The organism is Agrococcus sp. Marseille-P2731 (assembly GCF_900117395.1).
Lineage (GTDB): Bacteria > Actinomycetota > Actinomycetes > Actinomycetales > Microbacteriaceae > Agrococcus.
The window spans coordinates 285,210-509,103 of the sequence record NZ_FPEG01000002.1; the positions used below are offsets into that span (position 1 = coordinate 285,210).

Below are 223,894 nucleotides of genomic sequence, written 5' to 3' on the forward strand. Positions count from 1 at the left end.
CGGAGCTCCTGGAGGATGTCGGCGAAGTTGCGATCGGCTCGCTCCTCCGGCGTCTCGTCGCGCCCGCGCGTCGCATCCGGCACCCGGGCCCCCTTCCACCGCCTTCGTCGGCGGCTCTCGGCGTCAGTGGTCGCGGAGCCTGTCGATCAGCTCATCCTTCTTGAGCTTCGAGTAGCCCTCGAGGCCGAGCTCCTTCGCCCGCTGCCGCAGCTCGTCGACGGTGCGATCCTCGTAGGACTCCGCGTCGCCGCCGCGCTCGCCCACGTCGGAGCGCCCGTCGCGAGCCGCGGCGTTCGCGATCCTCGCCGACTTCTCCTTCGAGTTGCCCTCGTCGCGCAGCTTCTCGTAGAGCTCCTCGTCCTTGATGCGCGGGTTCGGCATCCTCGCCTCCTTCGTCGTGATCGTCGTCAGCCTCGTGGATCCGACCGTACTCCGCGATCGTCGCCCGTCAAGCGGTCGGCGCACAGAGAGCAGACCGATGCCGGCGGCGACGATCGCGAGGCCCAGCCAACCGATCGGGCCAGGGCGCTCGCCCACGATGAGCACCGCGAGCACGGTAGCGACGACCGGTTCGAGCAGCGCGATCGTGGTGGCGGTGGAGGAGGCGAGCACGCGCAGCCCGTAGCCGAACAGGAGGTAGGCGAGCGCCATCGGCACGAGCCCCAGGTAGCCGATCGTCGCGAGCCCGGCGGGGGAGACGAGCGGGCCGAGCCCGACGACCGCGAGGCCGAGGAGGCACACGAGCCCACCCACGAGGAACAGCGCGCCCATCGCGCCGGAGGAGGGAGCGCCGCGGGCGATGAGCCGCGCCCCGGCGTAGGCGTAGAGCGCGTAGCCGAACCCGGCCACGAGCGCGAGCGCGACGCCGACGGGCGCGAGCGACGCATCCGCCACCGCGCCCGTGGCCCCGTCGGCACCGTGGCCGCCGCCCGCAGCGAGCAGCACGATGCCGATCGACGCCACACCCGTCGCGATCGCCCAGCGCAGGTCGGGCCGGCGCCGCTCGATGATCCACTCGAGCAGCGCGGCGAAGATCGGTCCGGAGCCGAGCGCCACGACGTTGCCGACCGCGACGCCGGCGAGCGCCATCGAGGGGTAGTAGGACGCCGGGTAGAGCACCACGCCGACCGCGCCGGCGAGCACCCATCCGAGGTGGCGGCGCTCGCGCAGCACGGCCAGCACGCGCCGCGCAGAGATCGCTCCGAGCACGAGCCCGCCGATGCCGAAGGTCGCGAGGCCGATCGCGAGCGGATCAGCGCCTGCCGGCGCGAAGTGGGCGACGGTGCCCGTCGTGCCCCAGAGCACGGCGGCGAGCAGCACCGCGATCGCGTGCGCCGGGCGCGCAGCTGCTGGCTGGGCGGAGGCGGGCACCTGGCGATCGTATCGACGCGGATCGTGTCGGGCGCCCGGCAGCCCGCTCGCCGAGCGTGCGGGCAGTCGTGCCAGCATGGGCGCATGCGGCATCGGATCTCTGAGCTCTTCGCGGGCGCTGCCCTGCTCCTGCGCGGCTTCGGCACGTGGGCGACGAGCCCCGGGCTCATGGCGCTCGGGGCGGTGCCGGCGCTCATCGTCGGCAGCCTCATGCTCGCGCTCGTGATCTTCCTCAGCTTCCAGGTGGGCGGATGGGCTGCCTGGCTCACGCCCTTCGCCGACAGCTGGGGAGCGGTGTGGGCAGAGCTGCTGCGCGGCGCGCTCGCGCTCGGGCTCATCGTCGGCGTGGTCGTGCTGTGCGTGCTGACCTTCGCTGCGGTCACGCTCGCGGTCGGCGACCCCTTCTACGAGCGCATCTCGCGCGCGGTCGAGCAGCGCCTCGGCGGCCTCGAGCCTGCCGCGGAGCGCGGCTTCTGGGCGTCGCTCGGCAAGGGCCTGCGCGATGCCGTCGTGCTGATCGGCATGGCGATCGGCACGGGCCTCGTGGTCTTCGTCGTCGGCCTCGTCCCGGTGGTGGGCACCGTCCTCGGCCTCGTGCTCGGCGCGTTCCTCGGCGGCCGAGCGCTCGCCAGGGAGCTCACCGGCTACGCGGGCGACGCCAGGGGCCTGACGCTCGAGGAGCGGCGCGAGCTGCTGCGCACGCGCTCCTGGCGCTCGCTGGGCTTCGGCATGGTCGCCTACCTGCTGCTGCTCGTGCCGGGCGTCGCCGTCGTGGCGACGCCGGTCGCCGTGGTGGGCGCGACGCTGCTGGTGCGCGACCTGCGCGGCGAGCCGACGACCGCCCCGCAGGCCGCGTCGTAGGCTGGGGGCTCCGCCAGACCGAGAGGTTCCATGCCCACTGCAGCTTCCGTCCGCCGCGCCTCCTCCGACGAGATCGCCGAGTGGGATGCGCTCATCGAGGCGAACCCGGATGGCGGGCACATGGTGCAGTCGCTCGCGTTCGCCGAGACGAAGCGGTTCGACGGGCTCGAGCCCGTCTTCCTCGTGATCGACGCGCCCGTCGCCGGCGGCGCGACCGAGCGCATCCACGCCCTCGCCCTCGAGGGGAAGGTGTCGCTCGGGCGCTACTGGTACCTGCCGATGGGGCCGACCGCGACCGACATGGCGGCCGTCATCGCCGGGCTGCGCGCGTTCGCGCTGGGTGAGCGGGGCCTGCTGGTCGTCAAGGTCGAGCCGCACCTCGAGCGCACACCGGAGCGCAGCAACGAGCTGGTCGCGCTGGGCCTCGAGCGCAGCCGCGACATGCAGGTCATGACCCACACGGTCGTGCTCGACCTGACGATGGGCGAGGAGGAGCTGTTCGCCTCGTTCTCGCAGATGATCCGCCGCCAGGTGCGCGGGGCGACGAAGAAGGGCTACCGCGTCGAGCGGGCCGATCCGAGCCAGGCGACCTTCGACCGCATGCACGCGATGATGCTGACCGTCGCCGGCGGCAAGGGCATGGCCGGCATGCGCGAGCGCGAGTACTACGACGCCTTCTGGCGCAGCTTCACCGAGCGCGGCACCGGCCGCTTCTACTTCGGCTACGACGACGAGGGCGAGGAGCCGCAGGCCGGCATCTTCGTCACCACCGCCGGCCGCACCGCCGTCTACAAGGACGGCGGCTCGCGCCCCGACCGCAAGATCAACGGCGGCTCGGCGCTGCTGCTGTGGACGGCCATGCAGGACTGCATCGCCGAGGGCAAGCTCGCCTTCGACCTCGCCGGCACGCCGCCGCCGGAGCGCGCCGACGACCCGACCCACCCCTTCCACGGCCTCGCCCAGTTCAAGCTGCGCTTCGGCGAGATCTCCAGCTTCCTCCCGTCGTTCGACCTCGTGCTGCACCCGCTGCGCCACCGGCTCTGGGAGCGCGTCGTGCGCCGCGTCGAGTGGCGCATCACGAAGGGGCCGGACACCCTGCGATGACCGGCGCGCAGACGACCGCGGTCCGCTTCGCGACCGACGACGAGATCGCCAGCTGGGATTCGCTCATCGAGCAGAACCCCGACGGCGGCATCATGACCAGCGCCCGCGCGATGGGCGAGATCAAGCGCTACGACCGGCTGACGCCGCGCTTCCTCGTCCTCGAGGGAGCCCAGACCGTCTATGCCCTCGCCCACGAGGGAACCGTGTGGCTGGGTCGCTACTGGTACATCCCGCTCGGGCCGACGACCGACGACCTGGAGGGCATGGTCGCAGCGATCCGCGCCTTCGGCATGCGGCAGCAGGGGCTGCTGGCGATCAAGGTCGAGCCGCACCTGCTGCGGAGCCCGGAGCTCATCGAGCGCATGCAGGCCACCGGCGCCGTGCGCAGCCGCGACATGCAGCTGCTCACGCACACCGTCGTGCTCGACCTGAGCCTCGGTGACGATCTCATCATGCAGTTCCAGAAGAAGCTGCGATCGTCGATCCGCGGTGCCGAGAACAAGGGCTACCGCATCGAGCGCATCGAGGCGCACGACGCGACCGAGCACGAGTTCGAGCGCTTCTACGAGCTGCTGAAGACCATCAACGGCGGCAAGGGCGTCGCGGCGATGCGCGAGTACGCCTACTACCGGCTGTTCTGGGGCGAGTTCGCGAAGACCGGCAACGGTCGCTTCTACTTCGGCTACGACGACGACTCCGCCGAGGCGCAGGCGGCGATCTTCGTGACGCTCGCCGGTCGCACGGCCGTCTACAAGGACGGCGGCTCTCGCCCCTCCCGCGCGATCGCCGGCGGTGCCGCGCTGCTGCTGTGGCGCGCGATGCAGGATGCCGCCGCCGATGGCAAGGCAGCGTTCGACCTCTGCGGCACCCCGAAGCCCGAGAGCATGGAGGACGAGACCCACTGGTACTACGGGGTGGGGCAGTTCAAGAAGAAGTTCGGCCCCGTGGTGAGCTACCTGCCGTCCTTCGACATCGTGCTGCGAGGCGCCCGCCACAACCTCTGGGAGCGCGCGGTGCGTCGCGTCGAGTGGCGCATCAAGCCCGGCACGGATGCGCTGCGATGAGCGAGCGAGTGAGCGATGAGGAGGCAGCGATGACCGCCCGATGGACGATCCGCCGCGCGCGCCAGGAGGAGCTCGCCGACTGGGATGCCCGCGTCGAGGCGAACCCCGACGGCGGGCAGTGGACGCAGGGGCTCGCCTACGCGCGGCTCAAGTCGACCGAGCGCCTGCACCCCGTCTTCCTCGTGCTCGAGGCGCAGGCGAGCGCGACCGCTGCCGCCACGACCGTGCACGTGCTCGCGCTCGAGCACCGCAGCCTCGCCGGCCGCTTCTGGTACCTGCCGCTCGGCCCGGGCGCTGCCTTCGACGACCTGCCGGGCATCGCGGAAGCGCTGCGCGCGGCCCGCGAGGACGTCACGAGGGGCGTGTACGCCGTCAAGGTCGAGCCCTACGAGCTCGACACGCAGGAGCGCCGCGACGCGCTCGCCGCCGCCGGCTTCCGCGCGGTGAACACCGTCCAGCAGAACATCCACACGGTGCTCGTCGACCTCACCCCGCCCGTCGACGACATCTTCGCCGGCTTCAACAAGAAGCTGCGCAACCACATCCGCAACGCCGTGAAGCACGGCTACCGGGTCGAGAAGGTCGAGCCGGGGGAGCAGACCTTCCGGCAGATGTACGAGCTGATGCAGACGGTCGCCGGCGGCAAGGGCGTCGCCACCATGAAGCCCTACGACTACTACCGCACCCTCTGGGGCGAGCTCTGCGATCGCGGCCAGGGCCACTTCTGGTTCGGCTACGACGGCGCGCACGAGGGGCCCCAGGCATCCGCCTTCATGATCGGCTTCGGGCGCTACGCCCTCGCGAAGGACGGCGGCTCGGTCCCCGACCGCGCGATCCGCGGCGGGGCCCACCTGATGCGGTGGACGGCGATGCAGTGGTTCAAGGAGCACGGCCGCGAGGTCTACGACACCTATGCGACCCCACCGTCCTGGCTGGCGGACGACGAGTCGCACCGCATGCACGGGCCCGGCATCTTCAAGCGGCTCTTCGGGCCCATCGTCGACCACCTGCCCAGCCACGACCTCGTGCTCGACGAGCAGCGCTATCGACTGTTCCTGCGGGTGCTGCTGCCGATCGAGCGCCGCGTGCGCCGGCGGCCGTGGGGCATCTGGTAGCAGCGCCTCAGACGACCCGGCGGCCGCAGAGCTCGTCGAGGTCGACGCCCATGAGCTCGGCGGTCTCGCGATACATCGTGACGAGCCGCTTGCGCACCGCCTTGCTCGGCAGCGCGTCGAGCCGCGACTCGAGCGCGTTGTCGCGCAGGTCGGCGAGCTTCACGGTGGTGGCCAGCCTGGATGCCTGGACGCGCTCGACGTACTCCGCGAGCGATTCGCCGCGTCGCTTCGTGAGCGCGTCGACCGCGTCGACGATGCGCTTGGGGAACTTGGCGCTGGCGAACTCGCGCAGGGTGATGGTGCCCCACTCGAAGACGTCGTGCAGCAGCGCGACGGTGCGCTCGTCATCGGTGTCGACCGCGAGCATCACCCGGATCACGTGCGCCACGTAGGGCTCGCCCTGGCGATCGACGCGGCCGTCGTAGGCCCTGGTCGCCACACGGATCGCCTGCTCGAGGTCGTGGTTCGCCATGACGCGAGCGTATCCGGTGGTTATCCTGAGGGCATGTCACGCGTCGCCGATCCCGCCGAGCTCGCTCGGCTGCTCCGCGGCACCTGGGCGATCCGCGCGACCACGTTCCCGTACTGGACGCATGAGGCGCGCAAGAACCCGCGGGTCAGCTTCGAGCTGGTGCGCAACTCGCCCCTGCAGCTGCGCGAGGTCTACGAGTACCACCGCCCCGACAAGGGCGATCGCGAGGTGATCGCCGAGGCCGCGTGGGCCGGGCGTCACTTCTCCTGGCGCATGCTCGGTCGCTCGCGGCTGCTCGCGAGCGCCTACGTGGTCTCCGACACGCCTGCGACCGCCGACATCATCGCGATCCACTACGGGAAGTCGACGCTCCTGCGCCAGCCGGCCGTCACGATCCTCGCCCGACCGCACCTCGACCCCGATCAGGTCCGGCGCTCGGTGTCGATCGACACCCACTCGTTCGAGCTCACGGCGGAGGAGTTCTGGCGGCTGCAGTGGCTCGTGCCCTACACGGCCTCACCCTCGGCGAGCGACTCCCTCGCCTGACGCAGGTCCTCCAGCAGGGCGCCGATGAGCACCCAGTGCAGCGGATGCGGCGCAGGCACCTCGATCGGGGTCGTCAGCAGCTCGCCATCGAGTCGCGGCATCGTGGTCGTGCGGCCGTCGTCGAGCGCCTGCCGGTCGACGAGCGCGCGCACCTCGTGGGCGATCCTGCGCGCCTCCGTGCCGATGCGGCGCACCGTCGGGTCGTCGGCGACGGATGCGTCCAGGCGGTCCGCGATGGAGCGGGACATGCCGATCACGCGGTTCGCGAGCACGGTGAGCGTCAGCAGCAGCCGCTCGTCGCGCTCGAGCCGCTCGCGCAGCCGCCGGGCGCGCGGGTTCAGCAGGGTCGACTCCTCGAGCGCGTCCATGGCGGAGCGCGCGGCCTGCACGCTGCTGCGCAGCCCCCTCGCGTCCTCGAGCAGGTGCTCGCTCGGCGCGCCGGCGACCAGGGAGCGGTCGACCCGCTCGTAGGCGTCGGCGATCGCGTGGGCGAGCTCGCGCATCGCGCGCTCGGCGGGCTCGTGGTGCACCGGCGGCACGACGACGAGGTTGATGACGAGCGCGATCACGGCGCCGATGACGGTCTCGACGATGCGCTCGAAGCCGAACAGCGGGCCGGAGCCGGCGCCGAGCGCGAGCAGGATCATGGCGCTGATCGGCAGCTGGTTCGCCGCCATGGGTGCGAGTCGCAGCACCCGGGCGACGACGATGGCGAGCACCGTCACGGCGAGCACCACGAGCGGCCCTGGCGGCAGCACGAGGCTCGCCAACCACGCGAGCACGACGCCGCCGAGCGTGCCGAGCGAGCGGTCGATGCCCTTGCCGACCGACTGGCTCACGCTCGGCGCCACGACGAGCAGCGCGGCGATGGCGGCGAAGATCGGCAGCTCGACCCCCAGCAGCAGCTGGCTGGCGAACCAGGCGAGCGCCGTCGCGACGACGACCTTCAGCACCTGCAGCCAGGAGTCCTGCTGCTCGGCCATCAGTCGTCCCAGCCAGCGCATGACTCCACGATACGCGCGGCGATGCCGTCGGATGCGGCGCAGGGGTGTTGGATGGTGCCCATGCTCGACAATGCCGCCGCCGTGCTCACGCGGCTCCTCGCCGCGAGCGGCCGCGAGCTCGTCGACTTCGTGCAGAAGGACGTCGAGCCGGTCAACGAGGGCTTCATCATCGGCTTCTCCTGCGGCGTGCGCACCCAGCAGGACGCGATCGAGCGCGTGACCATCTACGTGAACACCTCGCCGAGCGCGCCCACCGACGAGCACACGGTCGAGCTCGCCGACGCATCCGGCCGGAGGCTGACCGCGTGGGTCTACCCGCAGGATCCCTCGCTGCCGTCGCTGCCCGCCGTGTCCTACCCGGAGGCAGCCGGTGTGGTGCTGGCGAAGTTCGGCATCGCCGCCGAGGGCGCGAGCCTGCGCATGGAGGCGTACCGGCCGGGCAAGCGAGCGGTGCTGCGCGTCGACACGGCGACCGACAGCTGGTTCGCGAAGGTCGTGCACCCCTCGCTCGCGAGCACCATCCACGACCTGCACGAGCGCTTCGCGGCCGCCGGGATCCGGGTGCCGCGCTCGCTCGGGTTCTCGGACGCCGGGCTCGTCCTGCTGGGCGAGCTGCCGGGCGTGCCCGCGATCGACGTCTTCGAGCGCATCGACCGCGTCCGCTTCGCGCGCGGGCTCGAGGAGCTCACGCAGCAGGTGGCCGGCGTGCCCGTGACGGTCGGCGCGCGCGAGTCGCTCGCGCGCCGCGTCGAGTGGTACGCCGAGCGGATGGAGGAGACCGCGCCCGTCTTCGCCCGCCAGACGGCGCGCCTCGCGGCGCTCGTCGCGCAGCGCTACGGCGCCACGCCGGTGCCGAAGCCCGTGACCATCCACGGGGATCTGCACCTCGGCCAGGTCTTCGTCGACGAGCAGGATCCGAGCGTCATCACGGGCATCCTCGACATCGACACCGCGGGTCTCGGCGATCCCGCCGACGACCGCGGCGCGCTCTTCGGCCACGTGGTGGTCTCGTCGATCGAGCGCGCGCCGTCGGCTGCCGCCGCTCGGGCCCTCGCCGCCTTCGCCGACGAGCTCGAGGCCGGCTGGCTCGACGATCAGCGGGTGCGGGCCATCGCAGCCACGCACCTGCTCGGTCACGCGCTGGCGAACGCCGGCCGCCCTGACGACCGGGGCGCCTCGGCGGCCCAGCAGCTGCTCGAGCGCGCCGAGGCGATCCTCGCCTAGCCCACGCTCGCCGATCGCTGGTCGAGCAGGTCGCGGACGCGCGGGATGACCTCGGTGCCGAACAGCTCGATCGAGCGCAGGTTGTCCGCGTGGCTCGTGCCCGAGTCGTACTTCAGGTCGAAGCGCTCGACGCCGAGGGTCTGCACGGCCCAGACGATCTTCTGCGCGACGGTCTCCGGGCTGCCGGCGAACATCGCGCCGTGCTCCTCGAGCTGCGCGTCGAACTCGCGCTCGGTCGCATCGCCCCACCCGCGCTCCCGGCCGATCCGGTTGCGGTAGACCATCCACTGCGGCATGAGCGTGCGCTTGGCCTCCGCATCGGTCTCGGCGACGAAGCCGGGGGAGTGCATGCCCACCCGCCCGAGCGGTGACCCGTCGGCGCCCACGTGACCGAACTGCTCCATCGCCTTCCGGTAGAGCCCGGCGAAGGGCGCGAACTGCGCGGGGCTGCCGCCGATGATCGCGAGCATCATGTCGAACCCGTGCCGCGCGGTGCGGATGACCGACTCGGGCGAGCCGCCGACGCCGACCCAGACCGGCATCCGGCCGCCCAGTTCGGCGGCCTGCGAGCGCGGATGCACCGACTGCTCGGTCAGTGACGAGCGGAGCCGCCCCGACCACGTCACGGGCTCTTCGCGCACGAGCGCGGCGAGCAGCTCCAGCCGCTCCTCGAAGAGGTCCTGGTAGTCCTCGAGCCGGAAGCCGAACAGCGGGAACGACTCGACGAACGAGCCGCGGCCGACGATCATCTCGGCGCGACCGCTCGAGATGCCGTCGAGCGTCGAGAACTGCTCGAACACGCGCACGGGGTCGTTCGACGACAGCACGGTCACGGCGGTGCCGAGGCGGATGCGCTCGGTCACCGAGGCGAGCGCGCCGAGCACGATCTCGGGGGCGCTGGCGGCGAAGTCCTCGCGGTGGTGCTCCCCGATGCCGAAGAACGCGAGCCCGACGCGATCGGCGGCGATGCCCTCCTGGACCACGTCGCGCAGCACCTGCGCGTGCGGGATGGGCTTCCCGTCGACCGCGGGGACCGCGGCGAAGGTGTGTGCTCCGAACTCGATGCTCATGATGTCCTCTCCACCGCAGGTCAACGCGCAGGCGCCTCGGGCATTCCTTCAAAACTGAAACGAGGCAGGGACCCGGTGATCCGGATCCCTGCCTCGTCGTGACGCCGAGCGGCGTCAGTGGTGGTCGTGCTTCACGGCCTCGATCTCGGTGCGGGTGATCGGGGCGATGCGGTCCTCGAAGAACCAGCGCGAGAACGCCGCACGAGCGTGCGTGGCTGCCGTGATCCGGCCCTTGGCGTTCGGCCGCACCATGACCGGCTCGTAGCTCTCGTAGGCCTTGAGCTTCCACGACTGGTACTCGTCGAGCTGCTCGTGCACCTCGACGTAGGCACCACCGGGGAGTCGGCGGATGTTGCCCGACTCGTAGCCGTGGAGGAGGATCTCGCGATCCTTCTTCTGCAGGCCGATCGCGATGCGCTTCGTGAGCCAGTAGACGATCACCGTGCCGACGATGAGCATCGCCTGCAGCGCCCAGGTCACCTGGAAGACGTTGAGCGAGAAGTGCGTCGCGATCAGGTCGGAGGAGGCGGCGGCCCAGAGGATCGCGTAGAACCAGACACCGGCGGCACCGATGGCCGTGCGCGTCGGGTTGTTGCGCGGGCGCTCGGCGATGTGGTGCTCGCGCTTGTCGCCCGTGATCCACGCCTCGATGAAGGGGTAGAACATCACCAGCACGATGAACAGGCCCAGCACCGCGATCGGCAGCAGGATGTTCCAGGAGAGCGTCAGCCCCAGGATCTCGGACTCCAGGCCCGGTGCCAGGCGCAGCGCGCCGTCCGCGAACCCGATGTACCAGTCCGGCTGGGTGCCTGCAGAGACGGGGGACGGGTCGTACGGCCCGTACTCCCAGACCGGCAGGATCGTGAAGGTCGAGCCGATCACCACCAGCACGCCGAAGACGATGAAGAAGAACGCGCCCGCCTTGGCGGCGAAGAGCGGCATGATCGGCGCGCCGACGACGACGTCGTTCGTCTTGCCGGGGCCGGCGAAGTCGGTGTGCTTGTTGACGATCAGCAGCACCATGTGGATGCCGATGAAGGCGATCACGAGCGCCGGCAGCAGCATGATGTGCAGCACGAAGAGCCTCGGCACGATCTCGTGGCCGGGGAAGATGCCGCCGAAGAGCAGGTACGAGATCCAGGTGCCGACGACCGGGATGCCCTTCACCATGCCGTTGATGATCGCGAGGCCGTTGCCCGACAGCAGGTCATCGGGCAGCGAGTAGCCGGTGAAGCCCTCGGCGAGCGCCAGGATGAAGAGGATGAAGCCGACGACCCAGTTGATCTCGCGCGGCTTGCGGAAGGCGCCCGTGAAGAACACGCGCAGCATGTGCAGGCCGATGGCGGCGATGAACAGCAGCGCCGACCAGTGGTGCACCTGGCGCATCAGCAGGCCGCCGCGGACGTCGAAGGAGAGGTTGAGCGTCGACGCGTAGGCCGCCGACATCTCGACGCCCTTGAGCGGCACGTACGAGCCCTCGTAGTGCACGGCGGTCATCGAGGGCTCGAAGAAGAACGTCAGGAAGGTGCCGGTGAGCAGGATCGCGACGAACGAGTACAGGATGATCTCGCCGAGCATGAACGACCAGTGGTCGGGGAAGACCTTGCGACCGAGCGCCGAGACCATCGACGAGATGCTGGTGCGCTCGTCGAGGTAGTTGGACGCCTTCGCGGTCAGAGAGGGACGCGGTGCGGTGGCGGTCATGCGCGGGTCTCCGTCTCAGCTGCCGACAGGGGCACGTGGCCCTCTTCGTCGACGTGGTGGAGGCGCTCGAAGAACGATGCGCCGATGGGCTCGGTGAAGTCGCGGCGAGCGACGAGGAAGCCCTCGTCGTCGACCGTGATGGGCAGCTGCGGCAGTGGGCGCTTCGCCGGCCCGAAGATCACCTTGGCGTGCTGGGTGACGTCGAACGTGGACTGGTGGCACGGGCACAGCAGGTGGTGCGTCTGCTGCTCGTAGAGGGCGACCGGGCAGCCGACGTGCGTGCAGATCTTGGAGTACGCGACGATGCCGTCGTACGACCAGTCCTCGCGGCCCGGCTGGATCTCCAGGCGGTCGACCGGCACGCGCACGAGCAGCACCGCGGCCAGGGCCTTCTGGTCCAGGTAGCCCTCGTTGTGCCCGATCTCCTTGAGCGGCTCGGGGATGACGTGGAAGGCGGAGCCGACCGTGACGTCCGACGCCTTGATCGGCGTGCCGGTCGGGTCGAGCGCCAGGCGCATGCCCTCGCGCCACATGGTGTGCGCGATCGCCTGCGGCGCGTCCTGGGCCGGGGCGAGGTCGCGGAAGAGCACGACGGCGGGCAGCGGCATGAGCGCGACGGCACCGATGAGCGTGTTGCGGATCAGCGACCGACGGGTGAAGCCGGACTCCTCGTCGCCGAGCTTGAAGATCTCGACGGCGCGCGTGCGGCTGGCGACCGAACCGCGCGTGGGGTGGCGCTCCTCGACGACCTCGTGGCTGCTCATGAGCTGGCGGGCCCAGTGCATCGCGCCGAAGCCGACGCCGAGCAGCGCGAGCGCGATCGCGAGGCCGAGGAACAGGTTGTTCGCCCGGACGCTCGCCATGTCGCCCTCCTCGATCGGCACGGCGATGTACGCGACGATCGCGAGCACGGAGCCGAGCATCGAGAGCAGGAACCAGCCCACGACCTGGCGCTCCGCGCGACGCTCCTTGTGCGGGTGCAGATCCGTCTGGCGGGGGCGGTGCGGCGGCAGGCCGGGGTTCTCGAACGCGTCCGACTGCTCGATGGCTGCGCCGCGGTCGAAGACGACCACGTCGTGGTCCTCAGCGCCGGGGCGGCCCGGAGCCGACTGGTCATCAGCCGACATGCTGTTCCTCTCTGTGTCCTGCGCCATGGATCAGTTCGGCCTCGACGTCAGCCAGACCGTGATCGCGACGACGCCGCCGAGACCGAAGATCCAGATGAACAGGCCCTCCGACACCGGGCCGAGGGCGCCGAGGTCGAAGCCGCCGGGAGACGGGTTCTCATCCAGGTAGTGCAGGTACGCGATGATCTCGCGCTTCTCCTCGGGCGAGATGTTGTTGTCGTTGAAGACGGGCATGTTCTGCGGGCCCGTCAGCATCGCCTCGTAGATGTGCGCGGCGTCGATGTCGTGCAGGTTCGGCGCGAACTTGCCTTCGGTGAGGGCACCGCCGGCGCCGGCGACGTTGTGGCACATGGCGCAGTTGATGCGGAAGAGCACGCCGCCGTTGGCGACGCCCTCGTCGTCGACCTGCGCGGTGTCGAGCAGCTCGTCGGAGGGACGCTCGGGACCGGGGGCGAGCGAGGCGATCCAGTCGCCCATCGCGTCCGACTGCTCCTGCGTGAACTGGGGGTCGCGCTGCAGCGCCTGCGGCCCCTGGAACGCCATGGGCATGCGGCCCGTCATCACCTGGAAGTCGACGGATGCCGCGCCCACGCCGATGAGGCTGACACCGTTCTCGGTGCCCTCGGCGTTCAGGCCGTGGCACGAGGCGCAGTTCGCGCGGAACAGCTCCGCGCCGTCCTGCATCGTGAGCGCCTGCGAGTGCGCCGCTGCGCCGGAGGGCTCTGCGTTCGCCACGGTGCTCACCGCTGCGGACGCGCCGCCTGCTGCGACGAGCCCGATGATCAGCAGCGCAGCGCTCGCCAGCGGGTGCCTGCGGCCGGTCTTCTTGCGTGTTGCCAAGGTCAATTCACCCAACCGTTACTTGAGCCAGTAGATGACGAGGTACAGGCCGATCCAGACCACGTCGACGAAGTGCCAGTAGTACGAGATGACGTGCGCGCTGGTCGCTTCCTTGCGACCGAAGCGCTTCACCGCATACGCACGCCCGATGACGAACAGGAAGGCGAAGAGCCCACCCGTCACGTGCAGGCCGTGGAAGCCGGTGGTGATGTAGAAGGCAGAGCCGTAGGAGTTCGCACCGATGGTCACGCCGTGGTGGATGAGCTCGAGGTACTCGAAGACCTGCAGGATGACGAAGACCGCGCCCATCGCGTAGGTCAGGTAGAACCACTCGATCATGCCCCACCGGGAGAACTGGAGCGCCGTGCCCGTCCTCCGCGCCTGGTGGTGCTCCGCCGCGTTGGCGCCCGCCTGGCACGTGAAGCTCGAGGCCAGGAGGATCGTGGTGTTGATCGTCGCGAAGATCACGTTGAGCTTCTCGGCCTCGGTCGCGAACAGGTCGCCAGACATCGAGCGGAGCGTGAAGTAGATCGCGAACAGGCCTGCGAAGAACATGACTTCGCTGCCGAGCCAGACGATGGTGCCGACCGCAACGGTGTTCGGCCGCCTGATCATCGGCGCCGATGATGGCGACGTGGAGAGCGCAGTAGTGGACACGTCACCCATCCTAGTGACAGTACGGATCGGTCTCGACCCGACGGACAGCGTGCCGCGAAAAGATAGGCTTGGGCCATGGATCGCCTCTTGACCTGGCCAGTCGTGCTCGAGACGCTGCTGGAGGGCGAGGACCTCGCGATCCGTCAGGCGGAGTGGGCCATGGCCGAGGTCGTGGCAGGCAGCGCGACCGAGGCGCAGATCGCCGGCTTCCTCATCGCCCTGCGCGCCAAGGGCGTCGTGGCCGAGGAGCTGGTCGGGTTCCGCGACGCGATCCTGGAGGCGGCGGTGCCGCTGCCGGGCGACACGCGCGTGGTCGACATCGTCGGCACGGGCGGAGACCGCCAGCACACCGTCAACATCTCGACCACCGCAAGCATCGTCGTCGCGGCCTCGGGCGTGCCGGTGCTCAAGCACGGCAACCGGGCCGTCTCGTCGTCATCCGGCGCCTCGGACGTGCTGGACGCGCTGGGACTCGTGCCGGCCGACGACGACCCGGCGCGAGTGCGCCGGATCCTCGAGGAGGCCGGCATCTCGTTCGCCTGGGCGACGCGGTTCCACCCCGGCTTCCGGCACGCGGGGCCGGTGCGGCAGCAGCTGGGCGTGCCGACGGTCTTCAACTACCTCGGCCCGCTCGTGAACCCGGCCAGGCCGGAGGTCTCGCTCGTCGGTGTCGCGGACAAGCACGTGATCGAGCAGTTCGTCGGCGTCTTCGCCACGCGCGGCGCGACGGCCCTCGTCGTGCGCGGCGAGGACGGGCTCGACGAGCTGACCACCACCGGGCACTCCGAGCTGTGGGAGGTGTCGCGCGGCGACGTCGTGGAGCACGACATCGACCCGCGCGAGCTGGGCATCGCGCGCGCCTCGCTCGACGACCTGCGAGGCGGCTCGCCCGAGCACAACGCCGAGGTCCTCCGCCGCACGCTCGAGGGCGAGCCCGGGCCGGTGCGAGACATCGTGCTGCTCAACGCGGCCGCGGCGCTCGTGGCCTGGCGGTTGGACGGCGACCCGCGGCAGAAGGACCGCCCGATGAAGGAGCGGATCGCCGACGAGCTCGTCGTCGCGGCGGCCGCGATCGACTCCGGGGCGGCCGCGCGCACGCTCGCCGCCTGGCGACGAGCCGCGAGCTGATGGCGTGACCGACGCGCAGATCCCGCGCGCGCAGCGCCAGACCACCTGGTCCGGCGACGAGGTGTGGCACACGTGGCCGCTGCGCTGGGCCGATCGCGCCTCCCGCTCCCTGCTGCTCGTCGCGCTCGCCGTCGGGGGCCTGCTGGCCTGCTACGCGCTGCCGCTGCTGCTCCACCACCCGCCGGCGCTGTCGCCCTCGCTCACGCTCAGCAGCATCGGGGTGCTGCTCCTGCTGCTCGCCGCGTTCGTCGCTCCGGCGTCCCGCGGCTACCGCGTCGCGGCCGTCTACTGCCTGGTGCTCTTCGCCGCCGCGACCGCCGTGCTCGTGCTGATGCAGTCGACCACCCTGTTCGGCGCGACGACCTACGGCGCCCTCGACGCCGTCGAGTTCACCGCGGGTGCCGCGCTCGTCGTCGCCTGGATGCTCGTCCGCATGCGGCATCCGCTCACCATCCTCGTCGTGCTGCTGGGCTACGCGGCAGCTGCTGCGGCGCTCTACGCCCGTGCGGTGCCCGCGCTGCGCGAGCGCATCGCCGCCAACCCATGGGAGGAGGCGGCGACGGGGGCCGACGAGGCCGTCACGCGGGCCGCGCTGCTCCTGCTGATCCTCGGGCTCATCGTGCTGGGCTGGTGGCTGGACGGCTGGATGCGCGCCCTGCTGCCGGTGGCCAACGTGGCCGAGCCCCACGCATCCGGACGCGCCTCGCGCACGGGGGAGCAGCAGCGCCTGCGCTACGGCTTCATCTCGATGCTCGTCGGCCTCGACGTGATCGCCATCGCGGTGGCGATCTCTGCCAAGCAGCCCGTCGCGCGCGGCAGGCTCTCGGACGAGGACGACTGGTGGGCGGCGATCGTGCTGGCGGTCTCGACCGCGCGCGTCGCGCTGCTGATCGTCGTGATCTTCGCCGCCATCATCTGGCTGAGCGATCCGGCCGCTCGCGCCACCTGAGCTCGCGCACGACGGAGGGGGCGGCCGCGGCCACCCCCTCCGACGCTCACCCGGTCACTCGCGCGACCGGTGCAGCTCACTCGACGTCGTCGTCGACCCAGTCGAGCGTCTTCTGCACGGCCTTCTTCCAGTTGCGGTACGTGCGGTCCCGCGACTCCTGATCCATCTGCGGCTCCCAGCGGCGATCCTCCTGCCACTGCTGGCGCAGCTCGTCGAGCGAACCCCAGAAGCCGACCGCGAGGCCGGCGGCGTAGGCGGCGCCGAGGGCGGTCGTCTCCGCGACGACCGGGCGGATGACGGGCACGCGCAGCAGGTCGGCCTGGAACTGCATCAGCGTGTCGTTGGCGATCATGCCGCCGTCGACCTTGAGCTCCGTGAGGTCCACGCCCGAGTCGGCGTTGACCGCGTCGACCACCTCGGCGGTCTGGAACGCCGTGGCCTCGAGGGCAGCGCGCGCGATGTGCCCCTTGTTGACGTACCGCGTCATGCCCACGAGCGCACCGCGCGCATCCGGCCGCCAGTACGGCGCGAACAGGCCGGAGAAGGCGGGCACGAAGTAGGCGCCGCCGTTGTCCTCGACCTGCTTCGCGAGCGTCTCGACCTCCGGCGCGTCCTTGATGATGCCCAGGTTGTCGCGGAGCCACTGGATCAGCGATCCGGTCACGGCGATCGATCCCTCGAGCGCGTAGTGGGTGGGCTCGTCGCCGATCTTGTAGCCGACGGTGGTGAGCAGCCCGTTCTTCGAGTGCACGATCTCGGTGCCCGTGTTGAAGATGAGGAAGTTGCCCGTGCCGTAGGTGTTCTTCGCCTCGCCGGTGTCGAAGGCAGCCTGTCCGAAGGTGGCGGCCTGCTGGTCGCCGAGGATGCCCGTGATGGGCGTCTCGCGCAGCAGCGACTCCGAGGCGGCGACGCCGAACTCGCCCGACGAAGCCTTGATCTCGGGGAGCATCGACCTGGGCACGCCGAAGTCGGCGAGGATGTCGTCGTTCCAGGTGGTGGTCTCGAGGTCCATGAAGAGCGTGCGCGAGGCGTTCGTCACGTCGGTCGCGTGCACGCCGCCGTTGACGCCGCCCGTCAGGTTCCAGAGCACCCACGTGTCGGTGGTGCCGAAGAGCAGGTCGCCGGCCTCGGCAGCCTCTCGTGCGCCGTCGACGTTCTCGAGGATCCAGACGATCTTCGTGCCGGAGAAGTAGGTCGCCAGGGGCAGGCCGACCTTCGCCTTGTAGCGGTCGGTGTCACCGTCGGCCAGTCGGTCGACGATCTTCTGCGTGCGGGTGTCCTGCCAGACGATCGCGTTGTAGACGGGCTCGCCGGTGTTCTTGTTCCAGACCACCGCCGTCTCGCGCTGGTTGGTGATGCCGATGGCCTTGACGTTGTGGCGCGTGACGTTGGCCTTCGAGAGCGCCTGGCCGATGACCTCGCGCGTGTTGTTCCAGATCTCAGCCGGGTCGTGCTCGACCCAGCCGGCGTGGGGGAAGATCTGCTCGTGCTCGAGCTGGCCGGTTGAGACGATGGTGCCGGCGTGGTCGAAGAGGATGGCGCGAGTCGAGGTCGTGCCCTGGTCGATGGCGATGACGTAGTCGTTCACCGTGACTCCTTCATTGGATGGTGGATGGTGCTGTCTGCTGGTGGGGTCGAAAGGGAGGAGGAGGGGGCGCACCCCCTCCTCCTCTCCGATCAGGCCGCTGCGAGCGTGGCGATCAGGACCGGTGCTGCGAGTCCGGCGATGATGCCGCCGATGATCGGACCGGCGACCGGCACCCACGCATAGCTCCAGTCGCTCGAGCCCTTGCCCTTGATGGGCAGGATCGCGTGCGCGATGCGCGGGCCGAGGTCGCGGGCCGGGTTGATCGCGTAGCCGGTCGGGCCACCGAGCGATGCGCCGATCGCGACGACGAGCAGCGCGACGGGCAGCGCTCCAAGGGCGGCGAGGCCGGCGGGGGAGCCCAGCTCGGCGTCGGCGCCCTGCGCACCGAAGCCGATGACCACGAAGACGAGCACGAAGGTGCCGATGATCTCGGTGACGAGGTTCCAGCCGCTGTTGCGGATGCCGGGGCCCGTCGAGAAGGTGCCGAGCTTGTTCGCCGGGTCCTCCTCGATGTCGAAGTGCTGCTTGTAGGCCAGCCAGCAGAGCACGGCGCCGAGGAAGGCGCCGATCATCTGCGCGCCGAGGTAGACGGGCAGCGCGGCCCAGTTGTAGTCGACACCCGTGGCCAGGTCGCGGGACAGGAGACCGAAGGTCACGGCAGGGTTGAGGTGGGCGCCGGAGTAGGCCGACACGACGACACCGGCGAAGACGGCGAGGCCCCAGCCGAAGTTGATCATGAGGAAGCCGCCGCCGTAGCCCTTGTTGCCCTTCAGCACGACGTTCGCGACGACGCCGCAGCCGAGGAGGACGAGCATTGCCGTGCCGACCAGCTCAGAGAGGAATACCAGCCCGAGATTCACATCCACAGGTTCCTGCTTTCTCGTTCCCGGGCCGCTCTGCCCGGACCGCCCGCTCGGGTGGTACGCACACCCTAACCACGCCGGGTAGCCGATGGCGCCAACCGGGCGCGCTTTTCTCGATCGCGTCGAATTCCGAGCCGCCTGGGCGTAGCGTGAGCGTGTCGTACCACCAGTGATGCACCGATGGCGCAGGAGCACCGGCGCCGGATCACCGCGAGGAAGAGGCCAACCGTGAAGAAGCTCATCAACGATCCGAAGAAGACCGTCGACGAAGGCGTCGCGGGATTCGCCGCCGCGCATCCCGATCTGGTGCGCGTCGTCGTCGATCCGCCGTTCGTCGTGGTGCGGGCGGATGCGCCCGTCGCCGGCAAGGTCGGCCTCGTCTCGGGCGGTGGCTCCGGCCACGAGCCGCTGCACGCCGGCTTCGTGGGCTTCGGCATGCTCGACGCGGCGGTGCCCGGCGCCATGTTCACCTCGCCGACGCCCGACCCCATCGTCGAGGCGACGAGGCAGGTCGACGCCGGCGCCGGCGTGCTGCACATCGTCAAGAACTACACGGGCGACGTGCTGAACTTCGAGACCGCCGCCGATCTGGCCCTCGCGGAGGGCATCGAGGTGCAGTCGGTCATCGTAGACGACGACGTCGCGGTGAAGGACTCCCTCTACACGGCAGGCCGACGCGGCGTCGCGGGCACCCTGCTCGTCGAGAAGATCGCGGGTGCGGCCGCCGAGCGCGGCGACACCCTCGATCAGGTCGCCGAGATCGCCCGGCGCGTCAACAGCCAGGTGCGCACGATGGGCCTCGCGCTCGCGCCCTGCACCGTGCCGCACGCGGGCGAGCCGAGCTTCGACCTCGCCGACGACGAGGTCGAGATCGGCATCGGCATCCACGGCGAGCCCGGCCGCGAGCGCATCCAGCTGGAGCCCGCCGACCGCCTGGTCGACCGCCTGCTCGAGCCGATCCTCGAGGACATGCCGCTCGTGACCGACGACCGGGTGATGCTGCTCGTGAACGGCATGGGCGGCACGCCGCAGTCCGAGCTCTACATCGTCTTCCGCCGGGCGGCCGAGGTGCTCGCCGAGCGCGGCATCACCCTCGCGCGCTCGCTCGTGGGCTCCTACGTCACGAGCCTCGAGATGCAGGGCGTCTCGATCACGCTGCTGAAGCTCGACGACGACCTGCTCGACCTGTACGACGCCCCGGTGCAGACCGCGGCGCTCCGCTGGGGCCGCTGAGGTGGCGGGCGAGAGCGGTCTCGACGGCGCATGGACGCGGCGCTGGATCGAGACGATCGCCGCCCGCGTCGCCGAGCGCAAGGCTGAGCTGACCTCGCTCGACCGCGCCATCGGCGACGCCGACCACGGCGAGAACCTCGACCGCGGCTTCCAGGCCGTGCTCGGCAAGCTCGACACCCTCGACGCCGGGGCCACCCCCGGCGCGGTGCTGAAGCTCGTCGCCACGACGCTCATCTCCACCGTCGGCGGGGCGGCCGGCCCCCTCTACGGCACCGCCTTCCTCAAGGGCGCGATGGCGGCGGGCGATCGCCAGAGCCTCGACGCTGCCGGCCTGGTGGAGGTGCTCGGCGCCGCCCGCGACGGGATCGTCGCGCGCGGGAAGGCCGAGCTGCAGGACAAGACGATGGTGGATGCCTGGACACCGGCCGTCGACGCGGCCTCCGCGGCCGGTGACGACGTGCGCGCAGCGCTCGAGGCGGCGGCGACGGCCGCGGCCGAGGGAGCAGTCGCGACCGAGCCGCTCGTCGCCCACAAGGGCCGCGCCTCCTACCTCGGCGAGCGCGCGATCGGCCACCGCGACCCCGGGGCGGAGTCGACGGCGCTCATGCTGCGCGCCGCTGCGGACACGCAGTGACGGTCGGCCTGCTGATCGTCTCGCACTCCGTGAAGATCGCGGAGGGCGTCGTCGAGCTCGCCGCGCAGATGGCGCCGTCGGTCGCGCTCGTCGCCGCGGGCGGCACCGACGACGGCGGCATCGGCACGAGCTTCGACGCGGTGCAGGCCGGGCTCCTCGAGGCCGAATCGGGCGACGGGGTGGTGGTGCTGTGCGACCTCGGCTCCGCCGTGCTGACGACGGAGACCGCGCTCGACTTCGCCGACGATCCTGAGCGCATCCGCATCGCCGATGCACCGATCGTCGAAGGCGCCGTCGCTGCCGCGGTCGCGGCGGAGTCCGGCGCCGACCTCGCGGCCGTCGTCGCCGCGGCGGAGGACCAGGGGACGGTCGCGGCGGCACCGGATGCGCTCGCTCGCGGCGCAGAAGACGCCTCGGCATCGGCGGCGCAGGAGCGCGCCTCGACCGAGATCGTGCTGCAGAACCAGCACGGCCTGCACGCGCGCCCCGCTGCCGAGCTCGTGCGCACGGCGAGCGGCTTCGACGCGAGCGTCACGGTCAACGGCGTCGACGCGACGAGCATGCTGCGCGTGCTGGCGCTCGGCCTCGACGCGGGCTCCATCGCGCGCTTCGAGGCGACGGGTCGAGAGGCGACGGCCGCGATCGCCGCCATCGAGGCGCTCGCTGCGGGCGACTTCGGCGACGCGCCGGGCTAGCTCGCGCTAGCGCTCTGCGACGTGCGCGGCGAACTCGTCGGCCTCCGCGCGCGCGACCACGAACGAGCAGATCGGGCGGATGCGCCTGCCCTCGGCGATCGTGGACCGCAGCGCGTCGTCGACGAGCTGCGAGCCGACGCCGCGGCCGCCGAAGCCGGGGTCGACCTCGGTGTGGGTGAAGGAGCGGATGCCGTCGCCGTCGACGTAGTCCGCGAAGCCGGCGAGCGCGCCGTCGATGCGCGCTTCGTAGCGGGATGCCTCGGGGTTGTGCACGATCTCGATCGCGCTCTGCTCGTCGCTCATGCGCCCACCGTACCGGCCCGTGCGCGCAGGGCGGCAGGTCAGCGCCGCGGCCGAGCCGGAGTGCGGCATGCTTGAACCATGCAGCTCGACCCGCGACGCATCCTGATCTTCCGCACCGTCGCGCGCGAAGGCTCCGTCTCGGGCGGAGCGCGTGCGCTCGGCTGGACGCAGCCTGCGGTGAGCCAGCACATCCGGCTGCTCGAGGACGAGGTGGGGCAGGCCCTGCTGCTGCGCTCCTCGACCGGCGTCACCCTCACCGAGGCGGGCGAGCGGCTGCTGCGCCACGCCGACGGCGTCGCAGGCCTGCTCGCCTCCGCCGAGGCCGAGCTCCTCTCGCTCGCCGAGGGCGCCGGCAGCGTCACGATCGCGGCCTTCCCGTCGGCGCTGGCCGACTTCGTGCCCCGGTCGATCGCCGCTGCCCGGCTCGCGGTGCCGCGCTTGACGGCGCGCGTGATCGAGCTCGAGCCGCCCGAGGCGATCGAGGCGGTGCTCGCCGGCGATGCCGACGTCGCGGTGGTCTTCGAGTACGACGAGCTGCACGACGACGTGCAGCTCGCGCGCATCGAGCTGGGCTTCGACGCGACATCCGTCGTGCTGCCCGCCGACCACGAGCTCGCGCGGGGAGGGGCGGTCGACATCGCGGCCCTCGCCGGCGCCGACTGGGTGGGCGGCTGCACGCGCTGCCGCTCGCACCTCGAGTCGCTCGCGGCCGACGCGGGCTTCGCGCCCACGATCCAGTTCGAGACCGACGACTTCGTCGCCGCGCAGTCGTTCGTCGCCGCGACCGGCTCGGTCACGCTGCTGCCGTCGATGGCGCTGCGGGTCCTCACTCGCGACGACGTGGTGGTCGCGCCGCTCGCCGACCGCTCGGGGCGCACGGTCTCGCTCCGGTACCGGCACGGCGCCGAGCGGGTGCCCGCCGTCAGCACCGTCATCGAGGCGATGCGCACGCGCTGGGAGCAGACCGCTCGCTGACCTGGCGTCGTCGCCGGCGGAGGCGAGGCTGCCTCAGCGCCCCGCTGCGGTCTCCCGAGGCGCGAGAGCGTCGGCCGCGATGTCGCCGAGCGCGATCCGCGAGAGGGCACCGGCGTGCGCCTGGCAGGAGTCGAGCAGCGGCACCTCGGCGTCGGCCTCGGTCACCAGCAGCATGATCTCGGTGCACGCGAGCACGATCGCCTCTGCGCCCTCGGCCACGAGCGCGGCGAAGGCCTCCCGGTAGACCGCCCGCGACGCATCCGTCACCACGCCCCGGGTGAGCTCGTCGAAGATGATGCGATCGAGCTCGACCTGCGCGGGCGCCGGCGGCACGATGGCGACGATGCCGTGCGCCCGCAGCCGCTCGGCGTAGAACGCCTCGGACATCACCCACTGGGTGCCCACGATGCCGAGCGTGCGCGCGCCGACCCGGCCCGCGGCATCCGCGACGGCATCGCCGATGTGCACGAGCGGCACGCGGATGCGCGACTCGACCTCGGGGGCGACCTTGTGCATGAGGTTCGTCGCGATGGCGATCGAGGATGCGCCGGCGCGCTCGAGCGTGGCCGCCTCATGGGCGAGCAGCTCGCCGGCCGCGGCCCAGTCCTCGCGCAGCTGGCAGTCGCGGATCTCGGCGAAGTCCAGGCTCGAGAGCAGGATGCGCGCTGAGGCATGGCCGCCGCGCTCCGCCGCGACGCGCTCGTTGATGGCGCGGTAGTACTCGATCGTGGAGTGCCAGCTCATGCCGCCGAGGATGCCGAGGGTCTGCATGGCTTCGATCTCACCAGGCAGCAGGCCAGAAGTCCAGCCTGTGTCCCTGATGATTGCTAGTCGGTGCGGTAATACCCTGATGGCACGCGCGCAGCGGTCGATGCTCGACGCGACGGCACTGCGGCATGTAGCCCGAGCCGCTGCTGCAGGCTGACCGCCAGCAGCATCTGCGCGCCGAGATAGGGGATGAGCACGGCGAAGGTGCGCAACGGGTCGGGGATGTCGAGGACGAACAGCCCGAGGCCCAGCACGAGATCGCTGACGAGGAAGAGCAGGCCGCCGAGCAGGCCTGGCGTGTCGATGGCGGCGAAGGCCGCCATGGCCGCCAGCACGAGGGCGTAGAGCAGCACGGGCACGGCGAGGGCACCGGCGTTCGCGGCGGTGATGCCGCCCGCGATCACGGCGATGACCGCATAGCCGATCGCCGCGGGGCCGAAGGCGAGCGAGCGCCTGCGCGTCGGCCAGAGTGCCGCGAGGTAGGCGATGTGCCCGAGCAGGAAGGCCGCGAGCAGGACGATGGTGACGCCCGTCGACGCGCCGAGGCCGTCGCCGAGCCAGCACAGCAGCACGGCGAGCACGTGCCAGACGCCCGCCGCGTGGCGCAGGGCACCGAGCCGCACGAGGGCGATGGCGATGGGCGGCAGCATCGCCCACATCAGCACGACGCGCGCGGTGTCGAGGAGCTGGGCGTCGCCGATCTCGAGCCCGATCAGCACTGCGGCCAGCAGGTTCAGCAGGAGCCCGGCGCCCGCGATCGCGAACCCGAGCCGCAGCGCGCGAGGCATCGGGGTCGAGGGCATGCCCCCATCGTTCCACGGCTCACCGCTGCTTGGGCGGTGCTTGCCCACGGCAGTGGCAGAGTGGGCGCGTGCACGACAACCCGTTCCGGCCCGGCTTCGGCATCTCGCCTCCCATGCTCGCCGGCCGCGACGCGCTGCTCGACGAGTGGCGTGAGGTCTTCGGCCTCGGCGCGTGGTCGCCCTATCGCGCCGCGCTCGTGACGGGCATGCGCGGCGTCGGCAAGACCGTGCTGCTCAACGCGGTCGAGGATGCCGCGCTCGCCCGCGACTGGACGGTCGTGCACGGCACGCTGCACGCGGGCCTCATCGACGGCCTCGAGCACGACCGGCTGCCCGCCATGCTGCAGGAGCAGGATCCCCAGGCGCGCACCCGTGAGGTGACGGGGCTCACCGTGCCGCAGGTCGGCGGGCTGCGCACCGAGGTGAAGGAGCGCTACGAGCGCGAGCCACGGCTCGAGAGCATGCTCGCCCGGCTCGTGGAGCTCGGCGAGGAGCGCGGCGCCGGCGTGCTCGTCTCGCTCGACGAGGTCGCGAAGGAGTCGCTCGACCAGCTGCGCCGCATCGCGATCGCCGTGCAGCACCTGATGCGCGAGGATCGTCGTATCGCCATCGTCGCGGCAGGGGTGCCCGCCTCGATCGCGGCAGCCCTCGACGCCGACGGGCTCACCTTCTTCCGTCGTGCGCAGCAGGTGCGGCTCGACACCCTCACGCTGAGCGAGACGCGCGCCGCGCTGGCCGAGCCGGTGCGCACGCGCGGTCGCGCGATCGGTGAGCAGGCGCTCGAGCGCGCGGCGCGCGCGAGCCAGGGCTACCCCTACCTCGTGCAGTCGATCGGCGCGCGCGCCTGGGAGTACACGCCCTCGACGGAGGAGATCACGACGGATGCGGTGCAGCACGCCGTCGAGGTCGCCCACGCGGCGATGGGGGAGAGCGTGATCGTGCCGGCGCTGCGCGGGCTCTCGAGCCGCGATCGGGACTACCTGCTCGCCATGGCGGAGGACGACGGACCTGCCTCGACGGCCGAGGTCGGCGAGCGGATGGGTGCCTCGCCCGGCACCGCGGGGCGGCAGCGCGCGCGGCTGCTGGACGCGGGCATCATCGTCGCGCCGGCGCGCGGGTCGGTCGACTTCGCCATCCCGCTCATGCGCGAGCACCTGCGCGCGCATCCGCACGATGCCCAGCTCGGTCTGCCGACGGCGGCGCGCGACACCTTCCGCGCCTGACCGATCGTTCGGTATCCTCACGAGGTCAGGCGCTCACGCGCCGGTCTCGACAAATGGGACCACGCGCAGTCGCGCGCGATACACATGGACCCCATCGACGAGGTTCCGTGCCGTGTCGCCGAGCGCGCCGCCGGGCCTCCTGCCCCTCTGGAGCGCACCCATGCCTGACGCAACCCCTGCCGCAACCCCTGCCGCCTCGACGCTGCCCGACGCATCCGTCACGATCTCTGCCGCGATCGCCGCCGAGCTCGAGCAGCACGCGACGCACGTGTTCGGCCTGATGGGCAACGGCAACGCCTGGTTCCTCGACGCGGTGGTGCGACGCGGCGCCATGCAGCTGATCACCGTGCGCCACGAGACCGCGACCGTCGCCGCCGCCGACGCCTTCTACCGCGCGAGCGGCCGGCTCGCCGTCGCCACCACGACCTACGGGCCGGGCTACACGAACGCGCTCACGTCGCTCGCCGAGGCCGCACAGGCGCGGATCCCGCTCGTGCTCGTCGTCGGCGATCAGCCCACCGGCGGCCCGCGCCCCTGGGACGTCGACCAGGCCGCCGTCGCGACCGCGGTCGGCGCCGCCACCATCGTGGTCGGCCGCGGTGACGCCCGCGCTGCTGCGCGACGCGCTGCCGAGATGGCGCTCGTGGAGCGGCGGCCGGTGGTGCTCGCCATCCCCTACGACATCGGCCACGCGGCGCTCGAGGGCGACGGCGAGCGCGCCGACGCGCTGCCGTCCGCCGACGCCGCGTTCGTCTCGCTCGACGGCGAGCAGCTCGCGCAGGTCGCCGAGGTGCTCGCCGCCGCGGAGCGGCCGCTCGTGCTGGCCGGCCGCGGCGCGCACGTCGCGGGGGCGGCGGATGCGCTGCGCACGCTCGCGGCACGGCTCGGGGCGCGCACGGCCTCGAGCGCGCTCGGCAGCGGCATCTTCGAGCCTGGAACGCGACACCTCGGCATCTGCGGCGGCTTCGCCTCGGAGCGCGCCGCGGTGGCGATCGAGCTGGCGGATGTCGTGCTGGTGGTCGGTGCGGGGCTCAACCAGTTCCAGCTGCGCTTCGGCGATGCCTTCGCGCCCGGGGCTCGCGTGCTGCAGGTCGATGTGGTCGAGGCTCCGACGAGCCCGCGGGTCGACGAGCTGGTGCGCGGGGACGCGCGGCTCGTGACCGAGGCGCTGCTGGCGCTGCTCGACGCGGAGGACGGCGACGGAGCGGGTGCCGACGCCCGCTGGGACGCGGCCGGCTTCGGCGACGTCTCCGGCATCCACCTCGAGCGCGAGCCCGGCGACGTCGCCGCTCCCGACGGCCGGCTCGACCCGCGCAGCCTCTTCCACGCGCTGGAGCGCATCCTGCCTGCCGACCGCGTGATCGTGCAGGACGGCGGCCACTTCATCGGCTGGGCGCCGACGCACCTGTCCGTCCCCGACCCCTCTCGACTGCTCATGGTCGGCACCGCGTTCCAGACGATCGGCCTCGGCTTCCCGAGCGCCGTCGGCGCTGCGGCCGCGCGCCCGGAGTCGACGCTCGTGCTCGTCAGCGGCGACGGCGGTGCACTCATGGGGCTCGCCGACCTCGACAGCGTCATCCGCACCGCGAGGCGTGCCGTGGTCGTGATCGTGAACGACGCCGCCTACGGCGCCGAGGTGCACCAGTACGCGGTGCGCGGCGTCGCGGAGGCGCCGATGCTCATCGACCAGGTCGACTTCGCTGCGCTGGGCCGCGGGCTGGGTGCCGACGCCGCGGTGATCGAGACGCTCGACGACCTCGAGCAGCTGCGGTCTTGGCTCGCGGCCGGGTCCGACGGTGTGTTCGTCGCGGACTGCCGCGTGAGCCAGCAGGTCGTCGCGCCCTACATCGTCGAGATCCGCGAGGCGGCGATGCGCGCGTCCCGCGGCTAGCAGGAGCCGTCGGCGCGAGTACACTCCTGCACGCCCGTGCACCGCAGCCGGGCACCGCTGCAGAAGGGACCGCCATGTCCGTCCTCGCGTCCACCCGCCGCCTGGTGCCGATGCTCGGAAGGGACCCGCACGAGCCCGGCCGCGCTGCCACTCCGCTCGAGCTGCTGTTCGACCTCGCCTTCGTCGCCGCGTTCGGCATCGCGGGCGGCCTCGCTGCGCACGCGTTCGCGGCCGGGCACGTCGGTGCTGCGCTGAGCGGCTTCGCCTTCGCCGTCTTCGCGATCACCTGGGCGTGGATCAACTTCACCTGGTTCGCGTCGGCGTTCGACACGGACGACTGGTGGTACCGCCTCACCACGATGCTGCAGATGACGGGCGTCGTGGTGCTCGCGCTCGGGCTCTCGGATGTCTTCCACTCCCTGGAGGAGGGCCACTACCTCGACAACAGGGTGATGGTCGCCGGGTACGTCGTGATGCGCGTCGCGATGCTCGTGCAGTGGGTGCGCCTCGCGCTCCAGAACCCGCAGCTGCGGCGCACCGCGCTCACCTACGCCGGCTGCATCCTCCTCGCTCAGCTCGGTTGGGTCGCCCTCGCCATCGCCCACCTGGAGCTGCTCCCGACAGCACTCCACGCCGGTGCGCTCTACGCGGTCGAGCTGGGCGGCCCGCTCGTCGCCGAGCGCGGGACGCCCACGCCGTGGCATCCGCACCACATCGCCGAGCGCTACGGGCTGCTGGCGATCATCACGCTCGGCGAGGGCGTGCTCGGCACGATCGCCGCCGTGCAGCCCGTCATCGAGCGACAGGGCTGGTCGGTCGACGCGATCGTGATCGTGGGCGCCGGCACCGTGCTGACCTTCGGCATGTGGTGGCTCTACTTCGCGGCGCCCTTCGGCGAGATGCTCCACCGTCGGCCGCGCTCGACGTTCCTCTTCGGCTACGGCCACATGCTCGTGTTCGGGGCGATCGCAGCAGTGGGCGCGGGCCTGCACGTCGCCGCCTACGTGATCGAGGGTGAGTCCGCGGTCGGCTACACCGGGGCCGTCGCCGTCACCGCAGTGCCGGTCGCCGTGTTCCTGATCATCCACTTCGCGATCGCTGCGGCGCTGTCGGGCGGGGTGCGTCCGCTGGACGCGGTGCTGCTGGTCGCTGCGCTCGCCGTCCTGGCGCTCGGGGTCGCTGTGGTGGCGGGCGGTGCGGCGTTCATCGTCGGCATCCTGGTGATCACCGCGGCCCCGTGGCTGGTCGTGCTCGGCACCGAGACCCTCGGCCGCTCGCGGGCGTGAGGTGGCGAGGCTCGGGGCTTCAGGAGGCGGCCGGCTCGTCTCCCAGCTCGAGCAGCCGACGGAAGAGCGCCAGCACCTCCTCGGGCAGCAGGGGCTCGGCGACCGTCACGTCGCACTTCGTCTCCACCGTCACCCGCCACAGCGGGGCGTCGGGCAGCGTCTGCTCCTCGAGCTCCTCGAGCACTCCGGAGGCGACGAGCGTGTCGAGCTGATCGCGATCCCCGCCGGGGATCACCTGAAGCTCGAGCACGGCAGCGCGCGTGCGACCGAGCATCCCGCCCGTGCGGGCGAGCCGCACCTCGTCGTCGACCACCGCATCCGGCGTCGTCTCGCTCTCGGTCACGCCGACCGCGGCCCATGCCGTGCGCACCGCCCCTGTCTCGGCCGCGTCGTCACCGAAGCGGGCCACGGAGGCGTCGATGGTCGCCGCAGCGAAGGTCGCGAAGTCGGCGGTGGAGGAGAGACCGCTCGTCAGCGCGTCCATCCAGATGAGCCCGGGAGCCTCCCAGGCCCGGCCGCCGATCGCGGTCGCGGCCAGGTGGAACGCCTTGTTGGGGATGCCGGAGTTGATGTGCACGCCGCCCAGGTCGTCACGGGTGACGACGAAGTCGCGCATGTGCGCCGGCTGCGGATCCTTGCCGAGCGCCGGATCGTCGTAGGCGGTGCCGGGCGCTGCCATCGAGCGCAGCGCGACGCCCTGCACCCGGTCGGTGAAGACGCCGGATCCGATCAACCAGTCGGCCTCGTCGACGCTCTGCCCGAGCGCGTGCTGCTTGACCAGCGAGCCGAGCACGTCGGCGATGGACTCGTTGAGCGCCCCCGGCTGGTCGCGGTAGACGAGGTCGGCGGTCGACGAGATGACGCCGTGCCCGAGCTCGTGGCCGATGACGTCGATCGCTCGCGTGAACCCGGCGAAGATCTCGCCGTCGCCATCGCCGAACACCATGCGCGTGCCGTCCCAGAAGGCGTTCGCGTACTGCCTGCCGTAGTGCACGGTCGCCAGCAGCGCCATGCCCTCGCCATCGAGCGAGTCGCGGCCGAACGCCTCCATGAGCATCGCCCACGAGGCGCCGAGCCCCTCGTAGGCCTCGTCGGCTGCCGCGTCGCCCGTCGCCTCGTCGCCCTCGGAGCGCACCGCCGTGCCCGGCAGGGTCGTCGAGCCCGCGGCGTCGCTGATGACGCGGTGCGGTGTCGGCCGCTCGCCAGGGACGCGCGCCGGGGCATCCGGCAGCAGCCCCGGGTGCGGGCGCGGGTGGGCTTCGCGCTCGATGCGGATGTCGCGGTCGAGCCCGAGGGTGCGCTCTGCCACGATCGACGCGGTCGAGAGGTGGGCCCCGGCGAGATGCTCGAGCAGGTAGGGCGGCACGATGCCGTGGCGCACAGGGCCAGCCTCTTCCTGCGCCGAGACCTGCGGTGCCGACGCTCGAGGCGCGGGCTCGCGCCACCGCGCTGAGCGCTCCAGTGCCGCCGCCACGCGCGGAGCGACGACGCTCGACCAGAGGTCGTAGCCGGCCGCCGAGGGGTGGAAGCCGTCGGCAGCGTGCTGCCGCGGCTCGACGATCGCGGGCGTCGGCAGGTGGAGCACGCGCGCGTCGGCCGCAGCGATCTGCTGCTGCTCGTCGTCGAGCGTGCGGGCATGCCCGCCGATGAGCGAGCGGATGGGCTGCGGCAGCCACACGAACGTGTCGATCTGCGGGGTGCCGGTGATGCCGATGACGCCGCCGGGGGAGAGGTGCTCGCCCAGCCCGGCGACGAGGCGCCGGATCGTCGTGCCGAACGCCCCGCGGCCGACGAGCTGCAGCGCGTCGTTCGCGCCCACCAGCAGCAGGATCGCATCCCACTCGCCGTCGACCTCCGGGAGGTGGCGCTCCAGCACCTGCGCCGCCGTCGATCCCTCGAGGCCGACGATGCGCCACTGGACGGGCCGGGAGAAGTGCCGCGCGAGTCGCGCCGCCGACTGCAGCACGAGGCCGTCCTCCAGGCGCTCGGCGCCGACGCCCGTGGCCGTCGAGTCGCCGATGGCGAGCAGGCGCAGCGGCGGCCGCTCGGACTCGCCCGCGCCACTCGCGGGCAGCACGGTGCCGTGGCGCTGGCCCTTGGGCTCGGGGAGCCACACGAGATCGCGCTGCAGCTGCTTGCCCTGCCGCAGCAGCACGGGGGCGAGCGCGATGGCGGCGGGCTTCGCGAGCCGATGCACGAGGCGCTCCGTGGTCTTCGATGCATCTGCCGCGATGGCGCCGATGCGTGCCGCGAACTCCATGACGCTCCCTCCGCCGCGATGCTCGCCACCGCAGGCGCCGCTGATCGTACTCGGCACCTCTGACGTGCGCGCTCAGCGACCGCGGCGCATCCGTCCCGTCATCCCAAGCGCATCCGCACGCTCAGCTCGTCGCCGACGCCGACGCCCTCGGCGCGCTGGACCGCGACCTTGATCGGCAGGAGGTAGGCGCCGGCGCGCGGGAAGAGCGAGGTCGTGAAGTCGGTGTCGCCGATCGACGCGGCGACCGGGATCACGCCCCAGCCGTAGGAGAGCTCTGCGGCGGCCTCCCGGATCATCTCGGACTCGTCGGGCGGCACCGGCAGGAAGACGAAGGGGGCAGGGCCGCGCCACTCGATTGCGACGGCGGTGAACTCGAGCTCCACGAGGCCGAGGCTACCCGTGCCCGGTGGGGTGCGCCGCGGCGCCTCGATAGCCTGGAGGCATGTCGAAGAACGCAGCCGTCAGCATCGCAGCCGTCGTCGGAGCCTTCGTGCTCATCATCGCCGTGGCGCTGCTGGTGGTGCGACCGTGGGAGAGCTCAGGCTCGCAGACCACCGAGGTCGAGCTGATCGAGGAGAGCACCCACGTGCTCAACGACGCGGGTGAGGGTGCGCCCGAGCTCGTCGAGTTCTTCGACTACGAGTGCCCGACCTGCGGGCAGTTCCACCCGGTCATCGAGGATCTTCGCGAGCGCTACGAGGGTCAGGTGACTTTCGCCGTCCGCTACTTCCCGCTGTCGAGCCACCCGAACGCGGTGCCGGCTGCGGCGGCCGCAGAGGCCGCGGCGCAGCAGGGCGAGTTCGAGGCGATGCACGCGCGCATCCTCGAGACGCAGTCCGAGTGGGCAGGCACGGGCGACGCGGCTGCGCTGTTCCGCTCCTTCGCTGAGGAGCTCGACCTCGATCTGACGGCCTACGACGAGGCCGTCACTGCGGAGGCGACGGCAGACCGCATCGCGCTCGACTTCGAAGCCGGCGTCGCCGCGGGTGTCACCCAGACCCCGACCTTCTTCCTCGACGGGCAGCGGCTCGAGCTGCAGGACTTCGCCGACGTCGAAGCAGCGATCGTCGAGGCGCTCGAGCAGTAGGTGCTCCGCCCGCACCGCTCGGCGGGCGGTCGATCGAGGAGCGACGGGCGAGGGGCCGCTGGCGACTCGACGGGGAGAGGAGCCGCCAGCGGCGATGGCGCCTGGCGTATGCGGGTACGACCAGGGGCCTCCACCACCATAACGGTGTCCTAGAACGACGTCGAGGGGGAGGAGTCCCCTCGTGTCGTGTCGGCCCGCAGCTTCGACAGGTCCATGCGCGAGGTGCCGATGCGATCGCCGGCCTTCCAGTCTGCCCAGCCCGGCTGATCGGCCATGAAGGCCTCGATCTCGTCCCTCGTCGCCTCGAGCTTGGCATCGTGTCGCAGGTAATGCCGCGTCTCGCGCGCCACGAGCCCGGACAGGATGAGCAGTCCGATCAGGTTGGGGAGGGCCATGAGGCCGTTCGCGATGTCGGAGAACTTCCAGACGGTGTCGAGCGAGATCGTGCAGCCCACGAAGACGACGAGCGCGAACACGATGCGGAACGGCATCACCAGCCGGCGGCCGAAGAGGCGCTCGACGTTGCGCTCGCCGTAGTAGGACCACCCGAGGATCGTCGAGAACGCGAACATGATGAGGCCGATGGTGACGACCCAGTGGCCCCACTCGCCCGGCAGTCCGTTCGAGAATGCCTGCCCCGTCATGAGCGCAGCGCTGAGCTGCTCACCGGTCGCGGTGTCGATGTCGTCCCAGACGCCGGTCACGATGATGGTGAGGCCCGTGATGCTGACGACGATGAGCGTGTCGATGAACGTCTGCGTCATCGATACGAGCCCCTGCCGCACGGGGTGGGTGGTCTTCGCGGCGGCGGCGGCGATCGCTGCCGAGCCGAGCCCCGACTCGTTGGAGAAGAGCCCGCGAGCAACGCCCATCTGCACGGCGATGATCAGCACCGAGCCGGCGAATCCGCCCACCGCGGCCGTGCCGCTGAAGGCCTGCCCGAAGATCTGCGCCAAGGCGGCCGGGAGCTGGCCCACGTTGGCCGCCAAGATGTAGAGGCCTGCGAGCACGTAGAAGACGATCATCACCGGGACGAAGCCGGCGGTGACCTTGCCGATCGACTTGATGCCGCCCACCAGCACGACGAGCGTCAGCACCGTGAGGATCGCGCCGGTCAGCCAGGTCGGCACGCCCCAGCTGTGCTCGACGTTCGAGGCGATCGAGTTGCCCTGCGTCATGTTGCCGATGCCGAAGCACGCGACGACGGTGAAGATCGTGAACGCCAGGGCGAGCACCTTGCCGAGCGGACCCTTGATGCCGCGCTGCAGGTAGATCTGCGGGCCGCCCGACTTCTCGCCCACCTCGTCGGTCGTGCGGAAGCGCACCGCCAGGTAGGACTCGGTGTACTTCGAGGCCATCCCGACGAGCCCCGTGACCCACATCCAGAACAGCGCGCCAGGGCCGCCGATCGCGAGGGCGGTCGCGACGCCGACGATGTTGCCGGTGCCGACGGTCGCGGCGAGCGCGGTCGTGAGCGCCTGGAACTGCGAGATGTCGCCCTCGGCGCCCTGGTCCTTGTCCTTGCCGAGCCCGAGCCGCAGGCCGGCGGCGAGCTTGACGAACTGCAGGCCACCCAGCCTGATGGTCAGGTACAGGCCGGTGCCGACGAGCAGCGGTATCAGCAGGAACGGCCCCCAGATGACGCCGCTGATGGCGTCGAGGATGTCGTTGAGGGGCGTCAGGTCCATGGGCACTCCGGTCGTCTGCGGCGTCGGCGCACGCCGCGTCGCGGCAGGACGCGGGCGCGATGTCAGACCTTACCGGCGTGGCACGATGGCGGGTGTGCACGACGCCTCTGCTGACATCCGCCCGCTGACCCCACGGCCCGCAGCCGATCCCGACAGGACCGCTGCGTCTGCCATGTGGCAGGCGTATGCGGCCGCGCACCCCGAGGCGGTTCGTGCGGCGGCAGAGCACACGGTGGAGCGCTTCGGCGACTCGGAGCGCCTGGCTGACGAGCTGCTCGAGATCGTGCTCAGCGGGCGAAAGCGAGCGACCTCGTCACTCGTGGCCGACTTCATCGCCGATGGCGAGCAGCTGCCTCGCATCGGCTCGCACTGGATCGCCTGCGACGGGCACGGCACGCCGCGGATCGTCATGCGCAGTACCGAGCTGCGCATCGGCACGTTCGACAGCGTCGAGCCGGCATTCGCGGCAGATGAGGGCGAGGATGACGGCTCGGTGGACTCCTGGAAGCGCGAGCACCGTCGCTACTGGCAGCGCACGACTGCCGCTCGCGGGGAGACCTGGTCGGAGACGGACGAGATCGTGTTCGAGCGCTTCGCGGTCGTCTGGCCGCCTGAGCACGCCGACTGACCGAGCACGCCGACTGACCGAGCACGCCGACTGAGCGAGCGCGCCGACTGACCGAGCACGCCTCTCGGCAGTGCGAGGGCGGGTGTCAGAAGGGCAGGGTCACTGGTGGTGCGTTGGCGAGGTTGGGTTCGGCCGCCGTGGGTGTGCCCCAGGGGGTGTCGTCGTGGCTGGTGTTGGTGAAGCGTGGTCCTTGGGGTTGGGGTTCGTCGTGGAGGGTGGTGCCGAGGGGGCTGGTCCATTCGAGGATGCCGTCTTCGAGCTGTTGGACGGTCCAGCGGGTGGCGTGCTTCATGGTGTGGTGGCGGCGGCAGAGGCTGGCGAGGTTGGACAGGGTGGTGGGGCCGCCGTCGGCCCAGTCTTGGGTGTGGTCGAGGTCGGTGCTGCTGACGCGGTTGCTGCAGCCGGGCCAGCGGCAGTGGCCGTCGCGGCGGCGCAGCCAGCGCCGCATGGCGCGGCTGGGGCGGTAGGTGTCGACGGTGACGGGTACGCCGGTGACGGGGTCGAGGAAGAGCCGTTCCCAGGTGATCGTGTCGGCGGCGAGGGAGCGGACGGTGGCGGTGTCGACGAGGATGTCGCCCTCGAGCATCGCCGGGAACCGCAGCCCCGGCGCAGCATCACCGCCGCGGCCGTCGGTGCCGTTGCCGGTGCCGTCGGCGCCGTCGTTGCCGTCGTGGCGGTCGGCGTCGTCGTGGAGGAGGGCGGTGGCGGGGATGGTGACGATGATCGTCGCGGCGATGCCGTTGACGCCGGCGAGGTCCTGCGGGGTGTGGCCGGTGAGGAGGAGCTCGAGGTAGGCGTCGGCGCGGAACTGTTCGAAGCTGCGCGGGTCGTCCTTCGCCTTGCCGCGGGCGGCGTCCGTCAGCCGTGCGAACGCGGCCGCGCCGAGCGCCGCGGGCACGCGTGCGCAGAGATCGACCATGCCGTCTCCCGCGTCGTGCAGCGATACCGCCCGCTGCTGACTCGCGGTCTCGTACCGCTGCTGCAGCGGCGCCGTCAGGACACGGTCGACGATGCGGCGTGCGCGGGAGCGCAGCTGCCCGGGCGTGGTCGTCTCGGCGACCGCGACGAGCTCCTGCTCGACCAGCGCCCGCTGCTCGGGCTCGACCGCAGCGTCGAGGCGGAGCGCTTCGGTCGCGGTCACGATCGCGCGCAGGTGGCTGGCCGTGATGCGGCCCGCGCGGTGCGCGTCGTGCGCCAGCGGCAGCTCAGTGACCGTCTGCCACGCGTCGGTCATGCGCCGCTCGATCGCACGATCCGACAGGTGCAGCTCCACCGCCAGCACCGAGGCCGCCTCGCGCAGGTTCGTCTCGAACGAGCCCGGCTCGGCCAGCAGTCGCGCGAACCGGTCCGCGAGCAGCTCACGCTTGGCCGCCTCCAGCCGCGCCGCCTGCACCTCCAGCGCCCGCACCCGGCCCACATACGCTGCCTCCGCACGCAGCCGCGCCGTCCGCTCCGACTCGACCGGGCCCGGCAGCTGCGGCACCGCCATCCGGCCCGTCACGACCGCATCCAGCTCGACATCCGACAGCGCCAGCAGCCGCGCCGTCCACTCCCGGTCGTACGCGTCGAGCGAGCCCTGCAGCTCATCCGCCGACTGCCCGTACGGGTCGACCGCCCCGGCGCGGACGGCGGCGATGTAGGCGTCGGCGTCGATGGCGGCGGGCCAGTCAGCGCCGCCCGAAGCGGCATCGAAACCGCCAGCATCGACGCCCTCAGGGTCGGCGCTCCGGGAGTCGAAGCCATCGTCGCTCATGGGTGCATCACACCACGCACCACTGACATCGGAGGCGGGCGATCGAGAGGCGGGAACAAGCCGCGGACCGGGTCTCGAGACGCGTGCGGCTGCGCCGCGCGCTCCTCGACCAACGAGGGCCGGGCGACGGGCGAACCGGTTGCGGGGTCTCGTGACGCGTGCGGCTGCGCCGCGCGCTCCTCGACCAACGGGCATGACGCGTGCGGCTGCGCCGCGCGCTCCTCGACCAGCGCGCATGACGCGTGCGGCTGCGCCGCGCGCTCCTCGACCAGCGCGCATGACGCGTGCGGCTGCGCCGCGCGCTCCTCGACCAGCGGGAGCAGGGGGATCAGGCGGGTCGCACCGTCAAGGTCTGCGAGGCTCGGCCGACGTGGCCGCGCTCGTCGTGCAGCTCGGTGCACGTGATGCCCTGACCGCTCGGCCCGAACACGACCGTCGTGTCGAAGCCGACCCATTCGCCCTCGGGCTGCCGGTGCAGGTGGATCGTCAGGTCGAGGTTCGGGAACATCCACTGGTCGGGCCGCTCGCGCACGGCGATGCCGTTCGCCCCGTCGATGAGGCCGATCCATCGGGCGATCGGCGCGACCCGCTCGCCCGTGACCAGCGGGTGCCCGGTGCGCTGCCACGCCTGGTTGCGGCCGGGCGTGCCCTCGCCCGTCTCCCGCAGCTCGACCGATCGCACGTAGCCGCCGCCCCATCCCTTGGCGAAGTCCGCCGCTCGCAGACCCTCGGGCGCGGGTAGCGGCGCAGCCGCGCCGCCCTGGACTGCAGTGGTGTCGATCGCGACGCTGTGCCAGGCGCGGGCGACCGCGACATCGCGACCGGCGATGGATGCGGTGGCCTCCGTGAGCTCGATCGTGCGGCCGGGGCGGCGGGTCTCGACCCGCACCTCCGTCTCGTCGAGCGCCAGGAAGCCCAGGATGTCGAAGGTCATGCGCGTCAGCAGCAGGGGAGCGCCGCCCGCCGCGGCGCGATGCTGCTCGACCGCGTGCGTCAGCAGCCCGCCGAGGGGCGCGAAGTGCATCTCACCCGGCTGCCAGGCGCCGCTCGCCTGCTCCGTCGGCCGGTAGCGGCCGCCGCCCAGCGCGACGAAGTAGGGGGAGGGTGCAGCGGCATCGGCAGACATGCCTCCGATCCTGCCAGCACTGTGGCGCAGCGCAGCGCAGTGCCTGCGCCGCCGCCTACGTCCCCTGCGGCGGATGCAGCAGCAGCTCGGCGAGGTCGGCCAGGTAGCGCTCGAGCTCGACGGGTGCATCCCGGCCCCAGCGCACCCACGCGCGTCCGCCGTGCACGATCAGCGGCCCGGGCCCGGCGACGAGCGTCTCGTCGAGCGCGATCGGCGTGATGCCGTGGTTCACGGTCTCGCCCATCGGGAACCCGCCCTGGATCGCCGCCGCCCGGTACGCCCGCCGGATCTCGACGGACGCGGTGTGGTGCTGCGGTCGGCCGGGCTCTGCCACGCGCGTCGAGATGCCCGTCGCCCAGATCGAGCCCTCCGCGGTCAGCAGCAGTGCACCGAGCCGCCACGCGCGGCCCAGTGGGCGCATCGTCGGCCTGCGCGGCACGACGCCGAGCACCGGCTTCGGCTCCTCGTAGCGCGCGAGCGCCTCATCGCGGGCACCGGCCTCCGCGAGCGTCGCCGCGGTCGACCGCAGCAGGGCGCTCGCCCGCTCGATCGCCGCGTCGTCCTCCGCTGCGGTCATCCCCAGCCTCCCCGCGTCAGTGCGCGTGCGGCGGCGGCACGTCGTCCCAGCCCTGCTGCGGCGTCTGGCACGTGTCGCGGAACAGGATCTGCGAGGGCCGCTTGCGCTCGGAGCTCGACCAGTCGATGCGCGGACGGCGCCGATCCTCCGGCACGTAGCCGATGCGGTACACCGCCATCAGCTCGAGGTCGTCGGGCACCTTGAACAGCTCGATGAGCCGCTCCCACTGGCCGGGCACCTCCATCGGGAACGAGACGAACTGGATGCCGAGGCCGAGCTCGACCGTCGTCAGCCACACGTTCTCCATCGCGGCGCCCATGCTGAACAGCGAGTAGAATGAGGAGAGCTCGCCCGGGCGGTGCTCCTCGCGGTCGAGCATGACCGCCAGCAGCAGGGGAGCGCCGGCGACGAGCTTGCGGTTCTCCTCGCCGAGCGTCTGCGGAACGCGCAGCGCGTTCATCATCTTCTGGCCGCGCGGCGTCATCGCCTGGCTCGTGAACGGGCGCAGCGGCGCCGGCAACCGGTCGAAGAGCATGCCGTCGCGGCGCTCGTCCATCTCCTGCTGCGAGAAGCGGAAGTAGCGCTTGTACCGCTCGAAGAAGGTGCCGTTCGACATCGCCTCGGTCATGCTGGCACCGCTGATCGCGGCGACCTGCTCGATCTTCGCCCGGTCCTCCGTGATCACGAAGCGCCACGGCTGGCTGTTCAGCTGCGAGGGGGCCCTGCCCGCCAGCTCGATGAGCAGGCGCTGGTGCTCCTCCTTGACGGGATCGGGGAGGAACGGGCCGTTCGTCGTGCGGCGGCGGCGAATTGCGTCGATGAGCTCCATCGGGTTCCTATCTGGTCCTGCGGATGATGGCGGCAGCGAGCCAAGGCGCTGCGGCGAGGGCGATGACGGGGTGTCGCCGCGACCGCGTCGAGACGCGCGGGAGGATGGCGAGCGGCACGAGGGCGACGGCGGCGCAGGCAGCCCGGATGCGGTCGGTGCGCAGGCTCGTCACGACCGTGCCGGCGGTGAGGGTGACGGCGGCGATGTAGCCGACGTGGTGGATCCAGCGGTTGCGGCGGTTGCGCCAGAGCCCGGTCGCCAGCCCCACGCCGAGGAGCGCGGTGGTGCCGTAGACGGCGCCGGCGGTCGTCGCGAGCGAGCGAGAGAGGTGCACGTCGTGCCGCGTGCTCAGCGCTCGCCTCGGCTGCGGTCGCGCACGTCGGTCGGTGCGGCGGCGAGCACGATGCGAGGAGCGGCGTCCATGCTCTGATCCTAGGGTCGCGATCCTGCGGCGCAGGTGTGCAAGTGGGACGGCGATCATCGCCTGGATCTCGCTCGCCCGCGCGTCGGCTCAACCGTTGCCGTTGCCGTTGCCGTTCCCATTGCCCGAGCTGCCATTGCCGTTCCCGGAGTTCCCGTTCCCCGAGCCATTGCCGTTGCCGTTCCCCGAGTTGCCGTTCCCGTTCCCGTTCCCGTTGCCCGAGCTGCCGTTCCCATTGCCCTGGCTCGGCGCCGCGGGCTCCTGCCCGCCCTCCTCGATCACCGCGGGCAGCGGCGCGGGCTGAGCGGGCGGTGTCGTCGCCGACTCCGCGGGCTCCTCGTCAGGCTCGGTCGTCTGCACCGGCGGATCGCTCACGACCGGGGTCTCTGCGACGCTCGGGGGATCGCTCGTCACGGGCGCCGCGAGCTGCTGGAGCCCGAGCACCGCAGTTGTCACGAGCAGCGCGAGCCCGGCGGCGATGCTGCCCACGAGCACCCAGCCTCGTCGCGCGCGCCGGCGGCCCACCGCCGGTTCGTCGAGGACGAGGTCCGCGGTGGTCGTGGCGTCGCGGACGAGCGGCGCGGTGGCGCCGGCGTCACCGACGAGCGGCGCCGTCGCCCCGGCATCCCGCCCGTCGGCGAGGGGGAGCGCTGCCGCGCCCCCGGCGTCCGCCAGGAGCTCGAGGAGCTCGGGAGCCGAGGGGCGCGCCTCGGGATCGCGAGCCGTCATCGCGGCCAGCAGCGACTTCCAGCGGTAGCCGATGGCACCGGGGACGACGGGGTCGCGCGACTGCCGCGCGGTGAGCGACTCCATGAGCGGGCCGGGGTACTCGCGTCGGCCGGTGATCGACTCGAGCAGCACGAGACCGAGCGAGTAGACGTCGGAGGCCGGCCCCACGCGCGCGCCCGTCGCCTGCTCCGGGCTCAGGTAGGCGGCGGTGCCGAGCACCGTCCCCGTCGCTGTGAGCCGAGTGCCGTCGACGAGCGTCGCGATGCCGAAGTCGGCGAGCTTCGCGTCGAACTCCCGCCCCGGCACGGGCGTCGGAGCGAGCAGCACGTTGGCGGGCTTGATGTCGCGGTGCACGACGCCGGCCGCGTGCACCACGACGAGCGCCTCGGCCAGATCACGGGCCATGGTCGCGATGTCGTTCGGGGCGATCGCGCCGAGCGCCGCGCGGGTGCCGAGCGTCGGGCCGTCGACGAGCTCCATCGCGAGATAGGTGAAGGAGACTCCATCGGCAGCGGCACTCCCCGCGTCGAAGAGCGTCACGAGCGCCCGGTGGCTCAGTCCCGCGAGCACGTCGATCTCGGCCTGCACGCGCTGCCGCTCCGTGGGATCGGCGGAGCCGTGGACGAGCGCCTTGATCGCGACGTCGCGGCCGAGGACGACATCGGTGCCGCGATGCACGAAGGACATCCCGCCCGTCCCGAGCAGCGGCCCGATGCGGTAGCGCTCCGCGAGCATCCGGCCGGGGGCAAGCGGATCCGCTCCGTGCACGACTGCCTCCCGCTGCTCCGACTCGATCGCCGTTGTCCCCCAAGAGACTACCGCCGGGTCCCGGCGTCGGCCCGCCCGAGGCCGGCGTCGGCCCGACCGGGGTCGGCGTCGGCCCGACCGGGGTCGGCGTCGGCCCGACCGGGGTCAGCGCGGCGTCGGGACGAGCACCACGTCACGGAGCGCCCCGGCGTCGACGACCGCGGTCATCACGGTGCCGACGGGCTGACGCCTGCGATCGGTGGGGGAGCCGGGGTTCAGCAGGCGCAGCCCCGACTCGGTCGTCGTGTCCCAGGGGATGTGCGAGTGGCCGAACACGAGCACGTCTGACGGCGTCTCGGCTTCGCGCCCGAAGCGGGCGTCGCAGCGGCGCTCGCGCCCTGTGGCGCTGCCGGTCTCGTGGATCACGGCGAAGCGCACGCCCTCGAGCTCGACCCTCGCGATCTCGCCGAGCCGCGACCAGAGCTCTGGCCCGTCGTTGTTGCCCGCGACGCCGATCAGGCGCCGGGCCCGGTCGCTCAGCTCGTCGAGCAGCGCGGCATCCACCCAGTCGCCGGCGTGGATCACCACGTCGGCCTCGTCGACGAGTCGCCAGACCTGCTCCTGCAGCGCCTTCGCGCGCAGTGGCAGGTGCGTGTCGCTGAGCAGCAGCAGTCGAGTCGCCACGAGAGCGGCCTCAGCCGAGCCAGGGGGCGACGAGCGCCTCGCTGCGCTCCCACAGCAGGTCCACGAGCCCGTCCGCGTGCACGAGCGGATTCGTCTCCTCGGCCGTCGCGAGCCTCGTCTGCGAGTAGAAGGCGCCGGGCTGCCAGGTCGTGCCCGGCGCGCCGTCGGCGAAGAACGTCAGGTTCGCGCCGCCTCGCTCCGGGCTCATGAGCATCAGGCGGGCCAGCGGCGTCCGGTAGACCAGCCGCAGGACGCTCGAGGAACCGGTCGCGAAGCCGGTCCGGACGTTGCCGGGATCGAAGGAGACCGGTCGGATGCCCGCCTCGCCGTAGCGCGAGAGCAGCCCGCGCGCGTGCCAGATGTTCGCGAGCTTCGCGGTGCCGTAGGCGCGGGCGGGGGTGTACCCGCGCGTCGCGGTCAAGTCGTCGAGGTCGGGGCGCGCGAGCAGGCGCGCGGCCGAGCTCGCCGTGTTCACGACGATGCCTGCACCGGCTTCTAGCGGCTCGAGCAGGAGCTGGGTCAGCAGGAAGGGTGCGAGGTGGTTCACCTGGAACGTCAGCTCGTTGCCGTCGGTGGTGATCCTGCGCGGGCCGAAGACGCCGCCCGCGTTGTTGGCCAGCACATCGATGCGGTCGGTGGCGCCGCGCAGCGCCGTGGCGAGCGCGGCGACCTCGTCGAGCCTCGCGAAGTCCGCCGTCCAGTGCTCGGCGCCCAGCGAACGCGCGACGGCGGCGGTCTTCTCCGGTGATCTGCCGACGAGCAGCACTCGGTGCCCGCGGTCGACCAGCTGGCGCGCGGCGGCGGCACCGATCCCGTCGGATGCGCCCGTGAGCACGATCGTGCGGCTGCCAGTGTCCATGGCTCCAGCATGACAGGGCGCGTTGATCTCGGCCGGGCAGGATGGGTGCATGTCGGATGCGCGGAACGATGGCCAGCACTGGAGCTTCAGCACGATGTGGTGGCACGTCTACCCCCTCGGCTTCACCGGTGCGCCGATCCGCGACCACGAGCATCCGACCGAGGTCGCGCATCGCCTCCCGCACCTGGAGGCGTGGCTGGACCACGTCATCGGGCTCGGCCTCAACGGCATCGCGCTCGGCCCGGTGTTCGCCAGCAGCACCCACGGCTACGACACCGTCGACCACTTCCGCATCGATCCGCGGCTCGGCGACGACGGCGACTTCGACCGGCTGATCGCCGCCGCCCACGATCGGGGCATCCGAGTGCTGCTCGACGGCGTCTTCAACCACGTCGGTCGTGAGCACCCGGCCTTCCTCGCTGCGCAGGCCGACGCGAGCGCGCCGGAGGCCGCCCTCTTCCGTCGTGATGCATCCGGCGAGGTGCAGGTCTTCGAGGGTCACGGCGCCCTCGTCGAGCTCGACCACGACTCGCCCGCGGTCGAGCAGCTCGTCGTCGACGTCTGCAGCCACTGGCTCGATCGCGGCGCCGACGGCTGGCGGCTCGACGCCGCCTACGCCGTGCCGAGCGGCTTCTGGTCGAGGGTGCTGCCGCGCGTGCGCGAGCGGCACCCTGATGCCTGGTTCCTCGGCGAGGTGATCCACGGCGACTACGCCGGCATCGTCCGGGAGTCGACGATCGACTCGCTCACGCAGTACGAGCTGTGGCAGGGCATCTGGCACGGCATCGCCGACCGCAACCTGTTCGAGCTCGAGCACGCCATCGAGCGGGGCAACGCGCTGCTCGGCGACTTCGTGCCCGCGACCTTCGTCGGCAACCACGACGTGACGCGCATCGCCTCGGCGATCGACCCGGCGCTGGTGCCGCACGCGCTCGCGGTGCTGTTCGCCGTCGCCGGCACGCCTGCCATCTACGCCGGCGACGAGTACGGCTGGCAGGCGGTCAAGGAGGAGCGCCTGGGCGGCGACGACGCGATCCGGCCCGAGTTCCCCGCCGCGCCGCCGCGGCCGGAGGAGCTGGACGCATCCGCTCGCCGCTCGCTCGACGTGCACCGCGAGCTGCTGGCGCTGCGACGCCGCAACCCGTGGCTGACGACGGCGCGCACCGATGTCGTGCACGTGGCGAACCTGGCGCTCGTGCTGCGCACCGCGACGGGCGAGGCCGGGCTCGTGACGGCGCTGAACCTCGACGACGCCCCCGTCACGGTGCCTGCGGCGGATGCGTCGACGGTCGTCGCCGGGGAGGGCGAGCTGGGCGATGGTCGCCTGGCGCTGCCCGCGCGCGGCTGGGCTGTGCTCGAGGTGCGGCTCAGCCGGTGACCTCGACCTGGCCCGACATCGAGCCGGGGTGGGGGTCGCAGACGAAGCTGTAGGTGCCTGCCACGAGCGTGATCTCGACCGTCGAGTCGTCCGTGCCCGCCACCTCCGTCGCCACGTCGACGTCGCCCGGGCCGCTGAAGCGGAAGTTGTGCAGCTGCGAGCGGTCGTCGAAGGTCAGCGTGTAGTCGCCCGCTGGAAGGGTCGTGACGGGCGCTCCGTCTGCGTCGAGGAGCTGGATCTCATAGGCCTCGGGGTCCTCGGCCGTACCGACCATGCCCGTGAGCGCGGTGGCGGCGGGGGCAGCTGCGTCGTCCGATTCCGAGTCGGTGCTGGGCTCTGAGGACTCGTCGGCCGGCTGCGAGTCCGGGCTGCCGGAGGCCGCGGGCTCGCTCGCTGCTGGCGCGCTGTCAGCAGGGCCTTCGCTAGCGGCGCAGCCCGTCAGGGCGAGCGCGGCGACGACGAGGAGCGCCGAGATCGTGGTGCGAGTGCTGGGCATGGCTGCCTCCTGTGCTCGGGCCGGGAACGGAGTCGCAGGGATCGCGCCGTCCTGGCTCGATCAGCGTAGTCCTGCCGCCCGGGTGTCGAACCTGGGAGCCGGGCGACGGGGGATGGGGGACGATGGCGCGATGAGCGCTCGCGATCTCGACCTCGTCCTGTTCGGTGCGACCGGCTTCGTCGGCAGGCTCGTCGCGGCGCACGTCGCGGAGTCCGCGCCGAGCGGGTTGCGCATCGGCCTCGCCGGGCGCTCGCCCGAGCGGCTCGAGCACGTGCGTGCGCAGCTGCCGCCCGTCGCCGCGGCGTGGCCGCTCGTGGTGGCGGACAGCGACGACGACGCGAGCCTGCGCGCGCTCGCTGCCCGCACTGCGGTGGTCGCGAGCACCGTCGGCCCCTACCTGCGCTACGGCGCCGGGCTCGTCGACGCCTGCGCGGACGCGGGCACGCACTACGCAGACCTGACCGGCGAGGTGCTCTTCGTGCGCGACATCGTCGAGCGCAGCCACGATCGGGCTCAAGCGAGCGGCGCGCGCATCGTGGTGTCCTGCGGCTTCGACTCGGTCCCCTCCGACCTCGCCGTCCATCTGCTGCACGAGCGAGCCGCCGCGGACGGCGCGGGTGCGCTGACCGACACGACGCTGCGCGTGCGGCGGCTCTCCGGTGGCATCAGCGGGGGCACGATCGACTCGCTGCGGGCGCAGCTCGAGCGGGTGCGCGAGGAGCCGGCGCTCGCCGCCGTGCTCGACGACCCGGCGGCGCTCGCCGTCGGCGTGGATGGCGCGGGCGCGACCGCGCCTGCCAGGATCGCGCCGGGCCAGCGGGACGTCTCGCGACCCTTCCTCGACGTCGAGACGGGGGAGTGGGCGGCACCGTTCGTGATGGCCGGGTACAACACCAGGCTCGTGCGCCGCTCGACCGCGCTGCGCGGCGGCGCCTACGGCGAGCGGTTCCGCTACCGCGAGGTCGTCGCGACCGGGCCGGGCGTGCGCGGGCGGCTGGCCGCGGCGGCGGTCGCCGCCGGCACGCGAGCGCTCACGGTCGCGATGGCACTCCCGAGCGTGCGTCGCGCGCTCGACGCGGTGCTGCCGTCACCGGGCGAGGGGCCCTCAGAGGAGCGCCGCGCAGCCGGCTCCTTCGAGGTGGAGACGACCACGCGCACGGAGCGCGGCGCGCGCTACGCGGCGCTCGTCGCTGCCGACGGCGATCCCGGCTACGCCGCGACCTCGATCATGCTCGGCGAGGCCGCCCTCGCGCTCGCCGTCGACGATGAGCGCTGCAGCGCGGAGGGCGGCGTGCTCACCCCCGCGTTCGCGATGGGCGACGTGCTCGTCGAGCGGCTGCGAGCGGCCGGCCTCAGGCTCGAGGTGCGGAGGATCTGAGCGGGGCGCGACGCCTCAGGCAGCCCGCTGCGCCTCGAGGCGACGCAGGCGCAGGCGTGCCCAGTCCTGGGCTCGTCGACCGTCGCCCGAGGCGAGCGCGCGTCCGGCGATCCAGAGCACCGCGCGGGTCGCGGTCACGACCGGCAGCGGTGAGCGCCGCACCCCGAGCAGGCGGCGGTAGGGCGCGGGGATCGTCGCGACCGCGCCCTCGAAGAGCAGGCGGTACCCGAGCCCGGCGGCGCCCTCGACGCCGACCGGCGGCCGGCGCAGGAACGCGACGACGTCGTGCACGCGCTCGTCGCCGCGCAGCTCGCCCCGTTTGAGGTAGCCGGCGAGCCGCCCTCGCAGCTCGTCCGCCGTCGCCGGGGGATCGTCGACGCGCATCAGGCGGCCGGCGACCGCCCACTCTGCCACGTACGCATCGGCACCGCCGGGGATGCTGGCGTCGCGCATCCGCCGCGACCCCGCTCGGCGGCAGGGCCCTCGCCCTCGCGTCGGCGGACCCCAGGTCTGCTGGCAGGTGAGGAAGGCGTCGGTGAAGGCCAGGTGCACCCAAGCCGCGAGGCCGCCGTCGTCGGCCCGATAGCTGCGCTCGGCACCCGCGCCGTCCCGGTAGCTGCCGGCCACGCGGGCGTGCAGCCGCCCCACCCGCGCCGTCTCGCGCGCGGCCTGCTCGGTGGAGCCGTAGGTGACGCAGACGACCCAGCGCACGGTGCCGGCGAGGCGCCCGAGCGGATCCTCGCGGTAGGAGGACCAGTCGTGGACGCCCGCCATCGCACCCGGGTGCAGCGCCTGTAGCAGCAGGGCGCGGATGCCGGCCACGAGCGTCGCCATGCTGCCGTGCACCGTCCAGGCCGCGCCGTCCTCGGCGAAGTGTCCCGCATCGTCGCCCTCGGCGAGCTCGCGGATCCATCGCGGCGTGCCCTCCGGGTCGCCGGAGAGCGCCGTCAGCAGGCGCGCTCGAAGTTCGGTGCGCATGGCTTCAGCCTGCCAGTCGAACCTGGGGCGATCGTCGCGCCGGGCACGGAGGCCCGGCACGACCGCGCAGCCGCGCCTTCGGTCACTCGACGAGCTTGCCGTCGACGGAGTCGTCGAGCTGCGCCTCGGCGAGCGCCCGGAAGCTCTCGGGGGCGGGCGCGAGCGGCTCGAACGCCACCCCGGTGCTCGGCGACCAGACGAAGTTGCCGCGCAGCGACTCATCCTGCTCGGGGAAGTCTGCGCGGTTGTGGCAGCCGCGCGTCTCGCGGCGCTCGAGCGCGCACTCGAGCGTGGCGCGCGCGGCGAGCAGCGAGCCGAGCAGGTCGTAGGCGTGCGCGAGGTCGTCGAAGCCCGCGATGTCGGGATGCGCCGTCACGTGCTGGGCGCGCTCCTCGATCGCGTCGAGCGCCGCGAGCCCGGCTCGCAGGCCCTCCTCGGTGCGCACGACGCCGGCGTGCTGGCTCATGGTGTTGCGGATCTCGCGCTGCAGCCGGCGAGCCGACTCCGTGCCCTCCTCGCGCAGCAGCCCTCGCATCTCGCTCCGCGCCTCCTCGACGGCGCTCGGGTCGCGGCGCACCTCGGTGCGCGCGGCGACGTAGTCGGCGGCGTGCGCACCCGTGATCCGCCCGTAGACGAGCAGCTCGATCAGGGAGTTGCCGCCGAGGCGGTTCGCGCCGTGCAGGCCCGACGAGGCCTCACCGATCGCGTAGAGCCCGTCGACGCCCGTGCCGTGGTCGTCGGGCGCGACCCAGACGCCGCCCATCGAGTAGTGCGCCGTCGGGGCGATCTCCATCTTCGTGGTGGTGATGTCGAGCATCTGCAGGTCGATGAGCGTGCGGTAGACGCGCGGCAGCTGCTGCAGGATCTGCTCGCGCGGCAGGTGCGAGACGTCGAGGTAGACGCCGCCCTTCTCGGTGCCGCGGCCTTCGGCGATCTCGGTGTACCCCGCGAGCGCCACCCGGTCGCGCGTCGAGAGCTCCATGCGCTCGGGGTCGTAGCGCTCCATGTAGCGCTCGCCCAGCGCGTTCGTCAGGATCCCGCCCTCGCCGCGCGCAGCCTCCGAGACCAGCGTGCCCGCAGCGTCATCGGGCTCGAGCAGGCCGGAGGGGTGGAACTGCACCAGCTCGGCGTCGCGGATGCGCGCGCCGGCGAGCGCCGCGAGGCGGAAGGAGTCGCCGGTGTTCTCGTCGCGGCGGGAGGAGGTGTGGCGCCAGATGCGCGTGTGGCCGCCGGCGGCGAGGATCACGGCGTCGGCGTGGATCTGCACGGGGGTGCCATCGACGACGTCGAAGCCGTAGGCGCCGAAGATCGTGCCATCGGCGACGAGGAGGCGGGTGATGTAGATGGTGTCGACGATCTCGACCTGCAGCTCGGCGGCGCGGCGCATCAGGGTGCGCTGCAGCTCGAGGCCGGTGTAGTCGCCGGCGTAGGCGGTGCGCCGGTAGGTGTGCGCGCCGAAGAAGCGCTGCGAGATGCGCCCGTCCTCCTCGCGGGCGAACGGCATGCCCCACTGCTCGAGCTCCTCGATGCCCTGGGCGGCCCCCTGCGCGACGGTCTCGACGATCGCAGGGTCGGCGAGGAAGTAGGACTCGCGCAGGGTGTCGGCGGCGTGCTGCTGCCAGGAGTCCTCGGGATCCATGGTTGCGAGCGCGGCGTTGATGCCACCGGCGGCGAGCGTCGTGTGTGCGTCGTGCTTGCGGCGCTTGCCGACCGCCAGCACCTGCACGCCGCGCTGGGCGAGCTCGATGGAGGCGCGCAGGCCCGCGCCGCCGGTGCCGATGACGAGGACGGAGGTGGAGAGGAGGCGCTCGGATGCGTGCGGTGCGGTCATGCTCCCACGCTACGAGCGCGTGCGTCATGCGTCCAATGCATAGATCGAGTAGGCGCGATGCCGGTATCGTATGAGGATGAAGCTCGAGCACCTCCGTTCCTTCGAAGCCGTGGCGCGCGTGGGCAGCTTCACGCGGGCTGCGGCCGAGCTCTTCGTCGCGCAGCCGTCGCTGAGTCGGCAGATCGGGGCGCTCGAGGCCGACCTCGGCACCGAGCTGCTGCGGCGGGCACCGTCGGGGGTGAGCCTGACGGCCGCGGGGGAGGTGCTGCTGCCGATCGCGCGGCGCATGCTGGGTGACGCGCAGAGCGCCCGCGCGCAGCTGGACGCGCTCGCCGGCCTGCGCCGCGGCAGCGTGCGCCTGGGCGCGACGCCGACCCTGTGCGTCTCGCTCGTCGCCGACGTGCTCGCGGCGTTCCGCGCCGCGCATCCTGGCATCGAGCTGCACATCACGGAGGCCGGGTCGCGGTCGCTCGGTGAGGCGCTCGACCAGGGCGCTCTCGACCTGGCCCTCGTGGTCACGCGAGGCGCGCAGGCACCCGCCCCGGCGACCGAGCTGGTGCCCCTGCTCTCCGAGGAGCTCGTGGTGGTCTCGGCGGCCGACGACGCGCCGCTCAGCGAGGTGACGCTCGCGCAGCTCGCCCGCATGCCGCAGGTCACCTTCAACCGCAGCTACGACCTGCGCGTCGCGACCGACGCAGCGTTCGCCGCCGCGGGCCTCACGCCCACGATCGCGGTCGAAGGTGCCGAGATGGATGCGGTCCTGCGCTTCGTCGAGCGCGGCGTCGGCGTCGCCGTGGTGCCGGCGATGGTCGGCATCGGCCGCCCGGCATTGCGCAGCGCGCGGCTCGTGCGGCCGCAGCTCACGCGCACGGTCACCCTCGCCCGTCGCACCGACGTCACAGCGTCAGCAGCCGCATCCGCCATGCAGCAGGCGATCTTCGAGACGGTCGATCGCCTCGCCGCCCCCGGCAGCGAGCTCGCGCAGCGCGTGCGGCTCGCGCCGAGGGCGTGACGCCGCGCCGCTAGAGCCGGACGATGCCGCTATCGCCCATGTCGGGCTGCGCGTCGGACACCAGGCCCTTCACGAACTGCACCGCGACGGCGACGGTGCCGGGCGAGTCCCAGTACTCCGCCGAGCTCGCGGTGACCTCGATGAGCCCGTTGTCCGCATCCTCAGGCCCGCCGGACATGTAGGCGCCGGCCGACGCATCCCACAGCTCGCGCAGCTTCGCCACGTCGTCCACGAAGCGCGCGGTGCCGGCGAGCGATACCCAGCCCTCCTTGCCGGCGTAGTGCACGTTCACGCGCGGGTCGGCAGCGATGGCCTCGACCTTGTCGGTCGAGCGCTCGGTGATGAACCAGACGGTGCCGGGCTCCTCGAAGTCCTGCGTGCCCATCGGCGTCGAGACCAGGTCGCCCGTCTTCGAGACGTAGGCGAGCGAGGCGATGCGCGTCGAGCGCATGATGTCGGTGACGGTCTGCAGCTGGGTGTCGGTGTCCATGGGCTCACGCTCGCACCGGGCGCTGTGCACAGGCTGAGTTCACGCGCCTCGGACAGGATGGGCGCGGTGCAGGCACTGTCGAGCGGGAGCGCACCACCGACGATGGGGGAGCCGATGATCACCTTCGAGGAGCGCGTCCCGACCGCCGCCGAGCAGCGCGCGGTCGCCGAGTCGGTCGGCTGGGACGACCACTTCGACTGGGCGAGCCTGCCCGCGTCGCTCGCCGGCTCGCTGCGCGGCGTCGTCGCGCTGGACGGGGATCGCGTCGTCGGCGTCGGCCGCCTCGTGGGCGACGGCGTGCGCTACTGGTACGTGCAGGACGTCATGGTGCGACCGGATGCGTCGGAGCAGGGGATCGCGTCGACCATCGTCGAGCGGCTCGTCGCCTGGGTGCGGGAGCATGCGCCGGCCGAGGCGATCGTCGGGCTGTTCGCGAGCCCCGAGGCGACCGGCGTGTACGAGGAGCTCGGCTTCGCCGCCGCCGACGGCGACCCGCTGGGCATGACGCTGACCCTGCAGGGCGAGGGCGGCGCGCTGCAGCCGACGCCGGTGCGCGCCGGCATCGCCGCGCCGCTCGGCTACGACCCCGGGTTCCTGGGGGAGGAGGTCGCAGCACCGCGCCTGGCGGCCGCGGCCGACGGCGCGGCACCGGTGCTCGACTACGTGCACTTCAGCGTCACCATGCACCCCGAGCGCCGGCTCGCCCGCTCGGTCGCGTGGAACGTCGACGGGCTGCGCATGCTGCCCGGCATCCCGCGCGCCCGACGCTTCTTCCTCGACGAGCGACTGCCCGCCGAGCAGCAGACGGGCGAGGTGGTCTACGCCGACAACGACCTCGATCGCGGTCACCTGGCGCGCAGGGCAGACCTGCTGTGGGGCACGCTGGAGGAGGCGAAGCAGGCCAACACCGACTCGTTCTGCTTCACCAACATCACGCCGCAGCTCGCCGGCTTCAACCAGGCGAGCCGAGGCGGCGTCTGGGGCGAGCTCGAGCTCGGCGTCCTCAGCCTCGAGACGCTCGTCGAGCGCCGCATCAGCGTCTTCGCCGGCCCCGTGCTCGCCGACGACGACCCGCACTACCGCGACCTCGTGCAGCTGCCGCGCGAGCACTGGAAGATCGTCGTCTACCGGGTGGCGGATGCGCTGCGCGCGAAGGCGTTCCTGCTCGCGCAGGAGGTCGACGATGTGCGCTCCGCCTACCTCGAGGGCTTCGCGACCTTCGAGGTGAGCCTCGCCGACCTCGCCGCGCGCACGGGGCTCGACCTCAGCGGCATCCCCGGCTCCGGCGCGACGGGCGACGGCACCGTGCGACCGCGCGAGCCGAGACCCATCAGGACGCTGGCCGACATCGCGTGGTGAGGCGGGTCATCCGCCCGATCACCCGAGGAGCGCTCAGGCGCGCTCGATCGGCAGCCACAGCTCGCACGTGGCGGTGCTGAAGTCGGCCGCGCGCTCGAGCACCGCGACGATCGACGGGCCGGGCCGCAGCCGCCAGGGGTTCGAGGGGAACCACTCGGTCGCTGTCGCCGCCCAAGCCGACTGGAGTGCGGCGGGATGGGGGCCCTCGGTCCGGAAGACCGCCCACGTGCCGGCGGGCACCGCGATCGCGTCGAGGTCGTCGGGCACCGCGCGCTGCTCGGTGACGGCGACCCCGTGCAGGTAGGTGAGCTCGCTGCCCTCGGCGTCGTCCGGATCGACGTCGGCGCTCACCTGCAGCAGGCTCGCCGGCTCGGTGTCGCTGAGCGCCTTGAGGCGCTCGTGCTCGCTCACGGGCAGGGCGGCGATGTGCGCTTGGATGTGCGGGTTGATGCCCTCGTGGATCAGCGGCACGCGGGCGGCGTGGCCGATGAGTCGGAAGTCGGGCCGGTCGGTGATGCGGACGTGCATGGGGGTGGCTCCTTCGACGGTGAGATGGAATCGCAGCTGCGGCTGCGTGCGGAGGGGACCGCCGTCGCGGCGGGCATCCGCCGGCGAGATGCCGTGCACGGCGCGGAACGCCCGACCGAATGCCTCGGTCGAGCCATAGCCGAATCGCACGGCGATGCCGAGCAGCTGGTCGCCGGCCAGCACCTCGGCAGCGGCGGTCGCCATGCGCCGCCGACGGATGTACTCCGACAGCGGCATGCCCGCCAGCGAGGCGAACATCCGGCGGAGGTGATGCTCCGTGGTGCCGAGGCTGCGTGCGAGCGCGTCGACATCGAGCTCGTCGGCGAGGCGCTCGTCGATGTGGTCGACGGGGCGGTTGAGCATGGCGATCACGGCGTCCTCCTTCGCCTCCGAGTGTGCGCGATGCGCCGGGCGAGCGCCCGATCATCGCGGCCAGGATCGATCGCCCGTCGCGCTCAGCGCTCGCCGATGACGCCGCGCTCCGTGAGCCGCTGCACCTGCCACCGATGCACGTCCGGCAGCCACTCGAGCGGAGCGCCGGGGGAGACCCGCGGATCCGCGGTGTCGAGCACGTCGCGCATCCGCTCGACGTAGGCCCGGTCGAGCTGGATGCGGGTCCGGAAGTGCTCGGAGCCACCCACCGCGCCGTGCCCGGGCACGACCGTCTCCACCGCATCCGCCTGGCCCTCGAGCATCGTCAGCGCGTCGAGGTAGTCATCGATCGGATGGGGTGCGTCGAGGTCGAGGAACGGCATGAGGATGTCGGAGAGCATGTCGCCGGCGACGAGCACGCGCGCCCCCTCGATGAGCAGGGCCGCATGGCCGGGCGCGTGCGCGCGGTGCTCGAGGATGCGGACGGTCGGGCCGTCCCAGGGGATCTGCGCCGTGCCCTCGGCGAGACCGGTGATCCGACCGAGCAGCGCCATCGGGATCTCGTCCGCGTACTCGGGCGGGAGGCCCTCCGCGATCATCGCGGGCCAGTCGTCGTGCGAGCGCAGCTCGGCGATCGACGCCGCGCACTCTGCGGTGCCCAGGCGCGGCACGTCGCCGAAGCTCTCGTGCCAGAGCACGTGGTCCCAGTCCGGGTGCGTCGAGAAGCCGGCGACGACGGGCTTGCCGAGATCCTGCAGGTCACGACCGAGATCCTCGAGCTCGCCGGTCGTGATCCCCGGATCGATGAGCAGCACGCCAATGTCGCCCTCGACCACGACCGTGTTGCTCATCAGGAACTCGCTCTCATGCACGTGCACACCCGGTGCGATCGCTCGCAGCATCGCGGCCTCCATCCGTTCCGCCATCGGTTCGTGGGCGCCCACAGTACGCTCGTCCGGTGGACGGACAGGCGGAACGGGTCGGCTTCGATGAGTTCTGGGCGGAGCGGCGGCTCTGCATGCTGGCATCGCCGCGCCCGGATGGCTCCATCCACCAGGTCCCGGTCGGGGCGACCTATGACGCGGAGCGCCAGCTCGTGCGCGTCATCACCTCGGGATCGAGCTACAAGGCGCGCAACCTGCGCGCGCATCCGGGAAGCCGTGTCGCGATCTCGCAGGTCGAAGGCCGATGGTGGAGCACGATCGAGGGCCCGGCGACCGTCTCGGACGATCCCGAGCGGGTCGCGGAAGCGGTGCGGCGCTATGCCGTGCGGTACCGACAGCCGCGGCCGAACCCCGATCGCGTGGTGATCGAGGTGGCGGTGCAGCGGATCCTCGGCAACGTCGAGCGCGGTTGAGCGGCGGCGGCTGACCGCCAGGACTGGCGTCAGGGGCGGTCGAGCACGAACATGAGGAACCCAATGAAGGCGGTGCGCTCGCCGGTGCGAAGCCGTGGGGGCAGCAGCTCGGGCGGCGTGTCAGCGGCTGGTCGCGGTTCGCTGATGCGCAGGATGCGGAAGCCCGCGGCCGCGAAGGCATCCGACATCGCGTGCAGCGGCCGGTGCCAGAAGGTCAGGTCGGCGGCGGTGCCCGCGAAGTCGTAGCGGTCGGTGTAAGGCCGGGTCGCGAAGTAGTCCTCGCCGGGCTCGCCGATCGCGGCGCCGGTCGGATGGTTCACCGAGAGCAGCAGGCGGCCACCCGGTGCGAGCACGCGGAAGAACTCGGCGAGCGGCGTCGACCAGTCCTCCAGGTAGTGCAGCACGAGCGAGGCGATGACGTCGTCGAAGGCGGCGTCGGGGTAGGGGAGCGGCGCTGCCAGGTCGAGCACCGAGAGCGGCGTCGACGCGCCGAGCCGCTGACGGGCCAGCTCGATCATCGCGGGGCTGCCGTCGAACCCGGTCACTGCCGCGCCGCGCTCCCTGAGCGCGAGGGCGAGCGGCCCCGAGCCGCAGCCGGCGTCGAGCACCCGGTGCCCGCGCACCTCGCCGGCGAGCTCGAGCATCGCCGGGCGCTCGTAGTGCGCGTTGAAGAGGCTGCTCGCGTTGGCCTGGTCGTATCCGTCGGCGAACTCGTCGTAGTGGTCGGGGCGCATCTGCGGCGCGGTGTCCTTCGAGGGCGAGGACGGGTGGTGTTGGGGCACTGGTGGCTCTCGTTCGGGAAGCGGAGGAGCACCCAGGCTATGCAGGTGGCTGGCCGTCGTCGTCGACGCGGGTGCTCGTGTGCCGCGCCTCGGGCGCGTCTGCTCCTAGAGTCGAGCCATGGGTGGCAGCGGTATCTACGTCGAGGCGCGCATCCGCGCGAGCCTGGACGACGTGTGGGAGCGCACGCAGGATCCCGGGCAGCATGCCCGCTGGGACGCTCGCTTCAGCTCCATCACCCCGACCGGGCACGGTGAGGACGGGATGCGCTTCGACTACACGCGCCGCGTTCCGTGGCACACGGTTCGCGGCGTCGGGATCTCCATCGGCGAGCGCACCGGGGTGAGCGGGACCCGCACGTCGGCGCTCTGCTTCGCCACCGCCGACCCGGTGTCGCCCATCCGCTCGGGTCGTGGGTACTGGCGCTACGCACCCGACGGCGACGCCGTGGTGTTCTCGACGGGATACGACTTCGAGCCGGGGCTCGGCCGGCTCGTGGATCTCGTCGCCCGACCGCTGCTGGGCTGGGTGACGGCCTGGAGCTTCGATCGACTGCGCATCTGGCTCGAGCGGGGCGAGGAGCCCGAACGCTGGCCGCTGCGCAGCGTGCTGTGGGTCTGGATGCCGGAGCGGCCGAGAGCAGCGCGGTGCCGCCGCTCGCCAGCCGGTGGGCGGCGTCGCGCCGATCACCTGCAGGATGCGCCGGCGTCGCTCGCGGCACTGCCGTCGCCCAGCGGGAGTGCCGAGAGGCGCGTGGGGGAGTGACGTCGATCTTCGAACGGGCCATGGGCGCCGACTTCCAGCGACTGCATCCGATGCTCCAGCGGCGGTTCGGCGTGGGGCTCGACTCCGGCGAGGGCTGCATCGGTCGCGGTGTGATGCGCGAGATCCGGCGAGGGCCGTGGTGGACGGTGCCGTTCCTCGAGATCGGCAGGCTGCGCAGCATCCTCGTGCCGACGGTGGGCACGGATGTGCCGTTCACGATCGAGTGCTTCCCCTACCTCGACCCCTTTGGCCGCGAGACGGTGACCTTCGTGCGCGAGTACGAGGTCGGGCGCACCCCCAGCCGCTTCGACGCGACGATGATCCTCGACCACGGGCGCATCATCGACTACCTCGGCACGCACCAGCACCTGGCCGTCGACCTCGAGCTGCGGGCCGACGACGACGGTGGACTCGAGCTGCGATCCGGCGCCCAGCGCTTCCACGAGGGACCGGTGTCGTTCGCGTTCCCGATGCTCGCGAGCGGCCGGGCGCTGCTGCGCGAGCGCTGGGACGAGTCGACCTCGCGCTTCGAGATCGACCTGGAGGTCACGAACGACCGATTCGGGTTCCTCTTCGGCTACCGCGGATCTTTCGAGTGCGAGTGGATGCCCGCCACCGACGCCGCGGACCGGCTGAAGCCGGTGCGCCACGAGCGGCGCACGTAGTCTCTCCTGCCACCCGTCATGAAAAACGTCGCGACTCCGGCGACCAGACTGAAGACGGAGCCGCACGAGTGACCTACGCTGAGCGCCATGCCCTGGGTCGAGCTCCTCCTGTCGATCCTCGACATGCCGATCGCTCTGATGCAGGCGTGGCTGCAACGTCGGCGAGAGAAGCGCCGGAAGCGGCGCACCGAGCGTGGGGCCTCTTCCTCACGCACTGAGCGAGGCGTGAGAGAGGCCGGAAGGAGCAGGACAGGCCTCGAGCCCGGTTCCAGCTTGGCTCGTTGCCCCATGCGAGTGGAGGAGATCGTGGAGATCGCGATCGCCGAAGGTGCAGCGGGCGACCTCCTGCCATGGTCGCTCGCAGACATGCTGTGGGAGTCGCAGCTGGGCCGCACGCGCTCAGGCGACGGGTACGTCGCCATGCTGTTCGACGAACTCCTCCTTCCGGCTGGTGAAGCCACGTCCGCGGTCTTGATCGTCACCGACGCGGCCGCCCCTGAGTCGACTGCCGCTCCGACCCCGTTCGCCGGTGGGCGAAGGCACTTCGCGGTCGGGGACGCAGCCGTGAAGCACATGGCCTCGACCGTGTCCGTTGCGATCCGCGCGATGGTTCCACCCCACGAGGTCCGAGCGACGGGGAAGCGCGTCCTGCTCGTCACGCTTATCGACCGCACCGTCAGACTCGAGGCGCCCCCAGATCTCGAGCGTGACCGCGCCGGCTACCTGGCGTGGGCGCTCGACTGGGAACGGGAGGTCGAGGTGCTCGGGTGGTTCGTGGTCGAGCGAGAGTCTGAGCAGTCGCGAGCGCCGGCCGTGCGCTCGCACTGACTGCGTCACCTGACGCGTCGCACTTCGACGCTCGCGTAGCGCGCTTCGACGAAGCGTGCCGCGATCTCGAGTGCTCGGCCCTCGTCGGCGACATCCACGAGGTAGTAGCCGCCCACCCATTCCGTGGCTCCCATGTGCGGACCGTCGGTGACGGAGGGTTCGTCGCCCGTGCGCACGACCTTCGCTCCGTGAAGGGAGAGCTCATGCGTGTCGAGGAGCTCTTCGGAGGCCGCGAGCTCGTCGATGAGGCCGTCGTGTGCCGCCCGGAAGGCGTCGTGGGCATCGGCGCGAAGGGCTGCTTCGCTCCTGGCGCTCGAGTAGATGAGGATCATGTGCCGCATCGTGGTGGTCCCTTCGTCGGTTGTCCCTGCAATCTCTCGACGCACGCGACGACATCTGGAGGACAGGGCCATCGGTGTCTGGGTGTCCTCGAGCGCCGAGGCGCGACGTCATGGTCGTAGAGGCGGTGCGGTGGTGCCTGCCTCGAACCGATGATGAGGAGGACGCATGGCGAGCTACGAGGCGCTGCGAGACCCGGTGACGGATGAGCTGCTCGACTGGATCGAGGCCAGCCTGGGCCGGATCGCCGGCTCGGTCGCTGGTCTGAGCGAGGCGCAGGTGCGAGCGACGGCCGCACCGTCGGGCTGGTCGATCGCGGGGTTGGTCGGTCACGTGCACGCCTCGACCCGCTTCTGGCTGCACAACGTGATCGGCGGCAACGCGGTCGAGCTCGATGAGCGCGGGGTGTGGGACAACGATCCGATCGTGCCGTTCCCTGCGCTGCTGGAGCGTGTGACGCGGGAGACGAGCGACGCATGCGCCGCGGTGCGCGGCCGATCGAGTGAGGATGCTCCCGGGTGGTGGCCGGAGGGCGCGTGGGGTGGCTACCGGCAGCACACGGTCCGTGGCGTGCTCATGCATGTGCTGAACGACGATGCAGCGCACGTCGGCCATCTCGACATCGTCAGAGAGCTCCTCGACGGGACTGTCTGGGACGACGCCGGGAATCGGATCAGGACGACGGCTGACGGGAACGGGTCGTAGATCGCGATCATCGCGATGTGTCCTCAGCGGCCTGCCCGAGTCGTCGTACTGGTGTCAGGATCGAACGAACTCGAAGGAGAATCATGCGCTACGTGCTGTTCATCTGCAATGACCCGACTGGGGAGCCCTACGACGCGGAGCACGACGACGTGGGGGAGTGGGTCGAGGCGCTACAGGCGTCCGACTCGTACGTGCTGGGCGATCGGTTGCGGCCGGTCGAGGATGCGACCACGGTCCGCGTTCGCGGCGGGGAGCGCATCGTCGCAGACGGGCCGTTCACCGAGAGCCGCGAGTGGATCGCCGGCTTCGACATCGTCGAGGCTGAAGACCTCGACGCGGCGATCGTGATCGCCGCGGCGCATCCCATGGCGCGATTCGGGCTGGTGGAGGTGCGACCGGTGTGGCCGCTCTGATGCCTGACGGCATCGAGAGCCGGAGCGTCGGCGCCGCCGACGCTCCGGCGTCGGATGCGGTCCGTCGCGTCGCGTCGCTCGAGTACGGGCGGGTGCTGGCCAGCGTGATCGGCACGGTGAACGACTGGACGATCGCCGAGGACGCGGTGCAGGACGCGCTGGCCCGTGCACTCGATCGGTGGCCGCGAGATGGCGTCCCACGCAGCCCGGCGGCATGGGTGACGACGGTCGCGCGTCGCCGTGCCATCGATCTCGTCCGTCACGAGAGCGCCGAGCGTCGAGCCCTCGCTCGTCTCGAGCACGAGCTGCCGGACGTGTTCGATGAGGTCGCGTCGGGTGTCGCCTTTCCCCGTGGCGACGAGCGTCTGCAGCTCATCTTCACCGCATGCCATCCGGCTCTCACCCTGGAGGCGCGGGCGGCACTGACGCTGCGAACGGTGCTGAACGTGCCGGTCGACGAGCTCGCGATCCTCTTCGCGGTCTCACCGGAGACGATGCAGAAGCGGCTCGTACGGGCGCGGGCCAAGATCAAGCATGCGGGCATCGCGTACCGGGTGCCTGGACCGGCAGAGATGTCCGCCAGGAGTGAGAGCGTCTGCGAGGTGCTGTCTGGCCTGTTCACGCTCGCCTATGCCGATCCGACGGCACGGTCCGAGGCTGCCGCGGAAGCCATCCGGCTTGCGCGGCTGTGCTGCGAGCTCTTCCCGTCCGACTCCGCTGAGTGGCTCGAGCTCAACGGTGTCCTCGCGCTGCTGCTGCTGCAGCACTCCCGCCGTGCGGCGCGGACGTCTGCCGAGGGGCTCTCGGTGCCCTTCGAGCGCCAGGACCGTGAGCTCTGGGATCAGGAGGCGGCGCATGAGGGGTTGCGAATCCTCGATGTCGCGCTCGAGCGTGCCGCACAGGCGCGCGTGCCGGGGGGACGGCACCTCGTGCGTGCCGCCATCGCTGCGGAGTACGTCCGCCCCTTCCAGATCGGCGCGTACGGAGAGATCGACCACGCACGGATCGCCAACATGTATGAGCTCCTCGAGCGGCTCGATCCCTCACCGTTCGTCACCGTGAATCGAGTCATCGCTGTCGCGAACGCAGGCCGCCCCGCCGTGGCGCTCGAGCTGCTGGAGACGGTCGCGCTCGCACTCGCCGGGCACCACCTCCTCGCGGCGGTGCGGGGCGACATGCTGCGTCGGCTCGATCGCACCGGGGAGGCTGCCGCAGCGCTGCGCACCGCCGCAGCCGCTGCGCCATCGGATCGTGAGCGGCAGTCCTATCTCCACGAGGCCGTTCTGCTCGACTCGAATGCTGCACATGCGCATCCTTGAGCGAGACCTGCCCGGCTCGGTCGTGCACGCGACCGCGGCGGCCGGCGCGCTGTCGCGCGTCGTGCTGTGGCTCGGCGGCACGCCGCACACCGGCGGGCTGCTGCAACCCGTCGTCGATGCGGCGACGGCTGCGGGCCGCGACGTGATCAGCGTCGCCAGGCCCGGGTACGGAGGTGCGCTTCGACGTCCGGGTCGGAGCGTCGCAGACGCGACGAGCCAAGTCGCCCGGCTGCTCGACGTGCTCGGCCTCGACGATGTCGTCGTCGTCGGCTTCTCGGGAGGTGGCCCCCATGCGATCGCGACCGCAGCGGCCCGCCCCAGCAGTGTGAGCCACGTGCTGACGTTCGGCTGCATCGCGCCGTTCTCCGCGGACGACGAGTGGTTCGTCGGGATGGCAGACGCCTCAGCGCTGCAAGCAGCTGCGTCAGGGCTCGCCGCTCGCACCGCCCACCCTGACACCTTCGAGCCGTCGAGCTTCGTCGACGCCGACTACGACGCGCTCGGGGGCTCGTGGCACGCCCTGGTCACCGATACCGACGCGGCGCAACGACACGGTTCGGACGGCGCCATCGACGACGACATGGCGTTCGTGCAGCCCTGGGGCTTCTCGCTCGACGACTGCGCCGCCTCGGTCGTCGTCGTCCACGGGTCGCGGGATCGAGTCATACCTGTGCAGCACGCGCACGCACTGTCAGCGGCTCTCCCGAATCCCCGCTCCGTGATCCAGGACGGCGACGGGCACGTCTCAGCCCTGCGGACACTCCACGTGCATCTGCAGGAAGTCGACCGCTGATCGCGATCGGTCGACGTCGTTCACCGCACAGCTCATCGAAAGGAAGCACCATGCCCCAGTTCGCCGTCCTCATCTACGCGCAGGACTCCGCGCATGCTGTCGACGCCTCAGACGCCGACCTCGCGGTCCCGGACGCCCACGGGCGAGCCCTCGCCGAGTCCCGTGCGCTGCGGGCCGCGTACGCGTTCACTCCACGGCATCTCGCGCGCTCGATCCGTGCAGCCGGCGTGACCGAGGGCCCGTTCCTCGACGATCGCTCCGTGGTGGCGGGCATCTATGTCATCGACGCTCCCACGTGGGACGACGCACTGATGATCGCCGGGACGAACCCACAGGTGGCGCTGGGCGGAGGCGTGGAGGTCCGCCTCATCCACAGCGGCGGGGTCGTCAAGAGCTGACGAGCTCGCCGCACAGTCGCGCCGTCAGGCCCGATCTGATCGCTGGCGCTGGCATGCCGCACTGCCCTGCCCAGTGGCCGAGCGCTGCAGCGGCGTTGCCGTAGATCTGTCGAAGCAGCCCTCGCCTTCAAGCGCTTGGGCGCCTGCTCAGTCCTCGCGAAGCCAGTCGGCGACCTCTGCTCTCGCCGAGAATCCAGCCGCCACGTACGTTGCGATCGCGCCGACGTTCGCGCTCTCGGCGCAGACGATCGCGCTCGACGCCCCGAGTTCGCGGAGGGCAGCTGCAGCTCCACGGGTCACCGTTGTCCCATGTCCGTGGCCGCGGTGATCTTGATGGACCCCCATCGGCTCCAGAAGTCCCGGACGCCCTTCCCCGGCCGACCAGACGGCGGCGATGGCGACGACGTCGCCGTCTCCCTCCTCGACGTTGAGGATCCGCGCCGAGCCGAAGAGCGGGCTCGCCGCGACGCTCTCCCAGCCACTGACGAAGGTGCGCACGTCTTCCTCCGACATCGGCGTGCCGCAACGTATCAGACCGTCGCACCGCGGCTCGCCGGATCGCGCTCAAGCGCGCGCATCACCTCTGGTCGCCTCAGGGAGGCCGGGTCCTGGAGTGGCTACGGTGCGACACCGACCGGGTTGCCGGTCAACTCGATCGCCGCGAGCGGAGCCGCGACCGGACCGGACTCGCGCTCCGCGAGGTATGCGGTGGCCGCCTCGACCGAGTCGAATCCGGTGGCCCATGGCACGCCTTCTACATCACCGAGGAGGTGCATGCGCACCCAGCCGCCGCCGGAGGCGATGGCGGGCACCGGCTGCTGGCCAGGCTCCGGGTCGGAGAGCGCGACGATCGCGTAGATCGCGTCGCCGTGCCGCTCCCACCAGCCGACGCCGGAGTGCCCGCCGGCATCGATCGTCCACTGCCACACCACGCCGAACTCCTCAGCGGGCGAGCTAGGAGGCGGGAGGCCGTCGACGTAGCGCAATCGCGAGACGCCATCGGGGTTCGCGAACGTCAGGTCGTTGACCCAGGTGCCGTCGACGCCGGGCGCCGACGCGTCGGTCGAGACCGACCATCCTCCGGGAAGACCCACGACTGCGGTGCCATTGGCAGTCGGCCAGTCGAGCGGAGCCAGGGGGGCATCCGGGGCGATCGGTTCGAAGGTCTCGATGATGTCCAGAGCCAGGTCGGCCTCGTCGCCGCCGAGGAACGCGACTGCGGCAGCCTCCGCATCGTCGCCGACGAAGGACCGCGTGAAGTCGAGCCTGTACGTGATCGCGTCGGCCCCGGTGCCGGAGACGACAGGCTGGGACGGCGATGTCCCGCCGCGCGTCAGGGCGAGGATCCCGTACCAATACTCTGGACGGAAGCCGGTGGCCGGATCGCGGACGAGCAACGCCGTCGCCGCCAGACCTGGTGCGAACTGGCGCTCTTCGACCGTGCACGTGTGCTCGCCACGGAACGGCGCGTCGTGCCCCTGGCCCTCGAACGCCGCCGCCTCCGAGACGGGGTACTCGAGGAAGTCGCCGTAAGCGTCCTCGAGCGAGATCGACGCGGGATTGCCGCCGGGGTATGGAATCGTCGGCGGCACCAAGAAGCTGGAGTGATCGTTCGGCACCGGGATCCAGGTGTCCACATCACCGCCGTCGCCGTCCGCGGTCGAGGGCGCTGGCTGCGCGCACGCGACGCCCTGGTACGGCGAGCACCCGCTCAGCGTCGCCGCGACCACCGATACGAGGGCTGCCATGCCGCCAATGCTTCGCCAGCGCATCGTGCCCCCTCGCTGCCTCACGCTAGTCGGCTTGCCGCTGTCAGTGGCGCGTTCCGGCCCAGAGGTCGGGCGGCGACTAGGGAATCGATGCTGCGAGAGAGGGGCTGCCTGCAATGATCCGACATAATGTGCATTATCGGCGCTTCGCATCGAAGGCGAAGCGGGCCTGCTCAGCGTGCGGCTGCAACCTCGACGGGCAGTGCTGCGGTGCCGATCAGGATCGATGCCGCACCAGCTGCAGCGTCAGCAGGCACCGTGATGTCGACGGTGAACGGACTTCCGTCAGTCGGTTGCACGACGTCGATGACCGTTCGACGATCACCCTGGACCCAGACCACATCGAAGGCGTCGACGGGCTCGTCGTTCGCGTTATCGGTCATTCGCGGCGTGTCTGCGCAGAACGGTGCGAGGTTCTCGATCGTGAGCTCGACCCGCTCGCCGGGTCGGAGCGGCGCATTCGACGCCGGGCCGGCGATCACCGGCGCGGCGCAGGCCTGGTCGCTCGCTGCGGTGGCTGCGGGCTCGGGCGTCCCTGCAGACTGCGCTGCGCATCCTGCCAGCACGACGGCCCCGCCGAGGAGCAGCAGGATCCGGAGCGACGGTCGCTGCGCATCACGTGTCATGATCGCGACGCCTCGGCGGTCAGTCCGCTCGGATCGGCGCCATGACGGGCGCCTCATGCTCGTCGACCTGCTCGACCGCCACGACCATCCGCTCGAAGAAGTTCGCCACCGTGCGCCGCGCATCGTCGTCCAGTCCGTCGACGACGTCGATCATCCGGCGATGCATCGCCCCGAGCGTGGCGCGCACCTCATCATCGGTGTCCACGGTCGGCACGACCACCGTCGCGCGCCGGTCATCCGGATGCGCTTCGCGGCGGACGTGGCCGCTGCGCACGAGCCGGTCGACGAGCGCCGTCACCGACGGCGATGCGAGTCCGAGGGCTGTTCCCAGGTCTCGCTGTCGCAGCAGCTCGCCGTTGCGCTGCGACTGCAGCAGCAGCCGCAGCGCCAGCAGATCCGTCTCACCCATGCCCATCGACGAGCGCGTGCGAGCGCGCATCGCTGCTTCGGCCGTGCGGTACCGACGCAGCTGGTTGAGCACGTCGACACTGGTCGGCACCTCGTGCTCGGGGTACCAGTAGCCAGAGGCCGCCCTCGATCGGTCGTCCTCGGTCATGGTGCCCTCCCCTCGGCAGTCGGTGCTCGGGATCTTCTCAGGTTCCGTTCAGAGCATACCGTTCGATCGTGATACATTTCGATCGACGAACTAAATGAACGAGACGAGGAAGCTGAGATGACTGACACGCTGGCACCGATCCGCACGCAGAACGCTTCCGACGCCCTCACCGCCCTCACCGTCCGCACCACCCAGCACGACGTGGTCACCGCTCCGCATGGCCTCACCTGGGCTTCGCCGGGCAACGGTCTCTGGGTCGCCAGCCGGCACGACGAGACGGGAACGACGTTCCTCGGCTTCGTCGAGGAGAGCCTCGAGGAGTACCTCGCGGTCGACGGCGCAGGCGTCTCGCTGGGCCGCTTCCCCGACCTGCGCAGCGCTCAGGCCGCCTTCTCCGGCTGACGCCGACGACCGCTCCCCCGCGCGTGCGCCGGGTGCTCGAGGTCGAGCGGGTCCGCCGGGATCAGGCGAGCGCGGCCAGCAGGTCCTCGGCGAGATCGTCGATGTGCTCGATGCCGACCGAGAGCCTGATGAGGCCCTCGGGAATCGTCGGCGCCTCTGTCGCCCAGCGTCGGCGACGCTCGAGGAGCGACTCGACGCCGCCGAGGCTCGTCGCGGGGATCCAGACGCGCACGCGCTCGACGACGCGGTCGGCCGCGGCAGCATCGGCGAGCACGATCGCGAGCACGGTGCCGAAGCCGGGGTCGCGCACCTCGAGCACACCCGGTGCATCCGCCAGCCTGCGCGCCAGTTCGCGCGCGTTCGACGCGGCGCGCTCGAGTCGCACCGAGAGCGTGCGCAGACCGCGGAGCGCCAGGAAGGCCTCCATCGGCCCGGGGATCGCTCCGTGCAGACCGCGGTGGTGGCGGAGGCGTTCTGCCACCTCGGGCGCGCGCGCGACGACGGCGCCCAGCACGACGTCGCTGTGACCAGCGATGAGCTTGGTGGCGGAGTGGACGACGAGGTCGGCGCCGAGCTCGAGCGGCCGCTGCAGCAGCGGCGACGCGAACGTGTTGTCGACGACGCTCATGACGCCCGCAGCCCGTGCGGCGGCGGTCAGGCGCGCGATGTCGGCCACCTCGAGGGCCGGGTTCGTAGGTGACTCGAGCCAGACCATCGCGGCGCCCGGCAGCGCCGCCTCGACCGCGTCGGCATCGGCGACATCCACCCGCCGCACCTCGTAGCGACCGGAGCGCGCGCCATCGTCGAGCAGCGCGAGCGTGTGCTGATAGGAGTGCCGCGCCACCACGACCGCTCCCCCGCTCGGCACCAGGTGCATGACGGCGCTCACCGCGGCCATGCCGCTCGCGAACGAGATGCACTCGCCGCCCTCGAGGCTGCCGATGGCCTCCTCGAGCGCCGTCCAGGTCGGGTTGCCGTACCGCGCGTACTCGAGGTCGCCGCCGGCGACGAAGGCGCTGGCGAAGGTCACGGGCTCGTTGAGCGGCGCGCCCGGCTCGTGCTGCGGGCGGCCCGCCTTGACGAGCACGGTCTCGGGACGCGGCGTCGCGAAGCTCCAGGTGTCAGACATGCTCACATCTTGGCACCGTCGCCATGGAGCAGCGGGCACGGCGGGCAGCGTTCGCCGGGTCTGGGATGCGGCAGTGCAGCTCGGCGCGCACAGCGCGCCGGCGCTTGGTCGGCTGCGCGACCCGGACGAGCCTGCATGGCGTGCTCACCCCGCAGACGGGTGTGGGTGGCGATGCGTAGCATCGCCGCATGACAGGCAGCGAGGTCCGCACGCTCAGTGTCGAGGAGGCGCGGCGCATCGCCGTGCGGGCGCAGCTGCTGGATGCGCCGAGCACTGCGAGGGAGACGCACGACCTGCCCGACGTGATCGAGCAGCTGACGCTCCTGGCGCTGAACCCGACCGACATCGTCGCCCCGTCGGCCGAGCACATCGCGCACACGCGCGTCCCGAGCCTGTCGTTCGGCGACGTGCGCGAGGCGGTCGAGCTCGACCGCAGCGTCGTCGAGCACCTCGGTCCGCATCGGCACCCGATGGAGGCTTGGGCCATCGGCCTGCGCGCCACGCGCGACCTGCCCTGGCTGTGCGCGATCGGGCGCGACCCGACGTCGATCCACGAGAGCGCGCGAACGTGGCTGGAGGCGAACGGTGCGTTCCGCGATCGCGTGCTCGAGCAGCTGCGAGAGGAGGGGCCGCTCCCCCAGGCTGAGATCGACGATGCCGCCGAGGTGCCCTATCGCTCCAGCGGCTGGAACACCGACCGCAACGTCGCGATGATGCTCGAGCTGCTGCAGATCCGCGGGGAGGCGACGGTCGCCGAGCGGCGCGGCACCATGCGCCTCTGGGATCTCGCCGAGCGGGTGCTCCCGCCACTCGATGGCGCTGGCGGGCAGCCCAGCCTCGACGGCGCGTGGGCCACCTGGCGGCGTCGCTGGCTGCGCTCCTGCGGCATCGCCCGCGCGACGCACCTGGGCGCCGAGGGCGAGGCAGTGCGCATCGAGGGCGTGCGCGGCGAGTGGCGGCTCGATCCGAGCGCGACCGCCGAGGGCTTCTCCGGTCGCGTGGTGCTGCTGTCGCCCCTCGACCGGCTGGTCGCCGACCGCAAGCGCATGGCGCAGCTGTGGGCGTTCGACTACGCGCTCGAGCAGTACACCCCGGTCGCCAAGCGCCGCTGGGGCGCGTTCGCGCTGCCCATCCTCGACGGCGACCGGCTCGTCGGCAAGGTCGACGCGAAGGCCGACCGCGAAGCGGGGGTGCTGCGCGTCCACCGCATCCACTGGGACGCACCGCCGAGCGCGCGACTCGCCGACGCCGTCGGCGATGAGATCGCGAGGCTCGCCTCCTTCCTGACGTTGCGCCCGTCGATGCCCTGAGGGCAGCGCCGCGGCGCTGAGCTGCGCGCCGCACTAGGTTTGCCCCGTGCCCTCGCTCGTCGTCATCGGCAACCCCACCGCCCGCGGCTTCGACCGCGCGGTCGATGCCGTGCTGCGCGAGGTCGCGGTCAGCGGCGCGGACGCGCGCGTCGTGCCGACGACGCTCGCGGAACCGGGCGGGCCGCAGGCGCGCCAGGCGCTCAGCAGCGGGGCGGATGCGGTGGTCGCCATCGGCGGTGACGGCACCGTGCGGGAGGTCGCGACCGTGCTCGCGCACACCGGCACGCCGCTCGGCGTCATGCCCGCCGGCACCGCCAATCTCTTCGCGCGCAACCTCGGCCTGCCGCTGCGCGACCGCGCGGCAGCTGCGCGCATCGCGGTGGCTGGCGACGCCGCGGGCCACGGCACCGGCAGCAGTGCAGCGATCGACCTCGGACGGGTGTCGCTCGTCCGATCCGTCGGCGGTGGGGCATCGGGTGCCGCGCTCGAGTCGCAGCCCGAACCCGAGCGGGCGTTCCTCGTCGTCGCCGGGGTCGGCAACGATGCCCTCGCCGTCGAGGCCGCCTCGCTGCGCGACAAGCGCCGTCTCGGCTGGGCGGCCTACATCGCCATCGGCGCGCGGCGTCTGGCGAGCCCGAGCTTCTCGGTCCGTGGCAGCTTCGACGAGGGCGAGGGCGAGACGACGGATGCGTGGAGCGTGCTCGTGCACAACGCCGCCCGCATCCCCGCGGGTTTCGAGGTGCTGCCGCGCACGCGCCTCGACGACGGGCTCCTGCACATCGCGGCCGTCAGCCCCCGTCGCCTCGCGCACTGGGGCCGCATCGCCGCGGCCGGAGCCGGCATCGCCCGTGCGCAGGGCGTGCTGCAGCACCGCACCGCTCGCCGGGTGACGCTCGCAGCCGTCGATGGACTGCTGCCGGTGCAGCTCGACGGTGACGCGGCGGGGCGCGTCTCGCGGCTCGACGCTCGCATCGACAGGGGTGCGCTCAGGGTGCGGGTGCCAAGATCGTTCTCGTGAAGGCAGCAGACGCGATGGAGAGGCTCCGATCCGCGCCTCGCGGCCAGCTCGAGGCCGTGCTCGAGCAGATCGACGTCGAGCAGGCGGTCGATGCCATCTGCGGCAACGCCGTCACTGGGCTCTGGCGCCGCGAGCAGCGGCGCGAGCTCGTGCAGCTGCTGTGCGTCGAGCGCGCCGCAGAGCTCAGCCCGGCCATGCGCGCCCGCATCGTGCACGCGCTGCGACGACTGCCGCAGAGCCAGGTGGTGTCGGCGGGCATCCGGTCGATGCTGCTCTCGCTCACCGGCGAGCCGTTCCGCGACATGAAGTACCTGCTGAACGCCACGGGCGACAGCCACGACCTCGAGCACGTGGTCTTCGAGCGACTCACCCCCGCCGACCGCGACGCCGTGCTCGCGCACATCGCGGCCGAAGCCGCATCCGAGCCCTCGCACGACCTGCGCATCCTGTGCGACATCGACGACACCCTCAAGGCGATGCTCCACGAGCGCCGCTACCCGCACGGCACCGTCTACCCGGGTGTCGTCGAGCTGCTGACCGCGCTCGACGATGGTCGCGCCGCCGAGCCCTCGCGCCCGGGCGACCTGACATTCGTCACCGCGCGCCCCGAGGGTCCGCGCGGGCTCGTCGAGCAGTACACCCGCAACGCCCTGTCGGGGCTCGGCCTGCCGCCGCATGCGGTGCTGGGCGGCTCGATCCTCAACCTCTTCACCAAGGCCTCCATCAAGGAGCGCAAGCTGCAGAACTTCGAGCGCGAGCGTGCCCTGTTCCCGGAGTGCCGCTTCATGTTCCTCGGCGACAGCGGCCAGGCAGACGCGCTGGTCGGCGCCGAGATGCTGCGGCGCGGGCCCGAGTTCGTCGTTGCCGTGCTGATCCATGAGGTCGTGCCGGTCGAGGGCGCAGCGCGCGCCGAGCTCGAGGCGGCGGGCATCCGCTTCCACTCCTCCTACGACGAGGCTGCGCGCATCCTGCACGAGCTCGGCCTGCTCGACCAGGCGGGGCGGGATGCAGTGGTGCGGGCGGTCGACGAGGCGAGCGGATTCGTGACCTGAGCCGGGTGGCCGCCGCTGGCCGGCCGCCGCTGGCCGGCGACCGCTCAGGCGGGGTCGAGGCGGGTGCCGAGCACCGTCATCCAGTGGGCTCGTGATGCCTCGCCCGGCGCCGCTCCCCGTTGCGCCGCCAGCAGCAGCGCCGCCGCCGTCGTTTGCGCGCGCTCGTGCACCCATGCCGGGTAGCCCATCCGCTCGGCGTGCAGCGCGAACTCGTCCTCGTCGTCGATGCGCGCGGCGCTGGCAGGATCCCGCACGACGTCGAGGTCGAGGTCGGTGTACTCCAGCACCCAGCCGTCGGCGCGGCGGATGAGCGCGGGCGGCGTCGCGACGTCGATGTACAGCTCGGCGGGGCTGCCGGTGAACCAGTGCACGAGCGCCCAGGTGCCCTCGAGCATCGCGAGCGGCCGGTGCGGCACGAGCGTCAGCATCGGCTCGACGCCCGAGAAGGCCTCGAGCCCGGGTCGCCAGTATGTGGTCGAGTCGCCCGGCGCACCCAGCCAGACGCCCTCGGCGTCGCTGCCGAGCACGACCGCGTCGTGCTCCCAGTGCCGAGTCCCGTCCCACTTGGAGGCGCGCACCCGCACGCGCGCACCAGCCGGCGGTGACGCTCCGTCGAGCAGCGCGAGCGTGCCAGCGACGTCCTCGCGGTCGAAGGCGTCGTCGCTCGTCGCGATCTGGTCGGCCCGCCACCAGCGCTCGTCGACGATCGAGGCGAGCTCCCCAGGTTCGCGACCCGAGGCATCAGCCTCGAACCGCGGGGTGCGCCACACGAAGGTCGTCATGTCGAGCGCGTCGTAGCGATGGCCGGGCGGCGTGGGCTGCCGCAGGTGGCGCACGGGGCCGAGCAGCTCGTCCGGCGGCGCGGCGCGGCCGGTCTCCTCGAGCAGCTCGCGCAGCGCCGCCTCGCGCTCGGACTCTCCCTGCTCGATGCCGCCGCCGATGGTCAGCCACCGAGGCGGCAAGCCCGGCGCGCTCCAGTGGTGCAGGAGCAGCAGCGCGGCACCATCGTCGTCGACGCAGACGACGCGCGCCGAGCGGCGGATGCCACCAGGGCGCGCGTCGTCGGTCACGGCCTCATCCTGTCCGGAAGCAGGGGCGTGCTGCCTCAGGCGTGGTTCTTCGGCGTCGGCAGGTGCTTCGCCCACCACGCGAGGATGTGCTCGAAGCGCTCGAGCCGGTGCCGCGGCTGGCCTGCGCGCGTCAGCTCGTGGTCCTCACCGGGGAAGAGCAGCAGCGCCGTCTCGACGCCGTTGCGCTTGAGCGCCGCGAAGTAGCGCTGCCCCTGCTCGGGCGGGCAGCGCCAGTCGTGCTCGGAGTGCACCACGAGCGTCGGCGTCCTGACCGCGTCGACGTGGGCCATGGGCGACTGCGCGCGCACCGCATCCGCGTCGTCGCCCGTGTACTCGCCCGAGAAGAACCAGCCGATGTCGCTGGTGCCCGCGAACGACACCGGGTCGAGGAACCCGCGCTCGACGACCGCAGCGGTGAAGCGGTGGTCGTTGGCGATCGTCCAGGCCGTCAGGTAGCCGCCGTAGGAGCCGCCCATGATGCCGAGCCGCTCGCGGTCGAGCTGCGGATGCGCGTCGAGGCTCGCGTCGAGGAAGTCGAGCACGTCGTGCAGATCGACCGTGCCCATCCGCTGCTTGATCGCGAGGCCGTGCTCGCGGCCGTAGCCGGCGGAGCCGCGCGGGTTGCACTGCACGACGGCGTAGCCCGCCTCGACCGCGACCTGCGCCTCGTCGAAGACGCCGACGCCGTACTGCGCGAAGGGGCCGCCGTGGATGTTGAGGAGCACCGGGTGCGGGCCCTCGCCCTCCGGCACCCACACCCAGCCGTGCACGGTCGCGCCGTCGCGGCCCGTGAACTCGTGCTCGGTCGGGGCGACGACGCCGGCCTCGGCCAGCGGCGCCCCGAAGTCGGTGAGGACCGTGAGCCCGCGGTCGTCGAGCACCGCCACCTCGCCCATCGACGTCGGCGTGTGGACGGTGGCGACCGTGACGCCCTCGCCGACGCCGTGGCCGATGACCTCGAGGTCGCCGCCGATGAGCTCCTTCGTGCCGCCGCCCGTGACGTGCACGAGGCGGTTGCGCCCGCGCCGGCGCTCCTGCACCAGCACGCCGTCGTCGACGACGGTCGCGTGGCTCGAGGGCTCGCCGAGGTCGACCGAGGTCTCCTCGGTGACCTCCTCGGGGTGCGAGCCGGCGTGCTCGAGCACGAAGAGCTGCGTGGAGCGTGCGACGAAGTCCCGCCCCGACTCCCCCACCTTGCTCGCGAGCAGCACGTAGCCGCCGTCGGGGGTCGAGAGCACCTGGCTGACGCTCAGGCCGGCGCGCGAGGAGAGCACGGTGTGCGGCTCGCCCTGCTCGACCGTCGCGTCGAACTCGACGACCGCGTTCAGCAGGTCGTCGTCGCGCGTGTCGTGGCGCGCGGTGATGCAGAGCACGCGCTGACCGTCGCTCGAGAACGCCGGCGCCGAGTGGTCGAACTCGCCGTGGCTGAGCCGGACGGCCTCGGGAGCGGCCGCAGCGTCGTCGCGCGTCGACTCGTCGTCGTGCGGATGCGCGGCGCGCGCGTAGTGCGGCTCGGCGTCGAGATCGGGCAGCTCGGTGGCGAAGAGGTGCACGTGGCGACCGACGAGGCTGCCGATGCCGTTCGCGAGGCTGCGGTTGCGGGTGATGAGGCGCGGCGACTCCTGGGTCGCCGCGACGCCGTCGACCGTGCCGTAGCGACCCGGCTCGACGACCGTCGCCGTGAAGGCGATCCGGTCGCCGGTGGGTGAGACGGCGAACTCCACCACGCCCCCGCGCTCAGCGGTCACCTGCACGGGCTCGCCGCCCTCGACGCGCATCGCCCAGACCTGCGGCGTGTCATCCGCGTCGCCGCGCACGAACAGCACGGTCTCGCCGCTCGGCGTCAGCTGGGGCGTGCGGTCGGCGGTGCCGCCCGTGAGCCGGCGGCGCGCGCCGTCGCGCAGGTCGACCCGCCAGAGCTGGCCGACGTTGCGGTTGGCGCGCAGGCTCGGCCGCGAGGTCGCGACGACCGCGAAGGCACCGCTCGGGTGCACCGCGGGGCGCGAGAGCGAGACGAGCTGCTCGATGTCCTCCGCGCGCATCAGGCACCCGCTCCGGTGCTCTGAGTGCCCTCGGCGTCTCCGAAGCCCGAGACGTCGCCGACGAGGCGCGTGCTGTCGGCCGGCACCGGCTCGACCGCCGCGAGGGCGACCTCGCGCGCGAACTCGTCCACGTCGTAGAGCTTGCCTGCCTCCTCGCGGCGGCTCGCGATCGCCCCGGGGTTGGCGCGCTCGAGCAGCGTGGCGGTGATGGTGCCCTCGATCATGTCGCCGGAGACCACGACGAGCTCGATCCCGCGCTCGGCGAGCGCCGGGATCCGCTCCCGCAAGGCGTCCTCGCCCGCGCGCTTCGACAGGGCGACGGCCTCGTACTCCGGCATCGTCGGGGTGGTGCGGATGAAGTGGGCCTGGTGACTGGTGACGAACACGACGCGAGCGCCGTCCTCGAGCACCTCGAGCGCCGCATCGAGCAGCGCGACCTGCGCGTCGCGGTTGAGCCGCATCGCGTAGTCCTCGCCCATGCCGCTCTCCATGCCGCCGGAGGCGTTCATGACGAGGATGTCGAGCCCGCCGAAGCGTGCCCGAGCGGCCTCGAACATGGCGGCGAGGCTCGCGGCGTCCGTCAGATCGGCCTGCACGGCGATCGCCTCGACGCCCTGTGCCTCAGCGGCCGCGACGACCTTCTCGGCGCGCGGAGCCTTGGCGCGGTAGTTCACGACGACATCGGCTCCGGCGCTCGCCAGCAGGGCGACGGTCGCGGCGCCGATGCCGCGGCTCGAGCCGGTCACGAGCGCGGTGCGCCCGGTCAGCGATCCGGGTGCGAGGGCGGCTGGGGGGGTCTCCGACACGGTAGCTCCTTCGTTCCCGTCGACCCTACTGGTGCGCGAGTCTCCGCGGCGTCCAGCCTCCCCTCCATATGCTGGGGACGTGGATCTCGCCCAGTACGCATGGATCGCGTGGCTCGTCGTAGCGCTCGTGTGCTTCATCATCGAGATGGTGACGCTCGAGTTCACGTTCCTGATGATCGGGCTGGCGTCGGTCGTGGGGCTCACCGCGAGCATCACCGGGCTGCCGCCGTGGGCGCAGGTGCTGATCGCGGCCGCGGCCGCGCTGCTGCTGCTGCTGCTGGTGCGGCCGAAGCTGTTGAACCGGCTCCACGAATCCGGCGAGGTCAACAAGCAGGGCATCGAGGCGCTGCTGGGCATGCCGGGCGAGGTCACTCGCTCGTTCCTGCGCGGCGCCGGCGAGGTGACGCTGTCGAACGGCGACATCTGGACCGCCCGCCTCTCCCCCGCGGTGCAGCCGCGAGATCCAGACGTCGGCGAGCGCATCGTCGTCACAGCCATCGAGGGGGCGACGGCCATCGTCGTCCCCGCACAGCGATAGAGGAGCCATCACATGCCGTTCGACGGACAATTCATCCTCGGAGCCTTCCTGCTCGTCGTCGTGGTCCTCGTCGTCCTGTTCGTGCTCGTCACGCTCTTCAGGTCGATCAGGATCATCAAGCAGGGATTCACCGGAGTGGTCGAGCGACTCGGTCGCTTCCACAAGGTGCTGCAGCCGGGCCTCAACTTCCTCGTGCCGTTCATCGACCGGGTCTCGTACCACGTCGACATGCGCGAGCAGGTGCGGTCGTTCCCGCCGCAGCCCGTCATCACCGAGGACAACCTGGTCGTCTCCATCGACACGGTCGTGTACTTCCAGGTGACCGACGCGCGCGCCGCGACCTACGAGATCGCTGACTACCTGTCGGCCGTCGAGCAGCTCACGACCACCACGCTCCGCAACGTGGTCGGTGGCATGAACCTCGAAGAGGCGCTCACGAGCCGCGACACCATCAACGGGCAGCTCCGCAACGTGCTCGACCAGGCCACCGGCAAGTGGGGCCTGCGCGTCGGCCGCGTCGAGCTGAAGGCGATCGACCCGCCCCACTCCATCCAGGACTCGATGGAGAAGCAGATGCGCGCCGAGCGCGACCGTCGTGCCGCCATCCTGACGGCCGAGGGCTCGAAGCAGTCGCAGATCCTCGAGGCCGAGGGTCTGCGCCAGTCCGAGATCCTGCGGGCCGAGGGTCAGGCCAAGGCGCAGGTGCTGCGCGCCAAGGGTGACGCAGAGGCCCAGGTGCTGCTCGCCAAGGGTGAGTCGGAGGCCATCGAGCGCGTCTTCGCCGCCATCCACGAGGGCGATGCCGACAACAAGCTGCTCGCCTACCAGTACCTGCAGACGCTGCCGAAGCTCGCCGAGGGCGACTCGAACAAGCTCTGGATCATCCCCTCGGAGCTCACGGACGCGCTGCAGCAGGTCGGCAAGGGCTTCTTCGAGGGCCGAGCAGAGGTGCCGTTCCAGAAGCAGGCCAGCAAGCACGCGTCCGACCGCGCCGAGGCGTCGATCCTCGACGAGACCTTCCAGGCCGACTCGGTGTCCGACGTCGAGGTCCCCTCGATCGCCGAGACGCTGCAGGCGAGCGGCATCGACCCGAAGGACGCGGGACGCATCGACACCGTCTCCTCGACCACGTCGCTGGCCGACGAGACGCCGAGCGCCGCCTACGACGAGGCACTCGAGACCGTCCGCGAGGTGAAGGCCGACGCACCGCAGGTGGAGATCGACCCGAACCAGGTGGACGCACCGCCCGTGGACCCGAACCGCCAGTCCGGCGAGTCCGACGAAGGCCGGTCCTCGCAGGCGTGAGCAGGTTCTTGACCCCGGCGCCGCCGAGGGTGCTGGCCCATCGCGGCCTCGCCCTCGGTGCGCCGGAGAACTCGATGATGGCGTTCATCGCGGCAGTGGATGCCGGTGCGACGTTCCTCGAGACCGATGTGCACGCGACCGCCGACGGCGTCGCCGTGCTGGCGCACGACCCTGCGCTCGACCGAGTGGCGGGGCGAGACCTCGTCATCGAGCAGATGCTCTGGAAGGATCTCAGCGCGGTCGACCTGGGCCAGGGCGAGACGGTGCCGGGGCTGCGCGAGGCGCTGCTCGCCCTCCCCGACGCGAAGTGGAACATCGACCTGAAGTCGGATGCCGCGGTGGTGCCGGCGGTCCGCGCGGTCGTCGAGGCCAAGGCCGCCGACCGGGTGCTGCTGACCTCGTTCTCGGAGCGTCGCCGCAAGCAGGCGCAGGAGCTGCTGCCCGCTGTCGCGACGAGCGCATCGCAGGCGATCGTCGTGCGCGCGCTCGCCGCGCAGCGCCTCGGCCTGCACGGGCGCCTCCGACGCATCCTCGAGCCGGTCGTGGCGCTGCAGGTGCCACGTCGTCACAAGGGCATCGAGATCGTCACCGAGCGGTCGGTCGCGGCGTTCCAGCGCGCGGGCGTCGAGGTGCACGTCTGGACCATCAACGAGCCGGCCGAGATGCAGGAGCTGCTCGACATCGGCGTCGACGGCCTGGTCACCGACCGCTGCGACCTGGCACTCCCCCTGCTCCCCTCGGCCCGCTGAGCTGCAGGTCAGCGCGGCGGCTTCGGGAGGGCCCGCACACCCGCGAGGCCCCACTTGGTGACGGCGCCGAGGGTGCCGAGCTCCTCGAGCACGCGCATCTTCGAGCTGCCGACGGCGCGCTCGATGAAGCCGATGGGCACCTCCGCGATCGTGCCGCCCGCCTGCGCGACGCGCACGGCCAGGGCGATCTGGAAGGCGTACGCGTCGACCTGGATCGCATCGAGGTCGAGCTGCTCGAGGATGCGGGTGCGATACACCCGCAGGCTGCTCGTGAGGTCCTTCACCCCCGTCGAGAGCATCGCGCGCGCGTACGCGTTGCCGATCTGCGCCGCCCAGCGGCGCCTGATGCCCATGTTGCGCACGTCGCTGCCCTCGACGAAGCGCGAGCCGATCACGAGATCGACGCCGGACTGCGACAGGGCGAGCAGCTCCGGCAGGCCGTCGGCGTCGTAGGAGCCGTCGGCGTCGGTCACGACGACCCGCGTCGCACCGCGCGACATCGCGAAGCGCATCCCTTCGATGACGGCGGAGCGGTACCCGCGTGCGGTGCGGTGGATGACGAGCGTGCCGGCGTCGGCCTTCGCGAGCCGGTCGGCGAGCTCGCCGGTGCCGTCAGGGCTGCCGTCGTCGATGATCACGAGCTCTGCGTGCGGCACCGACTGCCGCAGGCGGCCCACCGTGCGCTCGAGCACCTCGACCTCGTTGTAGGTCGGCACGACGATCATCACGTCAGGCATCCGCTCTCCTTCGCTCCAGTGCGTTCACGACCCCGAGGCCGGCGAGCGCGAGAGCGCCGCCGAGGCACAGCGCCCAGTCGATCCATGCTCCCAGACGGATGCCGGGGGTCACGGTCGTCGACAGCGGCAGCTCCTCGAGCATCGTCCCTGGAGCGTACTGCGGCAGCCGATCGATCATGGTGCCGTCGGGTGCGACCATCGCGCTCGTGCCGACCGTGGAGATGTTGACGACCGCGCGTCCGGCCTCGACCGCCCGCAGCTGCGCGATGGCGAGCTGCTGCACGTTCTCCGCAGAGCCCTCGCCGAAGTCGGCGTTGTTCGTCGGCGCCAGGATGATCTCGGCCCCGTGCTCCAGCACCATCTCCCGCGCGAGGTAGTCGTCGATGATGTCGAAGCAGATGGCGAGGCCCGCGACCGTGCCCGCGACGTCGAAGGCGTTGGCGCTCGAGGGATCGATCGAGAAGTCGCGCGGGATGAGCTCGAGGAAGCCGAGCGCGTCGAGGATGGGCGCGAAGAGCTCGCGCTGCGGGAGGTACTCGGCGAACGGCACGGGATGCCGCTTGCGATACTCCGCGACCGCCCCCTCACCCGCCTCCACCTGCAGCAGCGCGTTGTAGGCGTCGTCACCGTCGCGGGTGACGGTGCCGACGACGAGCGGCGCGCCGAGCTCGGTCGTGACGCGGTCGAGCGCGGCGATCGTGGACGCCGTCTCGTCGGCGTAGAACTCCCCCGCGTTCTCGGGCCACACCAGCAGGTCGAGCTCCTCGCCCGACAGCTCGCGCGTCGCGTCGATGTGCTGCTGGAGGATCTCGCCAGGGATGCGCGGCGCGAGCAGGCCCGCCTCGCTGTCGCCCTGCACGGCACCGACGCGGATGCTGCCGGTCTGCTGCACGGGGAACGCCGGGATCGCGACGAGGGCGATGAGGGCGAGCGCGCCGATGGTCAGCCTGCGCCGCAGCATCGTGCGGTGGTGCAGGACGAGCTGCGCGACGAGCGCTGACGTGACGGCGAGCAGGAACGTCAGGCCCGAGAAGCCCACCCAGCTCGTGGTGTCGGCCAGCGGGCTCGACGCCTGCGAGTGCGCGAGCCGCCCCCATGCGAACCCTCCCCACGGCACCGACGACGACAGCGACTCGCGCAGCGTCCAGAGCGCGCCGAGCAGCAGCGGCAGCAGCAGGAAGGCGCCGAGTGGCCCCGGCGTCCGCGGTTCGCCCCAGCGCCAGCCGAGTGCGATCGCCATGCCGCCGAGGCCCCACCAGATCGCCATCCAGACCGTCAGCGCGATGAGCGGCACCGGACCGAGGTAGACGGTGATCCACTGGATGTGGACGAGGAAGAAGACGAGCCCGGTGGTGAAGCCGAGCGCGAAGGACGCACCGAGCGAGCGCCCGCGGAGCGCCAGCATCGCCAGCGCGACGCCCGGCACGACGAGCGCCCACCAGTCGAAGGGCTGGAAGGCGAACGGCAGGATCGCGCCGGCCAGGATCGCCGCGCCCCACGCGTACGGGCTCGGCAGCGGCCCGCGCGCACGCGTGCGCCGCGCGCGCGGCTGGATCCCGGCCCCGCTGATGGGGTTGCTCCGCAGCGTCACCGCGCGAGCCTGCTCGCCGAGCGCTCGCCGACATGACGGGGGCAGGATGCGCAGCGCATCACAGCGCGGACCCCGATGCCTCGATCACGCCGCGGCGGATCGCCGCGACCGCATCGCGAGCCGTGCGCGAGAGGCGCTTCGGCGCGACGTGCTCGATCTGCTCGAGCACGTCGATCGTCTGCTTGGTCCACCGCACGAAGTCGCCGGCCGCGAGCTCGGTGTCGCGCAGCACGCCCTCGAGCGGGTAGCCGCGAGCCCAGCGGTGCATCGCGAGCGTGAGCCCCGTCTGGGGAGGCTCCGAGCCGGGGAGACCGTGCGCGCGCTCGAGGTCGTCGAGCCGCGCCCAGAGCGCATGGGTGACGTCGAGCGCGTCGAGGAACGCGCCCTTCGGCAGCATCCGCTCCGGCAGCATGCCGTCGTCGCGGCGGCCCTCGAACACGAGCGCGCACGCGAGCGCCGCGAGCCCGGCTGCGTCGAGCCCGCTCCACAGGCCGTTCCGGATGCTCTCGGCGACCAGCAGGTCGCGCTCGCCGTAGATGCGGCGCAGCACGTCTCCCGCTGGCGCGATCTTCGCGCCCGCGGCGCCGTCCTCCACGTAGCGCAGCTCGCGCAGGATCTCGGTGATGCGGTCGAAGCGCTCCGCGACGGCGCCCGTGCGACGCGCGATCTGGCGCTCGGCCTTCTCGACGTCGCGGTGCAGGCGCCAGTACCGCTCGCCCCAGCGGGCGTGCGACTCGCGCTCGGGGCACGCGTGGCACGGGTGCTGTCGCATCGTCGCGCGCACCGACTTCAGCTGCTTCTGGATGCGGTCGTGCTCGCCGTGGCTGAGACCGGGGCGCTGCGCGTCGCGCTCGAGGTCGGTCAGCTCGCGGCGCAGGCGCGCGTACTCCGAGAAGTCACCGAGGTGGCACGACATCGACTCGGCGTAGCCCGCGAGGCTCGCCCGCTGGTCGACGACCTTCCGCGCGAGCTGCACGACCGAGCGGTCGGCCTGGAACTGCGCGAACGAGGTCTCGAGCACCTCGCGGGTCCCCGGCACGCCGAGCCGGTCGATGAGGTTCACCGCCATGTTGTAGGTCGGCGAGAAGCTCGAGTGCAGCGGATAGGTGCGGCGCGAGGCGAGCGAGGCGACCTCCACCGGCTGCAGCTTGCCGCTCCAGATCACCACGGCATGGCCCTCGGTGTCGATGCCGCGGCGACCGGCACGACCGGTCAGCTGCGTGTACTCCCCCGGCGTGATGCGCACGCGCGCCTCGCCGTTGAACTTCTCGAGCTGCTCGAGCACGACGGTGCGGGCGGGCATGTTGATGCCGAGCGAGAGCGTCTCGGTCGCGAACACCACCTTCAGCAGGCGGGCGCGGAAGAGCTCCTCGACGACCTCCTTGAACACCGGCAGCATGCCGGCGTGGTGCGCGGCCACCCCGCGCTCGAGACCGTCGATCCACTCGAAGTAGCCCAATACGCCCAGGTCGGCGTCGTCGAGCAGCCGCGTGCGCTCGTCCACGATCGCGCGGATCTCGGCGCGGTCCTCCGGCGAGGTGAGGCGCACCCCGCCGTCCACGACCTGCCTGACGGCCGCGTCGCATCCGGCCCTGGAGAAGATGAAGTCGATCGCCGGCAGCATCTCGCGCTCGTCCAGCTGCTCGATGAGCGCGACCCGGTCGACGCGCTGCGGGCCGCCACCGCGCCATGGCTGCCCGTCGCGCTGCCCGCCACGGCGCTGTCCGCCGCGCTGAGGCCCGCCTCGCGAGCGGTGCCGGTTGTGCCCGCCGCGGTCGCGGTGCCCGTGCGAGGCGGAGTCGGCGAGGTCGGTGCCGCGCGCGAGCTCTTGCAGCTCACGGCTCGGCCTGTGCGTCTCCTCGCCCTTCTTCGAGTCGAAGAGGTCGACGAAGCGGCCGCGGATGTGCACGTGGGCGTCGAGCGGCACGGGTCGGTGCTCGGAGACGATCACGCGCGTGTCGCCGCGCACGGCGTCGAGCCAGGCGCCGAACTCCTCGGCGTTCGAGACCGTGGCGGAGAGCGACACCATGCGCACGTGGCGCGGCAGGTGGATGATGACCTCCTCCCACACCGCGCCCCGGAACCGGTCCGCGAGGTAGTGCACCTCATCCATCACCACGTACTCGAGCTGCGTGAGGTCGCGCCCCTCGTAGAGCATGTTGCGCAGCACCTCGGTGGTCATCACCACGATGCGCGCGTCGCCGTTGATGCTCGTGTCGCCGGTGAGCAGGCCGACGGATGCGCTGCCGTAGACCTCGGTGAGCTCGCGATGCTTCTGGTTCGACAGCGCCTTCATGGGCGTCGTGTAGAAGACGCGGCCCGTCGGGGCAGACATGGTGAGGTGGATGGCGAACTCGGCCACCACCGTCTTGCCGGCACCGGTCGGGGCAGCCACGAGCACGCTCGAGCCGTCCTCGATCGCCTCGCACGCCTCCCGCTGGAAGGGGTCGAGGCCGAAGGGCATCGCCTTCGCGAACGCCTCGGTGGCGATGGTCATGACCGCGCCGTCCTCATGCGTCCATCCTTGCATCCGCCTTGGCAGCGCGCTTCGCCCTGCGGCGGTCGACGAGCAGCGCGATGCCCGCGGCGGCGAAGTACAGCACCACCATCGGCACGGCGATGACGAACATGCTCAGCACTTCTCCCGCCGGCGTCACGAAGGCGCCGAAGAGCGTGGCCGTCAGCACCGCCCACCGCCATCCCCTGAGGATGCTCCGGCCGGAGACGACGCCCGCGAGGTTCAGGAAGACGACCACCACCGGCAGCACGTAGGCGACGCCGACGGCGAAGACCAGCTTGAGCGAGAAGTCCCAGTAGTCGGTCGCGCCGAGGAAGGCGGTGAAGCCCTCGGGCGCGAAGCCGACGAAGAGCCGGATGATGCGCGGCAGCACGAACCAACCCGTGGCGCAGCCGATGACGAACAGCGGCACGGCGGCGCCGACGAAGCCGAACACGTAGCGGCGCTCGATCGTGCGCAGCGCCGGCACCACGAACGCCAGCAGCTGCCAGATCCAGATGGGACTGGCGATGATGAGCCCGAGCAGGAAGCCGATGCGCATCTGCAGGTCGAACGACTGCGTGATGTTCGTGATATTGAGCTCGACGTCGAGGCCCGAGGCCTGCAGATCGAGCAGTGGCGCGCTCAAGAGCTTGAGCAGGGGTGCTGCCAGGAAGAAGCCGCCGATCGCTGCAGCGAGGATGGCGGCGCCGGAGATGTAGAAGCGGCGCTTGAACTCGCGCAGGTGCTCCGTCAGCCGCATCCGGGCCTCTGGACTCCGCTTCCGGTCGGCCGTGCGCCCGTCGCGGGCCATCGGCTACTTCCGGTCGGTGCTGGAGGCCGTGTCGTCGGCGGTCGGGTCCTCCGAGCTGCCGTTCTTGACTTCCTTCTTCAGGATGTTGACCGACTGGCCGACGCTCCGCGCGAGCGCGGGCAGCTTGGCAGCGCCGAAGACCAGGATGACGATGATGAGGATGATCCACCAATGCGATGCCGCATTGCTAAAGAAACCACCCATGTTCGCCCCTCACCCAAGTCTCGGTCGTCACCCATCCTATCGTGCCGAGCGCTCGGCGGCTCCGTCAGGCGTGCGGTGACCGCGCCTCATCGCCAGCAGCCTGCGCGAGCGCCTCGACGGCGAAGCGGTGCATCGCCTGACGCAGGCTCTCCGGCGCGACGATCTCGGCGTCTCCGCCGCATCCGGCGACGGCGCGCAGCACGCTCGCCTCGCTCCACACCTCGATGTCGAGCCGCACGCGGTCGCCCGACACCGAGACCGGGTCGGAGGTGGCGTAGTCGGCGAGCATCGCTGCCGCGGCCCGTGTCGCCACGATCTGCGCCGTGCCCGACACCGCGCGCTCGTGCGCGGGCAGCGCATCCGGCCACGCGTCGTGGGTCGCCTCGATGGCCTCGATGCGGTCGAGCCGGAAGGTGCGCATGCCCTGCCGGTCGAGGTCGGCCGCCTCGACGAAGACCTGGCCCTCGTGGAGGTCGAGCTTGATCGGGGCGATGCGGCGGCGCTGCGAGCCCTCGTCGGGCTTGCGGTAGTCGAGCGCCAGCACCGTGCGATCGCGGATGGCGTCGCGGATGCGCTGCGCCGCCAGCGGCACCGCGAGCGTCTCGACCGCGACGGTCGCGGCGCCCTGCGAGGCCGCGCGCCGCAGCTTCTCGCGCAGGGCGGCGACGCGCCCGGGCGCGGCATCGGTGTAGCCGGCGACGAGCGAGAGGCCGGCGATGAGCGCGCTCGCCTCGCGCGGCGAGAGGCGGACGGTCTCGTCCTCGAACGCCGGCCGCAGCGTCACCGAGATGGTGTCGTGCTCCTCGAAGGCGTCGAAGTCGATGTCGAAGCGGATGAAGTCGCCGGCGCCGTCCGGGACGCCCGACATGAACACGCGGGAGACGGCTTCGCGGATCCGCTGCTCCGGGACGCCGAAGTGCGCCGCCGCCTCGCGGACGGTGACGGAGCCGGAGGCGGCCACGTACTGGATGAGCGAGAGCAGCAGTCCGATGCCGCGCTCTGCACGACCGAGGCTCATGCTGTGCTCCCCCGCTCGGCTGCGGCAGCGCGCTCGTCGGTGTCGGCGTGCGCGTCGCGGATGCGCTCGAGCCGCTGGCGCACGAGCTCGCGCTGCTCGGCCGGCCAGACGACGGCGACGTCGCTCCCGAAGCCGGTGAGCTCGTCGGCGATCAGGTGCCGATCGGCGTGGTGGACGACGAGCAGGCCCTCATCCTCGACGGTGTCGCGGCGGTGGCGCAGGCGGATGTCGGCATCGCTGCCCGGCACGGCGTGCACGCCGACGCACGCGCTCGCCCAGATCTCCTCGAGCTTGGCGAGCGCAGACTCCGCCGCGTCGGCCGGTGCCTCGAACGGCTGCTTCGCGGCCCGGTCGCGCACGGGCGAGGTGATGCGCTGCATCAGGAACGTGCGCGCGTCCTCGGCGCCGAGATCGAGGCCGACGAGCAGCCAGCGCCCGCGGAACAGCAAGGTCGCCCACGGCTGCACCGTGCGCAGCCGCGGTGCGCGCTCGCCGGGCTTCAGGTAGTCGAAGACGACCTCGCGGCGGCGGTCGGCAGCGCGCTTCAGCGCCTGGAAGGCGCTCTCGCGCGGCCGCTGACGGGCCTGCAGCACGGCCGCGGTGCGTCCCGGCGTGCGCTCGAGCGGCAGCCCGCCGCGGAACTCGGGGTCGGCGCGCAGCTTGAGCGCTGCACGCTGCGCCTCCTCGGTGAGGCCGCCCTCGTGCCAGACGCGCAGCGCCAGGTCGAGCAGGTCGCGCTCCTCGGCGTCGAACTGCAGCTCCGCCGGGTCTCCGAGCACGCCGTCGAGCACGCGGTAGCGCGCCTCCTGGTTGCTGTCGTCCCCCGGTGGCTGCACGACGTCGATGACGATGCCGTGCTCGCGCAGTGCATCCTTGTCGCGCTCGAACATGCGCTCCAGCGCATCGCCGTGCGGCTGGCCCTGGTAGCCGGCGACGCGCGCGAAGAGCTCCTGCTTCGTGAAGCCGACGCCCGTGTCCACGAGCGCGAGGAGCAGCGAGAACTGCCGCTCCTCGGCCTCGATGCGGGTCATCAGCCGGCGGTGGGCTCGAGCGGTGCGAGGATGTCGATGACGAACAGCAGGTGCTCGCCCTCGCCGATCGACGCGGGGCGCGTCGCCGGGTCGCTGTAGCCGAGCTCCTCCGGGATCGAGACGACGACCTGGCTGCCGATCGGCTGCCCGACGACCGCGTCCACGAAGCCGGGGATGAGGTTGGCGTCGTCGATCGTCATGGCCGTGGGGGTGCCGCGCTCCCACGAGGAGTCGAAGACCTCCTCCGTCTCCCAGATGATCCCGGTGTAGTGCACCAGCACGCTGTCGCCCTCGGCGACCTCATCGCCCGTGCCCTGGATGCTCTGCATGACGGTGAGCTCCGCGGGAGCGGGGCCGCCGGGGAACGTGACGCCGGGAGTGCCGTCGGTCGCGAGGGTGATGGCGGGCATGCCCTGCTGACCGGGGCGGGCGTTGCCCTCGGCGCGGCCCGGGTGCACCGCGGTCACCTCGAGCACGACGACCGCGGTGTCGGCGGGTGCGATGTCCATCTCTGCAGAGGTCGCACCGGCGCCGAAGAGCTCCTCGATGGTCGTCGTCAGCACCACGCTCGAGCCCGGCGCCGCGCAGGAGACGGCCTGGCTGAGCGTCGTGTCGCCGCCCGCCGAGAGCCGCAGCGGCTCGGCCGCGGGTGCCATCGCGTCAGCGGACTGGTAGGAGCTGGTGATCTCGGTGCCCGTCTTGCCCGAGTACACGACGTACTGCGCGTCGACGACACCGCCGGCCTCCACGCGCGCGCCCTCGCCACCGGAGTGCGAGACCTGGTTGCCGGCGCTCACGAGCGGGAGGTCGAACTCGACCGTGGGCGCGCCCTCCCCGCGCTCGACCTGCACCTGGTTGGACGCACTGCCCGGCTCCAGCGCAGGCTCGCAGCCGTCGAGGCTGCTCGCGGGTGCTCCGCAGGCGGTGAGGCCGGCAGCTGCGACGAGCAGCGCGGCGATCGAGAGAGGGCGTGTGCGCACAGCGATGCCTTTCGAGGTCGGGGACTGGCTCAGTCTACCCGCGGCGAGTCGTCGCCCGGGCTGTCGGCGGCGACCTCTGCTGCGGCGTCGGGCGATGCGGTGCCCGCCGCGATCGCATCCGCCTGTCGCACCGCGTCGCGCCGCGCGCGACGGGCGCGCTTCGCGCTCGGCACCCTGTCGCCGAGGGCGCCGGGGGTCCACGCCTCGATGTCGGCGTCGGCGAACTCGGCCTTCGCCGCGCGGCGTCGGAAGGAGGGCAGCTCGACGCCGTCGGCCACGCGCCTCGCCGTCATCAGGAACCCCGTGTGCGCGACCATGCGGTGGTCGGGTCGCACGGCGAGGCCCTCGACGTGCCAGCCGCGCACGAGCGTCTCGGTGGACTTCGGGGCCGTGAAGCGGCCGTCGGCGCGGATCGCCTCGACCACCCGCGAGAGCTGGGTGACGGTCGCGACGTAGCAGAGGATGAGCCCGCCGGGCCGCAGCGCCCGAGCGCTCGCGTCCACGCACTCCCAGGGCGCGAGCATGTCGAGCAGCACCCGGTCGGCCTCCCCGTCGGGCACGTGCTCGCCCAGCTCCTCGGCGAGGTCGCCGAGGACCGTCTCCCAGTTGCCGGGCCGCTCCCCGAAGAACCCCGCCACGTTCGCCTCGGCGACGTCGCGGAACTCCTCGCGGCGCTCGAAGGAGACCAGCCTGCCCGTGCCGTGGAGCGCCCGCAGCAGCCAGAGCGACAGCGCGCCGGAGCCGACGCCCGCCTCCACGACCGTGAGGTCGGGGTGGATGTCGGCGAAGCCGACGATGTGCGCTGCGTCCTTCGGGTAGATGATGGCCGCGCCCCGCGGCATCGACATCACGTAGTCGTGCAGCAGCGGCCTGATCGCCAGGTGCTCGACGCCGCCCACCGTGATGAGCGAGCCATCGTCGACCCCGATGAACTCCTCGTGGGGCATGGCGCCGCGCTGGGTGCCGAACTGCTTGCCCTCGGTCAGCACGATCGTGTGCATCTTCTGCTTCGGCCCAGTGATCTGGACGACGTCGCCCCACTGGAACGGGCCGGTCTTGCCCATCATGCGCGGGCCTCCTCGATGTTCGCGGCGATGTCGGCGACGCTGCGCCCGGCGAGCGTCGGCCAGTGGACGACGCCCTCGAGCTGCGACACGTCGACGGCGTGCGGCACGCCGATCGTGACGAGCCCGGCGGCCAGCGCGCTGCGGGCGCCGTTGATCGAGTCCTCGACGGCGACCGACCGCGCGGCATCGGCGCCGAGCAGCTCGAGCGCGCGCAGGTAAGGCTCCGGGTGCGGCTTGCCCTGCTCGCACTCGTCGCCCGCGACGGTGGCGGCGAACGGCCGGCGGCCGAGCCGGTCGGCGAGCGCGGCCTCGACGCGGTCGACGATCTCGCGCGTCGACATGGTGACGAGCGCCACGGGGATGCCGGCCTCGAGCAGCTCGCGCAGCAGCTCGATCGCACCGGGTCGTGCCGGCAGGTCGTCGCCGAGCGTCTGCAGCACCTCGCCCACGAGGCGAGCGACGATCGCGTCCGCCTCCATGGGGACGCCCTTCGCGATGAAGGTGCGCGCGCCGTCCCACAGGTCGACGCCGACGAGCGCCTCGGCCTCTGCCTGACCCCACGGGATGCCGTGCTCGGCCGCCAGTCGCGCCTCCGCCGCCATCCATTGGGGCTCGGTGTCGATGAGGGTGCCGTCCATGTCGAAGAGCACGGCGTCGACGGCGGGAGCAGGCGCAGGCGAGGTCACCGAGCAAGCCTAGACCGCCCCGGAGGCCCGTAGAGTGGGCCTTCGACGTGAGGAGGTGCCGCGAGTGGCACGAGGACCGATCGAGGGCCGCATCATGGTCATCGCCTTCGAGGGCTGGACCGATGCCGGGGACGCATCGAGCAGTGCCGTGAAGCGGCTCATCGAGGCCTGCGGGCTCGAGGCCTTCGACGAGATCGAGCCCGACGAGTTCGTCGACTTCGGCGTGCACCGACCGGTCGTGCGCACGCTCGACGACGGCACGCGCGCGCTGCAGTGGCCCGCGACGATCGCCTATGCGCCGACGCGGCCCTCCGAGAAGACGTCGCTCGCCGCCGATGCCGGCTTCGACGTCTCCACCGGCAACGAGGGCGAGATCTACGCGCTCGTCGGCGCGGAGCCGAGCCGCAACTGGACCGCGTTCGCGGCGGAGTTCCTCGAAATCGCGCGCGGATGCGAGGTCGACGCGATCGTCTTCGTCGGCTCGATGCTCGCCGACGTGCCGCACACCCGGCCGATCGCCACCACCACGACGAGCGACAGTCGCGAGCTGCAGGCGAGGCTCGGCGTGCTCCAGAGCGAGTACGAGGGCCCGACGGGGATCATGAGCGTCCTCGGCCTGCTCGCGCAGGAGGCGGGCATCCAGACGGCCTCGCTCTGGGCGTCGGTGCCGCACTACGTGCACAACGCGCCGGCCCCGAAGGCCGTCGTGGCGCTGCTCGACCGCCTCTCCGAGATGCTCGACGTCACCATCCCGCTGGGCGACCTGCCCGAGCAGTCGGGCGAGTGGGAGCGCGGCATCGACGAGATCACCGAGCGCGACGACGACATGCGCGCCTACATCGGCAAGCTCGAGGAGCAGCGCGACGCGGTCGAGAGCCCCGAGGCGTCCGGCGAGGCGATCGCCCACGAGTTCGAGCGCTTCCTGCGCGACCAGAACGGCAAGCCGCGCCAGGGTGGGCGCGCGCCCGCGGCTCCCCCGCAGTCAGCACCGGATGCGGGCACGGGCGCCGCGGCCGACGACACGCCGGATGCCGACGCCCCGGACGCCGGCGTGCCGACTGCCGACGGTCAGGACCCGGCCCCGCAGGGCGAGCAGACGCCCGGCGATGACGACGAGCCCCGCGAGGGCGCGCCTGGCGCCTAGCGCGGGTCGATGCCGCGCAGGTCGATGCCCAGCAGCGCGTCGATCGCCGCGAGGCTGCCCTCGTCGGCTGGCGCGCGCAGGGCGAAGGCGTCGACGGCCTGCAGCGCCGCTGGCGTGTTGAGGTCGTCCTGCAGGGTGACGCGAAGCCACGGCACGATCGACTCGGCGAGCGAGGGGTCGTCATCGGGCACGCGCGACCACGCGAGCCAGCGATCGAGCCGCGCCTCGGCGTCCTCCAGGTCGCGCGCGAACCACTCCCAGTCGCCGCGCCAGTGGTGCGCGAGCAGCGCCAGGCGGATCGCCGCGGGGCGCGCGCCCTCCTCGAGCAGGCGTGACACGAGGACGAGGTTGCCGAGCGACTTCGACATCTTCTCGCCCTCGTAGGCGACCAGCCCCGCGTTCATGCGCGCCTCGCTGAAGAGCGCAGCACCGAGCGCGACGGCGTGGTGGCCCTGCAGCTCCTGGTGCGGAAATCGCAGGTCGCGCCCGCCCGCAGCGATGGTGAACGGCGCGCCGAGCTCCTCCATGGCGATCACCGTGCACTCGACGTGCCAGCCCGGTCGACCCCGCCCGACGGGTGAATCCCAGGCGGGCTCACCCACGCGCGCCGCGCGCCACAGCAGCGGGTCGAGCGGCGAGCGCTTCCCCGGCCTGTCCGGGTCTCCCCCGAACTCGCGCGTCAGCTCGAGCATCTGCGCCGCGTCCGTCCTGCTGCCCTCGCCGACGGCGAAGCGTCGCTGCCGCGTGGTGTCGAAGAGCACGTCGTCGCCCTCGACCCCCGGCGTCTCGACCCGGTACGCGTCACCGGTCTCGAGCATCCGCCCGACCGCCTCGGCGATCGGCTGGATCCGCTCGGTCACCGCCACCCAGGAGTCCGGGGGCAGGATCCGCAGTGCCTCCATGTCGCCGCGGAACAGCTGCTGCTGTCGCTCGGCGAGCTCGCGCCAGTCGACGCCGTCGCGCGCCGCGCGCTCGAGCAGGGGGTCGTCGACGTCGGTCGAGTTCATCGCCGTGCGCACGTCGATGCCCGCGTCGAGCCACACGCGCGTGAGCGTGTCGAACGCGAGATAGGTGAAGGCGTGCCCGATGTGGGTGGCGTCGTAGGGCGTGATGCCGCAGGTGTACATGGATGCGGTGGGCCCGCTCGGCAGCACCGCTCGAGCGTCGGTGCGCACGTCGTGCACGCTCGGCGCCTCGCCCTCGCCGTGGCCGAGCGCAGCCAACGAGGGCACCTCGGCACGCTCCCAGCTGCGCATCAGAGCGCCTCGATCCAGCCGGCGCTCAGCGCGATGAGCAGCAGGATGCCGAGCGCGATGCGGTAGACGACGAAGGGAAGGAAGCTGCGGCGCGAGATCCAGTCCATCAGCCACCTGATGACGGCGAGGCCGACGACGAAGGCGACGAGGGTCGCGAGGATCGTCGGTCCCCAGCCCAGGCCGATGGCGGAGGGCTCGCTCAGCGCCTGGGCGGTCTCGTAGATGCCCGCGCCGAAGACGGCGGGCACGGCGAGGAAGAAGGCGTACTTCGCCGCGGCAGGCCGCTCGTAGCCGAGCACGCGACCCATCGTGACGGTGGCGCCCGAGCGCGAGACGCCCGGGATGAGCGAGAGCACCTGCGCGAGGCCGATGAGCACGCCGTGCCGGTAGGTCGTGGTCTCGAGCGTGTGCACCCGGCGGCCCAGCATGTCGGCGAGGCCGAGGATGATGCCGAAGACGATGAGGACGGTCGCGGTGATCCAGAGGCTGCGCAGCTGGTCGCGGATCAGGTCCTGGAACAGCACGCCCGCGATCACGATCGGGATCGTGCCGAGGATGACGAGCCAGCCCATCTTCACGTCGGGGTCGCTCCGGTCGACCTTGCCCGAGAACTGCTGGAACCACTTCCCGATGATGCGGGTGATGTCCTTCCAGAAGAAGATCACGACGGCGAGCTCGGTGCCGATCTGCGTGATGGCGGTGAAGGTGGCCCCAGGATCCTCGGCGCCGGGCAGGAAGAGCCCGGCGATGCGCAGGTGCGCGCTCGAGGAGATGGGCAGGAACTCGGTTGCGCCCTGGAGCGCCCCGAGGATGATCGCGATCAGCCAGTCCATGGTGGAAGAGAACCTCAGTAGGTCAGCAGCAGGTCTTCGAGCACGTCGGTGCCGAACTCGAGCGCGTCGAGCGGCACGCGCTCGTCGACGCCGTGGAACATCGCGGCGAAGTCGAGGTCGGGCGTGAGCCTCAGCGGTGCGAAGCCGTACCCGGCGATGCCGAGCGCGGCGAGCGACTTGTTGTCGGTGCCGCCCGAGAGCATGTAGGGCAGCACGGGCGCGCCCGGGTCGTGCCGGCCGATCGCGGCGGTCATCGCCTCGACGAGCTCGCCGCCGAAGGGGTGCTCGAGCCCGATGTCGCCGTGCACGAGCTCGACCTCGATCTCGTCGCCGACGATGGCGCGGATCGCGTCGATCGCCTCTGCCTCGCGACCCGGCAGCGGGCGCACGTCGATGCGCGCCTCGGCGACCGAGGGGATGACGTTGTGCTTGTAGCCGGCATCGAGCATGGTGGGGTTCGCCGTGTGGCGCAGGCTCGAGCGCAGGAAGCGCGAGACCGTGCCGGTCCGCTCCGCCACCGCATCCGGGTCGTCGGCCTCGACGTCGAGGATCTCGGCGATGCCGGCGATGAGCCCGCGCGTGGTGTCGGTCAGCTCGACCGGGAACTCGTGGGCGCCGACAGCCGCGACCGCGCGGGCGAGCTTCGTGACGGCGTTGTCCCGCATGTGCTGCGATCCGTGGGCGGCCGTTCCGCGGGCCCGCAGCAGGATCCACTGCAGCGCCTTCTCGGCGGTCTGCAGCAGGTAGGCGCGCTGACCGCCGATGTCGATCGAGTAGCCGCCGACCTCGCTGATCGCCTCGGTGGCGCCCTCGAAGAGCTCCGGGTGGTGCTCGACGAGCCACTGCGCGCCGTAGGCGCCGCCCGCCTCCTCGTCGGCGAAGAAGGCGATGACGAGGCCGCGGCGGGGCTTGCGGCCGCTCGCGAGGATCCGCTCGAGCGCGACCAGGATCATCGCGTCCATCTGCTTCATGTCGACGGCGCCGCGGCCCCAGAGCAGCCCGTCCCGGATCTCGCCCGCGAACGGGTCCACGCTCCATTCGGCAGCATCCGCCGGCACCACGTCGAGGTGGCCGTGCACGACGAGCAGGGGCAGGCTCGCGTCCTCGCCCTCCACGCGCGCCACGACGCTCGCGCGGCCGGGTGCCGACTCGAAGGTCTCGCTCTGCACGCCCATGGCCGCCAGCACCTCGGCGACGTACGCCGCCGCATCCGCTTCGCCGCTCGAGCGCCCGCCGCCCCAGTTCTGGGTGTCGAAGCGGATGAGGTCCCTCGCGATGCGCGCGGTGCGAGTCAGTCCATCGGTCACCAGCCAAGGCTAGTGGGCGGGCGGTGGTCGTCGTGGGCCTCGACGTCGTGGTAATGTCTTCTCTTGGTCCACCAAGTGGTCCGACACCTTGCGCGGGTGGCGGAAATGGCAGACGCGCTAGCTTGAGGTGCTAGTGCCCGTATTAGGGCGTGGGGGTTCAAGTCCCCCCTCGCGCACAGTGAGAGGCCCGGAGCAGCAGCTCCGGGCCTCTTCCCGTTCCCGGGCGGGTCGCTCCCGTCCTCGGGCAGGTCTGCGCCCAGGTGGGCGGGCTAGCGTGTCGGCATGTCGATCTTCAACGCCATCCGCTCGAGCGGCTTCCGTCGCGGGCCCGCTCGCCTCCTGGGCGGCATCTGCGGTGCGCTCGCACGACAGCTGGGCCTGAACGTGTGGCTCGTGCGGGTGCTGATGCTGCTGCTGTTCGCGCTCCCGGTCGTCGGCTGGGGCGCCTACGCCATCATCTGGATCCTCACGCCCAACCAGCAGGGCTCGATCCCCGTCGAGCGGTGGCTCGGGCGCCGCTGACTCAGTCGCCCCCTGACGGCCCCGTATCGTCGCGCTTCCGCTCGCGGCGCAGCATGCTCGCCGGCACCACGGTGGCGGCGCCGAAGCGGTCGTGCACCGCGTCCATGGCGCGCTCCGCGCTCCCCCAGGTCTCGGTGTCGTCCCACAGCAGGCCGTGGTCGCTCGCGTCCTGCACCGCGCTCGCCCGCACGCCCAGCAGCCGCACGGGCGGCATCTCGCCCAGCTGCTCGAGCATCGACCAGGCCGCTTCGACGATGACGCGCGTGACGTCCGTCGCCTCCGGCAGCGTGCGCGATCGCGTGATGGTGCGGAAGTCGTGGAAGCGCACCGTGAGCGTGACCGTGCGCGCCTGCACGCCCGCATCGCGCAGGCGTCGCCCGACGCCGGTCGCGAGCCGCAGGAGCTCTCCCTCCTGCTCGGAGCGATCGGTGATGTCGCGCGAGAAGGTGTGGCTGTGGCCGAAGGACTTCTCGTGCTCCCGCTCCTCGACCGTGCGAGGATCGCGCCCCCACGCGAGCGCTGCGAGGTGGCGTCCGGTGGCCTCGCCGAACCAGGCGCTCAGCCGCTCCTGCGAGGTGTGCGCCACGTCGGCGATCGTGTGGAGGCCATAGCGGGCGAGGCGCTCCTGCTGCTTCGGCCCGACGCCCCACAGCGCCGAGACCGGCTGCGGGTGCAGGAAGTCGATCACCGCATCTGCCGGCACTACCAGCAGTCCGTCGGGCTTCGCGCGCGACGATGCGAGCTTCGCCACGTACTTCGTGCTGGCCGCACCCACCGAGGCGACGAGCCCGGTCTCGCGCCGGATGCGCGCCCGCAGCTCTGCGCCGATGCGGTTCGCGCCTCCCGAGAGGCGCCGCAGGCCGCCGATGCCCACGAACGCCTCGTCGATGCCGAGCCGCTCGACCTCCGGCGAGGTGTCGTCGAGGATCGCCATGACCTGCTTCGACAGGCGCGAGTAGAGCGAGAAGTCGGGCTCGAGGATCACCGCGTTGGGGCAGAGCCGCAGCGCCCGCGACATCGGCATCGCCGAGTGGACACCGTACTTGCGCGCCTCGTAGGTGGCCGCGGTGACGACGGATCGGCTCGAGTCGTGCCCGATCACGACGGGCCTCCCGATGAGATCGGGCCTTGCGAGCAGCGATGCGGATGCGAAGAAGGCATCGAGGTCGACGTGCAGGATCGTCGCGGTCGAGTCGTCGACCTCCGGGCCCGAGACCAGCCGGTTCGACCCGTCCTGCTTGCTCACGCATCCATCGTCCCATGTGGCTCCCACGCGCCACGGCACGGCAGGATGGGGGCCATGCATGAGCACCCCGACCCTCAGCAGCCAGCAGATCATCCCTCGACCTCGCCGATCGTGTTGCCGCATCCGGGCATGGAGCACCCGTACACGCGGTACGTCGCGCTGGGTGACAGCTTCACGGAGGGCGTCGGCGACGAGGAGCCGGACCTGCCGAACGGCGTGCGTGGCTGGGCCGACCGGGTCGCCGAGGAGCTCGCCCGCACCCGCCCCGACTTCGAGTACGCGAACCTCGCGATCCGCGGGCGACTGCTGGCGCAGATCGAGTCCGAGCAGCTCGAGACGGCCGTCGCGCTCGAGCCCGACCTGGTGACGATCTCGGCGGGCGGCAACGACCTGATCCGCCCGAGCGGCGACCCCGACGTGCTCGCCGCGCGGCTCGACGCGATCGTCGGCCGACTGCGTGCGGGCGGCGCACAGGTCGTGCTGTTCAACGGCCCCGACATCGCGATGACGCCGGTGCTGCGCAGCATCCGCGGCAAGGTCGGCATCTACAACGCCAACCTCTTCGGCGTGGCAGCCAAGCACGGCGCCGTCATGGCCGACATGTGGTCGGCGCGGCACCTGCAGCAGCCGCAGATGTGGGCACCGGATCGGCTGCACTTCTCCGCCTACGGGCACCACGCGATCGCGATCCTCGTGCTCGACGCGCTCGGCGTGCAGCACGAGCTCACACCGATGGCGCCCGAGCCGCTGCCGCCGCGCACCCGGCAGCAGGTGCGCATGGAGGATCTGCACTGGGCGCGCGAGCACCTGGCGCCGTGGATCGTGCGGCGTCTGCGTGGGCAGTCCTCCGGCGACAGCATCTCGCCGAAGCGGCCGGCGCCGGGCCCCGTGCAGCCGCCCTCGGCACCGGAGCCGATCGCTCCCTAGCCGAGGTACCAGCCGAGCACGTCGGCCGGATGCGCGAAGCGCCATCCGATGTCGGGCCCGGCGAGCATGCCCTCGGTGCGCACCGGCACCTGCGTCACCGCGCCGAAGGCGTCCGTGACCCGCACCGACGCCACCTCGCCGCGCGCGCCTCCGACCTCGATGTCGCCACTGCCCTGCAGCTCGAGCGCGGCCGCCGGCAGGTGCTGGGCGAACGCGTCCGACGCCAGCGGCGCGACGGTGGCCGCCGTCACGCTCGCACCCCAGGGCGCGCGGTACTCGATCGCGGGCGTGCCCTCTGGCAGCACCTCGGTCGTGCCGAAGTCGTCCCAGAGGCTGTCGACGAGTGCGAGCGTCGCAGCGTTCAGGTCGTCCTGCGCGACGACGCCCAGCACGACCGCGACGATCCGCCTGGGCTCGCCCTCGATGTCGCGCTCTGCGGTGACGAGCAGGTTGCGGCCGGAGACGAACAGCGTGCCGGTCTTGCCGCCGTCCACGAAGCCCTCGCCGAGGATCGGGTTGGTGTTCGCGGCGCTGCCGCCGGGCACGTCGACGCGAGCCATGCCGATGGTCTCGAGCACGACCGGGTGCGCGACCGAGAGCAGCCCCAGCTCGACCATGTCGGCGGCGCTCGCACGGCTCTCGAGCTCGAGGCCGGATGGGTCCGCGACGACGGTCGTGTCGAGCTCGTTGCGCTCGGCCCAGTCGTTCGCCGCCGCGACGAAGGCCTCGATGGACCCGAAGGCCCAGTTGGCGAGCGACCAGCTGGCGTTGGCCGCCGAGTCGACGAGCGACCACTCGAGCAGGTCGCGCTGCTCGACCACCATGCCGTCGAAGACCGGCACGGTCGGCGCCGCCTCCGCCACGGCCGCGCCGAGGGCGTTGATGTCGGCGCGGCCCAGCGTGACCTCCGCGCCGCGGTCGCTGCCGCTCAACGGGTGCGCCTCGAGCACCACGAGCGCCGTGATGAGCTTCGTGAGGCTCGCCATGGGCACGGCCTCGGCCTCGCCCCAGGCCTCAGCCGAGCCGTCGACGCCCGCGACGGCGAAGCCGGCGGCGCGCGCGGTGCCCTCCGGCCAGGTGATCGTGGCCGGCTCACCTGCGGGTGCTGGCAGCGCGAGGGGCGTCGCGCCGACCCGCGGGGCCGGCGCGAACGCGATGGCGGTCGCGGCGATGACGGCGGCGATGAGCGTCAGCACCACGAGCCATCGGAGGAGCACGACGAGCGGATGCGTGCGGCGGCGGCGCTGCGAGGCGGCCGTCACGGCGGTGGTCATGCCTCGCCCCGCAGCGCCCACATCGCCACGGCGGCCGAAGCCGCGACGTTGAGCGAGTCGACGCCGTGGTGCATCGGGATCCGCACGACCCGGTCGGCGGCGGCGAGCGCGCGGCGGCCGAGGCCGGGGCCCTCGGAGCCGAAGAGCAGGGCGATGCGCTCGGCAGGTGCGCGAGCGTAGTCGGCCAGGTCGACGGCGTCGTCCCGCAGCGCCATCGCCACCGTCTCGAAGCCCGCGGCGCGGAACACCGGTGCGGCCGACTCGATCGAGTCGATCCGGGTCCACGGCACCTGCAGCACGGTGCCCATGGAGACGCGCACGCTGCGCCGGTAGAGCGGGTCTGCGCAGGTCGTGGTCACGAGCACCGCGTCGGCACCGATGCCGGCGACGGATCGGAAGGCGGCGCCGACGTTCGTGTGGTCGACGAGCCCGTCGAGCACAACGACGCGACGCGCCTGCGCGAGCAGCGCCGACGCATCCGGCAGCACCGGGCGCTCCATCGACGCGAGCGCGCCGCGGTGCAGGTGGAAGCCCGTCAGCTGCTCGAGCACGGGCTCCTCGCCGACGAAGACGGGCACGGCGTCGTCGGCGGGCAGCGTCTGGGCCAGGATCGCCTCGACCTGCGGCAGCCATCGCGGCGCGACGAGCACGGAGCGCGGCCGGTGGCCGGCCCGCAGCGCTCGCTCGAGCACGGTCTGCGACTCCGCGATGTAGAGCCCGCGCTCCGGCTCGGTGCGGCGGCGCAGCGCGACGTCCGTGAGCCCGACGTAGTCCTCGAGGCGAGGGTCGTCGAGGCTGTCGATCTCGATGATCTGCATGCGCTGCTCCCCCGCCACCGGCTGCGCCGGCTCCACCGTCTCGAGGCTACCGGCGCACTAGGCTTGGAGCCGTGCTCGACACAGCGATCGACCTGCTCAGGGGACGCCGCATCGCGGTGCTCACCGGTGCTGGCATCTCGACCGACTCCGGGATCCCCGACTACCGAGGCGAGGGTGCACCGCGCCGCACGCCGATGGTGTTCGACACCTTCCGCTCGAGCGAGGATGCCCGCAGGCGCTACTGGGCCGGCAGCCACCTGGGGTGGCGGCGGTTCGTCTCCGTGCACCCGAACGACGGCCATCGGGCGCTCGCGCGACTCGAGCAGGCGGGGCTGGTGACGGGCATCGCGACGCAGAACGTCGACGACCTGCACGAGCGTGCCGGGTCGCGAGAGGTCGTGCACGTGCACGGTCAGATGCACACGGTTTCCTGCCTCGACTGCGGCCGCACCTACGACCGGCAGCGCATCGCCGAGGACATCGAGCGGCGGAACCCCTGGATCGTGGTGCCGGAGCAGGTGCGGCTGCAGCCGGACGGCGACGTCGAGATCGACGCCTCGCAGCGCTTCGAGGTGCCCGTGTGCCCCGTGTGCGGCGGCATGCTGAAGCCCGACGTGGTGTTCTTCGGCGAGCTCGTGCCGCCGAAGGTGTTCGCCGCTGCGCGCGACGTGATCGCCGCCGGCGAGGTCGTGCTCGTCGCGGGCACCTCGCTGGTCGTGAACTCGGGCACGCGGCTGCTGGAGGTGGCGCGTCGCGAGGATGTGCCGATCGTCATCGTGAACCGCGGTGAGACGAAGTGGGATGCGCGCTCTGCCGTGCGCGTCGAGGGTGGCACGAGCGAGACCCTGACGGCGATCGCGGACGCGCTCGTCGCGCCCTTCTGACCCCCGCGCGCCTCCGTCGGTCGAGGAGCGCGCCTCCGTCGGTCGAGGAGCGCGCCTCCGTTAGTCGAGGAGCGCGCCTCCGTTGGTCGAGGAGTGCGCGGCCCCAGGCCGCTCGCGTCACGAGACCCGGGCTCCGGCCTCGTGACGGCAGCAGCGCTCCGCGCGGCGGCCTCCTCGACCTACGGGTGGGCGCGCCGCGACGCCGACGCCGCGACCTCCGCGAGGAACGCGCCGAGCCGCTCCGCCGAGTCGCGCCAGCTGAAGCGCGCAGCCTGCTGCCGCGAGGCGCGCGACCTGGCCGCCCACTCCCCCTCGAGCGTGCGCACGGCGCGCGCCAGCGCATCCGCATCGCCGACCTCGAAGAGCATCGCCGCGTCACCGCCCACCTCGCGGAAGATCGGGGTGTCGGCGACCACCACCGGCACGCCCAGCGCCATGGCCTCGAGCAGCGGGATGCCGAAGCCCTCCTCGCGCGACGCGTGCACGAGCGCGGTCGCGCTGCGCAGCAGCTCGGCGTACTCCTCGTCGCTGACGCCGTCGTGGAAGACGAGGGATGCGCCCGCGGCGAGCTGCGTCAGCCGGTCGCGCGTCGCCGCGTCGACGCGGCTGCAGAGGTGCAGCTCGTGCTCCGGCAGCAGGCGCGCGGCGCGCACGAGCGTCTCGACGTCCTTGTAGGGCATGAAGGAGCCCATGTAGACCAGGCGCCCGGTCGGCGGCCGGTCGTGCTCGACGGGCGCTCCGAAGGGCTCGGCGGCGTTGGGCACGATCGCGACCGGGCGGCGCGTGAGGCGGTGCTGAGCGATGAGCCTGCGCGTGCTCTCGCTGATGGTGACGACGCCGTCGGCGCCGTTCAGCAGCATCCGCTGCGGCGCGAAGGAGAGGTGGTAGAGCCGCCAGAGGAGCCGCACCGGTGCCGGCAGGTCGTGCGGCGGCATCGGGTGGCGGTAGTAGATGAGGTCGTGCACGGTGGTGACGAGCGGCCAGGCGCGGCCGATCGAGCCGATCGTCTGCATCGGCGAGTAGGCGATGTCGGCCGGCACGCGGCGCAGCCGCCAGGCCGTCAGGGGCTCGAGCGGGCCGGTCGGCGAGGGGCCGAGCACGTGCGGGAGCTCCGGCAGCATCGACAGCTGCCGCTCGTCGCTCACGAGCATCGTGACCTCGTGGTCGCGCGCGAGGCCCGCGACGAGCTCTGCCGAGAAGCGCGAGATGCCGTCGTGCCGAGGGAACCGCACGTAGCGGCAGTCGAAGAGGATGCGCACGGCTAGCGCTCGTCCGCTTCAGGCGCAGCGGCATCGGCGAGCTCGGCGACGAAGCGGCGGATGATGGCGGCCGCCTGCCGCGGCTGCTCGTAGTGCACGAGGTGGCCGACGCCCGTGAGCACCGCCAGGCGCGCGTCGGGGAAGAGCGAGCGGAGCCGATGCTGGTGCGCGAGCGGCGTGATGTCGTCGCGGTCGGCGGCGATCAGCTGCACGGGCTGCGCGATGCGCGAGGCGACCTCGCCGACCGTGTGGCGGATCGATGCCTCGAAGGCCTCGAGCACGGCTCGGCGCGAGGCGTAGCGCGAGAAGTAGCGGTCGTGCTGGTCGTGGATCCAGCGCTTGAGCGCCGGGTCGCGGGTCTTCGCCATGAACGCGCTCATGCCGCGCACGATCGGCGGAGCGCCGAGCACGGCGAGGCCGGCGGCCTCCGGCAGCGCGGCTGCGGCGCGGTAGTAGCCGAGGGCCAGCAGCGAGCCGAGCCTGTTGGCGCCGGCGAGCGCGGGCGTGGCGATCGGGTTGACGAGCACGATGGCAGCGCCGCCGAGGCCTGGCGCCCCATCCGGCCCCCGGGCCGCGGCGTGCGCCACCACGATCGAGCCGAACGAGTGCCCGAGCACCGTCAGCCGCCGGCCGGGGCGCTCCGGCGCCACCGCGCGCACGAATGCGCGCAACCACGACGCGTAGGCGTCGATCGTGGCGTGCTCCAGCGCATCCGAGGCACCGAAGCCCGGCAGGTCGGGCGCGATGATGCGGAATCCCGGCAGGTGTGCCGCGACCGGCTCGAGGCCGTGGTGGTCGCCGCGGAAGCCGTGCACGAAGACGACCGCGGGCGCATCCTCGGGGCCGTACTCGAAGACCGACGTGCGCACGCCGTCGACGTCGAGCTCGCGCTCGCGCCTCGGCAGCGCCCCGAGCAGCGCCCGGTACGGCGACTCGATGGGCTCGCGCGCGCCAGCGCGCCTGCGTCCGCGCGCACCGCCTCCATGATCCTCAGCCACCCGCCGAGCCTACCCGCGGCCGTGGGCGGCCCCGGCTAGCGTGGCGGCATGGCCGAGACGCAGACGCATCGCCCCCTCCACCGCCCCATCCTGGCGGTCAGCGCCGATGCTCCCGATCGCTGGATCGATCGGCTCGTCGTGTTCGACCTCGAGACCACCGGCGTCGACCCGGCAGAGGCGCGCATCGTGACGGCCTACGTCGGCGTGCTGGATGCGACGGGCACGGTCGTCGAGGAGCGCAGCTGGATCATCGACCCGGGCGTCGACATCCCCGAGGGCTCGATCGCCATCCACGGGATCACGAGCGAGCGGGCGCGAGCGGAGGGCGCGGAGGCACCGGGGTCCGTCTGCGAGATCCGCGACGTGCTCGCCGGCTACTTCGCGCAGGGGCTCGCGGTGTGCGCGTTCAACGCCGCCTACGACATCTCGCTGCTCGACGCCGAGTGCCGTCGGCACGGGCACGAGCCGCTCGTGGCTCGGCCGGTCATCGATCCGATGGTGCTCGACCGCCGCCTCGACCGGTTCCGCAAGGGCAAGCGCACGCTGCAGGTCGCGACCGAGGTCTATGGGGTGGAGCTCATCGACGCGCACGACGCCAGCGCTGACGCGATCGCGGCAGGTCGGGTCGCCCAGGCGATGGCCGCGCGGTTCCCCGAGCTGCGCATCGATCCGATCTCGCTCCACGACATGACCGCCGCGTGGGCCGACGAGCAGGCGGCTGACTTCGAGGGCTTCCGCCGCCGCACCGACCCCGCGTTCAGCGCTGGCCGCGGCTGGCCCCTGCGCGCGGTGGAGCGCTGAGCGGAGACGACGAAGGGCGCCGGGCCGAAGCCGGGCGCCCTTCGCGGAGACGGTGGGATCAGCCGCCGAAGCCCTTGTAGCGGTTCTTGAACTTCTCGACACGACCGGCCGAGTCCATGATGCGCTGCTTGCCCGTGTAGAACGGGTGCGAGGCGCTCGAGATCTCGACGTCGAGCACCGGGTAGGTCTCACCGTCGAGCTCGATCGTCTTGTCGCTCTTCAGCGTCGAGCGCGTGAGGAACGTCTCGCCCGAGGCGAGGTCACGGAACACGATCGTCTGGTAGTCGGGGTGGGTCTCGGTCTTCATCGTCATCCTTGGATTCGCTCGGGCGCGGAAAGTCTTCGGCCAGCGTGCGGGCCGACAGACGATTGTATCAGGTCAGTGCTTCGCGCGGGCGCTCCAGCGGCCCGCCTCCTGCCGCACCTGGAGGGGCACGCCGAAGGTGTCGCTCAGGTGCTGGTCGGTGAGCACCTCGGCGAGGGGGCCGGCCGCGGTGATGCGCCCGTCTGCGAGCAGCATGGCGTGCGTGAAGCCCGGCGGGATCTCCTCGACGTGGTGCGTGACCATGACGATCGCGGGCGCCAGCTCGCTCGAGGCATAGTCGGCGAGCGACTCGAGCAGCGACTCGCGAGCACCCAGGTCGAGACTGCCGGCGGGCTCGTCGAGCAGCATGAGCTCAGGGTCGGTCATCACGGCGCGGGCGATCTGCACGCGCTTGCGCTCACCGTCGGAGAGCGTGCCGAAGGTGCGGGTCGAGAGGCCTGCCAGGTCCCAGGCCTCCATCACCTCTGCCGCGCGCTCCAGGTCGAAGGACTCGTAGCGCTCGCGCCAGCGGCCCGTGACGGCGTAGGCGGCGGTCAGCACGACGTCGCCGACGCGCTCCTGCGCCGGGATGCGCCGGGCGAGGTTGGTCGCGGCGAGCCCGATGCGGGTGCGCAGCTCGAAGACGTCGACCTTGCCGACCCGCTCCCCCAGCACCTCGACGGTGCCGGCGCTCGGGTGGGTGTTCGCCGCGGCGAGCTGGAGGATGGTGGACTTGCCGGCGCCGTTCGGCCCCAGGATCACCCAGCGATCTGCCTCGTCCACCGTCCAGGAGACCGAGTCGAGGATGCGGGTGCCGTTCCTGACGAAGGAGACGTCGGTGAGCTCGAGGACGCTGGCCATGGATGCGAGCCTACCGAGCGAGCGGCGTCAGCGCGGCGCGCCGCGCTCGGCGATGACGGTCGCGTAGAGCTCCTGCGTCTGCTCTGCGATCTGGCCCCAGTCGAAGTGCGCGCGAGCGCGCTCCCGACCGGCCTCGCCCATCCGCCGCGCCGCCTCGGGGTCGGCGACCATGCGCGCGAGCGCGTCGGCGAGGTCGGCCTCGTAGCGCTCGGGATCGGTGGGCGCGCCGGTCCCGTCCTGCACCTGGTCGATCGGCACGACGAAGCCGGTGACGCCGTCCTCGATCACCTCGGGGATCCCACCGGTGCCGCTGCCGACGACGGGGGCGCCGCACGCCATCGCCTCGAGGTTCACGATGCCGAGCGGCTCGTACACGCTCGGGCAGACGAAGGCCGTCGCGTGGGTGAGCAGCGCGCAGAGGTCCTCGCGCGGCAGCACCTCGTCGATCCACACCACGCCTTCGCGGGTCTGCTGCAGCTCGGCGACGAGCGCCTTGACCTCTGCCATGATCTCGGGCGTGTCCGGTGCGCCGGCGCACAGGATCAGCTGCACGTCCTCCGGCAGGGCGCGGGCTGCGCGCAGCAGGTGCGGCAGGCCCTTCTGGCGCGTGATGCGCCCGACGAAGACGACCGACGGATGCGCGGGGTCGAGCCCGAGCTCGCGGGCGCGGTCCGCGTCGTGGTTCGGTGCCCAGGACTCCAGGTCGATGCCGTTGTAGATCGTGACGACCTTGTCGGGGTCGAGCGAGGGATAGGAGCGCAGGATGTCGGCGCGCATGCCGTTCGAGACGGCGATGACGCGATCAGCAGCCTCGTAGGCCCGCCGCTCGATGTCGCTGGAGATGCGGTAGCCGCCGGCGAGCTGCTCGGCCTTCCACGGTCGCAGCGGCTCGAGCGAGTGCGCGGTCACGACGTGCGGCACGCCGTGCAGCTCCTGCGCGAGCCTGCCTGCCTCGTTGGCGTACCAGGTGTGCGAGTGGACGACGTCGGCCCCCTCGACCGCGTCCGCGATCTGCAGGTCGACCGCGATCGTCTGCAGCGCACCGTTCGCCGACCGCAGCGCATCCGGCACGTCGTAGGCGGTCGTGTCCGCCTCCTCGCGCGGCTCGCCGAAGCAGCGCACCTGCACCTCGATCGAGCGTCGGAGCGCCTTCACGAGCTCGGTGACGTGCACGCCGGCGCCTCCGTAGATGGCGGGCGGGTACTCCTTGGTGACCAGGTCGACGCGCATGGCATCACAGTACGCGAGCGACGTCGACACGGCTGTGGAACCTTCGGCGGACGATCAGGCCGGACCCCTAGGGTGTGGGGCATGGACAAGAAGGTCTTCGGCATCGTGCTCGCAGGCGGCGAGGGGAAGCGGCTGATGCCGCTGACCGCAGACCGTGCCAAGCCGGCAGTGCCCTTCGGCGGCTCGTACCGCCTGATCGACTTCGCGATCTCGAACCTCATCAACTCGGGGCTCCGCCAGATCGTGGTGCTGACGCAGTACAAGTCGCACTCGCTCGACCGCCACGTCTCGCAGGTGTGGCGCATGTCGAACATGCTGAACTCCTACGTCGCCTCCGTGCCCGCCCAGCAGCGCACGGGCAAGCGCTGGTTCCAGGGCTCGGCCGATGCGATCTTCCAGTCGCTCAACCTGCTCGTCGACGAGAAGCCCGACATCGTCGCGGTCGTCGGTGCCGACCACGTCTACCGCATGGACTTCCGCGACATGATCGAGGCGCACATCGCCTCCGGTGCCCGCGCGACCGTGGCGGGCATCCGCCAGCCGCTCGAGCTCGCCAACCAGTTCGGCGTCATCGAGGAGGACGACGAGAAGCCCGGCTTCATCCGCGCCTTCCACGAGAAGCCGGCCGACGCCTCCGACCTCGTCGTCGGCCCCGGCGAGGTGCTCGCCTCGATGGGCAACTACGTCTTCGACGCCGACGCGCTCGTGGAGGCGGTCACGGCCGACAACGCGCTCGAGGACTCGGGCAACGACATGGGCGGCGACATCATCCCGTGGTTTGTCGAGCGCGGCGAGGCCGCGATGTACGACCTGAAGAACAACACCGTGCCCGGCGCCACCGAGCGCGACAAGTACTACTGGCGCGACGTCGGCACCATCGAGTCGTTCTTCGACGCGCACATGGATCTCATCTCGGCGCTGCCGATCTTCAACCTCTACAACCGCGAGTGGCCGATCTACACGCAGATCGTGAACGCGCCGCCGGCGAAGTTCACGAGGGATGCGTGGGGCCGGGCCGCCGACGTCAACGAGGCCATCGTGGGCTCTGGTTCGGTCGTGCAGGGGGCCTCCATCGTGCGCAGCGTCGTGGCCCCGTGGTGCGTCGTCGACGCCGGGGCCACCGTCTCCGACGCGATCCTCTTCGACCACGTGCACGTGGGCGCCGGTGCCGTGGTGCGCCGCGCGATCATCGACAAGGACGTCGAGCTCGGCCCGGGGGTGCAGGTCGGCGTGGACCACGAGCTCGACCGCTCGCGCGGGTTCTCGGTCTCGGCCTCCGGCATCGTCACGGTGCCGAAGGGCACGAAGATCGCGCTGTGACGGCCGCCTCGCTGCTGGTCGTCACCGACGTCGACTCGACGCTCATCCGCGACGAGGTCATCGAGGTGCTCGCCCGCGCCGTGGGGCCGGACGCCGAGCGCCACGTCGCTGCGGTCACCGAGCGCGCGATGCGCGGTGAGCTCGACTTCGCCGCATCGCTCGCCGAGCGCCTGCTGATCCTCGAGGGACTGCCGATCTCCGTCATCGACGACGCCAGGCAGCAGATCACCGTGACCGACGGCGTGCCGGAGCTCATCGCCGAGATCCACGAGCGCGGAGGCGTGATCGCCGCGGTCTCCGGTGGCTTCCACGAGGTGCTCGACCCGCTCGCCGGCTCGCTCGGCATCGACCACGCTCGCGCGAACCGGCTCCAGGTGGCGGACGGGCGCCTCACGGGCCGCTCGACCGGCCCCGTGATCGACGGCGCGGCGAAGCGCGACACCCTGGAGGCGCTGCGCCTCAACCTCGGCGTGCCGCGCGACCACGTCGTGGCGATCGGCGATGGTGCCAACGATCTGCTGATGATGGGCGCGGCAGGCATCTCGGTGGCGTTCTGCGCCAAGCAGATCGTGCGCGAGCAGGCCAGCCACGTCGTCGACGTGCCCGACTTCCGCGAGATCCTCCCGCTGCTGCCGGGCGCCGCGCTGCGCTGGTAGCCGCCTAGGCCTCGAGCAGGGCCCGCAGGCGCTCGAGGTCGGCGGCGACCGCCCGCGCATCCGCCTCGAAGGCCGCTGCGCTCACGCCGTCGAGCCGTCGCAGCGAGAACACCACCTCAGCCCCGAGCGGATGCGCGAGGACGCGAAGCGGGTTGTGCACCACCGCGCCGTCCGGCAGCGTCACGTCGTGGTCCAAGACGCCGAGGTCGTTGGGCGGCGCGAAGCGCACGCGCACCTCTCCCATGGGCGACTCGACGACGAGCTCGTCGCCCTCGCGGCGCAGCGCACCAGCGGCGAGACCCGCGGCCCACTCGGGCAGGTGCTCGTCGCTGCCCGCGAACGCCCACACCTCGGCGGGCGCTCGACGGACCACGATGCTGAGGTGGCGAGACTCCATGGCGGCTCTCGGGTCGGCGCTCGGTCGTCGATCGTCCACGCAGGCCGTCAGTGGCCCATGCCGAGGCCGCCGTCGACGGGGATGACGGCGCCCGAGATGTAAGCGGCCTCGTCGCTCGCGATCCAGCGCACGACGTTCGCGACCTCCTCGGGCGAGGCGTAGCGGCCGGCCGGGATCGCCTTCCGGTACTCCGCCTGCGTCGCCTCGTCGAGCTCGGCCGTCATGTCGGTCTCGATGAACCCGGGGGCGACGACGTTGGCGGTGATGCCCCGCGCGCCGAGCTCGCGCGTGATCGAGCGGGCGATGCCGACCAGACCGGCCTTCGACGCCGAGTAGTTGACCTGGCCGGGTCCGCCGTAGAGGCCGACGACGCTCGAGATGAGCACGACGCGGCCCCACTTGGCGCGCAGCATGCCCTTCGAGGCTCGCTGCGCGACGCGGAACGCGCCGGTCAGGTTCGTGTCAACGACCTCGGAGAAGTCCTGCTCGCTCATGCGCATCAGCAGCGTGTCACGCGTGATGCCGGCGTTCGCCACCACCACCTCGACCGGGCCGAGCTCGGCCTCGACGGTCGTGAACGCCGCATCGATCGAGGCGCTGTCGGTCACGTCCGCGGCCACCGCCAGAGCGCCCTCTGGCCCGGAGCCGTCGCGCGAGGTGATCGCGACGCGGTGGCCGGCGTCGAGGAAGGCCTGGGCGATCGCGCGGCCGATGCCGCGGTTGCCGCCGGTGACGAGCACGGTGCGAGAGGTCATGCCTGCAAGCCTAGGGCGCGATCCATCGCTCAGGCACAGCGACCGAGTGGGCGCCCAGGCGTAGAGTTGTGGACGCCATGCGAGAGCACAGAACCTGGAACGACAGAGTTCGGAAGCGCGGCTCTCGAGAGAGCGCCGGATCGCTCACCGATCTCCCCATGTCGCCCGACGAAGACCGTCAGCGGCGATTCCGGCTGTACTTCCTGCTCATGCTGGTGCGCGTCGCCTGCCTCGGCATCTTCTTCATCGTGCCCGAGTGGTGGAAGCTGATCCCGGCGTTCTTCGCCGTCTTCATCCCCTACTTCGCGGTCGTCATCGGCAGCGTGCCGACCCATCAGCAGCCGGAGCGCATCGAGGTGCCGAACGCGCTGCCGCCGGGGCCTTCGAGCCAGCCGGGCCAGCAGCCGTGAGCCTGCTCTCGATGCTCGGCGGCGGCCAGGCGACGGCGCCGTGCTCGTCGGCGGGCTGCACGGCGGATGCAGCGCACGCCGTCCACTGGCGCAACCCGCGCATCCACTCGGCCGACCGGGTGAAGACCTGGGCGGCGTGCGAGGCCCACCGCGACACGCTCGCCGCGTGGCTCGAGTCGCGCGGGTTCCCGACCGTCGTGACGCCCTTCGGTGAGACGGTCGAGCGGGTCGCCTGATGCTGCGCCTCCTCCGCGAGCCTCGCTGGCTCGGCTACCTCGCCCTTGCCCTCGTGTTCGCGGTCGTCTGCTGCCTGCTCGGCATGTGGCAGTGGGATCGGCGCGAGACGGCACTGACGGCCATCGACCGCCTCGAGTCCAACTACGACCGCGACGCCGCGCCGCTCGAGGCGGTGCTGCCGGAGCCGAGCGCCTTCGACCCCGACCAGCAGTGGACGCCCGTCGAGCTCGAGGGCGAGTACGTGACGGATGCGCAGCTGCTGCTCCGAGGGCGCTGGCGGGGAGGCGACGTGGGCTTCGACGTCGTCGTGCCGTTCCGCACCACGACCGGCGCCGTGTTCGTCGTCGACCGCGGCTGGATCGACCAGGCCTCTGGCGCGGAGCAGCCCGTCACCGAGCCCGCGACGCCCGTCGGTCCGACGACGGTGGTCGCGCGACTGCGCCCGAACGAGGGCCAGATCGCCGGGCGCGGCGCGCCAGAGGGGCAGATCGCCTCGGTCGACCTGCCCTCCATCGCCGACTCGCTCGCGCGGCGGGGCGTCGCCGACACCACCTACACCGGCGCCTACGGCCTGCTGGTGAGCGAGGGCGGGGCGGCGCCGGCGGACGTGGCGATCGCGAGCCGGCCGGTGCTCGACGAGGGGCCGCACCTGTCGTACACGCTGCAGTGGTTCGTCTTCGCGCTCGGCGGCTTCGCGGCGGTCGCGTGGGGCATGCGCGAGGAGCTGCGATCGGCCTCCCCTGTCGAGCGCCCGCAGCGCGTGCGTCGTACCGACTCGGACATCGAGGACGACATCCTCGATCTGCGCTGATCGGCTCACCGAGCGGCGCTCCGGCCCGCTCGCTCAGTCGCGGATGATCGTGATCGCCTCGGTCTTCAGCGCCGGCACGCGCCAGTGCAGCAGCTCGCTCGCGATGCGCAGCGCGCACACGCACGCCGCGATGATCGCGAGCACGTACCACTGGCCGTACCCGAGGGCGCTGGCGGCCGCCGCCGCGCTCGAGCCCACGAGGGCCGGCAGCAGGTAGAGGCGCGAATCGCGGCGGAAGACGGCGGGGATGTCGTTGGCGAGCGCGTCGCGGAGGATGCCACCGCCGATGCCGGCGAGCATGCCGACGATCGCCGAGCCCACCGGGCTCACCCCGAGCTCGATGGCCTTCCTCGCGCCCTCGACCACGAAGATGCCGAGCCCGATGGCATCGAAGAGGAGCACCGGCTTCGTGAGCGTCGCCATCCACCGGTGCAGCACCCACACGAGCAGTGCCCCGCCGAGCGCGACCAGCGGCATCCACCAGTCCACGAGCGCCGCGACGGGCGTCGCGCCGATGAGCACGTCGCGCAGCATGCCACCGCCCGTGGCCGTGACGACCGCGAGCCCCGCCATGCCGACGAAGTCCATGCGCTTCTCGACGGCGAGCAGCGCCCCGGAGATCGCGAAGGCGAGGATGCCGATGCTCGAGAACGCATCGCGAGCGACCGCGAGCCAGCCGGTCGGCTCGTCCATGGCGCTAGGCCAGCCCGATCAGCTCGAGGTACTCCGGGCTCCAGAGATCTTCGGTCCCGTCGGGCATGATCAGCACGCGCTCGGGGTCGAGCGCCTCGACGGCGCCCTCGTCGTGGCTCACCAGGATGACGGCGCCCTCGTAGGCGCCGAGCGCCCCGAGGATCTCCTCGCGGCTCGCGGGATCGAGGTTGTTCGTCGGCTCGTCGAGCAGCAGCAGGTTGGCGCTCGAGACGACGAGCATCGCGAGCGAGAGCCGCGTCTTCTCGCCGCCGGAGAGCACGCGAGCCGGCTTGTCGGCGTCGTCACCCGTGAAGAGGAACGAGCCGAGCACGCGGCGCGCCTCGGTCGAGGTGATCTCGGGCGACGCGGTCACCATGTTCTGCAGCACGCTGCGCTCCACGTCGAGCGTCTCGTGCTCCTGGGCGTAGTAGCCGACCCGCAGGCCGTGGCCGCGCTCGATCTCTCCCGTGTCGCTCTCCGAGACCCCGGCGAGGATCCGCAGCAGCGTCGTCTTGCCCGCACCGTTGAAGCCCAGGATCACGACGCGCGAGCCGCGGTCGACGGCCAGGTCGACGGCGGTGAAGATCTCGAGCGAGCCGTAGGACTTCGAGAGGTCGCGCGCCATGATCGGCGTCTTGCCCACCGGTGCCGGCTTCGGGAAGCGCAGCTTGGCGACCCGATCCACCGCGCGCTCGTCCTCGAGCCCAGCGCGCATCCGCTCTGCGCGCTTCGCCATCTGCTTGGAGGCGACTGCCTTCGACGCCTTCGCGCCCATCTTCGCCGCCTGCAGCTCGAGCTGGCCGGCCTGCTTCTCCACGTTCGCGCGCTCGCGCTTGCGACGCTCCGCGTCGGCCTCGCGCTGCCGCAGGTACAGCTTCCAGCTCATGTTGTAGATGTCGATGACCTGGCGGTTCGCGTCCAGGTAGAAGACGCGGTTCACGGTCTCCTCGACCAGCTGCACGTCGTGGCTGATCACCATCAGACCGCCCTGGTAGCCCTTGAGGAACTCGCGCAGCCAGACCACCGAGTCAGCGTCGAGGTGGTTGGTGGGCTCGTCCAGCAGCATCGTGTCGGCGCCGGAGAAGAGGATGCGCGCCAGCTCGATGCGGCGGCGCTGGCCGCCGGAGAGCGTCTCGAGGGGCTGGTCGAGGATGCGGTCCGGCAGCTGCAGGTTCGAGGCGATCGCCGCGCCCTCGGCCTCGGCCGCGTAGCCGCCGAGCGCGAGGAAGCGATCCTCCAGGTGGCCGTAGCGACGCATGGCATCATCGGCGACGGAGCCGCCCTCGCCCATCTGCTCGCTCGCGATCCGCATGCCCTCGACGATCTCGCCGAGCCCTCGAGCATCGAGGATCCGCCGGCGCGCGGTCTGCTTGGGATCGCCAGAGCGCGGATCCTGCGGCAGGTAGCCGATCTCGCCGCTGCGGTCGATCGTGCCGACGGCGGTGTGGCCGTCGCGGTCGTCGCTGATGCCGGCGAGCACCTTCGTGAGCGTGGTCTTGCCCGCCCCGTTCCGACCAACCAGGCCGATCTTGTCCCCGGCCGAGATGCGGAACGAGACGTCGCTCATCAGGGTGCGGGGGCCGATGGAGAGCTCGAAGCCGGACACAGCGATCATGCGCGCGCAAGCCTCTCGTGACGGGGGTGGGGGTTCGGCACGCGATGAGCGGGCCAGCCGTCCAGCCTATCAGCGGTGGGCGCCGCAGCTCACCGCCAGGCGCGCACGAGCTCGTCGATGGTGTCCGTCAGCGCTGCCTGCAGCAGCGGGCCGAAGGTCACGCGGCGCGCTCCGCTGGCCCTGATGGCGGCGAGGTCGCCGACGACGGCGCCCGAGATCGGATGCGCGGTCACGTTCACCGGGAGCGTCACGCGCTCGAGGATCGCGGCGAGCGCCTCTGCGCTCGGCGGCATCACGGGGTAGAGCGAGCGCGCCCCGGCCTGCTCGCACAGCTCCATGCGCATGATCGCCTGCTCCAGCGGGTCGGCGCCGGCCAGCAGCTGCGGGCGGGCGAAGGCGTCGGTGCGGGCGTTGATGACGACCTCCACGCCGGCCGCGTCCGCAGCGGCGCGCATGTCGGCGATGTAGTCGGCGTGCTCCTGCGGCTCGCGCATGCGACCCTCGGCGTGCACGGTGTCCTCGATGTTGAGGCCGACGGCACCCGCCGACAGCAGCCGGTCGATGAGCTCGGCCGCGGGGGTGCCGTAGCCCGACTCGAGATCTGCGGAGACGGGGACCTCGACCGCCGCCGCGATGCGGGCGACGCCCTCGAGCGCCTCGTCGAGCGCCATCTGCTCGTTGTCCCCCTGCCCGCGGGACTCGGCGAGCGGGTGGCTGCCGACGCTGATCGCGGCGAACCCCGCGTCGACGACGGCGCGGGCGGACCACGCATCCCAGACGGTCGGCAGCACGACGAGCTCGTCGTGCATGCGCAGCAGTGCGGTGGCCTTGGAGGTGAGATCGCTCATGGGGTCAGGCTATGCGCGGCGACGACTCGTCAGCCAGATGCCGCTCGCTTCCATCGCACCGTCATAGGCTGTGGCCATGACCGCTGCCGCTGTGCCCATCACCCGCCGCACCGTCCTGGCCGACGCCCTCGTCGGCCAGCGCACCCTTGCGAAGGACCTCCTGCTCGTCGTCGCCGGTGTGACCGTCGTGGCGGCGCTCGCGCAGGTCGAGATCCCGATGTGGCCGGTGCCGATCACGGGCCAGACGCTCGGCGTCATGCTCGTCTCCGCAGCGCTCGGCTTCCGCCGCGGCGTCTCGGCGATGGTCGGATATCTCGCGCTCGGCCTCGCCGGCGCCCCGGTCTTCGCGGGCTTCACGGGCTCGATCGCGGCGATCGGCAAGCCGAGCTTCGGCTTCATCATCGGCTTCATCGCGACCGCGGCCGTCGTCGGCTGGCTCGCCGAGCGCCGCTGGGATCGCCGCCCGGTGCTCGCGGTCGCGCTGTTCGGCCTCGCGAGCCTCATCCCGTTCGCCTTCGGCGTCCCCTACATGGCCGCGGTCCTCGCTGCGCTCGGCACGCCCGTCGACCTCGCCGGCGCGCTGAGCGTGGGCTTCCTGCCGTTCATCGTCGGCGGGCTCGTCAAGTGGGCGATCGCCGCCGCGGCGCTGCCCGCGGCATGGGCGGGCGTTCGAGCGCTCGACCGCTCGGCCGACTGACGCCGGCCGCACCCGCTGCCGCCCTCTCGGCCGCGTCGGCCGGCGCATCCGTCGACGGACGACGCCCGCACCGCGTAGCGTTGCGGTCATGACTGACGAGCAGCACACCGACGCACCCACCGCCGAGAGCGAGCGGATCACCTTCGCGAGCCTCGGCTTGCCGCCGGGCATCCTGCGCGCGCTCGACGACGTCGGCTACGAGACGCCCTCGGCGATCCAGGCCGAGACCATCCCCGTGCTGCTCTCCGGTCGTGACCTGATCGGCCTCGCGCAGACGGGGACCGGCAAGACCGCAGCCTTCGCGCTCCCCGTGCTGGCGGCCGTCGACGTGGCGAAGCGGAGCCCGCAGGCACTCGTGCTGACGCCCACGCGAGAGCTCGCCGTGCAGGTCTGCGAGGCCTTCGAGCGCTATGCGGCGCACCTGGGCGGCGTCCACGTGCTGCCGATCTACGGCGGGCAGGGCTACGGCGTGCAGCTGTCGGCGCTGCGTCGCGGCGTCCACGTCGTGGTGGGCACGCCCGGCCGCATCATGGACCACCTCGCCAAGGGCACGCTCGACCTCTCGGGCCTGACGCACGTCGTGCTCGACGAGGCCGACGAGATGCTCCGGATGGGCTTCGCGGAGGACGTGGACCAGATCCTGCAGGCGACGCCGGCCGAGAAGCAGGTCGCGCTGTTCTCGGCGACGATGCCGCGGCAGATCCGCGCCATCTCGCAGCAGCACCTGCGGGAGCCCGCGGAGGTGACGGTGCGCTCCGGCGCGTCGAGCTCCCCCAGCATCCGCCAGCGCGCGCTGATGGTCTCCTACCAGCAGAAGCTCGAGGCGCTCACCCGGGTGCTCGAGGTGGAGCCGTTCGAGGGCGCCATCGTGTTCACGCGCACGCGCAACGAGACCGAGACGGTCGCGGAGCGGCTGCGCGCACGCGGCTACGCCGCCGCCGCGATCTCGGGCGACGTCGCTCAGCCGCAGCGCGAGAAGACCATCGAGCAGCTGCGCTCCGGCGACCTCGACGTGCTGGTCGCCACGGACGTCGCGGCACGAGGCCTCGACGTCGAGCGCATCAGCCACGTCATCAACTACGACCTGCCGATCGACACGGAGTCCTACACGCACCGCATCGGCCGCACCGGCCGCGCAGGCCGCACGGGCGACGCGATCAGCTTCGTCACGGCGCGCGAGCGACGGATGCTGGGCACGATCGAGAAGGCCACACGCAGCACCGTGACGATCATGCCGATGCCGAGCGCCGACGAGGTCAACTCGACCAGGCTCACGCGCTTCGACGACGCCATCACGGCGGCCCTCGGCCAGAGCGACCGGATCGAGCGCTTCCGCGAGATCGTGGCCCACTACGTCGAGCACCACGACGTGCCGCAGGAGGACGTCGCTGCCGCGCTCGCCGTGGTGGCGCAGGGCGACACTCCCCTGCTGCTCGACGAGCAGGCGGATCGCGCCCTGCAGGCCTCCCGCGCCGCGCGGACCGACCGTCCGGAGCGCAGCGACCGGCCTGCCCGCGCCAGCGACGAGGGCGGCGAGCGCCGATCGCGACGCGGCCCGTCCGATGCGACGACCTACCGCCTGGCGGTCGGCAGCCGCCGCGGTGTGGAGCCGCGACAGATCGTCGGCGCTCTCGCGAACGAGGGCGGACTCGGCCGCGATGACTTCGGCAGGATCCAGATCAACTTCGACTTCACGCTCGTCGAGCTGCCCCAGCTCGATCGGTCGCAGCTCGAGAAGCTCTCGAAGACCCGGATCCTCGGGGTGCCGATCGACATCCGGGCCGACACGGGCCGGCGCGAGGGTGGCCGCGGCGGCCGTGACGACAGGCCGCAGCGCAAGCCGCGCCACGATCGCGACCGCTAGCGCGCGCGGCGGTCGACGCGCTCAGTCGTCGACCGCTGCCACCCGCGGATCGGGCAGCAGGGTCTCGACGGCGGGCTTCTGGCGCGCCCGCGACCAGACGATGAAGCCGACGAGCGTGAAGGCGCCGTAGAACGCGTACATCACGGCCGTCGCCCAGTAGCCGGCGCTCAGCAGCAGCGGCACGCCGACGATGTCGACGGCGATCCAGACGAGCCAGAACTCCGTCCAGCCGCGCGCCATGCCGTAGGTCGCCAGCAGCGAGCCCACGAAGGTCCAGGCGTCGGCCCAGACCGGCTCGTACGAGCCGAGGATGCGGAACAGCGGCGTGATCGCGACGGTGCCGACCACGAGCACGATCACGAGCACCGCGCGCTGGCGCCACGAGGCCCAGCGGGGCACGATCTGGCCGTCCGCCGAGCGCGCCTGCCGCCAGCGCCTCCAGCCGTAGATCGCGACGGCGATGAACATCACCTGTCGCCCGGCCTGGCCGAGCAGGGCGGGCATCTCGTGCGCCGGGTCGAGGAGCGTGCCGAGGAAGACGGTCAGCAGCAGCACGTTGCCGACGATGCCGACGGGCCACGCCCAGGCGCGGCGAAGCATGCCGCCGAGCGCGCTCGCGAGGCCGAAGGCGTTGCCGACGACCTCGCGCAGCAGCAGCTCCTGGCCGCCGCCGACCGGGATCGTCGCGGTGTAGAGCGCGACGATCCAGTCGACCGGCTGCATGCGCTAGATCGTGAAGCCGAGGGCCCGCATCATCTCGCGACCATCCTCGGTGATGCGCTCGGGCCCCCACGGGGGCATCCACACCCAGTTGATGCGGAACTGCTCGACGTGGCCGTCGAGCTTCTCGGCGATCTCGGTCTCGATCACGTCGGTCAGCGGGCAGCCGGCCGAGGTGAGCGTCATCGAGATGACGAGGGCATCCTGCTCGTCGTCCCAGGCGAGGTCGTAGATGAGCCCGAGGTCGACGATGTTGACGTCGAGCTCAGGGTCGACGACATCCTTCAGCGCTTCTGTGAGCGCGTCGAACTTCGCTGCTTCGACCTCGATCAGCGCCATCAGACACCTGCCTTCAGGTACCGATCGTAGCCCTCCTCCTCGAGGCGGTGGGCGAGCTCGGGGCCGCCCTGCTCAGCCACGCGGCCGTCGACGAAGACATGCACGTGGTCGGGCTCGATGTAGCGCAGGATGCGCGTGTAGTGCGTGATCAGCAGCACGCCGAGGCCGGTCTCGCCCTTGACGCGATTGACGCCCTCGGACACGATCCGCAGCGCGTCGACGTCGAGGCCGGAGTCGGTCTCGTCGAGCACGGCGAAGCGGGGGCGGAGCAGCTCGAGCTGCAGGATCTCGTGACGCTTCTTCTCGCCGCCGGAGAAGCCCTCGTTGACGTTGCGCTCGCCGAAGGAGGAATCCATGCGCAGCTTCTCCATCGCGCCGCGCACGTCGCCGATCCACTCGCGCACGCGCGGTGCCTCGCCTGCGATCGCCGTCTTCGCGGTGCGCAGGAAGTTCGACACCGTCACCCCGGGGATCTCGACCGGGTACTGCATGGCGAGGAACAGACCGGCGCGGGCGCGCTCGTCGACGCTCATCTCCAGCACGTCCTCGCCGTCAAGCGTGATCGATCCACCTTCGACGGTGTAGCGCGGGTGCCCGGCGATCGTGTACGCCAGGGTCGACTTGCCAGAGCCGTTGGGGCCCATGACCGCGTGGATCTCGTCGGAGTTGATGGTCAGGTCGACACCCTTCAGGATGTCCTTCTTGCCCTGCTCGGTCTCGATCGAGACCTGCAGGTCCTTGATGTCCAGGACGCTCATCGCGCTTCCTTCCTTCGCGGCGGCAGCCGCGACGCAGACGGGGTCTGCTCTAGCTCAGGGTCAGTGGGTTCTTGACGTCGACGAGCACGTCGTCGCCGTCGATGGTCACGGGGAAGACCGGCACGGGCTCGTACGCCGGGAGGTTCTGCGGCACGCCGGTCCTCAGCGCGAACTGCGAGCCGTGGGCCCAGCACTCGATCGCGTCACCCTCGACGAAGCCCTCGGAGAGGGAGATCTCGCCGTGGGTGCAGGTGTCGCCGATCGCGTGGATGTCGCCGGCCGAGTCCTTCACGATGGCGATCGCGACGCCATCGAGCTCGACCTTCACAGCCGAGCTCACGGCGACGTCCTGCACACCGCACGCGCGCTGTGCGGTCATGCGCCAGCCTTCGACGCCGGCGCGAGGCCTGCACCGCGGCGCAGCTCCTCGTCGATCGCCTCCGCGAGGCGCTCCTCGATCTCGGGCACGCCGATCTTCTGCACGATCTCCATCAGGAAGCCGATCACCACGAGGCGACGCGCCTCCTCCTCGTCGATGCCGCGCGACTGCAGGTAGAACAGCTGCTCGTCGTCGAAGCGGCCGGTGGCCGAGGCGTGACCGGCACCGGCGATGTCGCCGGTCTTGATCTCGAGGTTCGGGATGCTGTCGGCTCGCGCACCGTCGGTCAGCACGAGGTTCTGGTTCTTCTCGTAGCTGTCGGTGCCGGTCGCGTCGCTGCCGATCAGCACGTCGCCGATCCACACCGAGCGTGCGCCCGTGCCCTGCAGGGCGCCCTTGTAGAGCACGTCGCCGCGCGTCTCCACGCCCTCGTGGTACATGAAGACCTGGCTCTCGATGTGCTGTCCCGCATCCGAGAACGACAGGCCGAACATCTCGCCCTCGGCACGGTGACCCGCGAGGCGCATCGACGGGTTGACCCGCACGACGCCGCCGCCGAACGAGACCACCATGTGCTTCAGGTAGGCGCCGTCGCCGACGACCGCCTGGTGCGCGGCGGCGTGGACGGTGTCGTCCTGCCAGTCCTGCACCGAGATGAGCGTCAGGCGAGCGCCCTCGCGCACGATGATCTCGAGGTTCTGCGCGTACTGCGCCGAGCCCGAGTGGTGCAGCACCACCGTGCTCACCGAGCCGGGCATGGCCTCGACGACGATGTGCGCGTTCGCGTGGCGGTCGGCGCCCGTGCCGTGCAGGCGGGCGATGACGGGCTCGGCGAGCACCTCGCCCTCTGGCAGGCGGATGTGGAGCGCGTCCTCGCAGCGCTTCCACGCGATCGCGCTGACGACGTCCTCCGGGCGGAAGACCTCGCCGCGGACGGCGGCCTCGAGGCCGCTGGAGGCCACGAGCAGGCCGCGTGCCTCGAGCCCCGCGAGGTCGTAGTCGATGCCGGAGGCGTCGCCCGTCTCGGTCTCCTCGTCGACGAACAGCGGCGCCAGGCGCTTCGTGTCGGAGAGCTTCCAGTTCACCTCGCGCCCCGTGGGGGTGCCGAAGTCAGCCGGATCGAAGGACGTCGGGCGCTCGGAGCGCGTCTGGATGGGGACGAAGCGCTCCGCCGGGTCGGCGGTCGCCAGGTGGGCCGGCACCAGGTGGTTCGGTGTGGTGTCAGTCGCAGTCATCAGCCGACGGATCCTTCCATGCTCATCTCGATGAGCTTGTTGAGCTCGAGGGCGTACTCCATGGGCAGCTCGCGCGCGATCGGCTCGATGAAGCCGCGCACGATCATCGCCATCGCCTCGGTCTCCTCGAGGCCGCGCGACATGAGGTAGAACAGCTGCTCCTCGCTCACCTTCGACACGGTCGCCTCGTGGCCGAGCACCACGTCGTCGACCCGGATGTCGATGGCCGGGTAGGTGTCGGAGCGCGAGATGGTGTCGACCAGCAGCGCGTCGCAGACGACGCTGTTGGCCGAGTGGTGAGCGTTGGCGTCCACGCGGACCTCGCCGCGGTAGCCGGCGCGGCCACCACCGCGGGCGATCGACTTCGAGACGATCGACGACGTCGTGTACGGCGCCATGTGGACCATCTTGGCGCCGGCGTCCTGGTGCTGGCCGGGGCCTGCGAAGGCCACCGAGAGCGTCTCGCCCTTGGCGCGCTCGCCCACGAGGTAGATCGACGGGTACTTCATCGTCACCTTGGAGCCGATGTTGCCGTCGATCCACTCCATCGTCGCGCCCTCTTCGGCGATCGCGCGCTTCGTGACGAGGTTGTAGACGTTGTTCGACCAGTTCTGGATCGTCGTGTAGCGCACGCGGGCGTTCTTCTTCACGATGATCTCGACGACCGCGGAGTGCAGCGAGTCGGACGAGTAGATCGGTGCCGTGCAGCCCTCGATGTAGTGCACGTACGAGCCCTCGTCGGCGATGATGAGCGTGCGCTCGAACTGGCCCATGTTCTCGGTGTTGATGCGGAAGTAGGCCTGCAGCGGGATCTCGACGTGGACGCCCTTCGGCACGTAGACGAACGAACCGCCCGACCACACCGCCGTGTTCAGCGCGGCGAACTTGTTGTCGCCCGCAGGGATCACGGTGCCGAAGTACTCCTCGAAGAACTCGGGGTGCTCCTTGAGCGCCGTGTCGGTGTCCATGAAGATGACGCCCTGGGCCTCGAGGTCGGCCTGGATCGAGTGGAACACGACCTCGGACTCGTACTGCGCGGCGACACCGGAGACGAGCCGCTTCTTCTCGGCCTCAGGGATGCCGAGGCGGTCGTAGGTGTTGCGGATGTCCTCCGGGAGGTCCTCCCAGGTCTGCGCCTGGCGCTCCGTGGAGCGCACGAAGTACTTGATGTTGTCGAAGTCGATGCCGGAGATGTCGGCACCCCACGTCGGCATCGGCTTGCGCTCGAACAGCTGCAGGCCCTTGAGCCGGCGCTCGAGCATCCAGTCGGACTCGCTCTTGAGCTCGGAGATCTCGCGGACCACCTGCTCGCTCAGTCCTCGCTTGGCGATGGCTCCGGCTTCGTCGGAGTCATGCCACCCGAACTCGTACTGCCCCAGGCTCTCGAGCTCGGGCCGGTCGATCAGGACGTCGGACATCAGCTCCCCCTCTCTACGCTTCACATCTATAACCCGGCGGTGCTCCACGGCATTCCGCGCGACCCTCGAACCCTCGCGAACAGGCCATACTGGAAGGGCCTTCGCACATGCCTCGCCGCTGCTCGCGGCACGGGGGTTCGGAGCCGATGGGCTCCCCTTGATCCTATCGCGAACGGCAGGAGAGGTGCACTGTGCTCACGCGCTCGCGCAGCCTGATGGTCGCGGCCTGGACGACCCTCGTCACGCAGATCGTCATCGTCGGGACCGGCGGGGCGGTCAGGCTCACCGGTTCGGGGCTCGGATGCTCCGAGTGGCCCAACTGCGTGCCGGGCTCGTTCGTGCCCGTGCCCGAGCAGGGCATCCACGGGGTGATCGAGTTCGGCAACCGCGTCTGGGGCGGCGTCGTGGTGGTCGTCGCGCTCATCATGCTCGTGCTCGCGATCCGGCAGCACGCCCGACGCACCGTCGTCACGCTCGCCGCGCTCATCCTCGGCCTGTCCATCCTCCAGGCGCTCATCGGCGCCGTCGTGGTCTGGATGGAGCTGCGCCCCGACACCGTCGGCATCCACTTCTTCATCTCCGTCATCCTGGTGGCGCTCGCCGCGGTGCTCACCTGGAAGGTGGTGGCCGGGGCGCGTGGCCCGAAGGTCGCGCCGCGGTGGCAGACGATGCTCGTGCACCTCACGACGGTCGTGCTCGCCGTCGTGATCGTCGTCGGCGTGCTCACCACCGGCTCCGGCCCGCACGCGGGCGACGGCGGCGCCGCCCGCAACGGCCTCGATCCGGCCGTCATGCAGCACGTGCACGCCTGGCCCGGCTACGCGCTGCTGGCGCTCGTGCTCGGGGTGGTGGTCGCGGCAGCCGCCCGGGGGCCTCGCGCGCACCTGCGCTGGTCGCTCGCGCTGCTCGGCGTGATCCTGGTGCAGATCGTGGTGGGCATCGTGCAGTCGCGCACCGGCCTGCCGATCCTGCTCGTCGGGATCCACATGGTGCTCTCGGTGATCACGACGGCGCTCGGCGTCGCGGTGGTGCTCTCGCTGCGCCCCTCCGCCGAGGCCGCCGAGCCGCGCGACGACAGCCGCGCGCTGGCAAGATCGGGCGCATGACGCGCGCACTCCCCCGGCCCACGCCGCGCAGCGAGAGGCCGGAGGACGGCTCGATCGGCGCGGTGCAGCACGGCGCGCGCCTGGGCGTGCTCGACATCGGCTCGAACACCGTGCACCTGCTCATCGTCGATGTGCGGCTGGGCGGCCGGCCGGTGCCGCAGCGCTCGCACAAGCTGACCCTGCGGCTCATGCGCTACCTCGACGATCAGGGCGCCATCGACGACGAGGGCGTCGCCGCGCTGCTCGCTGCGATCGGCGAGTGCGCCGAGATCGCTCGCGGCGAGCGCCTCGACGACTTCGTGGTGATGGCGACGAGCGCGCTGCGGGAGGCGGCGAACGGCGAGGAGGTCATCGCCAGGATCGAGCGCGAGGCCGACGTCAGCCTCGACATCCTCTCCGGCCCCGACGAGGCCCGCCTCACCTCCCTCGCCGTGCGCCGCTGGTTCGGCTGGTCGGCGGGGCGCATCCTGCTGCTGGACATCGGCGGCGGGTCGCTCGAGATCGCCAGTGGGCAGGATGAGGAGCCCGACGTCGCCATCTCGGTGCCGCTCGGCGCCGGCCGGTCGACGGTCGGGTTCTTCCACGCCGATCCGCCGTCGCTCATCGACCAGCGCGCGCTGCGGATGTACGCCAAGAGCGTGCTGGACGACGCGGTCTCGCAGGTCAAGCCCTTCGGCAGGCCCGATCACGTGGTCGGCTCGTCGAAGACCATCCGATCGCTCGCCCGGCTCGCCGGCAACCTGATGCCGGGCGTGGGCGACGCCGATCGCGCCGTCCTGAGCCGCAAGCAGCTGGACGACTGGCTGCCGCGGCTCGCGAAGATGGATGCGGACTCTCGCGCCGCGCTCCCGGGCATCACCCCCGATCGCACCTTCCAGGTGATCGCCGGCGGCATCGTGCTCTCGGAGGCGATGCGAGCCTTCGGCATCAAGTCGCTCGACGTCAGCCCCTGGGCGCTGCGCGAGGGCCGCCTGCTGCAGATGCTCGACCGGGTCTGATCGTGCTCGCCGCACTCGAGCTCCCCTGCGCGCTGGAACTGCCTCGAGCGTCGCGTGCGGGCTATGTCCTCCGGCGCGGAGTCCACGCGGATCTCGTGGCTCTCGTGGCGCTGCTGGTCGACGACGAGCTCGCGGCCGCTCGCGGTGAGACGCCGGATGCCTCGCCGGCGACCCGCTACATCACTGCGCTCGCCGAGGTGCTGGCCGAGCCGTCGAACGAGCTCGTCGTCGCCATCGACGCCGAGGGGCAGCTCGCGGCCACGATGCAGCTCACCCGCATCCCCGGGCTCGCGCGCCGCGGCGCGACGCGGTTGCAGATCGAGGCAGTGCGCGTCGGCGCCCAGCACCGCGCGGCCGGGCTCGGCACCGCGATGATGCAGTGGGCGATGGGGCCCGCGGCGGTGGCGACCGGGAGCGCGCTCGTGCAGCTGACGTCGGACGAGCAGCGGCCGGATGCGCACCGATTCTACGAGCGACTGGGGTTCGTGGGGTCGCACCGCGGGTTCAAGTGGGAGGTCGGACCGGCCTTGCGCGACTGACCCTTCGACGCGCTCTGCGCGCTGCGCGCGCAGAGCGGCTCGAGGAGCTGGCCTGGTCACTGAGCCGTTGCGCGCCCGCAGGGCCCAGCGCGTCGACTAGAAGGGCAGCAGCGGGTCGACGCCGACCGCGAGGAAGATGAGCGTCAGGTAGGTGTTCGAGGCGTGGAAGACGCGCATCGCGCGCAGCTCCGAGGCGCCGGCGATCGCGCGGCCGTAGAGCGCGTGCGACTCCCCGATGAACCAGGCGCCCGCGATCACCGCGATGGCCGAGTACAGCAGCCCCATGCCCGCGACCGGGATGAGCAGCAGCGTGCACGCGAGCGATGCCCAGGCGTAGAGGATGACCTGGATGCCCACCATCTGCTTGCCGCGCACGACACCCAGCATCGGCACATCCGCCGCCTCGTAGTCGTCGCGGTACTTCATCGACAGCGGCCAGTAGTGCGCCGGCGTCCAGAGGAAGACGAGCGTGAAGAGGATCCACGCGGGCCAATCGAGCGTGCCGGTGACACCGGCCCAGCCGATGACGACCGGGAAGCAGCCCGCGATGCCGCCCCAGACGATGTTCTGCTCGGTGCGGCGCTTGAGCAGCATCGTGTAGATCAGGACGTAGAAGGCGATGGCGGCGACCGACAGCCCAGCGGCGAGCGGCGTCGCGAACACCCACAGCACGGCGGTCGAGACGACCGCGAGCGTCCACGCGAACACGCGCGCCTCGGCGACCGACAGGGTGCCGGTCACGAGCGGGCGCTGCTGCGTGCGGCGCATGACCCGGTCGATGTCGCGGTCGAGGATCATGTTGAACGCATTGGCGCTGCCTGCGCTCAGGAACCCGCCGATGAGCGTCGCGACGAGCGCACCGATCGGCGGCACGCCGCCGGCAGCGAGGAACATCGTCGGCAGCGCCGTGATGAGCAGCAGCTCGATCACGCGCGGCTTCGTCAGCGCGACGTAGGCCTTCGCCTTGACGGCGAACCGGGATGCCTGCTGCCCTTCGTCCGCGGGCGTGGTGACGCCGGGCGAAGCCGTGTTCGACATATGCAGCGGGATCCGTTCAGACGAGGTCAGGGGCCGTGAGCCAGCCTCCATCCTATCGGACGCGCGGCGTCACGCTGCGGGTTCGGACCCGCGCCCGGATGCACGTGCTCACTATGCTGGAGGGGTCGCAACGTCTGTCCCGCAGCGGCCCGCCGATGGCGTGGGCTGCCCGATGAAGGAGCCTCCTTGGCATTCGAATGGACCACCAACGACCAGCAGGCAGTCGACACCGCGCGTGTCCTCGCCGCAGACGCCGTGGAGAAGGTCGGCAACGGCCACCCCGGCACGGCGATGAGCCTCGCCCCGGTCGCGCACCTGCTCTTCCAGAAGGTGATGGACCGCGATCCCGCGGATGACGCGTGGCTCGGCCGCGACCGCTTCATCCTGTCGGTCGGCCACTCCTCGCTGACGCAGTACGTCCAGCTCTACCTGACGGGCTCCGGCCTCGAGAAGCACGACATCGAGTCGCTGCGCACCTGGGGCTCGCTGACCCCCGGGCACCCCGAGTACCGCCACACGAAGGGCGTCGAGATCACCACCGGCCCGCTCGGCCAGGGCCTCGCATCCGCCGTCGGCTTCGCCTACGCACAGCGCTTCGAGCGCGAGCTGCTCGACCCGGCCGCCGCTGAGGGCGAGAGCCCCTTCGACCACTACACCTACGTGATCGCCGGCGACGGCGACCTGCAGGAGGGCGTCACGAGCGAGGCGGGCTCGCTCGCCGGCCACCAGCAGCTCGGCCGCCTGATCGCGATCTACGACGCGAACGCCATCTCGATCGAGGACGACGTCGACATCGCCTTCACGGAGGACGTCAAGGGTCGCTACGAGGCCTACGGCTGGCAGGTGCTCGAGGTCTCGTGGCGCCAGGGCGACCACCCGACCGCCGACGACTACGTCGAGGACGTCGAGGCGCTGCACGCGGCGATCGAGCAGGCGAAGGCCGAGACCGGCAAGCCCTCGCTCATCATCCTGAAGACGATCATCGGATGGCCCGCGCCGACGAAGCAGGGCACGGGCAAGATCCACGGATCCAAGCTGGGCACCGACGAGGTCGCCGGGCTCAAGGAGCTGCTCGGCTTCGACCCGGAGCAGTCCTTCCAGGTCGACGACGCCGTCATCGAGTACACCCGCGGCAACGCAGCCTCGCGCGCCGAGGCGGCGCGCGGCGCCTGGCAGGAGCGCTTCGACGCATGGGCGAGCGCCAACCCGGAGCGCAAGGCGCTGCTCGACCGCCTGCTCTCCGGCGCACTGCCCGAGGGCGTGGAGTCGGCGCTGCCGTTCTTCGAGGCCGGCACCGAGGTGTCGACGCGCGCGGCCTCGGGCAAGGTGCTCAACGCTCTCGCCGAGGTGCTGCCGGAGCTCTGGGGCGGCTCGGCCGACCTCGCCGAGTCGAACAACACGACGCTCGAGGGCAAGGGCTCCTTCGCGCCGGTCGAGCACGGCACCAGCGCCTGGCCCGACGCCTCCGCCGGCGGTCGCACCCTGCACTTCGGCATCCGCGAGCACGCCATGGCCGCGATCCTCAACGGCATCGTGCTGCACGGCCCCACCCGCGTGTACGGCGGCACCTTCCTGATCTTCAGCGACTACCAGCGCCCGGCGCTGCGCCTCGCCGCGCTCATGGCGGTGCACCCGATCCACGTCTGGACCCACGACTCGGTGGCGCTCGGCGAGGACGGACCGACCCACCAGCCCATCGAGCAGCTCGCGACGCTGCGCGCGATCCCCGGCTTCGAGATCGTTCGGCCCTCCGACGCCAACGAGACGGCGTGGGCGTGGAAGACGATCCTCGAGCGGCGGGACAAGCCGGTCGGCATCGCGCTGACGCGCCAGAACCTGCCGGTGCTCGAGCGCGGCGAGGGCGAGGCCACCGGCGACACGCTCGCGGCGGCCTCGAACGTCGCCAAGGGCGCCTACGTGCTCGCCGAGGCCCAGGGGGTGTCGGCAGAGGGCGGCACGCCCGACGTGCTGCTGATCGCGACCGGCTCCGAGGTGCAGCTCGCCCTCGAGGCCCGCGAGCAGCTGCACGCGGAGGGCATCGCCGCCCGCGTGGTCGCGGCACCCTCGCTCGAGTGGTTCGCCGAGCAGTCGGCGGAGTACCGCGAGTCGGTGCTGCCGGCCGCCGTCACGGCGCGCGTCTCGGTCGAGGCGGGCTCGGCGCTCAGCTGGCACCGCATCGTGGGCGACGCCGGCCGCACGGTCGCGATCGACCACTTCGGGGCCAGCGCCGACTACAAGACCCTGTTCCGCGAGTTCGGCTTCACGGCGGAGGCCGTGGTCGAGGCCGCTCGCGCATCCATCGAATCGGCTCGCTGAGCGAGCCAGGAGGCAAGGATATGAACGAGAACACCCAGGCGCTCAGCGACGCCGGCGTCAGCATCTGGCTCGACGACCTCTCGCGCCAGCGCATCACGAGCGGCAACCTCGCGGAGCTCATCGCCGAGCGCAACGTCGTCGGCGTGACGACCAACCCGACGATCTTCGCGAACGCGATCGCCGCGGGCGAGACCTACGAGGCATCCGTGCGCGAGCTCGCCGCGGGCGGTGCCGACGTCGACGAGGTCATCACCTCGCTCACGACGACCGATGTGGCGGATGCGTGCGACATCTTCGCCGACGTCTACCGCCAGTCGGGCGGCGTGGACGGCCGCGTCTCCATCGAGGTCGAGCCCGGTGCCGCGCGCGACACCGCCCGCACCGTCGAGCTCGCGGCGATGCTGCACGAGCGGGTCGGCCGCGAGAACGTGCTCATCAAGATCCCCGCCACGCAGGAGGGGCTCGAGGGCATCGCCGCGACGATCGGTGCGGGGATCAGCGTCAACGTCACGCTGATCTTCTCGCTCGACCGCTACCGCGACGTCATCAACGCCTATCTCACGGGCCTCGAGCGGGCGCAGCAGGCGGGCCACGACCTGTCGAAGATCCACTCGGTCGCCTCGTTCTTCGTCTCGCGCGTCGACAGCGAGATCGACAAGCGCCTCGAGGCCATCGGCACCGACGAGGCCGCGGCGCTCAAGGGCAAGGCCGGCATCGCGAACGCGCACCTCGCCTACCGCGTGTGGCAGGAGGCCTTCGCCACCGAGCGCGCCGAGACGCTGCTGGCCGCCGGCGCCACCGCGCAGCGGCCGCTGTGGGCGTCGACCGGCGTCAAGGATCCGGCGCTGCCCGACACCCTCTACGTCACCGAGCTCGTGGCACCGCAGACGGTGAACACCATGCCCGAGAAGACGCTCGAGGCGCTCGCCGACCACGGGCAGGTCCGCGGCGACGCGATCTCCGGCGGCTTCGAGGCTGCCGAGGACGTGCTCGACGCGCTCGACGCGATCGGCGTCTCGTACACCGAGGTCGTCGAGCAGCTCGAGACCGAGGGGCTCGAGAAGTTCGACGCCTCGTGGGCAGAGCTGGTGCAGACGGTGCAGGAGCACATGGAGCACGCGGAGGCGGGAGCATGACCTTCTCGATCCACGCCTCTGGCGCGGCTGCAGAGGCGATCGAGCGAGTCGTGCCGCAGCTCGTCGCCGACGGCGTCGCTGGCCGACTGGTCTCCGGCGACGCCACCCTGTGGGGCCAGGCAGCAGAGGCCGAGGCATCGGTCCGGCTCGGATGGGTCGAGGCCGCCGCAGGCACGCGCGGCATCGTCGACGACGTCGAGGCGCTGCGCAAGCAGCTGCGCGAGCGCGGCGTCGACCGCATCGCGCTCGCCGGCATGGGTGGCTCGTCGCTCGCGCCAGAGGTCATCACGCGCACCGAGGGCGTCGACCTGACGGTGCTCGACTCGACGGAGCCCGGGCAGGTGCGCCGCGCCCTGCGCGACGGCCTCTCCCGCACGGCGCTGGTCGTCTCGTCGAAGTCGGGCTCGACGCTCGAGACCGACAGCCAGCGCCGCGCCTTCGAGGCGGCCTACCGCGAGGCGGGCATCGACCCGACCGAGCGCATCATCGTGGTCACCGATCCCGGCTCGCCGCTCGACGGCGACGCCCGTCGCGCCGGCTACCGCGTCTTCAACGCCGACCCCAACGTCGGCGGCCGCTACTCCGCGCTGACCGCGTTCGGCATCGTGCCGTGCGGCCTCGCCGGCGTCGACGTGCGCGAGCTCATCGACGAGGCGATCGCGGCGCTGCCGGAGATCAGCGAGGACTCGGAGGACAACCCCGGTCTGCAGCTCGCCGCGGCCATCGCGGCAACTCGGCCGCTGCGCGACAAGACCGGCATCGTCACCGATGGCACGCACATCGTGGGCCTCGGCGAGTGGGCCGAGCAGCTCATCGCAGAGTCCACCGGCAAGGAGGGCGTCGGCGTGCTGCCGATCGTGCTCGAGCGCGATGCGCCTGAGCTCGCCGCCGGCCTCGCCGACCTGCAGGTCGTGCGGCTCGTCGGCTCCGCCCAGGAGACCCGCGAGGTCGCCGAGGGCGAGGTGGAGGTCGCGGGCACGCTCGGCGCGCAGCTGCTGGTGTGGGAGTTCGCCGTGGCCGTCGCCGGTCGCATCCTCGGCATCAACCCCTTCGACCAGCCCGACGTGGAGTCGGCGAAGATCGCCGCGCGCGGCCTGCTCGACGACCTGCAGCCGCCCGCGGCACCGGTCGCCGTCGATGCGGGCATCGAGGTGCGCGGCACCGCGGCCGTCGCGCTCGACTCTGTCGACGCATCCATCGACGCACTGCTCGCGCAGCTCGGCGACGGCGGCTACCTCGCGATCCACGCCTACCTCGACCGCATCGGCCAGCCGCGCTTCGAGCGGCTGCGCAGGGCCTTCGCGGCGCGCACCGGCCGCCCGGTCACCTTCGGCTGGGGTCCGCGGTTCCTGCACTCGACCGGGCAGTACCACAAGGGCGGCACGCCGAACGGCGTCTTCCTGCAGCTGCTCGGCACCCCGCACGAGGACCTCGAGATCCCGGGCAGGCCCTTCACCTTCGGGCAGCTGATCCAGGCGCAGGCCGCCGGCGACGCGAGCGTGCTCGCCGAGCACGGTCGGCCGGTGCTGACGCTCACGCTCGACGAGCTCGACGACGGTCTCGAGCGGCTGCTCGCCGCCGCCGCCCGATGACCGAGGCCACGGCCGGGGAGGGCTCGGCGGCGCAGGACGCGCACGCCCCCTCCCCGGCGGCCGCCGTCGCGGCCGGGCAGAACCCGCTTCGCGACTCCTCCGACCAGCGCCTCACGCGCATCCCCGGTCCGAACGCGCTCACGTTCTTCGGCGTCACGGGTGACCTCGCGCGCAAGAAGCTGCTGCCTGCCGTCTACGACCTCGCCAACCGCGGCCTGCTGCCGCCGGGCTTCGGCCTCGTCGGCTTCGGCCGTCGCGAGTGGAGCCACGAGGAGTTCGCCGACGTCGTGCGCGAGGCCGTGCAGCAGCACGCCCGCACCTCGTTCCGCGAGTCGGTGTGGCGCCAGCTCGCCGAGGGGATCCGCTTCGTGCAGGGTGACTTCGACGACGACGCGGCCTTCGACCGGCTCGCCGAGGTGCTCGCAGAGCTCGACACCTCGCGCGGCACGATGGGCAACCACGCGTTCTACCTCTCGATCCCGCCGAACGCCTTCCCGCTCGTCACCCAGCAGCTGAAGCGCTCGGGCCTGGCCGAGGGCGACGGGGATCGCTGGCGGCGCGTGGTGATCGAGAAGCCGTTCGGGCACGACCTCGCCTCCGCGCGCGAGCTCAACGCCGTCGTCGAATCGGTGTTCCCCGCCGACAGCGTCTTCCGCATCGACCACTACCTGGGCAAGGAGACGGTGCAGAACATCCTCGCGCTGCGCTTCGCGAACGCCCTGTGGGAGCCGATCTGGAACGCCAACCACATCGACCACGTGCAGATCACGATGGCCGAGGACATCGGCGTCGGAGGGCGTGCCGGGTACTACGACGGCATCGGCGCCGCGCGCGACGTGATCCAGAACCACCTGCTGCAGCTGTTCGCGCTCACGGCGATGGAGGAGCCGGTCTCCTTCGACGCCGCGGACCTGCGCGTCGAGAAGGAGAAGGTGCTGCGCGCCGCGCGCGTGCCGCTCCCCCTCGAGCACGCCGCCGCCCGCGGGCAGTACGCCGGCGGCTGGCACGGCGGCGCGCAGGTCAAGGGCTTCCTGCAGGAGGACGGCATGCGCCCGGACTCCGGCACCGAGACCTATGCCGCCATCAAGCTCGAGGTCGACACGCGCCGCTGGTCGGGCGTGCCCTTCTACCTGCGTGCCGGCAAGCGCCTCGGGCGCCGCGTGACCGAGATCGCGATCGTCTTCAAGCGCGCCTCGCAGTACCTCTTCGGCGACTCCGACCTGCGCACCATGGGCGAGAACGCGCTCGTGATCCGCGTGCAGCCCGATGAGGGCGTCTCGATGCGCTTCGGCTCGAAGGTCCCGGGGCCCGGGATGCACGTGCGCGACGTGACCATGGACTTCGGCTACGGCCACGCGTTCACCGAGGAGAGCCCCGAGGCATACGAGCGGCTCATCCTCGACGTGCTCCTCGGCGACCCGCCGCTGTTCCCGCGGCACGAGGAGGTCGAGCTCTCCTGGAAGATCCTCGACCCGATCGAGGCGCACTGGGAGGCCGAGGGCGGCCCGGTGGAGCAGTACGAGCCGGGCTCGTGGGGCCCGCGCGGCGCGCACGAGCTGCTCGACCGCGACGGCAGGCACTGGAGGCGACCGTGATCATCCGACTCTCACGCACGAACACCGCAGAGGTGCAGCGGCGGATGCTCGAGATCCGCGAGGAGGGCGGCGTCGTCGCGCTCGGCCGGGTCCTCACCCTCGTCATCCACACGCAGATCGGCGGCGAGGAGGAGGCGATCCGCGCCGCCAACCAGGCGTCGCGCGAGCACCCCATGCGCGTCATCGTCGTCTCCCGCAACCCGGATCACGTCAATGCCGGCGAGGAGCCGCGGCTGGACGCCGAGATCCGCGTGGGCGCAGACGCGGGCGCGAGCGAGGTCGTGCTGCTGCAGTGCTACGGCGAGCTCGGCTCGCACCTGCTCGGCATCGTGCAGGGGCTGCTGCTGCCCGATGCACCCGTCGTGGCGTGGTGGCCGAGCTTCATGCCCGACACCCCCTCGGCGTCGCAGCTCGGCCAGATCTCCCAGCGGCGCATCACCGACTCCGGCAAGCAGCGCGACCCCCGCGCAGCGATCGATGCACTGGCCGCCTGCTACGCCGCCGGCGACACCGACCTCGCGTGGACGCGGCTGACGAACTGGCGCGCCCACATGGCCGCGCTGCTCGACCAGCCGCCCTTCGAGCCGGTGCACTCCGGCGTCGTCGCCGGCGACCTGGCGAACCCGAGCGTGCAGCTGATGGCCGCGTGGCTGCGGCTGCGGCTCGGCGTGCCGATCGAGACGACCGAGGCGGGCGACACCCCGACCGGCTCGAGCGGCCTGCACTCGGTCGCGCTGGAGCGCGACAGCGGCGCCTCGTCGCTCACGCGCCTGCGCGACTCGGTCGGGATGCTGCGGCAGCCGGGCCAGCCCGAGCACCACGTGGCGCTCTCGACCCGGGGACTCGAGGACCAGCTGGCCGAGGAGCTGCGCAAGCTGGACGCCGACGACATGTACCGGCAGGTGCTGCAGGAGATCGTGCGGGAGCACCGATGAGCGTCATCGTCCACGCCGACCGCGCTGCGCTCGTCGCGCAGACCGCCGACCGCCTGACGGCACTGCTGCAGGAGCTCGTGAAGGCCCAGGGCAGCGCCACCGTCGCCGTCACGGGCGGCTCGGTCGGCACTGCGCTGCTCGAGGCGCTCGCTGACCGCGACATCGACTGGCAGCGGGTCGTGATCACGTGGAGCGACGAGCGCTACGTCGCGGCCGACTCCCCCGACCGCAACGCGGTGCAGGCCAGGGAGGCGCTGCTGGACCGTGTGCCGATCCCCGCAGCGAACGTGCGCGAGCTGCCGGCGGACGACGGCACGCCGCTCGACGACGCGGCGGCCGCGGGCACTGGCCTGCTGCGCGCGCTCGGTCGGGTCGATCTGACGCTGCTGGGCATGGGGCCGGATGCGCACATCGCGTCGCTCTTCCCCGGGCTGCCGGGGGTCCACGAGTCGGGCATCGCGGTCATCGGGGTCACCGACTCCCCCAAGCCGCCGCCCACGCGGCTGAGCTTCACCGTGGACGCGGTCAACGCATCCGATCGGGTGTGGCTCGTGGTCGCCGGTGCTGACAAGGCGGAGGCCGTGGCGCTCGTGCGCAGCGGCGCCGGCCCGGCCGAGGCTCCCGCGAGCGCAGCGGCCGGGCGTGTCGAGACTCTCCTGCTGCTGGACGACGAAGCGGCCGCCCTCCTGGAGGAGGACGGCCGCTGAGTCGGGGCGGCTGAGCCGCTAGCCGCGGCCCTCTGCTGAGCGCAGCTTCTGCAGCGCCTCGTCGAGCAGCTGCACCGCCTCTTCGGGCGTGCGCCGCTCCTTCACATAGGCGAGGTGCGTCTTGTAGGGCTCGTTCTTCGCGACCTGCGGCGGGTTCTCCTTGTCGCGGCCGGCGGGCAGGCCGGTCGACGGCGAGTCGATCACGTCTGGCACCTCGTCGTCGGGCAGGTCGGCCGCGAAGTAGCGGACGGTCTCGTTGCCCATCGCATCCCAGTACGAGATCGCCACGCGCTCGGCGTGGAAGCCCCTGTCCTGCTCGCCCATGGGGCCCGCGCCGACGCGGGAGCCGCGGATCGCGCTTCCTCCGGAGGCCATCAGATGCCCGCGAACTTGGTGATGAGGCCGAGCACGACGATCGACGCGACCCACGCGAGGCTCACGACGACGGTGATCGCGTTCAGGTTGCGCTCCGCGACACCCGACGATCCGATCGACGAGCCGACGCCGCCGCCGAACATGTCGGAGAGACCGCCTCCGCGACCCTTGTGCAGCAGGATGAACAGCGTCAGCAGCACCGAAGTGATACCGAGGATCACCTGCATGATGATCTGGAGAATCTCCACTAGCCCTCTTCTCGATTCCTCGGCCGAAGCCGACTCCGTGAGCGCGCTCTCGGCAGCCCACGGCAAAGTCCAACGAGCATCCTATCGCAGCGATTCCCGGGCGGCCCGTCGGGATCCCGCGCGTTGCGCGCTGGGCGACGAGCCGACCGGGAATCGGCCGCTCGGATCAGGTGCCGACGTGCTGGCGGAACCGCGCGATCGCGGCGAACTCCGCGGCGTCGAGGCTCGCTCCGCCGACGAGCGCGCCGTCGACGTCGGGCTCGCGCATGAAGCCGGCGATGTTGCCGGACTTGACGCTGCCGCCGTAGAGGATGCGGGTCGAGGCGGCCGCCTCGTCGCCGCGCACCTCTGCGATGGCTTGGCGCAGCGCCTGGCACACCTGCTGTGCCTGCTCCGCGGTCGCCGCCTGGCCGGAGCCGATGGCCCAGACCGGCTCGTACGCCACGACGATCTCGCCGGCAGCCGGCAGCTCGGCGAGCACGTCGCGCAGCTGCTGCACCGGCACCGCGGATGCGCCGTGCTGCTCGAGGTCCTCGGCCGTCTCGCCGACGCAGATCACCGGGGTGACGCCGTGCGCGAGCGCTGCCGCCGCCTTCTTGCCCACCAGCGCATCCGTCTCGTGGTGGTCCTGGCGGCGCTCGGAGTGGCCGACGATCGCGTACCCGCACTCGAGCTTCGCGAGCATCGCGGCGGACACCTCGCCCGTGTGGGCGCCCGACTCGTGCTGCGAGACGTCCTGCGCGCCGAACCGCAGCTCGAACTTCTCTGCCGAGATGAGCGTCTGCACGCTGCGGAGGTCGGTGAACGGTGGGAACACCGCGACCTCGACGGCGGCGTGGTCGTGCTTGCCGTCCTGCAGCGCCCACGCGGTCTTCTGCACGAGCGCGATGGCCTGCAGGTGATCCTGGTTGAGCTTCCAGTTGCCCGCGATGAGCGGGATGCGGTCTGCGCGCTGCGCGGTCACCATCCGAGTGCCTCCAGTCCTGGGAGGCGGGCGCCCTCGAGGAACTCGAGGCTCGCACCGCCGCCGGTCGAGATGTGGCCGAACGCGTCGTCGGCGAAGCCCAGCTGCCGCACCGCGGCCGCGGAGTCGCCGCCGCCGACGACGGCGAGTCCGTCGGTCTCGGTGAGCGCCTGCGCGATGGCCTTGGTGCCCGCCGCGAACGCCTCCATCTCGAACACGCCCATGGGCCCGTTCCAGAAGACGGTCGTGGCGCTGCGGATGGCGTCGGCGAACGCGGCGGCGGAGTCGGGCCCGATGTCGAGGCCGATGCCCTGCTCGCCGAAGCGCGACTGCTCGATGGCGTCCGCAGCGACGGTCTCGTGCTCGGCATCGGCCGAGAAGGCGGATGCGACGACCACGTCGGTCGGGAGCAGCAGCTCGACGCCGAGCTCCTCCGCGCGCTGCAGGTAGACGCGCACGCGGTCGAGCTGATCCTCCTCGAGCAGGCTGGAGGCCACGCCGTGGCCCTGCGCCTTGAGGAAGGTGAAGAGCATGCCGCCGCCGATGAGCAGCCGGTCGACGCGCGGCAGGAGGTGCTCGATGACCCCCAGCTTGTCGCTGACCTTGGAGCCGCCGAGCACGACGGCATAGGGGCGCTCGGGCGACTCGGTGAGCCGCGAGAGCACCTCGAGCTCGCGCTCGACGAGCAGCCCTGCGGCGCTCGGCAGCGCCGCGGCGATCTCGAACACGCTCGCCTGCTCGCGATGCACGACGCCGAAGCCGTCGGAGACGAAGGCATCGGCGCCGTCGGCGAGCTGCGCGGCGAACGCGGCGCGCTCATCGGCGTCCTCGCTCGTCTCGCCGGGGTTGAAGCGCAGGTTCTCGAGCAGCGCGAACTGCCCGTCCTGCAGCGCGGCGCGGACGCGCCCGGCGTCCTCCCCCACCGTGTCGGTCGCGAAGGCGACCTCGGCGTCGAGGAGCTCGCCCAGTCGGTCCGCGACGGGAGCGAGGGAGTACTGCGCCTCGGGCGCGCCCTTCGGGCGGCCGAGGTGCGAGATCGCGACCACCTTCGCGCCCTGCTCGAGCAGGGCGCGAAGGGTGGGCAGCGATGCGACGATCCGGCCCTCGTCGGCGATGCGGCCGTCCTGCAGCGGCACGTTGAAGTCGCAGCGGATCAGGACGGTCTTCCCGGCGAGGTCGCCGAGCGACTCGAGCGTGCGGATCGTCATGGGTGTCAGAGCTTCGAGCCGACGTGCAGCGCGAGGTCGACGAGGCGGCAGGAGTAGCCCCACTCGTTGTCGTACCAGGACGAGACCTTGACCTGGTTGCCGAGCACGCGGGTCAGGCCGGCGTCGAAGATCGACGAGTGCGGGTTGCCGACGATGTCGGCGGAGACGATCTCGTCCTCCGTGTACTGCAGGAAGCCCTTGAGCGGGCCCGACTCGGCAGCCGCCTTGTAGGCCGCGTTGATCTCCTCGATCGTGAGGCCGTCGCGGGTCGAGATCGTCAGGTCGGTGATCGAGCCCGTCGGGGTCGGCACGCGCAGCGCGAAGCCGTCGAGCAGGCCGTTGAGCTCGGGGATGACGAGGCCGATCGCCTTCGCCGCGCCCGTGGAGGTCGGGATGACCGAGAGGGCGGCGGCGCGCGAGCGGCGCAGGTCGCTGTGCGGGCCGTCCTGCAGGTTCTGGTCGGCCGTGTAGGCGTGCACGGTCGTCATGAGGCCGCTCTGGATCCCGAAGTGCTCGTGGAACACCTGCGCCAGCGGCGCGAGGCAGTTCGTGGTGCACGACGCGTTCGAGATGACGTGGTCGTTCTCGGGGTCGTAGGACTCGTGGTTCACGCCCATCACGAACGTGGGGGCCGGGCCCTTCGCGGGCGCAGAGAGGATGACCTTCTTGGCGCCTGCGGTGAGGTGGGCGGATGCGTCCTCGACCTTGGTGAAGCGGCCGGTGGACTCGATCACGACGTCGACGTCGAGGTCTGCCCACGGCAGGTTGGCCGGGTCCTTCTCCTCGAGCGCGCGGATCGTGTCGTCGCCGACCGTGATGGTGCCCTCGTCGAAGCTCACCGGCGCGTCGATCGGACCGGAGACCGAGTCGTACTTCAGCAGGTGGGCGAGGGTCTTGTTGTCCGTGAGGTCGTTGACCGCGACGACGTCGATGTCAGCGCCCTGGGCAAGCGCTGCGCGGACGAAGTTGCGGCCGATTCGACCGAAGCCGTTGACGGCTACCTTCAGAGTCATAGGGGTGTTCCTGACTGTCGGGGTGGGATGGGGCCCCGGGCGCAGTGCCCGGAGCCCCGGTCACATGGTGACGTTGGGGTGGATCAGCGGACGATGAGGCCGGCGGTCTGCGACTTCGCCGCGTCGAAGCGGGCCTGCGCATCCTGCCAGTTCACGATGTTCCAGAACGCCTTGACGTAGTCGGCCTTGACGTTGAGGTAGTCCAGGTAGAACGCGTGCTCCCACATGTCGAGCATGAGGATCGGCTGCGTGCCCACGGGCACGTTGCCCTGCTGGTCGAAGAGCTGGAAGATGTTCAGCCGCGAACCGACCGAGTCCCAGGCGAGCACCGACCAGCCGGAACCCTGGATCGCGGTGGCGTTCTGGCTGAAGTGGCTCTGGAACTTGCCGAAGCCGCCGAAGAACTCGGTGATCGCCGCCTGCAGCTCGCCCTCGGGCTCGCCACCGCCGTCGCCGGACAGGTTGTTCCAGAAGATGGTGTGGTTCGTGTGCCCGCCGAGGTGGAACGCGAGGTCCTTCTCGAGCTTGTTGACGGCGCCGAAGTCGTCGGCGTCACGCGCGGCCTCGAGCTTCTCGAGGGCGGTGTTGGCACCGTCGACGTAGGTCTTGTGGTGCTTGTCGTGGTGGAGCTCCATGATCTTCGCTGAGATGTGGGGCTCGAGCGCCGCGTAGTCGTACGGCAGGTCAGGAAGGGTGTAGACGGCCATAGGAGGCTCTCCTCTCTCGTGCGCGCCGGGCGCGCCGATTCGTCATGCTGATCCTAGCCACGGCACCTTGCCGTGGGCAGGGCGAAGGGCTGTGCGGCAGCGGCGCTCACGCGTCGATGTCCTCCGGCACCGCGGCCTCGGTGCCGGGGATCCCCTGGTCCTGCGCGGCGCGGTCGGCCATCGCCAGCAGGCGGCGGATGCGGCCGGCCACGGCGTCCTTGGTCATGGTGGGCGAAGCGACGTGGCCGAGCTCGTCGAGGCTCGCATCCCGGTGCTCGAGGCGCAGGCGACCGGCGTAGGCCAGGTGCTCGGGCACCTCCGGCCCCAGGATCTCGAGCGCGCGCTCGATGCGGGCGCACGCGGCGACCGCGGCCTGGGCGCTGCGCCGCAGGTTCGCGTCGTCGAAGTTGACCAGTCGGTTCGCGGTCGCGCGCACCTCGCGGCGCTGGCGCAGCTCTGCCCACGCCTGCACCGTCTCGAGCGCGCCCATGGTCGTGAGCATGCGCGAGATCGGCTCGCCCTCGCGGATCACCACGCGGTGGGCGCCGCGCACCTCGCGCGACTTCGCGGGGATGCCGAGCCGCCCGGCGGCGCCGACGAGCGCCATCGCCGCCTCGTTGCCGGGGGCCGCCACCTCGAGCGCCGCCGAGCGGCCGGGGTCGGACAGCGAGCCCTGCGCGAGGAACGCGCCGCGCCAGATGCCGGCGAGATCCTCGAGCGAACCCGTGGTGACCTTGTTCGGCAGGCCGCGGACGGGACGACGCCGCGCATCCATGAGCCCTGTCTGCCGAGCGAGCGTCTCGCCCTCGGCGATGACGCGCACCAGGTAGGCACCGCTCGTGCGGTTCGTCGACGAGGAGATCTTCGCGATCTCGGCGCGCACGCCGTAGAGCTCGAGGATGCTCTTCGCGAGCCGCCGCGCCGCAGCCGCGGAGTCGAGCTCGCTCTCGACCGCGACGCGGTTCGAGATCACGTGCAGACCGCCCGCGAAGCGCAGCAGCGTCGCGACTTCGGCCGCCTTCGTCTGGGGCCGAGTCACGCGGACCCGCGCGAGCTCCTCCTTGACGTCGTCGGTCAATGCCACGCCTGCTCCTCTCGTCATTCGCGCCCCAGGTCGCGGTGCTTCACCGCGACGCGCAATCCGTGTGTGCCTGACAGCCGCTTCGCCAGGTGCTCGGCCATGGCGACCGAGCGGTGCTTGCCGCCCGTGCAGCCGACGCCCAGCACCGCGTGCAGCTTGTTCTCGCGCGCGAAGCCGGCCAGCACCGGCTTCAGCGCCTCGACGTAGCTGTCGGCGAACTCCGCCGCGCCCTCCTGCTGCAGCACGTAGTCGGAGACGACGGCCTCGGTGCCGTTGTGCCCGCGCAGCTCGGGGTTCCAGTAGGGGTTCGGCAGGAACCGCATGTCGGCGACCAGGTCGGCGTCGACCGGCAGCCCGTACTTGAAGCCGAAGCTCATCACGGTCAGCGTGACCTCGAGCTCGCCGCCGGGCGCGAAGCGCTCGCCGACCCTTGTCGTGAGCTGATGCGGGTTGAGGCCCGTGGTGTCGAGCAGGTCGTCGGCCATGCCGCGCAGCGGCTCGAGGCGGGTGCGCTCCATGCGGATGCCGTCGAGGATCGTGCCGTCGCCCTGCAGCGGGTGCGGCCGGCGGACCTGCTCGTAGCGGCGCACGAGCTCGGCGTCGCTCGCCTCCAGGAACAGCACGCGCACGCTGTGCTCGGCGCGCAGCATCTCGACGAATCGCTTCGCGTCGTCGAAGAGCACGCCACCGCGCACGTCCACCACGATCGCGAGCCGCGCCTCGGTGGAGGCGCTCGTGGCCGCGGTGCGCACGAGGGCGCGGAGCATCGTCGGCGGCAGGTTGTCGACGACGAACCAGCCGAGATCCTCCAGCGCGTTCGCGACGGTCGTGCGACCAGCACCGGACATCCCGGTGATGATGACGATCTCTCTGGCGTTCACGCTGGTCCCTGTCGCTCGGCTGGAGCACCCATCGTATCCGCGCTGAGGGATCGCGCGATGGCCACTGCGAGCGCACCCCCGACGCCAGGCACCTCCTGCAGCTGCTCCGGGCTCGCCGCGCGGACGCGCTTCGCGGAGCCGAAGTGCTTCAGCAGCGCGCGCACCCGACCTGGGCCGAGGCCGGGGATGCCGCTCAGCTCGGTCTCGATCGCGCTCGAGCGCTTCTGGCGCTGATAGCTGATCGCGACGCGGTGGGCCTCGTCGCGGAGCCGCTGCACGAGGTAGAGCGCCTCGCTCGTGCGCGGCAGGATCACCGGGTACTCGTCGTCGGGCAGCCAGAGCTCCTCGAGGCGCTTGGCGATGCCGGCGAGCGCCACCCCGCGCACGCCCGCCTCGTCGAGCGCGCGCTTCGCGGCCTGCACCTGCGGCCGACCGCCGTCGACGAGCAGCAGCTGGGGCGTGTAGGCGAAGCGTGTGCCGGTGTCCTCCGGATCCCCCTCCACGATGTAGCGGGCGCGCCGCGTGATCACCTGGTGGATCGAGTCGGTGTCGTCGGTCGTCTGGGCGATCGCGAACTTGCGGTACTGATCCTTTCGCGGCAGGCCGTCCTCGAAGACGACCATCGAGGCGACGACCCCGGTGCCGCCGAGGTGCGAGACGTCGAAGCACTCGATGCGCAGCGGCGCGTCACTCATGCCGAGCGCCTCCTGCAGGTCGGCGAGCGCCTGGGTGCGCGTGACGTAGTCGCTGGTGCGCTTCGTGCGGGCGACCTGCAGCGCGTGCGCGGCGTTCACCGCAGCGGAGTCGGCCAGCTTGCGCTTCTCCCCGCGCTGCGGGACGCGGACCGCGACCCGGCCGGTCAGCCCGTGGTCGGCGCGGCGATCGGTGAGCCAGGTCTCGACGACGTCGGGTGCGTCGGGCTGCTTCGGCAGCAGCACCTCGCGCGCCGGCGGGTCGCCCCCGTCGTACGCGATGCGCAGGATCTGCGTGGCCAGCTCGCTGTCGGTGAGGTCGATCTCGGTGTCCACGACCCACGACTTGGTGCCGCGGATGCGTCCCCCGCGGACGGCGAAGAGGTGCACGGCCGCGCTCAGCTCGTCGTGCACGAGCCCGAAGACGTCGGCGTCCACGTGATCCGAGAGCACGACGCTCGTGCGCTCCAGCACCATCTCCAGTGCCGCGAGCTGGTCGCGGAGCCGCGCCGCGCGCTCGAACTCGAGCCGGGCGCTCGCCCGCTGCATCTCCTCTCGCACGCGATCGACGAAGTCCTGGTCGCCGCCGTTCATGAACGCGACCAGGTCGCGGGCCGTCGCGCGGTGCTCGGCGTGCGTGACGCGCCCGACGCACGGTGCGGAGCACTTGCCGATGTCGCCGAGCAGGCACGGGCGCCCAGAGCGCTCCGCGCGGTCGTACACCGACTGGCTGCATGAGCGCATCGGGAACGCCTTCAGCAGCAGGTCGAGCGTCTCGCGGATCGCCCAGACCTTCGTGTACGGCCCGAAGTAGCGCGCGCCGCGCATGTTCCGGTTGCGGGTGATGAGCGCGCGCGGCACGTCGTCGCCCATGGTCACCGCGAGGTACGGGTAGGACTTGTCGTCCCGGAACTGCACGTTGAAGGGCGGCTCGTACTCCTTGATCCAGGTGAACTCGAGCTGCAGCGCCTCGAACTCGCTCGCCACGATCGTCCACTCGACCCGCACGGCCGTCAGCACCATGCGACGCGTGCGCTCGTGCAGGGTGCCGAGCGGCTGGAAGTAGTTCGCGAGCCGCTGGCGCAGGTTCTTCGCCTTGCCCACGTAGAGCACGCGCTCGTGCTCGTCGCGGAACCGGTAGACGCCCGGCGTCGTCGGGATGGTGCCGGGAGCGGGCTTGTAGGCCACGGTGCGGGACTCCGCGCGAGGCGAGCCCGCAGGCGTGGGCGCCGCGCCGTCGGTCATCGCACGCCCGCGCCCAGGATCTCCTTGAGGAACCCGCCCGTGTAGCTGCCCGGCACCTCCGCGACCTCCTCCGGCGTGCCTGTGGCGACGATCGTGCCGCCCCCTGAGCCGCCCTCGGGGCCGAGGTCGATGACCCAGTCGGCGCTCTTGATGACGTCGAGCGCGTGCTCGATCGTCAGCACGGTGTTGCCCTTCTCCACCAGCCCGTCGAGCACCTCGAGCAGCTTGCGCACGTCGTCGAAGTGCAGACCCGTGGTCGGCTCGTCGAGCACGTAGATCGCCCGGCCGGAGGTGCGGCGCTGCAGCTCGGTGGCGAGCTTGACGCGCTGCGCCTCGCCGCCGGAGAGCGTCGTGGCCGACTGGCCGAGCCGCACGTAGCCGAGCCCCACGTCCACGAGCGTCTTGAGGAACCGGTGGATGGAGGAGATGGGCCTGAAGAACTCGGCGGCCTCCTCGATCGGCATCTGGAGCACGTCGGCGATCGACTTGCCCTTGTAGTGCACCGAGAGGGTGTCGCGGTTGTAGCGCTTGCCGTGGCACACCTCGCACTCGACGTAGACGTCGGGCAGGAAGTTCATCTCGATCTTCAGCGTGCCGTCGCCCTGGCACGCCTCGCAGCGGCCGCCCTTGACGTTGAACGAGAAGCGGCCGGCCAGGTAGCCGCGCGCCTTCGCCTCCGCCGTCTCGGCGAACAGGTTGCGGATCTTGTCGAACACGCCCGTGTAGGTCGCGGGGTTGGAGCGCGGCGTGCGGCCGATCGGTCCCTGATCGACGTGCACCACCTTGTCGAGGTGGTCGAGCCCGGTGACCCGCGTGTGCTTCGCCGGCACCTGCCGAGCGCCGTTCAGCGCGTTGGCGAGCACCTTGTGGAGGATGTCGTTCACGAGCGTCGACTTGCCGGAGCCCGACACACCCGTGACCGCGACGAGCACGCCGAGCGGGATGTCCACATCCACGTTCTGCAGGTTGTTGGCGCGTGCCCCCACGATGCGGAGCATGCGGTCGGGGTCGATCGGCCGCCTCGTCGCGGGCACCGGGATCGACTCGCGACCGGAGAGGTAGGCGCCCGTGAGCGAGCGCTCGTTCTCGAGCAGCGACTCGTAGCTGCCGGAGTGCACGACCTCGCCGCCGTGCTCGCCGGCGCCGGGGCCGATGTCGACGATCCAGTCGGCGGTGCGGATGGTGTCCTCGTCGTGCTCCACGACGATCAGGGTGTTGCCGAGGTCGCGCAGCGCCTCGAGCGTCGAGATCAGGCGCCGGTTGTCGCGCTGGTGGAGCCCGATCGAGGGCTCGTCGAGCACGTACAGCACGCCCGTCAGGCCGGCGCCGATCTGGGTGGCGAGGCGGATGCGCTGGGCCTCGCCGCCGGAGAGGGTCGCGGCCGCGCGGGCGAGCGAGAGGTAGCCGAGACCGACCCGGATGAGGAAGTCGAGCCGCGCGCGGATCTCGCGCAGCACCGCGGCGGCGATCATCGCCTCGCGGTCGTCGAGGTCGAGCTCGTCCATGAAGCGGTGGGCGTCGGTGAGGCTCATGTCGGCAACGCTCGAGATGGAGCTGCCGTGCACCGTGACGGCGAGCACCTCGGGCTTCAGCCTGGCGCCGCCGCACTCGGGGCACGGCACCTCGCGCAGGTACTCGCCGTGCTTGGCGCGCACCCAGTCGCTGTCTGCCTCGGAGTGCTTCCGCTGGATGTAGGGCATGACGCCCTCGTAGCCGGATGCGTACTTCAGCTGCCTGCCGAAGCGGTTGCGCCACTGCACCATGACGTTGCCGTCGGTGCCGTGCAGCACGACCTTGCGCACGTCGTCGTCGAGCTCGCCCCAGGGGGTGTCGAGCGAGAAGCCCATCTCGGTGGCGAGGCCCTTGAGCAGCCGCTCGAAGTAGGTGTAGAGCCCCTTGCCCGACTGCGTCCAGGGCAGGATCGCTCCCTCGCGGATGGAGAGCGAGTCGTCGGCGATCACGAGGTCTGCGTCGGCGGCCATGCGGGTGCCGATGCCTGCGCACTCTGGGCACGCGCCGAACGGCGCGTTGAACGAGAAGGTTCGCGGCTCGATCTCGGTGAGCGTGACGGGGTGGCGATTGGGGCACGAGAGCTTCTCGCTGAACGTGCGGCGCCGCTGCGCGTCCTGCTCGTCGAGATCGACGTAGTCGATCGTCACGAGGCCGTCGGCGAGGCGCAGGCCCGTCTCGAGCGAGTCGGTCAGGCGCGACAGGCCCTCGGGATCGGCGACGAGGCGGTCGACGACCACCGAGATGTCGTGCTTGTTCTGCTTCTTCAGCGCCGGCGCCTCCGCGAGCTGCACGAGCTCGCCGTCGATCACGGCGCGCGAGTAGCCGGTGGCGACCAGGTTGCGGATCAGGTCGGCGAACTCGCCCTTCTTCTGCTGCACGACCGGCGCGAGGATCTGGAAGCGGGTGCGCTCCGGCAGCTCCATGAGCTCGTCGGCGATCTGCTGCACGGTCTGCCGCTGGATGCGCTCGCCGCAGACCGCGCAGTGCGGCACGCCGATGCGGGCCCAGAGCAGGCGCATGTAGTCGAACACCTCGGTGATCGTGCCGACCGTCGAGCGCGGGTTGCGGTTGGTCGACTTCTGGTCGATCGAGACGGCCGGGCTCAGGCCCTCGATGAAGTCGACGTCGGGCCGGTCGACCTGGCCCAGGAACTGCCGCGCGTACGCGGAGAGCGACTCGACGTAGCGACGCTGCCCCTCGGCGAAGATGGTGTCGAACGCGAGCGACGACTTGCCCGATCCCGACAGGCCGGTGAACACCACCAGGGCGTCGCGCGGGATGCGCAGATCGACGTCCTTGAGGTTGTGCTCGCGCGCGCCGCGGACGTGCAGCTCTGGGGTGGAGGTGGTCGTGGATGTCACCCGATGAGTCTACGTTCGGCCACCCACACGCGAGCCGGTGTTCGCGGCGGGCTCACCCCGCGATGCGGGCGATGGCCTCGTCGACGGCGACGCTCGCACCCACGGCGACGAGCTGCTCCAGGGTGCCGGAGCGGTGCGCGAGCACGCGGGTCTCCATCTTCATCGCGTCGAGGACCGCGACCTCCTCCCCCTCGGTGACGGCCGCATCCGCCGCCACCAGCCAGCGCACGAGGGAGCCGGGCACGGGCGCGACGAGCGCGCGCTCGTCCGGCGCGGGCGCGCTGGCGGCCGCCTGCGGGACCGCCCCTGCCGCGATGCCGAGCAGCGCATCCGGAAGCCCCAGCACCACGCGCCGCCCGTCGACCTCGATCGGCACGCGTCGCAGCCCGGAGGGCGCATGCGCGGCCGGCCTGGACTGCAGCTCGAGCCGAGGCATGAGCGTCGCCTCGATCCACTGGGTCGAGACGGCGAAGCCCGCCGTCGAGAACGCGGGCTCCTCGAGCAGCGCCTCGGCGAAGGGAGCGACGGTCGCGATCCCGGTGACCTCGAGCTCGCCCAGCGCCCTGCGCATGCGCACCAGGGCGGCGTCGCGGTCGGCGGCGTGCACGATGAGCTTGGCGGCGAGCGAGTCGAAGGCCGCCTCCACCGTGTCACCGGCCTCCACGCCCGCATCCCAGCGGATGCCAGGGCCGGCGGGCACCCGGAGCGTCTCGACGCGCCCGGGGCTCGGCAGGAACCCGCGGCCCGGGTCCTCGGCGTTCAGGCGCAGCTCGATGGCATGGCCCACCGGAGTCGGCGTCTCGGTGAAGGAGGGCCCGAGGCCCTCGGCGATGCGCAGCTGCTCGCGCACGAGGTCGACGCCCGTGACGGCCTCGGTGACCGGATGCTCGACCTGCAGCCGCGTGTTGACCTCCAGGAACGAGATGGTGCCGTCCGCGCCCAGCAGGAACTCGACCGTGCCGGCACCGCGGTAGTCGACCGCCGCGCAGATGTCGCGCGCGGCGGCGTGGATGCGCGCCCGCTGCTCGTCGGTGAGGCCGGGGGCGGGGGCCTCCTCGACGAGCTTCTGGCTGCGGCGCTGCAGCGAGCAGTCCCGATCGCCGACCACCACCACGCGTCCGCGCCCGTCACCGAGCACCTGGGCCTCGACGTGCCGCGGATGCTCGAGGTAGCGCTCGATGAAGCACTCCCCGCGCCCGAACGCCGCGACGGCCTCGCGCGTGGCCGAGTCGAACGCATCCGCGACCTCGTCGATCGTGCGCGCCACCTTGAGCCCTCGCCCGCCGCCGCCGAACGCGGCCTTCACGACGACGGGCAGGCCGTGCTCGCGCGCGAAGGCGACGGCCTCGGAGGCGTCGGCCAGCGGCCGGTCGGTGCCGGGCGCGAGCGGTGCACCGGTCTCGAGCGCGATCGTGCGCGCCGTCACCTTGTCGCCGAGCGCCTCGATCGTCTCCGGGCTCGGCCCGATCCAGGTGAGGCCAGCCTCCTCGACGGCGCGCGCGAAGGCTGCGCTCTCCGAGAGGAAGCCGTAGCCGGGGTGCACGGCGTCGGCGCCTGCGGTGCGCGCGGCGTCGAGCAGCGACTCGATGCTCAAGTAGGTCTCGGCAGCGGTCGTGCCGCCGAGCGCCACCGCCTCGTCGGCGTGGCGCACGTGCATGGCGTCGACATCCTGGTCGGCGTAGACGGCGACCGAGCGGTAGCCGGCCTCTGCGCATGCTCGTGCGACGCGGACGGCGATCTCGCCGCGGTTGGCGATGAGGATCTTCTGCACGATCGCTCCTGTCAGTCGGTCTGTGTCAGACGATGGGCGTGCCGGCGGACTGCTCGGCGGGGTGCTCGCAGGCGGGGTGCTCGGCGATGCGGAAGCGGATGCGGGCGCCCGGCGGGAGCTGGCCCGCGAGGTCGAGGTCGCGGTCGACGACCGCACCGATGATCGGGTAGCCGCCCGTGAGCGGGTGGTCGGGCAGGAAGAGCACGGGCTGGCCGTCCGGCGGCACCTGGATCGCGCCGGTGACCGCTCCCTCGCTCTCGAGTTCGCCCAGCCGCGCACGTGCGAGCGGCGTCGCCCCGTGCAGCCGCACGCCGACGCGATCCGAGCGCGGCGTGACCTCCCACTCCTGCTCGACGAGGGTGCGCAGCGCCGCCGGCGTGAACCAGTCGTCCCTCGGCCCCAGCACGATCGAGAGCTCGACGGTCTCGCCTGCGATCGGCATCGGGATGCGAGGTGCGCGGATGTGCTCGACGGCGGCGATGCCCCTGGCTGGACCGTGGAGCGGCAGCACGTCGCCTGCGCTGAGCGGCTCGGGGCCCAGCTGCGCGAGCGTGTCGGTCGCGAGGCTGCCGAGCACCGCATCGAGCGCCACGCCGCCGCGGATCGCGAGCAGCATCCGCAGCCCGTCCTGCGCGGCGCCGATGCGCAGCTCGTCGCCGTCCTCGACGGCGATCGCCCGACCGGGCTCGACGGCGATCTGGGTGCCCGGCCCTTCGGCATCCGTCGCCTCGTGGGAAGCCCGCCGCGCTGGGTGCAGCGAGGCGTCAACGAGCGCTCCGGCGAGCGCGATCACCGCAGCCCCGCGGAAGCGGAGCATCGCTCCCCCACCTGCCAGCTCGAGCGCACCTTCGCCGGGGGCGTTGCCGACCGCCCGGTTCGCCTCCCTCAGCGCAGTTCGGTCGGCGGTGCCGGATGCCGCGACGCCCTGTGCGGCCATCCCCGGCCTGCCCAGATCCTGCACCAGCAGCTGCAGCCCGGGCCGCAGGACCTCGACGGCGTGGGGCGCGTCGACGACTGCCCGCTCGACCGCCGGGTGCTCCAGCAGCTCGCGCTCGATGCGCTCGAACCGCACCGTCGTGCCTGGGCTCAGCAGCGCAGCGGGCTGCCGGTCCAGGTCCCACATCGCGAGATCCGTGCGACCGATGAGTTGCCAGCCACCGGGGCTCTGCTTCGGGTACACGCCCGAGAACCGCCCGGCGAGCGCGACCGAGCCGGCGGGGATGCGCGTGCGGGGCGATGCGCGGCGCGGCACGTCGAACAGCGTGTCGTCGCCCACGAGATAGCCGAAGCCGGGCGCGAAGCCGGTGAAGGCGACCGTCCACGTCGCGGCCTGGTGTCGGGCGACGAGCTCTTCGATCCCGACGTCGAGCAGCGCTGCGACCTCTGCCAGGTCCTCGCCGTCGTAGCGGACCGGGATCGCGACAGCGTCGGTGCTCTGCGCGCGCGGCGCGGCAGGCTCGACGGCCAGCAGGCGCTCGGCGAGCGCGGCGGCGGAGACCAGGGTCGGATCGAACCGCACGAGGATGGTGCGGGCTGCGGGCACGAGCTCGGTGACCCCGGGCAGCGCCGCCTCGGCCAGCGCGGGCAGCAGCCGCATGGACTCGTCGAGATCGGCCGCCTCGAGCAGCAGCGCGGTGTCCGCCGCGGTGAGCACCCTCGTCATGCGGCGTACGCGGCGTCGGGCACGTCGGTCACGAACATGGAGCCGGGCGCGTGCGTCACGGCGAACGGCGGCCGGGAGGCGACGATCGCGGCCTGCGGGGTGACGCCGCAGGCCCAGAAGACGGGCACGTCACCATCGAGGAGGGCAGGCGCGTCCCCGAACTCCGGGCTGCCGAGGTCGGCGATGCCGAGCGAGGCGGGGTCTCCGATGTGCACCGGCGCGCCGTGCGCGGCGGGGAACCTGCCCGAGATCGTCACCGCATCCGCCACCATCGACGCCGGGATCGGGCGCATCGAGACGACCATGTCGCCATGCAGCCTGCCGGCCGGCTCGCAGGCCGTGCTGGTGCGGTACATCGGCACGTTGCGACCGAGCTCCCGGTGGCGGATGGGGATGCCCGCGTCGACGAGACCGGCCTCGAACGTGAACGAGCACCCGATCAGGAACGACACCAGGTCGGGATGCTCCTCCCAGGCCGCCGAGGCATCCGTCGTCTCCTCCGCGAGCTCGCCGTCGCGCCAGATGCGGTAGCGGGGGATGTCGGTGCGGATGTCGGAGCCGGGCGCGAGCCGCGACTCGACGCGGCCCGCCTCGAGCACCTCGAGCACCGGGCACGGCTTCGGGTTGCGCTGCGCGAACAGCAGGGTCTCGAACGCCCAGTCGGCCGGCACGGCGATCAGGTTCGCCTGCACGAGGCCGTGCGCGATCCCGCTCGTCGCCTCAGAGGCTCCCAGCCGGTAGCGCGCTCGAGCATCTCGCCCCGCCGTGGTCTGCGACGCGGATGCGCGAGTGGCGGATGCGCGGGCAGCGGACGCGCGGGTGGTCACGAGCGCTCCCCCGCGAACGGCGCGATCGTCACCCCGGCGGCCTCGAGGGCCTCGCGCGTGGCGCTCGCCATCGCGATCGCACCGGCGCTGTCGCCGTGCACGCAGATCGACTCGGCCCGCACCGCGACGTCGGTGCCGTCGATCGCCTCGACGACGCCCTCCTGCGCGAGCCGCACCATCCGCGCGGCCGCGAGTGCCGGGTCGTGGAGCACCGAGCCCGGTTCGGTGCGGGAGACGAGCAGCCCCGTCGGCGTGTAGGCGCGATCGGCGAACGCCTCCGCGGCGGTGGCGAGCCCGACGCGCTCAGCGATGTCGAGCACGACACCCCCCGCGAGCCCCAGCAGCACGAGCGACGGGTCCACGGCCCGGATCGCCGCGACGACGTCCTTCGCCTGCCGCTCGTCGCGGGCGATCGTGTTGTACAGCGCGCCGTGCGGCTTCACGTAGACCGCACGGCCGCCAGCTGCACCTGCGAGCGCCTGCAGGGCACCGAGCTGGTACTCGACATGGGCCTGGAGCGTCGCGGAGTCGATCTCCACCTCCACGCGACCGAAGTTCGGGTAGTCGCGGTAGCCGGGGTGGGCGCCGATGGCGACGCCCCGCTCCACCGCCGCTCGCAGCGTCGCCGCGATGCCCTCGGGGCTCCCGGCGTGGAAGCCGCAGGAGACGTTCGCGCTCGTGACGATGCGCAGCATCGCCTCGTCGTCGCCGACGATCCGCTCCGGCACGTTCTCGCCCAGGTCGGAGTTCAGGTCGATCACGGTCATGCCCCGACCCCCAGGAAGGCGAAGATCGGGCCGATCGAGTTGGCGCCCATCCAGAAGCTCAGCAGGGTCGCGATCGTGCCGATGATGAGCAGCCACCGCGGGTAGCGATAGCCGCCCAGCACGTCCTTCGACCGGAACCAGCCGATGTACATGAAGATCGTCAGCCCGATCGGCAGGATCAGGCCGTTGAAGCCACCGACGAAGACCAGCAGTGCGGCGGGCGCCGTGCCGATGAGCAGGTAGACGACGAGCGAGACGACGATGAAGGCGACGGTCGCGACCTGCAGCGGCCAACCACCGGCCAGCCGCTTCGAGAAGACCGACATGAAGGTCGCGGAGGTGAAGGCTGCGCCGATCACCGAGGTGATGGCCGCCGCCCAGAAGATGAAGCCGAAGATGCGCAGGCCGGCCTCGCCCAGCACGTGGCCGAAGGCCTGGGCGGCGGGGTTGGCCGCCTGGCCGGCGAGGTCGAGCGTGACGCCCGATGCCACGACGCCGAGGATGGCGAGGAAGAGCACGTAGCGCATGATGCCGGTGACGAGGATGCCCTGCATCGACGCTCGGTGCACGCCCTGCACGTGGTCGGGGCCGACGAACCCCGATTCCAGGTAGCGGTGCGCGCCTGCATAGGTGATGTAGCCGCCGACGGTGCCGCCCACGATCGTCGTGATGGTGGCGAAGCTGATCTCGTCGGGCACGATCGTCTGGCGCAGGGCCTCGCCGATGGGCGGCTGCGAGGCGATCGCCACGATGAGCGTCATGGCGATCATGCCGATGCCCAGCACCATGACGACGATGTCGACGACTGGCCCCGCCTTCTTGAACAGGAAGATGCCGATCGCCAGGGCGCCGGTGAGCAGGCCGCCGATCTTCGGGTCGAGCCCGAGCAGGGCGTTGAGCCCCAGCCCGCCTCCGGCGATGTTGCCGATGTTGAACGCCAGGCCGCCGATGATGATGAGCACTGCGAGCACGTGCCCCGAGTAGGGCACCGCCTGGTTGGCGAGGTCGCCCGCCCGCTTGCCAGAGACGGTGATCATGCGCCAGATGTTCATCTGCACCGCGAAGTCGATGAGGATCGACACGAGGATGGCGAAGGCGAAGGCGGCGCCGAGCTGGGCGGTGAAGGTGGCGGTCTGCGTGATGAAGCCCGGCCCGATGGCCGAGGTCGCCATGAGGAAGATGGCGCCGAGGATCGGCCCCCTGCGGCTCTTGGCGAACGCCTTGGCCTTGGCCTTCGATGGCTGCTCTGCAGTGCTGGACTGCTGCGGTGCGTCGGTCATCGGGATTCCCATCTCCATCGAAGGGCTCGGATGCGCGGGAGGCGCGGTCCTGAGCCTAGCTTTCGTAGAACGGCGTTGCAACGATTGTTCAACAACATAGGGCGGATGTGTTTCGGCTGTGTTGCGGCGCGCATACGATCGGGGCATGAGCGATCCGAGCGCGACGCTGCCGGGCACGACGCTGGCCGACGTGCTGCGCGTGCAGATCATCGATGGCGCCTTCTCACCGGGCCAGCGGCTCTCAGAGGCGGCGCTCGCCGAGCGCCTCGATGTCTCGCGCAACACGCTGCGCGAGGCGTTCCGGGTGCTCGCGCAGCTCGGGCTCGTCGAGCACGTGCCGCACCGAGGGGTCTCGGTCGCGTCGCCCAGCACCGCCGACGTCGTCGACATCTACCGCGCCCGCAGGCTGATCGAGTGCGGGGTGCTGCGCGACGCCTCAGCCCTGCACCCCGGTGTCGCGGCCATGCGCGCCGCGCTCGATCGCGCTGAGCGTGCGGAGGCCGGGGCGGACTGGCCCGCGGTGGGCAGCGCGAACATGAGCTTCCACATCGCGCTCGTCTCCCTCGCGGACAGCCCGCGCCTCGCGCGCGCGCACGATCAGCTGGCCGCCGAGCTGCGGCTGGCGTTCCTCGCCATCGACGATCCCGAGGCGCTGCACCGGCCGTTCGTCGCCAAGAACCGCGCGGTGCTCGAAGCGCTCGAAGGTCAGGGCCCCGAGGCGGCGGCCGCCGAGCTCGAGCGCTACCTGATCGACTCGGAGCGTCGCGTGCTCGGCGCGTTCTCGCGGCTGCGGCGCCACTAGTGCGGCGCCGCTAGCCGGCCCGCCGCCTCAGCCCCGGACGGGCCTCGGCGTGAGGCGGGCGGCGGACCGAGAGGGCCAGCGTCAGCTCGCCTCGCGCATCTGGCGCAGGTCTCGCTTCAGGTCGTGCAGCTCGTCGCGGATGCGCGCGGCCAGCTCGAACTTCAGCTCGCCCGCCGCCTCCGTCATCTGCGCGGTGAGGTCGGCGATGATCGACTCCAGCTGCGTCGGCCCGTCCATCGAGGACCGGTCCTTCGCGAGCCGCGGCGTCGGCGCCCCGCGCCGCGTGCCCTCGAGCAGCTCGTCGGTGTCGGCCTGCTCGCGAGCGAGCACCTCCGTGATGTCGGCGATGCGCCGGCGCAGCGGCGTCGGGTCGATGCCGTGCTCGAGGTTGTAGGCGACCTGCACCTCGCGACGGCGGTCGGTCTCGTCGATCGCGAGCCGCATGGAGTCGGTGATGCGGTCGGCGTACATGTGCACCTCGCCCGACACGTTGCGGGCGGCGCGACCGATCGTCTGGATCAGCGACGTCGACGAGCGCAGGAAGCCCTCCTTGTCGGCGTCGAGGATCGACACGAGCGAGACCTCCGGCAGGTCGAGGCCCTCGCGCAGCAGGTTGATGCCGACGAGCACGTCGTAGACCCCTTGCCGCAGCTGCGTCAGCAGCTCGACGCGGCGCAGGGTGTCGACGTCGGAGTGCAGGTAGCGCACGCGCACGCCCGCCTCCGTGAAGTACTCGGTGAGCTCCTCCGCCATCTTCTTCGTCAACGTGGTCACGAGCACGCGCTCGTCGCGCTCGGCGCGCACGCGGATCTCCTCGAGGAGGTCGTCGATCTGGCCCTTCGTGGGCTTCACGACGAGCTGCGGGTCGACGAGGCCCGTCGGGCGGATGATCTGCTCGACCACCGTGCCGGCCAGCCCCATCTCGTACTTGCCCGGCGTGGCCGAGAGGTAGACCTTCTGCGGCGTGCGCTCGAGGAACTCGCCGAACTTCAGCGGCCGGTTGTCGAGCGCGCTCGGGAGCCGGAACCCGTGCTCGACGAGCGTGCGCTTGCGGCTCGCGTCGCCCTCGTACATGGCACCGATCTGCGGGACGGTGACGTGCGACTCGTCGATCACGACCAGGAAGTCGTCCGGGAAGTAGTCGAGCAGGCAGTGCGGCGGCTCCCCGGGCTGGCGGCCGTCGATGTGCAGCGAGTAGTTCTCGATGCCGGAGCAGAAGCCGATCTGCTCCATCATCTCGAGGTCGAAGGAGGTGCGCATGCGGAGGCGCTGCGCCTCGAGGAGCCGGCTCTCGCGCTCGAGCTCCTTCAGGCGAGCGTCGAGCTCGTCGCGGATGCGGTCCATCGCCTTGTGCATGCGGTCGGTGCCGGCGACGTAGTGGCTGCCGGGGAAGATGGAGATCGACTGATGCGTCTCGAGCACCTCGGCGGTGAGCGGGTGCAGCGTCGAGATCGCCTCGATCTCGTCGCCGAACAGCTCGATGCGGATCGCGTGCTCCTCGTACATCGGGATGATCTCGATGGTGTCGCCGCGCACCCGGAAGGTGCCGCGCGTGAAGGCGACGTCGTTGCGCTGGTACTGCATCGAGACGAAGCGCCGCAGCAGCGCCTGACGGTCGATGCGCATCCCGACCTGCAGCGCCACCATCGCCTCGAGGTACTCCTCGGGCGTGCCGAGGCCGTAGATGCAGGAGACGGTCGAGACCACGATGACGTCGCGCCGCGAGAGCAGCGCGTTCGTCGCCGAGTGCCGCAGGCGCTCGACCTCGGCGTTCAGCGAGGAGTCCTTCTCGATGAAGGTGTCGGTCTGCGGCACGTAGGCCTCTGGCTGGTAGTAGTCGTAGTACGAGACGAAGTACTCGACGGCGTTGTTCGGCAGCAGCTCGCGGAACTCGTTGGCGAGCTGCGCGGCGAGCGTCTTGTTGTGCGCGAGCACGAGCGTCGGCCGCTGCACCTGCTCGACCAACCAGGCCGTCGTGGCGCTCTTGCCGGTGCCCGTCGCGCCCAGCAGCACCACGTCGGTCTCGCCGCGGTTCAGCGCGGCGGTGAGCTCGGCGATCGCCTTCGGCTGGTCACCGGAGGGGGTGTACTCGCTGATGACCTCGAAGGGCCTGACGGCACGGGTCGGTTCCATGGCCCCAGCCTACGAGCGGCCACCCACACGATCGCTGGTGAGCCGCTCCCACAGCGCATCCGCCTGCGCGAGCGTCTCCTCGATCGTGCCCCCGGTGTCGACCACGACGTCCGCGATGGCGAGCCGCTCCGCATCGCTCGCCTGCGACGCGACGCGCGCCCGCGCATCCGCCTCACCGAGCCCGCGCAGCTCCACGAGGCGGCGGATGCGCGAGGCAGCAGGGGCGTGCGCGACCACCACGAGGTCCCACGGGTCGTCGCTGCGAGCCTCGACGAGCAGCGGCACGTCGTAGACCACGACCGCCTGCGCGTCGCGCTCGAGCGCCGCCGCGAAGCGGCGCGCCGACTCGGCGGCGACCGCCGGGTGCACGATGCCGTTCAGGCGCGCTCGCGCGTCGGCATCGCCGAAGACCACGGCGCCGAGCGCGGCGCGATCGAGCGAGCCGTCTGCGAGCACCAGGTGATCGCCGAAGGCCGCGGCGATCTCGGCGAGCACCGGCTGGCCCGGCTGCTGCAGCTCGCGCACGAGCGCATCGGCGTCGATCACGACCGCGCCGTGCGCTGCGAGCCGGCGGGCGATGGTGGACTTGCCGGAGGCGATGCCGCCGGTGAGCGCGACGAGGGGCATGCTCCGAGTGTGGCACGGGGAGCGCGCATGACTCGTCGCTAGGATGACCCTGCGCGCACCGAGCGAGACCGCGGCGCGCGGCAGAGGCGGGGAGACCACATGGCTGAGGACGTCGCAGTCGTCATCGAGGACGGCGAAGACATTCGAGAGCTGCTTGCGCAGGTGCTGACGCAGGGCGGCTTCGAGGTGTACTCGGCCGCTGACGGCGCCAGCGGGGTCGAGCTCGTGCGCGCGCACGACCCCATCGTGGTGACGATCGACGTCAACATGCCTGGCATCGACGGCTTCGAGACCGCGCGCCAGGTGCGTGCGATCAGCACCGCCTACATCGTGATGATCACCGCGCGCGGCGACGAGATCGACACGCTCGTCGGCCTGCAGACCGGGGCCGACGACTACATCGTCAAGCCGTTCCGACCCAGAGAGCTGCGCGCCCGCATCGAGGCCATGATGCGGCGCCCCCGCGTCATCGCGTCGACGCACCCGTCGCCTCCGCTGCCGCCTGTGGCCGAGGCCGAGCGCGTCCCGCACCCGGCGAGCGGCGGCGGCGCGAGCCCCACGGCGACGATGCCAGCGCCCGTCGAACAGGTCTCCTCCGTGCCGTGGAGCGAGCTCGAGCACGAGGACAGCGCGCTCGAGCACCGTGGCCTGCGGCTCGAGTCCGGTGCGCGCGTCGTGGAGCTCGACGGCGCCGAGGTCGAGCTCACGCGCAGCGAGTTCGACATCCTGCGGATGCTGCTGAGCTCGGGCCGACGCGTCGTCAGCAAGATGCAGCTCGCCGGCATGCTGCGCGGCGAGCGCGGCGAGCCCGACCACTACCTGAGCGAGCACGACGCGCGAGCCATCGAGGTGCACGTCGCGAACCTGCGCAGGAAGCTCGGCGAGTCCCCCTCCGACCCGCGCTGGATCGAGACGGTCCGCGGCGTCGGCTATCGCCGCACGTCCTGACGGGCGCTGCGCGCCGCGCGTCCGGCGGCTCGCCGGCCCGGGCCCGCTACCGCTCGCGCGCCCGCCCGTCGCGGGCTGACGCATCCTCGTCGTCGTCCTCGCCTGCGACGACCACCGTGACGTCGTCGCTCGCGATCGCGCGCTTCGCCGCGAGCCGAGCGGCATCCAGGAGCACGTCGCGGTCGTAGCCCGAGATGCTCGTGAGGCTCACGCCCATGCCGATCGGCGGCACCACCGGCACGCCGGCAGTGGCGAGCTGGTCGAGCATCGCCCGGTGCATGCGCGCCGCCAGCTGCCGCGCGTCGGCCGGCGAGGAGGGCTGGAACGCGAGCAGGAGCGCACCCCGATCGTCCGTGCCGAGGGCCGCGGTGGTCGGCGACAGCCGGCGCGCCGCGGCCCGCGCGGACTGGCGGACGTGCTCGGCCTCGTCGGCGCCGAAGGCCGTCGCGATGCGAGCGAGCGAGTCGATGCGGATCACGAGCACAGCGAAGAGCTCGGCGCGGCGATTGGCCCGCATGAGGCGGCCTCCGAGCACTCGCACGAACGAGGGCAGCAGCAGGACGCCGTCAGGCGCGATGGCCATCAGCGAGGAGTCCTCGGTGCCGCGCAGCCGCACCTGCTCGGCGCGCAGGACGGAGGTGGTCATCGCGGCGACGATGACGAGCCCGATGATCGCGAGGCCGGCGACCGTGCTGCTCATCCAGGGCTCGGCATCGCTGCGCGCACCGAGTGCGAGCGAGCCGATCAGGCGCGCGACCTGGAAGGCGCTCGCCGCGGCGAGCACGCTGGCGAAGCCGAGCGCCGAGCGCGTGTGGCGCATCGCGCCGCCCACCGCCTCGATGGCGGCGAGCGCTGCCATGGCGGCGTTCGCGGCGAACATGACCCACTCGGCGCGCCACGGGGGCGTCGTCAGCCCCTCCAGCAGCACGGCGGCGCAGGTGAGCAGGGCGGCTGCCGCGACAACCACCCCTGCGCTCCTGCCCCGCTTGCCGTTGTAGACGCGCACGCCGATCCAGAACAGCCCGAGCCCCGTCACCCAGGCGCCGTTGCCGACGGCCAGGGGCCACCAGCCTGCCTCGGTCACCGCGTCCAGCACGTAGGCCTCGGTGGCGACCATGCCCGCGATGAAGCCGAGCGCCCAGACGCGACCGGCACGGTCGTCCTTGCGCAGCATCGTCTCCAGCACGAAGACGCCGCCGGCCACGTGCACGACGATCGCGGTCAGCAGGGTGACCGTGCCGGGATCGAGGTTCATGCGCTCACTCCCGTGATGCCGAGCGGCAGCCGCACGACGAAGGTCGCGCCGGAGCCCAGCTGGCTCTGCACGGTGATCTCGCCGCCGTGCGCGCGCACGAGGTCGCGGCTGATCGTGAGCCCGAGCCCGTTGCCGTGCGGCCGGCTCGACCTCGCGGCCGCGCCGCGGAACCGGCGCTCGAACAGCCGCGGCAGCGCCTCCTCCGAGATCCCCGGCCCGTCGTCGCGGACGACGAGCCACGCGTGCTTGTCGTCGCTCGTCACGCCCACCTCGATCAGGCCGTCGCCCGTGTGGTAGCTGACGGCGTTGCCCACCAGGTTGTCGACGACCTGACGGATGCGGATGGGGTCGATGGCGGCGACGGTGTGCTCGACGCCCGAGGTGTCGATGCGGATGCCGCGCGTGCCGGCGCGAGGCTCGAGCGACTCGACCGAGGCGAGCACGATGCGCGAGAGCTCCTCCTCGACGGGGCGCACGTCGAAGCGACCGGGCCCGTCGGCGGTCGCGGCGAGCACGTCGCCGATGATGACGAGCAGGCGCGAGGCGTTGCGCTCCGCGATCTCCAGGCTGCGTCGCGCCTGCCCGCCCACGCCCGGATCCTCGAGCGCGAGGTCGAGGTGACCGAGCACGCTCGTCAGCGGCGTGCGCAGCTCGTGCGAGACCGAGGCGACCAGCTCGTCGCGCATGGACACCGCCATCCGCTCTGCCGTCACGTCGCGCGTCACCAGGATCGCGCCGACATCGGTGCCATCGACGTCGATGAGCCTGCGGGCGGTCGACTGCATGGCGCGCCTGCCCTCGCCCGGCGGGCCCTGCCAGTGCAGCGCGTTCTCGAAGGTCTCGCCGCGCCTGGCGCGCGCGAGGGGCGCCTGCGCGGGCTCGATGGGCGTCTCCCCGTCGCCGTCGAAGAGCTGGCCCTCCGCGCCGACGGCGCTCAGTCGTGAGTGGGCGTCGTTCTCGATCGAGATCGAGCCGTCCGCACCGATGCGCACGACGCCGAAGTCGACGGCGTCGAGGAGCTCGCTCACGGCGTCCTCCTGCCGGCGCGCGCGCTCGACCGCGTGATCCAGGTACTCCGCCTGCTCGTCCAGCAGCACCCGCTGCGCTGCGGCACGGCGCGCGGCGACGAACGCGACGATCGCTGCGACCGAGATCGCGAGCGGCCCGAGCACGATCTGCACGGCGCTCGTGAACCCCTCGTGCATCGAGGTGACCGCCCAGAACAGCACGCTCGGCCCCGCCGCGCCCACGGCGAGCCCCTGCCAGCCTCCGATGGTCGCGAGCCACGTGGCAGGCACCATCCACAGCAGCCACAGCTGGGCCTCCGGCTGCCCGAGCTGCAGCTGGAAGATCGCGGCGAGGTCACCGATCGGCACGAGCGCGACCCACCGGGGGTGGATGCGGTTCCACGGCACCACGAGGGCGACGATCGTGAGCGTGAAGAGGGAGAGCACCCCGAAGAAGAGCGTCTCGCCGTCCTGCAGCTCGTCGAGCACGACGACGAGGCCGCACGCCGCGAGGCACGCCGCGGCCAGCAGCAGCTGGTTCACGGCGGTCGCGCGCTCGCGCGTCCGGTCGGTCCGCACGTGCGCCGTGCGACCCGTCCTGCCGCCCGCGCTCATGGGATGACCGTATCGCGCCGCGGGCCGCGGATCGTGCTCCCCGCGGGGACGGCTAGCATCGCGGCAGGCGGTGCGCCGCACCGCGGGAGGAGGAGTCGCCATGCTCGAGTTCCTGACGGGCTCCGGGCTCGCCGCCGCGGCGGGCATGAACGCCTACATCCCCATGCTGGTCATCGGCCTCGCGAACCGCTTCTTCCCCGACGCCCTCGCACTGCCGGAGGGCTGGGCGTGGATCTCGAGCTGGTGGGTGCTCGGCATCCTCGCCGTACTGCTCGTCGTCGAGGTGGTCGCCGACAAGATCCCGGCGGTCGACAGCGTCAACGACGTGCTGCAGACGATCGTGCGCCCCACCGCGGGCGGGCTCGTCTTCGGCTCCTCCTCCACCGCCTCGACCGTCGCCGTCACCGACCCGGCTGCGTTCTTCGCGTCGAACCAGTGGGTGCCGATCGTCGTCGGCGCGATCATCGCGCTCACCGTGCATGTCGGCAAGACCGCCATGCGCCCCGCAGCGAACGCGGCGACCGTCGGCGCCGCCGCTCCGATCGTCTCGACCATCGAGGACGTCGGCGCCATCGGGATGTCGCTGCTGGCGATCGTCGCGCCCGTCCTGGTGCTGCTCGCGCTCGCCCTGCTCGGCCTGCTCGGCTGGTCGATCTGGCGCACGGCCAGGAAGCGTCGGAACGCCGATCTGCGGCCAGCGACCGACCGCCTCCCGGCGGACTGACGGCCGACCGCCGGCTCAGCCGTCGCAGCCGGGTTCAGCTGATCGGCCCCTCGACCCGCTCCATGTGCATCGCGCCGCGCCACCGCACGACGCGACCCGCGGCATCCCGCTCCGCGGTCGCGATCTCGCGGCCGGCGCCCATGCCGGTCGACGCGATGATGCGCACGCGCTCGTCGTCGAGCGGCTCCAGCACGTCCGCGAGCTGCAGCGGGTCGGGCGCGGTCGGGTTGATGCACAGCAGCCGGCCGCCCAGCTCCACGACGTCGATGCGGCCCCAGATGCTCGCGAACGTGCCCTCGAACGAGCGCGCCAGCGCGAGCTGCTCCTGATCCGCCCCCGACCCGGTCTGCTCGGCCGCATCGACCGCGGTCTGCACGATGCCGGCGACACCGATCGCCAGCTCCTCCGCCGGCCCGTCGATGGCGTTGGCGAAGACGCTGATGACGATGTCGCGCTCCGCGTCGACCAGCGTCCGCGTCGCCTGGCCGGTCCACGCGCCGCCGTGCCCGGCCCATTCGCGCCCGTCGAGCGTGCGCAGCATGAGCCCGAGCCCGTAGCCGGAGTCGACGCCCGGGCGCGAGGTCGACCACTGGCGCTGCCGCATGCGGCGCCGCGTCGGCGCCGCCAGCAGGCGGTCATCGGCATCGGTCACGGCGCGCAGCGCATCCGTGAGCTCCGCCGCCGTCGAGACCGCGCCCGTCGCCGCGGCCAGCGCGCCCGTCGAGGGGTTGCCGAGCACCGTGCGCTCGTCGCTCGAGTGCAGCGCCGAGTGACCGGCCACGAGCGGCGCTCCCTCCCCCTCGCCGCGATCGCCGGTCCTCACGTCACCGGCGATCGCGTCGAGGCCGAGCGGTGCGAAGACCAGCTGCTCGAGCGCGTCGACGTAGGGGCGGCCCGTGATCTGCTCGATCACGAGCCCGAGCAGGCCGAACCCGATGTTCGAGTACTTGAACTCGGCGGATGCGGGCAGGCGCGCGACCCCGGCGCGCGCGATCGCGAGCAGTCGGTCGGCGTCCGGGAAGTCGGACTCCAGGCGCCAGAAGGAGACGTCGTCGCTATCACGGGTCGCACCGCTGCCATGCGAGAGCAGCTCGCGCACGAGGAGCGCACCAGCGTCGGTGTCGCGCAGCGCCGGCACGTGCTGCTCAGCCGCATCGTCGAGCCGCAGCCGGCCCTCGTCGACGAGCCGCATGGCGGCGAGCGCCGCGAGCGACTTCGAGTGCGAGGCGATCCGGAAGCGGTGCTGCGGCGTCAGGGCCGCGTGCGTGGACGCATCCGCCACCCCGTGCGCCGTGTCGAGGACGAGCTCGCCGCCGATGCGCACGGCGGCCTGCACGCCCGGCACGCGCAGCCGCCACCGCCGGTACGCGAGCCAGCGGTCGGCGTAGTCGAGGGCACGGGTGAGCGAGTCGTCAGCGAGCATGCGTCGATCCTCGCACCGGGGCGCGCTCGACCGCTCGCGCAACGCGAAGCGGGCCGCACCCGGAGGTGCGGCCCGCTCGTGGATGCGGTGCTTACTCGGCGGAGCCGGTGAGCTTCTCGCGCAGTGCGGCGAGCGCCTCGTCGTCGGCGAGAGTGCCCGCGCCCGACTCCTCCGTCGAACCACCGAACGACTGCGCGCCCGAGGGAGCGTCGTTCGAGGTGAGCTCGGCGTCGCGAGCAGCGGCGACCTGCGCCTTGTGCGCCTCCCAGCGCGTCTGCGCTGCGGCGTACTCGGCCTCCCAAGCCTCGCGCTGCGTGTCGAAGCCTTCCTTCCACTCGTTCGTCTCGGGGTCGAAGCCCTCCGGGAACTTGTAGTTGCCCTGCTCGTCGTACTCGGCGAGCATGCCGTAGAGCGCCGGGTCGAAGTCGGCACCGTCGGGGTCGACGCCCTCGTTCGCCTGCTTCAGCGAGAGCGAGATGCGGCGGCGCTCGAGGTCGATGTCGATGATCTTCACGAAGACCTCGTCGTTGACCGAGACCACCTGGTCAGCGGTCTCGACGTGCTTCGCCGACAGCTCCGAGATGTGCACGAGGCCCTCGATGCCGTCCGCGACGCGCACGAACGCACCGAAGGTGACGAGCTTCGTGACCTTGCCCGGTGCGACCTGGCCGATGGCGTGGGTGCGGGCGAAGATCTGCCACGGGTCCTCCTGCGTCGCCTTGAGCGACAGCGAGACGCGCTCGCGGTCGAGCTCGACGGTGAGGATCTCGACGGTGACCTCCTGGCCGACCTCGACGACCTCGGAGGCGTGCTCGATGTGCTTCCACGAGAGCTCCGAGACGTGCACGAGGCCGTCAACGCCGCCCAGGTCGACGAACGCACCGAAGTTGACGATCGACGACACGACGCCCTTGCGGACCTGGCCCTTCTGCAGCGACTGCAGGAAGGCACCGCGCGATGCCGACTGCGTCTCCTCGAGGAGAGCGCGGCGCGAGAGCACGACGTTGTTGCGGTTCTTGTCGAGCTCGAGGATCTTCGCCTCGATCTCCTGGCCGAGGTACGGCGTGAGGTCGCGCACGCGGCGGAGCTCGATGAGCGAGGCGGGGAGGAAGCCACGCAGGCCGATGTCGACGATGAGACCGCCCTTGACGACCTCGATGACCGTGCCGGTGACGACGCCGTCCTCGTCCTTGATGCGCTCGACATCGCCCCAGGCGCGCTCGTACTGCGCACGCTTCTTCGAGAGGATCAGGCGACCCTCCTTGTCCTCCTTCTGGAGGACGAGCGCCTCGACGGTGTCGCCGACCTCGACGACCTCGGTGGGGTCGACGTCGTGCTTGATGGAGAGCTCGCGCGAGGGGATGACGCCCTCGGTCTTGTAACCGACGTCGAGCAGGACCTCGTCGCGGTCGATCTTGACGACGGTGCCCTCGATGAGGTCGCCGTCGTTGAAGAACTTCAGGGTCTTCTCAACGGCGGCCATGAAGTCATCGGCCGAGCCGATGTCGTTCACGGCGACCTGCTTGGGAGCCGTGGTCGTTGCAGTGGTCATAGAGTTCAAGGTGCCTTGTAGGGGGTATCGGGCCGACGGGCATGCGGATGCGCCGCGGCGGTTCGGATTGGTCTCGTCACCACACGAGTGACCTGCCAAGCCTACACGGCTGGCACGAGCGTCGCCACGCGGCCGCGGCGGGTCGGGACCGGCTCAGTCGTGCGCGAGCGCCGATCGCACGAGCATGGTGCCCAGAGGCTCGGCGCACATCGCCTCGCCCAGGTCCGCGTCGAAGAGGCCGCGCTCGACGAGCGATCGGATCGCCGCGTCGCGGTCTGCGGTCGCCGCCGCGATCAACGCCGGCTCGCTCAGGGCGCGCCAGCGGCCCATGTCGGCCTCCGTCTCTGCCTCGAGCGCGTCGACCTCCACATCCCACGCCTCCATGCGCGCTTCGTGCTCTCGGGCGGCCCTGCCGGCCCTGAGCCTGCCGAGCAGCCCGGTGGCGCGCTCCGCCATGGGTCGCGCGGCCCGCAGGCGCAGCGACTCGGCGTGCGCGCGATCGCAGTGCGCGAGCGGCTCGCCTGCGTGCGCGCCGAGGGCCGCGCGCTCGAGCTGCGCGAGCTGGTCGAAGTGATCGACCGGTTCGCGCAGCTCCGCCGCGGCCTCGAGCGCGCTCACGCCCCGCGCAGCACCGCCTGGCGCAGGGTGTCGAGCCCCACGCCGCCGATGTTGAGCACGCGCATGTGGAAGCGCTTGAGGTCGAAGGCGTCACCCTCGGCCTCGGCCGCCTCGTCGCGGATCTGCTCGAAGATGCGCTGGCCGATCTTGTAGGAGGGCGCCTGGCCCGGCCAGCCGAAGTAGCGATTGACCTCGAAGCGCACGAACGGCTCGTTCATGTTGACGTTCTGGCGCATGAAGTCGAAGGCGTAGTCGAAGTCCCACTCCCCCGTGCCGTCGAGGCGCGGCTTGCCGAGGTGCACGCCGATGTCGAGCACGACGCGCGCCGCGCGCATCCGCTGACCGTCGAGCATGCCCAGGCGGTCGGCCGGGTCGTCGAGGTAGCCGAGCGACTCCATCAGGCGCTCGGCGTAGAGGGCCCAGCCCTCGGCGTGGCCGGAGGTGCCGGCGAAGGCGCGGCGCCACAGGTTGAGCTCGCCGCGGTTGTAGGTCTGCTGCGCGATCTGCAGGTGGTGGCCGGGCACGCCCTCGTGGTACACGGTCGTGAGCTCGCGCCACGTGTCGAACTCGGTGACGCCCTTGGGCACCGACCACCACATGCGGCCTGGGCGCGAGAAGTCGTCCGCGGGGCCGGTGTAGTAGATGCCGCCCGTCTCGGTCGGCGCGATCATGCACTCGAGGGCCTTGATCGGCTCGGCGATGTCGAAGTGGGTGCGGCCCAGCTCCTCCACCGCCTGGTCGCTCGTGCGCTGCATCCACGCCTTGAGCGCGTCGGTGCCGTGCAGCTTGCGGCTCTCGTCGCCGTCGAGGAACTCGATCGCCTCCTGCACCGTCGCGCCGGCCTTGATCTCGTGCGCGATCGCCTCCTGCTCGGTGCGCATGCGGTCGAGCTCCTCGATGCCCCACGCGTAGGTCTCGTCGAGGTCGACCTCCGCGCCCAGGAACCGGCGGGACATGAGCGAGTAGAACTCGCGGCCCACCGCGTCCACGGGGTTGGCGGATGCCGCCAGCTCGTCGCGCAGGAACGTCGCGAAGCGCTCGTGCGCGTCGGTCGCCTCCACTGCGGCAGCAGCGAGGTCGCGGCGCAGCGACTCGGGCAGCTCCGACTCCCCCGCCTTCGCGCCAGCGGCGAAGTCGTGGAAGAAGCCGCGCCCGGTGCCGTAGTCGGAGAGCTGCTCGAGCACGTTGTCGATCTGGCGCGCAGCCGGCGTGTTGCCGTTCGCGATGCCGGCGCGGAGCGAGGCGATGTAGCCGTCGATCGCGCCGGGCACGTTGCGCATCCGCTGGGCGATGTCGTCCCAGTGCTGCTCGCCCGCGGTCGGCATCAGGTCGAAGATGTCGCGGATCGAGCTGGCGGGGCTCGCGAGGTTGTTGAGGTCGCGGTCGCCCCAGCCGGCGGCGTCGATGTCGAGCTCGAGCTGCAGCTCGCGCGCCAGGTCGGTCTTCGTGACCCAGTCGATGTCATCGGCCGGCTGCGCCGCCTCGAGTCGCGCGAGCACGTCGCGGGCGAGCGACGCCATCGCCTCGCGGCCCTCGGGCGAGTAGTCGCCGTAACCCGCCTTGTCGCCCTCGAGCCCGGTCCAGACGTTGAGCTCGGGGTTGAGGACGGCCGCGCGGTGGACGTAGTCCTCGGCGATGCGATCGATGTCGGACTGGGGGCGCGACGGTGCGCCGACGTTCTCGTCTGTCATGCCACCAGCCTATGGCCGCCCGGGGCCGGCGCGCGTCAGGCCAGCGCGGGCATGACCTCGCGCTCGAACAGCTCCATGCCGGCGCGGTCGTAGGCGACGTCCGGCATGTAGGCGATGAGCGTGCCGAGCCCCGCCTCGCGCAGCGCGCCGACGTGGTCGATGACCTGCTGCGGCGTGCCGACGACCGCGCCCTTAACCGAGAAGCCGGTGCCGGCATGCGCTGCCGGCATCGCCGCATCCGCCCGCGCGTTCACGCGCTCGACGACGCGCTGCGCCTCGGCCTCGGTGTCGCGCACCACGACGTTGAGGTTGGACGTCAGGCGCACCTCCGCGGGATCGCGACCCTCGCGCGCGAGATGCTCGTGGAGGATGTCGCGCTTGCGCGCGAACTGCTCCGGGCTGCCGCCGAAGTTCGTGGCGTCCGCCCACTTCGCTGCGTAGCGGAGGGTGCGCTTCTCGCCGCCTCCGGCGATCCAGGTGGGGATGCGCGGCTTGCCGTCGCGGCCGACCTGCAGCGGCTGCGGCTGGCAGATCGCGCCGTCGACGGTGAAGGTCTCGGACTCGATCGAGGCCTCGCCCTCGGCCCACAGCCGCTGGATGATCTGGACGCCGTCGCGGAGCGCCGAGATGCGGTCGCCGACGCCCGGGAAGCCGTACCCGTAGGCGCGCCACTCGTGCTCGTACCAGCCGGCGCCGATGCCGAACTCGAGGCGACCACCGGAGATGACGTCGACGGTCGCGGCGACCTTCGCCATGTAGGCGGGGTTGCGGTAGCCCATGCAGGTGCACATCTGCCCGAGCCGCACGCGATGGGTGGATGCCGCGAGGGCGGCCATGAGCGACCAGGCCTCGTGCGTGGCCTCCTGCGTGGGCTGCGGCGTGGTGTGGAAGTGGTCGTAGACCCAGACCGAGTGCCAGCTGCCGGCGTCGGCCGCCTGCGCGACCTCGCGCATCCGCCCCCACTGCTCGGCCGGCGGGATGTCGACGAGGTCGAGGCGCCAACCCTGCGGGACGAACAGGCCGAACTGGAGTGCGTCAGACGTCATGCCATCAGACTAGTGAGCCGCGGCGTCCCAGTTGGGCCCGACGCCGACCTGCACCTCGAGCGGCACGGAGAGCTCGGCAGCGCCGCCCATCTCTGCGCGCACGATCGCCTCGAGCGCCTCGCGCTCGCCGGGGGCGACCTCGAACACGAGCTCGTCGTGCACCTGCAGGAGCATGCGGGAGCCGAGGCCCTCGTCGATGATGCGGCGGTCGATCGCCAGCATCGCGCGCTTGATGATGTCGGCCGCCGAGCCCTGGATGGGCGAGTTGAGCGCCTGCCGCTCGGCGTTCTCGCGGAGCACGCGGTTCGACGACGTGAGGTCGGGGAACGGGCGACGGCGACCGTAGATGGTGGTCGTGTAGCCGTCCTCCTTGGCCTGCATGACGACGCCCCGCAGGTAGTCGCGGATGCCGCCGAAGCGCTGGAAGTAGTCGAGCATGAGCTGCTTGGCCTCGGCCTGGGTGATGCGCAGCTGCTTCGAGAGGCCGAAGGCGCTCAGGCCGTAGGCGAGGCCGTAGCTCATCGCCTTGACCTTCACGCGCTGCAGCGCCGTGACCTCGCTGGGGTCGACGCCGAAGATGCGGCTGCCGACGAAGCGATGCAGGTCCTCCCCGGACAGGAACGCCTCGATGAGCCCCTCGTCGCCCGAGAGGTGCGCCATGATGCGCATCTCGATCTGCGAGTAGTCGGCCGTGAGCAGCGTCTCGAAGCCCTCCCCGTGCACGAAGGCCGAGCGGATCTCGCGGCTCACCTCGGTGCGGACAGGGATGTTCTGCAGGTTGGGATCGTTCGACGAGAGCCTGCCCGATGCCGAGCCGGTCTGGTCGTAGCGGGTGCGGATGCGCCCGTCGTCCTGGATCGCGCGCTGCAGGGTCTCGATGATCTGCGCGAGCTTCGTGGTCTCGCGGTGCTGCAGCAGCAGGCCGAGGAACGGATGCGGGTTGGTCTCCTGCAGGTCGGCGAGCGCCTGCGCGTCGGTCGAGTAGCCCGTCTTCGTCGCACGGGTCTTCGGCATGTCGAGCTCTTCGAAGAGCACCGCCTGCAGCTGCTTCGGGCTGCCGAGGTTCACCTCGTGGCCGATCTCGGCGTAGGCGGCCTCTGCGTGGCCGGCGGCCTGCTCGCGCATCTGGTCGAGGATGCGCTGGAGGACCGCGGCGTCGATCGTCACGCCCTGGCGCTCCATGCGGCACAGCACCGGCATGAGCGGCAGCTCGATGTCGTCGAGCACACCGAGCGTGCCCTCGTCGAGGCGCGGCCGCTGGATGCGCGCGAGCTCGCCCGTGAGCCAGGCGACCGTGCCGAGTTCCTCCGGTGCGATCTCCGGCACGAGCTGGTTCGCGTCCGGCGTCGGGAGCGGGGCGCCGAGCAGCGCCTCGGTCTGCCAGTCGAGCTCGAACGTCTTCGGCGGTGCCGTCGGCGTGGCGAGCCATGCGCCCACGCGCGTGTCGTGCGCTGCGCCGCCCAGCTGCAGCCCGGCGCGGTCGAGGGCCTTGATGGCGAGCTTGACGTCGTGGAGCGCCTTCGGCGCGTCAGAGGCGAGCCAGGCGACGAAGCCGTCGTAGTCGCTCGTGCCGCTCTTGTAGGGCACGTAGGCGCTCGCGCCCTCGGTCGCGACGCCGAAGCCGGCGATGCCACCCAGCCCGTCAGGCGCGATCGAGACGGCGACCATGCCCGTCGCGCGCTCGAGCCAGAGGTCGAGCTCCTCGTCGACCAGCTTCTGCACCGCGGGCGCGTGGACCTCGGGCTCGAGCGACGCCGACGCCTCGCCGCTGCCCTCCTGCTTCAGGACGCGGTCCAGCAGCGTGCGGAACTGCAGCCGCTGGAAGACCTCGCGCAGCGCCGCCTCGTCGACCTTGCCGCGCTCCAGCTCTGCCGGCGAGACCCCGAGGTCGACATCCGTCAGCAGCTTGTTGAGCCGCCGGTTGCGCTCTGCCCGCTCGCGCTGCTCGCGCAGGTTGTTGCCGACCACGCCCTTGATCTCGTCGGCGTGCTCGAGCAGGTTCGCGACGGTGCCGTACTGCGTGATCCACTTGACGGCGGTCTTCTCGCCCACCTTGTCGATGCCGACCAGGTTGTCGCTGGTCTCGCCGACGAGCGCCGCGATCTCCGGGTACTGCTCCGGCTCGATGCCGTAGCGCTCGCGCACGGTCTCCGGCGTGTAGCGCTTGAGCTCCGACACGCCGCGGACCGAGGGGTAGAGCAGGGTGACGTGCTCGTTCACGAGCTGGATGGTGTCGCGGTCTCCCGAGACGACGAACACATCCATGCCCGCCTTCGGCCCCTCGACCGAGAGTGTCGCGAGGATGTCGTCGGCCTCGTAGTCCTCCTTCGAGATGGTGCGCACGCCCATCGCGTGCAGCGCCTCCTCGAGCAGCGGCACCTGGCCCTTGAACTCCTTGGGCGTCTCGTCGCGCGTGCCCTTGTACTCCGGGTACTCCCGGGTGCGGAACGAGAAGCGAGAGATGTCGAACGCCACCGCGAGGTGGGTCGGCTTGTGGTCCTGCAGCAGCTTCAGGAGCATCGACAGGAACCCGTGGATGGCGTTCGTGTGCTGCCCCTCCGAGTTGACGAAGTTCTCCAGCGGGAGGGCGAAGAACGCCCGGAAGGCGAGCGAATGCCCGTCGATGACCATGAGGGTAGGCTTCGTGTCCGACACGGCAGTCAGCCTAGCCCGCACGACCGACACGGCTGCCGACCGCACCGACCGAGCGGAGACCGGATGACCCTGCCCACCGACATCGACGACGCGACGAGAGCGCTGCTCGAGCGCCGCGACGGCAAGCCGGGCGGCCAGCTGGCCGAGGCGATGGGCATCGAGTTCGTGCAGCTCTCGGCCGAGCACTCGATCGCGCGGATGCCCGCTGAGGGCAACAAGCAGCCGGTCGGATACGTGCACGGCGGCGCCTACTGCGTCATCGCCGAGACGCTCGGCTCCGTGAGCGCGAACATCCACGCTGGCGAGGGCCGCTATGCCGTCGGCACCGACCTCAACGCCACCCACACGCGATCGATCCAGAGCGGATGGGTGACGGCTGAGTGCACGGCCCTCCACCTCGGGCGCTCGATGACGGTGCACGAGGTCGTCTGCAGGGATGACGAGGGCCGCCGCGCCTCGACCATCCGCATCACGAACTTCATCAAGACGCGCTGACCGCGTCCAGCGCCGACTGGCGCCTCCCGCGCCTGAGTGGCGCCTCCCGCACCTGGATGGCGCCTCCCGCACCTGGATGGCGCCTCCCGCACCTGAGTGGCGCCTCCCGCACCTGAGCGGCGCCTCCCGCACCTGAGTGGCGCCTCCCGCACCACGAGTGGCGCCTCCCGCACCACGAGTGGCGGCCCCCGCGCCTGAGTGGCGGGTTCCGCGCCCGAGTGGCACCTTTCGCGCCCGCATGGCAGTGCACGCCGAAGGAGAGAGGTCGCGGGCCGGGTTCACGCGGCAGTCCATGCCGCGGAACGTCGGTGCGCGGCGACGATCTCGGCTAGGAGGCGCGCGCCGCCGTCGACCAGGTGCTCCTTCGTGACGGTGATGACGTGCCATCCGGCCGCGCGCAGCTTCTCGAGTCTGGCTTCGTCCCGAGCTCGTTGCAGGGGCTCGGTGTGGTGCTCGCCGTCGTACTCGATGCCGAGCTTCAGGCTCGGCCAAGACAGGTCGAGGCGCGCGATGAAGGCGCCGGACGCGTCGAAGACTCGATGTTGGAGCGTCGGCTCGGGCAGGGATCGGATGACGAGGAGACGCACGAGAGTCTCGCGCGGCGACTCTGACCCGACCCGAACGAGCGAGAGAGCATGCCGCGCGCGGTGGAGCCCGCGTGCCCCCTCGTAGCGACGCAGCGCATCCGCCAGCTCATCGATCGTCAGCGGCGCCCGTCGCTTGGGTGAGACCAGCCAGTCACCGACGACGACCAGCTCCTCGAGCGTCAGCATGGTTGCGAGATGCACGAACGTGTCGGGACGCGACTCGACCCTCAGCCCGTCGATCTCGAGGGTCTCGGACTTGAGCCGATGACCGACCACGCCGGGCCGCTGCATGCGAGCGCGCCCGGTCGGTGAGGCCAGGTGAATGGTGCCCTCGGTCTCGAAGCGGGCGGGCAGCGGCATGCCATGGATGCGAGCCGCCGTGGTGTGCGAGAAGAACTGGTCGTCGATGGCGAGCACGCGAACCGCCTCGAAGAGCGCCCGTGCTGCGTCGCCGATCGCAGCGGTGATGCGCACGCCTCGGGCGGGCGAGGTGAATGCCATCGAACGGAGCTCCGCGGCACTGTAGCCGCGGTCGAGGCCTGCGCTGACGGTGAACCCGTGGGGAGATTCCATGCGTGGCATGGTGCGGGATGCGAACTGTCACCGACTGTCGCGCATCGCCTGGCTGTGGAGGACCCGCGCCGGGATCGAGGCGCCACTCGGGGCGCGGGGGCGTCACTCACACGCGGGGGCGTCACTCACACGCGGGAGGCGCCACTCACACGCGGGAGGCGCCACTCACACGCGGACGCCGCCACTCACGCCCTGGACGCGCCACTCAGACGCGGAAGGCGCCACTCAGACGCGGGAGGCGCCACTCACACGCGGGAGGCGCCACTCACACGCGGGCGGCGCCACTCACACGCGGGAGGCGCCACTCACACGCGGGAGGCGCCACTCACACGCGGGGGGGGGCGCCACTCTGGCGCGGGAGGAGGCGGGCGGGCGGGAGGGCCGGCGCTGGGTGGCGGCGCCGGCGGGCTGCGCGCGCTACTTCTTCTTCGGGTCGAGCTGCTCGATGACGGCCTGCGCGACCTCTGCCATCGTGAGGCGGCGATCCATCGACGCCTTCTGGATCCAGCGGAAGGCCTCGGGCTCAGCCAGCCCCATGCGCTGGTTGAGCAGGCCCTTCGCCCGGTCGACGAGCTTGCGGGTCTCGAAGCGGTCGGCGAGGTCGGCGACCTCCGACTCGAGCGTGCGGATCTGCTCCCAGCGCGCCAGCGCGATCTCGATCGCGGGCAGCAGGTCGTTCTGCGTGAAGGGCTTGACGACGTACGCGAGCGCGCCGGCCTCGCCCGCACGCTCGACGAGCTCCTTCTGGCTGAAGGCGGTGAGCAGCACGACGGGGGCGATCTTCGCGGCGCCGATCTTCTCTGCCGCCGTGATGCCGTCCATCTTCGGCATCTTCACGTCCATGACGATCAGGTCGGGCTTCAGCGCGGTGGCGAGCTCGACGGCCCGCTCGCCGTCGCCGGCCTCGCCGATCACGTCGTAGCCCGCGGCCTGCAGGGTCTCGACGATGTCGAGGCGGATGAGCGACTCGTCCTCGACGACCAGCACCGTGCGAGCGGTGGTGGCGATGGGCGCGTCAGCAGCGTCGAGCTCGGGCTCGGCGAAGAGGTCGTCGTTCATGAGCACTAGCCTAGTCTTCGGAACGGGCGCGGCTCTGCCGTGCCCCGGGCCGGTGTGGCGGAACTGGCAGACGCGGCGCACTCAAACTGCGCTTCCGCAAGGATTGTGGGTTCGAGTCCCACCACCGGTACGCCAGAGCGGCCCGCCCCAAGAAGGGGCGGGCCGCTGCCGTCTCGCGACCGGAGGGCGCTAGCCCTCGGTGGGCGCCGGCGCCGAGTGCAGGACCTCGATGCGCCGCTTGCCGTGATAGGCGGGCGCGGCCTCGGCGTGCACGTCGCCGACGCGGTGCACGCGGATGTCGTTGGTCGAGCCGGAGGTGCCCGGCGGCATGCCGGAGACCACGACGACCTTCTGGCCGACCTCGATCAGCTGCTTGCCGATCAGCACGTCGTCGACCTGGGCGATCATCTCGTCGGTGTGCATGACGCGGTCGACGAGGTGCGTCTGCATGCCCCAGACCATCTGCATCCGGCACTCGATCTCGGGGTCGGGCGTGAACCCGAACGTCGGGATCTGCGTGCGGAGGCGCGACATGCGCCGGGCGGAGTCGCCCGACTCGGTGAACACGACGATCGCGGCGGCATCGACGAACTCCGCCACCTCGAGCGCCGCGAGCGTCACGGCGCCGCCCTGCGTGCGCGGCTTGGTGCCGAGCGGAGGGATGCGCGCGAGGCCGTCCTGCTCGGTCGCGCCGATGATGCGAGCCATCGTCTTGATCGTGGTGATGGCGTGCTTGCCGACGCTCGTCTCGCCCGACAGCATCACGGCATCCGCCCCGTCGAGGATCGCGTTAGCGCAGTCGCTCGCCTCTGCGCGGGTCGGGCGCGGGTTCTCGATCATCGACTCCAGCACCTGGGTGGCGACGATGACCGGCTTCGCCCAGCGGCGCGCCATCTCGACCGCTCGCTTCTGCACCAGCGGCACCTGCTCGAGCGGCAGCTCGACGCCGAGGTCGCCGCGCGCCACCATGATCGCGTCGAACGCGTCGATGATGCCGGGGAGGTTCTCGACCGCCTGCGGCTTCTCGATCTTCGCGACGACGGGCAGCTTCCTGCCCTCCTCCGCCATGATCTCGTGGACGCGCTCGATGTCGCTCGCATCGCGCACGAAGGAGAGCGCGATGATGTCGGCGCCCAGGTCGAGCGCCCAGCGCAGGTCGGACTCGTCCTTCTCGCTCAGCGCCGGCACGTTGACGGCGACGCCGGGCAGGTTGATGCCCTTGTTCGAGCTGACGGGACCGCCGACGACGACCTCCGCGACCACCTCGGTGTCGGTCACTTCGATGGCCCGCAGCGCGATGCGGCCGTCGTCGATGAGGAGGGGATCACCGGGCTTGACGTCGGAGGGCAGGCCCTTGAACGTCGTACCGGCACGCTGCCCGTCACCCTCGATGTCTTCGGTCGTGATGGTGAAGCGCTCGCCCTCGGTCAGCTCGAAGGGGCCGCCGGGGATCTTGCCGAGCCGGATCTTCGGGCCCTGCAGGTCGACCAGGATGCCGACCGGCATGCGCAGCTCGTCGGAGGCGCGGCGGATGTTCGCGTACACCTCCTCGTGCACGCTTCTGTCTCCATGGCTCAGGTTCATGCGCGCGACGTTCACGCCGGCCGCGATCGCGGCCTTCGTGCTCTCGTAGCCGGCAAGGGCCGGCCCCCACGTCGCGACGATCTTGGCTCGTCTCACAGTCACTCGCTTTCGTCATCGCGCCGCCTGGGTGGGTTCGGCACGAACGGTTCCATCCTGCCAGGCGAGCGCCCGCGCGTCGCACCTGAGATCTCGCTGGCGCGCCGCCTATGCCGCCATGAAGGGACGATCGGTCGCCTTGACGGGCGCCGGCAGCTCGCTCGATCCCTCGAGGTAGGTGTCGACGGCGGCTGCGGCTGCGCGGCCCTCGGCGATCGCCCAGACGATGAGCGATGCGCCGCGGCCGGCGTCGCCGGCGACGAAGACGCCGGGCCTGTCGGTCGAGAAGTCAGCGCGGCGCTGCGGCAGGCCGCGCTCGAACGGGACCTGCAGCGCGTCGCCGATCGACGCATCCGCCCCCGTGAAGCCGAGCGCGAGGAGCACGAGGTCCGCGGGGATCTCGCGCTCGGTGCCGGCCTTCGGTCGACGGGTGCCGTCGACCATCTCGGTCTCGGCGATCCGGAGCGCGCGCACCTCGCCGGAAGCGTTCGACACGAACTCCACGGTCGACGCGAGGTAGTGGCGCTCGCCGCCCTCCTCGTGGCTCGACTGCATCTCGAAGAGGTTCGGGTGCACCGGCCAGGGCTGGTGCTCGGGCCGCTCGCTGGGCGGCTGCACGCCGATCGCGAGGTTCGTCACCGAGAGGGCGCCCTGGCGGTGCGCCGTGCCGATGCAGTCGGCGCCGGTGTCGCCGCCGCCGAGCACCACGACGTGCTTGCCGGCTGCGGTGATCTGGTTGGCGACCTGGGTGCCGGCGACCGCGCGGTTCTGCTGCACGAGGTACTCCATCGCCAGGTGCACGCCGGCGAGCTCGCGCCCGGGGATCTCGAGCTCGCGGGCCTCGGGCGCACCGGTCGCGACGACGACCGCGTCGAAGCGGTCCGCGAGGTCCTCCCAGCTGAGGTCGCGGCCGATCTCCACACCGGCGCGGAAGCGCGTGCCCTCCGCCTGCATCTGGGCGAGCCGCGCCTCGAGCGTGCGCTTCTCGAGCTTGAAGTCGGGGATGCCGTAGCGCAGGAGCCCGCCGATGCGATCGTCGCGCTCGTAGACGGCGACGGTGTGGCCGGCGCGCGTCAGCTGCTGCGCGGCGGCGAGCCCCGCGGGGCCGGAGCCGACCACGGCGACCGTCTTGCCGGTCAGCCGGGCGGGCGGGTGCGGCTCGGTCCAGCCGTTCGCGAAGGCCTCGTCGGCGATCGTCTGCTCGATCGACTTGATCGTCACGGCGGGCTGGTTGATGCCCAGCACGCACGACGACTCGCAGGGCGCGGGGCACAGGCGCCCGGTGAGCTCCGGGAAGTTGTTCGTCGCGTGCAGGCGGTCGCTCGCGGCCCGGCCCTCGCCGCGCCACGTGAGGTCGTTCCACTCCGGGATGAGGTTGCCGAGCGGGCAGCCCTGGTGGCAGAACGGCACGCCGCAGTCCATGCAGCGCCCCGCCTGCCGCTTGAGCACGGCCTTGTCGCCCGGCTCGCCGATCTCGCGCCAGTCGAGGATGCGGACGGGCACGGGTCGCTTCTTCGGAAGCTCTCGCTCCGTCACCTTCAGGAATCCACGAGGATCAGCCACCGGTCACCTCCAGGATCTTGCGCCAGATGTTGTCGGAGTCGGGGTCGACCCCCTGCTGCTCGGCATCGAGCCTGATGTCTCGCACCATGGCCCAGTCGCGCGGCACGAGCTTCGAGAAGCGCGCGAGCCCCTCGGCCAGCAGCCGCTCGGCGACCGCGGAGCCGGTCAGCTCGACGTGCCGCTCGAGGATCGCGCGCAGCTCGATCGCGTCCTCCTCGGTGAGCGGGTCGACCCGCAGCTCGCCCTGGTGGAAGGAGTCCTGGTTGAGCAGGCGCCGGTCGAGGTCGAGGATGTAGGCGCTGCCGCCGGACATGCCCGCGCCGATGTTGCGCCCGGTCGGGCCGAGGATGACGGCGGTGCCGCCCGTCATGTACTCGAGCGCGTGGTCGCCGACGCCCTCGCACACGGCGGTCGCGCCGGAGTTGCGCACCAGGAAGCGCTCGCCGACGACCCCGCGCAGGTAGAGCTCGCCGCTCGTCGCGCCGTAACCGATGACGTTGCCGGCGATCACGTTGTGCTCGGCGACGAGCGCGGCGTCAGCCGGCGGCCGCACGGTGATGAGTCCGCCGGAGAGCCCCTTGCCGACGTAGTCGTTCGCGTCGCCGTGCAGCCGCAGCGCGATGCCGCGCGGCACGAAGGCGCCGAGCGACTGGCCGGCCGAGCCGCGCAGCGTCAGGTCGACGGTGCCGGGCTCGAGCCCTGCGGCGCCGGCCCGGAGCGTGACGGCGTTGCCGAGCATCGTGCCGAGCGCACGGTCGGTGTTCGCGATGTCGAGGTCGAGCACGAGCCGCTCCCCCGCGTCGAGCGCTCGCTCGAGCTCTGGCAGCAGCCTCGTGTCGAGCTGCTGCTCGAGCTCATGGTCCTGCTCGGTCATCCGGCGGGGGGCGCCCTGCGCAGCTGCCGGTGGTGTGAGCACGCGCGCGAGGTCGAGCCCCGCGGCCTTCCAGTGCTCGACCGCCGGGTCGATGTCGAGCAGGTCGGAGCGCCCGATGGCCTCGTCGATCGTGCGCAGGCCCAGCTCGGCCAGCTGCTCGCGCACCTGCTGCGCGAGGAACTCGAAGAACTGCACCACGAACTCCGGCTTGCCGGTGAAGCGCTCGCGCAGCGCCGGGTTCTGGGTCGCGACGCCCACCGGGCACGTGTCGAGGTGGCAGACGCGCATCATGATGCAGCCGGAGACCACGAGCGGGGCCGTGGCGAAGCCGAACTCCTCGGCCCCCAGCAGCGCGCCGATGATGACGTCGCGGCCGGTCTTCAGCTGCCCGTCGACCTGCACGCTCACCCGCTCGCGCAGGCCGTTCATCATGAGCGTGTGCTGCGTCTCGGCGAGACCGATCTCCCACGGCGTGCCCGCGTGCTTGAGCGAGTTCAGCGGGCTCGCACCGGTGCCGCCGTCGTGGCCGGAGACCAGCACGACGTCGGCCTTGGCCTTCGCGACGCCCGCGGCGACCGCGCCGATGCCAGACTGCGAGACGAGCTTCACGTGCACACGAGCGGATGCGTTGGCGCGCTTCAGGTCGAAGATCAGCTGCTTGAGATCCTCGATCGAGTAGATGTCGTGGTGCGGCGGGGGCGAGATGAGGCCGACACCCGCGGTCGCGTGCCGAGTGCGCGCCACCCACGGGTAGACCTTGCCTGGCGGCAGCTGCCCGCCCTCGCCGGGCTTCGCGCCCTGCGCCATCTTGATCTGGATGTCGTCCGCGTGCGTGAGGTACATGCTCGTCACGCCGAAGCGCCCGGAGGCGACCTGCTTGATCGCGCTGCGGCGCTCGGGGTCGAGGAGCCGGTCGACGTCCTCGCCACCCTCACCGGTGTTCGACTTCGCGCCCAGGCGGTTCATCGCGATCGCCAGCGTCTCGTGCGCCTCCTGCGAGATGGAGCCGTAGCTCATCGCGCCGGTGGAGAAGCGCTTGACGATCTCGCTGATCGGCTCGACCTCGTCGATCGGGATCGGCGTCGTCACGTCGGTGCGGAACCGCATGAGCCCCCGCAGCGTCTTCAGCTCCACCGCCTGGTCGTCGACGAGGCGCGCGTAGTCCTGGAACACCTCGTAGCGCCCCGTGCGGGTCGCGTGCTGCAGCTTGAAGACCGTCTCGGGGTTGAACAGGTGCGGCGCGCCGTCGCGGCGCCACTGGTACTCGCCGCCCGTCGCGAGCCGCTCGTGCGCGAACGGCGCGCGCTCGTCGGGGTAGGCGGCGCGGTGCCGCATCCGGTTCTCCTCGGCGATCACGGCAAGGCCGATGCCGCCCAGCGGCGAGTGCGTGCCGGTGAAGTAGCGGTCGACGAGCTCCTGCGAGAGTCCGACCGCCTCGAAGGCCTGGGCGCCGCCGTAGGAGCCGACGGTCGAGATGCCCATCTTCGACATGATCTTCGTCACGCCCTTGCCGAGCGCCTTGATGAGGTTGCGCACGGCGGTCTCGACGTCGGCGCCCAGCTGGCCGGAGAGCGCGAGCTGCTCGGCCGTCTCCATGGCGAGGTAGGGGTTGATGGCGCTCGCGCCGTAGCCGATCAGCAGCGCGACGTGGTGCACCTCGCGCACGTCGCCGGCCTCGACGACGATCCCGACGCGCATGCGCGTGGATGCGCGGATCAGGTGGTGGTGCACGGCGCTCGTCATGAGCAGGGTCGGGATGGGGGCGAGCTGGTCGGTCGAGTCGCGGTCGGAGAGGATGACGTACTGCGCACCGTCGACGATCGCCTCGTCCACCTCCCGACACATCTCGGCGAGCCGCGCCTCCATGGCGTCCGGCCCGGCATCCACGCGGTAGAGGCCCTTCACGACGACGGTGCGGCGCGAGCCGGGGGTGCGGTCGATGGAGCGGATCTTGGCGAGGGCGTCGTTGTCGATCACCGGGAAGTCGAGGATGATCTGGCTCGCGTGGGAGGGCGTCGCCGTCAGCAGGTTGCGGACGGGGCCGAGCCCCATGGTCATGCTCGTCACGATCGACTCCCGCAGCGAGTCGAGCGGCGGGTTCGTCACCTGCGCGAAGGCCTGCGTGAAGTAGTCGAAGAGCAGCCGCGGGCGCTCGGCGAGCACGGCGATCGGGGTGTCGGAGCCCATCGCGCCGAGCGGCTCAGCGCCGGTCTTCGCCATCGGGGCGATGAGGATCTTCACCTCCTCCTCGGTGTAGCCGAAGGTGCGCTGGCGGCGCGTGACCGAGGCGGCGGTGTGCGCGACGTGCTCGCGCTCGGGCAGGTCGGCGAGGTGGATGCGGCTCGACTCGAGCCATTCGCCCCACGGCTGCATGCCGGCGAGGTCGCGCTTCACCTCGTCGTCGGGCACGATGCGCCCTGCCTCGGTGTCGATCAGGAAGAGCACGCCGGGCTGCAGGCGGCCTCGCCGCACCACGCGGCTCGGCTCGATCGGCAGCACGCCCGTCTCCGAGGCGAGCACGACGAGCCCATCCGAGGTCTCGAGCCAGCGGCCAGGGCGCAGGCCGTTGCGGTCGAGCGTGGCGCCCACGAGCGAGCCGTCGGTGAAGCTGATCGCCGCCGGGCCGTCCCACGGCTCCATGAGCAGCGAGTGGTACTCGGCGAAGTCGCGCAGCTCCTGCGGCATGTCCGGCTGGTTCTCCCACGCCGGGGGCACCATCATCGCGATGGCGTGCGGCAGCGAGCGGCCGGCGAGGGTCAGCAGCTCGAGCACCTCGTCGAACGAGGCGGAGTCGCTCATGCCGGGCGTGACGATGGGCTTGAGGGGCCGCAGGTCGCCCAGCAGCTCGCTCGCCAGCTGCGACTCTCGCGCCGCCATCCAGTTGCGGTTGCCCTCGACGGTGTTGATCTCGCCGTTGTGCGCGATCATGCGCAGCGGCTGCGCGAGCGGCCAGGAGGGGAAGGTGTTCGTCGAGTAGCGCGAGTGGACGATCGCGAGCTTCGTCTGGAAGCGCTCGTCGGAGAGGTCGGGGTAGAAGGGCTCGAGCTGGAGCGTCGTCACCATGCCCTTGTAGGTGATGGTGCGGCTCGACAGCGACGGCAGGTACTCCCCCAGCTCGCGCTCGATGCGCTTGCGCAGGCGCCAGGTGAGGCGGTCGAGCTCGATGCCGGTCGTCGGGCCGTTGGCGCCCGTGACGAAGAGCTGGTGGATGGCCGGCATGGCCGCGCGGGCGAGCGTGCCGAGCGCCTCGGGTGCCGTGGGCACCTCGCGCCACCCGAGCACGCGCAGTCGCTCCTGGCCGGCGAGCTCCCAGATGCGGTCCTGGACGCGCTCGCGCTCCACGACGTCCAGCGGCAGGAACGCGAGGCCGGCCGCGTAGGTGCCCGCCGCTGGCAGGTCGAAGCCCACCACGGCCCGCAGGAACGCATCCGGCATCTGCGTCAGGATGCCGGCGCCGTCACCGGTGCCCGCGTCCGAGCCGACCGCGCCGCGGTGCTCGAGGTTGCGCAGGGCGTCGAGCGCCAGCGCGACGATGTCGTGGCCCGCCGTGCCGCGCGTCGTGGCGACCATCGCCAGGCCGCACGAGTCGCGCTCGTGCCTCGGGTCGTACATCCCGGAGGCGTCCGGCAGGCCGAGGTCCCGCGAGGTGAAGGCTCCGTTCGAGCGATCGCTGATGGTACGCATCATGCTCCTGTGCTGTGCTGCTTGCGTTCGGAGCGGGACACCGTCGGCCCGCAAGCGCGCTGGGGAGCGCGCGGTGCTACGTGGTTGCGGCCGCGGGTTGTGCGGCGGGATCCTCTGCATCGTCCTGGGTGCGGGACTCGGGGAGATCCGTGTAGGTCTCCGAGTCTACGCCCTCTTCGGCACCGGGCTCGCGCCCCGGCATCCACGGCGACGGCTCGAGCCCCGGGTGCCGCCTGGTCTGCACCACCCAGACGATCGCGCCGATCGCGATCGCGAGGAAGGCCATCCAGACGTTCGTGCGGATGCCGAGGAGGAGCTCTGACGGGTCGAGGCGGATGGTCTCGAAGACGGAGCGGCCCAGTCCGTACCAGATGAGGTAGAGCGCGATCAGGCGTCCCCACTGCACGTCGCGCTTGCGGTCGAGCCACAGGAGCACGGCGGCGCCGAGCAGGTTCCAGACGATCTCGTACGCGAACGTGGGGTGGAAGAGCGTCTCGGCGGGCAGGCCGACCGGGAACGAGGGGTTCGTCGCCTCGATCTCGAGGCCCCACGGGAGGTCGGTCGGCTGGCCGAAGAGCTCGTGGTTGAACCAGTTGCCGAGCCGGCCGAAGGCCTGCGCGATGAGCAGGCCGGGTGCGAGCGCGTCGACGAAGGTCGAGAAGCGCAGGCCCGTGAAGCGGCAGCCGATCCAGATGCCGACCGCACCACCGATGAGGGCGCCGAAGATCGCGATGCCGCCCTCCCAGATGTAGAAGGCCGTCATCGGGTCGCGGCCAGCGCCGAAGTAGTCGTCGGGATGCGTCACCACGTGGAAGACGCGCGCGGCGGCGATGCCGAGGAGCACGGCCCAGACCGCGATGTCGATGACGTAGCCGGACTCCACGCCGCGCTGGCGGAGGCGGAAGCCGGTGAGCACCGTGGCGATGAGGATGCCGGCCAGGATGCACAGCGCATAGGTCTGGATGCCCCAGCCGGGCCCGACGATGCGGAGCAGGAAGCCGACCGCGACGCCGAAGAGCAGGCTCATCGCGAGCGTCCAGAGGGCGTCCTTGCGGGTCAGCGTGCCGCGCACCAGCCAGATGGCGAGCACCACGACCGTGATGATGACGCCCAGCACGAGGCCGACGAGCACGGCGCCGAGCACGGAGCCCTGGATGAGCGGCATGACGCCGATCGCCTCCAGCCACTGGCCGATGGGGACCTGCTGCCACTCGGGGCTGGGGCTTGGGATGCTCTGGAAGAGGCTGGTCACGCTGAGGTGCCCTTTCGTGCTGAGGCCGGCGAGGCCGGGGCTGCTGGGCCGTCGTCGAGTGTACCCAGGACGAGCGACGCGGCGAGCTCGCGGACCGCGGGCACGCCCCCGTCGCCGAGCGCGCGCACGAGGGCCGAGCCGACGATCGCGCCGTCGGCGTAGTCGAGCACCTGCCGCACGTGGTCGCCGGTGGAGATGCCCACGCCGACGCAGCGCAGCGTGTCGCGGCCGAGCGCAGCCGAGCGCGCCGCGATGCGGTCGGCGAGCGCGCTCGCCGCCTGGTCGACATCCTGCCTGGTGCCCGTCGTACCCATGGTCGAGACCGTGTAGACGAAGCCGCGGGACGCCTGGATCACGGCGTCGAGGCGCGCGTCGGAGGATGATGGCGCGGCGAGGAAGACGCGGTCGAGGCCGTGCCGCTCTGCCGCGGCGAGCCACTCGCCGGCGTTCTCCGGGGTGAGGTCCGGCGTGATGAGGCCCGCGCCGCCCGCAGCCGCGAACCGCTCGGCGAAGCGCTCGACGCCGTAGCGCAGCACCGGGTTCCAGTAGGTCATCACCAGGATCGGGACGTCCGTGCGGGCCGTGATGGCCTCGATCGCGGTGAAGAGCTCGTCGAGGCGGAAGCCGCGGGCGAGCGTCGCCTGCGTCGCCGCCTGGATCACCGGGCCGTCCATGCCCGGGTCGCTGTAGGGGACGCCCAGCTCGATCGCCGTGAAGCCGGCGTCGGCGAGCGCCACGACCGCCTCGACGCAGGTCTCGAGATCCGGGTACCCGGCCGGGAGGTAGCCGATGAGCGCGCGGCTGCCCGCGTCGCGGACGGCGCGCTCGGTGCGACTCGGGGCCGCCTCCGTCGCGTGCTCGTGTGCCAGCTCGGTCACTGCTGCTGCGCTCCCTCGTCGAGCACCTCGAACCACCGGCCGGCGGTCGCCACATCCTTGTCCCCGCGCCCGGAGAGCGAGACGAGCAGCGTCGAGCCCGGGTGCTCCTCGGCGAGCCGCAGGGCGCCGGCGATGGCGTGCGCCGACTCGATCGCGGGGATGATGCCCTCGGCCCGCGTCAGGGCGAGGAAGGCCTCCATCGCCTCGCTGTCGCTGACCGGCAGGTACTCGGCGCGCCCGAGGTCGTGCAGCCACGCGTGCTCGGGGCCCACGCCCGGGTAGTCGAGGCCGGCCGAGATCGAGTGCGACTCGAGCGTCTGCCCGTCCTCGTCCTGCAGCAGGTAGGTGCGCATGCCGTGCAGCAGCCCCGGCGCGCCCCGCTCGATCGAGAGCGCGTGCTGCTCGGTGTCGGCGCCGTCGCCGGCGGCCTCGAGCCCGATCAGGCGCACATCGGCGTCGTCCAGGAAGGCGTGGAAGATGCCCATGGCGTTCGAGCCGCCGCCCACGCACGCGAGCACCGCATCCGGCAGGCCGCCCGTGAGGGCGATCGTCTGCTCGCGGGCCTCGTCGCCGATCGCCCGGTGGAAGTCGCGCACCATCTCGGGGAACGGGTGCGGGCCCGCGACCGTGCCCATCAGGTAGTGCGTGGTGTCGACGTTGGCCACCCAGTCGCGGAGGCCCTCGTTGATGGCGTCCTTGAGGGTGCGCGAACCGCTCGTCACCGGCACGACCGTCGCGCCCAGCAGCCGCATCCGGGCCACGTTGAGCGCCTGGCGCTCGGTGTCGACCTCGCCCATGTAGACGACGCATTCCATGCCGAACAGCGCAGCCGCCGTCGCCGTTGCGACGCCGTGCTGGCCCGCGCCCGTCTCGGCGATCAATCGCGTCTTGCCGAGCCGCTGGGCGACGAGCGCCTGGCCGAGCACGTTGTTGATCTTGTGGCTGCCGGTGTGGTTGAGGTCCTCGCGCTTCAGCAGGATGCGCGCGCCCGCGCGCTCGCTGAGCCGCGACGCCTCGGTGAGCAGCGAGGGGCGACCGGTGTAGTCGCGCGAGAGGCGCTGGAACTCGGCCTGGAACGCGGGATCGGTCCTGCACTCCTCGTAGCAGGTGGCGAGCTCGTCGATGGCGGCCATGAGCGGCTCGGGCATGAACACCCCGCCGAAGTCGCCGAACCAGGGTCCGCGGTGGTCGCGGAGCGATGCGGTGTCAGCGGTCATGAAGCCCTCCCGAACTCTGCGACGCGCGACTCGGGGTCGCCGTCGGTGACGAGCGCCTCGCCGACCAGCACCGCATCCGCCCCGTCCCGCCGGTAGCGGGCGACGTCGTCGACGCTGCGCACGCCCGACTCTGCGACCGCGACGGTACCGGCCGGGATGCGCGCGCGCAGCTCGGCGAAGCGCTCCGGATGCATGGTGAAGGTCTTGAGGTCGCGGGTGTTGACGCCCAGGATGCGTGCCTCGGCCTCGAGTGCAGCATCGATCTCGCGCTCGTCGTGGACCTCGACGAGCACCGAGAGGCCGAGGTCGGTGGCGAAGCGGTGCAGCTGGGCGAGCCGCTGCGGCGTGAGCGCGGCGACGATCAGCAGCGCGAGGTCGGCCCCGAAGGCGCGCGCCTCGAGCAGCTGGTACTCGTCGGCGATGAAGTCCTTGCGGAGCACCGGGATGCCGACCCGCTCGCGCACGGCGCGCAGGTCGTCGAGGCTGCCGAGGAAGCGTCGCTCCTCGGTCAGCACGCTGATCACGCTCGCGCCGCCCGCCTCGTAGCTGGCGGCCAGGGCTGCGGGCTCCGGGATGTCAGCGAGCGCGCCCTTCGAGGGGCTCGCGCGCTTCACCTCGGCGATGATGTGCGGGCCGTCGGAACCGGGCTTCTGCGCAGCGAGGATCGCGACGGCGTCGAGCGGCTGCCGGGCGGCGTGCGCCAGCGATTCGAGGCGATCGAGCGAGACCTGCTCGCGTCGCCGAGCGGCGTCCTCGAGCGCTCCCTCTGTGAGCGCGTCGAGCACGCTCAGTGGTCCTGCGGGCCGAGTCCGGCCTTGACCAGGATCGGCCACAGGATGGCGCCGACGAGCAGCAGGGCGCCGGAGGCCCACACGAGCATCGGCATGTCGAGGAAGAAGAACAGCGTGCCGGCCGAGACGGCGATGAGCATGACGATCACGCTGATCCATGCGGCCTTCGAGTCGCCGTGGCCCGGGTCGACGAATCGCGGGTCGTAGTCGGCGACGTGCAGCTGGGTGGAGTGGTCCTCGCTGATGCCGTTGCGTGCGTTCACGATGCTCCTCGGGTCGATCTCAGGGCGCACTGGCGCGCCACGGGTCCAGTCTACCGAGTCGGATCCTCGCCGTCGTCCATGACATCCCATGCGAGCCCGGATCCGCCGCGCTCGTAGCGGGCCGTGCGGGCGGCGCGTGCCGGCCACCGGTGCGACGTGGCGAGCACCCAGGCGCCCGCGGCGACAGCGAGCGCCCCCGCCGCGAGCCCGGCGTCCGGCCAGCCGCTCGCCGTCAGCCGCACGACCTCGGAGGCGTGCCCGGCACCGGCGAGCCCCGTGGCCTCAGCCACGAGCGCGTCGAGCGCGGTGGGCACCTCGCCGCGCGCGCCGAGCGTCGTCGCGATCGCCGCGCCGCCGAGCACCAGCGCGAGCACCCCGAGCACCCAGCGCCAGATGCGGCCGGCGAGCGGCAGCACGAGAGCGAGCGCGGCGCACGCGAAGGACGTCATGGTGAGCCCAGGGGCGAGCTGCTGCCCCGCTGCCGCGAGCGTGCGGCCGTCGACGAGCTCGACGCTCCCCCACGGCTGCGTCGCGGCGAGGAGCCCGAGCGCTGCGGCCAGCAGCAGGCCGACCGCGGCGATCGAGCGGCCGCGCGCGACGAGCCTGGTCACGTGCCGGCCTGCGCGTCGCGGGTGTTCCGCATCGAGGATGCGACCGCGACGGCTCGCAGCGGCGCCGCGGCCTTGCTCCGCACCTCCTGCAGCTCGGTCTCGGGATCGCTGTCGGCGACGAGCCCGGCGCCGGACTGCACGTGGGCGACGCCGTCGCGCATGGTGACGGTGCGGATCGCGATCGCGAGATCCGCATCCCCCGCCAGGTCGAGCCATCCGACGACCCCGCCGTAGACGCCCCGCTGCGCGCTCTCGAGCTCGTCGATCAGCTCGAGCGCCCGCGGCTTCGGCGCCCCGGAGAGCGTGCCGGCCGGGAAGGTCGCGCGGAAGGCGTCGACCGCGGAGGCATCCGGCCGCATCTCGCCCTCGACGGTCGAGACGATGTGCATGATGTGGCTGAAGCGCTCGATCGCCATCAGCTCGGTCACCGCGACCGTGCCCGCCCGGCACACCTTCGAGAGGTCGTTGCGGGCGAGGTCGACGAGCATGACGTGCTCGCTGCGCTCCTTGGGGTCGGCGAGCAGGTCGTCGGCGAGGTCGCGATCGGCGTTGGCGTCGGCCCCGCGCGGCCGGCTGCCGGCGATCGGATGCATCGTGGCACGGCCGTCGTGGACGGTCACGAGCGCCTCGGGGCTCGACCCGACGACGGCGTAGGGCTCGCCATCGGCCGTCTCCAGGCTCAGCAGGTAGAGGTAGGGCGAGGGGTTCAGCACCCGCAGCGCGCGGTACACCTCGAGCGGAGCTGCGTCGGTGGGCAGGTCGAACCGGGTCGAGAGCACGACCTGGAAGACGTCGCCGTCGACGATGTGGCGCTTGGAGGCATCCACCATGCCGCGGAACTCGTCGGCGCTGACGCGGGCGGTCGCCTCGGGCTGCGCCTCGCGGTCGAGCACGGCGATCGAGCCGGGCGCAGCCGCCGTCAGCTGCTCCTCCAGCGCATCGAGCCGCGCCTGCGCGTCGCGCCACAGCGCATCCGCGCCTGCGCCGTCGTTCAGCACGTTGGCCACGAGGTGCGCGCTGCCCGTGCGGTGGTCGAGCACGACCATCGTCGAGACGAGCTGCATGGCGATCGCGGGCACGTCGACCTCGCGCGCCGGCGCGTGCGGCAGCCGCTCGATCTCGCGCACCGCCTCCCAGCCGATGTGGCCGACGAGCCCGCTCGTGAGGCGAGGCAGGCCGGGGATGCGCGGGGTCGCCCAGCGGCGCAGCACGTGCTCGACCGTCGCGAGCCCGCCCTCGGGCGCGTCGTCGCCGAGCAGGCGCTCGGCCGAGACGTGCTCGGAGCGCCACGAGACCGTGCCGCGATCGGCGGTCAGCTGGCCGAAGGATGCGACGCCGACGAAGGAGTAGCGGTTCCAGACGCCTTGCTGCGCCGACTCGAGCAGGAAGCTGCCGGCGCGGCCGCCGGTGAGGCGGCGGTAGACGCCGACGGGCGTCTCGGCGTCGAGGAACACCTCGCGCACGACCGGCACGACGCGGTGCTCGGCGAGCAGCGCGTCGAAGGCAGTGCGGGCGCTCGCGTGCGCGTCGGCCTGCGCGCCCCGCTGCTCGGCCGTCACGCCGGCACCTGGATCTGGATGGGCGTGAAGAAGCACGAGCGCGCACCGGTGTGGCATGCGGGGCCGGACTGGTCGACGCGGATCAGCACCGCGTCGCCGTCGCAGTCGATCGCGATCGAGCGCGGCACCTGCGTGTTGCCGGAGGTGTCGCCCTTGCGCCAGTACTCCTGCCGGGAGCGCGACCAGAACGTCACGCGGCCCTCGCTGGCGGTGCGGCGCAGCGCCTCGTCGTCCATGTAGCCGACCATGAGCACCTCGCCCGTGGTGTCGTCCTGGATCACCGCGGCCACGAGGCCCTCGGCGTCCTTCTTGAGCTGCGGCATGCTGTCTGTGCTCATCGGACCGTCACCCCTGCTTCGCGCATCGCTTCCTTGACCTCGCCGATCGTGCACTGCCCGGTGTGGAAGATGCTCGCCGCGAGCACCGCATCCGCCCCCGCCTCGACCGCCGGCGCGAAGTGCGCCGGCTCGCCGGCGCCCCCGGAGGCGATCACCGGCGTGGTGGCGGCGGCGCGCACGAGGCGCAGCAGCTCGAGGTCGAAGCCCTGCTTCGTGCCGTCCGCGTCGATCGAGTTGACGAGCAGCTCGCCCACCCCTCGCGACACGGCCTCCTCAGCCCAGCGGATGGCGTCGAGGCCCGCACCGCGGGAGCCGCCGTGCGTCGTGACCTCGAAGCCGCTCGGCATCGCGGCCCGGCGGACGTCGAGCGAGAGCACGAGCACCTGCGAGCCGAAGTCGGCGACGATGCGATCGATCAGCCCAGGGTCGCGGATCGCGGCGGAGTTGACGCCCACCTTGTCGGCGCCGTGGGCGAGCAGCCGCGCGACGTCGTCACGGCTGCGCACGCCGCCGCCGACCGTGAGCGGGATGAAGATCTGCTCGGCGCAGCGCTCGACCACGTCGAGCATCGTGCCGGCATCCTCGACGGTCGCCTTCACGTCGAGGAAGGTCAGCTCGTCCGCGCCCTGCTCTGCGTAGCGCGCGGCGAGCTCGACCGGGTCGCCCTGGTCCGTGAGGCCCTGGAACCGCACGCCCTTGACGACCCTGCCGTGCGCGACGTCGAGGCACGGAATGACTCGGGTGGCGAGCATCGGGACTCTCCTGTCTCGGCGGCTCAGATGCGTGCGGCGTGGATGCGCGACACGATGATCGCGCGCGCGCCTGCGTCGGCGAGGGCATCCATGATCTGGTTGGTGTCGTCGCGGCGGACCATGACGCGGACGGCGACCCAGCCCTCCTTCTGCAGCGGGCTGACGGTCGCCGACTCGAAGCCCCGGGCGACCGCGGTCGCGGCGTCGAGGCGCGAGCGCTCGATGTCGTAGTCGACCATCACGTAGTCGCGCGCGACCATGACGCCGTCGATCCGGCGCTTGAGCGTCGCGAGACCCGGGTGGTCGCCGCCGTTCGAGATCAGCACGGCCTCGCTCGTGAGGATCGGGTCGCCGAAGACCTCGAGGCCCTGAGCGCGCAGCGTCGCGCCGGTCTCGACGACGTCGGCCACCGCATCCGCCACCCCGAGCCGGACGGCGGACTCGACGGCGCCGTCGAGGCGCACGAGCTCTGCCGTGATGCCCATGGACGCGAGGTGCTGCTCGACGAGCAGGGTGTAGCTCGAGGCGATGCGCACGCCCTGCAGCTCGGCCGCAGAGCCGAAGCGGCCAGCGGGACCCGCGAAGCGGAAGGTGGAGCGGGCGAAGCCGAGCGGCTCGATCTCGACGGCGGTCGAGCCGGAGTCGAGCAGCAGGTCGCGCCCGGTGATCCCGACGTCGAGCGCACCGGAGCCGACGTAGGTCGCGATGTCGCGCGGGCGGAGGAAGAAGAACTCCACCTCGTTGCGCGCGTCGACGACGATGAGCTCCTTGCTGTCGCGGCGGCCGCGATAGCCGGCCTCGTCGAGCATCCAGGCGGCCGTCTCGGCCAGCGAGCCCTTGTTGGGCACGGCGATCTTGAGCATTGCTTCCTTCAGGTCTGACGGTCGGTGCCGGTGGGGCTGGGCGGCGCGTCAGAGATGTCGGTAGACGTCCTGGGGCGCGAGGCCCTTCGCGACCATGAGCACCTGGAGGTGGTACAGCAGCTGCGAGATCTCGAGCGCGGTGTCCTCGTCGGTCTCGTGCTCCGCGGCCATCCAGACCTCTGCGGCCTCCTCGACGATCTTCTTGCCGATCGCGTGCACGCCCGCGTCCACGAGCTCGACGGTGCGCGAGCCCTCGCGGCGGTCCGCGACGGTGCGCTCGAGCTCGCCGAACAGCTCGTCGAAGGTCTTCACGCTCCCAGGCTACCCGTCGTGGCGCCGCCGGCGGCGCTGCTGCCGGCCGAGCCGCGGCTGATCGCCCGCAGGTCGATGCGCCCGGTGTCGAAGGCGCCGCTCCCGGCGTCGCGGAGCGTGGCGATGCGGTCGGCGGGCGAGGCGTGCCCGTAGACGGCGCTGCCGGCGACGAAGACGTCGGCCCCCGACGCCGCCGCGATCGGCAGCGTGTCGGCCGTGATGCCGCCGTCGACCTGCAGCGCGAGCTCGATGCCGAGCTCCTTCGCGCGACCGCGGAGCGCCTCGACCTTCGGCATCATCTCGCCCATGAAGGACTGCCCGCCGAAGCCGGGCTCGACGGTCATGACGAGCACCATGTCGAACTCGCGCAGGTGCTCGAGCACGTCGTCGACGAGCGTGCCGGGCTTGAGGGCGATGGCCGCTCGGGTGCCGCGCGCGCGCAGCTCGCGGGCGAGGGCGACCGCGTCGCGCGTGGCTTCCGCGTGGAAGGTGACGGAGTCGACCCCGTCGATCGCGTACTGCGGCGCCCAGGTGTCGGGGTCGTCGATCATCAGGTGCACGTCGATCGGCAGGCTCGTGACCTCGGCGATGCGCTGCACCATGGGCAGGCCGAAGGTGAGGTTGGGCACGAAGTGCGCGTCCATGACGTCGAGGTGCACGCCGTCGGCGCTCGCGATCCGCTCGAGGTCTCGCTCGAGGTTCACGAAGTCGGCCGACAGGATGCTGGGGTGGATCCTGACCATGGCTTCCAGCCTATCGACCTGCGGGTGCCGCGGTGTCCGCCGCCGCATCCGCCGTCGTCAGCAGCTGGATGAACATCGCGTCGGTGCCGTTGCGGTGCGGCCAGAGCTGCACGGCGTCGCCCGTCTCCCCCAGTGCGATGCCCGGCGAGAGCTCGCGCACCACGGCGCGCGTGTCGAGCGGCACGAGGCCGAGCGCCGCCGCGCGGTCGACCACCGCGCGCGTCTCTGCCAGGTGCGGCGAGCAGGTGACGTAGGCGATGATGCCGCCGGGCTTCAGGGCACGGGCGGATGCCTCGAGCAGCTCGGCCTGCAGGCCCGCGAGCGCAGGCACGTCACCGGGCTGCTTGCGCCAGCGCGCCTCGGGGCGGCGGCGGAGCGCGCCGAGCCCCGTGCACGGCGCGTCGAGCAGGATGCGGTCGAAGGCGCCGGCCGTGTCGCCGCGGCCGTAGCGGCGGCCGTCGCCCGTCACGACGCGCGAGTCGAGTGCCGGCGAGGCGGCCTCGACGGCGCGCACCGCCTGGCGCACGAGCTTCGCGCGGTGCGGCAGCACCTCGTTGGCCTCGAGGGCGGCGCCTGCGAGCGCGGCCTCCGCGGCCATGAGCGCCGCCTTGCCGCCGGGGCCGGCGCACAGGTCGAGCCAGCGCTCGCCCGCGGCGGCCGGGCGCGCCCGTGTGAGGGCCAGCGCCGCGAGTTGGCTGCCCGCATCCTGCACCCTCCAGGTGCCGTCGGCGATCTCGGCCACGCGCGCCGGGTCGCCCGCGGGAGCGACGCGGCCGATCGGGCTCGCGGTCGGCTCGAGCCCGAGCGCGGCCGGCTCGGCGAGGCCGGGCAGGGCCACCAGCTGCACCGCCGGCGGGTCGTTGTCCGCGGCCAGGAGCGCCGGCAGCTCGTCTGCCGCGCCCTCGCGCTCGAGCGAACGACGCAGCGCCCGCAGCACCCACGCGGGATGACCGCTCTCGAGCGCCTGGCGCTCGTCGGCGCTGAGGCCCTCGGTGATCGCGGCGAGGCGCTGCTCGGCAGGCACCTCGGAGAGCCGACGCAGCACCGCGTTGGCGAAGCCCGCGCGGCCCCGGTGGTGCCGCAGCAGCGCGACCGTCTCGTGCACGGCGGCGTGCGAGGGCACGCGCATGCGGCTGAGCTGGTGCGAGCCGATGCGCAGCGTCGCGAGCGTCTCGGCGTCGATCTCGGCGACCGGGCGGCCGGCGGCATCGGCGATCAGCGCGTCGTGCTGCCCCTGCCAGCGGAGCGTGCCGTAGGCCAGCTCGGTGGCGAAGCCCGCATCGGCGGGACTGAGTCCCGCGTCGCGGATGCGCTGCGGCAGCAGCAGGTTGGCGTAGGCGTCGTCGCGCTCGACGTCGAGCACGACGTCGCGGGCGACGAGCCTCGGGTCGGGCCTGCTCATGCGCGTGCCTCCTGCGCGGTCGTGGGCAGCGCGAAGCGCGCGGCGCCCCCGCGGCCCCGGAGCCAATCGGCACCGGACATCGGTCGCTTCCCGGCGGGCTGCACCTCGAGCAGCTCGAGCGGTGCGCTGCCCGTGCCGACGATGCCGGTGCGACCCGCGACCGCCGCGACGCCGGGCGCCAGCGGCTCGGCACCCGAGCGCGCGAGGGCGAGCAGCTTCACGCGCTCCGCGGTGCCGCTGTCGTCCGCGAGCAGCACGTGCGCGCCCGGTTCCGGCGTCACGCCCCGCCAGCGGTCGAGCACCGAGGGCGCGGTCTGCGCGAGGTCGAGCGCGCCGTCCTCGAGCGACAGCTTGGGCGCGAGGCTCGGCGCGCCGACCTGCTCCTCGAAGACCGCCGTGCCGGCAGCGATGGCGTCGACCGCTGCGAGCAGCTCCTGGGCACCGAGCTCGGCGAGCTGCCCGAGCAGCGCACCCGCGGTCGCGCCCTCCGGGACGTCCGCCTCGCGCATCCGCACCACCGGGCCGGCGTCGAGCTGCTCGACGAGCCGGAAGACGCTCACGCCGGTGACGCGGCGCCCGTCGATGAGGGCGCGCTGCACGGGCGCAGCGCCGCGGTAGTCGGGCAGCAGCGAGAAGTGCAGGTTGATCCAGCCGTGCGGCGGTGCCGACAGCAGCGGCTCTCGCACGAGCCCGCCGTAGGCGACGACGACGGCCAGCTCGGGGGCGAGCGCCGTGATGCGCTCGGTCGTCGCGGCGTCGAGCCGGTTCGCCTCGATCACGTCGAGGCCGAGCGCGAGCGCGGCCTCGGCGACCGGCGTCGGCGTGAGCACGCGCTTGCGGCCCTGCGGCGAGGCCGCTCGGGTGACGACCGCGGCGATCTCGTGCCGCCCGGCGAGCGCCTCGAGGCTGGGGACTGCTGCTGCCGGGCTGCCGGCGAAGACGATGCGCATGGTTCCTTCGTGTCGGGGGTGGCGGTGCGGGCTCTGGATCGGGCGCTCGCCCGGGTCACAGCCCGTCGAACGGCTCAGGATCATCCAAGCGGATGCGGAGGCGGGCGGGTGCGCCGGGCTTGCGCGGGCGCGCGGCCGCGGCGAGCACGCGGCCGCGCGCGATGCCGGCGACGAGCGCCCCGTCGGCGAACGCGAAGCGCGCGATCGCTCGCTCGAGCTCACCCTCGCGGACCCCCTGCACGGTCGCCGGCACCGGCACGGGCCCGAGCACGTCGAGGTGCTCGACCGCGCCCAGCGCCTCGATCGCATCGGCGACCGCATCCGGGTGACCGACGACGGATGCGGTGCGCACCGCGGGCGGGAACCGCAGGCTCCTGCGCTCGGCGAGCTCGGCCTTGGCGAAGGGCACCGTGGTGTCGCCGGTGATGGCTGCGGCCGCAGGCCCGCCAGCACCGGTCAGCACGACGGCCGCGCCATCGGCGGCGAGCGCGCGCGCCGTCGCCCACTGCCGCACCGCCTCCTCGCCCACGCGCAGCCCCTCGCGCGAGAGCAGGGTGTCGCCGTCGAGCAGCACCACCGCGCCGTAGCCGCCGTCCGCGAGCGGCTCAGCGCCGCGCGTGGCGACGACGAGCCGCGGGCGCGCGTCGATCGTGAGGCGCTCGTGCTCGCCATCGGCGACGACCACCGGGATGCCGGGGAACGCCCGGCCGAGCTCCTCGGCGATGCGGGAGGAGCCGCGGCCCACCTCGGTCAGCTGCTGGCCCTTGCAGGCGGGGCAGCGCCAGCCAGCGGCCAGCCGGCCGCACAGCCGACAGGCGGGCGCGGAGCCGCGGGAGCGCCGGCCGAGCGGCCCGGCGCACGCGCTGCAGCGAGCGCGGGAGCCGCAGTCACTGCAGCGCAGGCCCGGCGCGTGGCCCGGCCGGGCGACCTGCACGAGCACCGGTCGGTCTCGGAGCGCCTCGCGCGCTGCCTGGAACGCGGCGGCCGGCACCCGGCGGCCGTCGTCCGTGAGCGCGGAGGGCAGCACGCGAACCCGGTGGCTGCCGGCGCGCTCGTGCTCGAGGAAGCCCAGCTCGACGAGCCGCTCGGCGTCGGTCGAGCGGGCGTGACCGGCGAGCACGAGCGCGCAGCCCGACTGCCCCTGGCGCACGAGCGCGGCGTCGCGCGCGTGCACCCAGGGAGCGAGCGGCTCCGACAGCAGCGGATCGCCGTCCTCCCAGATGACGAGCAGCCCGAGCCTGGCCGCCGGCGCGTAGACCGCGGAGCGCGGGCCGATGATCGCGATGGGATCGCCGTCGATGCAGCGCAGGAAGCCCCGATAGCGCTCGGGGTTCTTCTGCCGCGCGTCGAGCTCGACGACGCGCTCTGGCCCGACCGACGCCTCGAGCGCGATGCGCAGCTGGCGCTGGTCGCGGTGGTCGGGCACCACGATGATCGCCTGCTCGCCGCGCTCGATCGCCTGCCGCGCGAGCCCGGCGAGCGCGATCGCCCACCGACCCACCCAGAGGGCGTCGTGGTCGGCGCTCGGCTCGCCGACCGCCGCCACCCCGCCCGCGCACTCCAGCGCGATCCGCCGACGCTGCTCGACGAGCCCTGGCAGCGCGGCGTGCTCGGCCCCCTCGGCCGCCTCCGGCAGCGGGGGCAGCGGCGCGCGCTCAGCGGCGAGCCACTGCTTCTCGACGCGCGCCTGCCGGCCGGGGATCGCCAGTCGCAGCACGTCGGCGGCGCCGCCCGCGGCGCGATCCGCGATGGCGCGCGCCAGCTGCCAAACCTCCGGCTGCAGCACGGGCACCGGCGAGACCACCTGCTCGACGTCGGCGACCTCGCCCTCCCACACCCGCTCACCCGTCGTCTCGACGACCCAGCCGGTGGCCTGCCGGTCGCCGCGCAGCGGCACGCGCACGCGCACCCCCGCCTCGACGCCCGCGAGGCCGGGTGGCACGCGGTACTCGAAGAGCCGATCGAGCTGCGGCAGGCGCGAGTCGACCACGACCTGCGCGTAGCGCGTCGCGCCCGGCGCCGGGCTCACGGTCGTCAGAGGCGCGCTGCGGCGCGCAGGGCGTCGACGCGGTCGAGCCGCTCCCAGGTGAAGCCGGGCAGCTCGCGGCCGAAGTGGCCGTAGGCGGCCGTCTGCCGGTAGATGGGCTTGCGCAGGTCGAGGTCGCGCACGATCGCGCCGGGCCGCAGGTCGAAGACCTCGAGGATCGCCGCCTGGATCGCCTCGTCGGAGACCGTGCCGGTGCCGAAGGTCTCGACGTAGACGCCGACGGGCTGCGCCATGCCGATGGCGTACGCGGCCTGCACCTCGAGGCGCGAGGCGAGACCGGCGGCGACGGCGTTCTTCGCCACCCAGCGCAGCGCGTAGGCCGCGGAGCGGTCGACCTTCGAGGGGTCCTTGCCGCTGAAGGCGCCGCCACCGTGCCGGGCTGCGCCGCCGTAGGTGTCGACGATGATCTTGCGGCCCGTGAGGCCCGCGTCGCCCTTGGGGCCGCCGGTGAGGAACGAGCCGGAGGGGTTGACGATCGTGCGCATGCCGGATGCGTCGAGGCCGAGGTCGGCGACGACCGGGTCGATCACGTGCTCGATCACGGCGGCGCGGATCTCGTCGTTGGTGACGCCCGGCGCGTGCTGCGTCGACACGAGCACGGCGTCGACGGAGACGGGCGTGAAGCCGTCGTAGCCGATCGTGACCTGCGTCTTGCCGTCGGGTCGCAGCCACTCGATGGTGCCTTCGCGGCGCACGGCGGCGAGGCGCTCGGCCAACCGGTGCGCTGCCCACGCGGTCGCGGGCATGAACGAGGGGGTCTCATCGGTCGCGAAGCCGAACATGATGCCCTGGTCGCCGGCGCCGTCGCGGTCGAGCGGGTCGACGGAGCCGTCGCGCGCCTCGACCGCGGTGTCGACGCCGGTCGCGATCTCGTGCGACTGCTCACCGATCGACACCGTCACGCCGCACGAGTGCCCGTCGAACGAGACCTCGCTCGAGTCGTAGCCGATGTCGACGATCGTCTTCCGCGCGAGCGACGCGATGTCGACGTAGCCGGAGGTCCGCACCTCACCGGCGACGTGCACGAGGCCGGTGGTGACGAGCGTCTCGACGGCGACGCGCGCCTCGGAGTCCTGCGCGAGCATCGCGTCGAGGACCGCGTCGGAGATCTGGTCGGAGATCTTGTCGGGGTGGCCCTCGGTGACCGACTCGGAGGTGAACAGGCGCAGGCTCAACGGGGCTCCTCGGTCGGGTTGCTGCGGTCGTGCGCGGCCAGTCGGGCCGCGATCGCGTCGATGATGTCTCGGGCCACTGACACCTTGTCGCCGCGGCTCTCGGCGACGATGCCGGATGCGTCGAGCACGCGCACGGCGGTGCGCACGTCGCCGAAGCCCTCGGTGTGGCCGACGCGGTTGAGCACCAGCAGATCGGCGCCCTTGCGGGCGAGCTTCGCGCGACCGCGCTCGAGGAGGGCTGCGTCGTCGGCCTCGGTCTCGGCGGCGAAGCCGACCACCAGGTTCGTGCGCTCGCGCTGCGCGAGCTGCGCGAGGATGTCGGGGTTCAGGGCGAGCTGCAGCGTGGGTGTCTCGCCCCAGCTCTCCTTCGTGCGCTTGCCGGCGGAGACCTCGTCGACGCGGTAGTCGGCGACCGCTGCGGCCATCACGACGACGTCTGCGTCAGCGAGCGCCTGCATCGCCTGGGCGAGCTGCGCCGTGGTCTCGACCGAGACGTGCTCGACGCCCGTCGGCACGGGCACGTCGAGGTTGGCGCCGACGAGCGTGACCGCAGCGCCGGCGTCGCGCGCGGCGGTGGCGACGGCGACGCCCATGGCGCCGCTCGAGCGGTTGCCAAGGAAGCGCACCGGGTCGATGGGCTCGCGCGTGCCTCCGGCGGAGACCACGACGGTGCGGCCCGCGAGCGCTCCGCGAGCGGCGGTGCCCTGCTGCGACGCGCCTCCGTCGACCAGGGCGAGGGCGGCGCTGACCACCTCGTGGGGCTCGGCCATGCGGCCCATGCCCGAGTCGGCGCCCGTCAGCTGGCCCGCCACGGGGCCCACCAGGGTGACGCCGCGCGAGACCAGCGTGGCGACGTTCGCCTGCACGGCCGGCTGCTCCCACATCTCGGTGTGCATCGCGGGCGCGAGCACGAGCGGCGCGCGCGAGGCGAGGATGGTGGTGCCGAGCAGATCGTCGGCGAGGCCGTGCGCGAGCTTGGCGAGCGTGTTCGCGGTCGCGGGCAGCACGATGATCAGGTCTGCCTGCTGACCGAGCGCCACGTGGCGCACGCTGGCGACGTCGTCGAAGACCTCGTCCGTGACGGGGTTGCGGCTCAGCGCCTCGAGCGTCGGGCGCCCGATGAAGCGCAGGGCGGATGCCGTGGGCACGACGTGCACGTCGTGCCCGGCCTGCACCAGCTCGCGAATGGCGAGCGCAGCCTTGTACGCCGCGATCCCGCCGGAGATCCCGACGACGACGCGCATCAGGCGGAGGCTGCCTCGTCCTTGGTCAGGACCAGCTTGTCCTGGTGGATCTCGTGCAGCGACACCGAGAGCGGCTTGTCCTCGATGGTCGAGTCGACCAGCGGGCCGACGTTGTCGAACATCGAGCCCTCGTGGATGTCGGTGTAGTAGTCGTTGATCTGGCGCGCGCGCTTCGAGGCGAAGATCACCAGCTGGTACTTGGAGTCCACCTTCTCGAGCAGCTCGTCGATCGGCGGGTTGATGATGCCCTTGCTGGCCATGGGTGCCTCCTGGAGCGGTGGGTGACGGATGCGGGACGCGGCCCGCGAAGCTCGTGCGCGAGAGCGCGCAAGAGATCAGTCTACCCCGCTGGGGCCTGCGTCGAGCGGCGCTGGAGGAAAGTCGTCAGCCCGGCTCGCCGATCGAGCCCTTCGCTCGAGCCGACGGGGAGCGCTGCGCGCGTCGCCGCGCCGCGGCGAAGAGCCTCACCCCCAGCCAGGCGAGGAGCACGAGCACCTGAGCCAGCACGATGATGGCGAGCACGAGGGCCAGGATGTGCAGGGGGGTCTCCATGGTCGCCTCGTTCGCATCGAGCCGGCTCCTCGCCGGCAACACATGCTCCGAGGTCTGGAGAGCATCTTGCTCGTGCGCCATTCTCGGCACAGGGCGGGGCCGCCGTCAAGCACAGGAGCAGCCGTGTCGCGCCTCAGCGCGCAGGGCTCATCGCGTTCGTGCACCCGGGGCGAGGCGCAGCTCGCGCGCCACCACGGCCTGGGCGACGTCGCGCAGGGTCGTGTTCGTGCGGCGCGCGTGGGCGCGCAGCATCGCGAACGCCTCCTCGACATCGACGTCGACGGAGGCGGAGACCACGCCCTTGGCCTGCTCGATGACGACTCGGCTGTCGAGCGCGCGCTGCAGCTGCTGCGCCACGATCGCGCCCTCGGCGAGCCGCTCCTGCAGCACGCCGAGCGATGCGATGTTCGCGAGCGCGTGCGCGATGCCGCCGTCTGCCTCGCTCAAGCCGCCGACGTGTGTGCGGAACAGGCCCAGCGCGCCGATCACCTCCGAGCGAACGCGCAGCGGCACGGCGTGCGCTGAGTGGAAGCCGTGCTGGAGGGCGGCGTCGTGGAACTCCTGCCACCCCTCCGTGACGCGCTCGATGTCTTCGACGGACACCGCGTGCCCGGTGGAGAAGCACTCGACGCACGGTCCCGCGCTGGCGTTCAGCTGCATCATCTCGACGAAGGCCGCAGCCTCGCTCGTCGAGGCCACGAGCTCGAGGTGGCCCTGCCCATCGCTCAGCAGCAGACCGCACGCCTGCACATCCAGCAGCTGGAGGCACTCCCCCATGAGCGCATGCAGCATCTCGACCACGTCGTAGTCGGACGTCAGCTGCTCTGTCAGCTCCAGGAACGCGGAGTTGAGCCTGGCTTCCCTCGAGGATCCCGCCATCGCATCCACACCCCATCCACCATCTCCGTCGAAGCGCTTCACGCGCCTGCAGGCGGCTCGTCGAGCGTGAGTCGCCGCGCCACCACATCCTGTGCGATCGACTCTAGCGGCGCACCCGTCGCGAAGGCGTGCGCTCGCAGCCGCGCGAAGGCCTCGGTGGCCGTGACGTCGAGCTGCACGAGCAGCATCCCCGTGGCCTGGTGCACCACCCGCCGGAGCTCGGGTGCCAGTGCGCCGTCGAGCGGGTGCTCCTGCGCAGCCACGCGGGCGGCGATCTGCAGCGCCTCGCTCGCCAGGCCGACCGCGAGGGAACGCGCCAGCAGCACGTCGCCCGTGCTCAGGATCCCCGGTGAGGCGCGGTAGAGGTCGACCACGCCGACCACGACGGCGCCCACGCTCATCGGGATCGAGAACAGGGCACCGACCTCGAGCTCGCTCGCGGCAGCGTCGAAGACCGGCCATCCCGAGCCGCTCGCGTTCACATCGGGCACGAGCACCGCTCTGCCGCTGCGCACCGCTTGCCAGTGCGGTCCCTCCCCGAGCTCGAACTGCAGCTGCTCGAGCCGAGCCGCGGTCCGATCGCTCGCGGCGAGCGTCGATCGCCTGGCGTCGGCGACCACCGAGATCGATGCACCGGTCACCGGCAGCCGCTCGAGGAACGGGTCCAGCAGCTCACGAGCGGCGGTCGCCGGCGGACCCCCGTCGCGGCTCGCCCGCATCCCGTCTGCACTCATCCATCGTCCTCAGCCAAGACCGGTCCCGGTCGCCTCGCGCTCGTCGCGCAGCGCGGTTCCTCGCGGTCGTCCTCGAGCAGGATGCTATCGCCGCCGAGGTGCGCGCGTCACCGATCCGTCGAGCGCACCTCGCCCGCGACCGCCTGTGCCTCCGCGGCGAGGATGTGCTCCACGACCGCGTGCGCTGCCGCCGCGACGTCGGCGTTCACGATGGTCGCGTCGAACTCCGGCTGGCTCGCGAGCTCGACCTTCGCAGTCTCGAGCCGACGCTCGCGCTCCGACTCGGTCTCGGTGCCGCGGCCCACGAGCCTGCGCACGAGCTCGTCCCACGACGGCGGCGCCAGGAACAGCAGCATCGCATCAGGGAACGACTCGCGCACCTGCCGAGCGCCCTGCAGATCGATCTCGAGCAGCACGGACGAGCCCTCGTCGAGCGCGGCCTGCACGCTCGAGCGCGGCGTGCCGTAGCGCGCGTGGTTGTGCACCTTCGCCCACTCGAGGAACTCCCCCTCGTCGACCATCCGATCGAAGTCGGCATCGGAGACGAATGCGTAGTGGACGCCGTCGATCTCGCCCGGCCTCGCAGCGCGGGTCGTGGCGCTCACCGACTGCCGGATCTGCGGGAAGTGCTCGCGCACGTACTGCGCGACCGTGCCCTTGCCGACAGCGGTCGGGCCGGCGAGCACGATGAGACGGGGGCGACGCGATGGATCCACGCCGTCCAGCCAACCGCGAACGCGCTCGCGCTGCAAACCGCCGAGCCCGCCGAGCCGCTTGCCGGCCGCGATGCCGAGCGTCGACAGCAGCGCATCGACGCGCGCAGGACCCATGCCGCGGAGGCTCGCGAAGTACTCGGTCACGCGCAGCCGCGCCTCGGGGCTGCCGGGCTCGTGCCAGGCGCGCTCGGCCACGTCGCGTGGCCCGCGCTGGCCGGCGGCGAGCGCGCGCTTGACCGCTGCACGGGCGCGCCGCGCCTCGACCGCGGCCCTGCCTGCGGCGCCGGGGTCGGGCAGCGCCGTCATCGAGCGTCGCGCAGCTCGCGGCCCGCCGCGTCGATCGCCGCAGCGAGCCCCGCCGGTCCGGCGCGCAGGATGCTGCGGCTCACGCTCGCGAGCACGAGGGCATCCGCAGGGAACAGCGCGCGAAGCTCGGACAGCTGCGCGCCCTGCGCGCCGAAGCCGGGTGCCAGGATCGGTGTGGAGGGGTCGATCTCGATCCCGTAGGCGCCGCGGTCGACGGTCGCGCCGATGACGAGTCCGTGCCCGGCGCCCGTGCGCGCGTTGCGCTCGACGATCGCGGCTGCGACGGAGGCGGCCACCGTGCGCCCGTCGGGCAGGCGCGCGAGCTGCAGCTGCGCCGCCTCCGGGTTCGAGGTCGCAGCGAGCACGATCGCAGCCTTGCTCGCGCGCTCCGCAGTCTCGAGCACCCCCTGCAGCGCCCCGACGCCGAGGTAGGGACTCACCGTCAGCGCATCGGCCTCGAGCGGCGAGCCCGGGGTCAGCCAGGCGTCGGCGTAGCCCGCGTTGGTCGAGCCGATGTCGCCCCGCTTCGCATCCGCGACGACCAGGAGCCCCGCCGCGCGCGCATCCGAGAGCACGCGCTCGAGGGCCAGCATGCCCGCGGCCCCGAAGGCCTCGAACAGCGCCACCTGCGGCTTGATCACCGCGACGCGCCCGACGGCCGCCTCGACGACCGTGCGGCCGAACCGCTCGGCGCCCGCCGCATCCGCAGCGAAGCCTGCCCCGCCCGATGCGCTCCACTGCTCGAGCAGCGCCCGGTGCGGGTCGATGCCGACGCAGAGCAGGCTCGAGGGCGCCGCGCCATCCGCCGTCGGGCCGTGCTCGGCGACGGATGCGCGCAGGCGCGCGAGGAAGGTCACGCCGACCGCCGCGCGTGGTACTCCTGCAGGCTCGTCACCTCGAAGGGCTCGCGCGAGGCCTCGACCGCCGCCACCGCGGCGCCCAGCTGCGAGACGGTCGTGAACAGCGCCTTGTCGGCCGCCACCGTCGCCGCGCGGATCTCGTAGCCGTCGGCACGGGCGATGCCGCCCGTGGGCGTGTTGATGATGATGTCGATCTCACCCGCGTCGATGAGGTCGACGATCGACGGCTCCTGGTTGCCGGCGGCGGCCGCCTCCGAGTGCTTGCGCACCGTCTCGACGCGGATGCCGTTGCGCGCGAGCACCTCGGCCGTGCCCTCCGTCGCCACGATCCGGAAGCCCAGCTGCTGGAGGCGGTGGATCGGCAGCACGGCCTGGCGCTTGTCGCGGTCCGAGAGCGACACGAAGACCGTGCCGCTCGTGGGCAGGCCGCCGTAGGCAGCCGCCTGGCTCTTCGCGAACGCGGTCGGGAAGTCGCGGTCGATGCCCATCACCTCGCCCGTCGAGCGCATCTCGGGGCCCAGCAGCGAGTCGACCATGCGGCCGTCTGCGGTGCGGAAGCGTCGGAACGGGAGCACGGCCTCCTTCACGGCGACGGGTGCGTCGATCGGGAGGATCGTGCCGTCGCGCTCTGGCAGCATGCCCTCGGCCCGCAGCTCGGCGATCGTGGCGCCCGCGAGCACGCGCGCGTTCGCCTTGGCGATCGGGGTGCCGAGCGCCTTCGCCACGAAGGGCACCGTGCGGCTCGCGCGCGGATTGGCCTCGATGACGTGCAGGACGCCCGTCGCGTAGGCGAACTGCACGTTGATGGGTCCGCGCACGTCCAGCCCCTGTGCGATCCGGAGCGTCGCGTCGCGGATCTCGCGCAGCTGCGCGCGGCCGAGCCCCACGGGCGGCAGCGTGCAGGAGGAGTCTCCGGAGTGGATGCCGGCCTCCTCGATGTGCTCCAGGATGCCGCCGACGAAGAGCTCCTCGCCGTCGTAGATGCCGTCGACGTCGATCTCGACCGCGTCGTCCAGGAAGTGGTCCACGAGCAGCGGGCGGTCGGGCCCGATGATGCCTGCGGATGCGATGCGGTCGAAGTAGCCGTGCATGCTCGGGGTGTCGTAGACGATCTCCATGCCGCGACCGCCGAGCACGAAGGAGGGGCGCACGAGCACGGGGTAGCCGATGCGCTCGGCGATCGCGATCGCCTGGTCCTCGGTGGTGGCCGTGCCGTTGCGCGGTGCGACGAGCCCCGCCTCGTCGAGGATGCGCTGGAAGAGCCCCCGCTCCTCGGCCGCGTCGATCGCGTCGGGTGTGGTGCCGAGGATCGGCACGCCGGCAGCCTCGAGGCCGCGCGCGAGGCCGAGCGGCGTCTGGCCGCCGAGCTGCACGATGACGCCGACGAGCTCGCCGGCAGCCGACTCGGCGTGCACGATCTCCAGCACGTCCTCGAGCGTCAGCGGCTCGAAGTAGAGCCGGTCGCTCGTGTCGTAGTCGGTCGAGACAGTCTCCGGGTTGCAGTTGACCATGATGGTCTCGAAGCCGGCGTCGGCGAGCGCGAAGGACGCGTGCACGCACGAGTAGTCGAACTCGATGCCCTGCCCGATGCGGTTCGGGCCGGAGCCCAGGATGATCACCTTGCGGCGGTCGGAGGGCACGACCTCGGTCTCGAGGTCGTAGCTCGAGTAGTGGTACGGCGTCTCGGCGGGGAACTCCCCCGCGCAGGTGTCGACCGTCTTGTAGACCGGGCGGATGCCGGCGGCCCAGCGCGCCTCGCGCACCTCGGCCTCTGCCACGCCGCGCAGCTGCGCGATCTGCGCATCCGAGAAGCCGTGCTCCTTGGCCAGCAGCAGGTGCTCGGCGTCGAGGGGGCCCCGACCGCCGCCGGCGAGGCGGATCTCGTCGGCGACCTCGTTGATGAGCACCATCTGGTCGAGGAACCACGGGTCGATGCCCGTCGCCTCGTGCGCCTGCTCGATCGTCGCACCCGCGCGCAGCGCCTGCTGCAGCGTGACGATGCGGCCGTCGGTCGGGATCCGTGAGGTCTCGAGCAGGACGGCGGCGTCGCCGGGCTCGCCCTCCCAGTGGAAGGAGGAGCCCTTCTTCTCGAGCGAGCGGAGCGCCTTCTGGAGGGCCTGCGGGTACGTGCGGCCCATCGCCATCGCCTCGCCGACCGACTTCATGGTCGTCGTGAGCGTCGCATCCGCCGCCGGGAACTTCTCGAAGTTGAAGCGCGGCACCTTGACGACGACGTAGTCGAGGGCGGGCTCGAAGGAGGCCGGGGTGACCTTCGTGATGTCGTTCGGGATCTCGTCGAGGCGGTAGCCGAGCGCGAGCTTCGCGGCGATCTTGGCGATCGGGAAGCCCGTCGCCTTGGAGGCGAGCGCCGAGGAGCGCGAGACGCGCGGGTTCATCTCGATGACGATGATGCGGCCGGTCGTCGGATCGACGGCGAACTGGATGTTGCAGCCACCCGTGTCGACGCCGACGCGACGGATGATGTCGATGCCGATGTCGCGCAGCCGCTGGTACTCCTTGTCGGTCAGCGTGAGCGCCGGCGCGACCGTGATCGAGTCGCCGGTGTGCACGCCGACGGCGTCGACGTTCTCGATCGAGCAGATGACGACCGTGTTGTCGGCCGTGTCGCGCATGAGCTCGAGCTCGTACTCCTTCCAGCCGAGGATCGACTCCTCGAGCAGCACCTCGCCGATCGTGGACGAGTGGATGCCGTCGCCGACGAAGCGGCGCAGCTCTGCCTCGTCGTGCGCGAAGCCGGAGCCGAGGCCGCCCATGGTGAACGAGGGGCGCACGACGACGGGATAGCCGTACTCCCCCGCGAAGGCGAGCGCATCGTCGACGGACTTCGCGATGACGCTCGACGCGACGTCGGCGCCGGCGTCGAGCACGAGCTGCTTGAACAGCATGCGGTCCTCGCCGCGCTGGATCGCGTCGACCTTCGCGCCGATCAGCTCGACGCCGTGGCGCTCGAGGATCCCCTGCTCGTGCAGCGCGATCGCGGCGTTGAGCGCAGTCTGACCGCCGAGCGTCGGCAGGATCGCGTCGGGGCGCTCCTTCATGATGATCGTCTCGATCACCTCTGGTGTGATCGGCTCGATGTAGGTCGCGTCGGCGAAGTCGGGGTCGGTCATGATCGTCGCCGGGTTCGAGTTGACGAGGATGACGCGCACGCCCTCCTCGCGCAGCACGCGGCATGCCTGCGTGCCGGAGTAGTCGAACTCGGCCGCCTGCCCGATCACGATCGGCCCGGAGCCGATGACGAGGACGGAGTTGATGTCGTCGCGCTTGGGCATCAGGCCTGCGCCCCCTTCTGCGCCAGGACCATCTGGCGGAACTCTTCGAACATGTGGTGGGCGTCGTTCGGCCCTGCGGCCGACTCGGGGTGGTACTGCACGCTGAACGCGGGGATGTCGAGCGCGCGGAGGCCCTCGACGACGCGGTCGTTGAGCGAGTAGTGGCTCACCTCGACGCGACCGAAGCCCGCGGGGCTCGTGAGCTCCTCGCCAATCGTGGCGTCGACCGCGAAGCCGTGGTTCTGGCTCGTGATCTCGACGCGACCGGTGGCGACGTCGAGCACGGGCTGGTTGATGCCGCGGTGGCCGAAGGGCAGCTTGTAGGTGCCGAAGCCGAGCGCGCGGCCGAGCAGCTGGTTGCCGAAGCAGATGCCGAAGAAGGGCAGGCCCTCGCGCAGCACGCCCTGCAGCAGCTCGACCTGGTCGTCGGAGGCCGCCGGGTCGCCGGGGCCGTTCGAGTAGAACGCCGCGACCGGGTCGTGCGCGAGCACCTGGGCGAGCGTGGAGTCCTGCGGCAGGACCACGAGGTCGAAGCCCTGCTCGCGCAGGTAGCGCAGCGTCGAGGTCTTGACGCCGAGGTCGAGCACGGCGAGCGTGCCGAGCGACTCGCCGACCGCCTCGAGGCGGTAGGCCTCGCGGGTGCTCACGCTGGCGGCGAGGCTGCGGCCGGCCATGGTGGGGCTCTCCCGCACCTCGGCGAGCATCGCCGCATCGGTCGTCAGCGCCTCGCCGGAGAAGACCCCGGCGCGCATGGCGCCGACATCCCGCAGGCGACGCGTGACGGCGCGGGTGTCGATGCCGGCGATGCCGACGACACCGTCGCGCTCGAGCTGTGCGCCGAGCGGCTCCTCCGAGCGCCAGTTCGAGGTGATGCGGCTCGCAGCGCGCACCGCGTAGCCCGCCGGCCACATGCGGGCCGACTCGTCGTCCTCGGAGGTCACCCCGGTGTTGCCGATGTGCGGCGAGGTCTGCACCACGATCTGGCCCGCGTAGCTCGGGTCGGTCAGCGTCTCCTGGTAGCCGGTCATGCCGGTGGCGAAGACGGCCTCGCCGAGCGCGCGGCCCGTGGCGCCGTAGGCGCTGCCGCGATAGATGGTGCCGTCCTCGAGCACGAGGGCTGCGGATGCGGTGCGCGCGGCACCGGCGGATGTCATGTCGGTCACGGGGTCGTCCCTTCCCCTGCAGTGGTGGTCTTCTCGTGGCGAGCGAGTGCGCTGAGCGCCTCGAACGCGGGCGCGTCGTCACCGACGACGCGCAGGTAGGTGTCGACGTCGGCGCCGAGCCGGTGGGCGATCACGATGATCCCGCCGGGTTCGACGACGCGGTCGATGGTCCAGGTGGCGCGCTCGACCGAGCGGATGCTCGTGGCCGGGATGCGCACCTCGCGTCGGTCGGCGAGCAGTTGCACGCCGTCGCCGTCGATCGCGAGCCGGGTGCGCCCGCGGAAGCCGAGGCCGTGCGCGAAGACGCGGTCGTAGGGGTCGCCGGCCCTGGTGGTCGCGACGTACAGCGCCTCGACGACGAGGGTGGGCAGCACCCGCTCGCTCCAGCCCTCTGGCGCGAGTATGTCGCGCTGCCGGCGGCGGCGTCGCCAGATGCCCAGCGCCACGAGCGCGGCGACGAGCGCGACGAATGCGGCGCACAGCAGCGCGAAGGTCTCCTTGCTCATCGTGCGGCCTCCTCGAGCTGCAGCTCGCCCTCGGCGACCGTGCGGCGCCCGCCGTGCCAGACGTGCAGCACGCTGCCTGGCAGCTCGACGCCGAGGAACGGCGAGTTCGCCGAGCGGCCGCGCAGGGCGGTGGGCTCGATGATGCGACGGGCAGCGGGATCGAGCAGCACGACGTGCGCGCGCGATCCGACCTCGAGCGGCGCGTCGTAGCCGGGCTCCTGCCCGATCTCGGCGGGCGCCGTCGACATGACGCGCGCGACGCCGGCCCAGTCGAGCAGGCCCGTCTCGACCATGGCGAGCTGCACCGCACCCAGCGCGGTCTCCAGCCCGACCATGCCGAAGGCCGCATCCGCGAACGCCGCCTGCTTGGCCTCTGGCGCGTGGGGCGCGTGGTCGGTGGCGACGATGTCGATCGTGCCGTCGGCGAGCGCTTCGCGCAGGGCGCGCACGTCCCGATCCGCGCGCAGCGGCGGGTTGACCTTGTAGCGCGCGTCGTAGCTGCGCACGAGCTCCTCGGTGAGCAGCAGGTGGTGGGGCGTGACCTCTGCGGTGATGGCGATGCCGCGCTGCTTGGCCGCGCGCACGACCTCGACGGTCTCGAGCGTCGAGACGTGGCAGACGTGCAGCCGCGCACCGGTCGCCTCGGCGAGCATGGCGTCGCGGGCGACGATCGAAGCCTCGGCCACGGACGGCCAGCCGGTGAGGCCCAGCTCGGCCGCCAGCGGGCTCTCGTGCATGACGGAGCCCCGCGTGAGCGCAGGGTCCTGCGCGTGCTGCGCGATGACCGCGCCGAGCGAGGCTGCGTGCTCGAGCGCCCGGCGCATGAGCTCTGCGTCGGCGACGCAGTGACCGTCGTCGCTGAAGACCGTCACGCGCGCGGCGCTGCCGGCGAGCATGCCCATGTCGGCCAGCCGCTCCCCCGCGAGGCCGACGCTGACGGCGCCGATCGGGCGCACGGTCGCGAGGCCGGCCTCGAGGCCGAGGCGATGCACCTGCTCGACGACGGCCTGCGTGTCGGCGACGGGGCTGGTGTTCGCCATCGCGAAGACGCACGTGTAGCCGCCGGCGGCCGCCGCCCGCACGCCCGTCGCCACGGTCTCCGCCTGCTCGCCACCGGGCTGCCGCAGGTGGGTGTGCAGGTCCACGAGCCCCGGCAGTGCGACGAGGCCGGATGCGTCGACGACCTCGACCGCGTCACGAGCGTCGTCGTCGATGGATGCCGGGTCGATGAGGACGCCATCGCGGATCGCGAGGTCGCGCACCTCTCCACCCATGATCGAGGCGCCCCGCAGGAGGGTGATGGCTCCGCTGCGCTCGCCTGCCCCGCCGCGCTCGCTGTGCTTCGTGGTCATCGGGAGCCTCCCTGGTCGGATGCGAGCAGCGCGTAGAGGACGGCCATGCGCACCGACACGCCCGCGGTCACCTGCTCGAGCACCGTCGACGCGTCGCTGTCTGCCGCGCGGCTGGAGAGCTCGAGACCCCGGTTCATCGGGCCAGGGTGCATGATCTGCGTGCCTGGGATGCGCGCCAGCCGCTCGTCGGTCAGCGACCAGCCGGTGATGTACTCGGCGGCGCTTGGCGCGATCCTGCCTGCTTGGCGCTCGAGCTGCACGCGCAGCAGCATGAGGGCGTCGGGCCGCTCGCCGAGCACCCGGTCGAGGCTGGTCTCGGCTCGCACGCCCAGGCGCGTGCCGTCGGAGGCGGCCGGCGGCAGGAGCGACGGCGGCCCGACGACCGTGACCTCGGCGCCGAGCGCAGGCAGCAGGAGCGCGTTCGAGCGGGCGACGCGCGAGTGCGCGATGTCGCCGACGATCGCGACGGAGATGCCGTCGAGCCCCTTGCCGCGCGATGCGGCGCCGTGGATGCGGCGCCGGAGCGCGAAGGCGTCGAGCAGCGCCTGCGTGGGGTGCTCGTGCGTGCCATCGCCGGCGTTGACGACCGGGCGGCCGATCCACTCCGCGAGCAGCGCCGGAGCTCCCGAGGCTCCGGAGCGCACGACGACGCCGTCGACCCCCATGGCTGCGATCGTCAGGCCGGTGTCGCGCAGCGACTCGCCCTTCGACGCGCTCGAGCCCTTGCCAGAGACGTTGATGACGTCTGCGGAGAGCCACTTGCCGGCGATCTCGAAGGATGACCGGGTGCGGGTCGAGTCCTCGAAGAAGAGGTTCACGACGGTGCGGCCGCGCAGGGCTGGCAGCTTCTTGACGTCGCGATCCTGGATCTGGTGCATGTCCTCGGCGAGGTCGAGGAGGGCGATCGCCTCGTCGCGGGGCATCGCCGCGGTCAGCAGGTGCTTCACGCCGCACCGCCCTCGATCACGACGGCATCCTCGCCGTCGATCTCCTGCAGGAGGATCGAGACGTGCTCGCTGCGCGCGCTCGGCAGGTTCTTGCCGACCGAGTCCGCGCGGATCGGCAGCTCGCGGTGGCCGCGATCGACGAGCACCGCGAGGCGCACGGCGCGCGGCCGGCCGAAGTCGGCCAGCGCGTCGAGGGCGGCGCGGATGGTGCGGCCCGAGTAGAGCACGTCGTCCACCAGCACGACGACCTTGTCATCGATGCCGGATGCGGGGATGCGCGTCGGGTGCGACGCGCGCGTCGGGCGGTCGCGCAGGTCGTCGCGGTGCATCGTGATGTCGAGCGCGCCGGTGCGGGCGTCGAAGTCCTCCCCGGTGATCTCGCTCAGGCGGCTCGCGAGCCGCGCTGCGAGGTGCACGCCGCGCGTCGGGATGCCGAGGATGACGAGGTCGTCGGAGCCGTGATTGGCTTCGAGGATCTCGTGCGCGATGCGCGTCAGTGCCCTGGCGATCTCGTCAGGGCCGAGGACGGTGCGCACGACGGGGCTGTGCTGAGTCAAGGCGACTCCCTTCTCCGCCTCACAGGACGGGCTTCAAGGTTGTCTGATCCCTTCCACCTTACCTCGTCGTGCAGTCTCCGAGGAGCCGAGTCAGAAGGGCAACGGCCGCGGGGGTTCGCCGACCTGCATGCCCCACAGCTGCGGCTCCGGTTCACGCTCCGGTTCGCGCTCGTGGAACACTGGCCCGATCTCTGGCGGCTCATCCACGTAGGTCTGCCCGGTGGGTGACGTGAAGACGAGTACGCCGGGCGAGCGCTGGTGGACCTTCCAGCGTCTGGCGCCGGAGAGCTGTGCGCCTTTGAGGGTGTGGTGTCGTCTGCAGAGGTGGGCGAGGTTGCCGGTGTCGGTGGTGCCGCCGTCGGTCCAGGGGATGGTGTGGTCGAGGTCGCTGCGGTGTGCCCTCTGGCTGCAGCCTGGCCATCTGCAGTGCTGGTCTCTGGCTCGGAGGAGCTGCTTGAGTCGCTTGGAGGGCACGTAGGTGTCGACGGCGGTGACGTGGCCGGTGAGGGGGTCGGTGAACAGGCGCGTCCAGGCGGTCGCGCGCTCGGCGAGCCGCCTAGCGGTCTCGGGGTCGACGGGGGCGCCGGTGGAGAGCCGCGCGACCGCGGTGCTGTGACGCAGACCGGTGTCGCGCTCGTCGACACCGACGAGCACGTCGGCGGGCATCATGATCGTGACGTCGGCTCGGATCGCCTCGAGCGTGGCGCCGGCGGGGTCGCCGGTGAGCAGCAGGTCGCACATGAGATCTGCGCGGAGCTGGTCGAAGGTGCGCGGGTCCTTGCCCTCGCCGCTGGCGTCGGCGGCGCGGAGGGTGGCCTTGGCCATCTGCGTGAGGCGGTCGTGGGCAGCCGCGACCAGCAGGGTCGGGGCGATCAGCTCGAGTCGCGACATGCCGTCGTCGAGCTCCTTCTGGAACACACCCCGACGATCCCTGGCCGACCGATGCCGGGCCGCGAGCGGCTGCTCCAGGTGCCGCTCGAGCTCGCGGCGCGCGATCGCGCGGAGACGGCCCGGCGTGGTCTGCTCGGCGTGCGGTAGCAGCGCCTCCTCGAACGCGGCCCGGCCTGCGGGGTCCTGGATGGCCCCGCCGATCTCGGTGATCACGCCGACGTGGCCGCGGTGGATGCGCGCCTCGCCCCACGCGTGCATCGTCGCCGGCCATGCGGCGACCTGCTCCATCGCGTGGCTGATGTCGGCCTCGAGGGTGCGGTCGCTGCGGCGCTCCATCAGCGCCAGCTCGCACGCGACGTCCCGCACGCCGACGCCCGGGTCGAGGCGCTCCTCCAGCGCATCCTCGACCGCGACGTGCCCGATGCCGGCGAGGAACCGGACCCGCATCGCCTCCAGGCTCGCGATCGCCGCATCGATCTCGACCACCGCACGCATCGCCGACTCCGCCACGTCACGACCCGTCACCAGAGCAGGAGGCACCGACTCGACCTCAACGGCAACCGACTCGATCCCGGCGATAGCCGATCGGCTGGCATCGTCATCGCGCGCCGCGTGCGCCTGGACCACTGGCTCGTCGAGCGGGTGCGGCCCACCGCGCAGCCACGTCGGACCGTCGAAGAAGTCCGGAGCGAACGGCACCGGCACCCGATGCGGCGGCAGCGTCGGCGCCGGCGGCGAGGCACCCGGCGAGGCAGCAGGCGCGGCACCCAAGCTCGCCGCACCGACCGCACCCTCCGGCCCTTGCTGCCGCACCGCATCCGTCGTCATGGGCGAAGTGTCACACGGGCCACTGACACGCACGGGGGCCTTGGCGTCCTGGCGCCTCGTCCCATCCGTCGTCATGGGGCGAAGTGTCACACGGCCCACCGACAGGGTTCATCATCGGGCGAGCGCCAGAGCTTGCGCGTCCCAGACGAGCGGGTCAGCGGTCACGCCGCCGCCAGCGCCCTCGCCGTCAGCGCGACCGGCGCCGACCCGCGACGGGCCCCGCCAACGCCGCCGGGTTCAGCCCCGCTGCGCCGCGATGCGCCCGAGCACGCCGTTGATGAACGCGCCCGAGCGGTCGGTCGACAGCTCGTTCGCGAGGTGCACGGCCTCGGAGACCACGACGCTCGTGGGCGCCGTGCCGTGCTCGAGCTCCCACGTGCCGACGCGGAGGATCGCGAGGTCAGTGCGCGGCATCCGGTCGATGGGCCAGTGCTCGCTCGACGAAGCGATCAGCTCGTCGATCGCGTCGGTGTCGTCCGCGACGCCCGCCACGAGCTCGCGCGCGAACTCGAACCAGCCGTGCGAGGCCCAGCCGAGCCGGTCGGCGGTGTCGCGCAGCACGGTCATCGGCGACTCGTCGCGCGCGTTCGCCGAGTACAGCACCTCGACGGCGTGCTTGCGGGCCTTGCGGCGCGAGGGGTAGGTCTCGCTCGCCTTCTCGGGGGTCGCCACGTCAGTCGTTGACGCGGCCGAGGTAGCTGCCGTCGCGGGTGTCGACCTTGACGCGCGTGCCCTGCTCGACGAACAGCGGCACCTGGATCTCGGCGCCCGTCTCGACGGTCGCGGCCTTCGTGCCGGCGCTCGAGCGGTCGCCCTGGAGGCCCGGCTCGGTGTAGGTGATCTCGAGCACGACGGATGCGGGCAGCTCGACCTGGAGCGCCTCACCCTCGTGCATGGAGATGGTGGCGGTGCCGTTCTCGAGCAGGAACTTCGCGCCGTCGCCGACCGTGGCGGCCGGGATCTGCAGCTGCTCGTACGTGTCGTTGTCCATGAACACGAAGTCCTGGCCGTCGTTGTAGAGGTACTGATAGTCGCGGCGGTCGACGGTGGCGAACTCCATCTTGGTGCCGGCGTTGAAGGTCTTGTCGACGGTCTTCTGGCTGCGAGCGTTGCGCAGCTTGGTGCGGACGAACGCGCCGCCCTTGCCGGGCTTGACGTGCTGGAACTCGATGACGGTCCAGAGCTGGCCGTCGAGGTTGAGCACCGCGCCGTTCTTGATGTCGTTCGTGGTTGCCATGAGGCGAATCCGTTCCGTGAGAGCCGTGGGGGCAAGCAGTCCGTCGTGGGCATGGCCAGTCGTGGACACTGCGCCGACAGGAGAGTCTAGCGGGCGCGCGGTGGGCGGTCTCAGGCGGCGACGATGGCGGCCGCGGCGAGCGCATAGCCCCGCAGCCCGAAGCCGGCGATCACGCCGGTCGCGACACCCGAGACGACGGATGCGTGACGGAAGGACTCCCGCGCGTGCGGGTTGGAGATGTGGACCTCCACCAGCGGCGCGACGCCCTGCAGCTGCGCGCAGGCGTCCCGCAGCGCGTACGAGTAGTGCGTGAACGCGGCCGGGTTCAGGATCACCGGCAGGGCTGCGTCGACAGCCTCGTGGATCCACCCCACGAGCGTCGCCTCGTCGTCGGTCTGGCGCACATCCGCTTCGACCGGATGCTCGGCGGTGCCGACAGCCTCGACGAGCGGCGCGATGTCGGCCACCGTCGCCGTGCCGTAGACCTCGGGCTCACGGGTGCCGAGCCTGCCGAGGTTGGGCCCGTTGAGGACGAGGATGCGCATGCGGCCAGTCTGGCACCTCGGCTGCGCTCGCCGCGGTGCCAGACCAGCCCGCTGCCCTACATCTCGCCCTCGAACAGGCCGATGCTGTTGCCGTCCGCATCGACGAAGACGGCGTACCAGCTCGACTCGCTGACGGCCCCCTTCGGGTGGGTGACGGTGCCGCCGAGCTCCTGCACGAGCGCGAGCGTCTCATCGATCGAATCGACCTCGATGACCGACCGCGGCTGCGTGAAGCCGTCTTCCCGCGCGGTCAGCGCGCCGCCGGAGACGCCGTTCGGAGCCTGCCACATGGGATAGCCCTCGTAGCCCGCGGCCTCGGCGATCTGCCAGCCGAAGACCTTCGAGTAGAAGTCGGTGGCCCGGGACAGGTCGCCGACCGGGATCTCGAGGTGTGTGATGTCGCCGTGCGCCACAGTGCGCCCCTCTCGTCGGGCCCGCTCCGTGCGAGCGCTCGAGAGCAACCTGGCACGCACCGCCCACAACGCGCCAGTGCCAGCGCGGCGACGGCGAGCCTGCGTCAGTCGGCGAGCGACTGGTACGCCATGAACAGCAGCCCCTCGTCGGGCCCCTCGAGGATCCTCGGCTTCGCGACGTCGTCGAGCACCACGAACCGCAGCATCGACCCGCGGGTCTTCTTGTCCTTGCGCATGGTGCCCAGGAGCGTCTGCCACCGGCCCACCGGATAGGTCATCGGCAGCTCGAGCGAGTCGAGGATGCCGCGGTGCCGGTCGACGACGCTCTCCGGCAGGCGCCCGGCCAGCCGCGACAGCTCGGCGGCGAACACCATGCCGATCGACACGGCGGCGCCATGCCGCCAGCGGTAGCGCTCGGTGTGCTCGATCGCGTGTCCCAGCGTGTGGCCGTAGTTCAGGAACTCGCGCTCCCCCGCCTCGCGGAAGTCGTTCGCGACCACGCGCGCCTTCACCTCGATCGCGCGCGCGACCACCTCGGCGAACTGCGGGGTCGAGGTGTCGGTGGTCGCCGCGAGATCGGTCTCGAGCAGCTCGAGGATGCGGGGGTCGGCGATGAAGCCCGCCTTGACGATCTCGGCGAAGCCGGTGAGCAGCTCGTTGCGCGGCAGCGAGTCGACGAGCTCGAGGTCGGCGATCACCGCGGCGGGGTGGTGGAAGGCACCGACGAGGTTCTTGCCCTGCTCGGTGTTGATGCCGGTCTTGCCGCCGACGGCGGCGTCGACCAGGCCGAGCACGCTCGTCGGCACCTGCACGATGCGTACGCCCCGCAGCCACGTGGCGGCGACGAAGCCCGCCAGGTCGGTGACGGCCCCGCCGCCCAGGCCCAGCACCGCATCCGTCCTGGTGAACTCGGCCTGCCCCATGATCTGCCACAGGAACTGCGCGACCTCGATGCGCTTCGCCTCCTCGGCGTCGGGCACCTCGGCGAGCAGCACCTCGATGCCGAGCTCGGCCTTGAGGTGGTCGGCGATGCGCGACATCGCCGGCTGGTGCACGACGAGCAGGCGCTGCGCGTCGCCCAGCTGCTCCAGCAGGCGATCCACCAGGATGCCCCTGCCGACGTGCACGTCGTAGGGTGCCTCGGTCTGGACGCGGATGGTGGTCATGGTCATGCTCCTGGTCTGATCGGGGTTCGGTGTGGGCTCGAGGCTCGCGGCTCGAGCCGAGGGCTCGGGATGCGGGTCACCGCTCGCGCGCGACGAGCCAGTCCTCGAGCTCGTCGACGAGGCGACTGATGGGCGTGCGAGAGGTGTCGACGGTGACCTCCGCGAGCTCGCGGTAGATCGGGTCGCGCTCCGCGGCGATGCGGCTCCAGGCCGCGATGCCGTCGGCGACCAGCGGACGGCCGGCGCCTCCGATGCGGCGCTCCGCGGCTCGCTCGTCGACCGTGACGAGCACGACGGTCGCCTGCTCGCGCAGCAGTTCGCGCGTGTCGGTGTCGAGCACCGCGCCGCCGCCGAGGGCGACGACGGTGCCGGGGGTCAGCGCCCGCTGCACCGCCTCCGCCTCCCAGCGGCGGAAGACGGCCTCGCCGCGCTCGGCGAAGATCGTGGGGATCGGCCCGTGCTCCAGGACCACCAGACGATCGGTGTCGGCGAAGGTGCGCCCGAGGCGCGCGGCGAGCTTGCGACCGATCGAGCTCTTGCCTGCCGCCATCGGTCCGATGAGCGCGACGGGCGGGGTCGCGCTCGCCTCGTCGCCGGGGCGCGGATGCCCGCTGGTCACGGCTGGGTGGACGGCGTCGCGACGGTGCGCAGGCTCGCGGGGATCGCCGCGACGTAGGCCTCGAGGTTCCTGCGGGTCTCGGCGACCGAGTCGCCGCCGAACTTCTCGACCACCGCATCCGCCAGCACGAGCGCGACCATCGCCTCGGCGACCACGCCGGCGGCGGGCACCGCGCAGACGTCGCTGCGCTGGTGGTGGGCCTGCGCGACATCGCCGGTGGCGGTGTCGATGGTGCGCAGGGCGCGGGGCACCGTGGCGATCGGCTTCATGCCGGCGCGCACGCGCAGCGCGTCTCCGGTGGTCATGCCGCCCTCGATGCCGCCGGCGCGGCCGGTCTCGCGGTGCGTGCCCTCGTCGCCGACGAGCAGCTCGTCGTGCGCGACGCTGCCGCGGCGCCGGGTGGTCTCGAAGCCGTCGCCGACCTCCACGCCCTTGATCGCCTGGATGCTCATGAGCGCCTGCGCGAGGCGCCCGTCGAGCCGGCGATCCCAGTGCACGTAGGAGCCGAGGCCGGAGGGCAGGCCGTAGGCGAGCACCTCGACGATGCCGCCGAGCGTGTCGCCGGAGCGCCGCGCATCCTCGACCTCGGCGAGCATCGCCGCGCTCGTCTCTGGGTCGTTGCAGCGCAGCTCGTCGGCGTCGAGCCGGTCGACGTCATCCGGCACTGGCAGCGAGGCGCCCTCGGGCACGCGCACGGGCCCGATGGACAGCGTGTGGCTCACCAGGCGCACGCCCAGCTCGCCGAGGAACGCTCGAGCGACGGCGCCGAGCGCGACACGAGCAGCCGTCTCCCGGGCGCTCGCGCGCTCGAGCACGGGCCTCGCCTCGTCGAAGTCGTGCTTCTGCATGCCGACCAGGTCGGCGTGGCCGGGCCGGGGGCGCGTGAGCTTCGCCGCGCGCGCGCCGGTGAGCTCGCCCTCGAGGGGGGCGGCGCCCATGACCTCCATCCACTTCGGCCACTCGGTGTTGCCGACGCGCAGCGCGACCGGGCCACCCTGCGTGAGCCCGTGGCGCACGCCACCGGAGATCGACAGCGCGTCCTGCTCGAACTTCATGCGGGCGCCACGCCCTGCACCGAGCTTCCGCCGCTGCAGGTCGGCCTGGATCTGCTCGGCGGTGATGGGCACGCCCGCGGGCAGCCCTTCGAGGATCGCGATCAGTTCGGGGCCGTGGGACTCCCCGGCGGTCAGCCAGCGCAGCATGCCTACGATTCTTCCAGACCCGCCGATGCCGACCTGACCACCGCATCCGACGCCCGTGCCCGCCCCGCCTCGACGAGCGCAGCGCGCATGGCGGCGACGACCGCCCGCTCGTCCGGCAGCGGCGACTCGCTCGCGCCGAGCGCGAAGATGCGCGCCTGGAGCACGGCCTGCCCGAGCAGCATCTCGCGGCCGTCGATGTGCTGCGCGGCCGGCAGCTCAGCGAACCGCGACCCCTCGGCCCGCGCGTAGTCGGCGTCGAGCAGTCGGGTGGGCGGATGCGCGAACACCGGCACGACATCGGCATCGGCCGGCAGCGTCGAGACGGCCGCATCGACGGCCGGCAGCTCGGCGCCCAGTCCCTGCAGCCGCACCTCGACGCCGATGCGCTCGCCGAGGCTCGTGATCCGCTCGCCCTTCGCCGCGCTCCGCAGCGCGACGGTCACCTGCCGCACGCCGAGCTCCTGCAGCGCGAGGAGCGCCGACTGCGCCGTCGCGCCGCCGCCCACGATGGCTCCCGTCGCCGCCGTGGTGAGCCCCGCATCCGCGAACGCCCGCACGATGCCCCCGACGTCCGTGTTCCAGCCTCGCGGACCGCCCGCACCGTCGAGCAGCAGCGTGTTGACGGCGCCGGTCAGCTCGGCGCGCCGGTCGACGACGCGCGCGATGGCGTGCGCCTCCTCCTTGAGGGGTGCGGTGACCGAGAGACCGAGCCACCCGCCGTCCAGCACATCGACGAAGCCCGCGAGCTCGCCTCGCGCCACCAGGCGGCGCTCATAGGCCCAGGCGAGGCCCAGCGCGCTCGCCGCTGCGCCCTGCAGCGCCGGCGAGAGGGAGTGCTCGATCGGCGAGCCGACGACCGCGAGCCGGCGCTCGGCGCCGCGCACGGCCGCCGCCACCTCAGCCGCCCCAGCCCGGGTTGTCGCGCAGGAACTGCTGGAACCGCTCCACGGCCACGAGGTGCTCGTCGTAGGTCTCCGAGAACACCGTCTCGCCCGTGTTCGGGTCGACGGTCACGAAGTACAGCCACGGTCCCGGCGTCGGCTCGAGCACCGCGGTGATCGCCTGGTCGCCCGGCGCACCGATCGGCCCGACCGGCAGGCCGGTGCGCTGGTAGGTGTTGTACGGGTTCGAGGCGTCGGCGCGCTCCTCTGCCGTCGTCGTGACGACGTGCAGGTTGCCGGTGCCGTAGGCGACGGTGGCGTCGGACTGCAGCGCCATGTTGATGTCGAGGCGGTTCTGGAAGACCCGCGCGACACGACCGAAGTCGTCGGCGAACCGCGCCTCGCGCTGCACGAGGGCTGCGAAGGTCAGGACGCGCTGCGCATCGGCGTCCGCGACGCCGTGGGAGTCGAGCGCCTGGTGCATGCGCGCCACCATCGCCTCGATCACGCCCGCCGCGGTGATGCCCTCGTCGAAGGTGTAGGTCGCCGGGAAGAGCCAGCCCTCGAGCGAGATCGCATCATCGGGCAGGTCGAACTGCGCGAAGTTGCCGGCGAGCTGTGTGAACTCAGCCTGCGGGATCCCCAGGTCGCGCTCGAGCCGCTCGAACACCTGCGGCAGCGTGTAGCCCTCGGGCACGGTGACGCGCAGCTCGGCCTTGTTCGCCGGGTCCAGGATCGCGTCGAGCGCGCCCTGGGCCGACATCTGCTGCTGCACCCGGTAGGCGCCGGGGTGCAGCTGGATCGTGGAGTCCTCGACGAGGATGTCGGTGAACGCCTCGCTGCTCGCGATGACGTCCTCCTCGAGGAGCGTCGCGGCGACGTCGTAGCCGTTCTGCCCCTGCTCGATCCGCACCACGACCTCGCCGGTGCCCGGCCCCGGGTAGTCCTCTGCGCTGGCGAGGCGCTCCCTGAGCTGCCCCGCGCCCCAGGTCACCGCGACCACGAGACCGGCGACCACCACGAGCACGATGCTCCAGGCGATGACGATCCTGCGGATCTTGACCTTGCGCTCCTGGCGCGCGCGTTCGCGACGTCCGGCCATGGGTCAGTCCTCTTCTCGCTCCGCGGCGTGCTCGCCGCTGCTCAGCAGCTCCCCCGGCGCGCGGCCGGCGGCGCGCTCGCTGTCGAGCGCGTGCTGCAGGATGACGACCGCGGCCGCCTGATCGATGGCGGCGCGCTGCTGGCGCGTCGACTTGCCGGATGCGCGCATGCCCGCGGAGGCGGTCACGGTCGAGAGTCGCTCGTCGACGAGCCGCACCGGCATCGTCGCCGCGAGCATCGCGGCCATCTCGCGCGCGTCCTGCGTGCTGGGCGTGTCGCCGCCCGAGAGCGAGATCGGCAGGCCGACCACCGCTTCGACGGCCTCGAGCTCGGCGGCGATCTCGGCCAGGCGCGCCACGGGCTCGGTCGACGCGCGCTGGATCGTCTCCACCGGCGTCGCGAGCAGACCGTCGCGGTCGCAGCGCGAGACGCCGACGCGGGCCCTGCCCACGTCCACGCCGATCCGCACGCCTCTCCGCATCGCTCCGCTCTCGCCCGGGTGCCCGCTCAGCGCCGCACGCCGTCGGTCACGGCGGCCAGCGCCGCGGGCATCGCGCTCGCGTCCTGCCCGCCGCCCTGCGCCATGTCCGGCTTGCCGCCGCCGCCTCCGCCGAGCACCGAGGCTGCCGCCTTGGCGAGCGGCCCTGCCGCGACGCCCGCATCGCGAGCCGCCTGGTTGGTGGCCACGACGATCGCGGGGCGCCCGTCGATCGTGCCGCCGATGGCGGCCACTGCGGGCGTGGAGCCGAGGCGCTCGCGCACCTGAGCGGCCAGCGAGCGCAGGTCGTCCTGCGAGCCGACGGCCCCCAGGTCGGCGCTCGCGAGCAGCACGTCGCCCGCGCGCTGCGCGGCGTCGACGATCGGCTGCACGCGGCCGGCGAGCTGCCTCGACTCGAACTCGGCGATGCGCTTCTCGGCCGCCTTGAGCGACGCCACGATCTCCTGGATGCGGCTGGGCAGCTGCTCCTTCGGCGTCTTCAGCATCGACGTGAGCTCGCTCACGAGCGTGCGCTCCGCGACCAGCTGGTCGAACGCATCTGCGCCCACGGCCGCCTCGACGCGCCGCGCGCTCGATCCGACGCTCGACTCGCTCGTGATCGACAGCAGGCCGATCTGGCTCGAGGCGCCCACGTGCGTGCCGCCGCAGAGCTCGCGCGACCAGGGCCCCCCGATGTCGACCATGCGCACGCTCGAGCCGTACTTCTCGCCGAAGAGCGACATGGCGCCGAGCGCCTTCGCCTCGTCGAGCGCCATGACGCGCGTCTCGACCGGCAGGTCGTCGCGGATCGCCGCGTTGGCGATGCCCTCGAGCTCCTGGCGCATGTCGCTCGAGAGCGGGCTCGACCAGGAGAAGTCGAGGCGCATGTAGCCGGCCTTGTTGTACGAGCCGGCCTGCACGGCGTCGGGCCCGAGCAGCTGGCGGAGCGCCGCGTGCACGAGGTGGGTCGCCGTGTGCGCCTTGTTGGCCCCGCGGCGGTAGAGCGGGTCGACGACCGCGTGCGCGACGTCGCCGACGGCGATCTCGCCGCTCGTCACCCGCACGGTGTGGCTGATGAGGCCCTGCACCGGGCGCTGCACGTCGAGCACCTCCGCCTCGAAGCCGGCGCCGACGAGGCGACCCTGGTCGCTGTCCTGACCGCCCGCCTCTGCGTAGAGCGGCGTGGCGGTGAGGATGACCTCGACCTCCTGGTCGATCCCGGCCGATGCGACCTGCGCGCCGTCGGCGATGATGCCGATGATCTCGCCGTCGGCCTCGAGCTCGTCGTAGCCGAGGAAGGCGGTCTCTCCCTTGCCCCGCAGCTCGGAGTAGACGGACAGGTCGGCCAGCTGGCGGCGGCGCGACTTCGCGTCGGCCTTCGCGCGCGTGCGCTGCTCGCTCATGAGCGACTCGAAGGTCGAGCGGTCGACCTCGAGGCCCGCCTCCTCGGCGATCTCCATCGTCAGGTCGATCGGGAAGCCGTAGGTGTCGTGCAGGAGGAACGCGGTCTTGCCGGGCACGACCTGGCCGGATGCCTTGCGCACGTCGGACATGGCGAGGTCGAGCACCGTCGAGCCCGACTCGAGCGTCTTGAGGAAGGTCTCCTCCTCGGCGATCGCCAGTCGCTCGATGCGCGGGAACGCGGGGTCGAGGTCGGGGTAGGCGGCCGACATCGCGTCATAGCTGGCGCGGAAGAGCGTCGGGAACGTCGCCTCGTGGACGCCGAGGAGCCGCATCGCGCGGATCGAGCGGCGCATCAGGCGGCGCAGGATGTAGCCGCGGCCGTCGTTGCCGGGCGTGACGCCGTCACCCATCAGCATGAGCGAGGAGCGCACGTGGTCGGCGACCACGCGCATCCGCACGTCGTCCTCGTGCTCGGCGCCGTAGCGCCGGCCGGAGAGCTCGCTCGCGAGATCGAGCACCGGGCGCACCTGGTCGATCTCGTACATGTTCTGCACGCCCTGCTTCAGGAACGCGATGCGCTCGAGGCCCATGCCGGTGTCGATGTTCTTCTTCGGCAGCTCGCGCACGATCGTGAACTCGGTCTTCGAGCGCACGTCGGCGATCTCGTCCTGCATGAAGACGAGGTTCCAGATCTCGACGTAGCGGTCGGAGCCGGTCGCCGGGCCGCCCTCGGGGCCGTAGTCGGGGCCCAGGTCGTAGAAGATCTCGGAGTCGGGACCGGCGGGGCCGGGCTGCCCCGTCATCCAGTAGTTGTCCTCGAGGCCGAGGCGCTGGATGCGGTCGGCATCGATGTCGGTGACCTCGAGCCAGAGGCGCTCGGCCTCGTCGTCGGTGAGGTAGACCGTCGCCCAGAGGCGCTTCGGGTCGAAGCCGTAGCCGCCGTCGGCCTCGGAGCCGGTCAGCAGCTTCCAGGCGTAGTCGATCGCCTCGCGCTTGAAGTAGTCGCCGAACGACCAGTTGCCCGCCATCTGGAAGAACGTGCCGTGGCGCGGCGTGCGGCCGACCTCTTCGATGTCGTTGGTGCGGATGCACTTCTGCACGTCGGCCACGCGGGGCCAGGGTGCGGGCACCCGGCCCGACAGGTACGGGATGAAGGGCACCATGCCGGCGATCGTGAACATGATCGCCGGGTCGTCGCTCACCAGCGACGCCGAGGGCACGATCGTGTGATCGCGCTGCTCGAAGTGCGAGAGGAATCGGCGGTGGATCTCTGCGGTCTGCATCTAGCTCTGGTCTTTCCAGCCCCGCACGGGGCCTGACGAGCCCGGGCGCAGCGCGCCCGGGCTCGGATCGGGTGTCGTCACTCGCCTCGCAGCTCGCGGTCGCGAGCCTGGTAGCCGTCCTTGACGGCATCCGTGAACTCGCGCGTGCGGTCGTCGACGTTGTCGAGGATCGCCTTGCCCTTCTCGGTCTCCTCGATGCGACGGGCAGCGAAGACGCCGATGACGACGCCGATGGCCAGGAACAGGAGCTTCTTCACAGCGGATCTCCCTCGTGTCTCGAGCCCCGCACCGGATCGGCGACAGGGCGGGTGTCAGTCTAACGACGAAGAGGGGCCGCCACCTGGCGACCCCTCCTCACGCTCGCTGGATCAGCGGGCTGCGTAGTACTCGACGACGAGCTGGACGTCGGCGACGACCGGCACCTCGGCGCGCTGCGGGCGACGCACGAGGCGAGCCTGCAGGCGGTCGAGCTGCACATCGAGGTACGGCGGCACCGGGGGCAGCACCTGGGCGTGACCGCCGGCTGCTGCGACCTGGAAGGGCTCCATGCCCTCGCTGCGCTCGTGCACGTGGATGGTCTGGCCCTCCTTCACGCGGAAGGACGGACGGTCGACGCGCTGGCCGTCGACCATGATGTGGCGGTGCACGACCATCTGGCGGGCCTGCGAGGTGGTGCGGGCGAAGCCTGCACGCAGCACGAGCGCGTCGAGGCGCATCTCGAGCAGCTCGACCAGGTTCTCACCGGTCAGGCCGCGCTGACGACGGGCCTCGGCGAAGACGATGCGGAGCTGCGCCTCGCGGAGGCCGTACTGGGCCCTCAGGCGCTGCTTCTCGCGCAGGCGGACGGCGTAGTCGCTGTCAGCCTTGCGCTTGGTGCGTCCGTGCTGGCCGGGGCCGTAGGGACGCTTCTCGAGGTAACGGGCCGCCTTCGGGGTGAGGGCGACGCCGAGGGCGCGCGAGAGGCGCACCTTCGAACGGGAACGGGACTTCGTGGACATGACTTCCTTCGCTGAGTCGCTGCCGCGCGAGCGGCTGTCGCGGCGGAGTGCCGCGACCTAAGGAGGGTTGCGGGCCCGCAGCACGATGACGCTGCCGAGAGGGCCGTCGTAGAGCCTAGCAGATCAGCGGTCTCCGGCCAGGATCCTGCGGATGCGCTCGAGCCGCGCGGCCACGTCGCGCTCGAAGCCGTGCGCGCCGGGTTCGTAGTAGCGGCGGCCCACGAGCGGGTCGGGCAGGTACTGCTGCTCGGCCACACCGTGCGGCGCGTCGTGGGCGTAGCGGTAGCCCTTCCCGTGCCCGAGCCGCTTGGCGCCCGGGTAGTGCCCGTCGCGCAGGTGGATGGGCACGCGGCCGAAGTCGCCGGCGCGCACATCGGCGATCGCCGCGTCCACCCCGCGATAGGAGCGGTTCGACTTCGGCGCGGTCGCGAGGTAGACGGTCGCCTCGGCCAGCGGGATCCGCCCCTCCGGCATGCCGATCATCTGCACCGCGGTCGCGGCGGCCGTCGCGATGACGAGCCCCTGCGGGTCCGCCATCCCGACGTCTTCGGCGGCGAGCACGATGATCCGGCGAGCGATGAAGCGCGGGTCCTCCCCCGCCTCGATCATGCGCGCGAGGTAGTGCAGCGCCGCGTCGGGGTCGGAGCCGCGCACGGACTTGATGAAGGCGGAGATCACGTCGTAGTGCTCGTCGCCCTGGCGGTCGTAGCGCAGCAGCGCCCGGTCGACCGCGCTCGCCAGGGCCTCCGCCGTCACCGCCACCGGCGCATCCGCCGTCGCGTCGTCGCCGTCGTCGCGGTCGACGGCTCCCGTCTCCGCGGCCTCGAGGGCGTGCGCGCCGGCGGCCTCGAGCGCCGTGAGCGCCCGGCGGGCATCGCCGGACGAGAGCCGGATCAGCTGCGCCCTCGCGTCGTCCTCGAGCACGATGCCCGCGTCGAACCCGCGCGGATCGGCGATCGCGCGGTCGACGAGCGCGCCGATGTCGGCATCCTCGAGCGGCTCGAGCGTGAGCAGCAGCGAGCGCGACAGCAGCGGGCTGATGACGCTGAAGGAGGGGTTCTCGGTCGTGGCCGCGATGAGCGTGACCCAGCCCTGCTCGACCCCCGGGAGCAGCGCGTCCTGCTGCGCCTTCGTGAAGCGATGGATCTCGTCGAGGAAGAGGACCGTCGACTGGCCGAAGAGGTCGCGCTGGTTCAGCGAGTCCTCCATCACCTGCCGCACGTCCTTCACCCCGGCGCTGACCGCGCTCAGCTCGACGAAGCGGCGGTCGGAGGTGTGGGCGATCGACTGGGCGAGGGTGGTCTTGCCCGTTCCCGGCGGTCCCCAGAGGATCACGCTCTGACCGCTCGCGCGATCGCCGGATGCGGCGAGCCGGCGCAGCGGGGAGCCCGGGCCGAGCAGGTGGCGCTGACCCACCACCTCGTCGAGGCTCGTGGGCCGCATGCGCACCGCGAGCGGCGCTGTCGTCCCCCTGGCCATGCCTCCATGCTAGGCGCGACCACTGACGCGCCCCGTCGCTGACGGCCCGGGGGCACCCGAGCCGGTAGCCTGAACGCCGGCCGCGCTCCCGTCCCGGACGGCGAAGTCCGCGTGGCAGGTCCCTGAGGAGAATCCGTGGTCACCAAGCAGGAGCAGGAGCGGCGCGTCCGCGACTATCGCGCTCGCCAGTCCGTGCACGAGCGCAGGAAGCGTCGACAGGCGCGCGACTCGATCATCGGCGGCGTGCTCGCCGGTGTCGTGCTGCTCGGCGGCATCGGCATCATCGCCGTGACCCAGCCGCCCGCCGACCCGGCCGAGACCGCGGCGCCCACCGACAGCGCAGCGCCCGGCGACACCGCAGCTCCCTCGCAGCCCGCCGCCGAGTCGACCGTCCCAGAGCCCTCGCTCGCCGAGGAGCGCAGCTGGACCGGCACGCTGACGATCAACGGCGTGGCGCTCGAGGTCGAGCTCGACGGCGCCGCCGCACCGCAGGCTGTCTCCGCGGTGCTGCAGGACACGCAGCAGGACTACTACGACGACAAGACCTGCCACCGCCTGACGACGAGCCCGGGCTTCAGCGTGCTGCAGTGCGGCTCGGTCGACGGCACGGGCGCCGGTGACCCCTCCTACATGTACGGACCGATCGAGAACGCGCCGGCCGACGACGTCTACGTCGAGGGCACGATCGCGATGGCGCGCCAGGGGGGCAACGCGGAGACGAACGGGCACCAGTTCTTCATCGTCTACGGCGACACGACGATCCCCTCCGACGCAGCCGGCGGCTACACCGTCATCGGGCAGGTCACCAGCGGGCTCGACGAGCTGCAGGAGCAGGTCATCGCCAAGGGCACGGTCGACGACGCTCCGGACGGCGCCCCGACCGAGCCCGTGACCATCGACGACTTCGTCCTGCAGTAGTCCACCCGCGCAGAGGCCAGCGATGGCCCCCTGCATCAGGTCCACCGCGCTAGGCTCGACCTGCCCGTCCCCTCGTACGAGAGACTTCGTCATGCCTGACACCCAGCCCACCGAATCCGACGCCGCGCAGCCCGCCGCCGAGGAGACCGCTCCCGAACTCGCGGAGCAGACCTCCGACGTGCCCGCCGAGAGCACCGAGGCTCCCGCCGAGAGCGCCGAGGCTGCCGCCGAGAGCGCCGAGGCTCCCGCCGAGGGCGAGGACGCCCCCGCAGAGAGCGCGGAGCCCGCTGCCGAGAGCACCGCGGACGCCGAGCCGGCTGCCGAGACCACCGAGGCCCCCGCTGGCCCCACCATCGGCGAGACGGTCATCGAGCGCGGCCTCGGCCGCGTCGACGCCGCCGGCACCGTGGCCGTCAAGGACGGCGACGACTGGCGCGTCGTCGGGCAGTTCCCCGACGTGACGCCCGAGGAGGCGCTCGCCTACTTCGAGCGCAAGTTCGCCGACTTCGAGGGCCAGGTCCGACTGCTCGAGCAGCGCGTCCGCGGCGGCGCCAGCGCGCGCGACGTCGCCAAGACCGCCAACCACCTGCACCAGAGCGTCACGATCGCCAACGCGGTCGGAGACATCCCCTCGCTGCTCACGCGGCTCGACGCGCTCCGCGGCGAGCTCGGCGAGCTCGAGGCGAAGCAGCAGGCCGCGAGCAAGGCAGAGGTCGAGGCGGCCCTCGCCGAGCGCACCCGCGTCGTGGAGTCGATCGAGCGCATGGCCGCCGGCGACCTCGCCGACGTGCAGTGGAAGCAGACCATGCAGCAGGTCGACGTGCTCTTCGCCGAGTGGCAGCGCCTCCAGAAGGACGGACCGCGCCTGTCGAAGAGCCAGGCCGACACGCTCTGGAAGCGCTTCCGCGACGCCCGCAGCACGCTCGAGACGGCACGGCGCAAGTTCTTCGCCGAGCTGGATGCGTCGCACAAGGACGTCCGCGCGCGTAAGCAGGCGCTGGTCGAGCAGGCCCAGGCGCTCGCGCCCAAGGGCGTCGACGGCATCCCCGCCTACCGCACGCTGCTGGACCAGTGGAAGGCCGCTGGCCGCGCCGGTCGCAAGATCGACGACGCGCTCTGGGCCGAGTTCAAGGAAGCCGGCGACGTGCTCTTCCAGGCGAAGGCCGAGCAGTCCGCGGTGGACGACCAGGAGTTCGCCGCGAACCTGGTGGCCAAGCAGGCGCTGCTCGAGGAGGCCGCTCCGATCCTCGAGATCACGAACCGCACCGCCGCCCGCGACGCGCTCATCAGCATCCAGCAGCGCTGGGACGAGATCGGTCGCGTGCCGCGCGAGTCGCTGCGCGAGGTCGAGGACCGCATGCGCAAGATCGAGACGCACGTGCGCGAGCTCGACGAGCAGCACTGGAAGAGCCACAACCCCGAGCGCAAGGCGCGCTCGGAGGGCCTCGCGGGTCAGCTCGAGGACGCCATCGAGAAGCTCGAGGCTGAGATCGCCGAGGCCGAGGACGCCAAGCGCAAGGCCGAGCTCGAGGCCGAGCTCGAGACGAAGCGCTCGTGGCTCGAGGTCGTCGCAGCCGCCGGCTGAGCATCCGCCCGCCCGCGTGGCACGGATGAGGGCCCAGTCGTCAGCAGACGGCTGGGCCCTCGCTCGTGCGCGGGCCGACTAGGCGTCGCGCTCGCTCGAGAACGCCGCGTCGAAGCGCGCGGTCGAGGGCTCGAACTCGAAGCGCCGCAGCGCCTCCAGCGCCTCCGGTGCGCCCTGCAGCCGGTCCATGCCCGCGTCCTCCCACTCGATGGAGATGGGGCCGGCGTAGCCGATCGCGGTGAGCGTGCGGAACGCATCGCCCCACGCCACGTCGCCGCGCCCTGCCGAGACGAAGTCCCAGCCGCGACGCGGGTGACCCCAGGGCAGGTGCGACGACAGGATGCCGTTGCGGCCACCGCCCATGCGCATCCGCGTGTCCTTGCAGTCGACGTGGTAGATCCTGTCGGCGAAGTCCGAGATGAAGCCGACCGGGTCGATGCCCTGCCAGACCATGTGGCTCGGGTCCCAGTTGATGCCGAACGCCGGCCGGCGGCCGATCGCGTCGAGCGCCCGCTCCGTCGACCAGTGGTCGTACGCGATCTCGCTCGGGTGCACCTCGTGGGCGAATCGCACGCCGACCTCGTCGAAGACGTCGAGGATGGGGTTCCACCGGTCGGCGAAGTCGCGGTAGCCGTCGTCGATCACGCTGTCGGGCACCGGCGGGAACTGCGCGACGTACTGCCAGATCGAGGAGCCCGTGAAGCCGACGACGGTGTCGACGCCCAGTGCTCGCGCCATCCGAGCGGTGTCCTGCAGCTCCTTCGCCGCGCGCTGCCGAACGCCCTCGGGGTCGCCGTCGCCCCAGACGTGCGGGCGCACGATCGCCTCGTGCCGGAAGTCGATCGGGTCGTCGCACACCGCCTGGCCGTTCAGGTGGTTCGAGATCGCCCACACCTGCAGGCCGTTGCGCTCCAAGATCTCGCGGCGCGACGCCGCGTAGGCCTCGTCGTCCCAGCGCGATGCGTCGAGGTGGTCGCCGGAGCACGCGATCTCGAGCCCGTCGAAGCCCCACGAGCCCGCGAGCCGCGCGACCTCCTCGAACGGCAGGTCGGCCCACTGGCCGGTGAACAGCGTGAACGGGCGGGTCATGGCATCCTCATCTCGATCATCGGTGGTGCTCCAGCGGCATCCTCGCACCGTCTGCCGCGTGGCTGCGCTCGACCGCGTCGAGCACGCGCTGCACGGCGAGCCCGTCCGCGAACGACGGCTCCGGCGCGCGCCCTGCCGCGATGGCTCGCAGCAGGTCGGCGGCCTGCATCGTGAAGGTCGAGTCCCAGCCCAGGACGTGGCCGGGCGGCCACCAGGCGTCGAGGTACGGATGCGTCGGCTCGGTCACGAGCACGCGCGACGGCCAGGCGTCGCGGCCGTCGGTGACGACGAGCTCGTTGAGCCGCTCGAGGTCGAAGGCGAGCGCGCCGTCGGTGCCGTGCACCTCGATGGTGAGGCCGTTCTTGCTGCCCGTCGCGACGCGCGAGACCTCGAGGGAGGCGACCGCTCCCCTATCGAGGTCGAGCTGCGCCCATGCCGCGTCGTCCACCGTGACGGGCTCGAGCCCATCCGGCCCCTGACGCTCGCGCTGAAAGGTGCGGAGCGTGCCGCGGGCGCCGACCGCCCGCTGCCCGGTGATCGTCTGGATCTGGTCGATGACGTGGGAGCCGAGGTCGCCGAGCGCGCCGTTGCCGGCCGTCTCCGCTCGCAGGCGCCAGGTCATCGGTGCGGCGGGATCGACGAGCCAGTCCTGCAGGTACGCGGCGCGGACGGTGCGGACCTCGCCGATCCGCCCCTCGGCGACGAGGCGCCGCGCGAGCGCGAGCGCCGGCACGCGTCGGTAGTTGAAGCCGAGCATCGCCACGCCCGCGGCGGCCTCGGCGGCCGCGACCATGCGCTCCGCCTCCGCGAGGCCGGTGGCGAGCGGCTTCTCGACCAGCACGTGCTTGCCGGCCTCGAGCGCCGCGGTCGCCATCTCGGCGTGCAGGTGGCCGGGCGTGCAGATGTCGACGATCTGCACGTCGTCGCGCGCGATGACGGCGCGCCAATCGGTGGCCGCCTCCTGCCAGCCGAGGCTCTGCGCAGCGACGCGGGTGCGCTCCGGATCGGAGCCGCACAGCACGCGCATGGCGATGGCGGGCGTGTCGGGGAAGACCGCGCCGACGTTGCGCCACGCCGAGGAGTGGGCGCGGCCCATGAAGGCCGTGCCGAGGACGGCGACGCCGAGCGTGCCCGTGCCGGGCGCGGCGCTCACGAGCGCTCCAGCTCGCGCAGGAACGCGAGCCCGTCGCGGGCGAGGTCGTCCTGCGTCGTCGCGAGCGGGCGCCAGATGGAGGCGGCGACGGCGATCGCCGCGTTCTCGGCGGTGAAGCTCTCGATGACGAGCGGGCCGCGGTAGTCGACGTCGTCGAGCGCGGCGCGGATCCCGGGCCAGTCGGTCTGGTCGCCGCCGGGGGCGCCTCGATCGTTGCCGCAGACCTGCACGTGCGCGATGGCGCTGCCGGCAGTGCGGATGGCATCGGCGCTCGAGCGCTCCTCGATGCCGAGGTGGTAGGTGTCGAGCGCCAGGCCGAGGTGCTCGCCGAGCAGCGGCTCGAGCGCGTCGAGGGCCTGCGCGACGGTGGTGATGATCGAGGTCTCGTAGCGGTTGAGCGGCTCGATGCCGATCGTGACGCCGCGGTCGGCGGCGTGCTCGACGACGGGCGCGAGGTGCTCGCGGAGGTCGGCGATGATGCTGCGGCGCTCCTCGGCGTCCATGCGCCAGGTGCGCCCGGTCTGCGCGGTGAAGGGACCGCAGACGCTGCTCGCTCCGATGTCCGCGGCGAAGTCGATGCACGCGCGCAGGTAGCGCTGGGTCGCGGCGACGGTGTCGGCGTCTGCGGCGACGAGGGCGCGCTCGGGCCCCATCGCACCGACGACGCAGGCCGCGAGGCCGTGCTCCTCGAGCAGCGGGCGCACCGCCGCAGCGGTGAGGTCACCCTCCTGCTCGAGCGGCAGCTCGACGACGTCGAATCCGAGCTCGGCGACGTGCGCCACCGCTTCGGGCGCGGTCTGGTCGTGCAGCGGCGACTGCCACACCCAGGTGTTGATGCCGATCGGGCGCATGGCGCCTCCGTTCTGCGATGCCGTGCCGCGATGGCGCGCGGCGGCGGCCCCTCCCGGGCTGCGGATGCCGCTGCCTCGGATGAGCGATGACTGACGGGTGGTGACGGCCGGCCCCCGCGCGATGCGCGAGGGCCGGCCGGTCAACGGTCGGTCGCGGTCAGGCGACGACTAGCGGTCCTGCCACGGGCCGGGGTACGTCGGCAGGTCGGCGCCGCCGAACAGCGCGTAGTGGCCGTCGGGCATGCCCTCGTTGGCCGCGATGGCCTCGTCGCGCGCGTCGGCGTCCAGCGGCGTCTGCGGCAGCACCCACTCGCTCGGCACCTCTTCGCCGTTGGCGATCATCTCGGCTGCCAGCAGCGGGGTGCGCCACTGGAAGTTCGAGTAGGCCGGCGCGAGCGCCGTCATGTCGCGCTCCTGCCATGCGCGGAGGAAGCTCATCTCGTCCTCGCCCGTCATGACCGGGAGCTCGGCGCCGGCGTCCTCGAAGGCCTCGATGGCGGCGACGGCACCGTCACCGGCATCCATCCAGACACCCTGCACGTCGCCGCTCGAGAGCGCATCCGTGATGATGCTCTTGATCTCGGTCGGGTCAGCGCCGGTGAAGTAGTCATCGACCGTGATGCCCGCCTCGGTGAGCAGCTGCTCGGCTGCTGCCCAGCGGTGCTCGAGCACGTCGACGCCCGGGAGGATGCGGAGCGCGACAACCGTGTCGCCCTCCTCGAGGTTGTCGATGAGGAACTCAGCGGTGTCGATGCCCCAGGCGTAGCCACCGATCGGGTGGATGAACGTGGTCGCGCAGTCGGTGTCGACGCCGCGGTCGAAGACGATCACGGGACGCCCGGTCTCGCAGGCGCGCTCCACGGCGGGCGTCAGCGCAGCCGTCGAGTTCGGCGAGATGATGTAGATGTCGCAGTTGCCCTCACCGATGAAGTAGTCGATGTCGGCGATCTGGGTGTTGTCGTCGTCGCCGGCGTCGCGCACCTCGAGCGTCTCGATGACGCCCTCCTCCTGGAGGACCTTGAACTGCTCCTGCATCGTGATGAAGCCGGTCTGGCGCCACGGGTTCGAGATGGATGCGTTGGCGAAGCACGCGTGCATCGCCTCGTCGGTCTGCCACTCGGAGGTGTCCGTCATCGGGCCGTCGATGTACTGCAGCCACGGCGTCTCGGGGTCGCCCTCGAACGTCGCGGAGCGCTGCTCGAACTGCTCGTCGAAGACGGCCTGCTCGAACCACTCGCCGCCGCTCGAGGCCTCGGTCTCGGCGGGTGCCGATTCCGTGTTCTCGGGAGCCGCCGAGGGGTCGACGCTCCCGTCGGTGCTGCAGGCCGCGAGTGTCATCGCGGCGCCGAGGGCCACGACGATGAGGCCCTTGCTGTGCTTGCGCATCATTGCTCTCCTGGTGTTGGGGTTGGAGTCGGGGTTGGAGTCGGGTTTGGTTCGGCCGCCGCCTGGGAGCGGCTGACCGAGGCTGGCCGTCGGGCCGTGCGCCAGGCGACGGCGCCGAGGGCGACGGCGAGGATGATGATGATGCCCTGCACGCTCGGCCGCCAGGTCGAGTCGATGCCGATCTGGTTCAGCACCGTGAACAGCAGCTCGAGCGCGATGGCGCCGGCCGCGGCCGACAGCACCCAGCCGCGCCCGCCGCCGAGCACGGCGCCGCCGAGCACCACGGCCGTGATCGCCTGGAACTCGTAGCCCGAGCCGATGCTGGGGTGGACGCCGGCGTAGCCGACGAGCAGGATCCCCGCCACGGTCGCCGCGAGCGACGAGAGCACGAAGGCCGAGATCTTCACGCGAGTCGTGCGCGTGCCGGAGAGGCGCGCCGCCACCGGGTTGTCGCCGACGGCGAGCAGCGTCTGGCCGAAGGGCGAGCGCATCAGCAGCCAGGCGCCGACCGCGAGCACCACGAGGATGATGACCGAGTACGGCAGCACGTCGCCGAGCAGCCCGCGGCCGATCTCGCGGAAGCTGTCGACCGGGTTGCCCGTCGCGGCGCCGCCGGTGAGGAAGCGCACGAATCCGTAGAGCGCGAGCATCATGCCGAGCGTGACGATGAAGCTCGGCACCTTGGCCATCGTGGTCAGCACCCCGTTCAGCAGCCCCACACCGATGCCGACGAGCAGCATCAGCGCCAGGCCGGGCAGGATCATCGCCTCGTCCTGCCCGATGATGTTGCCGGCGATGACCACCTGCGCGGCGATCACCGCACCCATGGAGAGGTCGAACTCGCCGGAGACGATGACGAAGAACTGGCCGATCGCCGCGATGGCGATCGGAGCGGTGCGCGCGAGGAAGCGCACGAGCTGGTCGGGCTCCGCGAAGCGCGGGTTCGCGACGGAGGCCGCGATCAGCAGGACGACGAGCAGCACGAAGACGGCGCCGCCGGGGGTCGCGAGGGCCGACACGAAGCGCTGCCACGGCGAGCGCTGAGCGAGCGCGGTCATGATGCCGCCCCCTTCC

217 protein-coding genes, 2 tRNA genes and 2 pseudogenes (2 of these 221 only partly in view) are annotated in these 223,894 nt (G+C 72.0%); 66 read left to right on the top strand and 155 right to left on the bottom strand.

Annotation, left to right across the window (positions count from 1 at the left end):
* The 3 genes and pseudogenes from BQ6202_RS05250 to BQ6202_RS05255 form a co-directional block, all read right to left on the bottom strand.
* Nucleotides 1-83, bottom strand: partial view of a DUF6328 family protein gene (locus BQ6202_RS05250; RefSeq protein ID WP_072313427.1) — the 5' portion only. The gene continues 394 nt to the left of window position 1, outside the view; 83 of the gene's 477 nt are visible here — the first part of the coding sequence; it begins with the start codon at nt 81-83; the stop codon falls past the left edge of the window.
* A gap of 40 nt (nt 84-123) precedes the next feature.
* Nucleotides 124-381: a DUF7218 family protein gene (locus BQ6202_RS15000; RefSeq protein ID WP_200792222.1), complete on the bottom strand. Its 258-nt coding sequence runs from the start codon at nt 379-381 to the stop codon at nt 124-126.
* Nucleotides 382-477: 96 nt separating this feature from the next.
* Nucleotides 478-1,464 (bottom strand): annotated as a pseudogene (locus BQ6202_RS05255) (DMT family transporter); the annotation flags it as partial.
* On the opposite strand from BQ6202_RS05255, the gene BQ6202_RS05260 reads away from it, so the two are divergent.
* Genes BQ6202_RS05260 through BQ6202_RS05275 form a run of 4 tightly spaced genes read left to right on the top strand, consistent with a single transcriptional unit; the run spans nt 1,456 to nt 5,515 of the window.
* Complete coding sequence (locus BQ6202_RS05260; RefSeq protein WP_072313429.1) at nt 1,456-2,232, top strand: EI24 domain-containing protein; 777 nt, start codon at nt 1,456-1,458, stop codon at nt 2,230-2,232. The pseudogene BQ6202_RS05255 and the gene BQ6202_RS05260 overlap by 9 nt on opposite strands.
* A 30-nt stretch (nt 2,233-2,262) precedes the next feature.
* Nucleotides 2,263-3,336: a lipid II:glycine glycyltransferase FemX gene (locus BQ6202_RS05265; protein ID WP_072313430.1), complete on the top strand. Its 1,074-nt coding sequence runs from the start codon at nt 2,263-2,265 to the stop codon at nt 3,334-3,336.
* Nucleotides 3,333-4,400 carry a lipid II:glycine glycyltransferase FemX gene (locus BQ6202_RS05270; protein ID WP_072313431.1) on the top strand — a complete coding sequence of 356 codons (1,068 nt, stop codon included), beginning with the start codon at nt 3,333-3,335 and terminating at the stop codon, nt 4,398-4,400. Before BQ6202_RS05265 ends, BQ6202_RS05270 begins: the two co-directional genes overlap by 4 nt.
* Nucleotides 4,401-4,429: 29 nt before the next feature.
* Nucleotides 4,430-5,515, top strand: coding sequence for a lipid II:glycine glycyltransferase FemX (locus BQ6202_RS05275; RefSeq protein WP_072313432.1), 1,086 nt, complete (start codon nt 4,430-4,432; stop codon nt 5,513-5,515).
* A gap of 7 nt (nt 5,516-5,522) precedes the next feature.
* Here the strand turns inward: BQ6202_RS05275 and BQ6202_RS05280 are convergent, their stop codons facing one another.
* On the bottom strand, nt 5,523-5,987 hold the full coding sequence (locus tag BQ6202_RS05280; protein WP_072313433.1) for an HD domain-containing protein: 465 nt from the start codon (nt 5,985-5,987) through the stop codon (nt 5,523-5,525).
* Nucleotides 5,988-6,020: 33 nt separating this feature from the next.
* Between BQ6202_RS05280 and BQ6202_RS05285 the strand changes: the two genes are divergently transcribed.
* Nucleotides 6,021-6,533 (top strand): hypothetical protein, encoded by a 513-nt coding sequence (locus BQ6202_RS05285; protein ID WP_072313434.1) that lies wholly within the window; start codon nt 6,021-6,023, stop codon nt 6,531-6,533.
* On the opposite strand, the gene BQ6202_RS05290 is transcribed toward BQ6202_RS05285, so the two are convergent.
* A complete protein-coding gene (locus BQ6202_RS05290) occupies nt 6,494-7,537 on the bottom strand; it encodes an FUSC family protein (protein ID WP_072313435.1) in 1,044 nt (347 codons plus the stop codon). The genes BQ6202_RS05285 and BQ6202_RS05290 overlap by 40 nt on opposite strands.
* A gap of 60 nt (nt 7,538-7,597) precedes the next feature.
* Here BQ6202_RS05290 and BQ6202_RS05295 point away from each other — a divergent pair, with 60 nt between their 5' ends.
* Nucleotides 7,598-8,761 (top strand): phosphotransferase family protein, encoded by a 1,164-nt coding sequence (locus BQ6202_RS05295; protein WP_072313436.1) that lies wholly within the window; start codon nt 7,598-7,600, stop codon nt 8,759-8,761.
* Here BQ6202_RS05295 and BQ6202_RS05300 read toward each other — a convergent pair.
* From BQ6202_RS05300 to ctaE, 5 genes are all read right to left on the bottom strand, one after another.
* Nucleotides 8,758-9,831: an LLM class flavin-dependent oxidoreductase gene (locus BQ6202_RS05300; protein WP_072313437.1), complete on the bottom strand. Its 1,074-nt coding sequence runs from the start codon at nt 9,829-9,831 to the stop codon at nt 8,758-8,760. The genes BQ6202_RS05295 and BQ6202_RS05300 overlap by 4 nt on opposite strands.
* 114 nt (nt 9,832-9,945) lie before the next feature.
* Nucleotides 9,946-11,535: a cytochrome bc1 complex cytochrome b subunit gene (qcrB, locus tag BQ6202_RS05305; protein ID WP_072313438.1), complete on the bottom strand. Its 1,590-nt coding sequence runs from the start codon at nt 11,533-11,535 to the stop codon at nt 9,946-9,948.
* Complete coding sequence (gene qcrA / locus BQ6202_RS05310) at nt 11,532-12,662, bottom strand: cytochrome bc1 complex Rieske iron-sulfur subunit (RefSeq protein WP_072313439.1); 1,131 nt, start codon at nt 12,660-12,662, stop codon at nt 11,532-11,534. The genes qcrB and qcrA overlap by 4 nt, the downstream gene beginning before the upstream one ends.
* Before the next feature lie 30 nt (nt 12,663-12,692).
* Nucleotides 12,693-13,502 (bottom strand): cytochrome bc1 complex diheme cytochrome c subunit, encoded by an 810-nt coding sequence (qcrC, locus tag BQ6202_RS05315; RefSeq protein ID WP_234946126.1) that lies wholly within the window; start codon nt 13,500-13,502, stop codon nt 12,693-12,695.
* Nucleotides 13,503-13,520: 18 nt separating this feature from the next.
* The gene (gene ctaE, locus BQ6202_RS05320) at nt 13,521-14,168 is read right to left on the bottom strand and encodes an aa3-type cytochrome oxidase subunit III (RefSeq protein ID WP_072313441.1); all 648 of its coding nucleotides are present in this window, start codon (nt 14,166-14,168) and stop codon (nt 13,521-13,523) included.
* Nucleotides 14,169-14,234: 66 nt separating this feature from the next.
* Between ctaE and trpD the strand changes: the two genes are divergently transcribed.
* Nucleotides 14,235-15,287, top strand: a complete 1,053-nt coding sequence (gene trpD / locus BQ6202_RS05325; protein ID WP_072313442.1) for an anthranilate phosphoribosyltransferase — start codon at nt 14,235-14,237, stop codon at nt 15,285-15,287.
* A 4-nt stretch (nt 15,288-15,291) separates the two neighbouring features.
* A complete protein-coding gene (locus BQ6202_RS05330; RefSeq protein WP_072313443.1) occupies nt 15,292-16,236 on the top strand; it encodes a hypothetical protein in 945 nt (314 codons plus the stop codon).
* 76 nt (nt 16,237-16,312) lie between these two features.
* Here BQ6202_RS05330 and glpK read toward each other — a convergent pair whose 3' ends face one another.
* On the bottom strand, nt 16,313-17,824 hold the full coding sequence (gene glpK / locus BQ6202_RS05335) for a glycerol kinase GlpK (RefSeq protein ID WP_072313444.1): 1,512 nt from the start codon (nt 17,822-17,824) through the stop codon (nt 16,313-16,315).
* 89 nt (nt 17,825-17,913) lie between these two features.
* A complete protein-coding gene (locus BQ6202_RS05340) occupies nt 17,914-18,684 on the bottom strand; it encodes an MIP/aquaporin family protein (protein ID WP_072313931.1) in 771 nt (256 codons plus the stop codon).
* A gap of 231 nt (nt 18,685-18,915) precedes the next feature.
* Here BQ6202_RS05340 and dhaK point away from each other — a divergent pair, with 231 nt between their 5' ends.
* From dhaK to dhaM, 3 genes are read left to right on the top strand one after another with little or no spacing between them, the layout of a single operon-like run.
* On the top strand, nt 18,916-19,920 hold the full coding sequence (gene dhaK / locus BQ6202_RS05345; protein ID WP_072313445.1) for a dihydroxyacetone kinase subunit DhaK: 1,005 nt from the start codon (nt 18,916-18,918) through the stop codon (nt 19,918-19,920).
* 1 nt (nt 19,921) lies between these two features.
* Nucleotides 19,922-20,554: a dihydroxyacetone kinase subunit DhaL gene (gene dhaL, locus BQ6202_RS05350; RefSeq protein WP_072313446.1), complete on the top strand. Its 633-nt coding sequence runs from the start codon at nt 19,922-19,924 to the stop codon at nt 20,552-20,554.
* Complete coding sequence (gene dhaM, locus BQ6202_RS05355) at nt 20,551-21,249, top strand: dihydroxyacetone kinase phosphoryl donor subunit DhaM (protein ID WP_072313447.1); 699 nt, start codon at nt 20,551-20,553, stop codon at nt 21,247-21,249. The genes dhaL and dhaM overlap by 4 nt, the downstream gene beginning before the upstream one ends.
* A 6-nt stretch (nt 21,250-21,255) precedes the next feature.
* Here dhaM and BQ6202_RS05360 read toward each other — a convergent pair whose 3' ends face one another.
* Entirely contained in the window at nt 21,256-21,552 is a 297-nt protein-coding gene (locus BQ6202_RS05360) for a GNAT family N-acetyltransferase (RefSeq protein WP_072313932.1), read from the bottom strand.
* A gap of 78 nt (nt 21,553-21,630) precedes the next feature.
* Between BQ6202_RS05360 and BQ6202_RS05365 the strand changes: the two genes are divergently transcribed.
* Complete coding sequence (locus BQ6202_RS05365) at nt 21,631-22,527, top strand: LysR substrate-binding domain-containing protein (protein WP_072313448.1); 897 nt, start codon at nt 21,631-21,633, stop codon at nt 22,525-22,527.
* A 33-nt stretch (nt 22,528-22,560) separates the two neighbouring features.
* On the opposite strand, the gene BQ6202_RS05370 is transcribed toward BQ6202_RS05365, so the two are convergent.
* A complete protein-coding gene (locus tag BQ6202_RS05370) occupies nt 22,561-23,298 on the bottom strand; it encodes an aspartate/glutamate racemase family protein (protein WP_072313449.1) in 738 nt (245 codons plus the stop codon).
* Nucleotides 23,299-23,354: 56 nt separating this feature from the next.
* Nucleotides 23,355-24,098 (bottom strand): lysoplasmalogenase family protein, encoded by a 744-nt coding sequence (locus tag BQ6202_RS05375; RefSeq protein WP_072313450.1) that lies wholly within the window; start codon nt 24,096-24,098, stop codon nt 23,355-23,357.
* 68 nt (nt 24,099-24,166) lie between these two features.
* Between BQ6202_RS05375 and BQ6202_RS05380 the strand changes: the two genes are divergently transcribed.
* The 3 genes from BQ6202_RS05380 (at nt 24,167) to BQ6202_RS05390 (ending at nt 28,498) form a co-directional block, all read left to right on the top strand.
* Nucleotides 24,167-25,321, top strand: a complete 1,155-nt coding sequence (locus BQ6202_RS05380; protein ID WP_072313451.1) for an AAA family ATPase — start codon at nt 24,167-24,169, stop codon at nt 25,319-25,321.
* 160 nt (nt 25,322-25,481) lie between these two features.
* Nucleotides 25,482-27,212, top strand: a complete 1,731-nt coding sequence (locus BQ6202_RS05385; RefSeq protein WP_072313933.1) for a thiamine pyrophosphate-binding protein — start codon at nt 25,482-25,484, stop codon at nt 27,210-27,212.
* A 74-nt stretch (nt 27,213-27,286) separates the two neighbouring features.
* On the top strand, nt 27,287-28,498 hold the full coding sequence (locus BQ6202_RS05390) for a low temperature requirement protein A (protein WP_072313452.1): 1,212 nt from the start codon (nt 27,287-27,289) through the stop codon (nt 28,496-28,498).
* Nucleotides 28,499-28,517: 19 nt separating this feature from the next.
* On the opposite strand, the gene BQ6202_RS15225 is transcribed toward BQ6202_RS05390, so the two are convergent.
* Nucleotides 28,518-30,758, bottom strand: coding sequence for a protealysin inhibitor emfourin (locus tag BQ6202_RS15225; RefSeq protein ID WP_083587031.1), 2,241 nt, complete (start codon nt 30,756-30,758; stop codon nt 28,518-28,520).
* Between the two features lie 98 nt (nt 30,759-30,856).
* Entirely contained in the window at nt 30,857-31,141 is a 285-nt protein-coding gene (locus BQ6202_RS05405; RefSeq protein WP_072313453.1) for a DUF1905 domain-containing protein, read from the bottom strand.
* A gap of 59 nt (nt 31,142-31,200) precedes the next feature.
* Here BQ6202_RS05405 and BQ6202_RS05410 point away from each other — a divergent pair, with 59 nt between their 5' ends.
* Nucleotides 31,201-31,845 (top strand): DsbA family protein, encoded by a 645-nt coding sequence (locus BQ6202_RS05410; RefSeq protein WP_072313454.1) that lies wholly within the window; start codon nt 31,201-31,203, stop codon nt 31,843-31,845.
* A 149-nt stretch (nt 31,846-31,994) separates the two neighbouring features.
* Here the strand turns inward: BQ6202_RS05410 and BQ6202_RS05415 are convergent, their stop codons facing one another.
* The gene (locus BQ6202_RS05415) at nt 31,995-33,533 is read right to left on the bottom strand and encodes an alanine/glycine:cation symporter family protein (RefSeq protein WP_072313455.1); all 1,539 of its coding nucleotides are present in this window, start codon (nt 33,531-33,533) and stop codon (nt 31,995-31,997) included.
* A gap of 172 nt (nt 33,534-33,705) precedes the next feature.
* Here BQ6202_RS05415 and BQ6202_RS05420 point away from each other — a divergent pair, with 172 nt between their 5' ends.
* Nucleotides 33,706-34,161: an ASCH domain-containing protein gene (locus BQ6202_RS05420; RefSeq protein WP_083587110.1), complete on the top strand. Its 456-nt coding sequence runs from the start codon at nt 33,706-33,708 to the stop codon at nt 34,159-34,161.
* An 85-nt stretch (nt 34,162-34,246) separates the two neighbouring features.
* On the opposite strand, the gene BQ6202_RS05425 is transcribed toward BQ6202_RS05420, so the two are convergent.
* The 8 genes from BQ6202_RS05425 to BQ6202_RS05460 form a co-directional block, all read right to left on the bottom strand.
* Nucleotides 34,247-35,914 carry an HNH endonuclease signature motif containing protein gene (locus BQ6202_RS05425; protein ID WP_072313457.1) on the bottom strand — a complete coding sequence of 556 codons (1,668 nt, stop codon included), beginning with the start codon at nt 35,912-35,914 and terminating at the stop codon, nt 34,247-34,249.
* 328 nt (nt 35,915-36,242) lie between these two features.
* Entirely contained in the window at nt 36,243-37,040 is a 798-nt protein-coding gene (locus tag BQ6202_RS05430) for a thioesterase family protein (protein ID WP_072313458.1), read from the bottom strand.
* Nucleotides 37,041-37,095: 55 nt separating this feature from the next.
* Nucleotides 37,096-37,617 (bottom strand): hypothetical protein, encoded by a 522-nt coding sequence (locus BQ6202_RS05435; RefSeq protein ID WP_072313459.1) that lies wholly within the window; start codon nt 37,615-37,617, stop codon nt 37,096-37,098.
* A gap of 16 nt (nt 37,618-37,633) precedes the next feature.
* The gene (locus BQ6202_RS05440; RefSeq protein ID WP_072313460.1) at nt 37,634-38,446 is read right to left on the bottom strand and encodes a nitroreductase family protein; all 813 of its coding nucleotides are present in this window, start codon (nt 38,444-38,446) and stop codon (nt 37,634-37,636) included.
* Between the two features lie 7 nt (nt 38,447-38,453).
* Entirely contained in the window at nt 38,454-38,780 is a 327-nt protein-coding gene (locus BQ6202_RS05445) for a hypothetical protein (RefSeq protein WP_072313461.1), read from the bottom strand.
* Nucleotides 38,781-38,957: 177 nt separating this feature from the next.
* Entirely contained in the window at nt 38,958-40,364 is a 1,407-nt protein-coding gene (locus BQ6202_RS05450; RefSeq protein WP_143143650.1) for a serine/threonine-protein kinase, read from the bottom strand.
* A 144-nt stretch (nt 40,365-40,508) separates the two neighbouring features.
* On the bottom strand, nt 40,509-41,027 hold the full coding sequence (locus tag BQ6202_RS05455; protein ID WP_072313463.1) for a metallophosphoesterase family protein: 519 nt from the start codon (nt 41,025-41,027) through the stop codon (nt 40,509-40,511).
* 10 nt (nt 41,028-41,037) lie between these two features.
* A complete protein-coding gene (locus BQ6202_RS05460) occupies nt 41,038-41,886 on the bottom strand; it encodes an SDR family NAD(P)-dependent oxidoreductase (protein WP_072313464.1) in 849 nt (282 codons plus the stop codon).
* A 49-nt stretch (nt 41,887-41,935) separates the two neighbouring features.
* Between BQ6202_RS05460 and BQ6202_RS05465 the strand changes: the two genes are divergently transcribed.
* Nucleotides 41,936-43,264 (top strand): alpha-amylase family glycosyl hydrolase, encoded by a 1,329-nt coding sequence (locus BQ6202_RS05465; protein WP_083587034.1) that lies wholly within the window; start codon nt 41,936-41,938, stop codon nt 43,262-43,264.
* Here the strand turns inward: BQ6202_RS05465 and BQ6202_RS05470 are convergent.
* Complete coding sequence (locus BQ6202_RS05470; protein WP_072313465.1) at nt 43,254-43,760, bottom strand: cupredoxin domain-containing protein; 507 nt, start codon at nt 43,758-43,760, stop codon at nt 43,254-43,256. The two genes, BQ6202_RS05465 and BQ6202_RS05470, sit on opposite strands and share 11 nt — an antisense overlap.
* Before the next feature lie 130 nt (nt 43,761-43,890).
* Here BQ6202_RS05470 and BQ6202_RS05475 point away from each other — a divergent pair, with 130 nt between their 5' ends.
* Nucleotides 43,891-45,138, top strand: a complete 1,248-nt coding sequence (locus tag BQ6202_RS05475; RefSeq protein WP_143143651.1) for a saccharopine dehydrogenase family protein — start codon at nt 43,891-43,893, stop codon at nt 45,136-45,138.
* Nucleotides 45,139-45,153: 15 nt separating this feature from the next.
* On the opposite strand, the gene BQ6202_RS05480 is transcribed toward BQ6202_RS05475, so the two are convergent.
* Both BQ6202_RS05480 and BQ6202_RS05485 read right to left on the bottom strand, forming a co-directional pair.
* The gene (locus BQ6202_RS05480; protein ID WP_072313467.1) at nt 45,154-46,116 is read right to left on the bottom strand and encodes an oxygenase MpaB family protein; all 963 of its coding nucleotides are present in this window, start codon (nt 46,114-46,116) and stop codon (nt 45,154-45,156) included.
* An 82-nt stretch (nt 46,117-46,198) separates the two neighbouring features.
* Nucleotides 46,199-47,947: an FAD-binding protein gene (locus tag BQ6202_RS05485; protein WP_072313468.1), complete on the bottom strand. Its 1,749-nt coding sequence runs from the start codon at nt 47,945-47,947 to the stop codon at nt 46,199-46,201.
* Nucleotides 47,948-48,017: 70 nt separating this feature from the next.
* On the opposite strand from BQ6202_RS05485, the gene BQ6202_RS05490 reads away from it, so the two are divergent.
* Entirely contained in the window at nt 48,018-48,959 is a 942-nt protein-coding gene (locus BQ6202_RS05490; protein ID WP_083587035.1) for a LysR family transcriptional regulator, read from the top strand.
* Between the two features lie 10 nt (nt 48,960-48,969).
* Here BQ6202_RS05490 and BQ6202_RS05495 read toward each other — a convergent pair whose 3' ends face one another.
* Nucleotides 48,970-49,449, bottom strand: coding sequence for a pyridoxamine 5'-phosphate oxidase family protein (locus BQ6202_RS05495; protein WP_072313470.1), 480 nt, complete (start codon nt 49,447-49,449; stop codon nt 48,970-48,972).
* A 66-nt stretch (nt 49,450-49,515) separates the two neighbouring features.
* Between BQ6202_RS05495 and BQ6202_RS14570 the strand changes: the two genes are divergently transcribed.
* Entirely contained in the window at nt 49,516-50,808 is a 1,293-nt protein-coding gene (locus BQ6202_RS14570) for a GNAT family N-acetyltransferase (RefSeq protein ID WP_159433616.1), read from the top strand.
* A 33-nt stretch (nt 50,809-50,841) separates the two neighbouring features.
* Here the strand turns inward: BQ6202_RS14570 and BQ6202_RS05510 are convergent, their stop codons facing one another.
* A complete protein-coding gene (locus BQ6202_RS05510; protein ID WP_072313471.1) occupies nt 50,842-51,708 on the bottom strand; it encodes an AraC family transcriptional regulator in 867 nt (288 codons plus the stop codon).
* An 83-nt stretch (nt 51,709-51,791) separates the two neighbouring features.
* Nucleotides 51,792-52,652 carry an MBL fold metallo-hydrolase gene (locus BQ6202_RS05515; RefSeq protein WP_234946129.1) on the bottom strand — a complete coding sequence of 287 codons (861 nt, stop codon included), beginning with the start codon at nt 52,650-52,652 and terminating at the stop codon, nt 51,792-51,794.
* 14 nt (nt 52,653-52,666) lie between these two features.
* Here BQ6202_RS05515 and BQ6202_RS05520 point away from each other — a divergent pair, with 14 nt between their 5' ends.
* Nucleotides 52,667-53,065: a pyridoxamine 5'-phosphate oxidase family protein gene (locus BQ6202_RS05520; RefSeq protein WP_072313472.1), complete on the top strand. Its 399-nt coding sequence runs from the start codon at nt 52,667-52,669 to the stop codon at nt 53,063-53,065.
* Between the two features lie 29 nt (nt 53,066-53,094).
* On the opposite strand, the gene BQ6202_RS05525 is transcribed toward BQ6202_RS05520, so the two are convergent.
* A complete protein-coding gene (locus BQ6202_RS05525; protein WP_327021581.1) occupies nt 53,095-53,847 on the bottom strand; it encodes a class I SAM-dependent methyltransferase in 753 nt (250 codons plus the stop codon).
* Between the two features lie 118 nt (nt 53,848-53,965).
* Between BQ6202_RS05525 and BQ6202_RS05530 the strand changes: the two genes are divergently transcribed.
* The 3 genes from BQ6202_RS05530 (at nt 53,966) to BQ6202_RS05540 (ending at nt 56,103) form a co-directional block, all read left to right on the top strand.
* The gene (locus tag BQ6202_RS05530) at nt 53,966-54,610 is read left to right on the top strand and encodes an SRPBCC family protein (protein WP_072313473.1); all 645 of its coding nucleotides are present in this window, start codon (nt 53,966-53,968) and stop codon (nt 54,608-54,610) included.
* On the top strand, nt 54,607-55,275 hold the full coding sequence (locus tag BQ6202_RS05535) for a DUF4166 domain-containing protein (RefSeq protein WP_072313474.1): 669 nt from the start codon (nt 54,607-54,609) through the stop codon (nt 55,273-55,275). The genes BQ6202_RS05530 and BQ6202_RS05535 overlap by 4 nt, the downstream gene beginning before the upstream one ends.
* A gap of 87 nt (nt 55,276-55,362) precedes the next feature.
* Nucleotides 55,363-56,103: a hypothetical protein gene (locus BQ6202_RS05540; protein WP_072313475.1), complete on the top strand. Its 741-nt coding sequence runs from the start codon at nt 55,363-55,365 to the stop codon at nt 56,101-56,103.
* A gap of 5 nt (nt 56,104-56,108) precedes the next feature.
* Here the strand turns inward: BQ6202_RS05540 and BQ6202_RS05545 are convergent, their stop codons facing one another.
* Nucleotides 56,109-56,435 (bottom strand): YciI family protein, encoded by a 327-nt coding sequence (locus BQ6202_RS05545; protein WP_159433617.1) that lies wholly within the window; start codon nt 56,433-56,435, stop codon nt 56,109-56,111.
* Nucleotides 56,436-56,610: 175 nt separating this feature from the next.
* Here BQ6202_RS05545 and BQ6202_RS05550 point away from each other — a divergent pair, with 175 nt between their 5' ends.
* The 5 genes from BQ6202_RS05550 (at nt 56,611) to BQ6202_RS05570 (ending at nt 60,070) form a co-directional block, all read left to right on the top strand.
* Nucleotides 56,611-57,147, top strand: coding sequence for a DinB family protein (locus BQ6202_RS05550; protein WP_072313477.1), 537 nt, complete (start codon nt 56,611-56,613; stop codon nt 57,145-57,147).
* Nucleotides 57,148-57,230: 83 nt separating this feature from the next.
* Complete coding sequence (locus BQ6202_RS05555) at nt 57,231-57,560, top strand: YciI family protein (protein ID WP_072313478.1); 330 nt, start codon at nt 57,231-57,233, stop codon at nt 57,558-57,560.
* Between the two features lie 92 nt (nt 57,561-57,652).
* Nucleotides 57,653-58,879: an RNA polymerase sigma factor gene (locus BQ6202_RS05560; RefSeq protein ID WP_159433618.1), complete on the top strand. Its 1,227-nt coding sequence runs from the start codon at nt 57,653-57,655 to the stop codon at nt 58,877-58,879.
* On the top strand, nt 58,866-59,672 hold the full coding sequence (locus tag BQ6202_RS05565) for an alpha/beta fold hydrolase (RefSeq protein WP_200792215.1): 807 nt from the start codon (nt 58,866-58,868) through the stop codon (nt 59,670-59,672). The genes BQ6202_RS05560 and BQ6202_RS05565 overlap by 14 nt, the downstream gene beginning before the upstream one ends.
* Nucleotides 59,673-59,722: 50 nt before the next feature.
* Entirely contained in the window at nt 59,723-60,070 is a 348-nt protein-coding gene (locus BQ6202_RS05570; protein ID WP_072313479.1) for a YciI family protein, read from the top strand.
* A 147-nt stretch (nt 60,071-60,217) separates the two neighbouring features.
* On the opposite strand, the gene BQ6202_RS05575 is transcribed toward BQ6202_RS05570, so the two are convergent.
* The 4 genes from BQ6202_RS05575 to BQ6202_RS05590 form a co-directional block, all read right to left on the bottom strand.
* Nucleotides 60,218-60,583, bottom strand: a complete 366-nt coding sequence (locus BQ6202_RS05575) for a GNAT family N-acetyltransferase (RefSeq protein WP_072313480.1) — start codon at nt 60,581-60,583, stop codon at nt 60,218-60,220.
* A gap of 104 nt (nt 60,584-60,687) precedes the next feature.
* Entirely contained in the window at nt 60,688-61,818 is a 1,131-nt protein-coding gene (locus tag BQ6202_RS05580; protein WP_072313481.1) for a hypothetical protein, read from the bottom strand.
* Nucleotides 61,819-62,012: 194 nt separating this feature from the next.
* On the bottom strand, nt 62,013-62,321 hold the full coding sequence (locus tag BQ6202_RS14740; protein WP_159433619.1) for a hypothetical protein: 309 nt from the start codon (nt 62,319-62,321) through the stop codon (nt 62,013-62,015).
* A gap of 163 nt (nt 62,322-62,484) precedes the next feature.
* Complete coding sequence (locus BQ6202_RS05590; protein WP_072313483.1) at nt 62,485-63,021, bottom strand: MarR family winged helix-turn-helix transcriptional regulator; 537 nt, start codon at nt 63,019-63,021, stop codon at nt 62,485-62,487.
* Nucleotides 63,022-63,138: 117 nt separating this feature from the next.
* On the opposite strand from BQ6202_RS05590, the gene BQ6202_RS05595 reads away from it, so the two are divergent.
* Nucleotides 63,139-63,423: a hypothetical protein gene (locus BQ6202_RS05595; RefSeq protein WP_072313484.1), complete on the top strand. Its 285-nt coding sequence runs from the start codon at nt 63,139-63,141 to the stop codon at nt 63,421-63,423.
* 61 nt (nt 63,424-63,484) lie between these two features.
* Here BQ6202_RS05595 and BQ6202_RS05600 read toward each other — a convergent pair whose 3' ends face one another.
* Nucleotides 63,485-64,552, bottom strand: coding sequence for a trans-sulfuration enzyme family protein (locus tag BQ6202_RS05600; protein WP_072313485.1), 1,068 nt, complete (start codon nt 64,550-64,552; stop codon nt 63,485-63,487).
* A 188-nt stretch (nt 64,553-64,740) separates the two neighbouring features.
* Between BQ6202_RS05600 and BQ6202_RS05605 the strand changes: the two genes are divergently transcribed.
* Genes BQ6202_RS05605 through BQ6202_RS05615 form a run of 3 tightly spaced genes read left to right on the top strand, consistent with a single transcriptional unit; the run spans nt 64,741 to nt 67,932 of the window.
* Nucleotides 64,741-65,862 carry a DNA glycosylase AlkZ-like family protein gene (locus tag BQ6202_RS05605; RefSeq protein ID WP_072313486.1) on the top strand — a complete coding sequence of 374 codons (1,122 nt, stop codon included), beginning with the start codon at nt 64,741-64,743 and terminating at the stop codon, nt 65,860-65,862.
* 46 nt (nt 65,863-65,908) lie between these two features.
* Nucleotides 65,909-66,880, top strand: coding sequence for a diacylglycerol/lipid kinase family protein (locus BQ6202_RS05610; RefSeq protein ID WP_072313487.1), 972 nt, complete (start codon nt 65,909-65,911; stop codon nt 66,878-66,880).
* A 14-nt stretch (nt 66,881-66,894) separates the two neighbouring features.
* On the top strand, nt 66,895-67,932 hold the full coding sequence (locus BQ6202_RS05615) for a phosphatase domain-containing protein (protein WP_072313488.1): 1,038 nt from the start codon (nt 66,895-66,897) through the stop codon (nt 67,930-67,932).
* 44 nt (nt 67,933-67,976) lie between these two features.
* On the opposite strand, the gene BQ6202_RS05620 is transcribed toward BQ6202_RS05615, so the two are convergent.
* The 3 genes from BQ6202_RS05620 to BQ6202_RS05630 are packed head-to-tail and all read right to left on the bottom strand — an operon-like array spanning nt 67,977 to nt 71,850.
* Nucleotides 67,977-69,002 carry an NUDIX domain-containing protein gene (locus tag BQ6202_RS05620; RefSeq protein WP_072313489.1) on the bottom strand — a complete coding sequence of 342 codons (1,026 nt, stop codon included), beginning with the start codon at nt 69,000-69,002 and terminating at the stop codon, nt 67,977-67,979.
* 35 nt (nt 69,003-69,037) lie between these two features.
* Nucleotides 69,038-71,044: a S9 family peptidase gene (locus BQ6202_RS05625; protein WP_072313490.1), complete on the bottom strand. Its 2,007-nt coding sequence runs from the start codon at nt 71,042-71,044 to the stop codon at nt 69,038-69,040.
* Entirely contained in the window at nt 71,044-71,850 is an 807-nt protein-coding gene (locus BQ6202_RS05630) for an SDR family oxidoreductase (RefSeq protein ID WP_072313491.1), read from the bottom strand. Before BQ6202_RS05630 ends, BQ6202_RS05625 begins: the two co-directional genes overlap by 1 nt.
* A gap of 79 nt (nt 71,851-71,929) precedes the next feature.
* Here BQ6202_RS05630 and BQ6202_RS14880 point away from each other — a divergent pair, with 79 nt between their 5' ends.
* The 3 genes and pseudogenes from BQ6202_RS14880 (at nt 71,930) to BQ6202_RS05645 (ending at nt 74,442) form a co-directional block, all read left to right on the top strand.
* Nucleotides 71,930-72,388, top strand: coding sequence for an NfeD family protein (locus tag BQ6202_RS14880; RefSeq protein ID WP_072313492.1), 459 nt, complete (start codon nt 71,930-71,932; stop codon nt 72,386-72,388).
* A 12-nt stretch (nt 72,389-72,400) separates the two neighbouring features.
* A pseudogene (locus BQ6202_RS05640) lies at nt 72,401-73,318 on the top strand (SPFH domain-containing protein); the annotation flags it as partial.
* A gap of 371 nt (nt 73,319-73,689) precedes the next feature.
* Nucleotides 73,690-74,442: a glycerophosphodiester phosphodiesterase family protein gene (locus tag BQ6202_RS05645; RefSeq protein ID WP_072313493.1), complete on the top strand. Its 753-nt coding sequence runs from the start codon at nt 73,690-73,692 to the stop codon at nt 74,440-74,442.
* An 8-nt stretch (nt 74,443-74,450) separates the two neighbouring features.
* On the opposite strand, the gene BQ6202_RS05650 is transcribed toward BQ6202_RS05645, so the two are convergent.
* The 10 genes from BQ6202_RS05650 to BQ6202_RS05695 form a co-directional block, all read right to left on the bottom strand.
* Nucleotides 74,451-75,179 (bottom strand): glycosyltransferase, encoded by a 729-nt coding sequence (locus tag BQ6202_RS05650; RefSeq protein WP_072313494.1) that lies wholly within the window; start codon nt 75,177-75,179, stop codon nt 74,451-74,453.
* Nucleotides 75,172-76,770: an apolipoprotein N-acyltransferase gene (gene lnt / locus BQ6202_RS05655; RefSeq protein ID WP_083587041.1), complete on the bottom strand. Its 1,599-nt coding sequence runs from the start codon at nt 76,768-76,770 to the stop codon at nt 75,172-75,174. Before lnt ends, BQ6202_RS05650 begins: the two co-directional genes overlap by 8 nt.
* Nucleotides 76,771-76,828: 58 nt before the next feature.
* Nucleotides 76,829-79,267, bottom strand: a complete 2,439-nt coding sequence (locus tag BQ6202_RS05660; protein ID WP_234946130.1) for a DEAD/DEAH box helicase — start codon at nt 79,265-79,267, stop codon at nt 76,829-76,831.
* A gap of 13 nt (nt 79,268-79,280) precedes the next feature.
* Nucleotides 79,281-80,030: a twin-arginine translocase subunit TatC gene (gene tatC, locus BQ6202_RS05665; protein ID WP_072313496.1), complete on the bottom strand. Its 750-nt coding sequence runs from the start codon at nt 80,028-80,030 to the stop codon at nt 79,281-79,283.
* A gap of 54 nt (nt 80,031-80,084) precedes the next feature.
* The gene (gene tatA, locus BQ6202_RS05670; protein WP_072313497.1) at nt 80,085-80,285 is read right to left on the bottom strand and encodes a twin-arginine translocase TatA/TatE family subunit; all 201 of its coding nucleotides are present in this window, start codon (nt 80,283-80,285) and stop codon (nt 80,085-80,087) included.
* Nucleotides 80,286-80,349: 64 nt separating this feature from the next.
* Complete coding sequence (locus tag BQ6202_RS05675) at nt 80,350-81,303, bottom strand: helix-turn-helix transcriptional regulator (RefSeq protein ID WP_072313498.1); 954 nt, start codon at nt 81,301-81,303, stop codon at nt 80,350-80,352.
* Nucleotides 81,300-82,334, bottom strand: a complete 1,035-nt coding sequence (locus BQ6202_RS05680; protein WP_072313499.1) for a helix-turn-helix transcriptional regulator — start codon at nt 82,332-82,334, stop codon at nt 81,300-81,302. Before BQ6202_RS05680 ends, BQ6202_RS05675 begins: the two co-directional genes overlap by 4 nt.
* Nucleotides 82,334-83,314: an FKBP-type peptidyl-prolyl cis-trans isomerase gene (locus BQ6202_RS05685; RefSeq protein WP_072313500.1), complete on the bottom strand. Its 981-nt coding sequence runs from the start codon at nt 83,312-83,314 to the stop codon at nt 82,334-82,336. The genes BQ6202_RS05680 and BQ6202_RS05685 overlap by 1 nt, the downstream gene beginning before the upstream one ends.
* A gap of 29 nt (nt 83,315-83,343) precedes the next feature.
* Nucleotides 83,344-84,381: a tRNA (adenine-N1)-methyltransferase gene (locus BQ6202_RS05690; protein WP_442855759.1), complete on the bottom strand. Its 1,038-nt coding sequence runs from the start codon at nt 84,379-84,381 to the stop codon at nt 83,344-83,346.
* Nucleotides 84,378-85,067: an HAD family hydrolase gene (locus tag BQ6202_RS05695; protein ID WP_072313502.1), complete on the bottom strand. Its 690-nt coding sequence runs from the start codon at nt 85,065-85,067 to the stop codon at nt 84,378-84,380. Before BQ6202_RS05695 ends, BQ6202_RS05690 begins: the two co-directional genes overlap by 4 nt.
* Before the next feature lie 64 nt (nt 85,068-85,131).
* Between BQ6202_RS05695 and BQ6202_RS05700 the strand changes: the two genes are divergently transcribed.
* Nucleotides 85,132-86,211 (top strand): PAC2 family protein, encoded by a 1,080-nt coding sequence (locus BQ6202_RS05700; RefSeq protein ID WP_072313503.1) that lies wholly within the window; start codon nt 85,132-85,134, stop codon nt 86,209-86,211.
* On the opposite strand, the gene BQ6202_RS05705 is transcribed toward BQ6202_RS05700, so the two are convergent.
* The 3 genes from BQ6202_RS05705 to BQ6202_RS05715 are packed head-to-tail and all read right to left on the bottom strand — an operon-like array spanning nt 86,208 to nt 89,607.
* Nucleotides 86,208-87,467: a hypothetical protein gene (locus BQ6202_RS05705; protein WP_072313504.1), complete on the bottom strand. Its 1,260-nt coding sequence runs from the start codon at nt 87,465-87,467 to the stop codon at nt 86,208-86,210. The genes BQ6202_RS05700 and BQ6202_RS05705 overlap by 4 nt on opposite strands.
* On the bottom strand, nt 87,467-88,300 hold the full coding sequence (locus BQ6202_RS05710) for an undecaprenyl-diphosphate phosphatase (protein WP_072313505.1): 834 nt from the start codon (nt 88,298-88,300) through the stop codon (nt 87,467-87,469). Before BQ6202_RS05710 ends, BQ6202_RS05705 begins: the two co-directional genes overlap by 1 nt.
* Before the next feature lie 14 nt (nt 88,301-88,314).
* Nucleotides 88,315-89,607 (bottom strand): M20/M25/M40 family metallo-hydrolase, encoded by a 1,293-nt coding sequence (locus BQ6202_RS05715; RefSeq protein ID WP_234946131.1) that lies wholly within the window; start codon nt 89,605-89,607, stop codon nt 88,315-88,317.
* A gap of 90 nt (nt 89,608-89,697) precedes the next feature.
* Between BQ6202_RS05715 and BQ6202_RS05720 the strand changes: the two genes are divergently transcribed.
* Together BQ6202_RS05720 and BQ6202_RS05725 are read left to right on the top strand one after the other, a co-directional pair.
* Nucleotides 89,698-89,783: transfer RNA gene (locus tag BQ6202_RS05720), tRNA-Leu, on the top strand.
* A 106-nt stretch (nt 89,784-89,889) separates the two neighbouring features.
* Nucleotides 89,890-90,129 (top strand): PspC domain-containing protein, encoded by a 240-nt coding sequence (locus BQ6202_RS05725; protein WP_072313507.1) that lies wholly within the window; start codon nt 89,890-89,892, stop codon nt 90,127-90,129.
* A gap of 1 nt (nt 90,130) precedes the next feature.
* Here the strand turns inward: BQ6202_RS05725 and dinB are convergent, their stop codons facing one another.
* Nucleotides 90,131-91,375, bottom strand: a complete 1,245-nt coding sequence (dinB, locus tag BQ6202_RS05730; protein WP_072313508.1) for a DNA polymerase IV — start codon at nt 91,373-91,375, stop codon at nt 90,131-90,133.
* Nucleotides 91,376-91,504: 129 nt separating this feature from the next.
* Between dinB and BQ6202_RS05735 the strand changes: the two genes are divergently transcribed.
* The gene (locus tag BQ6202_RS05735) at nt 91,505-92,302 is read left to right on the top strand and encodes an SGNH/GDSL hydrolase family protein (RefSeq protein WP_072313942.1); all 798 of its coding nucleotides are present in this window, start codon (nt 91,505-91,507) and stop codon (nt 92,300-92,302) included.
* On the opposite strand, the gene BQ6202_RS05740 is transcribed toward BQ6202_RS05735, so the two are convergent.
* Both BQ6202_RS05740 and BQ6202_RS05745 read right to left on the bottom strand, forming a co-directional pair.
* Nucleotides 92,299-93,576 (bottom strand): D-alanyl-D-alanine carboxypeptidase family protein, encoded by a 1,278-nt coding sequence (locus tag BQ6202_RS05740; protein WP_143143655.1) that lies wholly within the window; start codon nt 93,574-93,576, stop codon nt 92,299-92,301. The genes BQ6202_RS05735 and BQ6202_RS05740 overlap by 4 nt on opposite strands.
* Entirely contained in the window at nt 93,573-94,394 is an 822-nt protein-coding gene (locus BQ6202_RS05745) for a TrmH family RNA methyltransferase (protein WP_072313943.1), read from the bottom strand. The genes BQ6202_RS05740 and BQ6202_RS05745 overlap by 4 nt, the downstream gene beginning before the upstream one ends.
* Before the next feature lie 71 nt (nt 94,395-94,465).
* On the opposite strand from BQ6202_RS05745, the gene BQ6202_RS05750 reads away from it, so the two are divergent.
* Nucleotides 94,466-95,278 (top strand): Sir2 family NAD-dependent protein deacetylase, encoded by an 813-nt coding sequence (locus BQ6202_RS05750; RefSeq protein WP_072313510.1) that lies wholly within the window; start codon nt 94,466-94,468, stop codon nt 95,276-95,278.
* 179 nt (nt 95,279-95,457) lie between these two features.
* Here the strand turns inward: BQ6202_RS05750 and BQ6202_RS05755 are convergent, their stop codons facing one another.
* Together BQ6202_RS05755 and BQ6202_RS05760 are read right to left on the bottom strand one after the other, a co-directional pair.
* Nucleotides 95,458-96,537, bottom strand: a complete 1,080-nt coding sequence (locus tag BQ6202_RS05755; protein WP_072313511.1) for a glycosyltransferase family 4 protein — start codon at nt 96,535-96,537, stop codon at nt 95,458-95,460.
* A gap of 2 nt (nt 96,538-96,539) precedes the next feature.
* Entirely contained in the window at nt 96,540-97,535 is a 996-nt protein-coding gene (locus tag BQ6202_RS05760; RefSeq protein WP_234946132.1) for an alpha/beta fold hydrolase, read from the bottom strand.
* A gap of 48 nt (nt 97,536-97,583) precedes the next feature.
* Here BQ6202_RS05760 and BQ6202_RS05765 point away from each other — a divergent pair, with 48 nt between their 5' ends.
* Entirely contained in the window at nt 97,584-98,336 is a 753-nt protein-coding gene (locus BQ6202_RS05765) for an exonuclease domain-containing protein (protein WP_083587043.1), read from the top strand.
* Nucleotides 98,337-98,394: 58 nt separating this feature from the next.
* On the opposite strand, the gene BQ6202_RS05770 is transcribed toward BQ6202_RS05765, so the two are convergent.
* From BQ6202_RS05770 to glgA, 3 genes are all read right to left on the bottom strand, one after another.
* Nucleotides 98,395-98,643, bottom strand: a complete 249-nt coding sequence (locus BQ6202_RS05770) for a type B 50S ribosomal protein L31 (protein ID WP_072313512.1) — start codon at nt 98,641-98,643, stop codon at nt 98,395-98,397.
* A 72-nt stretch (nt 98,644-98,715) separates the two neighbouring features.
* Nucleotides 98,716-99,501, bottom strand: a complete 786-nt coding sequence (locus tag BQ6202_RS05775; protein WP_072313513.1) for an ABC transporter ATP-binding protein — start codon at nt 99,499-99,501, stop codon at nt 98,716-98,718.
* A gap of 27 nt (nt 99,502-99,528) precedes the next feature.
* Nucleotides 99,529-100,731: a glycogen synthase gene (gene glgA, locus BQ6202_RS05780; protein ID WP_072313946.1), complete on the bottom strand. Its 1,203-nt coding sequence runs from the start codon at nt 100,729-100,731 to the stop codon at nt 99,529-99,531.
* Between the two features lie 81 nt (nt 100,732-100,812).
* Here glgA and glgC point away from each other — a divergent pair, with 81 nt between their 5' ends.
* Both glgC and serB read left to right on the top strand, forming a co-directional pair.
* Complete coding sequence (gene glgC / locus BQ6202_RS05785; RefSeq protein ID WP_072313514.1) at nt 100,813-102,051, top strand: glucose-1-phosphate adenylyltransferase; 1,239 nt, start codon at nt 100,813-100,815, stop codon at nt 102,049-102,051.
* Nucleotides 102,048-102,707: a phosphoserine phosphatase SerB gene (gene serB / locus BQ6202_RS05790; protein ID WP_072313515.1), complete on the top strand. Its 660-nt coding sequence runs from the start codon at nt 102,048-102,050 to the stop codon at nt 102,705-102,707. Before glgC ends, serB begins: the two co-directional genes overlap by 4 nt.
* Nucleotides 102,708-102,711: 4 nt before the next feature.
* Here serB and BQ6202_RS05795 read toward each other — a convergent pair whose 3' ends face one another.
* The gene (locus BQ6202_RS05795) at nt 102,712-103,104 is read right to left on the bottom strand and encodes a polyketide cyclase (protein ID WP_072313516.1); all 393 of its coding nucleotides are present in this window, start codon (nt 103,102-103,104) and stop codon (nt 102,712-102,714) included.
* A 47-nt stretch (nt 103,105-103,151) separates the two neighbouring features.
* Nucleotides 103,152-103,859: a beta-ketoacyl-ACP reductase gene (gene fabG, locus BQ6202_RS05800; protein ID WP_072313517.1), complete on the bottom strand. Its 708-nt coding sequence runs from the start codon at nt 103,857-103,859 to the stop codon at nt 103,152-103,154.
* Between the two features lie 77 nt (nt 103,860-103,936).
* On the opposite strand from fabG, the gene BQ6202_RS05805 reads away from it, so the two are divergent.
* Genes BQ6202_RS05805 through BQ6202_RS05815 form a run of 3 tightly spaced genes read left to right on the top strand, consistent with a single transcriptional unit; the run spans nt 103,937 to nt 105,317 of the window.
* Entirely contained in the window at nt 103,937-104,269 is a 333-nt protein-coding gene (locus BQ6202_RS05805; RefSeq protein WP_143143656.1) for a DUF3099 domain-containing protein, read from the top strand.
* Entirely contained in the window at nt 104,266-104,505 is a 240-nt protein-coding gene (locus BQ6202_RS05810; protein WP_327021582.1) for a hypothetical protein, read from the top strand. Before BQ6202_RS05805 ends, BQ6202_RS05810 begins: the two co-directional genes overlap by 4 nt.
* Nucleotides 104,505-105,317 (top strand): SURF1 family cytochrome oxidase biogenesis protein, encoded by an 813-nt coding sequence (locus BQ6202_RS05815; RefSeq protein ID WP_072313519.1) that lies wholly within the window; start codon nt 104,505-104,507, stop codon nt 105,315-105,317. The genes BQ6202_RS05810 and BQ6202_RS05815 overlap by 1 nt, the downstream gene beginning before the upstream one ends.
* A gap of 33 nt (nt 105,318-105,350) precedes the next feature.
* On the opposite strand, the gene BQ6202_RS05820 is transcribed toward BQ6202_RS05815, so the two are convergent.
* The 3 genes from BQ6202_RS05820 to BQ6202_RS05830 all read right to left on the bottom strand — a co-directional run bounded on the left by BQ6202_RS05820 (nt 105,351) and on the right by BQ6202_RS05830 (nt 108,473).
* Nucleotides 105,351-106,010, bottom strand: coding sequence for a trimeric intracellular cation channel family protein (locus tag BQ6202_RS05820; RefSeq protein ID WP_072313520.1), 660 nt, complete (start codon nt 106,008-106,010; stop codon nt 105,351-105,353).
* 4 nt (nt 106,011-106,014) lie between these two features.
* On the bottom strand, nt 106,015-107,625 hold the full coding sequence (locus BQ6202_RS05825) for an ABC-F family ATP-binding cassette domain-containing protein (protein ID WP_072313521.1): 1,611 nt from the start codon (nt 107,623-107,625) through the stop codon (nt 106,015-106,017).
* 89 nt (nt 107,626-107,714) lie between these two features.
* Nucleotides 107,715-108,473 (bottom strand): isocitrate lyase/PEP mutase family protein, encoded by a 759-nt coding sequence (locus BQ6202_RS05830; protein ID WP_072313522.1) that lies wholly within the window; start codon nt 108,471-108,473, stop codon nt 107,715-107,717.
* 76 nt (nt 108,474-108,549) lie between these two features.
* Here BQ6202_RS05830 and BQ6202_RS05835 point away from each other — a divergent pair, with 76 nt between their 5' ends.
* The gene (locus BQ6202_RS05835) at nt 108,550-109,170 is read left to right on the top strand and encodes a biotin transporter BioY (RefSeq protein ID WP_072313523.1); all 621 of its coding nucleotides are present in this window, start codon (nt 108,550-108,552) and stop codon (nt 109,168-109,170) included.
* 88 nt (nt 109,171-109,258) lie between these two features.
* A complete protein-coding gene (locus tag BQ6202_RS05840; protein ID WP_072313524.1) occupies nt 109,259-111,034 on the top strand; it encodes a DEAD/DEAH box helicase in 1,776 nt (591 codons plus the stop codon).
* Between the two features lie 21 nt (nt 111,035-111,055).
* On the opposite strand, the gene pnuC is transcribed toward BQ6202_RS05840, so the two are convergent.
* Genes pnuC through sufB form a run of 6 tightly spaced genes read right to left on the bottom strand, consistent with a single transcriptional unit; the run spans nt 111,056 to nt 115,883 of the window.
* Nucleotides 111,056-111,757 (bottom strand): nicotinamide riboside transporter PnuC, encoded by a 702-nt coding sequence (gene pnuC / locus BQ6202_RS05845; RefSeq protein ID WP_072313525.1) that lies wholly within the window; start codon nt 111,755-111,757, stop codon nt 111,056-111,058.
* Between the two features lie 3 nt (nt 111,758-111,760).
* Entirely contained in the window at nt 111,761-112,093 is a 333-nt protein-coding gene (locus BQ6202_RS05850) for a metal-sulfur cluster assembly factor (RefSeq protein ID WP_143143657.1), read from the bottom strand.
* Nucleotides 112,093-112,851, bottom strand: coding sequence for a Fe-S cluster assembly ATPase SufC (sufC, locus tag BQ6202_RS05855; RefSeq protein WP_072313527.1), 759 nt, complete (start codon nt 112,849-112,851; stop codon nt 112,093-112,095). The genes BQ6202_RS05850 and sufC overlap by 1 nt, the downstream gene beginning before the upstream one ends.
* A 49-nt stretch (nt 112,852-112,900) precedes the next feature.
* The gene (locus BQ6202_RS05860) at nt 112,901-113,230 is read right to left on the bottom strand and encodes a non-heme iron oxygenase ferredoxin subunit (RefSeq protein WP_072313528.1); all 330 of its coding nucleotides are present in this window, start codon (nt 113,228-113,230) and stop codon (nt 112,901-112,903) included.
* The gene (sufD, locus tag BQ6202_RS05865; protein WP_072313529.1) at nt 113,227-114,465 is read right to left on the bottom strand and encodes a Fe-S cluster assembly protein SufD; all 1,239 of its coding nucleotides are present in this window, start codon (nt 114,463-114,465) and stop codon (nt 113,227-113,229) included. The genes BQ6202_RS05860 and sufD overlap by 4 nt, the downstream gene beginning before the upstream one ends.
* Complete coding sequence (gene sufB, locus BQ6202_RS05870; RefSeq protein WP_072313530.1) at nt 114,465-115,883, bottom strand: Fe-S cluster assembly protein SufB; 1,419 nt, start codon at nt 115,881-115,883, stop codon at nt 114,465-114,467. Before sufB ends, sufD begins: the two co-directional genes overlap by 1 nt.
* A 191-nt stretch (nt 115,884-116,074) precedes the next feature.
* Between sufB and BQ6202_RS05875 the strand changes: the two genes are divergently transcribed.
* From BQ6202_RS05875 to BQ6202_RS05885, 3 genes are all read left to right on the top strand, one after another.
* Nucleotides 116,075-116,989, top strand: a complete 915-nt coding sequence (locus BQ6202_RS05875) for a COX15/CtaA family protein (protein WP_234946133.1) — start codon at nt 116,075-116,077, stop codon at nt 116,987-116,989.
* Nucleotides 116,986-117,987: a Ppx/GppA phosphatase family protein gene (locus tag BQ6202_RS05880; protein WP_083587045.1), complete on the top strand. Its 1,002-nt coding sequence runs from the start codon at nt 116,986-116,988 to the stop codon at nt 117,985-117,987. Before BQ6202_RS05875 ends, BQ6202_RS05880 begins: the two co-directional genes overlap by 4 nt.
* A gap of 95 nt (nt 117,988-118,082) precedes the next feature.
* Nucleotides 118,083-118,526, top strand: coding sequence for a GNAT family N-acetyltransferase (locus BQ6202_RS05885; RefSeq protein ID WP_234946134.1), 444 nt, complete (start codon nt 118,083-118,085; stop codon nt 118,524-118,526).
* Nucleotides 118,527-118,622: 96 nt separating this feature from the next.
* On the opposite strand, the gene BQ6202_RS05890 is transcribed toward BQ6202_RS05885, so the two are convergent.
* A complete protein-coding gene (locus BQ6202_RS05890; RefSeq protein WP_083587046.1) occupies nt 118,623-119,564 on the bottom strand; it encodes a heme o synthase in 942 nt (313 codons plus the stop codon).
* Nucleotides 119,565-119,750: 186 nt separating this feature from the next.
* Between BQ6202_RS05890 and tkt the strand changes: the two genes are divergently transcribed.
* From tkt to pgl, 6 genes are read left to right on the top strand one after another with little or no spacing between them, the layout of a single operon-like run.
* Nucleotides 119,751-121,880, top strand: coding sequence for a transketolase (gene tkt, locus BQ6202_RS05895; RefSeq protein ID WP_072313532.1), 2,130 nt, complete (start codon nt 119,751-119,753; stop codon nt 121,878-121,880).
* A 20-nt stretch (nt 121,881-121,900) separates the two neighbouring features.
* On the top strand, nt 121,901-123,016 hold the full coding sequence (gene tal, locus BQ6202_RS05900; protein WP_072313533.1) for a transaldolase: 1,116 nt from the start codon (nt 121,901-121,903) through the stop codon (nt 123,014-123,016).
* Nucleotides 123,013-124,608: a hypothetical protein gene (locus BQ6202_RS05905; RefSeq protein ID WP_072313534.1), complete on the top strand. Its 1,596-nt coding sequence runs from the start codon at nt 123,013-123,015 to the stop codon at nt 124,606-124,608. The genes tal and BQ6202_RS05905 overlap by 4 nt, the downstream gene beginning before the upstream one ends.
* Nucleotides 124,605-126,203, top strand: a complete 1,599-nt coding sequence (gene zwf, locus BQ6202_RS05910) for a glucose-6-phosphate dehydrogenase (RefSeq protein WP_072313535.1) — start codon at nt 124,605-124,607, stop codon at nt 126,201-126,203. The genes BQ6202_RS05905 and zwf overlap by 4 nt, the downstream gene beginning before the upstream one ends.
* Nucleotides 126,200-127,138, top strand: a complete 939-nt coding sequence (locus BQ6202_RS05915; RefSeq protein ID WP_072313951.1) for a glucose-6-phosphate dehydrogenase assembly protein OpcA — start codon at nt 126,200-126,202, stop codon at nt 127,136-127,138. The genes zwf and BQ6202_RS05915 overlap by 4 nt, the downstream gene beginning before the upstream one ends.
* Nucleotides 127,135-127,845 (top strand): 6-phosphogluconolactonase, encoded by a 711-nt coding sequence (gene pgl, locus BQ6202_RS05920; protein ID WP_072313536.1) that lies wholly within the window; start codon nt 127,135-127,137, stop codon nt 127,843-127,845. Before BQ6202_RS05915 ends, pgl begins: the two co-directional genes overlap by 4 nt.
* Before the next feature lie 18 nt (nt 127,846-127,863).
* Here pgl and BQ6202_RS05925 read toward each other — a convergent pair whose 3' ends face one another.
* From BQ6202_RS05925 to BQ6202_RS05995, 15 genes are all read right to left on the bottom strand, one after another.
* Nucleotides 127,864-128,220, bottom strand: a complete 357-nt coding sequence (locus tag BQ6202_RS05925) for an RNA polymerase-binding protein RbpA (protein WP_072313537.1) — start codon at nt 128,218-128,220, stop codon at nt 127,864-127,866.
* A complete protein-coding gene (gene secG, locus BQ6202_RS05930; protein ID WP_072313538.1) occupies nt 128,220-128,468 on the bottom strand; it encodes a preprotein translocase subunit SecG in 249 nt (82 codons plus the stop codon). Before secG ends, BQ6202_RS05925 begins: the two co-directional genes overlap by 1 nt.
* A 166-nt stretch (nt 128,469-128,634) precedes the next feature.
* Nucleotides 128,635-129,435: a triose-phosphate isomerase gene (tpiA, locus tag BQ6202_RS05935; protein WP_072313539.1), complete on the bottom strand. Its 801-nt coding sequence runs from the start codon at nt 129,433-129,435 to the stop codon at nt 128,635-128,637.
* Nucleotides 129,429-130,640 carry a phosphoglycerate kinase gene (locus tag BQ6202_RS05940; protein ID WP_072313540.1) on the bottom strand — a complete coding sequence of 404 codons (1,212 nt, stop codon included), beginning with the start codon at nt 130,638-130,640 and terminating at the stop codon, nt 129,429-129,431. The genes tpiA and BQ6202_RS05940 overlap by 7 nt, the downstream gene beginning before the upstream one ends.
* A 5-nt stretch (nt 130,641-130,645) precedes the next feature.
* Nucleotides 130,646-131,653 carry a type I glyceraldehyde-3-phosphate dehydrogenase gene (gap, locus tag BQ6202_RS05945; RefSeq protein WP_072313541.1) on the bottom strand — a complete coding sequence of 336 codons (1,008 nt, stop codon included), beginning with the start codon at nt 131,651-131,653 and terminating at the stop codon, nt 130,646-130,648.
* An 83-nt stretch (nt 131,654-131,736) separates the two neighbouring features.
* Nucleotides 131,737-132,360 (bottom strand): superoxide dismutase, encoded by a 624-nt coding sequence (locus BQ6202_RS05950; RefSeq protein ID WP_072313542.1) that lies wholly within the window; start codon nt 132,358-132,360, stop codon nt 131,737-131,739.
* A gap of 106 nt (nt 132,361-132,466) precedes the next feature.
* Entirely contained in the window at nt 132,467-133,444 is a 978-nt protein-coding gene (gene whiA, locus BQ6202_RS05955) for a DNA-binding protein WhiA (protein WP_072313543.1), read from the bottom strand.
* Nucleotides 133,445-133,458: 14 nt separating this feature from the next.
* Nucleotides 133,459-134,322 (bottom strand): RNase adapter RapZ, encoded by an 864-nt coding sequence (gene rapZ, locus BQ6202_RS05960; RefSeq protein WP_072313544.1) that lies wholly within the window; start codon nt 134,320-134,322, stop codon nt 133,459-133,461.
* Entirely contained in the window at nt 134,319-136,259 is a 1,941-nt protein-coding gene (gene uvrC, locus BQ6202_RS05965) for an excinuclease ABC subunit UvrC (RefSeq protein ID WP_072313545.1), read from the bottom strand. Before uvrC ends, rapZ begins: the two co-directional genes overlap by 4 nt.
* Nucleotides 136,256-139,132: an excinuclease ABC subunit UvrA gene (gene uvrA / locus BQ6202_RS05970; protein ID WP_072313546.1), complete on the bottom strand. Its 2,877-nt coding sequence runs from the start codon at nt 139,130-139,132 to the stop codon at nt 136,256-136,258. The genes uvrC and uvrA overlap by 4 nt, the downstream gene beginning before the upstream one ends.
* Before the next feature lie 52 nt (nt 139,133-139,184).
* On the bottom strand, nt 139,185-140,903 hold the full coding sequence (locus BQ6202_RS05975; RefSeq protein WP_083587047.1) for an acetyl/propionyl/methylcrotonyl-CoA carboxylase subunit alpha: 1,719 nt from the start codon (nt 140,901-140,903) through the stop codon (nt 139,185-139,187).
* A 25-nt stretch (nt 140,904-140,928) separates the two neighbouring features.
* Nucleotides 140,929-142,566: a 5-oxoprolinase subunit B/C family protein gene (locus BQ6202_RS05980; protein ID WP_072313547.1), complete on the bottom strand. Its 1,638-nt coding sequence runs from the start codon at nt 142,564-142,566 to the stop codon at nt 140,929-140,931.
* Nucleotides 142,563-143,393, bottom strand: coding sequence for a putative hydro-lyase (locus tag BQ6202_RS05985; RefSeq protein ID WP_072313548.1), 831 nt, complete (start codon nt 143,391-143,393; stop codon nt 142,563-142,565). The genes BQ6202_RS05980 and BQ6202_RS05985 overlap by 4 nt, the downstream gene beginning before the upstream one ends.
* Nucleotides 143,390-144,160, bottom strand: a complete 771-nt coding sequence (locus BQ6202_RS05990) for a LamB/YcsF family protein (RefSeq protein ID WP_072313549.1) — start codon at nt 144,158-144,160, stop codon at nt 143,390-143,392. Before BQ6202_RS05990 ends, BQ6202_RS05985 begins: the two co-directional genes overlap by 4 nt.
* Nucleotides 144,157-145,440, bottom strand: coding sequence for an NRAMP family divalent metal transporter (locus tag BQ6202_RS05995; protein WP_072313953.1), 1,284 nt, complete (start codon nt 145,438-145,440; stop codon nt 144,157-144,159). Before BQ6202_RS05995 ends, BQ6202_RS05990 begins: the two co-directional genes overlap by 4 nt.
* A gap of 145 nt (nt 145,441-145,585) precedes the next feature.
* Between BQ6202_RS05995 and BQ6202_RS06000 the strand changes: the two genes are divergently transcribed.
* Nucleotides 145,586-146,242 carry a GntR family transcriptional regulator gene (locus BQ6202_RS06000; RefSeq protein WP_072313550.1) on the top strand — a complete coding sequence of 219 codons (657 nt, stop codon included), beginning with the start codon at nt 145,586-145,588 and terminating at the stop codon, nt 146,240-146,242.
* Between the two features lie 81 nt (nt 146,243-146,323).
* Here the strand turns inward: BQ6202_RS06000 and uvrB are convergent, their stop codons facing one another.
* Together uvrB and coaE are read right to left on the bottom strand one after the other, a co-directional pair.
* Nucleotides 146,324-148,375: an excinuclease ABC subunit UvrB gene (uvrB, locus tag BQ6202_RS06005; protein ID WP_072313551.1), complete on the bottom strand. Its 2,052-nt coding sequence runs from the start codon at nt 148,373-148,375 to the stop codon at nt 146,324-146,326.
* A 9-nt stretch (nt 148,376-148,384) separates the two neighbouring features.
* Nucleotides 148,385-149,002 carry a dephospho-CoA kinase gene (gene coaE, locus BQ6202_RS06010; RefSeq protein WP_072313552.1) on the bottom strand — a complete coding sequence of 206 codons (618 nt, stop codon included), beginning with the start codon at nt 149,000-149,002 and terminating at the stop codon, nt 148,385-148,387.
* Nucleotides 149,003-149,101: 99 nt separating this feature from the next.
* On the opposite strand from coaE, the gene BQ6202_RS06015 reads away from it, so the two are divergent.
* Complete coding sequence (locus tag BQ6202_RS06015; protein WP_072313553.1) at nt 149,102-149,950, top strand: response regulator transcription factor; 849 nt, start codon at nt 149,102-149,104, stop codon at nt 149,948-149,950.
* Nucleotides 149,951-149,996: 46 nt separating this feature from the next.
* Here the strand turns inward: BQ6202_RS06015 and BQ6202_RS06020 are convergent, their stop codons facing one another.
* The gene (locus tag BQ6202_RS06020; RefSeq protein WP_072313554.1) at nt 149,997-151,205 is read right to left on the bottom strand and encodes a nucleotidyl cyclase domain-containing protein; all 1,209 of its coding nucleotides are present in this window, start codon (nt 151,203-151,205) and stop codon (nt 149,997-149,999) included.
* Complete coding sequence (locus BQ6202_RS06025; protein WP_072313555.1) at nt 151,202-152,827, bottom strand: sensor histidine kinase; 1,626 nt, start codon at nt 152,825-152,827, stop codon at nt 151,202-151,204. The genes BQ6202_RS06020 and BQ6202_RS06025 overlap by 4 nt, the downstream gene beginning before the upstream one ends.
* A 100-nt stretch (nt 152,828-152,927) precedes the next feature.
* Here BQ6202_RS06025 and BQ6202_RS06030 point away from each other — a divergent pair, with 100 nt between their 5' ends.
* Complete coding sequence (locus BQ6202_RS06030) at nt 152,928-153,551, top strand: DUF4126 domain-containing protein (protein ID WP_072313556.1); 624 nt, start codon at nt 152,928-152,930, stop codon at nt 153,549-153,551.
* A gap of 34 nt (nt 153,552-153,585) precedes the next feature.
* On the opposite strand, the gene BQ6202_RS06035 is transcribed toward BQ6202_RS06030, so the two are convergent.
* From BQ6202_RS06035 to polA, 6 genes are all read right to left on the bottom strand, one after another.
* On the bottom strand, nt 153,586-154,974 hold the full coding sequence (locus BQ6202_RS06035) for a serine hydrolase domain-containing protein (protein WP_072313557.1): 1,389 nt from the start codon (nt 154,972-154,974) through the stop codon (nt 153,586-153,588).
* A 91-nt stretch (nt 154,975-155,065) separates the two neighbouring features.
* Nucleotides 155,066-156,526, bottom strand: coding sequence for a 30S ribosomal protein S1 (gene rpsA / locus BQ6202_RS06040; protein WP_072313558.1), 1,461 nt, complete (start codon nt 156,524-156,526; stop codon nt 155,066-155,068).
* Between the two features lie 153 nt (nt 156,527-156,679).
* Complete coding sequence (locus BQ6202_RS06045) at nt 156,680-157,144, bottom strand: hypothetical protein (RefSeq protein WP_072313559.1); 465 nt, start codon at nt 157,142-157,144, stop codon at nt 156,680-156,682.
* On the bottom strand, nt 157,141-158,835 hold the full coding sequence (locus BQ6202_RS06050; RefSeq protein ID WP_072313560.1) for a DUF885 domain-containing protein: 1,695 nt from the start codon (nt 158,833-158,835) through the stop codon (nt 157,141-157,143). The genes BQ6202_RS06045 and BQ6202_RS06050 overlap by 4 nt, the downstream gene beginning before the upstream one ends.
* A 35-nt stretch (nt 158,836-158,870) precedes the next feature.
* Nucleotides 158,871-159,881: a TIGR03560 family F420-dependent LLM class oxidoreductase gene (locus tag BQ6202_RS06055; RefSeq protein WP_072313561.1), complete on the bottom strand. Its 1,011-nt coding sequence runs from the start codon at nt 159,879-159,881 to the stop codon at nt 158,871-158,873.
* A gap of 9 nt (nt 159,882-159,890) precedes the next feature.
* A complete protein-coding gene (gene polA / locus BQ6202_RS06060) occupies nt 159,891-162,512 on the bottom strand; it encodes a DNA polymerase I (RefSeq protein ID WP_072313562.1) in 2,622 nt (873 codons plus the stop codon).
* Nucleotides 162,513-162,599: 87 nt separating this feature from the next.
* Here polA and BQ6202_RS06065 point away from each other — a divergent pair, with 87 nt between their 5' ends.
* On the top strand, nt 162,600-163,031 hold the full coding sequence (locus tag BQ6202_RS06065; RefSeq protein ID WP_072313563.1) for a PaaI family thioesterase: 432 nt from the start codon (nt 162,600-162,602) through the stop codon (nt 163,029-163,031).
* A gap of 278 nt (nt 163,032-163,309) precedes the next feature.
* Here the strand turns inward: BQ6202_RS06065 and BQ6202_RS06070 are convergent, their stop codons facing one another.
* Together BQ6202_RS06070 and BQ6202_RS06075 are read right to left on the bottom strand one after the other, a co-directional pair.
* Nucleotides 163,310-164,191 carry a DUF559 domain-containing protein gene (locus BQ6202_RS06070; RefSeq protein WP_072313564.1) on the bottom strand — a complete coding sequence of 294 codons (882 nt, stop codon included), beginning with the start codon at nt 164,189-164,191 and terminating at the stop codon, nt 163,310-163,312.
* 417 nt (nt 164,192-164,608) lie between these two features.
* On the bottom strand, nt 164,609-165,250 hold the full coding sequence (locus tag BQ6202_RS06075; RefSeq protein WP_072313565.1) for an ANTAR domain-containing response regulator: 642 nt from the start codon (nt 165,248-165,250) through the stop codon (nt 164,609-164,611).
* A gap of 48 nt (nt 165,251-165,298) precedes the next feature.
* On the opposite strand from BQ6202_RS06075, the gene BQ6202_RS06080 reads away from it, so the two are divergent.
* Nucleotides 165,299-165,380, top strand: a tRNA-Leu gene (locus BQ6202_RS06080).
* 59 nt (nt 165,381-165,439) lie between these two features.
* Here BQ6202_RS06080 and pyk read toward each other — a convergent pair.
* The 47 genes from pyk to BQ6202_RS06310 all read right to left on the bottom strand — a co-directional run bounded on the left by pyk (nt 165,440) and on the right by BQ6202_RS06310 (nt 215,838).
* Complete coding sequence (gene pyk, locus BQ6202_RS06085; RefSeq protein WP_072313566.1) at nt 165,440-166,930, bottom strand: pyruvate kinase; 1,491 nt, start codon at nt 166,928-166,930, stop codon at nt 165,440-165,442.
* A gap of 108 nt (nt 166,931-167,038) precedes the next feature.
* Nucleotides 167,039-168,493, bottom strand: a complete 1,455-nt coding sequence (locus BQ6202_RS06090; RefSeq protein WP_072313567.1) for a glutamate synthase subunit beta — start codon at nt 168,491-168,493, stop codon at nt 167,039-167,041.
* Nucleotides 168,486-173,051 carry a glutamate synthase large subunit gene (gltB, locus tag BQ6202_RS06095; protein ID WP_442855760.1) on the bottom strand — a complete coding sequence of 1,522 codons (4,566 nt, stop codon included), beginning with the start codon at nt 173,049-173,051 and terminating at the stop codon, nt 168,486-168,488. The genes BQ6202_RS06090 and gltB overlap by 8 nt, the downstream gene beginning before the upstream one ends.
* 76 nt (nt 173,052-173,127) lie before the next feature.
* Nucleotides 173,128-174,303, bottom strand: coding sequence for a prolipoprotein diacylglyceryl transferase (gene lgt, locus BQ6202_RS06100; protein WP_234946135.1), 1,176 nt, complete (start codon nt 174,301-174,303; stop codon nt 173,128-173,130).
* Entirely contained in the window at nt 174,300-175,181 is an 882-nt protein-coding gene (gene trpA, locus BQ6202_RS06105; RefSeq protein ID WP_083587050.1) for a tryptophan synthase subunit alpha, read from the bottom strand. The genes lgt and trpA overlap by 4 nt, the downstream gene beginning before the upstream one ends.
* On the bottom strand, nt 175,178-176,398 hold the full coding sequence (gene trpB / locus BQ6202_RS06110) for a tryptophan synthase subunit beta (RefSeq protein WP_072313568.1): 1,221 nt from the start codon (nt 176,396-176,398) through the stop codon (nt 175,178-175,180). Before trpB ends, trpA begins: the two co-directional genes overlap by 4 nt.
* Entirely contained in the window at nt 176,395-177,183 is a 789-nt protein-coding gene (gene trpC, locus BQ6202_RS06115) for an indole-3-glycerol phosphate synthase TrpC (RefSeq protein WP_072313569.1), read from the bottom strand. The genes trpB and trpC overlap by 4 nt, the downstream gene beginning before the upstream one ends.
* A gap of 2 nt (nt 177,184-177,185) precedes the next feature.
* Complete coding sequence (locus BQ6202_RS15005; RefSeq protein WP_442855761.1) at nt 177,186-177,452, bottom strand: DUF6704 family protein; 267 nt, start codon at nt 177,450-177,452, stop codon at nt 177,186-177,188.
* 50 nt (nt 177,453-177,502) lie between these two features.
* Nucleotides 177,503-178,063: a Trp biosynthesis-associated membrane protein gene (locus BQ6202_RS06125; RefSeq protein WP_072313570.1), complete on the bottom strand. Its 561-nt coding sequence runs from the start codon at nt 178,061-178,063 to the stop codon at nt 177,503-177,505.
* A complete protein-coding gene (locus BQ6202_RS06130) occupies nt 178,060-179,622 on the bottom strand; it encodes a chorismate-binding protein (protein ID WP_072313571.1) in 1,563 nt (520 codons plus the stop codon). Before BQ6202_RS06130 ends, BQ6202_RS06125 begins: the two co-directional genes overlap by 4 nt.
* Nucleotides 179,619-179,960 (bottom strand): phosphoribosyl-AMP cyclohydrolase, encoded by a 342-nt coding sequence (hisI, locus tag BQ6202_RS06135; protein WP_072313572.1) that lies wholly within the window; start codon nt 179,958-179,960, stop codon nt 179,619-179,621. Before hisI ends, BQ6202_RS06130 begins: the two co-directional genes overlap by 4 nt.
* On the bottom strand, nt 179,957-180,712 hold the full coding sequence (gene hisF / locus BQ6202_RS06140) for an imidazole glycerol phosphate synthase subunit HisF (RefSeq protein ID WP_072313573.1): 756 nt from the start codon (nt 180,710-180,712) through the stop codon (nt 179,957-179,959). The genes hisI and hisF overlap by 4 nt, the downstream gene beginning before the upstream one ends.
* 23 nt (nt 180,713-180,735) lie before the next feature.
* Nucleotides 180,736-181,575: an ATP phosphoribosyltransferase gene (hisG, locus tag BQ6202_RS06145; RefSeq protein WP_072313574.1), complete on the bottom strand. Its 840-nt coding sequence runs from the start codon at nt 181,573-181,575 to the stop codon at nt 180,736-180,738.
* A 48-nt stretch (nt 181,576-181,623) separates the two neighbouring features.
* Nucleotides 181,624-181,887 (bottom strand): phosphoribosyl-ATP diphosphatase, encoded by a 264-nt coding sequence (locus tag BQ6202_RS06150; protein ID WP_072313575.1) that lies wholly within the window; start codon nt 181,885-181,887, stop codon nt 181,624-181,626.
* Nucleotides 181,884-182,630 (bottom strand): ribulose-phosphate 3-epimerase, encoded by a 747-nt coding sequence (gene rpe / locus BQ6202_RS06155; protein WP_072313576.1) that lies wholly within the window; start codon nt 182,628-182,630, stop codon nt 181,884-181,886. Before rpe ends, BQ6202_RS06150 begins: the two co-directional genes overlap by 4 nt.
* Nucleotides 182,631-182,640: 10 nt before the next feature.
* On the bottom strand, nt 182,641-184,032 hold the full coding sequence (locus BQ6202_RS06160; protein ID WP_072313577.1) for an RsmB/NOP family class I SAM-dependent RNA methyltransferase: 1,392 nt from the start codon (nt 184,030-184,032) through the stop codon (nt 182,641-182,643).
* Complete coding sequence (locus BQ6202_RS06165) at nt 184,029-184,982, bottom strand: methionyl-tRNA formyltransferase (RefSeq protein WP_072313578.1); 954 nt, start codon at nt 184,980-184,982, stop codon at nt 184,029-184,031. Before BQ6202_RS06165 ends, BQ6202_RS06160 begins: the two co-directional genes overlap by 4 nt.
* A 55-nt stretch (nt 184,983-185,037) precedes the next feature.
* Nucleotides 185,038-187,011, bottom strand: coding sequence for a primosomal protein N' family DNA-binding protein (locus tag BQ6202_RS06170; RefSeq protein WP_072313579.1), 1,974 nt, complete (start codon nt 187,009-187,011; stop codon nt 185,038-185,040).
* A gap of 5 nt (nt 187,012-187,016) precedes the next feature.
* Nucleotides 187,017-188,204, bottom strand: a complete 1,188-nt coding sequence (gene metK, locus BQ6202_RS06175; RefSeq protein ID WP_072313580.1) for a methionine adenosyltransferase — start codon at nt 188,202-188,204, stop codon at nt 187,017-187,019.
* The gene (gene coaBC / locus BQ6202_RS06180; protein WP_072313581.1) at nt 188,201-189,448 is read right to left on the bottom strand and encodes a bifunctional phosphopantothenoylcysteine decarboxylase/phosphopantothenate--cysteine ligase CoaBC; all 1,248 of its coding nucleotides are present in this window, start codon (nt 189,446-189,448) and stop codon (nt 188,201-188,203) included. Before coaBC ends, metK begins: the two co-directional genes overlap by 4 nt.
* Nucleotides 189,448-189,708, bottom strand: coding sequence for a DNA-directed RNA polymerase subunit omega (gene rpoZ, locus BQ6202_RS06185; RefSeq protein WP_072313582.1), 261 nt, complete (start codon nt 189,706-189,708; stop codon nt 189,448-189,450). The genes coaBC and rpoZ overlap by 1 nt, the downstream gene beginning before the upstream one ends.
* Before the next feature lie 124 nt (nt 189,709-189,832).
* Nucleotides 189,833-190,000 (bottom strand): hypothetical protein, encoded by a 168-nt coding sequence (locus tag BQ6202_RS14885; protein WP_159433620.1) that lies wholly within the window; start codon nt 189,998-190,000, stop codon nt 189,833-189,835.
* A 147-nt stretch (nt 190,001-190,147) separates the two neighbouring features.
* Nucleotides 190,148-190,879: a GAF and ANTAR domain-containing protein gene (locus tag BQ6202_RS06190; protein WP_072313958.1), complete on the bottom strand. Its 732-nt coding sequence runs from the start codon at nt 190,877-190,879 to the stop codon at nt 190,148-190,150.
* 38 nt (nt 190,880-190,917) lie between these two features.
* Entirely contained in the window at nt 190,918-191,613 is a 696-nt protein-coding gene (locus tag BQ6202_RS06195; RefSeq protein ID WP_083587054.1) for a GAF and ANTAR domain-containing protein, read from the bottom strand.
* A 107-nt stretch (nt 191,614-191,720) separates the two neighbouring features.
* Nucleotides 191,721-192,635 (bottom strand): guanylate kinase, encoded by a 915-nt coding sequence (gene gmk / locus BQ6202_RS06200; RefSeq protein ID WP_072313584.1) that lies wholly within the window; start codon nt 192,633-192,635, stop codon nt 191,721-191,723.
* Nucleotides 192,632-193,492 carry an orotidine-5'-phosphate decarboxylase gene (pyrF, locus tag BQ6202_RS06205; protein WP_083587055.1) on the bottom strand — a complete coding sequence of 287 codons (861 nt, stop codon included), beginning with the start codon at nt 193,490-193,492 and terminating at the stop codon, nt 192,632-192,634. The genes gmk and pyrF overlap by 4 nt, the downstream gene beginning before the upstream one ends.
* Complete coding sequence (gene carB / locus BQ6202_RS06210; RefSeq protein WP_072313585.1) at nt 193,489-196,788, bottom strand: carbamoyl-phosphate synthase large subunit; 3,300 nt, start codon at nt 196,786-196,788, stop codon at nt 193,489-193,491. The genes pyrF and carB overlap by 4 nt, the downstream gene beginning before the upstream one ends.
* Nucleotides 196,788-197,951 (bottom strand): glutamine-hydrolyzing carbamoyl-phosphate synthase small subunit, encoded by a 1,164-nt coding sequence (gene carA / locus BQ6202_RS06215; RefSeq protein ID WP_072313586.1) that lies wholly within the window; start codon nt 197,949-197,951, stop codon nt 196,788-196,790. Before carA ends, carB begins: the two co-directional genes overlap by 1 nt.
* Nucleotides 197,948-198,457, bottom strand: coding sequence for a PH-like domain-containing protein (locus tag BQ6202_RS06220; RefSeq protein WP_072313587.1), 510 nt, complete (start codon nt 198,455-198,457; stop codon nt 197,948-197,950). The genes carA and BQ6202_RS06220 overlap by 4 nt, the downstream gene beginning before the upstream one ends.
* Nucleotides 198,454-199,809, bottom strand: a complete 1,356-nt coding sequence (locus tag BQ6202_RS06225; protein WP_072313588.1) for a dihydroorotase — start codon at nt 199,807-199,809, stop codon at nt 198,454-198,456. Before BQ6202_RS06225 ends, BQ6202_RS06220 begins: the two co-directional genes overlap by 4 nt.
* Complete coding sequence (locus BQ6202_RS06230; protein ID WP_072313589.1) at nt 199,806-200,756, bottom strand: aspartate carbamoyltransferase catalytic subunit; 951 nt, start codon at nt 200,754-200,756, stop codon at nt 199,806-199,808. The genes BQ6202_RS06225 and BQ6202_RS06230 overlap by 4 nt, the downstream gene beginning before the upstream one ends.
* Nucleotides 200,753-201,313, bottom strand: coding sequence for a bifunctional pyr operon transcriptional regulator/uracil phosphoribosyltransferase PyrR (gene pyrR, locus BQ6202_RS06235; protein WP_072313590.1), 561 nt, complete (start codon nt 201,311-201,313; stop codon nt 200,753-200,755). The genes BQ6202_RS06230 and pyrR overlap by 4 nt, the downstream gene beginning before the upstream one ends.
* Nucleotides 201,314-201,403: 90 nt before the next feature.
* Nucleotides 201,404-203,032, bottom strand: a complete 1,629-nt coding sequence (locus tag BQ6202_RS06240) for an HNH endonuclease (RefSeq protein ID WP_072313591.1) — start codon at nt 203,030-203,032, stop codon at nt 201,404-201,406.
* Between the two features lie 237 nt (nt 203,033-203,269).
* Complete coding sequence (gene nusB, locus BQ6202_RS06245; RefSeq protein WP_072313592.1) at nt 203,270-203,704, bottom strand: transcription antitermination factor NusB; 435 nt, start codon at nt 203,702-203,704, stop codon at nt 203,270-203,272.
* A 1-nt stretch (nt 203,705) separates the two neighbouring features.
* Nucleotides 203,706-204,269, bottom strand: a complete 564-nt coding sequence (gene efp, locus BQ6202_RS06250) for an elongation factor P (protein ID WP_072313593.1) — start codon at nt 204,267-204,269, stop codon at nt 203,706-203,708.
* A 110-nt stretch (nt 204,270-204,379) separates the two neighbouring features.
* Nucleotides 204,380-204,814: a type II 3-dehydroquinate dehydratase gene (aroQ, locus tag BQ6202_RS06255; RefSeq protein WP_072313594.1), complete on the bottom strand. Its 435-nt coding sequence runs from the start codon at nt 204,812-204,814 to the stop codon at nt 204,380-204,382.
* Between the two features lie 56 nt (nt 204,815-204,870).
* A complete protein-coding gene (locus tag BQ6202_RS06260; protein ID WP_072313595.1) occupies nt 204,871-205,227 on the bottom strand; it encodes a VOC family protein in 357 nt (118 codons plus the stop codon).
* Between the two features lie 104 nt (nt 205,228-205,331).
* Nucleotides 205,332-206,399: a 3-dehydroquinate synthase gene (aroB, locus tag BQ6202_RS06265; protein WP_072313596.1), complete on the bottom strand. Its 1,068-nt coding sequence runs from the start codon at nt 206,397-206,399 to the stop codon at nt 205,332-205,334.
* A gap of 70 nt (nt 206,400-206,469) precedes the next feature.
* Nucleotides 206,470-207,012 (bottom strand): shikimate kinase, encoded by a 543-nt coding sequence (locus tag BQ6202_RS06270; protein ID WP_234946136.1) that lies wholly within the window; start codon nt 207,010-207,012, stop codon nt 206,470-206,472.
* Nucleotides 207,009-208,214: a chorismate synthase gene (gene aroC, locus BQ6202_RS06275; protein ID WP_072313597.1), complete on the bottom strand. Its 1,206-nt coding sequence runs from the start codon at nt 208,212-208,214 to the stop codon at nt 207,009-207,011. Before aroC ends, BQ6202_RS06270 begins: the two co-directional genes overlap by 4 nt.
* 2 nt (nt 208,215-208,216) lie before the next feature.
* Nucleotides 208,217-209,098 (bottom strand): shikimate dehydrogenase family protein, encoded by an 882-nt coding sequence (locus tag BQ6202_RS06280; protein ID WP_072313961.1) that lies wholly within the window; start codon nt 209,096-209,098, stop codon nt 208,217-208,219.
* Nucleotides 209,099-209,111: 13 nt separating this feature from the next.
* A complete protein-coding gene (mltG, locus tag BQ6202_RS06285; RefSeq protein WP_072313598.1) occupies nt 209,112-210,197 on the bottom strand; it encodes an endolytic transglycosylase MltG in 1,086 nt (361 codons plus the stop codon).
* 3 nt (nt 210,198-210,200) lie between these two features.
* On the bottom strand, nt 210,201-210,677 hold the full coding sequence (gene ruvX / locus BQ6202_RS06290; RefSeq protein ID WP_072313599.1) for a Holliday junction resolvase RuvX: 477 nt from the start codon (nt 210,675-210,677) through the stop codon (nt 210,201-210,203).
* Between the two features lie 26 nt (nt 210,678-210,703).
* Nucleotides 210,704-213,361, bottom strand: coding sequence for an alanine--tRNA ligase (alaS, locus tag BQ6202_RS06295; protein ID WP_072313600.1), 2,658 nt, complete (start codon nt 213,359-213,361; stop codon nt 210,704-210,706).
* A gap of 77 nt (nt 213,362-213,438) precedes the next feature.
* Nucleotides 213,439-213,618, bottom strand: a complete 180-nt coding sequence (locus tag BQ6202_RS06300) for a hypothetical protein (RefSeq protein ID WP_072313601.1) — start codon at nt 213,616-213,618, stop codon at nt 213,439-213,441.
* Nucleotides 213,619-213,729: 111 nt separating this feature from the next.
* Nucleotides 213,730-214,359: a 30S ribosomal protein S4 gene (gene rpsD, locus BQ6202_RS06305; protein ID WP_072313602.1), complete on the bottom strand. Its 630-nt coding sequence runs from the start codon at nt 214,357-214,359 to the stop codon at nt 213,730-213,732.
* A 123-nt stretch (nt 214,360-214,482) separates the two neighbouring features.
* Nucleotides 214,483-215,838 carry a replication-associated recombination protein A gene (locus BQ6202_RS06310; RefSeq protein WP_083587056.1) on the bottom strand — a complete coding sequence of 452 codons (1,356 nt, stop codon included), beginning with the start codon at nt 215,836-215,838 and terminating at the stop codon, nt 214,483-214,485.
* 135 nt (nt 215,839-215,973) lie between these two features.
* Here BQ6202_RS06310 and BQ6202_RS06315 point away from each other — a divergent pair, with 135 nt between their 5' ends.
* Both BQ6202_RS06315 and BQ6202_RS06325 read left to right on the top strand, forming a co-directional pair.
* A complete protein-coding gene (locus BQ6202_RS06315; protein ID WP_072313603.1) occupies nt 215,974-216,756 on the top strand; it encodes a peptidylprolyl isomerase in 783 nt (260 codons plus the stop codon).
* Between the two features lie 91 nt (nt 216,757-216,847).
* Nucleotides 216,848-218,341, top strand: a complete 1,494-nt coding sequence (locus tag BQ6202_RS06325; protein ID WP_083587057.1) for a DUF349 domain-containing protein — start codon at nt 216,848-216,850, stop codon at nt 218,339-218,341.
* A 78-nt stretch (nt 218,342-218,419) separates the two neighbouring features.
* Here BQ6202_RS06325 and BQ6202_RS06330 read toward each other — a convergent pair whose 3' ends face one another.
* From BQ6202_RS06330 to BQ6202_RS06355, 6 genes are all read right to left on the bottom strand, one after another.
* Nucleotides 218,420-219,430, bottom strand: coding sequence for a sugar phosphate isomerase/epimerase family protein (locus BQ6202_RS06330; protein WP_072313604.1), 1,011 nt, complete (start codon nt 219,428-219,430; stop codon nt 218,420-218,422).
* Nucleotides 219,431-219,446: 16 nt separating this feature from the next.
* Nucleotides 219,447-220,583, bottom strand: a complete 1,137-nt coding sequence (locus BQ6202_RS06335) for a Gfo/Idh/MocA family protein (RefSeq protein WP_072313605.1) — start codon at nt 220,581-220,583, stop codon at nt 219,447-219,449.
* Nucleotides 220,580-221,434 (bottom strand): sugar phosphate isomerase/epimerase family protein, encoded by an 855-nt coding sequence (locus tag BQ6202_RS06340; protein WP_072313606.1) that lies wholly within the window; start codon nt 221,432-221,434, stop codon nt 220,580-220,582. Before BQ6202_RS06340 ends, BQ6202_RS06335 begins: the two co-directional genes overlap by 4 nt.
* 168 nt (nt 221,435-221,602) lie before the next feature.
* Nucleotides 221,603-222,823 carry a substrate-binding domain-containing protein gene (locus tag BQ6202_RS06345; RefSeq protein ID WP_072313607.1) on the bottom strand — a complete coding sequence of 407 codons (1,221 nt, stop codon included), beginning with the start codon at nt 222,821-222,823 and terminating at the stop codon, nt 221,603-221,605.
* Nucleotides 222,820-223,878, bottom strand: a complete 1,059-nt coding sequence (locus BQ6202_RS06350; protein WP_072313608.1) for an ABC transporter permease — start codon at nt 223,876-223,878, stop codon at nt 222,820-222,822. The genes BQ6202_RS06345 and BQ6202_RS06350 overlap by 4 nt, the downstream gene beginning before the upstream one ends.
* Nucleotides 223,875-223,894, bottom strand: the 3' end of a protein-coding gene (locus BQ6202_RS06355) for an ABC transporter permease (RefSeq protein WP_072313609.1). 994 nt of this gene lie beyond the right edge of the window; 20 of the gene's 1,014 nt are visible here — the last part of the coding sequence; the start codon falls outside the window, past its right edge; its stop codon occupies nt 223,875-223,877. Before BQ6202_RS06355 ends, BQ6202_RS06350 begins: the two co-directional genes overlap by 4 nt.

Excerpts from the sequence above, each read along its gene's own strand:
- BQ6202_RS06240 (WP_072313591.1), bottom strand. The coding sequence starts at position 203,032 with ATGACGACGGATGCGGTGCGGCAGCAAGGGCCGGAGGGTGCGGTCGGT.
- aroC (WP_072313597.1), bottom strand. The coding sequence starts at position 208,214 with ATGCTGCGCTGGCTGACCGCCGGGGAGTCCCACGGCCCCGAACTGATC.
- BQ6202_RS05995 (WP_072313953.1), bottom strand. The coding sequence starts at position 145,440 with ATGACCGACGCACCGCAGCAGTCCAGCACTGCAGAGCAGCCATCGAAG.
- fabG (WP_072313517.1), bottom strand. The coding sequence starts at position 103,859 with ATGACCTCTCGCACCGTGCTCGTCACCGGCGGCAACCGCGGCATCGGC.
- BQ6202_RS05480 (WP_072313467.1), bottom strand. The coding sequence starts at position 46,116 with ATGCGCACCGAACTTCGAGCGCGCCTGCTGACGGCGCTCTCCGGCGAC.
- BQ6202_RS06190 (WP_072313958.1), bottom strand. The coding sequence starts at position 190,879 with ATGGCGGGATCCTCGAGGGAAGCCAGGCTCAACTCCGCGTTCCTGGAG.
- BQ6202_RS05950 (WP_072313542.1), bottom strand. The coding sequence starts at position 132,360 with ATGGCCGTCTACACCCTTCCTGACCTGCCGTACGACTACGCGGCGCTC.
- BQ6202_RS05285 (WP_072313434.1), top strand. The coding sequence starts at position 6,021 with ATGTCACGCGTCGCCGATCCCGCCGAGCTCGCTCGGCTGCTCCGCGGC.
- rpoZ (WP_072313582.1), bottom strand. The coding sequence starts at position 189,708 with ATGGCCAGCAAGGGCATCATCAACCCGCCGATCGACGAGCTGCTCGAG.
- BQ6202_RS05425 (WP_072313457.1), bottom strand. The coding sequence starts at position 35,914 with ATGAGCGACGATGGCTTCGACTCCCGGAGCGCCGACCCTGAGGGCGTC.
- BQ6202_RS05680 (WP_072313499.1), bottom strand. The coding sequence starts at position 82,334 with ATGACCCGCATCGAGGCCGAGGAGCGGCAGTTCTCGCTGCTCCTCGCG.
- rpsD (WP_072313602.1), bottom strand. The coding sequence starts at position 214,359 with ATGTCCACGAAGTCCCGTTCCCGTTCGAAGGTGCGCCTCTCGCGCGCC.
- BQ6202_RS05370 (WP_072313449.1), bottom strand. The coding sequence starts at position 23,298 with ATGCAGACCCTCGGCATCCTCGGCGGCATGAGCTGGCACTCCACGATC.
- BQ6202_RS05735 (WP_072313942.1), top strand. The coding sequence starts at position 91,505 with ATGGAGCACCCGTACACGCGGTACGTCGCGCTGGGTGACAGCTTCACG.
- sufC (WP_072313527.1), bottom strand. The coding sequence starts at position 112,851 with ATGAGCGTCCTGGACATCAAGGACCTGCAGGTCTCGATCGAGACCGAG.
- BQ6202_RS05490 (WP_083587035.1), top strand. The coding sequence starts at position 48,018 with ATGAGGATGAAGCTCGAGCACCTCCGTTCCTTCGAAGCCGTGGCGCGC.
- BQ6202_RS05360 (WP_072313932.1), bottom strand. The coding sequence starts at position 21,552 with ATGAGCGACGAGCAGAGCGCGATCGAGATCGTGCACAACCCCGAGGCA.
- BQ6202_RS05815 (WP_072313519.1), top strand. The coding sequence starts at position 104,505 with ATGCTGCGCCTCCTCCGCGAGCCTCGCTGGCTCGGCTACCTCGCCCTT.
- BQ6202_RS05795 (WP_072313516.1), bottom strand. The coding sequence starts at position 103,104 with ATGGAGTCTCGCCACCTCAGCATCGTGGTCCGTCGAGCGCCCGCCGAG.
- BQ6202_RS05280 (WP_072313433.1), bottom strand. The coding sequence starts at position 5,987 with ATGGCGAACCACGACCTCGAGCAGGCGATCCGTGTGGCGACCAGGGCC.
- BQ6202_RS05470 (WP_072313465.1), bottom strand. The coding sequence starts at position 43,760 with ATGCCCAGCACTCGCACCACGATCTCGGCGCTCCTCGTCGTCGCCGCG.
- BQ6202_RS05830 (WP_072313522.1), bottom strand. The coding sequence starts at position 108,473 with ATGAGCGATCTCACCTCCAAGGCCACCGCACTGCTGCGCATGCACGAC.
- BQ6202_RS05435 (WP_072313459.1), bottom strand. The coding sequence starts at position 37,617 with ATGACCGCAGCGGAGGACGACGCGGCGATCGAGCGGGCGAGCGCCCTG.
- hisG (WP_072313574.1), bottom strand. The coding sequence starts at position 181,575 with ATGCTCAAGATCGCCGTGCCCAACAAGGGCTCGCTGGCCGAGACGGCC.
- BQ6202_RS05495 (WP_072313470.1), bottom strand. The coding sequence starts at position 49,449 with ATGGACACCGACACCCAGCTGCAGACCGTCACCGACATCATGCGCTCG.
- BQ6202_RS05905 (WP_072313534.1), top strand. The coding sequence starts at position 123,013 with ATGACCTTCTCGATCCACGCCTCTGGCGCGGCTGCAGAGGCGATCGAG.
- hisI (WP_072313572.1), bottom strand. The coding sequence starts at position 179,960 with ATGAGCACAGACAGCATGCCGCAGCTCAAGAAGGACGCCGAGGGCCTC.
- BQ6202_RS05625 (WP_072313490.1), bottom strand. The coding sequence starts at position 71,044 with ATGCGCGCGGAGGACATCGAGCAGCTCGTCTCGCTCTCGCGCCCCGCG.
- BQ6202_RS05270 (WP_072313431.1), top strand. The coding sequence starts at position 3,333 with ATGACCGGCGCGCAGACGACCGCGGTCCGCTTCGCGACCGACGACGAG.
- BQ6202_RS06160 (WP_072313577.1), bottom strand. The coding sequence starts at position 184,032 with ATGAGCAGGCCCGACCCGAGGCTCGTCGCCCGCGACGTCGTGCTCGAC.
- BQ6202_RS06195 (WP_083587054.1), bottom strand. The coding sequence starts at position 191,613 with ATGAGTGCAGACGGGATGCGGGCGAGCCGCGACGGGGGTCCGCCGGCG.
- BQ6202_RS05850 (WP_143143657.1), bottom strand. The coding sequence starts at position 112,093 with ATGGCGCTGATCGAGGTCGAAGCAGCGAAGTTCGACGCGCTCACAGAA.
- BQ6202_RS06030 (WP_072313556.1), top strand. The coding sequence starts at position 152,928 with ATGCTCGAGTTCCTGACGGGCTCCGGGCTCGCCGCCGCGGCGGGCATG.
- ctaE (WP_072313441.1), bottom strand. The coding sequence starts at position 14,168 with ATGGGTGACGTGTCCACTACTGCGCTCTCCACGTCGCCATCATCGGCG.
- BQ6202_RS06065 (WP_072313563.1), top strand. The coding sequence starts at position 162,600 with ATGACCCTGCCCACCGACATCGACGACGCGACGAGAGCGCTGCTCGAG.
- BQ6202_RS05300 (WP_072313437.1), bottom strand. The coding sequence starts at position 9,831 with ATGAGCATCGAGTTCGGAGCACACACCTTCGCCGCGGTCCCCGCGGTC.
- BQ6202_RS05410 (WP_072313454.1), top strand. The coding sequence starts at position 31,201 with ATGTCGAAGAACGCAGCCGTCAGCATCGCAGCCGTCGTCGGAGCCTTC.
- BQ6202_RS05365 (WP_072313448.1), top strand. The coding sequence starts at position 21,631 with ATGCAGCTCGACCCGCGACGCATCCTGATCTTCCGCACCGTCGCGCGC.
- BQ6202_RS05590 (WP_072313483.1), bottom strand. The coding sequence starts at position 63,021 with ATGACCGAGGACGACCGATCGAGGGCGGCCTCTGGCTACTGGTACCCC.
- BQ6202_RS06025 (WP_072313555.1), bottom strand. The coding sequence starts at position 152,827 with ATGAGCGCGGGCGGCAGGACGGGTCGCACGGCGCACGTGCGGACCGAC.
- BQ6202_RS05890 (WP_083587046.1), bottom strand. The coding sequence starts at position 119,564 with ATGTCGAACACGGCTTCGCCCGGCGTCACCACGCCCGCGGACGAAGGG.
- sufD (WP_072313529.1), bottom strand. The coding sequence starts at position 114,465 with ATGACTGCGACTGACACCACACCGAACCACCTGGTGCCGGCCCACCTG.
- BQ6202_RS05420 (WP_083587110.1), top strand. The coding sequence starts at position 33,706 with ATGTGGCAGGCGTATGCGGCCGCGCACCCCGAGGCGGTTCGTGCGGCG.
- BQ6202_RS05460 (WP_072313464.1), bottom strand. The coding sequence starts at position 41,886 with ATGGACACTGGCAGCCGCACGATCGTGCTCACGGGCGCATCCGACGGG.
- coaE (WP_072313552.1), bottom strand. The coding sequence starts at position 149,002 with ATGCCCCTCGTCGCGCTCACCGGCGGCATCGCCTCCGGCAAGTCCACC.
- BQ6202_RS05775 (WP_072313513.1), bottom strand. The coding sequence starts at position 99,501 with ATGGCCAGCGTCCTCGAGCTCACCGACGTCTCCTTCGTCAGGAACGGC.
- BQ6202_RS06330 (WP_072313604.1), bottom strand. The coding sequence starts at position 219,430 with ATGACCCGCCCGTTCACGCTGTTCACCGGCCAGTGGGCCGACCTGCCG.
- alaS (WP_072313600.1), bottom strand. The coding sequence starts at position 213,361 with ATGCAGACCGCAGAGATCCACCGCCGATTCCTCTCGCACTTCGAGCAG.
- BQ6202_RS06220 (WP_072313587.1), bottom strand. The coding sequence starts at position 198,457 with ATGAGCAAGGAGACCTTCGCGCTGCTGTGCGCCGCATTCGTCGCGCTC.
- qcrA (WP_072313439.1), bottom strand. The coding sequence starts at position 12,662 with ATGTCGGCTGATGACCAGTCGGCTCCGGGCCGCCCCGGCGCTGAGGAC.
- BQ6202_RS06055 (WP_072313561.1), bottom strand. The coding sequence starts at position 159,881 with ATGACGTCTGACGCACTCCAGTTCGGCCTGTTCGTCCCGCAGGGTTGG.
- polA (WP_072313562.1), bottom strand. The coding sequence starts at position 162,512 with ATGGTCATCGACGGGCATTCGCTCGCCTTCCGGGCGTTCTTCGCCCTC.
- BQ6202_RS05555 (WP_072313478.1), top strand. The coding sequence starts at position 57,231 with ATGCGCTACGTGCTGTTCATCTGCAATGACCCGACTGGGGAGCCCTAC.
- mltG (WP_072313598.1), bottom strand. The coding sequence starts at position 210,197 with ATGGCCGGACGTCGCGAACGCGCGCGCCAGGAGCGCAAGGTCAAGATC.
- BQ6202_RS05385 (WP_072313933.1), top strand. The coding sequence starts at position 25,482 with ATGCCTGACGCAACCCCTGCCGCAACCCCTGCCGCCTCGACGCTGCCC.
- trpB (WP_072313568.1), bottom strand. The coding sequence starts at position 176,398 with ATGACCGCTGACACCGCATCGCTCCGCGACCACCGCGGACCCTGGTTC.
- BQ6202_RS05835 (WP_072313523.1), top strand. The coding sequence starts at position 108,550 with ATGACCGCTGCCGCTGTGCCCATCACCCGCCGCACCGTCCTGGCCGAC.
- ruvX (WP_072313599.1), bottom strand. The coding sequence starts at position 210,677 with ATGCGGAGAGGCGTGCGGATCGGCGTGGACGTGGGCAGGGCCCGCGTC.
- BQ6202_RS05705 (WP_072313504.1), bottom strand. The coding sequence starts at position 87,467 with ATGCGCAGCTGGGAGCGTGCCGAGGTGCCCTCGTTGGCTGCGCTCGGC.
- BQ6202_RS05675 (WP_072313498.1), bottom strand. The coding sequence starts at position 81,303 with ATGAGCCTCGGTCGTGCAGAGCGCGGCATCGGACTGCTGCTCTCGCTC.
- sufB (WP_072313530.1), bottom strand. The coding sequence starts at position 115,883 with ATGTCCGACGTCCTGATCGACCGGCCCGAGCTCGAGAGCCTGGGGCAG.
- BQ6202_RS05565 (WP_200792215.1), top strand. The coding sequence starts at position 58,866 with ATGCGCATCCTTGAGCGAGACCTGCCCGGCTCGGTCGTGCACGCGACC.
- BQ6202_RS05740 (WP_143143655.1), bottom strand. The coding sequence starts at position 93,576 with ATGACCACCGCCGTGACGGCCGCCTCGCAGCGCCGCCGCCGCACGCAT.
- BQ6202_RS05990 (WP_072313549.1), bottom strand. The coding sequence starts at position 144,160 with ATGACCGTGATCGACCTGAACTCCGACCTGGGCGAGAACGTGCCGGAG.
- tpiA (WP_072313539.1), bottom strand. The coding sequence starts at position 129,435 with ATGGTGACCGCGCAGCGCGCAGACCGCATCCCGCTCATCGCGGGCAAC.
- BQ6202_RS05430 (WP_072313458.1), bottom strand. The coding sequence starts at position 37,040 with ATGTCTGCCGATGCCGCTGCACCCTCCCCCTACTTCGTCGCGCTGGGC.
- BQ6202_RS05550 (WP_072313477.1), top strand. The coding sequence starts at position 56,611 with ATGGCGAGCTACGAGGCGCTGCGAGACCCGGTGACGGATGAGCTGCTC.
- BQ6202_RS05745 (WP_072313943.1), bottom strand. The coding sequence starts at position 94,394 with ATGCAGATCATCGAGATCGACAGCCTCGACGACCCTCGCCTCGAGGAC.
- BQ6202_RS05390 (WP_072313452.1), top strand. The coding sequence starts at position 27,287 with ATGTCCGTCCTCGCGTCCACCCGCCGCCTGGTGCCGATGCTCGGAAGG.
- BQ6202_RS05475 (WP_143143651.1), top strand. The coding sequence starts at position 43,891 with ATGAGCGCTCGCGATCTCGACCTCGTCCTGTTCGGTGCGACCGGCTTC.
- BQ6202_RS15225 (WP_083587031.1), bottom strand. The coding sequence starts at position 30,758 with ATGGAGTTCGCGGCACGCATCGGCGCCATCGCGGCAGATGCATCGAAG.
- tatA (WP_072313497.1), bottom strand. The coding sequence starts at position 80,285 with ATGGGTGGTTTCTTTAGCAATGCGGCATCGCATTGGTGGATCATCCTC.
- BQ6202_RS05530 (WP_072313473.1), top strand. The coding sequence starts at position 53,966 with ATGGGTGGCAGCGGTATCTACGTCGAGGCGCGCATCCGCGCGAGCCTG.
- BQ6202_RS05265 (WP_072313430.1), top strand. The coding sequence starts at position 2,263 with ATGCCCACTGCAGCTTCCGTCCGCCGCGCCTCCTCCGACGAGATCGCC.
- uvrC (WP_072313545.1), bottom strand. The coding sequence starts at position 136,259 with ATGACCGACGGCGCGGCGCCCACGCCTGCGGGCTCGCCTCGCGCGGAG.
- BQ6202_RS05925 (WP_072313537.1), bottom strand. The coding sequence starts at position 128,220 with ATGGCCTCCGGAGGAAGCGCGATCCGCGGCTCCCGCGTCGGCGCGGGC.
- carB (WP_072313585.1), bottom strand. The coding sequence starts at position 196,788 with ATGCCCAAGCGCGACGACATCAACTCCGTCCTCGTCATCGGCTCCGGG.
- BQ6202_RS05290 (WP_072313435.1), bottom strand. The coding sequence starts at position 7,537 with ATGCGCTGGCTGGGACGACTGATGGCCGAGCAGCAGGACTCCTGGCTG.
- BQ6202_RS05805 (WP_143143656.1), top strand. The coding sequence starts at position 103,937 with ATGCGAGAGCACAGAACCTGGAACGACAGAGTTCGGAAGCGCGGCTCT.
- glgC (WP_072313514.1), top strand. The coding sequence starts at position 100,813 with ATGGACAAGAAGGTCTTCGGCATCGTGCTCGCAGGCGGCGAGGGGAAG.
- tatC (WP_072313496.1), bottom strand. The coding sequence starts at position 80,030 with ATGCGGCTGACGGAGCACCTGCGCGAGTTCAAGCGCCGCTTCTACATC.
- hisF (WP_072313573.1), bottom strand. The coding sequence starts at position 180,712 with ATGCTCGCCACCCGAGTCATTCCGTGCCTCGACGTCGCGCACGGCAGG.
- gap (WP_072313541.1), bottom strand. The coding sequence starts at position 131,653 with ATGACTCTGAAGGTAGCCGTCAACGGCTTCGGTCGAATCGGCCGCAAC.
- BQ6202_RS06000 (WP_072313550.1), top strand. The coding sequence starts at position 145,586 with ATGAGCGATCCGAGCGCGACGCTGCCGGGCACGACGCTGGCCGACGTG.
- BQ6202_RS06225 (WP_072313588.1), bottom strand. The coding sequence starts at position 199,809 with ATGACCACGAAGCACAGCGAGCGCGGCGGGGCAGGCGAGCGCAGCGGA.
- BQ6202_RS05650 (WP_072313494.1), bottom strand. The coding sequence starts at position 75,179 with ATGCCTGACGTGATGATCGTCGTGCCGACCTACAACGAGGTCGAGGTG.
- rpsA (WP_072313558.1), bottom strand. The coding sequence starts at position 156,526 with ATGACCACTGCAACGACCACGGCTCCCAAGCAGGTCGCCGTGAACGAC.
- gmk (WP_072313584.1), bottom strand. The coding sequence starts at position 192,635 with ATGACGGCGCTGCCCGACCCCGGCGCCGCAGGCAGGGCCGCGGTCGAG.
- BQ6202_RS05605 (WP_072313486.1), top strand. The coding sequence starts at position 64,741 with ATGACAGGCAGCGAGGTCCGCACGCTCAGTGTCGAGGAGGCGCGGCGC.
- BQ6202_RS06165 (WP_072313578.1), bottom strand. The coding sequence starts at position 184,982 with ATGCGCATCGTCTTCGCCGGCAGCCCGGCAGCAGCAGTCCCCAGCCTC.
- BQ6202_RS06015 (WP_072313553.1), top strand. The coding sequence starts at position 149,102 with ATGGCTGAGGACGTCGCAGTCGTCATCGAGGACGGCGAAGACATTCGA.
- BQ6202_RS14885 (WP_159433620.1), bottom strand. The coding sequence starts at position 190,000 with ATGGAGACCCCCCTGCACATCCTGGCCCTCGTGCTCGCCATCATCGTG.
- BQ6202_RS05770 (WP_072313512.1), bottom strand. The coding sequence starts at position 98,643 with ATGAAGACCGAGACCCACCCCGACTACCAGACGATCGTGTTCCGTGAC.
- zwf (WP_072313535.1), top strand. The coding sequence starts at position 124,605 with ATGACCGAGGCCACGGCCGGGGAGGGCTCGGCGGCGCAGGACGCGCAC.
- BQ6202_RS05415 (WP_072313455.1), bottom strand. The coding sequence starts at position 33,533 with ATGGACCTGACGCCCCTCAACGACATCCTCGACGCCATCAGCGGCGTC.
- BQ6202_RS05690 (WP_442855759.1), bottom strand. The coding sequence starts at position 84,381 with ATGATGGGCAAGACCGGCCCGTTCCAGTGGGGCGACGTCGTCCAGATC.
- efp (WP_072313593.1), bottom strand. The coding sequence starts at position 204,269 with ATGGCAACCACGAACGACATCAAGAACGGCGCGGTGCTCAACCTCGAC.
- BQ6202_RS05710 (WP_072313505.1), bottom strand. The coding sequence starts at position 88,300 with ATGGACTGGCTGATCGCGATCATCCTCGGGGCGCTCCAGGGCGCAACC.
- aroB (WP_072313596.1), bottom strand. The coding sequence starts at position 206,399 with ATGACCATGACCACCATCCGCGTCCAGACCGAGGCACCCTACGACGTG.
- BQ6202_RS05545 (WP_159433617.1), bottom strand. The coding sequence starts at position 56,435 with ATGATCCTCATCTACTCGAGCGCCAGGAGCGAAGCAGCCCTTCGCGCC.
- BQ6202_RS06350 (WP_072313608.1), bottom strand. The coding sequence starts at position 223,878 with ATGACCGCGCTCGCTCAGCGCTCGCCGTGGCAGCGCTTCGTGTCGGCC.
- BQ6202_RS05825 (WP_072313521.1), bottom strand. The coding sequence starts at position 107,625 with ATGATCGCTGTGTCCGGCTTCGAGCTCTCCATCGGCCCCCGCACCCTG.
- BQ6202_RS05465 (WP_083587034.1), top strand. The coding sequence starts at position 41,936 with ATGTCGGATGCGCGGAACGATGGCCAGCACTGGAGCTTCAGCACGATG.
- BQ6202_RS05575 (WP_072313480.1), bottom strand. The coding sequence starts at position 60,583 with ATGTCGGAGGAAGACGTGCGCACCTTCGTCAGTGGCTGGGAGAGCGTC.
- BQ6202_RS05485 (WP_072313468.1), bottom strand. The coding sequence starts at position 47,947 with ATGACCGCACCGCACGCATCCGAGCGCCTCCTCTCCACCTCCGTCCTC.
- uvrB (WP_072313551.1), bottom strand. The coding sequence starts at position 148,375 with ATGGAACCGACCCGTGCCGTCAGGCCCTTCGAGGTCATCAGCGAGTAC.
- BQ6202_RS05540 (WP_072313475.1), top strand. The coding sequence starts at position 55,363 with ATGCCCTGGGTCGAGCTCCTCCTGTCGATCCTCGACATGCCGATCGCT.
- BQ6202_RS06340 (WP_072313606.1), bottom strand. The coding sequence starts at position 221,434 with ATGCGCCCGATCGGCATCAACACCTGGGTGTGGCAGTCGCCGCTGCAC.
- BQ6202_RS05660 (WP_234946130.1), bottom strand. The coding sequence starts at position 79,267 with ATGACCATCGCCACCGAGGCGTTCGCGAAGGCGATGCCCTTCGGCCTC.
- BQ6202_RS15000 (WP_200792222.1), bottom strand. The coding sequence starts at position 381 with ATGCCGAACCCGCGCATCAAGGACGAGGAGCTCTACGAGAAGCTGCGC.
- BQ6202_RS05375 (WP_072313450.1), bottom strand. The coding sequence starts at position 24,098 with ATGCCCTCGACCCCGATGCCTCGCGCGCTGCGGCTCGGGTTCGCGATC.
- BQ6202_RS06075 (WP_072313565.1), bottom strand. The coding sequence starts at position 165,250 with ATGAACGACGACCTCTTCGCCGAGCCCGAGCTCGACGCTGCTGACGCG.
- aroQ (WP_072313594.1), bottom strand. The coding sequence starts at position 204,814 with ATGCGCATCCTCGTCCTCAACGGGCCCAACCTCGGCAGGCTCGGCACC.
- qcrB (WP_072313438.1), bottom strand. The coding sequence starts at position 11,535 with ATGACCGCCACCGCACCGCGTCCCTCTCTGACCGCGAAGGCGTCCAAC.
- BQ6202_RS05765 (WP_083587043.1), top strand. The coding sequence starts at position 97,584 with ATGGCCGAGACGCAGACGCATCGCCCCCTCCACCGCCCCATCCTGGCG.
- BQ6202_RS05860 (WP_072313528.1), bottom strand. The coding sequence starts at position 113,230 with ATGACCGCACAGCGCGCGTGCGGTGTGCAGGACGTCGCCGTGAGCTCG.
- BQ6202_RS06310 (WP_083587056.1), bottom strand. The coding sequence starts at position 215,838 with ATGGCCAGGGGGACGACAGCGCCGCTCGCGGTGCGCATGCGGCCCACG.
- pgl (WP_072313536.1), top strand. The coding sequence starts at position 127,135 with ATGAGCGTCATCGTCCACGCCGACCGCGCTGCGCTCGTCGCGCAGACC.
- BQ6202_RS05580 (WP_072313481.1), bottom strand. The coding sequence starts at position 61,818 with ATGGCAGCCCTCGTATCGGTGGTCGCGGCGACGCTGAGCGGGTGCTCG.
- BQ6202_RS05840 (WP_072313524.1), top strand. The coding sequence starts at position 109,259 with ATGACTGACGAGCAGCACACCGACGCACCCACCGCCGAGAGCGAGCGG.
- coaBC (WP_072313581.1), bottom strand. The coding sequence starts at position 189,448 with ATGCGCGTCGTCGTCGGGATCTCCGGCGGGATCGCGGCGTACAAGGCT.
- BQ6202_RS05820 (WP_072313520.1), bottom strand. The coding sequence starts at position 106,010 with ATGGACGAGCCGACCGGCTGGCTCGCGGTCGCTCGCGATGCGTTCTCG.
- BQ6202_RS05440 (WP_072313460.1), bottom strand. The coding sequence starts at position 38,446 with ATGGAGCTCATCGACGCAATTCGCCGCCGCCGCACGACGAACGGCCCG.
- gltB (WP_442855760.1), bottom strand. The coding sequence starts at position 173,051 with ATGCGTACCATCAGCGATCGCTCGAACGGAGCCTTCACCTCGCGGGAC.
- BQ6202_RS05295 (WP_072313436.1), top strand. The coding sequence starts at position 7,598 with ATGCTCGACAATGCCGCCGCCGTGCTCACGCGGCTCCTCGCCGCGAGC.
- tal (WP_072313533.1), top strand. The coding sequence starts at position 121,901 with ATGAACGAGAACACCCAGGCGCTCAGCGACGCCGGCGTCAGCATCTGG.
- BQ6202_RS05880 (WP_083587045.1), top strand. The coding sequence starts at position 116,986 with ATGACGCGCGCACTCCCCCGGCCCACGCCGCGCAGCGAGAGGCCGGAG.
- rpe (WP_072313576.1), bottom strand. The coding sequence starts at position 182,630 with ATGGTCAGGATCCACCCCAGCATCCTGTCGGCCGACTTCGTGAACCTC.
- BQ6202_RS05940 (WP_072313540.1), bottom strand. The coding sequence starts at position 130,640 with ATGACGATCCGCACGCTCGAGTCGCTCGGCGACCTCGCCGGGAAGACC.
- BQ6202_RS06325 (WP_083587057.1), top strand. The coding sequence starts at position 216,848 with ATGCCTGACACCCAGCCCACCGAATCCGACGCCGCGCAGCCCGCCGCC.
- BQ6202_RS06020 (WP_072313554.1), bottom strand. The coding sequence starts at position 151,205 with ATGAACCTCGATCCCGGCACGGTCACCCTGCTGACCGCGATCGTCGTG.
- glgA (WP_072313946.1), bottom strand. The coding sequence starts at position 100,731 with ATGCGCGTCGACCTGGTCACCAAGGAGTACCCGCCCGCCATCTACGGA.
- BQ6202_RS06035 (WP_072313557.1), bottom strand. The coding sequence starts at position 154,974 with ATGCTCGCTGACGACTCGCTCACCCGTGCCCTCGACTACGCCGACCGC.
- BQ6202_RS05980 (WP_072313547.1), bottom strand. The coding sequence starts at position 142,566 with ATGACGAGGGTGCTCACCGCGGCGGACACCGCGCTGCTGCTCGAGGCG.
- BQ6202_RS05725 (WP_072313507.1), top strand. The coding sequence starts at position 89,890 with ATGTCGATCTTCAACGCCATCCGCTCGAGCGGCTTCCGTCGCGGGCCC.
- BQ6202_RS05275 (WP_072313432.1), top strand. The coding sequence starts at position 4,430 with ATGACCGCCCGATGGACGATCCGCCGCGCGCGCCAGGAGGAGCTCGCC.
- BQ6202_RS05570 (WP_072313479.1), top strand. The coding sequence starts at position 59,723 with ATGCCCCAGTTCGCCGTCCTCATCTACGCGCAGGACTCCGCGCATGCT.
- BQ6202_RS05595 (WP_072313484.1), top strand. The coding sequence starts at position 63,139 with ATGACTGACACGCTGGCACCGATCCGCACGCAGAACGCTTCCGACGCC.
- BQ6202_RS06345 (WP_072313607.1), bottom strand. The coding sequence starts at position 222,823 with ATGATGCGCAAGCACAGCAAGGGCCTCATCGTCGTGGCCCTCGGCGCC.
- pnuC (WP_072313525.1), bottom strand. The coding sequence starts at position 111,757 with ATGCAGCCGGTCGACTGGATCGTCGCGCTCTACACCGCGACGATCCCG.
- BQ6202_RS06050 (WP_072313560.1), bottom strand. The coding sequence starts at position 158,835 with ATGACAGACGAGAACGTCGGCGCACCGTCGCGCCCCCAGTCCGACATC.
- trpD (WP_072313442.1), top strand. The coding sequence starts at position 14,235 with ATGGATCGCCTCTTGACCTGGCCAGTCGTGCTCGAGACGCTGCTGGAG.
- BQ6202_RS06070 (WP_072313564.1), bottom strand. The coding sequence starts at position 164,191 with ATGGAATCTCCCCACGGGTTCACCGTCAGCGCAGGCCTCGACCGCGGC.
- BQ6202_RS05260 (WP_072313429.1), top strand. The coding sequence starts at position 1,456 with ATGCGGCATCGGATCTCTGAGCTCTTCGCGGGCGCTGCCCTGCTCCTG.
- BQ6202_RS05600 (WP_072313485.1), bottom strand. The coding sequence starts at position 64,552 with ATGTCTGACACCTGGAGCTTCGCGACGCCGCGTCCCGAGACCGTGCTC.
- BQ6202_RS05615 (WP_072313488.1), top strand. The coding sequence starts at position 66,895 with ATGGAGAGGCTCCGATCCGCGCCTCGCGGCCAGCTCGAGGCCGTGCTC.